Origin of the sequence: Streptomyces sp. NPDC020996 (genome assembly GCF_040641355.1) — a bacterium.
Taxonomy (GTDB): Bacteria; Actinomycetota; Actinomycetes; order Streptomycetales; family Streptomycetaceae; genus Streptomyces.
This window is the reverse complement of the sequence record NZ_JBFADM010000001.1, coordinates 1-230,686: the sequence shown is the minus strand read 5'-3', so window position 1 is coordinate 230,686 and position 230,686 is coordinate 1. Positions and strand designations below refer to the sequence as shown.

Sequence of the window (230,686 nt, the reverse complement as noted above, 5' to 3'; positions counted from 1 at the left end):
GCGGGAGATGCCGAAGGTCGTGTACTCGCGGACGGTGGAGGAGGGAGAGTGGAACACCGTCGTCGTGCGGGACGTGGTGCCCGGTGAGGTCAGGGCGCTCAAGGAGCGGGCCGGCGGGGATCTCGGGCTGGGCGGGGCGGAGGTCGCCGCGGAGTTCATGCGGCTGGGGCTGGTGGACGAGTACCGGGTCTACGTCCATCCCGTACTCCTCGGGCAGGGCCGGCGCCTCTTCCCCGAGGGCGGTGAGATCGGCGCCGCCCTCCGGCTCGTGGAGAGCCGCACCTTCGGCAACGGCGTCGTCCTCCTGCACTACGAACGCCACGCCCCCGACCCCCACGGCGGCAGCGTCGGCGGCGTCGGCTGATCGTTAACGTGTTGTCCTTGTGCCGCCGACCGGGTTAGGAAGGGCGCATGACTGGACTCGGCGCCGTTTTCCGGCCCCAACTGCCTCCCGAAAGACTCCGTGATGTCGCTCGTATCGCGGACGCCAGCGGGCTCGATGAACTCTGGCTGTGGGAGGACTGCTTCATGGAGGGCGGCATCTCGGCGGCCGCCGCGGCCCTCGCCTGGACCGAGCGCGTGCGCATCGGGGTCGGTCTGCTGCCCGTACCGCTGCGGAACGTCGCCCTCACCGCGATGGAGATCGCGACCCTGCACCGGATGTTCCCCGGACGCCCCGTGCTCGCCGTCGGACACGGAGTGCAGGACTGGATGGGGCAGGTGGGCGCCAGAGCGGAGTCGCCCGTCACCCTGCTGCGGGAGTATCTCCTCGCCCTGCGTGCCCTGCTCCGCGGAGAACGGGTCACGCACAGCGGACGGTACGTCACCCTCGACGACGTAGCACTCGACTGGCCGCCCGCCGGTCCGGCACCCGTCCTCGCCGGAGCCACCGGGCCGCGTTCCCTGCGGCTCACCGGTGAGGCCGCGGACGGCACGCTGCTGACCGCGTCCACCTCGCCCGACGGGGTGCGGCACGCCCGCCGGCTCATCGAGGAGGGACGCGAGTCGGCGGGGCGGCAGGCGGATCCGCACGAGGTCGTCGTCTATCTGCTCGCCGTCACCGGGCCCGGTGACGCCCAGCGCCTGCACGCCGAACTCGTCGCCGAGGGGCTGCAGTCCGTGCCGGACCTCGGAGCCGCCGGAGACGCCGGCGCCGTCGCGGAGGCCGTTCAGCGGCTCGCCGACGCCGGGGCCGACCGGGTGATCCTCCAGCCGACGGGTGACGAACCCGACCCGGAGGGCTTCGTCCGGTTCGTGGCCGAGGAGGTCCGGCCGCTCGTGCCGTAGCACGACGCAGACGCGACGGGCGGGACGGCGCCGGTGCGACGGACGGGACGGCGCCGAAAAAACCGGCGGCGCCCGCGCGCCTGATCCTGCGACGATCGCCTCATGGCCGCCGACGACAGTTCCAGCACCTTCGCCGCTTCCCGTGCCTTCGACGACCTCGTGGCCGAGGGCGCCTCCGTGCCCACGGAGGGCTGGGACTTCTCCTGGTTCGAGGGGCGGGCCACTGAGGAGCGGCCCTCCTGGGGGTACGCCGTGTCGCTGGCCGGGCGGCTCGCGCGGGCCACCGCCGCGCTGGACGTGCAGACCGGGGGAGGGGAAGTGCTGGACTTCGCCCTCGGCCGGGCCGGGAGAACGCCGGTGCTCACGGCCGCCACCGAAGGGTGGCCGCCGAACGTGGCGAAGGCCGCCGCCCGGCTCCGGCCGCGCGGCACCGTGGTCGTCGCCGTACCCGAGGACGCGCCGCTGCCCTTCGCGGACGGCGCTTTCGACCTCGTCAGCAGCCGTCACCCGGTGACGCCGCACTGGGCGGAGATCGCCCGGGTCCTGGAGCCCGGCGGCAGCTACTTCGCCCAGCACGTGGGTCCTGGCAGTGCCGTCGAACTCGTCGAGTACTTCCTCGGGCCCCAGCCGGACGCCTCCCGCAACGCCCGCCACCCCGACCGCGAGCGCGCCGGGGCCGAGGCCGCCGGACTGGAGGTCGTCGATCTGCGTGCCGAGCGGCTGCGCATGGAGTTCCACGACATCGCCGCCGTCGTCCACTTCCTGCGCAAGGTGATCTGGATGGTCCCCGGTTTCACCGTCGAGGCGTACGCACCGCGGCTCCGCACCCTGCACCGGCGAATCGAGTCCGACGGTCCCTTCGTAGCCCACAGCACCCGGCACCTCATCGAGGCCCGGAAGCCACTGGGCCGGGGCTGAGGCCGCGGGGCGAGGGACCGTCAGGAGAATCGGGCATTACGGGCATAATGTGCCCGTAGTTTCGCAGGCTACGCGCATTGATCGCATTGTTATCGACGGCGACTCGCCTCCGCCCCCGTTCTTCGCGTAAGTTCAGACCAAGGTAATTCGCGTCAGCAAAGCTGCGCGGGCGGCACCGCGCAGTGGAGGGGGCTGCGCGGTGCCGCGTCACTCGGCCGGCGTCTTGGGGCGACGGGGCGCGAGCGGACGTTCACCCGCCGGAGGGACGCCGGGACAAGTCGTCGTACGGCGCCCGGAGTGCGGCAAAACCGGGGATCCCGCCCGCGTCTCCCGTCGATTCCGCCGCATCTGCCCTGGTGAGCGGCCTGGGTGAGGGTGGTCCGCTGCCCCGCTGTGATCCATCGCGTGGGCATCGCGGCGTCGCCGCGCGAATTCGGAGAGTAATTGTGGGCCGCCGATGCACGCAGGAGCACTTACGAAGGGTTATGGTGGAAGCCCCCCCTCGGGCCGGTCCGTCTCCCCCCCACGGACCGGCCCGTTTTTTGTGCCCCGACCGACGGCGGCGAGCGCCCGTTCGTCCCGGACTCCGCCGCGCGGCGGCACGGACTCCGCCGCGCGGCGGCACGGACCCCGGCGCGCGGCGGCGCACGCCCCCTCCCAGCCGGGAGACGCAGCCCCTCCCGGCCGGGAGGCGCAGGTGGGGGCGGGCGGCGCCCCCACCCCACTGGCTCGCCGAAAAACCCCGGCAGCCCCCGCAGCCCCCCGCAGCCCCGCGTACGCGCCCAACAAGCCGTGTCCCATGGGCCCTCCGGCCCCGCACCCGTTGGCGGAGACTCGGCGCGGCGGGGGTAGGCTTCGCCTCCGGGGACCGCCCTGCGGAGCCCCCGGACCGCCAGCGGACAGGGCCCGCCCTCGGCCGAGCGCCGAGCCCGGGCCGTGCCTGTCCGATCAGTACGGAGGGGCTGACAATCACGTGAACCTGCGCGACAAGCTGCGCGGCCTGCTGGTCAGGGTCTACGCACGCCGGGTGGAAGGCCACCTGGACCACGCCCAGGTGCCCAAGCACATCGGCGTCATCATGGACGGCAACCGGCGCTGGGCGAAGGCCGCGGGTTCCACCACCGCTCAGGGTCACCAGGCCGGCGCCGACAAGATCGAGGAGTTCCTCGGCTGGTGCGCCGAGACGGACGTCGAGGTCGTCACCCTCTGGCTGTTCTCCACCGACAACTTCGGCCGGCCGCAGGAGGAACTCGTCCCCCTCCTCGGCATCATCGAGGACACCGTCCGCTCCCTCGCCGCCGACGGCCGCTGGCGTGTGCACCACGTCGGCGCGCTGGACCTGCTGCCGTCGGGGATGCAGCGCACCCTGAAGGAGGCCGAGGAGGCCACCGCGAACGTCGACGGGATACTGGTCAACGTCGCCATCGGCTACGGCGGCCGCCAGGAGATCGCCGACGCCGTGCGCTCGATGCTCCTCAACGCGGCGGAGCAGGGCACCCCGATGGAGGAACTCGCCGAGGCCGTCGACATCGACATGATCGGCCGCCACCTCTACACCCGCGCCCAGCCCGACCCGGACCTCGTGATCCGCACCAGCGGCGAGCAGCGGTTGTCCGGATTCATGCTGTGGCAGACCGCCCATTCGGAGTACTACTTCTGCGAAGTCTTCTGGCCGGCCTTCCGCAAGGTCGACTTCCTGCGCGCCCTGCGCGACTACGCGATGCGCCACCGCCGTTACGGCGGCTGACCCACCGGCTCACCACCGGCTCACCACGGGCCCACCACCGGCTCACCACGGGCCCACCACGGGTTTCCCGCGGGGTTTCCCGCGCGCTCCCGACGGGCTCCCTACGCGCTCCCGACAGGCTCCCCCAAGCGCTCCCCGGGGGAGCCCCGTAGTGCCGTTCCTGGGGCGGAAGTAACGAGGAGTTCACCAGGGCGCCGTGGCGCGCCGTGGCATGGCGGCGTGAAATCGAGGGCATAAGGCAAGCAGGTCGACGCCCGAACCACGGGTGTCGGATCTCAGCGGACGGCACGGGGCCGTCCGCCCGGGAGGCCCTTTGCACCAGCCCGATCGTGCGGTCACAGCACTGACGCAGCGGCGGAGGGCCGGTTCTCGGCCCGTTGTGCAACGCGGCCGTCGACCGGTCCAGCTCCTTCTCGTCGCTCCCCGACCTCATCCGAGGGGGTACGTCCTTCCGTGGTGACCAGCACAAAGCGCCACAAGCCCGACCGGCGCACCTATGTTCTCGACACCAGCGTCCTGCTGGCCGACCCGAACGCCCTGACCCGCTTCGACGAGCACGAGGTCGTGCTCCCCATCGTGGTGGTCACGGAGCTGGAGGCGAAGCGGCACCATCCCGAACTCGGCTACTTCGCCCGGCAGGCCCTGCGTCTGCTCGACGACTACCGGGTCAGGTACGGCCGCCTCGACGCCCCCATACCGATCGGGGAACTCGGCGGGACCGTGCGTGTCGAGCTCAACCACTCGGACCCCAGCGTGCTGCCCAGCGGCTACCGCCTGGGGGACAACGACTCCCGCATCCTCGCGGTCGCCCGCAACCTGCAGGCCGAGGGGTTCGACGTCACCGTCGTGTCGAAGGACCTGCCCCTGAGGATCAAGGCGTCGTCGGTGGGGCTCCTCGCGGAGGAGTACCGGGCCGAACTCGCCATCACCGACTCCTCCGGCTGGACCGGGATGTCCGAACTGACGCTGCCCGGCGACCAGGTGGACATCCTCTTCGAGGAGGGGCACGTCTACGTCCCCGAGGCCGCCGACCTCCCGGTGCACACGGGCCTGACGATCCAGTCGGAGCGCGGCAAGGCCCTGGGCCGCGTCGCACCCGACGGCAACGTCCGCCTCGTGCGCGGCGACCGCGAGGCGTTCGGCATCAAGGGCCGCAGCGCCGAACAGCGCATCGCGCTGGACCTGCTGCTCGACCCGGACGTCGGGATCGTGTCGATGGGCGGCCGGGCCGGCACCGGCAAGTCGGCGCTCGCGCTGTGCGCCGGCCTGGAGGCCGTGCTGGAGCGGCGCCAGCACCAGAAGGTGATGGTCTTCCGTCCGCTGTACGCGGTGGGCGGTCAGGAGCTGGGCTATCTGCCCGGCACCGAGGCCGAGAAGATGAGCCCCTGGGCGCAGGCGGTCTTCGACACGCTCTCGGCGGTCACCAGCCGCGAGGTCATAGAAGAGGTCACCGCGCGCGGGATGCTGGAGGTCCTCCCGCTCACCCACATCCGCGGACGCTCCCTGCACGACGCGTTCGTGATCGTGGACGAGGCCCAGTCGCTGGAGCGGAACGTTCTGCTGACCGTGCTGTCCCGCATCGGCGCCAACTCGCGGGTCGTGCTGACCCACGACGTGGCGCAGCGCGACAACCTGCGGGTGGGCCGCTACGACGGTGTGGTCGCCGTCGTGGAGAAGCTGAAGGGGCATCCGCTGTTCGCGCACGTCACGCTGACCCGGTCCGAGAGGTCCCAGATCGCGGCCCTTGTGACCGAAATGCTCGAGGAAGGGCAGATCTGACAAGTCTGTCAGATCTGACAGATCTGACAGGTGACAGGTCTGGCAGGTCTGACGGATCTGATGATCGATAACCCGTAAGGGGTAATTGCACGTCAGTCGGCGCCGCCCGGCAAAGGCCGAAAGCCTAGCCGGGCGGCGTCTTCGTGTGTGGCGGTTCCTTGAAATACCCAGGGTGAAAACGGATGTGAGCTTTCACACGCAACGCGGAATTGCCACCCGGCGTCCGCTTGCGGCAGAGTCTCACTCCTGTCAGGCCCCGCATACGACACACCTGTATCTGTACCCCCTGTGGGTGCCCCCAGCCCCTTCGGGCGCCGGGGGAGGTACGGCACAACCGAAGCACCACCGCCAACTCCATAGCGTCGTCGTATGCCGCCCGAGCACCACGCGGCGCTCCCCTCGCGGGAGTTGCCCACCGGGCCCGTGCCTCCCGTGACCCCGCAGTTGGGAGGCCAGCGTCAGGGGCACGATTGCGTCCGCCAGGGTCACCGAAGCGGGCGATGCTGGAAGGAAACCGTGTGAGCCGGATCTCGGTCCGGGGATTCGCAGTGGCCTCGGCCACCGCGGTCACCGCTGTCGGAAGCGTCGTCGGCGTTGCCTCGGGCAGCACCGCTCAGACCAACGACGCAGAGGCGGCAGCAGACGCCACGCTTCTCGCGGACATCCCGGCGGGCCAGCAGGCCCAGGTGCAGACCGCGTCCCTGACGCAGCAGGCCGACGCGCAGGCCATCGCCGCCGACGCCACCGCCAAGAAGGACGCCGAGGAGGCCGCCCGCAAGGCAGCCGCCGAGACCGCGATCGCGAAGAAGGAAGCCGCGCAGAAGGCGGCCAAGGAGGCCAAGGAGCGCGCCGAGGCGAAGGCGGCGGCCAGCCGCGACGCCACCCGCGACGCCTCCACCTTCTCCGTCCAGAGCTCCTACTCCGTCGCCGAGATCCAGGCGATGGCGCGGCAGATGGTGCCGAGCGGCCAGTTCCAGTGCTTCAGCAACATCGTGAACCACGAGTCCAGCTGGAACTACCACGCGGTCAACGCGTCCTCCGGCGCCTACGGCCTCTTCCAGGCCCTGCCGGCCTCCAAGTACTCGTCCGCCGGCGCCGACTGGCAGACCAACCCGGCCACCCAGATCAAGTGGGGCCTGAACTACATGAACAGCCGGTACGGCAGCCCGTGTGACGCGTGGTCGTTCTGGCAGGCCAACCACTGGTACTGAGCCGCCGAGGCCCGCGGCCTCGTCTCTCAACCTCGCGCAGCCCCTCCCCGTCCTAGGGGGAGGGGCTTTCGCCCTGTACGGTCGGACACGGCGGCTCCAGGGGCTCCAGGGGGGAGTGATGGGGACAGACGGGGGAAGAGGACGGATCATGTCGCGAGTGCCAGGGTGGCTCGGCCGGCTCGGTGCCGGACTGACCGAGGTGAGTGAGCGGCTCGACGAGCGTCGTGCCGAGGTGGCGCGGGAGTCGGCCGAGGAGGAACAGGCGCCCGCCGAGGACCAGATCCCGCTCCCCGACCACGTGACCGTCGTCGCGGCCCGTCCCGATCCCGCGCAGGCCGTCCCGTGGGGGGTGCGCGTCGCCGCCGAGGCCGGCTGGCGGCTGCTGGTGCTGGCCGGCACGGTGTGGGTGCTGATGCGGGTCATCAGCGCCGTTCAGCTCGTGGTGCTGGCCTTCGTGGTCGCGGTGCTCATCACCGCGCTGCTGCAGCCCACGGTGGCCCGCCTGCGGCGGCACGGGGTGCCGCGCGGCCCGGCCACCGCACTGACCGCGATCCTCGGCTTCGTCGTCATGGGTCTGATCGGGTGGTTCGTGACCTGGCAGGTCATGGAGAACATCGACAACCTCGCCAGCCAGATCCAGGACGGCATCGACGAGTTGCGCAAGTGGCTGCTCAACAGCCCCTTCCACGTCACCGACAAACAGGTCAACCAGATAGCCAAGAACCTGCGGGACGCGGTCGGGGCCAACACCGACCAGATCACGTCCGCGGGGCTCGAGGGCGTGACGGTGGTCGTCGAGGCGCTGACGGGCATCCTGCTGGCGTTCTTCTCGACGCTGTTCCTGCTCTACGACGGCGAGAACATCTGGCGCTGGCTGCTCCGGCTGGTGCCGGCGGCGGCCCGGCCGGGCATCGCGGGCGCCGGACCGCGGGCGTGGCGCACGCTGACGGCCTATGTGCGCGGCACGGTGCTCGTGGCACTGATAGACGCCATCTTCATCGGCCTGGGCATCTACTTCCTCGACGTGCCGATGGCCGTCCCGCTGGCCGTGTTCATCTTCCTGTTCTCCTTCATCCCGCTGGTGGGCGCCGTGGCCTCCGGGGCGCTGGCGGTGGTGGTCGCGCTGGTCACCCAGGGCGTGTTCACTGCGGTGATGACGCTCGCGGTCGTGCTGGCGGTGCAGCAGATCGAGGGGCACATCCTCCAGCCGTTCATCCTGGGCCGGGCGGTGCGCGTCCACCCGCTGGCGGTGGTGCTGTCGGTGGCCGCGGGCGGCATGGTGGCCGGCATCGGCGGCGCCGTGGTCGCCGTACCGCTGGTGGCGGTGACGAACACGGTGGTCGGGTACCTGCGGTCGTACGCGCGCGAACAGGCGGTGCTGCGCGCCCAGCAGCGGCAGGCCGCGCCCGCGCCCCAGGAGGCGGCCGTGGCGGCCGGGAAGGCCGCGCTCGCGGCCGGGGACGGCGCCCGGGACGCGGAAGGCCCCGCCCACCAGGGGTGAGCGGGGCCTCGTACGACGGCCGGTCCGCGGCAGTTACGCGAGCTCGGACAGCACCGCTTCGGCGTCCAGGGTCGCGGCGACCGCCTGGACCACCGAGGCGATCTTGAACGCCTCCTGGACGACCTCGCGGCCGATGCCCGCCTTGCGCAGCACCTGCTCGTGCGAGTCGAGGCACGCGCCGCAGCCGTTGACCGCGGACACCGCGAACGACCAGAGCTCGAAGTCGACCTTGTCCACGCCGGGGTTGGCGATGACGTTCATCCGCAGGCCCGCGCGCAGGTTCTCGTACTCGTGGTCCGAGAGCAGGTGACGGGTGCGGTAGAAGACGTTGTTCATCGCCATGACGGCCGCGGCGGACTTGGCGGCGGTGTACGCCTCCGGCGACAGGTTTGCCTTGGCCTCCGGCGCCAGTTCGCGCAGCACGATCGGGGAGCGGGAGGCGATCGCGGTCGCCAGCACCGTGCCCCACAGCTGCTGCGCCGGCAGGTCGGAGTTGCCGATGACCGAGCCCAGGTTGAGCTTGAGGTCCTTGGCGTAGTCCGGTACGGCCGACTTCAGGGAGTCGAGCGACATCTCAGGTCACTCCCCGGCCAGCAGCTTGACCGGGTCGAGCGTCTCGTCGCCCTTGGACCAGTTGCACGGGCACAGCTCGTCGGTCTGCAGGGCGTCCAGGACCCGCAGGACCTCCTTGGGGTTACGGCCGACGGAGCCGGCGGTCACCATGGAGAACTGGATCTCGTTGTTCTGGTCGACGATGAAGACGGCACGCTTGGCGAAGCCCTCCTCGTCCTCGATGCCCAGCGCCCGCATGAGGTCGTGCTTGGAGTCCGCCATCATCGGGAACGGCAGGTCGCGCAGGTCGTCGTGGTCCTTGCGCCAGGCGTGGTGGACGAATTCCGAGTCGCCGGAGAAGCCGAGGACCTGGGCGTCGCGGTCGGCGAACTCGTCGTTCAGCTTGCCGAAGGCGGCGATCTCGGTCGGGCACACGAAGGTGAAGTCCTTGGGCCAGGCGAAGATCACCTTCCACTTGCCCTCGTAGGTCTTGTGGTCGATCTTCTCGAACTCCTTGCCCTTCTCCAGCGAGACGCAGGCGGTCAGTTCGAACTCGGGGAACTTGTCACCGACAGTGAGCACGCGCTCTCCTTGCAGCGAAGAAACGCCGCTTTTGGCAGCGTTTCCCATGGGTTGGACGCTGCTGATGTTGGCACACGGTGCATTGATTGTGGAAATAGCTACACTCGGTCGTGTTGATCGGAGGTGGCTATCAGTGACGGTGAGCAACAAGAGGCGGCAGCCCACGCTGGCCCAGCTGCGCGCCTTCGCGGCGGTCGCCGAGCACCTGCACTTCCGGGACGCGGCCGCCGTCATCGGCATGAGCCAGCCCGCCCTCTCGGGCGCCGTGTCGGCGCTGGAGGACACCCTCGGGGTGACGCTGCTGGAGCGCACCACCCGCAAGGTACTGCTCTCGCCCGCGGGTGAGCGGCTCGCGGTGCGGGCCAGGGCGGTGCTGGACGAGGTCGCGGCGCTGATGCAGGAGGCCGAGGCGGTCCGGGCCCCGTTCACCGGAACCCTGCGGCTCGGCGTGATCCCGACCGTGGCGCCCTACCTGCTGCCCACCGTCCTGAACCTGGTGCACGAACGCTACCCGGACCTCGACCTCCAGGTCCACGAGGAGCAGACCGCCAGCCTCCTGGAGGGCCTGACCGGCGGCCGCCTCGACCTGCTGCTGCTCGCGGTGCCCCTCGGCGTGCCCGGCATCGTCGAACTGCCGCTGTTCGACGAGGACTTCGTGCTCGTCACGCCCTCCGACCACTGGCTCGGCGGCCGTGACGGCATCCCGCGCGAGGCCCTGAAGGATCTCAACCTGCTGCTCCTGGACGAGGGGCACTGCCTGCGCGACCAGGCCCTCGACATCTGCCGCGAAGCCGGCCGCGGAATCAAGGGGGCGGGGCGAAGCCCCTCGGTCGAGGGCGGTGGTGGGCGACGGGAGGGCGCCCCGGTCACCACCACGGCGGCCGGGCTGTCCACCCTCGTGCAGCTCGTGGCCGGCGGTCTAGGCTGCACCCTGTTGCCGCGCACCGCGCTGAAGGTGGAGACCACCCGCAGCAGCCGGCTCCTCACCGCCTACTTCGCCGACCCCGCCCCCACCCGCCGCGTCGCCCTCGCCATGCGCACCGGGGCCGCCCGCGGCGGTGAGTACACCGAACTGGCGGCAGCCCTGCGCGAGGCGCTGCGCCCGCTCCCCGTACGGGTCCTCGGCCCCACCGGGTGAGCCCCGCGCCCGCGGGGGCGAAGGGCTCACCGGGCGGCCGAGGCCGTACGGGAAGCCGCACGGGATGCCGTCGGGAGCCGTACGGGATGCCGTCGGGGCCGCACGGGATGCCGTCGGGAGGCCGCACGGGATGCCGTCGGGAGAACCGGACGGGGAGCCGGACGGGATGCCGTACCGCTGCCGTACCGGCCGGGGCTACTCGGTGCGCAGGCCGTCCGGGCGCATCAGCCTGAGCAGCGGGGGCAGGCTCAGCAGGGTCACCAGCAGGACGACCCCCGCCCCGACGCCGGTCATCGACAGCACCGACGCCCAGTCCACGCGCACCGTCGTGCCCGTCATCCGCAGCAGCACCGTGCCCAGCGTCAGCCCGACCGCGGCTGCCAGCAGCAGCCCCAGGCCGATCGGGACCGCCGTCTGCCACAGCACCGACAGGCCGAGGGTGCGGCGCCGGGTGCCGAAGGCGACGAGGGACGACAGCAGTTTCCGGCGTTCCCGCAACTGCTCCAGCTGCGACACCAGCAGGCTCGCGCCGATCAGTGCCAGCACGCAGGCGGCGCCCACGTTAAGGCCGGTGCGGATGGAGGCGAACCGGTGCGACTGCCGGGCGGCGGTCCACATCATCGGCTCCGTCAGCGGATCGATGGCCGCCGCCGTGTTCCGCACCCGGTCGCGCGCGTCGGGCACGGACTCGTCGATGTCGAGGTAGACCTGCTTGGTCAGGGCCGGCGCGGCCCGGGAGGTCACCGCCTTCGGCGTGGCCAGGAAGCCGTCCCGCTTGTATCCGGTCATGTCCTTGCGTGACGCGGCCGGTTTCAGGGTCGCCGGGAGGCTCCAGGGGATCTCCGCGTTCTTCCCGGTGTCCTGATAGCCCGGGTCGAGGTACACGGTCCCGGAGCCCTTCGCCAGCGCGGCCGTCTGGGTGTCCCCGTCGTCGGCGCCGTGCAGGGCGAAGACGTCCCCGTCGCGGCAGGACGGCAGGTGGGCCAGCTCGCGCAGCGACGCGCAGTCGCCCACCGTCAGTCTTGCGGTGGCGCGTGGATCGCTGCGCCGGTCGCCGACATAGCCCTCGGAGTACACGTACGCCTTGCGCACCCCCCGCGTCCCCCGCAGTTGCGCGGCCGCCCGGTCGAGCGGCACCTCCCGCGGCACCGTCACCTGCATCTGCGCCCGTTTCATGTCGAACCCGGTGTCCTTGGTGTAGTCGCCCTCGATGCCGGCGAACAGCATCTGCAGCGCGATCGCCCCGGCCACCGCCACCGCGATGCCGTTGACCATGCGGGCGGCCGTGCCGCTGCTCAACTGGAGTCGGCGCACTGCCAGTTGCCAGGCCACCCCGCCCGCGCCGAGCCGGGCGACGACCGTCTCGACGATCCACGGCAGCAGCGCGGTGACGCCGACCAGGAGCAGCATGACGCCGCCGATCACCAGGTACTGGTTGAAGTCGCCGTTGTCCCGGCCCTTCCCGACCATCGGGTAGAGCATCGCCAGGCCGGCCAGCGGCAGCAGCAGCCGCCACCACAGCCGCCGGCGCGCGGGCTTCGCCGTACGGACCACGCCCAGCGGCTCGATGACCACCCCGCGCAGCGCGAGCAGCGTGACCAGCACGGCGGCCGCCGGGACCGCGACGGCGACCAGCAGGACCAGCGCGGGGGAGGGGTTGAGATAGCTCGGGAACACGCTGATGCGGAACACCTCTACGGACCCCGCGAGCTGACGTCCGACCAGGAAGAGACCGGCCCCGAGGACCAGCCCGAGCACCGCGCCCCCGAGTGCCTCCCCGGCCGCGATCCGCCGGGTCATCCGGCTGTCGGAGCCGACCAGTCGCAGCGCCGCGAGCCGCCGGTCGCGTCGCTCGCCGCCGAACCGCACGGCCGCCGCGATGAACACCGCGACCGGCATCAGCAGCACCACGAACACGACGAGGATCAACAGGAGCAGCACCGGGTCGGACTGCTCGGGGCTCGGGTGCGGGTCCCCGAACCGGTCGATCCGGGTGATCAGGCCGTTGTCGATCTTCGACTCGAGCCCCTGGCCACCGCGGTAGAAGGCGAGTTCGGCCGGGCCGATCAGACCGCTCTCGCCGATGGTCCCGACGATCTTCTCGTGCAGCCGCTCGCGCAGCAGCTTGCCCTCGCCGGACTCCAGCAGCCGCTTCAGCGCCGGGGAGACGAACATCTCGCCCGCCGCCGGGAACCTCGTGAGCCCCGGCGGCAGCGGCGCCCGGGCCCCCTCGGGCTCGAGCTCCCGGCCCCGGATGTCCTTGTCGCGGAAGGTCGTTTCGAGGTTCGCCACGATCAGGGTGTCGTCCGCCTTCGGCAGCCGATCCTGGTTGTAGGTGATGTCCGTGCGCGCGGTCTCCCGGTCGTGCCGTGCGGCCAGCACGTTCGGCAGCGCGGTCGTCAGCAGCAGCAGCGCGACCCCCAACCCGACGCCGACGGCCGTCAGCAGGGCGCGCGTCCAGCCCTCACGTCCGCCGGCGAAGGCGAAGCGGACCCCCAGGGCCAGATCCCCGGCCCACCGCCGAGCGCTCATACCGCGCGCTCCATGTCCCGGGACCTGCCGTCCCGTACGACGATCTCGCGGTCGGACCAGGCGGCCACCCGCGCCTCGTGCGTGACGAGCACGACGGCGGCGTTCGCCGAGCGGGCGGCGTCGGTGAGCAGCTCCATCACGCGCTCGCCGTTGAGCGAGTCGAGCGCGCCGGTCGGCTCGTCGGCGAACACCACCCGGGGGCCGGTGACCAGCGCCCGGGCGACCGCGACGCGCTGCCCCTGGCCGCCGGAGACCTCGCCGGGGCGCTTCCCGCCGAGGTCGTCGACCTCCAGCCGCCGCATCCAGGACAGCGCGGTCTGCTCGGCCTCCTTGCGCGGGGTGCCGTTCAGGCGCAGCGGCAGGGCGACGTTCTCGACGCAGGTCAGCTCCGGCACGAGCTGCCCGAACTGGAACACGAACCCGAACTCCGAGCGCCGCAGCCGGCTGCGCTCGGCGTCGTTCATCGTCGCCATCTCGCGCCCGTCGTACAGGATCGATCCCGAGTCGGGGGTCACGATCCCGGCGAGGCAGTGCAGCAGCGTCGACTTGCCGGACCCGGACGGGCCCATCACGGCGACGACCTCGCCGGGGTGGATGGAGAAGCCGGCGCCGTCGAGGGCGGCCGTCGGCCCGTAGGCCTTGTGCAGGTCCCGCGCCACCAGCAGGGAGCCGGCCGGCGCGGGCGGGTGAGAGGACGTGGGGTTCATGGGGTCACCGCCTCCGCGAGCCTGTCCAGGCGTGCGGCGGTGAGCTCCAGCCAGCGCAGGTCGGCCTCCAGGTGGAACAGGGCGTGGTCGCAGATGAGCTGGTCGGCCAGGTCGCCCTTGCGTTTGCGTTCGGTCAGGATCCGCATCATGCGCAGGTGCTCGGCCCGCTGGGTGTCGAGGATGTCGGCGGCGTCGCGCCGGGTGAGCAGCGCGAGGACGACCTTGGTGTAGAGGGTCGACTGCAGGTACGGCTCGGGCTTCTCCGGCGTCGCCAGCCACCGCTCGACGTCGGTGACGCCGGCCTCGGTGATCGCGTACCGCTTCCGCTCGGGTCCGTCGCCCGGCTCGATGCCGTCGACTTCGACGAGCCCGTTCTTCAGCAGGCGGGACATCGTCGAGTAGACCTGGCCGTAGTGCAGCGGCCGGTCGTGACCGAACTTCTCGTCGAAGGCCCGCTTGAGGTCGTAACCGTGGCGGGGCCCGGACTCCAGGAGTCCCAGGAGTGTGTGACCGATGGACATGGTCAGCACTATACGCATCGTGTATACGCCGTGTGTATACGGCGCGTGCCCGGACCGCCGCGGCCCGTGCGCCCGCGCAGGTGGCGGCCGATTGTCACGGTTCTGGAACAGAGGCCCGGCCGGTGGCCGCGGTCGGGCGCACCGCCCGGTGCCCGCACTGTCGCGTGCGTCGCACTTTGCCTCCCGGAAGCAACCCTCGGCGCCCGTCGGCCGTCGGCTCTGTTGGGGCGGGTGCTGATTCTCACGCCCGCGGAACGCCGGATCGGCGGGCCTTTGCCGCATCTCACGGTGTTAGCTTTCTGAGCTGACCTGTGCGGCGAACCTGTGTGACATCCGAGCACACATGAGCGAAGCGGAGCGGAACGGACCAATGGGACGAGCGGAAGAGAGACGAGCGCGGCAGCGCGGTGCCCGCCGCGCGACGCCCCCGAGCTCGTCCGGAACGACGGCCACCACGGACGCGTCCGGGGCGCCGGCGGCCGGGGGAGGCCGGGCCGCGGCCCGCAGGGCGGCCAAGGGCAAGAGCAAGGGCAAGGGCGGCAACAGGAACGGCGACGGCAGGAGCCTCATACGCCGGCTGTTCACCTGGAAGAAGATCGTCGGCACGGTCTTCGGCTTCACCCTGCTCGGCATGCTCGCCTTCGTCGTGCTCTACATGATGATCGACATCCCCAAGGGGAACGCCGACGCGACGCTGCAGAGCAACGTCTACAAGTACAGCGACGGCAGCCTCATGACCCGCACCGGCGAGCGCAACCGCGAGATCGTGGACCTGGCGAAGGTGCCCAAGAAGGTCCAGCTCACCTTTGTCGCCGCCGAGAACAAGACCTTCTACAAGGACGCGGGCGTCGACTTCCGGGGCACGGCCCGCGGTCTGCTCAACACGCTCTCCGGCAAGGGCGCGCAGGGCGGTTCGACGATCACCCAGCAGTACGTCAAGAACTACTACCTGACCCAGAACCAGACCATCACGCGCAAGCTGAAGGAACTGGTCATCTCCCTGAAGCTGGACCGCGAGGAGTCCAAGGACTACATCCTCGCCGGCTACATCAACACCAGCTACTACGGCCGCGGCGCCTACGGCATCCAGGCCGCCGCCCAGGCCTACTACCGCGTCGACGCCGAGGAACTCTCCGTCCAGCAGGGCGCCTACCTGGCCGCGCTGCTGCAGGCGCCGAGCCAGTACGACTGGGCTGTCGCCTCCGACACCGGCAGGGAGCTGGTCAGGAATCGCTGGAACTACGTCCTGGACAACATGGTCGAGGAGGGCTGGCTGGACAAGGCCAAGCGCCAGGCCATGAAGTTCCCGATCCCGGAGGCGCCCAAGGCCGCGCCCGGCATGGGCGGCCAGGTCGGCTACCTGGTCGACGCGGCCAACGCCCAGCTGGCCCGGCAGCTGGTGGCCCAGGGCACCGCCGACAACACCAACGACGCCATGACGATGGTCAACGCCGGCGGCTGGACCATCACGCTCAACATCGAGAAGAAGAAGCAGACGGCGCTGGAGAAGGCCGCCAAGTCGCAGCTCACCAGCAAGCTGGACAAGAAGAAGCGCAAGGTCGACGGCAACGTCCAGGCCGGCGCCGTGTCCGTGAACCCGAAGACCGGCGCGGTCGTCGCGATGTACGGCGGCAAGAACTACTACGAGCACTACCGCAACAACGCCACCCGCACCGACTACCAGCCCGCCTCGACGTTCAAGCCCGTGATCCTCGCCGCCGCCCTCGACGAGGGCGCCGAGACGCAGGACGGGAAGACGATCACCGCGAACACCGTCTACGACGGCACCAGCAACCGCCAGGTCGTCGACGGCGGCAGCAAGGTCGGCTTCGCCCCCGAGAACGAGGACCACCAGAACTACGGCGACATCACCGTCCAGACGGCGATGAACAAGTCCGTCAACTCCGTCTTCGCGCAGATGGGCGTCGACGTCGGCATGGACAAGGTGCTCGAGGTCGCCGGACACCTGGGCATGGACACCACCGACCTGCAGGCGGTGCCCGCGCAGACCCTCGGCACCATGGGCGCCAGCCCGCTGCAGATGGCCGGCGTCTACGCCACCCTCGACAACCACGGCAAGAAGGTCACCCCGACCATCATCAAGGCCGTCGAGCACAGCACCCACAGCGTCGAACTGCCCGATCCGATCGGCCCGCAGGTCATCAGCCGGGAGGCCGCCGACACGGTCACCTCCGTGCTCACCGGCGTGGTCGACGACGGTACGGCCAAGGTGTCGGTGCGGGACAACGCCCAGCGCGACGGGCGCAAGGTCGCCGGCAAGACCGGCACCTCCGACGAGAACCGGTCGGCCTGGTTCACCGGCTACACGCCCGACCTGGTCACCTCGGTCGGCCTGTTCGGCGAGGACGCCAAGACCGGCGCGCAGGTCTCGATGTACAACGCGGGCGGCCTGCCCCGCGTCAACGGCGGCGGCTTCCCGGCGCAGATCTGGGCGGCGTACACCTTCGGCGTCTCCAAGACCGGCCTGAAGTTCGACCTGGAGACCACGCAGGGCGCGGCGGTCCAGCCGACGTCCACGCCGACGGTCAGCGAGACGCCGAGCGAGACGCCCAGCGAGACCCCGAGCGAGACGCCGACGAGCGAGGCGCCGACGTCGCAGGCCCCGACCGAGACGCCGAGCCAGACGCCGAGCCAGACGCCCAGCCAGACACCGAGCCAGACGCCGAGCCAGACCCCGACGACCGGCAACCCGGTCGATCCGGTCAACCCGGTGGCCCCGTAGGCAGGCGACCACGCGGAAAGGGCGCCCGGCGACTCGCCGGGCGCCCTTCGCGCGTTCCTGGGGCCGGTGGGGCCCAGCAGGGCCCTACGTCCGGTTCAGCTCGAACCAGACCACCTTCCCGGTGCTCAGCCGCGTCGCCCCCCACCGCCTGGCCATCTTGTTCACCAGGTACAGCCCGCGCCCGCCCTCGTCGGTCGCCCGGGCCTGCCTCAGCCGCGGCAGCTGCGGCACGTCGTCGCCGACCTCGCAGCGCAGCACGTCGGTCCGCAGCAGCCGCAGCGTGACCGGCCGCGAGGAGTACCGCACCGCGTTCGTGACGACCTCGCTCACCAGGAGCTCCACGGAGTCACTCAGCTCCTCCATGTCCCAGCGGGCCAGCGCGCGCCGGGCCAGCCGGCGGGCCCGGCCGGGCGCCGCGTCCTCCGGCTCCAGGAACCAGTACGCCACATCGCTCGGCGCGATCCCGTCGAAGCGGGCGGCGAGCAGCGCGATGTCGTCGTCCCGGTCGCCCGGGCCGAGCATGTCCAGCACCTCGTCGCACAGCGCCTCCAGCGGCGGCGGATGGTCGGGCCCGGTCAGCTGCGCGGTCGCGGCGAGCTTCTCGCGCAGCTGCTCTATGCCCGTCCACACGTCCCGCAGCCGGGACTCGACCAGGCCGTCGGTGTACAGCAGCAGGGTCGCCCCGGCGGGCGCGTCCAGCTCCACGGCCTCGAAGTCGACGCCGCCCACCCCGATCGGCGCCCCCGGCGGCACCCGCAGCACCTCCGCCCGGCCGCCCAGGTGCAGCAGGACGGGCGGCGGATGGCCGGCGTTGGCGATCGTGATCCGGTGCGAGACCGGGTCGTAGACGGCGTACAGGCAGGTCGCCATGCGGTCCGTGCCGAGCCGCTGCGCCTGCTCGTCGAGGTGGTGCAGCACCTCCTGCGGCGGCAGGTCCAGGCCCGCGAGGGTCTGCGCCGTGGTCCGCAGCTGGCCCATGATCGCGGCCGACGTCATGGAGTGCCCCATCACGTCCCCCACGACCAGCGCGACCCGGCTGCCCGGCAGCGGGATCGCGTCGTACCAGTCGCCGCCGACGCGCGCGGTCTCGGCGGCCGGCAGGTAACGCGACGCCAGCCGCACGCCCGTCGGGCGGGGCAGGGTCTCCGGAAGCATGGTGCGCTGCAACTCGTCGGCGATGTACGCCTCACGCCCGTACAGCACGGCCTTGTCGATGCCGAGCGCGCTGTGCGTGGCCAGCTGCGCCGCCACCAGCAGGTCGTCCGGCTCGAAGGCGAGGCGCTCCGGACGGCGCAGGAACAGCGCGGCGCCGATCACCCGGCGCCGGCCGCGCAGCGGGGCGAGGATCGCCCGCTGCCCGTCCGGCACGCAGAACTCGCCGCCGTCGCCGAGGAGCTCCGGCAGCGCCGCGCGCGCGGCGGGCGCGTCCGTGAAGACCGGGCGGACTCCCCGCAGCACCTCGGCGAGCGCGCTGCCGGGCCGCACCTCGCACAGCTCCGCACCGAGCGCCGCGAGTTCCGGGAAGTCCGGCGACTCCGCCTGCGGCGCCGGCGCGAAGCCGCCCTCGGTGTCCCGCTCCGCCGGGATCCGGTCGGTACGGCGCAGCCGCAGCAGCAGCGGGCCGGTGGGCCGCTCGTCGCCGACCGGCAGCGGATCGCGCAGATAGACGAGGATCGCGTCGGAGAAGGTCGGCACGGTGGCCCGGCACAGCCCCATCACGATCTCGTCCAGGTCGATGCCGCGGGCGATCCGCCGGGTCGCGGCCCCCACGAACCTCAGCCGGTCCCCGTCCCGCCGCATGGGCGTGGGCCGCCCGGGCGGCAGCCCCTGACCGGTGCGCCGCTCCGCGCCCTGGCCGGCCTGCGGCCGCTCCTGCTCGCCGCCCGGCTGGACCGGGATCGTCTCGGACACCGGCCGCGGACGGTGGGTGCCGGGCTCGACGCCGGCGGGCTGGGAGTGCTCGGGGTCGGTGCCGACGGGGTCCGCGCCCGCGCCGCGCGGCACGGCCGTACCCGGCGTCGAGGGCGTCTCACCCGTGCGCGCCTGAAGAGGTAAGGCCGCGGCACCGGCCGGCGGCGTGACCGGCGTCGGGGTGTGCAGGAGCGCCCCGCGAGGGTCCGCCGGGTCGGCGCCCGGCTGCGGGTGTTCGAAGGAGATGGGCTGCTCCGTCACGCGTGTCGAATCCGTCCGTCCGGGGCTGCGCGCCGTGCGTGCAGTTCGTCCCGCAGGAATCCCGATACCCGGAATACGTGTCCCCGGAACGGAATTCCCGCGTGGTCAGAGGTTGTTCCTGTGTCACCGGCGGCTCTTTCGTGACTCGCGCCGGTGTTCCCCTCGTACCCCTCGCTCACGTCCTGCCGCCCCTCGGTGACGTCGTCAAGCCCAGCGCATGCTCCGGGAGTTGCCACTGTGCGCCCTTGCGGAGGACGATCCTACGGTTGTGGGCCGGGGGCGCAGCAAGGGTCTCATGCGGACACGTGCGCGGGCGTACGGTCCCAGTCCTCCGGCAGAGACGGTACCCCCCAGGACGGATCCGGGCGCCAGTTCTGCCAGCCCTCCGAGAACGGCGGCCCCCAGGCGCGGATCACCTCCACCGCCGACGCGCCCGCCTCCCGCACCCGCCGGGCGAGCCCGGCGTCCATCAGCCCGTCCCGCTGGGCCTGCGCGAACTCGTCCTCGTCGTGCCAGCACCAACTGCGGTCCGGCCGCACCGAGATGTCCAGGAAGTGGTCCTCGGAGTCCACCCCGCCCTCCCAGCGGGCCAGCGGCTGCTCGAGGTTCACGTACCAGTTCTTGAACGTCCAGCCCGGCTCCCAGAACAGCCACACCGACCAGGGCTCGCCCGGCCGGGCCAGCTTCAGCACGCCCGTGCCGAACCACCGGTCGCGCCGGACGGTCCGCGGCTTGGTGTACCGGGACCGCAGCGGCTCCCGGTGCAGCGGGGTGCCGTCCGCGAGCACCGGCTTCACGCACTCCGTCCCGGGCGCCATCCAGACGGCGAGGACCTCCTCGTCGTCCCGTACGACGGTGACCGGGCGCGCGATGTGGAAGCGCTCGCCCGCGTTCTCCCGGTACCGCCACAGGATCTGGCTCCCGGGCGCCCAGAACGCCGTCGAACCGCCTGATTCCCCGTCCGCTCTCACCGCTCTCACCGCTCCACCCTCTGCCATGAACAGATTTTAGGTGCCCCAGGCATACGACGTCGTGGAACGCGGCACGGTTCACGGTGCCGTGGCGAAAGGTTACGGACGCGTCATACGCATGACATCCAGGGCCTCGTCGAGCTGTTCGACGGTCAGGTCCCCGCGCTCCACGTATCCGCTCTCCAGGACGACCTCACGGATCGTCTTCCGCTCCGCCAGCGACCTCTTGGCGACCTTCGCTGCCTCCTCGTAGCCGATGTACCTGTTGAGCGGGGTGACCACCGAGGGCGACGACTCGGCGTACTCGAGGGCGCGGGCGCGGTGGGCGACGATCCCGTCGACGGTGCGGTCGGCCAGCAGCCGGCTGACGTTCGCGAGCAGCCGGACCGACTCCAGCACGTTCTCGGCGATGACCGGAAGCATCACGTTCAGCTCGAAGTTGCCCGACGCCCCGGCGGTGGCGACGGTGGCGTCGTTGCCGATCACCTGCGCGGCGACCATGAGCACGGCCTCGGGGACGACCGGGTTGACCTTGCCCGGCATGATCGACGAACCCGGCTGCAGGTCCGGCAGGCTGATCTCGGCCAGTCCCGTGCGCGGCCCGGACGACATCCACCGCAGGTCGTTGGCGATCTTCGTCAGCCCCACGGCGACGGTCCGCAGCTGTCCGCTGGTCTCGACGATCCCGTCCCGCGCCCCCTGCGCCTCGAAGTGGTCGCGGGCCTCGGTGAGCGGCAGCCCGGTGACCCGGGCGACCTCCTCGATCACCGCGGCGGAGAACCCGGGCGGGGTGTTGATGCCGGTGCCCACGGCGGTGCCCCCGAGGGGCAGCTCGGCGAGCCGGGGCAGCGAGGCGTACAGCCGCTCCACGCCGTAGCGCATCTGGGCGGCGTACCCGCCGAACTCCTGCCCCAGCGTCACGGGCGTGGCGTCCATCAGGTGCGTGCGCCCCGCCTTCACGACGTCCGCGAACTCCTCCGACTTGCGCTCCAGGGCGGCGGCGAGGTGCTCCAGGGCCGGGATCAGGTCGCGGGTGACGGCGGCGGTGGCGGCGATGTGGATCGAGGACGGGAAGACGTCGTTGGACGACTGCGAGGCGTTGACGTGGTCGTTCGGGTGCACGGCCCGCCCGAGGCGCTCGCTCGCCAGGGTGGCGATGACCTCGTTGGCGTTCATGTTGGACGAGGTGCCGGACCCGGTCTGGAAGACGTCGACGGGGAAGTGCTCGTCCCACTCGCCGCGGGCGACCTCCGCCGCCGCCTCCTGGATCGCCCCGGCGATGTCCTCGTCGAGCACCCCGAGCCGCGCGTTCACCTTGGCGGCGGCGCCCTTGATCCGGGCGAGCGCCTCGATGTGGGCGCGCTCCAGGCGCCGGCCGGAGACGGGGAAGTTCTCCACGGCCCGCTGCGTCTGCGCCCGCCACTTGGCATCCGCCGGGACCCGCACCTCGCCCATGGAGTCGCGCTCGATGCGGTACCCGCCCTTGTCCTGCTCGTCGCCCATCGACGATCACCTCCACGACCCACAGCACCGACGACAGGCCCCCTGTTCCCCGCAGAAGCGAATTGTCACGGGCGTTCGGGGACGGAGGCCGCCGCGCAGCCTGTCCGGGGTTCGGGGGCGGAGGTCCACCACTCAGCCCGTCCGGCGTTTGAGGACGAGGCCCGTTCAGGGCCGAACGGGGTCCGGGGCGGAGCCCCGGGAGCGGGGTCGAAGGGGCGGCAGCCCCTGGGGACGGGACGGGAAGGGGCGGCGGGGGCGAATCCAGGCCCCCGCCGCGCCCGGAGGCACTACGCCAGCCCAGGCCCCCGCACCGGAATCGACGTGAACGTCGGCTGCGGCGCCGGATCCTGGAAGAAGTCGTTCCCCTTGTCGTCCACGACGATGAACGCCGGGAAGTCCTCCACCTCGATCTTCCAGACCGCCTCCATGCCCAGCTCCTCGTACTCCAGGACCTCGACCTTCTTGATGCAGTCCTGGGCGAGGCGCGCGGCAGGCCCGCCGATGGAGCCCAGGTAGAAGCCGCCGTGCGCGGCACACGCGTCGGTGACCTGCTTGCTCCGGTTGCCCTTGGCGAGCATCACCTTGGAGCCGCCGGCCGCCTGGAACTGCTCGACGTAGGAGTCCATGCGCCCGGCCGTCGTCGGGCCGAAGGAGCCGGACGCGTAGCCCTCGGGGGTCTTCGCGGGGCCCGCGTAGTACACCGGGTGGTCCTTGAGGTACTGCGGCATCTCCTCGCCCGCGTCCAGCCGCTCCTTGATCTTGGCGTGCGCGATGTCGCGGGCCACGACCAGCGGACCGGTCAGCGACAGGCGCGTCTTGACCGGGTACTTGGTCAGCTCGGCGAGGATCGTGTCCATCGGCTGGTTCAGATCGATCTTCACCACGTCGGAGGACTCGTCGAGGTGCTCGTCCGTCGTCTCCGGCAGGAACCGCGCCGGGTCGGTCTCCAGCTGCTCCAGGAAGACGCCCTCGGCGGTGATCTTCGCGACCGCCTGGCGGTCCGCGGAGCAGGACACCGCGATCGCGACCGGGCAGGACGCGCCGTGCCGCGGCAGGCGCACCACGCGCACGTCGTGGCAGAAGTACTTGCCGCCGAACTGCGCGCCGATGCCGATCTTCTGGGTGAGCTCGAAGACCTTCTCCTCCAGCTCCTCGTCCCGGAAGCCGTGGCCGAGCGGCGAGCCCTCGGTGGGCAGGTTGTCCAGGTAGTGGGCGGAGGCGTACTTGGCCGTCTTCAGGGCGTACTCCGCGCTCGTGCCGCCGACGACGATCGCCAGGTGGTACGGCGGGCAGGCGGCCGTGCCCAGCGAACGGATCTTCTCCTCCAGGAACTTCATCATGGAGGCCTCGTTCAGGACGGCCTTGGTCTCCTGGTAGAGGAACGACTTGTTGGCCGAGCCGCCGCCCTTCGCCATGAACAGGAACTTGTAGGCGCCGCCGTCGGTGGCGTACAGCTCGATCTGGGCGGGGAGGTTGGAGCCGGTGTTCTTCTCCTCCCACATGGTCAGCGGAGCCATCTGGGAGTAGCGCAGGTTCAGCTTGGTGTAGGCGTCGAAGACACCGCGGCTGAGGGCCTCCTCGTCACGGCCCTCGGTGAGTACGTTCTGCCCGCGCTTGCCCATGACGATCGCCGTGCCGGTGTCCTGGCACATCGGCAGCACGCCGGCGGCCGCGATGTTGGCGTTCTTCAGCAGGTCCAGGGCGACGAACTTGTCGTTGGCGCTGGCCTCCGGGTCGTCGATGATCCGGCGCAGCTGCGCGAGGTGGGCCGGGCGCAGGTAGTGCTGGATGTCGTGGACGGCCTCCTCGGCCAGCTTGCGCAGCGCCTCCGGCTCCACCTTGAGGAACGTCCGCCCGTCGGCCTCGAAGGTGGAGACACCTTCGGAGGTCACCAGCCGGTAGGGGGTGGTGTCCTCTCCCTGGGGGAGCAGATCGGTGTACGCGAACTCAGGCATCGTGCCCATTCCTCACTCGACGGACGGCGGCCCGTCAGCGCCGACGGGCGCTCACCAGCGTAGAACCTGCCGTCGGCGCGGAGCCTGTGAGGTTGGGCTCAGTCCGCGGCGGGACGTTGCGGGGCACGGGTTTTCCACAGGCGTGGGACGAGGGGTAGTCGCGATCTATCGCGTTTCGGTACGCTGCTGCCGTGGACCTTCAGAAGCAGCCGCCGCCCGCGCCCGCCGTCTCCGAGTTGCGCGCCTCGGACGCCGACCGCGACCGTGTCGCCGACATCCTGCGCGATGCCCTCGCCGAGGGCCGCCTGACCGCCGAGGAACACGCCGAGCGGGTCGAGGAGGTCTACCGGGCCAAGACCGTCGGCCAGCTCGAGCCCCTGGTGAAGGACCTGCCGGGCACGCACCAGCGCCGCGACGCGCCCGCGTACGCCGCGGCCCCGGGCCGTCCCCCCGCCGGCGCGATACCCGCGGACGCCGACGACAGCGTCGTCGCGGTCTTCTCCTCCGCCTCCCGCAGGGGCCGCTGGCGCGCCGGGCGCCGCATCCACGCTTACGCGGTGTTCGGCAGCGTGGAGATAGACCTCAGCGAGGCGCTCTTCGAGCACCAGCAGGTCATGATCAAGGCGATCTCCGTCTTCGGCGACATCCAGGTCCGGGTCCCGGAGAACGTGTCGCTGCGCGGCACCGGCGGCGGTGTGCTCGGCAACTTCGAGGTGGACGCGCTCGACTCGCCCGAGCCCGAGGCGCCGGTGGTCTACATCGACGGCTGGGCCGTGCTGGGCAACGTGGAGGGGCGGCCGAAGCGGGGCAAGGTCGTCGCGGACATCCTCGACCGTGTGCAGCGCAAGGTCGACAAGGGTTTGCGCAGGCACCTGGACCGTTGACGGTCGTGAATCCGGCCGTGGTCGGGCCGTCGTCCGGCCGCGGTCGGGCGGTCGTCCGGCCGTGGTCGGGCCGTCGTCCCGCCGTTTCCGGCCGCTCGCGCGACACGGTGCGGGCGGTGGTGGCGGGCGGCGGCGCGGGGGCGGTGCCGGGGTCACCGGCCGTCGGGGACTCAGTGCATAGGCACGCGTACAGCGGGTAGGCCTTGCTGCATCGTCTCTCGCTCGCGAAGCCGTCGTCAGGAGTAGACCGTGCTGCAACCGCCGCATTCGTCCCTGCAGGTAGCTGCCGTGCCGGCCCAGCGGGTGCCAGTGCGAGACAGGGACCAAGACGCGCCCTGGCACACCGAGGCGGTGTGCCGCCGCGACGAGGCCGGCCTGTTCTTCGCCCCCTCCAAGGAGCCCACCGCCGCCCGGCTGTCCCGCGAGGAGGCGGCCAAGCGGGTCTGTGCGCGCTGCCCGGTCATGGTCGAGTGCCGCGAGCACGCGTTGCTGCAGCCCGAGCCGTACGGCGTCTGGGGCGGTCTCACCGCCGCGGAGCGCCGTGTGGTCCTGGCCCGGCGCCGCCGCCGGGACATGGAGCTGAAGAAGGCCGCCAGAGCGGCCCGCATAGCGGCCGCGGGATAGCCGGCACCAACGCCGAGGGGCGCCCTCTCCGCACCAGAGGGCGCCCCTTCTCTCGCTGAGCGCGGCAAAGCCCGAGCAGCCCCTGCGGGCGGCTCCCGCGGGCAGCCCGCGCGCCGCTACTTGGCCCGGTCGAAGTCGATCGCGCTGTAGGCCCGCAGCTTGCTCAGCCGGTGCTCGGAGTTGATCCGCCGCACCGTCCCGGACTTCGACCGCATCACGATCGAGTCGGTGACGGCGGTCTCGGACCGGTACCGCACGCCCCGCAGCAGCTCGCCGTCGGTGATGCCGGTCGCGACGAAGAAGACGTTCTCGCCGGAGACCAGGTCGTCGGTGGTCAGCACGCGGTTTAGGTCGTGCCCCGCGTCCACCGCCCGCTGCCGCTCCTCGTCGTCCTTGGGCCACAGCTTGCCCTGGATCGTGCCGCCCAGGCACTTGACCGCGCAGGCCGAGATGATGCCCTCGGGCGTGCCGCCGATGCCGAGCAGCATGTCGACGCCGGTGCCCTCGCGCAGCGCGTAGATCGACCCGGCGACGTCGCCGTCGGAGATCAGCTTGATGCGCGCGCCGGCCTCGCGGATCTCCTGGATGAGGCCCTGGTGGCGCGGCCGGTCCAGGATGACGACGGTCACGTCCTCGGGGGTGGAGCGCTTGGCCTTGGCGACCCGGCGGATGTTCACCGAAATGGGCGCGTCGATGTCGACGAAGTCGGCGGCCTCCGGGCCGGTGACCAGCTTGTCCATGTAGAACACGGCGGACGGGTCGAACATCGACCCGCGGTCGGCCGCGGCCAGCACGGCGATCGCGTTCGGCATGCCCTTGGCGGTCAGCGTGGTGCCGTCGATGGGGTCGACGGCGATGTCGCACTCGGGCCCGGTCCCGTCGCCGACGCGCTCCCCGTTGAACAGCATCGGGGCTTCGTCCTTCTCGCCCTCGCCGATGACGACGACGCCGTTCATCGAGACCGTGGACACGAGGGTCCGCATGGCGCGCACCGCGGCACCGTCGGCGCCGTTCTTCTCGCCGCGCCCGACCCAGCGGCCGGCGGCCATCGCGGCGGCTTCGGTCACCCGGACGAGTTCCAGGGCGAGGTTGCGGTCGGGGGCTTCGCTGGGCACTTCGAGCTCGGACGGCAGATGATGGTTTTCGGTCATCGGAGCGCACCTTTCTGATACGACGACGGCCGGATGAGGGTTACCCCCGACTCTATCGTCGAGCATACAAAATGAGCAGGGGACCCCACGGATGAGCGCGCCGGACACCTGCGACCATAGGGGGCGTGGCAGGTTCGAACGGCAAGCAGAAGACGGTCCGGGACATGATCCTTTCCCTGGGCCTGATCGGGATCGCGGCGGCGGTCATCTACGTCTTCATCCCGCACGACGACTCGGCTCCGGACATCAAGCGGGTCGACTACCGGGTCGAGCTGCTCACGGCGCGCCGCGCGGCGTCGTACCCGGTCGCCGCGCCGGAGGGACTGCCGGAGACCTGGAAGGCGACCTCGGTGCGCTTCCAGGGCGACCACTTCGATTCCTGGCATCTGGGCTTCCAAACCCCCGACGACCAGTACGTGCAGATCGAGCAGTCGACTCAGAAGCCGGCCGTCTTCATCGACGAGGCCAGCCAGGGCGCGCGGGCGACCGAAGTCACCCAGAAGATCGACGGCCGGACGTGGAGGCGCTACAGCGGTGGCCGGTACGACGCGCTGGTGCTCCCGGGCAAGGGCTCGACGACCGTGGTGGCGGGCACCGGCTCGTTCGGGCAGCTGACCGAGATGGCGCGCGCGCTGAAGCTGAAGTAGCCGCACCGGGCGCGCCGGCGGTATGCCGAGCCGGGGACGCACCGGAGGCACCGGCCGTACCGGCGGTATGCCGCCCCGGACGCACCAGGGACGCACCGGAGGCCCCGGACGCGCCGCCGGGCATCAGGGCGACCGGAGGCCGTCGGCGGCGCGGCTACGCTCCGTCGCGCTTCCCCTCGGCCGCTCCCCCCTCGGCCGCTTCCTCCTCCGCCAGCGCCGCGTCCAGCCGCGCCCGCGCGCCCTCCAGCCAGCGCCGGCAGACCTTCGCCAGCTCCTCGCCGCGCTCCCAGAGCGCGAGGGACTCCTCCAGCGTCGTCCCGCCCGCCTCCAGTCGCCGTACGACCTCGATCAGCTCGTCCCGCGCCTGCTCGTACCCGAGCGCCTCATCCGCCTTGCTGGTCATCCGCCCACCCTATGCGTCGACTCGAACCGTGAACTCGCCCTCGGCCACCCGCGCCCGCAGCGCCTCCTCGGGCGCGACCTCGTCCGGGGCGCGGACGACGTGGCCGTCCGCCCGCTGCAGCACCGCGTACCCGCGCTTGAGGGTCGCGGCGGGGGAGAGGGCCACCACGCGCGCGTGCGTGTGCGTCAGCTCCGACAGGGCGCGGTCGAGCTGGTGCCCGAAGCAGCGCCGGCCGCGCTCGAGCAGCGCGTCCACGTCGGCGGCGCGTGCGTCGATCATCCGGTGCGGGTCCTCCATCGCCGGCCGCGCGAGCGCGTGCGCCAGCCCGCGCTCCTCCCGCTCCACGAAGGCCGCCATGCAGCGCCGCGCCCGGTCGCGCAGCAGCCGCACCCGCTCGTACTCCTCGCCCACGTCCGGCACGACCTTCTTCGCCGCGTCGGTCGGGGTGGACGCCCGCAGGTCGGCCACGAAGTCCAGCAGCGGGTTGTCGGGCTCGTGCCCGATCGCGGAGACCACCGGCGTACGGCAGGAGGCGACCGCGCGGACCAGCTGCTCGTCGGAGAAGGGCAGCAGGTCCTCCACGCTCCCGCCGCCGCGCGCCACGATGATCACGTCCACGTCGTCGAGCGCGTCGAGCTCCTTCACGGCCTGCACGACCTGCGGCACGGCGTGCACGCCCTGCACGGCGACGTTGCGCACCTCGAAGCGGACGGCGGGCCAGCGGTGCCGGGCGTTCTCCAGCACGTCCCGCTCGGCGGCCGACGCCCGCCCGCACACCAGCCCGATCAGCTGCGGCAGGAAGGGCAACGGCTTCTTCCGCCCGGCCGCGAACAGCCCCTCCGCCGCGAGCGACTTCTTCAGCTGCTCCAGCCGCGCGAGCAGCTCGCCGACCCCCACCGGCCGTATCTCCGCGGCCCGCAGCGACAGCTGCCCGCGCGGGGCGTACCACTCCGGCTTGGCGTGCACGACGACCCGGGCGCCCTCGCTCACCACGTCGGCGACGGCGTCGAACACCTGCCGGTAGCAGGTCACGCCCACGGAGATGTCGTACGACGGGTCGCGCAGCGTGAGGAAGACGACGCCGGCGCCGGGCCGCCGCGACAGCTGGGTGATCTGTCCCTCGACCCACACGGCGCCGAGCCGGTCGATCCACCCCCCGATGAGCCGGGAGACCTCCCCCACGGGCAGGGGCGCTTCCGCGGACGTGTTGACAGCCATGCCGCGAGGGTAACGGCCGCCACCGACAGCGCGGCCCCCTCGGCCCGGCCTCGCCCCGGCCTCGCCCCGGAGTGATCTCCGGCCCCCGCACGCGGCCTTACGATGGGTGCCATGACTGCTTCGTCTGGCCGACGTGTCCTGCTCGCCGCTCCCCGGGGCTACTGCGCGGGTGTCGACCGCGCCGTGATCGCCGTGGAGAAAGCCCTGGAGCAGTACGGTGCTCCGATCTACGTGCGCCACGAGATCGTGCACAACAAGTACGTCGTGCAGACCCTGGAGAAGAAGGGCGCCGTCTTCGTCGAACGGACGGAGGAGGTCCCGCCGGGCAACATCGTCATGTTCTCCGCCCACGGCGTGGCGCCCGTCGTGCACGAGGAGGCCGCGCGCGGCAGGCTCGCCACCATCGACGCGACCTGCCCCCTGGTCACCAAGGTCCACAAGGAAGCCGTCCGCTTCGCCAAGGAGGACTACGACATCCTCCTGATCGGCCACGAGGGCCACGAGGAGGTCATCGGCACCTCCGGCGAGGCCCCCGACCACATCCAGCTCGTCGACGGCCCCGCAGACGTCGCCAAGGTCGAGGTCCGCGACCCGTCCAAGGTGGTCTGGCTCTCCCAGACCACGCTGTCGGTCGACGAGACCATGGAGACCGTCGACGCGCTGCAGGAGAAGTTCCCGCAGATGATCTCCCCGCCGAGCGACGACATCTGCTACGCCACCCAGAACCGCCAGCTCGCGGTGAAGCAGATGGGCGCCGAGGCCGACCTGGTGATCGTGGTCGGCTCCCGCAACTCCTCCAACTCCAAGCGGCTGGTGGAGGTCGCCAAGCTCGCCGGCGCCCGCGACGCCCACCTCGTGGACTTCGCCGACGAGATCGACGAGGCATGGCTGGAGGGCGTGTCCACGGTCGGCGTGACCTCCGGCGCCTCCGTCCCGGAGATCCTGGTCGAGCAGGTGCTGGAGTGGCTGGCGCGGCGCGGCTTCGAGGACGTCGAGATCGTCAAGGCCGCCGAGGAGTCCATCATCTTCTCGCTGCCGAAGGAGCTGCGGCGCGACCTGCGCGAGGAGGCGGCGGCGCTCATCGCGGAGCGCACCGGCACCTCGGCGGAGTGACTGTCAGTCGTTCGTCGTAACGTAGAGCCATGCAGATCTTCGGCGTTGACATCGGTGGATCCGGAATCAAGGGCGCCCCTGTGGACCTCGACAGGGGCGACCTCGCGGAGGAGCGCTTCAAGGTGCTCACCCCGCAGCCGGCGACACCCGACGGGGTGGCGGACGGCGTGCGGCAGGTCGTCGACCACTTCGGCTGGACCGGCCCGGTCGGGCTGACCTTCCCGGGCGTGGTCACGGGCGGGGCGACCGTCCGCACCGCGGCGAACGTCGACAAGAGCTGGATAGACACCGACGCGCGCGCGTTGTTCACCGAACGGCTGGGCGGGCTGCCCACCACGGTGGTCAACGACGCGGACGCGGCCGGCGTGGCGGAGATGCGCTTCGGCGCCGGCCAGGGCCGCCGGGGCACCGTCATCCTGCTGACCTTCGGCACCGGCATCGGCAGCGCGGTGTTCGTCGACGGCGTCCTCGTGCCCAACACCGAGCTGGGCCATCTGGAACTGCACGGCCACGACGCGGAGAAGCGCGCCTCCAGCAAGGCCAAGGACGACGAGGACCTGACCTGGGAGCACTGGGCGCGCCGGGTGCAGAGGTACCTCGCCCACGTCGAGATGCTGTTCTCTCCGGAGCTGTTCGTCATTGGCGGCGGCGTCAGCCGCAAGTCGCAGAAGTTCCTGCACTTCATCGAGGGCATCAAGGCGGAGATCGTCCCGGCGCAGCTGCAGAACAACGCGGGGATCGTGGGCGCGGCCATGCGGGCGGCCGAGTAGGGCCGTCGCGACGAGGCGGCCGAGCGGGGCAGCCGGGCAGTGCCGCAGAACGGGGCCTCCTCCCCTCGCGGCCGTGGCTCACAGCCGGCTCACACCGGCGGCGGACGTCGGTAGGCGGCCCCCCGGCCGGCCGGACGCAGCCTGCGCACGGCGGCGATCGCGCCGGCGACGAGGGTCCCCCCGTACAGCCAGCCCGCCTGCGTGGCGAGGGCGGTCACCAGGCCCATCAGCCGGCCGGCCGGCCCGCCTCCGCCGTCGGCCACCACGGCGAGCCCGACCGTGAAGGCGATCGGCACGACGACGGGCGCGGTCACCAGATCGCCCCGCCTGATCCACGCCGCGGTCAGCACGCACACCGGCAGGAACAGCACGCCGTAGGCCGTCAGGGACGACCCGAACAGCACCGCGTCCACGCAGCCGAGCGCGAACATGGCCGCACAGCTGAACAGCCCGCCGCCCAGCCCGGTCAGCCGCGGGTTCGGCAGCCGCCGCGCCGCCTCGGCCGGGGCCGGCCCGGGCTGCCGCACCGGTGCCCGCCGAGGCGGGGGCCGGTGGGCCGGGCGGCGCTGTCCGGGCCGCGCACCACCGACCCCGCCGCGCGCCGCCTGTGAGGGCAGCGGCGGGGTGCCGCGTCGCGGTCCGTCGTGCGGGGGTCGCGTCCTGTGATGCTCCACTGGACCAACTTAGGTCGGTTTATGTGTCGAATAGCCCCTCAGACACGCCGACGGGCACAGCTCGGCCAGGCACCGGCGCGGAACCGGGGCCGCCCCCGGCACGCCGTAGACTGGGGGATCGGCCCGCCCGCGCACCGAAGAAGGACCGGGCCCGCAGCCCAGCCCCCTCTCACGTACGGGAAGTCGCAACGTGTCGCTCACGATCGGAATCGTCGGTCTGCCGAATGTCGGCAAGTCGACCCTGTTCAACGCCCTGACCAAGAACGACGTGCTCGCGGCCAACTACCCGTTCGCCACGATCGAGCCCAACGTGGGCGTGGTCGGCGTACCCGACCCGCGGCTGGCCAAGTTGGCCGAAATCTTCGGCTCGCAGCGCATCCTCCCGGCGACGGTCGACTTCGTGGACATCGCGGGCATCGTGCGCGGCGCCTCCGAGGGCGAGGGCCTCGGCAACAAGTTCCTCGCGAACATCCGCGAGTCGGACGCGATCTGCCAGGTCATCCGCGCCTTCAAGGACGAGAACGTCGTCCACGTCGACGGCAAGGTCTCGCCCAAGGACGACATCGAGACGATCAACACCGAGCTGATCCTCGCCGACCTGCAGACGATCGAGAAGGTCCTGCCGCGCCTGCAGAAGGAGTCGCGGATCAAGAAGGACGTCGCTCCGAAGGTCAAGGCCGTCGAGGAGGCCAAGGAGATCCTGGAGCGGGGCGACACCCTCTTCGCGCACGGCATCGTCCAGGGCACCGAGCGCAACGAGCTCCTGCACGACCTGCACCTGCTGACGACCAAGCCGTTCCTGTACGTCTTCAACGTCGACGAGGACGAGCTGACCGACGAGGACTTCAAGAACGAGCAGCGTGCCCTGGTGGCCCCCGCCGAGGCGATCTTCCTCAACGCCAAGCTGGAGGCGGACCTCGCCGAGCTGGACGAGGACGAGGCCCTGGAGCTCCTGCAGTCCGTCGGCCAGGACGAGCCCGGCCTCGCCACCCTCGCCCGCGTCGGCTTCGACACCCTCGGCCTGCAGACCTACCTGACGGCCGGCCCCAAGGAAACCCGCGCCTGGACCATCAAGAAGGGCGCCACCGCCCCCGAGGCCGCCGGCGTCATCCACACCGACTTCCAGAAGGGCTTCATCAAGGCGGAGGTCATCTCCTTCGCCGACCTGGTGGAAACCGGCTCGGTCGCCGAGGCCCGCGCCAAGGGCAAGGCACGCATGGAGGGCAAGGAATACGTCATGCAGGACGGGGACGTGGTGGAGTTCAGGTTCAACGTCTAGCCGGTGATGTGACACCACTTCGCTGATCTGGCAAACGTGCAGGTCAATTGGGGTCTGGCTCTTCGGGGTCGGGCCCCACCGGTTCCTGGCGAGTGAGTACAGCACGGGGCCGGTTCACGGGGGCCGGATCGACTCGCTCGGGCTGGACGAGAACGGATCGCCGGTCATCGTCGAGTACAAGCGCGGCGTCGACGCCGGCGTCATCAACCAGGGCCTGTTCTACCTGGCATGGCTGATGGACCATCGCGCCGAGTTCGAGCACCTGGTCGGCGACCGGCCCGGGGTGACGGGCGCGTCCCAGGTCCTGTGGAGCGGCCCGCGCCTGATCTGCATCGCCGGCGATTTCACGCGCTACGACGTGTATGCCGTGTGCGAGCACCGGCGCTCGATCGACCTGGTCCGCTACCGACTCTTCGGCAGCGACCTGCTCGGCCTTGAGACCGTGGCATCTGTGAGCGGCGGCATGCAGGTCGTGTGCCTGGACGAGCAGTGCCTCGGGGCCTCGGTCATTCGGACGTGCCATGACCTTGGCGGCACTGCCAAGGAGATGCAATCTCATCAAGAGAGTCGGCTCGAAGGTGCGTTGAGTTCCCCGGACTGGCCAAGTGCTGAATCACACCGGTCTCTTTGAGTGGGGCACCCGGTGAATTTGCGTACTGATCCGTAACGACCGCACTTCGGGTGCGAGGATGAAGCCTGTCATGGATACCGGGTGGTGTGCGCGTACGGTACGGGCCGCAGTGTTCGCGGCCGTGTGCGTGCTGCTCGCTGCCGTGGGACACATCATGATGTCGGGCTGCGCTGTGCCCTGGTGGGCGCTGCTGGCCGGGTTCGTGGCAACGGGCGGTGCCGGCTGGGTGTTGGCCGACCGGGAACGCGGGCTGACACTGATCGTGACGCTCGTGGTCGGGGGCCAGACAGTGCTCCACTGGGGATTCTCGCTCGCGCAGTCGGCGGTGGCGCCGACCGCCTCAGGCTCGGCCGACGGTGGAATGGGCGCGATGCCGATGGGCTCCATGGGGCACGACCAGGGTTCCATGGACATGAGCTCCATGGACATGAGCTCCATGGATATGAGTGGCATGCACGCGCACTCCATGTCCATGCAGATGCATATGGGTATGAGCCACCCGGCTCACATGGGCGCAGGCGCTGAGGCCGGCCTGGGGCACTGGCTGGTGAGCGGTATGCCGTCCCTGGGCATGTCCGGGGCTCACCTGGTGGCCGCTGTGCTGTGCGGACTGTGGCTGGGGTACGGCGAGCGCGTCGCGTACCGTCTGCTGCGTGCCGTGGCCTGGTGGCTGGCCGCGCCGTTGCGGCTGGTGCGCATCCTGCCCGCGCTGCCGCGTCGCCCGCGCCGTCTGGTGCGGCGGACCCGTTCGCGCTGGGCGCCGTACCGTCTTCATCTTGTTCACGCGATCACCACCAGAGGACCGCCTTTGAGGACCGCTGTCGTCTAGAACAGCAGGTTTCCCGAGGTCGCCTTCGGGTGTCGTCGACACCTCGCCTCGGTTCGCGGCCGTGCCCGCGCACGGTCGCCGTCCCCTTGTCGCTGGAACCGGCGTGTCCGCGTGCCGCCGTTCCATGCGTGATTCGCGAAGGACACAAGGTGCTTGCTCCTGCCCTGCCCGCATTACGCGGGCGACGCAAGAAACGTAAGAAGCACGACAACACCCAAGAAGTCGACCAACTGATCACCGGATGGGCCCTGGAAGCCCGAGGCGGCGACGCCGAGGCCGTCGAGCGGTTCATCCGGGCCCTGCAGTGCGACGTGCTGCGCTACGTCGCGCACTTGAGCGCGGACCCGCAGTCGGCGGACGACCTGACGCAGGAGACGTTCATACGGGCGCTGGGCAGTCTGCACCGGTTCGAGGGGCGTTCCTCGGCCCGGGCCTGGCTGTTGTCGATTGCGCGTCGGGCTGTGATCGATGATTTCCGGCGTGCCGCCGCGCGGCCCCGCCTGGCCGATCGTCATGACTGGCGGCTGGCTGCCGAACAGACCCAGCCGGTCGACGTGCCGGGGTTCGAGGAGGGCATCGCGCTCCTCGACCTGCTGGCCACGCTGCCGGACGAGCGCCGCGAGGCGTTCATCCTGACCCAGTTGCTCGGCCTGTCGTACACGGAAGCGGCCGATGTCACCGACTGCCCAGTCGGGACGATCCGTTCCCGCGTGGCCCGGGCCCGCGCGACGCTGCTGGAACTGCTCGCCGAGTCGGAGCAGCCCTGTACGGACAGCGGCGACCCGCTGCCGGCCATCCGGCCGCCTCACTCGGCGGTCGCCGTCCTGGCAGCCGCGGCGGCCTGACCGGGAGGCTCGGTGCATGCCCTGGCGGGGTGGGCACCGAGCCTCACCTGGGATCCCCAATTCACCAAGAGGACAGGACCTTGAACGAGCGTCGCTCCGTAGTGATCTTTCTCTTCGATGAGGTCCAGAGCCTTGGGTTCTCCGGCCCGGCCGACGTCTTCTCCTGCTCCAACGAGATGACCTCGGCGAGCCTCCGGTACGACGTCCGGACGGCCTCGCACGACGGCGCCGCGGTCCGCACGTCGAGCGGCCTGACGGTGATGCCGGACTGCGGTGTCGCGGGTATCGGCGATGTCGGCACGTTGATCGTGCCGAACGCGGACGGGATTCCTGCGCTCGAAGCCGAGGCGGCCCGGGCGCTCGGCGCACTGGCCGACCGGGCTCAGCGGATCGCGTCTGTGGGCACAGGTGCCTTCCTGATCGCGGAGGCGGGCGTTCTCGACGGCCGCCGGGCCACCATGGACTGGGCCTTTTCCGATGAACTCGCCCGCTGTTTCCCGGACATCACTGTGGACTCCCGAGACACGGTGGTGAAGGACGGCCATGTCACAACCGCGGGAGGCGGCATTTCCGCCATTGAGATGGCGCTGTCCTTGGTAGATGAGGACCTTGGGCGTGATACGGCCCAGCAGATAGCCCAGTTCCTCGTGACCCATCTCAGGAAGCCCGGCGGGCAGGCCCCGTTCACCGACGTGCAGGTCCGCGAGGCGCGGAGCCTCGCCTTACGCCAACCGCAGCGGCAGGTCCAGGCGGATCCGGGGGCGGACTGGACCCTGCGATCCCTGTCCCTTCACGCCGGCCTGTCCGAGCGTCATCTCAGCCGCCAGTTCCGCGCCGAGATCGGCATGACGGCACGGCAGTACGTGGAGCGCGCCCGGGTGGCCCTCGCCTCCCGCCTGCTGATCGAGACCCCGCAGAGCGCCGAGCTGATCGCGCGCAAGACCGGATTCGGCACCGAGGCCACTATGCGCAAGTCATTCCTTCGGGTTCTTCGGGTCGCGCCTCTCGAGTACCGGCGCCGGTTCTCGTGACAAGGTGGGACCAGAACTAGTCGACCCGCAGGGAGAGTTGGTGAGCTCGTCGGCATGGGGTCTGCTCTGACCGTCGGTGTCTTCGTGTTCGAGGACGCCGAGGAACTTGATGTCGTCGGCCCGTGGGAGGTTCTCGGTTTCTGGGCCGCGCACGTCGCCACAGCTCCCGTCCGCCTGGTCACGGTCGGTCGGGAGGAGGGGTGGGTGCGCTGCGCCAAGGGACTTCGCCTGGGTGTGGATCACGACCTTGCCACGGCCCCCGCACTCGACGTGCTGATCCACCCGGGCGGTGACGGCACGCGTGTGCTGAAGAAGGACAGTGCACACCTGGATTGGCTGAATCAGCTGCACGATCAAGGGGTGCTGCTGGCGAGCGTGTGCACCGGCTCGCTCGTGCTGGCGGCGGCCGGGCTGCTGAAGGGGCGCCCCGCGACCACGCACCGCGACTTCGCCGGAAAACTGGCGGACATCGACGACACGACCGACGTCCGCACCACCGAACGGTACGTCGACGACGGCGACATCGTCACCAGCGCGGGAGTGTCCGCCGGCATCGACATGGCCTTCCACCTGGTGGAGCGGCTCGACAGCGCGGAGGCGGCGGCTGAGGTCCGCCAGGGCACGCAGTACGACCGTCCCGTCAGCTGACTTTGGCCCCCGACAGCCGCTCCAGGGCGAGGGGCTGGGCTGCGTAGGTGATGCGTACGACGCCGTCGGCGTGGCGGTCCGCGGTGGCGGCCACGCCGAACACCTCGCGCAGCAGACCGGGTGTCAGCACCTCCAGGACCGGGCCTGCGGCCACCACCTGGCCTGCGTGGAGTGCCACCAGGTGGTCGCACAGGCGGGCGGCGAGGTCGAGGTCGTGCAGGACGGCGAGGGTCGTGATGCCGGTCGCCCGGATGAGGTCGAGGAGCTCGAACCGGGCGCGGATGTCCAGGTGGTTGGTGAGCTCGTCGAGGACGAGGAGCCGGGGCCGCTGTGCGAGCGCGCGGGCCAGCAGCACGCGCTGGCGTTCGCCGCCGGACAGGCAGGTGACGTCGCGTTCGGCCATGTGCCGGATTCCGCACAGGTCGAGAGCCTCGTCCACGGCCTGGTGGTCCTCGGTGCTGTCGCGGCCGATGAGTCCGTGGTGCGGGGTGCGCCCGAGAGCCACGACCTCGGTGACGCACATGCCGGTCGGGCTGCTGCTGGCGTCCTGGAGGACGGCGGCTGTGCGGCGGGCGGCGCCGCGCGCGGTCAGGGCCCATACGTCGTCGCCGTCCACCCGCACCACGCCACGGTGGGGGCGCAGGGAGCGGTAGACGGTACGCAGCAGCGTGGACTTGCCGCTGCCGTTGGGGCCGATGAGGCCGACGATGTCGCCGGGCTGGGCCTCCAGGTTCACGTCGTGGAGGATCGGGCGATGGCCGAGTTCGACGTGGATCTGTTCCACGGTGAGCTTCATACGTTGTCCAGGCTCTTGTTACGACGCAGCAGCCACAGGAAGAAGGGTGCCCCGAACAGGGCGGTGAGGATGCCGAGGGGCAGTTCGTTGGGCCGGTTGACGGTGCGGGAGAGCAGGTCGACGACGACCAGATAGACGGCGCCGACCAGGGCGGCCTGGGGCAGCAGTCTGCGGTGATCGGCACCGGTGGTGAGGCGCACGAGGTGGGGAATCATCAGGCCGACGAAGCCGATCCCGCCGGCGACGGCGATGACTGTGCCGGTCACCAGGGAGGACAGTGCCAGCAGGACCGCGCGCAGTCGGTGTACGTCGACACCGAGGGCGGTGGCGGACTCGTCGCCGACGAGCAGCGCGTTGAGCCGCCTGCCGAAGAGGGTCAGGACGACGGTGGTGGTGAGGACGACGGTCGTGACAACGGGCAGCTGGCCCCACTGCGCGCCGGCGACGCTGCCCAGCATCCAGAACATCACCGTGCGCAGCTCGGTCGGGGTCGCCCGCAGTTGCAGGTAACTGGTGGCCGCCAGGAACAGGTAGCCCACGGCCACACCGGAGAGCACCAGGCGGGTGGGTACGAGGCGTCCTTGTTTCTGGCCGAGGAGGAAGACCAGGGCGGCCGCCGCGGCGGCACCGAGGAACGCGGCCGAGGACACACCGAGTCCGCCGAGCGCGCCGCTGGTGAGCGTGATGACGAGCACGGCGCCCAGCGACGCCCCGGACGAGACGCCCAGCACGTACGGGTCGGCGAGTGGGTTGGCGACGACGGCCTGCAGGACGACACCGGCGACGGCGAGTCCGGCGCCGACCAGCGCGGCCAGCACGACGCGCGGAGTACGGAAGCTCCAGACGATTTGGTCCATGGCGGGGTCCGTGACCGCCCCGGTGCCGGTCAGATGGCGCCAGATGATCCGCCACACGTCACCCACCGGCACGGTCACGGCACCGATGCTGATCGCCACAATCATGGCGCCCAGGAGCACGGCCAGCAGAACCACGAGCACCAGCACGGGATGTGGTCGCTTGGGTCGGCCCGGTCGCGTCAGAAGTCGTCCGGGTGCAGCATCTTGGCGATCTTCTCCACGGCCAGGTCGTTGCTCGGTCCGAGGTAGATCGAGTCGGACAGCACGAGGGAGCGCTTGTTCTTCGCGGCCGGCCACTGGGGGAACTCCTTGAGCAGTTTGCGGGCGTACGCCTCGGGGTTCGGGTCGTTGTAGCTGATCACCACGAGGCCATCCACCTGCTCGGCGGCGACCTTTTCCTTGCTCAGGTCGGCGAAGGCGGTCTTGGACGTGGAGGAGAAGGCGTTGCTGCCGCCCGCCTTGGCGAGGATGTCGTTCCAGATGCCGTGGGCCGCGATGGAGCTGAAGTCATTGCCGCCCATGCTCATGTTGGAGAAGACCACCATGACGTTGGGCATCTTCTCGCCCTTCACCTTCGCTGACACATCACTGATCCGCTTGCGCGACTGCGCGATGAGCTTCTCGGCGCGGTCGCTGACGTTGAAGATCTTCCCCAGATCGCGCAGCAGTCGATAGCTGTCATCGATGGTCATGCGGGAGGTGTCCTGGTCACAACCCTGTGGAGACACATAGGAGTTGGCGCCGACCGCCTTGAGGTCGTCGCGGGTCGCGAAGCCGTTCTTGGCGTCGAAGCCGTACGACGTGGTGGACAGTACGAGGTCCGGGCTCAGGCCCAGCATGGCCTCGCGGGGGACGTCGTAGGCGTCGTTGAGCTTGATGTCGCCGGTGGGCAACTTCTTGATGGACGCGGCCCGGCCCGGGACCTCGGAGCGTCCGTAGGACTGCTCGTTCGCCACGATGCGGTCGCCGAGCCCCAGTGCCAGCAGCGAGGAGACCTCGGCGACGGAGGCACCGTTCATGACGACCACGCGGCTGGGTGCCTTGGTGTAGGTGGTGGTCTGTCCGCAGTTCTTGAGGGTGACCGGGTATCCGGGGGCGCTCGCTTCCGCGGCGGCGTTGGCCGTCGGGGACGACGAGGCCCCGCATGCCGTGGCGGCCAGACACAGGGCGCCGACCAGGGCCACGGCAGCGGGCCGTTTCGTCTGCACACGATCTCCTTGGGACGGGAAGGACTCCGCTCAGGTAGTCGGTGCGGGGTGGGCCTGAGTTCCCAGGAGGTCAGTCCTTCCGTCCTCCGGGGGGTGGCAGGATTCCGTTCTTCACGCAGTAGTCCAGATATCGGAACACCAGTGCCCGATCGGCCTGCGGGCAGGTGATGCCGGTGCCTTCGAGTCCGCGCAGCACGTTGTCCGCTCGGACGCGGCCCAGCGCGAGCTCCGGCTCGGCGTCTTCGTCGGCCGCGAGGGAATCGAAGAACGCTCCGGTCGTGGCCGCCACGTCGGCGGAGCGGGGCAGTTCCTTGCGCCACTGGGTCAGAGGGATCTGTTTGACGGCGTACCCGTACTCCTGCACCCAGTCGTACACGTCGGCCAGTCGTACGGGGGCGACGGGGGCGTGGTTGAAGACCGTGCCGGGGTTGGCGGTCAGGGACAGCCGGACAACGGCTCGGGCGACGTAGTCCGCCGGGGTCCACACCTCGGCCTCGAACAGGTCGGGCACGATGCCGGCCGGGATGCCGGAGGCCAGGACGCTCCAGAGGAAGTCCCGCCGGTTCACCTGGCCGGTGTCCGGTGCTCCCGTCACACGGCCCAGACGGTGCAGGGTGACGGGGAGACCGCGCTCGGCGGCCTGTTCCAGGAGGCGTTCGGACGCCCACTTGGACTGCTGGTAGCCGCTGACCAGCCCTGGATGCGGTGGGACGAACGTTTCGGGAACCTCCGGACTCAGGCTGCGGGGCGGGGCGACGGACAGCGTCGACACCAGGTGAACAGGGATCGAGCGTGCGGACGCCATGCGGAGCAGCTGACGGGTGGATTCGGTGTTGGCGGCGCGCAGGCTGCCGTAGTCGCGCATGATGCTGACCGTCGCCGCGTTGTGGACGATGGCGTCGCAGGTCTCGGCCAACTCTGCGAGCCTGTCCGCGCCGAGTCCTAGGTCTGGGCGGCTGAGGTCGGAGGGGACGGCGGTGATCCGTTCTGCGCCCACCGGGAGCGCGATCTCCTGAGCCGATAGGGCCTGACGGATGCGGTCGGCGGCCTCGGCAGGGGTCGCGGCCCGGACAGGGCAGACGATCTCGGCGTCGGTGGCGGTGAGCAGGTCGGCGAGCAGATGCGGGCCGACGAAGCCGGTGGCACCGGTGAGCAGAATGGTGCGTGGTGTTCCCGCCGTACGGGGCGAGGCGCCGGGCCGGATGTCGTCGGCAAGGACAGAGTCGGCCAAGACGGTCTCGGGCAAAGCGGACGCGGCAGCCGGAGCGTCCTCGCGCTGCTCCAAGCGGTGTGCGAGGTCGGCGGCTGTCGGGTGCTCGAAGAGCCAGGCGACGCGGACCTCCCGCTCCAGCTCGACGCCGAGCCGGTTGGCGACCTGGATCGCCTGGAGTGACTGGGCGCCGAGGTCGAAGAAGTCGTCCTCGGGTGTCATTCGCTCAACGCCCAGGATCTGGGCCCAGATACGGGTGATGGTCGCCTCCAGGCCGCCCACTTCCTCCGCTGGGACAGCCTGATCTTCTACGACCGTGCTGAGGGCGTTCCTGTCGATCTTCCCCGTGCTGGTGCGGGGCAGCCGGTCGGTGAATTCCACGGCCGACGGGACCATCGCCGCCGGCAGGACCTTCCGTAGCCCCTCCCGCACCTCGGCCGCGGTGGGCCGGGGATCCTCCGCGACGATGTGAGCGGCCAACCGCCGTGTCCCGTCGGGCAGAACCTGCCCGACGACGGCGGCTTCGCGGACACGCGGCTGGGCGAGAAGAGCGGCCTCGACCTCGGAGGGATGGACACGATGTCCGCTGATCTTGAATTCGTCGTCCGCCCGCCCGAGGAACCGCAGTTGTCCGTCGTCGCCGAGGCGCACCAGGTCGCCGGTGCGGAAGGCCCTTGGACTGCCGGGCAGTTGGAGGAGCGGCGCGAACCGGGCGTCGTCCGGCGCGTCCGCGCCGCGATAGCCCAGGGCCAGTGCGTCGCCGAGGAGGTAGAGCTCACCGCCGACGATGGCTGTGCGCATGCCGGGCAGCGGGGCGCCGATCGGTACGTCGCCGGGTTCCGCGGGGGCTTCGTGGAGTGCGGCGACTGTGGCCACGACCGTCGCCTCGGTCGGGCCGTAGGTGTTGAACAGGTGTACCGATGTGCCGACCGTGTTCCGCCAGCGGTCGACGCGTTCGGGCAGGACGGCCTCGCCGCCGATGATGACGGTCCGCACCTCGTCGGGCAGAGGGGTGGTACCCGTGGAGATCGTGTAGGCCAGTTCGTGCCAGTAGGCCGTGGGCAGGTCCAGCACGCTGATCCGCAGCTGGTCGACCGCGCGCAGGAACTGGGGCACCGACTCGGTCATCTCGCGGGTGCGTACGACGAGGGTGGCGCCCGTGCACAGGGTGAGGAAAACCTCTTCGACGCTGGCGTCGAAGTGCAGGGGCGCGAACTGCAGGACGCGGTCCTCGCGGCGCAGGCCGTAGCGGTGTGCGGCACCTGCGATGAAGGTGGCCAGCGCGCCGTGGCTGATCTCCACGCCCTTGGGCCGGCCGGTGGAGCCCGAGGTGTAGATGAGGTAGGCCAGATCGTCCGCCGTTCCTGCCGGGGCAAGGGGTGCCTCGGCGTCGTCCCCGGGGGCGTCGAGCAGAAGGGCGGGCCGATTTGCGAAGCGAGCGGCGTGGGCGCTGTGGGTGAGGATGAGCGAGGGCTGGGCGCTGTCCAGGAGCGCTTGCGTCCTCGTTTCCGGGGCGTCGGGATCGAGCGGGCAGTACGCGGCGCCCGAGAGCAGGACGGCGAGGATGGCGGTGACGGCGTCGATGCCACGCGGCAGGGCGACGGCCACGACCGCGCCGGGGCCCACATCGCGGGCGGCGAGCCGTCGCGCGAGCCGCCGTGCGGATCCGAACAACTCGGCGTAGGTGATGCTCCGTCCGTCGTGCTCGACGGCCGGGGCCCCGCCGCGCCGGGCGGCATGGTCGGCGATGAGGCTCAGCACCGGCCGGGCCGGGCCGGGCAGCGGGCCGCCGTCCCGAACGGTGCACGGGCGCCGGCCGATCGCACGGTCCGGTGCGGCCAGGGCCTCGCACAGCAGGGCCAGCAGTCCCTGCTGGTGTGTGGCCAGGTCTGCCGCGTCATAGAGATTCGGGTTGGCATCGATGGCGATGCGCAGACCCGCGCCCTCGGCGCGGTCGTACACGTTGACCGCGAGGTCGTCGACGGGCCCCGCGGAGACGTTGTGGACCGTGCTGCGATGGCCTGCGAAGCGGAGGTCGTACTCGAAGGGCATGATGTTCACGCCCGGCCCGGACAGCCGTCGCTTGCCGCCGACCAGCTTCAGGTCCCGCCGCAGCTGTTCGTAGCGGTACCGCTGGTGCGGCCGGCTGGCCCGGAGCTCGGCGGCCACCTTGGTGGCCAGGTCCCGCAGGCCGTCCTGCTCGTCCACCGCGACGCGCAGGGGCAGGATGTTGCGCACCATGCAGGGCACGCGCAGGGACACCGATCCGAGGCGGCCCATGGCCGGCAGGCTCAGCACGACCTCGGGCGCGCCGCTGACCTGGTGGATGTAGGCGGCGGTGACGGCGAGCAGGAGATCGGACCACGTCACCGACAACTCGTCGGCGACGGCGCGCAGCCGCTTTGTCTCGTCGGGATCCAGGTCGACGACGCGGCGCAGGAAGGTGCGGGCGGGAAGCGCCTGTTCGGCGGCGAGACTGGGGACCGCCGGGCGGTCCGCGAAACGCTGCGTCCAGTAGGCGCGGTTCTTGGTGAAACGCTCCGAGGCGAGGTAGGCGGACTCCTCCTGCCGGACCGACTCCAGGGTGCCGAAGCCGCTCTCGCCCAACGGGGCGTCCTCCACCAGGGCCGTGTACACCTGTGCCACGCGGCGGGCGACCAGGGACAGGCCGAATCCGTCGAGTGCGATGTGGTGGACGCGGTGGTACCAGAGGAACTCGTCGGGGGCCGTACGCAGCAGGGCATGGCCGAAGACCGGGTCGCGTTCCAGGTCGAGGGGGCGGGCGATGTCCTGGGCCATCCATGCGAGGGCGGCGTGGTGCGGGTCGGCTGCGGTGGTCAGGTCGGCGATGTGCGCTCCCCACTCGATGCCCGGGACGCTCACCTCCCAGGGCCGGCCCGTCTCGTCGGTGACGAAGCGGACGTTCAGGGCCTCTGCCTCCGCCACGGCGTGGCGCAGGGCCTTCTCGAAGACGGTGGGGTCCACGGGGCCGTGGATGTGCACGTATTCGGCGGTGTTGTAGGCGGGGCTGTCCGGATCGAGGTGGTGGCCGGTCCAGATGCCTTCCTGGGCGGCGAGGAGCGGGTGGCGCTCGGCGTGGGGGTCAGGCGTCGGCATGAGCCGCTCCTGCCTGGCGTTCGGACAGCAGTTGCCACCACTCGCCGAAGGAGGTGCGCTCGGCGAGCTCGACGAAGCTCACCTCCGCACCGGCGCTCCGCCATCGCTCGGCGAGGGTGGTGATGCGCAGCGAGTCCAGGCCCGCGTCCAGGGGGTTTTCGTCCAGGTCGACTTCGTCCGGTTGCTGGTGCAGGAACTCCGCCAGATCCGCGCGGAAGGCGTCCAGCGTCAGGGGCTCAGGCATGGTGTTCTCTCTTGGTAGCTGCACGGGGTGGCGGGTGCCGGTCAGTTGACCTTGCGGTCGGCGTCGTTCCAGAAGCGGTCACGCAGCTCCCGGCGGAGGATCTTGCCGCTGGGGTTGCGCGGGACGTGCTCGATGAACTCGTAGGCTGCGGGCAGCTTGAAGGCGGCCAGGCGGTCGACGAGGAAGCGGTGCAGGTCCCGTGGGGAGGGTTCCTGCCCGGCCACGGGTACGACGAAGGCGTGGACCTTCTCGCCCCACCGCTCGTCGGGGGCGCCCACGATCACCGCCTCGGCCACCCCGGGGTGACCCTCCAGGACGTTCTCGATCTCGGCGGGGTAGACGTTCTCGCCCGCGACGAGGATCGCGTCCTTGATGCGGTCCCGGATGAAGATGTAGCCGTCCTCGTCGATGTATCCGGCGTCGCCGGTGTGGATCCAGCCGTCGACGAGTGTTTCGGCGGTCTTGTCGGGCAGAGCCCAGTACTCGACCATGTGGGCCGGAGTGGCCAGGCAGATCTCGCCGACGGTACCGGGCGGCAGTTCCTTGCCGTCGCTGTCGATGACTTTGCTGCGCACCCCCGGGTACGGGTGTCCGGCGGCCTTCATGCGGGGGTGGCCGGGGATGTGGTCGGCGGGCGGCAGACATACGGCGGTGTTGCCGGTTTCGGTCAGGCCGTAGATCTGGGCGAACTCGCTGCCGAACATGGCCAGGCTCTCTTCGAGGAGGGCCTCGGAGATCGGCGAGCCGCCGTAGACGATCTTGCGGAGGGTGGTGAAGTCGTCCGGCTTCACGCCGGGTTCGGCCAGCATCATGCGCAGCATGGCGGGGACCACGCAGGCGGTGGTGATGCCCCTGTCGCGGATGAGGTCGATCGCATCGCGGGGAGCGAAGGCGCGCATCGCGACCACGGTCACGCCGGCGTTGAAGTTCTGGGTGGCCCACCACAGGCCGCCGACGTGGAATCCGGGGATGCCGACCAGGGCGACGTCACCGGCTCGCCAGTCGATCCAGTCGAGTTGCTCGCTCGCCAGGGCGTTGCGGATGGCGAAGAAACTCCGGTGGGCGAGGACAACTCCCTTGGGCAGGCCGGTGGTTCCGCTGGTGTAGAGCTGGGCGACCGGTGTGTCGGGGGTGGGGGAGGAAGAGGGTTCGGTGTCCGGGTGGTCCGCCTTCCAGGCGGCGAAGCCTTCTGCCGTGCCCAGCCGAACGACCGTCTTCGGCGGGGCGGTCGGCAGCCGGTCGAGGACGGGCGCGAACTCGTCCTCCAGGAACAGCAGTTCGCTGCCGGAGTCCTGGAGGATGTGGCTGACCTCGGGGGCGGTCAGCCGCCAGTTGATGGGCACCAGAACGGTCTCGCTCTTGGCGCAGCCGAAGAGGATCTCGTAGTAGTGCTCGGATTCCTTGCCCAGATAGGCCACTCGGGCGCCAGGAACGGCACCGGCCTCGCGGATGGCGTGGGCGATGCGGTTGCTCTCGCCGTGCAACTGTGCGTAGGTGAGGCCGCGGTCCTCGCAGACGACTGCGGTGACCTGCGGGCTGTGCGCGGCGTGGAAGCGTGCCGCGTCGACGAGGGTCTTGAGCTGAGGGTGGTGCAGCCTTTCGCCGGGTGTCCCGGGCACGGACGGTTCGGCCATGGGCGGGCCTGCCTCTCGTTCTGCTCTCGGTCTGCCGGGAGGCGTGCCGCCGCCACCGGACGCGGCGGCGGCACGCCGAGGTGGGGTTGCCGCGTCTACGGGGCGTTGACGAAGGCGAGCTTCACGGTGCCGTCGCAGCGCCCGCCGGCGTCGTCCCAGTACCGGTAGGCGGTCTCGGCGACGAGCAGTGGTTCGCCGCCCGGCGAGCGCCGCTCCACGGACAGGAACTCGATCTCGCCGCAGAAGGAGCGCGCGTTGATGGGGCGCCGGAAACTGCCGCTGAAGCGGGCGATCAGGATGTCCGGCAGCTGATGGCGCCAGTAGGCGTCCAGCGTCCAGCCGGCGAACTCCTCCAGCAGCCCCTCTTTCACCGCCTTGGCGACGGTGTAGTACATCATCTGGTTGTAGCTGATGTTGACTTCGACGGCGTTGAGATGGCCGGTGTCGTCGATGTAGCAGGACTCCGGGATGGCCAGTTCGCAGCGCGCGGACACGAGGCTGGACCGGGTGCTGACCGCCGCGGACTTCAGGTATTTGCAGTGCGCCTTGTACGGGCGCAGGACCTGGGGCAGCAGTTCGTCGTCGTTGTCGTAGTCCTGCGCGGGCGGCTTGTGCTGTACGGACGTCCGCATGGTCACGCGGCCTCGTCGTAGAGCTTGCGCTCGTCGTGCACGGTCACCCGCAAGGAGACGGTCGGCTCCGGGGTGGTGGTGTGCCGGGCGCGGTGGATCAGGCTGCGGTTGTCCCAGACCAGGAGGTCGCCCTTCTCGAAGGTCTGCAGGTGGATGTTGGGGTGGGTGAACGTGTCGTCGAGCTGGCCGGTGGCCTCGAAGAGGCGCTGGAGCAGGTCGCTCTCCAGTGGCTTGCCGTCCCCGTCCTCCATGCCGATGGTGAAGCCCTCGCTGATGTAGAGGACCGTTTCGCCGGTCATGGGGTGGATGAAGGTGCTGGGCTTGACCACAGGCGGTGTCTTGGTGTCGACCTCCTCGATGATCTCCGAGATCGGCCGGTAGACGTCCGAGGGCCGGATCTTGAAGTACTTGCGCACCGAGTGCTGGGAGAAGGTGCCCGCCACTTCCTTCTTGAGATCCTCGGGAAGCTGCTCGTACGCCTTGCCCATGTCGATGAAGTAGGTACCCCGGTTCCTCTCCGGGATGACCTGCGGGTAGATGAACGTCAGGCCGAAGGGGTCCGGCATGAACTGGTAATCGGCGTGCCAGAACTTCCCGGTCTTCGGCACGCCTATCTGCTTGCCGTCCTCGGGCACGTTGGAGGAGACGAATATCTCCTCGACCTCGGGGTGCTTGTACATCGGCTCGTAGTACGTCTCCGGGCGGCCGAACAACTGGCCAAGCTCCAGGAACTGACGGGGCACCAGATCCTGGTCCTTCAGGACGACGATCTTCTTTGTGTAGACGGCCGCCTTGATGGCGTCGATGTCCTCCGCGGAAGCGGCGGCGTGGTCGAACCCTTCGACCGTGGCGCCGATTTCCTTGCCCGTGACTTCCTTGATCTGCATGGTCCCTGCTCTCGGTAGAGGCCGTGGTAGCGGTGGTGACAGCGGCTACTGGGCGAGCTTCGCGTCGATGAGCTTGGTGGTCGCGCCGAGGGTGAGGTCTTCCTCGAGTTCGTTGTCGTCAATGTGGACGCCGAGGTCGCGCTCGATGCGCATGCTGATCTCGACCATCGTCAGAGAGTCGACGTCCAGCTGGGCGAAGGTGACGTCCGGGCTGATCCGGTCGCGCGGCGCGTCGTGCAGTTTCGTGACGATCTCGACCAGTTGGTCGTAGGTGGTGCTCATGGCTCCTGCGTTCCTCCTGTGTCGTGCGGATGATCGGTCCGGGCGAGAGCGGGCCATGTCAGGAGGCAGGACCCCCAGGTGAGCCCGCCGCCGAACGCGGTGAGCAGCACGCGTTCGCCCGCGTGGATGGTGTGCCGGGCAGCCGCATCGGCCAGGGCGAGCGGGATCGATGCGGCGCCGGTGTTGCCCACGGACTCGACGTTGGTCACCAGTCGTTCCGGGGGCAGTCCGAGGTCCTCCGCCACCGCGCGCAGGATGCGCAAGTTGGCCTGGTGGGGGACGATGCGGTCGATGTCGTCGATCTTGCGGTCGGCCAGCGTGAGCGTGGCCTGGGCGGAGGCCGTCATCCGGGTGACCGCGTGCCGGAAGACCTCCTTGCCGCGCATGGCGAAGTAGTGGTCCTGCGCGGCGACCGGGCCGGAGGCCGAGCGCTGCCGTGAGCCGCCGGCTGCCACCATGATCAGTTCCTCGCCGGCGCCGTCGCTGCCGAGGTCGAAGTGGCCGACGGCGCCGGGTTCGTCGGCGTGGCCGGCGCGCAGGACGACGGCTCCGGCACCGTCGCCGAAGATGATCGCGTTGGTCCGGTCGTCCGGGTCGACGATCGTGGAGTAGGTGTCCGCGCCGATCAGCAGTACGCGTTCGGCCACTCCGGCTGCGATGAGACCTGTGGCCGAGGCCAGCCCGTAGACGAATCCGGTGCAGACGGCGCTGACGTCGAAGGCCGCTGCCCCCGCCAGACCGAGACGGTCGGCCACGAGAGGGGCGGTGGCGGGGCAGGAACGGTCAGGGGTCGTCGTGGCGACGACGACGGCGTCCACGTCTTCCACGCCCGCGGACCGCAGTGCCCGCCGGCCTGCCTCCACCGCTAGGTCGGAGGTGGCCTGGCCGGGTTCGGCGAAGTGGCGGCGATCGATTCCGGTACGGGACCGGATCCAGGTGTCGCTGGTGTCGAGCCGTCGGGAGAGTTCCTGGTTGGTCACGACACGCGGCGGGAGCCAGCCTGCCAGCCCGCACAGGACGGCAGCACGATCGTGCGGTGGGGTGCGAGGGGTGGACATGCTGAGCGGTCGGTCGAGGGTGCTGGACACAAGGGCTCCTAGGTCTCCCGGCATGCGTGAGGGGATGTCTGGGGTGGGCACGGAACGGTCGTGGGAGAGGAGAGCGCGGGCGTGCTCAGACGTCCGCACGCCTCCGAAAGGGCAGCAAGGCCACGGCGCCGAGACAGATTCCGGCGGCGATGACGTATGCGGCGGCACGGACGCCGTCGAGCAGACCGGCTGCCGTCAGGTCGTGGCTGCCGGTGTCGGCGACAGCTACCAGGACGGCCAGGCCCACGGCGCTGCCGACCTGCAGGGTGGTGGAGGCCAGGCCCGACGCGATGCCCTGGTCGTGGGCTGGGATGCCGGTGGCGGCCGCGATCCACATGCCCGTCCAGGTGGCGCCCTGTCCCAGGCTGAGCAGCACGATCCCGGGCAGCAGGCGGGCGTAGGAGCCGTCGGCACTGAATGCGAGGGCGAGGAGCAGGGCGCCGACGGCGCCGGTCGCCATGCCGCCCAGCAGCATGGTGCGCACGCCCAGCGCGGCGACGGCCCTCTCGCCGACCTTCGTCCCGGCGGCCACGACGACGGCCGGCACGAGGAAGGCAGCTCCTGTGGCCATCGCGCTGTAGCCGTGCACCGTCTGGAAGTAGAGGGTCAGAAAGTAGGGAAGCGAGCTGAACGTGGCGCTGAACAGCGCGGCCAGCGCCATGGCGCCCAGCAGGCTGCGGTGGCGGAACAGGCGCCCCGGCGTCAGCGGGGCGTGGCTGCGGGTCTCGACCAGGACGAACAGGGACAGCGAGATCACCGAGAGGGCCGCGCATATAAGGACGCCGCGGCTGCTCCAGCCGGCCTCCGGCGCATGGATGAGGACGAAGACGAGCAGCGTGATCCCCGCGGTGGCGGTAAGGGCGCCCGGGAGGTCGAAGTCCCGCTGCCGCGGCAGCGGGTCGTCCGCCGGGAAGAGGAACGTTCCGGCCAAGGCGATGGCCCCGGCCAGCGGGACGTTGACGAGGAACACCGCCGGCCAGCCGAAGGCGTCGACGAGCACCCCGCCCAACAGTGCCCCGAAGCACAGCCCGCCAGCCCCTGCGGCGCCCCACGCGGCCAGCGCCCGGTTACGGCTGGGGCCTTCATCGTAAAGGGTGTTGATGAGGGAGAGAGCAGCGGGGAACAGCAGCGAACCGCCGATGCCCTGCACCGCGCGCACCGCGACCAGCACGCCCGCCGACTCCGACAGCCCGCCCACCAGCGAGGAGACCGCGTACAGCCACGCGGCTACGACGAAGATCCTGCGCCGGCCCAGCAGATCCGTGGCCCGGCCGCCGAGGAGCAGGAATCCGCCGGTCGTCACGACGTAGGCGCTGACCACCCACTGCAGGTCCTGTCCGGAGAAGCCGAGGGCGCTGCCGATGCCGGGGAGGGCGACGTACACGATGTTGTAGTCGAGCGAGATGACCAGTTGCGCGGCGGCCAGGACCAGTAGCGGCAACCCGAGGCGCTGACGGGACGGAGCAGATTGCGAATTCACTGCAGGCATTGCGGAACGATTCCCCCTAAGAATCCGTCACCTGAAACAGGACGGCGGCCCACCCCGGGATCGTGGCTCACTTCCTGCGTCAGCCACAAGCGCTCTCCCCTCACTTTCGGACTGGCTTGCGAGTCGGTTGTGAGAATCGTTCACTTCTTCATTGAAAGTCGGACATCTCAGGCGGTTGCTCGCGGAGCCGACTGCGGAACATGCCAGGTGGGCATGCGGATTTAGCGGCCGAGGGGTGGTCCGGACGCGTGTGCAGATGACGGAGGGGCGGTTTCCCTATTCGACAAGTCGGCTGGCGGTGTCTGCTGGTTCCGGCCTTCTCGGTCGAATCTCGGCACGTTATGGATGGCCGATTTTAGCGCCCTGATAATCCCGTCGCCCCGGCCTTCGGTGTCGTTCAGGACGATCCGGAGTACGATATTTCGAAAGGGCGGAGAAACTCTTATTCAAAGAGAGTCGGATCGCGGAGGCGTCTGGTTCCCGGCGACAGCGAAGTTTTTTGTCACACGCCTGAGTCGGGCCATTGGCCAGGTACCCCCCTACCGTATGTATGCATGGAGAAGTCGAAGCGTGGTCTTTTCGTCCCCCCGGCCTTACTGGGGTTCGTCGTCCTGCTCGTGTCATTGACGGCGGTGTCATACGCCGTGGGACGCATGGCGGGTCCGGTGGCCCCGGGCATGCACCGCACCGTGCCGGCGTTCGAGGAGTCGCAGGAGCCGGGTATGCCCGGCATGCACGGCCTCGGTCCGGTCGACCGTGAAGTACGGGTGAGTCGATGACCACCGCCGATCAGCGTGAGACGGACGACGAGCCCGACGCGATCACCGATCTGCTGGTCGGGGGCATGACGTGCGCCGCGTGCGTGGGCCGGGTCGAGAAGAAGCTGGGCCGCGTCGAAGGTGTGACGGCAACCGTCAACCTGGCCACCGGGCGGGCCCGCGTCTCCCATCCCGCGTCGGTGACCGCCGAGCAGTTGATCTCCGTGGTGGAGAGTGCCGGTTACACGGCCGAGCTCCCGCCGCCGCCCGCCGAAGAGCAGCACGCGGACGCGGCACGCGAGCAGCGGAAGGCCGGCGCGGGCATCAGTGACAGGGGCCGGCTGCTGATCACGGCGTGGCTGTCGCTGCCCGTGCTCCTGCTCTCCATGGTGCCCTCCCTGCAGTTCACCTACTGGCAGTGGCTGTGCTTCAACCTGGCCGTTCCGGTAGTGGGTTGGAGTGCGTGGCCGTTCCACGAGCGGGCATGGAAGGGGCTGCGGCACGCCACGGCGACCATGGACACGCTGGTCTCCCTCGGCGTGCTCGCCTCGTTCGCCTGGTCCACGTACGCCCTGTACTTCGGAGGTGCGGGCCAGCCGGGCATGCGCATGCCCTTCAGTCTGGTGCCCGAGGCCGGCAGCGGGAGCGCGCATCTGTACCTGGAAGCGGCCGTGAGCGTGCCGCTGTTCGTGCTGGCCGGTCGCTACCTGGAGGAACGCGCCAAGCAGGGAACCGGATCGGCGCTGCGTGCGCTCGCCGAACTCGGCGCCAAAGACGTCGAGTTGCGCGAGGGCGATCAAGGTCGACGGGTCCCGGTCTCCGCACTCCGGGTCGGCCAGGAGTTCCTGGTACGGCCGGGTGAGAAGGTCGCCACGGACGGTGTGGTCACCGACGGCAGCTCCGCCCTGGACCTGTCGCTGGTGACCGGCGAGAGCGTGCCGGTGGAGGTCGGGCCGGAATCGGCCGTGGTGGGTGGTGCCGTCAACGCCGGCGGGCTGCTGGTGGTTCGGGCCACGGCGGTCGGCGCCGACACGCAGCTCGCCCGGATCACCCAGCTGGTGAGCGACGCGCAGGCGGGCAAGGCGCGCATCCAGCGGCTGGCCGACGCCGTCGCGGGAGTCTTCGTACCCGCGATCGTGACCGTGGCGTGCACTGTTCTGGGGTTCTGGCTCGGCGCCGGGGCGGATGCCTCGGCCGCCGTGACCGCGGCGGTCGCCGTCCTCGTCGTCGCGTGCCCTTGCGCCCTCGGCCTGGCCACCCCGACCGCGTTCATGGCTGCCACCGGCCGCGGCGCCCAACTCGGCGTTCTGCTCCGGGGGCCGGAAGCGCTGGAGCGGCTGCGGCACATCGACACCGTGGTCTTCGACAAGACCGGCACCCTCACCACCGGACGCATGACCCTCAACGCGACGGCGGTGGTGGCCGGGGAAGACGCGAGCGCAATCCTCCGACTGGCCGGGGCCGTCGAGTACGGCTCCGAGCACCCCATCGGTCGAGCGATCGTCTCTGCGGCCCGCCAGGCCGCGGACGGTGGTCAGCTTCCGCCGGTGGCTGACTTCCGTGCCGTTCCGGGAGTCGGCGTCCACGGCCGGGTCGACGGCCATGAGGTCGTCGTAGGCCGCCCGCGGCCCGACAGCCCGCTCCCGGACACCCTTCAGCAGGCTCTGGACGACGCACAAGCCTCCGCTCGCACAGCCGTGGTCGTCGAGAGGGACGGCCGCCCGGTCGGCATCCTCGCGGTCGGCGACACACTGCGGCCCTCCAGCTACTCCGCCGTACGACACCTGCGCAAGCTGGGCATCGAGCCCATCCTGGTGACGGGCGACGGCCCGGCCGCCGCCCGTGCCGTGGCCGAGCAGGTCGGCATCGACGAGGTGCACGCCGAGGTCACCCCAGAGGGCAAGACCGCCATTGTCGCAAGGCTCCGGGACGAGGGGTGCCGGGTCGCGGTCATCGGCGACGGAGTCAACGACGCCGCCGCGCTGGCCTCCGCCGACCTGGGCATCGCCATGGGCGGCGGCACCGACGCGGCGATCGGCGCCGCCGACATCACCCTCGTGCGCGAGGACATGCAGGCGGTGGTGGCGGCCGTACAGCTCACCCGCCGGACCCTGAGCACCATCCGGGCCAACCTCGCCTGGGCCTTCGGCTACAACATCGTCACCGTTCCTCTGGCCGCCACCGGCTGGCTCAACCCGATGTTCGCCGCCGTGGCGATGTCAGCCAGTTCCGTCCTAGTGGTCGCCAACAGCCTCCGGCTGCGCGCCTATTCGCCACCCGGACACCGCTACCGCTCCGCCCCGGCGTCTGCCTCCGCCGACAAGGGCGGTCCGACACCACCGTCCGCGGAGGACAGCAACACCGCCTCGCCCCTGGAGGAGATCCGATGAGTTACGCCCCGTCCACCGACTCGGCCGAACGCTCCTCGCCGCCCTGGCGCCGTATGACTGCCGGTGCGCTGAGCGCCGCTCTCGTACCCGTGGTTACGTGCGTGACGGCCTTGATGCTCTTGACGGCCTATACGACAACGGGTGCGGCCGGTGAACCGCCGGCAAGGATCAGCGTCAGCAACGCTCGCATCTTCGTACCGCCCAACGCCGCGAACACGGCCGCCTTCTTCGACATCACCAACACCGGGGCCGCCGGCGACGTGCTGAAGTCCGTCTCCTCGCCAGAACTCGGGGTCACCATGCTGGGTCAGCGGGTCACGAAGGACGGAGCGGGACGCATGGAGCCGCTGGACAGCCTCACGATCCCGGCCCGAAGCCGCGTGAACATGACCCCGTACGGCGTCGACGTGATGGTCCTGGATCCGCCGAAGCTGAAGGTCGGGGACAAGGTCCGCTTCGACCTGTGGTTCCGCAACTCAGGCCGGGTGACAGTGGAGGCGGTGACCGTTCCGCCGCAGTCATGACGAGGAGGGGCTGCCGCCGCGTTCCTCCTCGTTGTCACTTCACTCCTCGCCCATGAGCTTGCGGATCTCGGTGATGGCCGCGACGAGTGCCTTCCGCTCGGGGACGGTGGTCTCCGGGTGCCACAGGTCGACGAGCAGGCACGTGCGCGGACGCGTCCCGCGGTTCCACGCCTCGTGCTCGAAGGAGTAGTCGAAGAGCAGGCACTTACCCTCCTCCCACGACCGCGTCTCGCCCGCGACCGTGATGCCGCACTCCTCGGGGATGTCGACCGCCAGGTGCAGGTTGATGCTGAAGTTCCACAGGTCGCAGTGGGGAGTGATCGCCGCTCCGGGCAGCAACGTCGAGAAGTGGCACTCCAGCAGGGGGCACAGCTTCCCGGTGTCGATCGCCTCCTCCTTCAGGACCTGGAAGGCGGTCGGCACCGTGTCGGCTGACTCGTCCACCAGGCCGCCCTTGCGGAAGAGATAAAGAGCCTGCCAGTCCGACTGACGCCTGAGGTAGTGCTCGTAATCGGAGAAAGCGTTCCGCCGGGCGGCCCAGGCGGTCTCCAACTCCTTCTTGATGGTGGCGTGGTTCGCTTCGAAGGCGTGCACCACCGGTGCCAACTCAGGGTGGCCGTACGGATCGTGCCAGGGCTGCTGAGAAACCCCCGGTAAGATCCACTTGGCCCCCTTCTGCAACGGATGACGATCCCCCTTTCCCGCTGCCAGCATCTGCTCGACCCGGGCGATCGAATCCGGTCCGTGCTCACTCCTGATGGCGGCGAAGGCGTCGTCTATCTCCGGGGTCATAAAATCTCCAAGATTTCGAGCTTCACGGTCCCTGCATACCGTGTGGAGGCTACCCAGGACGTCCCCATCTCGTCCCCGGGGAAAGGGCACGGCCTGGCCGGTATGGGGGCACGGCAGATGGCATGCATGGTGCAGTGCGCCGGTAGTGCTTCCAGTGCTTCGGAATTTCGGCTGTCGCCGGGAACTGGGGGACGGAGTGAGCCGACCACCTTTAGGGAAAGTCGTGTGTCAGAGGTCGAGTTGGACCTTGATGGCGAGAGCACCGAGGGCTTCCTTCTCGGGCGGACAGATCTCACCACCGCGAGGGTAGGGACCGTTTCCGCTCCGGGCCGGTTGTGCCTGGCCCGGGTATCACCGGACTGGATGACCGGGGGCGCCTCCGCGGCGACCGCCCTGCCGCCGCGGACCGAGTGACCGCCTGGCGGGCGGCCGGCTCCACCGCGTTGACCCTGACTTCGGCTGTGTGTTGCACGGACATCCAGGTCTGCTTGACCTCAACTGGTGCTTCACCATCCCGGGAGTGGGACAGCACGCAGCAGTCCCGTGAGGTCGTGCGCACCCGGAGGTAGGCAAGTCCACCGTGAGTGGATCTGCCGCCAGCGAAGCACGTCCGAGCCGGTCTCACGCGCGACGCTTTTCAAGCACTCGTTCGTCAAAGCGACGGCCGTCCACACGAAGTTCGCACCGATCACCTCTTCCACCTGACTCCCATGGAGCCAGACTGATCACTTGATCACGGAAGGGGTCACTTTTCATCGACCGATAGGGGGTCACGGTTCAGGTTCTGGCTCAAGGAACGGCGACACCTGTCACCCGAACCTGCATCAGACCCGATCGTTGTCGAGACGTCATGCAGAACGCCATGCGCCCGGCGGTAACAGAACCGAACGAGTCTGCCTCCGCAGCGTGACGTGCTGGATGTGCTGGATGAGTCCCGACGGTGCTGGATCGGTGCTGGATATGATCAGCGTGACGGGCGTTTCCGCAGGTGAGAGCTCTGCGCTAAACGTTCAGGTTCAACGTCTAATACGTTCGGCGAAAGACCGTCTGACCTGCGGCGGAGCGGGTTGGGCGAGTCGGTCCCCACAGCGCACCCTGGTGCCCTCGTTGCTTGTGGCAGCGAGGGCACCAGTCGTCAGGCGGCGCGGGCTGTGGGTAACTGCGAGGCCCACCTCGTGACCTCGGACAGGTGCTCGGGCTGCAGCCCGATGTGTGGGTCGGGCTGTACGAGGAGAGTTGCCGTCCCCTTGGCGGTGCGCTCCGCCGCCCAGGCGTGGTCGAGACTGGTGAAGTCGTCGTCGATCCAGACGGCGGGGGCGTCTGCCAGCCAGGCGTCGACGTGGTCGCGCTTCCAGAGGTAGCCGCTGGGGTGGCTGGTGGTGATCTGGGGGCACGGCAGGTCGACGTACGGCAGGTCCGGGAGGCCAAGTAAAGGGCCGATGAGGGTGGTGGCGTCCTGCCGCCAGCTGGTGCACCAGACGGGGGTGACCAGGCCGGTACGGATCACGTCCATGAGCAGGCGACCATGGTTGGGGTCGAGCCAGACGGTGACCGGATTGTCGGCGCTCCGGCCGGTGGGGACGACGTCGTGGCGGGCGTGGGTGGCCGGGGTCGAGCCGTCCGCGTTGGGGAAGGGTACGAGGACGCCGTCGATGTCGAGGAGCAGGTGGGGCGGGCGCATTGGTTCCTCCGGGGAAGCCGGGGCGAATGGCTGGTCAGCGACCCAGCGCACCTTCGGTGCGCGCCGGGGGCGTGGTAAATGCCGTGGCGCGCGCCGAGGTGCTTCCTGTGTGCCCTGACGGGGGCTGATGCCGGTACGGGACGCTGATGAGGTTCGTTCCGGCCGAAACCGATAGCTCTGTGATGCCGTTGAGCTCGCAGGTCAGCATGGTGCCGAGGGCCGTCCACGGGAACCGTGGAGTGTTGCTGTGAGCACGCGCGTCAGAATTCCTGTTCCACCCTGGCCCTCCCGGAACGGCGTACCGCTTGGCCGTTCGGTGAGGGAGGGAGCAAGGCCGTGGACGTGCTGCACGAACGCTGCGCCGGCCTCGACATCAGCAAGAAGGACGCCAAGGCGTGCGTCCGCACCCCGAGCACAAAGCGACGGGGAATGTTCACCACCCAGACCACGACCTGGGGTTCGACGACGAACCAGGTCCTCGCGCTGCGGGATCACCTGCTGACCGCCGAGGTGACGCTGGTGGTGATCGAGGCGACCTCGGACTACTGGAAGCCCTTCTACTACCTGCTGGCCGAAGACCTGAACGTGATCCTGGTCAACGCCCGGCAGGTCAAGAACCTGCCCGGACGCAAGACGGACGTCTCCGACGCCGCCTGGCTGGCCCAACTGGGCGCGCACGGCCTGGTCCGTCCCTCGTTCGTGCCACCCGCACCGGTGCGCGAGCTGCGGGACCTGACCCGGACCCGCACCCAGATGACCCGCGAACGGGGGCAGATCGTGCAGCGGCTGGAGAAGCTGCTGGAGGACACCGGGATCAAACTCGCCGCGGTCGCCTCCGACATCATGGGCGTCTCGGGCCGGGCCATGCTGGAGGCCCTCATCGCGGGTGAACGCGACCCGCAGACGCTCGCGGACCTGGCCAAACGCAAACTCCGCAACAAGATCCCCGAACTCACCGAGGCCCTGACCGGACGCTTCCGCGACCACCACGCCTTCCTCACCCGGCTGCACCTGGACCACTACGACCAGCTCACTGATGCCATCGGACAGCTGGATGAGCGGATCGAGGAGGCGATGGCCCCCTTTCGTCCCGCGCTCGACCTGCTCGACACCGTCCCCGGGATCAACCAGGCTGTCGCCGAAGTGATCATCGCGGAGACCGGCGGGGACATGACCTTCGCCTCGGCCGGGGCACCTCGCGTCCTGGGCCGGCGTCTGCCCCGGCCACCACGAGTCCGCCGGCCGCACCAAGAACACCAAGGTCCGCCCCGGCAACCCGTATCTCAAGGGCGCCCTCGGACTGGCCGCTTCGGCGCAGCCAGAACCAAGGACACCTACCTCCAGGCCCGCTACAAGCGGCTGACCGCCCGCCGCGGACCGATGAAAGCACTGGTCGCCGTCGAGCACTCGATCATCACCGCGATCTGGCACATGCTCACCGACCACGTCCCCTACCGCGAACTCGGCGGCACCTACTTCACCCAACGCGACCCCGAACGCGCCACCCGCCGCGCGATCACCGCCCTCAACCAACTCGGCTACACCGTCACCCTCAACCCGATCGAAGGCGCAGCCTGACCACTCACAGACCAAGTGCCCGGCGGCCTCGACGACCACCGGGCACCCAGCCCTGCCCAAACCAACCCTGAGCTGGATCTATTTACGCGTCAGAGCCCTTAACTGATCGTTTCAGAATGCCGACCTGTGGAGACGCTGGCGGCCCATGGAACAATCCCTTCAGCCACGGGCTCAGGGGGTGACGCCGTATGGAACGGGTTGGGGCTGCGCGAGAGCTCGTGCTCGGTTACGTCCAGGCTCTGAACGCGATTGACGAGGCCATGAGGATGGCGATCCCCTCGCTTGAGCGACTGGCAGATGTCCTTGGCCTGGCCCGTTCGCGCCGGATCAGTCGGAGTGGGGACATCGGTACCTACTCCTACACGGTTCATGGGGCGGGATGCCGATTTGTCAGCGGCAACGGCGCTGAGGTCGATGTGGACTTCGCAGCTGACGGGAGTGAAGTCTTCGACCTCTGGCGGCTGCGCTGGTATGGGCTGAGCCTGCCGGAGCCCGTTGACGTCACGGATGAGGACCTGCGGTCCGCAGTGCGGTCGCTGCAACCGCTTCTGGCCGAGGTCCGGCCGGGGTGGTTCAGCGTAGCCAGGTGATCGCTTCAGGATGATGTCCGCAGACGGCGGAGGCATATGAGGCTGCAGGCCAGTTCGAGCAGGCCCTGATGGAGATCGGCGCGTCGTTCGTAGCGGGTGCGGAGCCGTTTGAACTGGTGCAGCCAGGCGAAGGCGCGCTCGACGACCCAGCGCACTTTGCCCAGTCCGGAACCGTGGGCGACGCCGCGTCGGGCGATCAACGGCTTGATGCCCCGTTTCCACAGCAGGCGGCGGTACTTGTCGAAGTCGTAGCCCCGGTCCGCATACAGACGCCGGGGCTTGCGGCGGGGGCGTCCCCGAACTCCCCGAATAGGCGGGACCGCGTCGAGCAGGGGCAGGAGCTGGGTGACGTCGTGCCGGTTGCCGCCGGTGAGCCTGACGGCGAGCGGGGTTCCGTGGCGGTCGACGATCAGGTGGTGCTTGGAGCCGGGGCGGGCCCGGTCGACGGGTGAAGGGCCGACGTGGTCCCCCCTTTGAGGGACCGGACGTGTGATCCGTCCACGGAGCAGTCGTCCAGGTCCAGCAGGTCGGCGCGGCGCAGCTCGCTCAGCAGGACGGCGTGCAGGCGTGGCCAGACGCCGGCCTCTGTCCAGTCCCGCAGCCGGCGCCAGGCCGTCACGCCGGAACAGCCCACGGTCTCCGCCGGGACGTCCCGCCAGGCGACACCGGTCCGCAGCACGAACAGGACGCCGGCGAGTGCTGTTCGGTCAGGAACACGCAACCGCCCGGGATGCCGGTGGCGTCGTTCGGGAGCGGGGGGCAGCAACGGGGCCACTCGCTCCCACAGGTCGTCCGGAACAAGATCAGCACGCACCCGGACACCTTGCCGACCAAGATCGTCGAGCACAAGATCCGCAGCTCAACTCATTCTGAAACGATCAGTAAGTGGACTCCGCCGCAGGTCAGGATCAGCCCGCAGATGTTCCGCTTCAACGCCTGGCGGGTGACGTGTCGCCACGTCGTCGATCTGGCAAACGTACAGGTCGAACGAGGCCCGGCCTTCCGAGGTCGGGCCCCTGGCCTCTCCCGGGACGGTGCTGGGAAATCGCGGCCCGTGGACAATCATGGCGGAGCGCTCTGCCAACGTCTATGTTACTAACATTTTTGTTAGTGACGTGCGTGGAGGTCGATAGGCGTGGTGGAGTTCGTGGGCCGTCGGCAGGAGCTGGCGATGCTGGAGCGAGAGCTGCAGAAGGTGGCGGCAGGGGTTGGCGGTGAGCGGCCCGGTCGGTGCGTGATGCTGCGCGGGCGGCGCCGGGTGGGCAAGTCACGACTGGTCGAGCGTTTCGCGGAGCGCTCCGGAGCTCCGTTCCTGTTCTACGCGGCGACTGGTGCGTCCCCCAGGGACGATCTGGCACGGCTGGCCCGGGACGCCCAGGCGTCGACACTGCCGTTGGCGGGGCTCGTGGCCGCCGCACGGCCGGAGAGCTGGGACGCCGCGTTCGACGTGCTGGCCGCGGCACTGCCCGCCGACCGGGCGAGCGTGCTGGTCATCGACGAGGTGCCGTACCTGATGGATGCCGATGGTGCCTTCGAGGGGATGCTGCAACGGGCCTGGGACCGGGTGCTGGAGACCAAGCCGGTGCTGCTGGTCCTCATCGGCTCCGATCTGTCGATGATGGAGGCTCTGAACGCTACGGGCGCCCCTTCCACCAGCGCGGCCGGGAGATGGTGCTGGGGCCCCTGAACCCCGCCGAGGTGGGGAGGATGCTCGGCCTGGAGCCGGCGGAAGCCTTCGACGCCGCGCTGGTCACCGGCGGGTTGCCGCTGATCTGCGCGGAGTGGCCGCACGGCGCGGGGCTGTGGGACTTCCTCGGGGAGGCCCTGAATGACCCCGTCTCGGCCCTGCTGGTGTCGGCCGAGCGCTCGTTGGCCGCCGAATTCCCCCCGCAGGCTCAGGCGCGTACGGTGCTGGCGGCCATCGGCAGCGGTGAGCGGACCTTCACCAACATCGCCCGTGCGGCCGGCGGAATCGGGGCCACGCCGTTGCAGCGGGCCCTGGAACTGCTCACGGACAAGCGGATCGTCGCCGCGGAGCTGCCCGTGTCGCTGCGTCCGTCGAAGGACAGGCGCTACCGGGTGGCAGATCCCTACCTGCGCTTCTGGCTGCACCTGCTCGGCCCCGCCATGGAGGAGATCGAGCGCGGCCGGGGCGATCTGACCTTGGCGCGCATCCGGGACAGTTGGACCAACTGGCGCGGCCGGGCGATCGAGCCGCTCATCCGCGAGGCGCTCGCCCGGATACTGCCCGACGACCGGCTTCCCGCGGCGCCAGCGGTGGGCGGCTACTGGACCCGCACCAACGACGTCGAGATCGACATCGTCGGGGCGGATCGCGCCCCCATTGCCAAGGAGTTGCTCTTCGTCGGCTCCATCAAGTGGCTGGAGCAGTCGCCCTTCGATCGGCACGACCTGGCAGCTCTCCATCGGCACCGGGCCGCCCTCACCGACGAACCCGTTCCCGTCGTGGCGGTCTCGCGCAGCGGAGTCGACTCTCCGGGCCTCGATGCCGCGTACGGCCCCGGCGATCTGCTGACCGCTTGGCCGCTGTGAGCGGCGGATTGCGGGCGAGGCGCGGGACTGGCTGCAGGCATTGCCGGCCAAGCGCGTTCTCAGAGTCGGCAAATACGTCGGCCTGCTCGCGGAGTACGCCACCGCCTCGGGTGAGCCCTGGCTTCCCTATGCAGGCCCGCTCGGAAACAGAAGCTCGTACGGCAGGTGATCGTCGTCCGGTACGCGTGGTACGTAGTCCGGGGCCGTGCGTGCGGCCACGGCCAGCAGTCGCGTGGCGGCTTCCTCCTCGGAGACGGGAGGGAGCCCAAGGGCGTGCAGGAGGCGGTCGCGCTCGGCGTCGAAGTCCGGATGGTCGGCTCGCAGGTCCGAGCCGAGTTCGCTGATCGCGCAGCCTTTCGCCAGGTCGCGCCAGAAGGGCAGCACGACGATGAGGGTGATGGCCTCGATGAGATCGGCGCCGATCAGAGTGGCCTGGCCCTCGGAATCGGCATACAGGACAGCCCGCTGCTCGGCCCCGGTCTCCCCGCAGAGGAAATAGGTGCCACCGGCGCCGCATCCGGCTATCGGGTGCAGCGGCCGGCCCGACGGGAGGACAAGGTCCTCGACGGGGTCCCGGCGGTCGATGTCGAAGTCACCCGGCCAGGCAAGTGCGGCAGCCAGCGACGAGTCTTGCTCGAGGCGGCGGAGGAGAACGTCCGATGCGGTCATGGGCGGAAGGTAACAGTGCCCTCGGACAGCCGGATCTCACGGAGCCGTCACGCCTGCGCTCGTGACGTCCGCAACGGTGGGTCCGTGTGCGGTTGCATGCGAGCTGAGCGTCGCAGTCGAGCCCCTTCGGGTCCACCGGGTCTGCGCCCGTGGGCTGGATCCGCGAAGTGTTGAATCAGGTGTGGACAACGTTGTCACGCGCTCGGCATAGTGGTCGACGCCCCCGCCAGACCGGAAGGACGACGGAACAGCCTCATGCCTCTGACCGACATACCGCTCGACGACCTGCTCACCTACCGCGCCGCGCACTCCGCCCCGGAGGACTTCGACTCCTTCTGGAAGGACACCCTGGAGCAGGCCCGCGCCCAGGACAGCGCTCCTCGCGTCACCCCGGTCCACGACAGCTGCTCACCTCGGTGGACGTGTACGACGTGCGCTTCGCCGGCTGGAACGGCGAGCCCGTCGCCGCCTGGCTGATCGTGCCGGCCGGAGCCGGGCAGCCGCTGCCCACGGTCGTCACGTACATCGGCTACAGCGGTGGCCGGGGCCTGCCCACCGACCATCTCCTCTTCGCCTCCGCGGGCTTCGCCAACCTCGTGGTCGACAGCCGGGGCCAGGGACACGACACCCCGGACCGGGACGCGGGGGAAGGCACCCAGTGGGTCGACGGGTAGGCAACTGGTCGGCGGTGAGCCGGTACGAGGTCGGTTTAGCTCGATCGTGTGACGGTCGGCTTCGGGACTTGCGGCGCCCTGGGCCGACCGGGCTAACGTGATCGTGCGATCTGGGACGCCGGGTACGGCGTCAGCGTGCGGGGCCCCCGTTCCACCGGAGAGATGGTCCGGAGCCTCCCCGTCGCCTCTGGCCGTACCCACCTGGCCAGGTCGTGAGGGAACCGGCCTCCCGGGACCGGACCACGCACAGGATGCGTGTCGCCGCCCCGGGGTTGAGTACGCCGGGGATCAGTACGCCCAGAACCGTTCGGGGCGTACCAGCACGCAGACTCACCCCTGCTCACTGCCCAGGAACGGTTCATGACCCGGGGCATCGACCACCCGCGCTATCACTACTACCGGCGTCTGATCACCGACTGCGTCCGTGCCGTGGACGCCGCCGGTGGCGCGGGCGGCGAAGTGCACCCCGTCGAAGTAGTCCAGCGTCGCGAAGGCGCCCCCAGGCATCGGGCTTGTGTCGGCGCAGGTACTTCACCACCTCCACGTACGGGCCGTCGGAGGCGACCTCCGCACCCCGCCGGTAGTGGCACAGGAACGGCACGTCCGCGAGCAGCCCCGCCACCCGGTCGCCCGCCAGCCCCGCGACGGCCAGGGCCAGGCCACCGCCCTGGCTTCCCCCCTGGACCACGATCCGGTCGGCGTCCACTTGCGGCAGCGCGCGGCGCGCCGGCGTTGTTCAGCGTGGGCCTGATGGACCCGATCTGCCCGCCGTCCACGGTCTACGCGGCGTACAACGGGTACGCCGGCGAGCGGGACATCCGCGTGTGGCGGTACGCCGACCACGGCGGCGGTTACGGCTCGACCCCGCGGGAGCACCTGGCCTGGCTGCACGCCCGGGGTCTGGCGGCCGACGGCTCCTGACGGCATGGCCCCGGGGACCGGCCACGGTCCGGGGTCATGACCCGTGACCCGTGGCCCATGGCCCATGGCCCCGAAGACCCGGCGGCGGCCCGCGGCGCTGTCCGCCCCGGGCCGCAGCCGGTGCCCCGGCGAGCGAGCGGTGCCCCGGCGAGCCGCGTCCCGGCCCGGGCGGACGCCGCCCGCCACGGTGCCGGTGCCGGTGTTGGGGCAGACGCGGGCCCCGGCCTCACCTCAGCGGTGGCGCCGTAGATCCGCGTGGGGTGAGTGAGGGGGTCGCGACCTGGTGGGAGGCGGGTTCCTCGCCGTCGATGACCGCGAACAGGGTCCGCGCCGCGTCGGCGCCGAAGCCGTGCACGTCGTGGCTCATCGCGGACAGCGGCGGGTGGGTCAGCCGGCACAGCTGGGAGTCGTCCCAGGCGAGCAGGGACAGGTCGCGCGGCACCGAGAGGCCCAGTTCCGCGGCGACGGCGGCACCGGCGACGGCCATGATGTCGTTGTCGTAGAGGATGGCCGTCGGCCGCTCGGCCATGAGCAGCAGGGAACGGGTGGCGCGGGCCCCCTCCTCGCCCTCGTAACCGGTGGCGATCTGAAGGTCGTCGGAGATGCCCAGTTCCCGCGTGGCCTCGGAGAACGCCTTCGCGCGGATGGCGCTGTGGCCGAGCCCGGTGGGACCGCCGACGCGGGCGATGCGGCGATGGCCGAGGGCCGCCAGATACCGCACGGCCTCGGTGGCGGCGGTGGCGTCGTCCGTCCACACCGAGGTGAAGCCGCCCGTCAGCGACGGGTGGCCGACCGCCACCGCGGGGAGCCCGATGGCGCGCAGCGCGGGTACCCGGGGGTCGTTCTCGCGGAAGTCGACCAGGATCGATCCGCCGGTCTGCTGGCCCTGCCACCACCGCTGCTGGAGTTCGATCTCCTCGTCCACGTCCCGCACCAGGTGCAGCAGCAGCGAGCAGGACCGCTCGGCCAGCACGCTCTCGACCCCGGAGATGAAGTCCATGTAGAAGGGCTCCAGGCCGAGCAGCCGGGCCGGCCGGCAGATCGCGAGGCCGATGGTGTCCACCTTGGTGCCGGTCGACAGGGAGCGGGCGCGGGCGTTGGGGGCCCAGCCCAGTTCCCGGGCCGCCTGGAAGATGCGGTCCCGGGTGGCGTCGGAGACCCCGGGCCTGCCGTTGAAGGCGAGCGACACCGCCCCCTTCGACACGCCGGCCCGGGCCGCGACGTCCTTGATGGTGACGCGCTGGGTGGGTGCGCTCACGCCGGTTCCACACAGAAGAGCGCCGCGCGGGCCCGTCCGGCGTCGGGGCCGGGCCAGCCGCCGACCCGGATCCTCGTCTCCTCGCCGGGGAGCAGCGTGACGAGACCGGTGTCGGCCACCGCGTCGGGGGCGAGGCGGTCGGGTTGCAGGAAGAGGTCTCGTACCAGGGTGTGCGCTGTGACCACGACATCGACTGTATCGGCATCCCCGGCGATCGGTTCCACCCGGACGTCGAACCCCGGACGCGGATACGGGAATTCACGGTCCGGCACGGGGAAGTGCACGGCGCGCAGTCCGTCCGCGTCGGCGACCAGGAACTGCCCGTCGCCGGGGAGGCCGAGCGCGTCCACGGGCAGCGGCGTGCGTACCGCGTCACGCGCCGCCACCTCCACGGTGAGCGGCACCTGGGCCGCCACCGTCCCGTCGGAGTTCGTCCGGCGCACGGTGACCTCGGCCCGCCAGGGCTCGGCCGACTGGTTGACCAGGCCGAGCACGACGCCCTCGGGGGCGGGCTGGAGGGTGAGCAGTCGGTCGGCGTACAGGCGGCGCAGCTCGTGGTAGAGCGGCTTGAGCCGGCCGTCCCCGTCGATGGCCGCCCAGGAGCTGACCGGCCAGCAGTCGTTCAGCTGCCATACGACGGTGCCCGCGCACCGCGGCCAGTGGGAGCGCCAGTGCTCGATGCCGGCGGCGACGGCCCGGGCCTGGACGAGCTGGGTCAGGTAGTGCCAGCGGTCGAAGGCGTCCCCGGTGCCGTCGGGCAGCACGAAGTGGCGCTCGACACCGCGGTTGAGCTTGCCGTTGCCGTCCTCGGCCTTCTGGTGGTGCAGCATGCCGGGCGAGTCGGGGGCGAGGTCCTCGCCGGGCAGCGCGCGGCGCAGGGTGGCCAGGGCGGGCGGCGCCTGCCAGCCGAACTCGGCGACGAACCGGGGCACGCTGTCGCGGTACTCGGCGAAGTCCCGGCGGTTCCACACCTCCCAGGAGTGGTGGGTGCCGTGCGCCGGGTCGTTGGGGTGGTGGTCCCAGGAACCGGACCAGGGGCTGCCCGCGGTGTACGGCCGGGTCGGGTCCAACTCGGCGACGACGCGCGGCAGCAGACCGAGGTAGTACCCCTCGCCCCAGGAGTCACCGGCGAGTTCGGGCTCCCAGCCCCAGTCCCGGAAGCCCCAGAGGTTCTCGTTGTTGCCGTTCCACAGCACCAGCGACGGGTGCGGCATCAGGCGTACGACGTTCTCCCGCGCCTCGGCCTCCACCTCGCCGCGCAGCGGCTGCTCCTCGGGGTAGGCGGAGCAGGCGAACAGGAAGTCCTGCCACACCATGAGCCCGAGTTCGTCGCACACGTCGTAGAAGGCGTCGTCCTCGTAGATGCCGCCGCCCCAGATGCGGACGAGGTCGATGTTCGCCTCCGCGGCCTGGGTGAGGCGGTGGCGGTAGCGCTCCGGGGTGACGCGGGAGGGCAGGACGTCGTCGGGGATCCAGTTCACGCCGCGCGCGAAGAGGCGTACGCCGTTGACGACCAGGGTGAAGCCGGTGCCGTGCTCGTCGGCGCTGCGGTCGAGCTCGATCGTGCGGAAGCCGATCCGGCGCTGCCAGGTGTCCAGCGCGGCGTCGCCGTCGGCGAGGGTGAGGGTCAGGTCGTACAGCGGCTGTTCGCCGTAGCCGCGCGGCCACCACAGCCGCGGGTCGGGCACGTCCAGTTCGAGCAGCGCGTGGCCGTCCTCGAAGGTGACCTCGGTGTCCACCCCGGCCACCGACGCCCGTGCGGTCAGCGGGCGGCCACTGCCGCCGGCGGTGCGTTCCACGGTGAGATGGATCTCGACCCGGCCCCGGTTCCCGCTGACCGTGACCAGGGGCCGGACCTGGGAGATCCGGGCGGTCGACCAGTGCTCCAGGCGGACGGGCCGCCACATTCCGGCGGTGACGACGGTCGGGCCCCAGTCCCAGCCGAAGCTGCACGCCATCTTGCGGATGTACTGGGACGGTTCGGGATAGACGTTGGGCCGGTCGCCGACCGTCTTCCGTACCGCTTCCGCCTCCTCGCGGGCCGGGGCGAAACGCACCTGGAGCTCCCCGGTACGGCCGGTGACGTCGAACCGGTAGGAGCGGTGCATGTTGCGGGTCCGGCCGAGCGTCTCCCCGTCCAGGGTGATCTCGGCCGCGGTGTCCAGACCGTCGAAGACGAGGTCGGTGCGCTCGTGCGCGGTGCCGGCCGTGAGCCGGGCGACGTAGGTCCAGGCGCGGTCGCCGACCCAGGCCACCTCGTGTTCGTTGGCGCCGATGAAAGGGTCCGGGATGAGTCCCGCGGCCAGCAGATCGCTGTGCACGCAGCCCGGTACCCGGGCGGGCAGCACCGCGTCCTCATGGCGCAGCCCCCACCCGTCGCTGAGCAGGGTGACGTCCTTCATGTGCGGCTCCCCTCACCTGATGCAAGGTCGTTCTGGTCGTGGCGCACGCCAACCTAGCTGTCCCGGTAAGCGATGTCCATAAACCGGTATAGTCCTGTGCGGTACGAGCCTGTTTGGTAGGTTTTCCGCTGTTCTTGCGCAGGTCTAACCGGTCGAATTCCGCCCCATCCGGAAACCCTCGCGTAACGATTGGGTATCACGGCGAGAGGGTGAGCTTTACCGGTTCAATTGGTCGGTGCCATAGTGCCGACAGCCCAAAGGCGGGCCTGAGCCGCAAGACAGAGGGAGCTGGGGTATATGGGGAGGAAGACGCTGGCCGTCGCCGCACTGATCGCCGTCACGGCGCTCACCGCGACCGGGTGCACCGGGGCGGCGGCGACGAAGGGCGAGTCCGCCGACGCGGCGACCGACCCGGCGAAGGTGTCCGGCACCATCACGGTCCTGACCCACCGCACCGACCTGGTGCAGAACGGCACGTTGAAGAAGTACGCGGCCGCGTTCAACAAGATCTATCCCAAGGTGACGGTGAAGTTCGACGGCATCACCGACTACGAGGGTGAAGTCAAGATCCGCATGAACACCGACAACTACGGTGACGTGCTGATGATCCCGAACGCGATCGCCAAGAAGGACTACCCCTCCTTCTTCGCCTCCCTCGGCAGCGCCGGTGAACTGAGCAAGAAGTACCGTTTCACCGACAAGGCGAACGTCGACGGCAAGGTCTACGGCCTCGCCACCGTGGGCAACGCCGACGGCTTCGTCTACAACAAGGCCGTCTGGAAGAAGGCCGGCATCACCGACTGGCCCACCAGCCCGCAGGAGTTCGTCGCCGACCTGAAGGCCATCAAGGCCAAGACCGGCGCGGTGCCGTACTACACGAACTTCAAGGACCTGTGGCCGCTGACCGCCGGCGCCGCGAGCATCGGCTCGGTCACCTGCGACGCCGAGGCCAACGACAAGCTGGCCACCTCCACCGCCCCGTGGGCCGCGGGCACCGACCTCAACGTCATCGACACGCTGCTCTACGACGTCGTCCACGACAAGCTCGTCGAGAAGGACCCCACGACCACCAACTGGGAGAACTCCAAGGGCATGATCGCCCGCGGTCAGATCGCCACCATGCAGCTCGGCTCCTGGGCCATCAGCCAGATGCAGAACGCGGCGAAGACGGCCGGGAAGAACCCCGACGACATCGGCTTCATGCCGTTCCCCGCGCAGACGAACGGCAAGTTCTGCAGCATGCTCTCCTCCGACTACCAGGAAGCGGTGAGCATCCACTCCAAGAACAAGGCCGCCGCGCGGGCGTGGGTCGACTGGTTCGCCGACAAGTCCGGGTTCGCGCAGAACGAAGGCTCGATCCCCACTCTCAAGTCCGGCGCCCTGCCTGACACCCTGAAGCCCTTCGAAGACAACGGTGTCACGATGCTGGAGCGGTCCGACGCCAAGAGCAGCGAGGTCAACGCCATCGACAACGCCGCCGAGATCGGCCTGGCCAAGCCCGACTACCGGCAGAAGCTGGTCGACATGGCGCGCGGCGTCCAGAAGGGAAGCCTGAAGGACTACTTCGCCGAGCTCGACAAGAAGTGGAGCGAGGCGGAGAAGACCGCGGGCTCCTGACGGACCGCGGGCGACGGGCCCGGTGACGGACCTCTCCTCACCGGGCCCGGCCCGCCGACCGCGTCCGCGGACGACCGAAAGGCCGACATGACCCACACCACCCACAGGTCCACCGCACGCGTGGACAAGGAGAGCACCGGCGCCGCCGTCGGCGCCGGCCAGGCGACGAGCGGTTCCCGCACTTCCCGCCCCGGCCGCGGAGCGCTGCGCAGGGCCACCCCGTGGCTGTTCCTGCTGGTCCCGCTGGTTCTGCTGATCACGTTCACCTACGTGCCCGTGGCGAACATGATCTACTACAGCTTCACCGACTGGGACGGCGTCAGCCCGGAGATCCACCTCACCGGGACCGACAACTACGTCGAGCTGTTCACCCGGCCCGAGCTGTTCCGGGTGTTCTTCGTCAGCTTCTACTACCTGGCCGCGTCCGCCGTGCAGATCGTCGTCGCCCTGTACTTCGCGACCGTGCTGAGCTTCAACCTGCGCCTGCGCAACCTCTTCAAGGGCATCCTGTTCTTCCCGTACCTGATCAACGGCGTCGCCATCGGGTTCGTCTTCCTGTACTTCTTCCAGGACGGCGGCACCCTCGACTCGGTGCTGTCCTGGTTCGGCGCGGGCACCGACCACGCCTGGCTCGGCACCCCGACGTCCGCGAACGTCTCCCTGGCCGGCGTGTCCGTCTGGCGCTTCACCGGCCTGAACTTCGTGCTCTTCCTGGGGGCGATCCAGTCCATCCCCGGCGAGCTGTACGAGGCGGCCGAACTCGACGGCGCCTCGCGCTGGCACCAGTTCCGGTACCTGATCCTGCCGAGCATCCGGCCCGTGGTCAGCCTGAGCGTGATCCTCGCGGTGTCCGGCTCCCTGTCGGTCTTCGAGATCCCCTACATCATGACCGGCGGCGCCACCGGCACCACCACGTTCGTCATCCAGACGGTGAAGCTGGCGTTCCAGTTCAACAAGACGGGCCTGGCCTCCGCCGCCGCCGTCGTCCTGCTCCTGTTCATCCTGCTGATCACCTGGATCCAGCGCCGCCTCGTGCCCGACGAAAAGGTGGATCTTGTATGAGTGCCAACGCGGTGGAGGGCCGTCGCCCCCGGGGCATCGGCTCGGCCCTCATCTACCTGTCCCTGGTCGTGGCCTCGCTGGTGGTCCTGATCCCGCTGGCCGTCGTGTTCCTCACCTCGCTGAAGACGGCGAAGGAGGCGACCGACGGAGGCGGCGCGTTCCAGCTCCCCGGCAACTGGCTGAACTTCTCCAACTACGTCACCGCCTTCCGCGACGGCCAGATGCTCACGGCGTTCGGGAACACCGCGTTCATCCTGCTGTTCTCCATCACCGGCACGGTGATCATCGGCTCGATGACCGCGTACGCCATCGACCGCTTCCACTTCCGCGGCAAGAAGCTGGTCATGGGGCTGTTCCTGGTCGCCACCCTGGTGCCGGGCGTGACCACGCAGGTCGCCACCTTCCAGGTGGTCAACAGCTTCGGCCTGTTCGACACCCGCTGGGCGCCGATCCTGCTCTACATGGGCACCGACATCGTGTCCATCTACATCTTCCTGCAGTTCATCCGCTCCATCCCGGTCTCCCTCGACGAGGCCGCCCGGCTCGACGGCGCGAACGCGCTCACCATCTACTGGCGGATCATCTTCCCGCTGCTCAAGCCGGCCATCGCGACCGTCGTCATCATCAAGGGCATCACGGTCTACAACGACTTCTACATCCCGTTCCTCTACATGCCCTCCGAGGACCTGGGCACCATGTCGACCGCCCTGTTCCGCTTCAAGGGCCCCTTCGGCGCCCACTGGGAGGACATCTCGGCCGGCGCGATCCTCGTCATCGTGCCCACGCTCGTCGTCTTCCTCTTCCTCCAGCGCTACATCTACAACGGGTTCGCGCGGGGCGCCACGAAGTGATCCGGGGCGGTTCGCCCCGCGCTCGGCCCGCTGTGAGCGGCGGGCGGGGCCGGCCGAGGGCGTCGGCCGGCCCCGCCCGCGACACCGGCGGTGGCCTCTGCGGCACCGGCCGTTGCCCTTGCTCCGGTCCCGTCGGCTGACCGCCCGGTCCGCTGACTGCCCTGCCCGCTCGACCGCACGACCCGGTGCACGGCTCCGGACCACGCCCTGACGGGCGGACGGCACCCCGTCCCCGCCCTGCCCCGCCCCGCCCTTCCCGGCCCCGGCCACCGCCGCGCCGGGGCGCCGGTCCGCGCCGGCCCGCGCCCGACGGCACCCCGCACCACCGCCGAGGGGACTGCCCGCCCCGGCGAGCGAGTCACCTCTCCGCACGTCCCCGCACGTTCCCGCTCCTCTCCGCATGTCCCCGCGTACCTCCGCACGTCCTCGTACGAGAAATCGCCACGTCGAAGGAGACGTACATGCCGAACTCCCCCCTGAACCGCCGCGCGTTCATCATCGGCACCACGGTCGCCCTGGCCGCGGTCACCGGGACACCACTGGCCTCCGCGGCGCCCGCCGGCGCGCCGACGCCGGTCCGGATCGTCGACGACAAGGCGACCCCCGCGACCCGCGCGCTGTTCGCCTACCTGAAGCGGCAGCAGGGCAAGGGCATCCTCTTCGGTCACCAGCACGACCTCTCCTACGGCTTCACCTTCACCACTCCCGACGGCAAGGCGTCCGACACCAAGGCGGCGGTGGGCGACTATCCCGCGGTCTTCGGCTGGGACACCCTGATCCTCGACGGCGACGAACGCCCCGGCGTGCCCGGCGGGACCGACGCCGAGAACATCGCCGCGCTCAGCCGGTCCATCAGACAGGGCGACGCCCGCGGCGGGATCAACACCCTCAGCGCCCACATGCCGAACTTCGTGACCGGCGAGAACTTCTACGACACCTCGGGGCGCGTGGTCGGCCACATCCTCCCCGGCGGTTCGAAGCACGCGGAGTTCAACGCCTTCCTCGACCGCATCGCGAGCGCGGTGAAGGGCGCGCGGCGGGCGGACGGCACCCCGATCCCGGTGATCTTCCGCCCCTTCCACGAGAACAACGGGGGCTGGTTCTGGTGGGGGGCGGGGCACACCACCTCCGCCGAGTACATCGAGGTGTACCGCTACACCGTCGAGTACCTGCGCGACACCAAGGGCGTCCACAACCTGCTCTACGCCTACTCGCCCAACTCCGCCTTCGACGGCGACCCGACCGGCTACCTCAAGACCTACCCGGGCGACGAGTTCGTCGACGTGCTCGGCTACGACGCCTACGACGGCTCCGCCGGATCGGAGGCGTGGCTGGGCGCCCTGGTGAAGGACCTGGCGATGGTGGTCCGGCTGGCGAACGAGCGGGGCAAGGTGCCGGCGTACTCCGAGTTCGGGGAGAGCGGCACCGAGGGCCGCGACCCGAACTGGTTCACCGGGCTGCTGGCGGCGATCAAGGCGGACCCGCTGGCCCGGCAGGCGACGTACATGCTCACCTGGGCCAACTTCGGTGGCAGCAACCGCGCGTACGTGCCGTACCCGGGCCACGCCCTGCTGCCGGACTTCGTCGAGTACCACCAGGACCCGTACACCGTCTTCGCCGCCGATCTCAAGGGGGTGTTCTCCGCTCGCACCAGGGCCGTCGGGAACGCTCCGTTCATGCACCTCGTGACCCCCACGGACCGGCAGCGCGTGACGGACTCCGAGACCACCGTCCGGGTGCGCGTCACGCCCGCGCGGGCGAGCCGGGTCACCTACTCGGTGAACGGCTCACCCGCCCGGCGACTGCACCTCGACGCCGACGGCTTCTACTCGGGCGTCTGGTCCATCGACCCGGCCTGGCTGGACAACCGCATGGTCGACCTCACGGTCAGCGCACGGGTGGGCGGCGAGACGTTCACCGACTCGGCCCACGTCCTGCTCGGAGAGGTCGCCCCCCTGCCCGCGGGGTGGGTCGACGACTTCGAGGGATACGCCGGGGACGACGTCTCCCTGAACGAGGCGTACAGCCACGTCAACTCCAACACCACCACCCTGTCGGCCGACCACAAGTCCTCGGGCACCTACGGGCTGGCCTACGCCTACGACTTCACCGGCGCCGGGTACACCGGCATCGGCAAGTCGGTCGACGCCGACTGGTCCGCCTTCACGGCCATGGCGCTGTGGCTGCAGGGCGACGGTTCCGGGAACGGGGCCACGCTCCAGATCGTCGCCGACGGCGTCTACTTCGAGTACAACGTCCCGCTGTCCGACACGAACGGCAAGGAGATCAAGGCGCCCTTCAGCGCGTTCGCGCCCGCCCCCTGGGACACCTCCCACGCCGGAGCCGTACTCGACGCGGCCCACCTCGCCAAGGTGACGGCGTTCAACCTCTACCTCGGCCACGGAAGCGGCGCGGCGACCAAGGGCGTCGTGTACGTGGACAACATCAGGGCCGAGTGACGCAAACCGCGTTTCCGCAGGCGGCAGTTCAGGGCGAGGAGACCGGCGATCTCGCTGGTCTCCTCGTGGTCCTCGCCGAGGAGTACGCACATGCGGGTCCTACAGCAGGTGGTCGGCCTTGCCGGCCTTGATGTCGGTGATGAGGGTGCGGAGGGCGTCGAGGGAGTCGGTGAGGTAGTGGTCCTCCTGGCCTGCGACGGCTATGTAGGCGTTGCCGTCGGCGTCGGTGCCGAGCCGGAAGCAGGAGCTGCCCTCGGCGCAGAAGGGGGCCTCCCAGGTGATGTCAGGCATCTGGCGTCTCCTCTGCGTGATCACGCGATGACGTCGCGGTCTTGATCCCGCGTCTCTTTGGCCAGCCTGAGTGGCCTGGCTTGGCGTGTGTGACAGGTCCTACAGCAGGTGGTCGGCTTTGCCGGCCTTGATGTCGGTGATGAGGGTGCGCAGGGCGTCGAGGGAGTCGGTGAGGTAGTGGTCCTCCTGGCCTGCGACGGCTATGTAGGCGTTGCCGTCGGCGTCGGTGCCGAGCCGGAAGCAGGAGCTGCCCTCGCCGCAGTACGGGGCCTCCCAGGTGATGTCAGCCATCTTGGCCTCTCCTCATAGTTGTCGGGCGATCTGGCGGATGAAGTCACGGGACCGCTCCGGGGGGAGCGCCATGTCTTCCAACAGGTCCAGCTGTGCACGGTATTTCGCGAGTTGACCGTCAGCGTGCAGGAAGACGGGGCCATGAGAGTTGTCCACCTGCACGGTATCGAGTTGCCGCACAGGTCCCTCGGTGTAGACGACCGTGTGCCCTGCTCCGGGGAAGGCGCCGTGGCTGAAGGGAAGGACGAGCACGGTGACGTTGTCCCACTCGGAGACCTCCAGCAGGTACTCCAACTGTGCCCGGGCAACGTCCCGTCCGCCGAACTGCATGCGAAGCGCCGCCTCGTGGATCACGGCCACATAGGGAGTCGGATCGTCGCCGGTGATCACCTTCTGTCGCTCCGCACGGTGCGCGAGACGGAGCGCGACCTCGTGCTCGGGAAGCTGGGGGACGACGGCACGGAAGATGGCCATGGCGTGCTCCGCTGTCTGCAGCAGCCCTGGTACGTGCACGGTGTTCGCGCCCCGCAGACGTACCGCGCCGGCCTCGGTTTCGGAGATGTCCAGCAAGCCTTGAGGCAAGCTACCCCGGTAGCGCTCCCACCATCCTGTTTCGCGCGGCTCCGCCATCTCGGCCAAGGCGTCGATGTACTTCTCGTCGGTGCAGTCACAGTTGCAGGCCAGCGTGCGCAGCCGTTCGGCGCTGATCCCGCGCAGTCCGGACTCCATGTTGGAGATCCTGCTTCGGTCGACGCCGAGGAGCCCTGCGGCGTACTCCGCGGACATGCCGGCTGCGGTGCGCATCCTGCGCAACTCACCTCCCAGGCGCTTCTGACGTTGGGTGAGGATCGTCCTTGGTGGCATGTCGTTCCTTCCGTGCCGCACCCGCTGTCTGGGCTATTGGCACAAGTTCACCGCATTGAGGCCATTGTTGCGGATCGCATGGCAAAAATGGCCCCTACTCTCCTACTGTACGTATCGCGCACGCTACACACCGCAACGCCGGAAGCGCACCGCGCGAGCATGCCCGCCTGCCCTGGGACGGGTGTGTCCGCGGCCAGGGCGGTAGGCCACCGGCGACCAACCCCTCACACAGCCGTGGAGTTCGCCATGCCCGAGATCCCCCTCGTACCCGCCCACTGGCGCTTCCCCGCCCACCCCGCCTCCGTACGGCGGGCCCGGCACGCAGTCGCCGAATCGCTGCCGCAGGTGCTCCGCCCCCATCTCGGCGACGACCTGGGCCTGTTGACGTCGGAGCTGGTCACCAACGTCATCCGTCACGGCGCCTGCCGGGAGGACGACGACCTGATCGAACTCGTCCTGTGGCCGGCCGACGGGCACTACTGGCTCGCCGTGTCGGACCCTGGCACCGGCAAGCCGGTACTGGCCCGCCCGGACGCGGACTCCGAGGGCGGCCGGGGTCTGATCCTCGTCGACAGCCTGGCCGCCGCCTGGACCGTCCGCCCCCGCCCCACGCGCGGCACGTCCGTCATCGCGGGGCTGTCGTTCCACCAGGGAAGTTGACCGGCGGGTCCGGCCGCCTCGTCAGGAGTCCGCCAGTGCGGCGTCGGCGGCTGCCATGACCGTACGGGTCTGGTGTTCCACCTGATGGTGCACGGGCACCCAACGCAGGCCCAGGGCCTTCTCGAAGTCCCCGCACCACCCGGTGAAGAGTTCGTCCAGGTCGCGGTACAGCCCGGGGGCGGCGTCGTCGTCCGCCGTTTCCAGCAGCCGCAGCAGAAGGCCCGCGGCGCGCAGCGGCTGGCGGCGGGCCACCACGTCCAGGGCACTGACCTGGGCTGTGGTGATCCGCCGGGGATCGTCGGCCGCCTGCCGGATGAGAGGTTCCCAGGACTCGGCGACCATGTCGTACAGACCGCCGGCCATCCACTCCAGCACGCGTCCGAGCGGGCTGTCCTGTGCCGTGGGAAGGAACCCGCGCGCCTTGTCGAGGACGGCGGTCACCTGTCGTCCGCCGTCCCTCATCAGGCAGGACAGGCCGCGCAACAGCGAGGCGGCGTCGGGGTGGGGGGACAGGTCGTCGGTCAGGTCGGTCGCCCACATGGGCACTTCGACGATCGCCGTGACGCCGCCGTACCGTCCGGGCGCGCACCAGGTGGACGCCCCGATGTTCTCGGACCCGGCTGCCAGTCGGGCGGTGCTGTGAGGCGGGGGCAGGACGTGGATCCCGGGGCTGGGGTTCTCCCAGTACAGGGCGTCGAACGTGCCGTGCTGGACCGGAATGCCGAGCTGCGCGGCGGACGTCTGGAAGGGGGTGGCCAGCCCGGGCAGACCACGGGTCAGCTGCACCCAGCTTCCGCCCGCTTCTACGCCGTGCAGGGAACACTGGAGGAACGGCCGCAGTCCGTCGATCACCTGGAACAGTGCCTGGCTCTCAGGAAGCTGCCGTGATTCGATCGGCGCCCATTCCGGCTGTTCCGCGGCGACCGGGCGGTAGGCGGTGCGGTAATAGCTCTCCGGGGTGGGGGCGGCTCCGGCCGTCGTCTCTTCGATCCGACGGGTCAGCGCGGCGCCGTCCGGGTCCAGGCACAGAACGATGTCCCAGGTGACGACGGCGGGGTCGGTTGCCGGGGACCGTCGTGCGCCGCGCGCCACCTGCTCCGCGAGGGCGATCGCGGTCGTGCCGCCGACCGGCTCGTCGGGGTGCGGCCGGGCGACCACCAGGACGTGGCGCGGCCCGTGTCCCACGGAGAGCATCACGATCGGACGGCCGCCGCGGGACGTCCCGATCCGGCGCAGGCGGCAGGCCCCCGGAAACCGGGAGACCAGCCGCCGCGCCTACTCGTCGACCTCCGCGACCGTGAGGTAACGGTTGATCATCCGCGTCGGATCAGGCGCCGCCGTTGCCCCCGCTCTCGCCGGTGGTCTCCTTCTTGTGCGGACGGATCTCGAGCTTGTCGCTCATGCCGTGTCCTTCCGGTGGTGGTGATGCGCCGCGCTTGACGGACCGTGCTGACGTGCTGCGGTCGACCTGCCGCGGCTGATGAGCAGGGCTGACGAGAGTGGGGCGAAGATGACGGTGCCCGCGATGCGGCGGCCTCGGAGACAGTGTGCCCGGCGAGGGTGGGGTCCGTCGTCTCGCCGGGCAGCGGTCACCCTTCCGGGGGCGGGGTGGGCTCCGTGCCGCTCCAGCGGAGGGTGACGTCAAGGTGGGCACTGGAGTTGGCGCTCGCCAGGACCGCGCCGAGCTTGGCGTCCAGCGTGACGCCGAAGGTGACCTCGACCTCGTCGGGTCGTCGGGCGATGCTGCGGAACTGACCGATGACGTCGGATGCGGCGGCGCTGATCGGTGTCAGTGCCTGGCGGAGGCTTTCCCCGGCGGCCTCCAGCCGGGTTCCCAGTCCCACCGGCCGGTTGCCGACGTGGGCGGGTGGGGCTACGAGGACGACGGTGCCGTCGTCGAGGGTGAACTGGATGGCGTCCGCCATGAAGGCTCCTGGATGAGTCAGGGAGAGTTCGGGCTGCTGCACAGTGCCGGTAGACGGTGCTTGCGTGGATATCCGAGTTCGTCGTCGACCTTGTCGAGCGCCGCCAGCAGCGAGGGCGGCGACTCAAATCCGTTCGCGTAGTCCAGGACCGCTCGGTAGAAGGCGGCGGACACGTCGGGATTCATCGCGTCGGCTGCGCTGAAGCAGCGTGTGTAACGGGAGGAGCGGAGCATCGCGGCTATCCGGCCCTGGGTGGTGTTGTCGTACGTCGTTACGTTGTGGTCGGCGGAGAGCGCGAAGCCGGGCTGCTTCACCCACGTCTGCTGGGCTTCCGTACTCGCCAGGTACCTGATGAACTCGTCGGCGCTCTTGTTCCCCTCGGTGAACCTTCCGACGAAGTCCGCCGAGACCTGCAGGGTGTCGGAAGAGAGCGTTACGTACGTGTACTGGTCGTCGCTCACCTCGGCCGACCGGAAAGCCATCGTGGACAGGGCGCCGTGGCTCAGGGAACACTTCTTCCTGAGCATGCCGCGGATGACATCGCGGAAGCCGAGCGAGGGGGCGTTCTTGAGGACGGCATGCCCCATGAGATCCCCCCATGCGGTCCACGCCTCCTTGACGGCTCCCTCGTGCCACGGCGCTTTCCCCGAGGCCCAATCGGTGTAGGTCTTGACGCCCGCGTCGGCGAGGAGAATGTCCGCTATCCAGTCGGCGCCCGGCCAGCCGGAGGTCGGCCCTGACAGCAGCCCGAGGCACCAGTGGCCGGAGTTGGACCGGAGAGCGGTCACGGACGAGGCAGGCTTTGGGGTCGACCTGGCGTCGTACCAGATGAGGCTCTTGACGTCGGCCTTGACGGGGACCGCGTAGACGTGCCCGTCGCTCATGCCGAGCCCGCGGAAGGGCTGCACGTACGCGCTCGTGTCGACGTCGAGTCTCTGCATGTACTTCCGGTACTTGGCGATCGCTCCCACGCTGGACAGCACGGCCAGATCGGGTTTCGCGCCGACGGCCACCGCGGCGTCGAGTTGCTGGTTCAGGGCGCGGGTGACCTGCGGCTCGACGTCGATGCCGGGGTGGTCGTGCTCGAAGTTCTTGACGACCGTGTAGAAAGCCCGGAACTCGGTGTCGGACCAGGGGACCATGATCGTCACCTTGCCCTTCTCCGGTTCGCCGCACGCGACCGGCGTCAGGAGCAGCCCGATCACCAGGGCACTGCGCAGAATTCGTGCCGTGAGTCTTCTCATGAGCGGGGGAACCTGTACTCGGCAAGTCGGGGCCGATAGGCGAGATACGCGAGCGCACCGGCGGCGGCGAGCGCCGGCAGCGCGAGCGCCGCGGGGGGTTGGTAGCTGCGCGTGCACATGGCGATGCTGATCGACGTCTGGGCCGCCAGGGCCACGGCGAACGCCGGGCTGGGGTACTGCCGGAAGCGGTGGGCGATGAGGTAGCCGCTCGCACAGACCAGCATCAGCATGACCGCCGTCGGCCCGATGAACAGGGGCCACAGCAGGCCGGGGCTGCGCCAGCCCGAGTCGAGCTGGTGGCGGTGTGCCGTGGCCTCGAGCTTCTCGAGATCCTCGAGCGATCGCCTGAGACCGCCGGTGAAGGCGATCGGGTGCTCGCCGTCGTACTCCGGCTTGTCGTCCAGCGCGTCGAGCGCCGTCGTCAGGCCCGGTTGCGTGTCGAGGACCGCCGTGTTTGCCATCTGTACACATGTGGCCAACTGGCCCTGGACGAACTGGATGTGGCTCAGTCCCTGTTCCCCGGCTCCGTTCCCCTCCGCCGCCGAGGTGAGATGGGAACTCACGCTGGCGGTGGCGTTGGCGAAGTCGCCGCCGGTGCCGGTCAGGTGCATCGCCCTGGTCCGGGCTACGGCCTCGAGCGCGGCCTTGGCCGCCTTGGCCTCCTTCGACGCCTCCTTTATGTGCCCCAGGGCCGCGTTCGTGCGGTCGGCCGCGGCGTTCTGCTCTCCGGTCCGGTTGTCCACCACCAGATACAGCAGCGTCGTCACCACCACCACGCCCAGTACGCCCGCCCTCAACCACCGCAGCACCACGATCGGATGGGGCGCGCGCAGCCGTCTGCCGCTCACCACGCGTCCGCCGCCCCGTCGGCCACACCAGCGTCCCCGAACCGGTGCCCGCACTTCTCGCAGAACCTGGCTGCGGGCGACGTCGACGCCGTACCGCACCGCTGGCACACGCGGGGCGGACCGGAGTCACCGGGAAGGGGGTGTCGCGGCTCGGTCGGCCGGCTCACGGTCTTGACCGAGTCGACCCCGACCTGCAGCAGCTTCCCTCGGGCGACGTCCCGCCGCACCCGCAGTCGGCCGTCGGGGCCGTCGACCGCCACCGCGCGCAGTTGCCGCAGCCGCGTGGTGTCGCGGAGGGATTCAGCGAGGCCGATCGCGAGGCGCAGTTCGCGGTCCGCACGGTCGGTGTCCCCGCGCAGATGGGCGTCGACGCAGGCGCGCATGGCCATGCCGAGTTCTCGTTCGTTCTCGACACGGGTGAGGTCGGAGGAGACGGCGATGCCGTCGGCGGGCGTCGAGCGGCGGCACACGGTCATGGCCGCGGTCTCCGAGCAGGGCCGGCGGCTGCCGTCGGGGAACTCGGCGTGCAGCGAGATGCGGGCGGCGCGCAGGATCTCGTCGACGGTGAGACTGTCGGGGTCGAAGCTGAGGGAGACCTGGTACTGGCGGGTCTCCGGGGACCAGGAGCCCAAGGGGACGTGTGTCACACCGTCACGTAATTGGCGGGCCGTCAGTTCCGCCTCCACGGGGCGGGTCTGCCGGACGAACGCGAGCTGGAAACGGCTGTTGAGATGCAGGCCGAGATACACCCGGGGCACCACGATCCGCTGAGCCTCGCGCATCAGGCGGGTGAAGTCCTCCGCAAGGTCGGAAGCGGTGACCACGGCCTCGGCGGTGCCGTGCAGGGCCTCGGTGATGCGGAGGAGTTCAGTGTGGTGCCAGTCGTCGCCCAGCCCCCTCGCGTGGCAGACGAACCTGTCGACGCACGACGTGAGGATGTCGCCGAGCTGCTCGGGTGTCTCGTGTTCGTCCTTGCCGTCCGTGTAGAGCACCGCATGGTGCACCGCGCCGGGGGTCTCCACCGACGCGAACAGGCGGCGGGCCCGGTCCAGCCACTGGCCGATGGCCGTGCCGCCCGCCGCGAACTGGCTGGCGACCCGCAGCTTGGCCTCCTCCCGGGCCCGGGCGTCGACGTGGGCCGGCCCACCCGTCGCCGGGAAGATCACTTCGGCCTCGTCGTTGCCCGCGACGATCGCCAGACGAGTGCCGTCGCGCAGGGTGTCGATGGCCGCGCACATCGCGCGTTTCGCCTCGCCGAGTTTGTGCCCGGACATGGACAACGAGCGGTCCATGATGAGGATCTCGGCACCGGGAGCCCGCGGCGCCGCACCGGCGGCCGAGTGTGCCGTGACGGTTATCAGGGCGTCCGCGCGCCGCTGGTCACAGGCCAGATCCGAGGGTGCGTTCACTTCCAGGGCGAAACCGAGCCCCAAGGGTGATCTGTCCCCCACCGGCGCCCCCGATCTGTCACCGCTCGATACAGTACGCATGGTGATCGCGCCCCGACGGAGCGTGTCACGAGCTTAGCTCTCCGGGCATCGCTGCGGAATGTGAATGCCCCGATCTGCCATGCTTTACCGGCCATCTCCATCTCAGCGCCGGACGGAGCCCGTTCGCCAGGTCCACCAGTGCGACGTACTCGCTCTCGGTGGGCGCGTGCGGGCCGAGAGCGCGGATCGCCTCGGACAGCTCCAGGCGGTCATGGGTGTGCAGGAAGTCCGCGTACTGGATCTCGGCGCGCAGCGCGGCGGCGGCCGCCTCGTTCACGTCCAGGCCGGGAAGGTCCGCCCTGGCGCGGGCCACGTCGTCCTCGGTGGGCGCCGGGTGGTCCGGACCGGTGAGGACCATGACGCGCAGGCGTACCGCCGCCACGCGCGCCTCGCGCTCGTATCGGAACTCCTTGGCCAACTGTTCGGCGACCTCGACCGCTTTCGCGCGCTCACCGGCCAGCAGCAGCATGCGGGCCAGGCCGAATCCGGCTGCCCCGAGCGCGGGGGTGGTGCCGAAGACCGTGTCGTAGTGCGATCGTGCGACGGCGCGGTCCCCGAGGAGTTCGGCGCACAGGCCGAGGGCGAGATGCGGCAACAGTTCACCGGGGAGTGCTCTGCGCACCGTGGCGAACGCGGCGGCGGCCCGCTTCGGGTGCCGGGCGGCCAGGGCGATCAGTCCGCAGTACCAGTCGGTCAGCCAGTGCCAGTCGGGCAGGTCCGCCGCCCGGAGGTGCGCCGCCGCCGTCGTGGCGTCCCTTCCGCGCAGGGCGAGCCGGCTCTCGGCCAGCGCGCTGCCGGCCGGGTCGGTGACGGCCGGGTCGTCGGGATCGGACAGGGGAGCGGGCAGGCCGGCCGCGATCTCGCCGGGTTCCGGTGTGCAGAACGGCGCGGGCATCTGAAGCAGGGCTTCCTCGTCCGGCCGCGCCTCGACCCAGTGGGCGAGGGGCCGGGCCGCGCCCAGCCCGCCGTGCAACGCCTCCGGCGCCGAGCCGAACAGCGCGGACACCCGGGCGACCTGACGTCCCGTCGGCGGCGCTGCCACGACCTGCCGGATGACTCCGCTGAGCTGCTCGGCGAACTGCCGCGCCGACCTGAACCGCCGCAACGGCTCGGAGTGCGTGGCCCGGGCCAGCAGCAGATGGAGCGAGTCGACGCCCGGTGCGGAGCGGTCCGTCCCGTGGGAGCGGCAGACCTCGCGCAGGGTCATGCCCAGTCCGAAGAGGTCGAAGCCGGGGGTGGGTTGCAGATGTTCCGGATCGGTCTCCGGTGGCGCGAACGCCCTCGTGTACGCCACGACCGGCCCGGTGTCCGTCGTCCGGTTGCGCACCGCGCCGAAGTCGATGAGCCGCACCCGGTCCAGCGCGCCGGCCGGGCTCTCCTCCCGGAAGCGGATGATGTTCAGCGGTTTGACGTCGCAGTGCAACAGGTCCCGGGCGTGCAGGTAGTCGAGTGCCTGGAGGATGCGGACACCGTGTGCGAGGAGGGTTTCGAGCCGGTCGCCGTCGCGGGCCGAGAGCGGCACACCCGGCACATATTCGAGGACGAGGTGTGGCCCTACCTCCTCGTAACCCAGGATGCGGACGATGCTGTCGTGCCGGAGCCCGACCAGGATGTCCCGCTCCTTCTTGGTTTTGGTGACCGACTTGTGCAGGGCCTTGAGGACGACTTCGGTCGCGAGGTTGCGGTCGTGGGCGAGGTAGGCGGCGCCGTACGCCCCCGAGCCGAGAACGCGTATGACGTCGTAGCGACCGGCGATGGTGAGGCCGCCCGGCTGGGTGAAGTCGAAACGGGTGCCGCAGTGCGGGCAGAAACCGGTGGTCAGGCCGGGCTCGCCGGCGTGGCCGCGGCCCACCGGCCGCCCGCAGGAGGGGGCGGGGCAGAAGCGGTGTGCCTCGGGGACCGGCTCCGGCGAACCCGTGGGCACGTCCGGGGCCAGGGCCTCCGGGGCCTGCACGGAGTCGACAAGGCCGAGGCCGTACCAGGGGTCCGGGCGCACCTGTGCCACACCGATGCCCGCACCGCCCCCCGCCGGCGGTTCCGGTTTCGGAGTGCGGTCCTCCGGCGCCACGCTGTCCTGGGGCAGTGGCTGTCGGTCGCACCTCTCGCAGAAGCCCTGTTCGTCGATCACGCCGCGCCCGCAGTCGGGGCGGTTGCACGTCTGAGGGCTCATCCCTGACTGTCACCCTTCTCCTCGATCCGCCGGTCGACCTCGTCGATGTAGCGCCTGACCAGCTCGCGGGCCGCCCTGAGGTCGACGGGCTCCCTGCGCAGAGCACGGGCGGCGGGGGCGTGCAGGTCGGCGAGCCGCCGGTCCTCGTCGCCGAAGTGCCGTGCCGCCCGGACGCGGTGCAGCTCCAGGGAGGTGGTGAGGTCGTCGTACACCGTGATCAGTCGGCGCACGTCGCGCTCGAACCGGGCCAGGGCGGCACGGGCCTCGCGGGCCTGGTCGTGGATCGCGGTGAGTTCCGGGTTGGGCTCCGTCCGCCGGGCCACGGCCAGCCGGACCCGCAGCCGGGGTGCGGCCAGGGGCGGCATCAGGGGTGCGGCCAGGAACCTTACGCCCCAGGCCTGGTGCAGGGCGGACGCGGCGGCCTCCTGCGCGGCGAGTTCCGCGACGGCCGTCCGGGCCTCGGCGGAGCTCACGTTGCGGGTGGCGTCTCCGTGGAGCGGCTCGGGGTCGAGACGGACGTCGTAGGCCAGGTCGGCCGGCGGGGTGCCCTCGAAGCCGAGGACGAGGCGGATCCCGCGCGACCGGGCGCGGGCGGCCATCCGCCCCAGCAGCTCCCGCACCAGGTCCTCCGGGTCCTGGGCCCGGTCGACGCCGCCCACCACCAGACAGGCGGGCGGTTTGCGGCGCAGCAGTTGCTGCCGCACCTCGGCGGGCGTCTCCCCGGAGAGCCCGAACCGGCCGGTGAGGTAGCGGCTGAGGTCGTCGGCCGACCTGCCGCGCGCGTCGTAAGCCGCGTCGATGGTGCCGAGCCCGAGGACGGTGTCCCCGGGGGCGCCGGTGAGCTCGGCGTCCGTGACGCCGGCTCGGGCCGCCGGATCGGCCGTACGCACCAGACGGACGAGCCAGGAGTCACCCACGGCGGTCGTGCCGCCGGTGCCGACGACGACGGTGCCGGACCAGCCGCCGTCGAGCAGCCGGGTGAGCTCCTGGGTCAGCGCGAGCCGCAGCGGGTCGGCCAGCACGTCCCGGGGCAACTCGCCGCGGGAGGGGCCGAGTTCATCAGTGCGGTCACCGCCGGTGAACTTCTCCAACCGGGGCAGGTGCGTCAGGATCGTCTCGGTCGGCAGCATCCAGGCCGCTTTCGCGTCGCCGCTCAGGTAGTCGGCCACCACGATGCCGATGACGCGGCCCTCGAACTCGCCGTCCGCCGCCACCGCCCCGGCGCCCGAGTATCCCGGCTCGATCCACGGGTCGCCCTGCTGCATCCGCTTCAGCAGGCCCCACTCGCCGTGCCGGTGGCCGGACCCCGCCAGCCGCGCCTCCACCCCCATGCCGAACGGCGAGCTCGCGGGAAAGCCGTACACCTTGACGGTGCCGCCGGAGAGGGGTGCCTTCCACAACGTGGTCCGGGTGCCGCAGTCGGCCGGCTCGTCCAGTTCGAGCAGCGCCACGTCACCGCGCTGCGTGTCGTGGTCGTGCACCCAGGTGCCCGGGGCCACGTGCGCGGTCCGGGTCCACTCCGGGCGGCACGCCACACTGCTGATCCGCACGTGGGAGGTGGTCCCGCCGGGAGCCGCTCCGGCGTACCGGATCACATGCGCGCAGGTGAGCACGTGCCGGTCGTCGAGCAGCACCCCGGCGCCATGGGGCGTGCCTTCCTCGTCGTCCACTCGCACACGCCACGGACGTTCACTGTGGTGATGCAGCGCCATACGCCCACGGTAGGGCAACGGGCTTTACTTTCAACCAAGTTGTCGGGAGGAGGCCGCTCCCCGTCACCTCCGTACGTCCAGTTCGGCCAGTGCCGCCGCCGCACCGCGCACGCTCACCCGCACGTACCGGACCGCGCTCCCGTCCGCCCGATGCCAGCGCCGTCCGTCCGCCGAGACCTCGACGGCCGACGACGCCGGCCGTTTCCGCCAGGTCAGCCGGATCGTGCCGACGCCCATGCCGCCTCCCAGGTCGACGATGAGGGCTGCGTGCTCGGCGGCGGGGGACCAGGCGGTGGCCGGGCTGCCGTCCACGGCCGCCTCCGGGTACAGCCCCGGCTCGGCCGAGGTGGCCGTCGCCGGCCGGCAGCGGGCCAGGTCGGGGGTGGGGGCGAGGTCGGGGCGGCGGGTCTTGAGGACGACCGTGCCGGAGAGCGTGTAGCGGCCCTGCGGTGTCTCCAGGGGGATCGGGTCCCCCGAGCGCAGCCGGACCGTGGTCGTCACGGGCCCGATCTCGATGTCGTACGACCGTCCGCGCCACCGCAGCCCCGACAGGCGCACGCCGTCCGCGAGCTGGGGCGGGAGTGTCGGGTCGAGGCGCACGGCGTCCGCGCGCAGCCGCAGACCGGTCAGGCCGTGGGTGAAAACCTGCAGGAAGCCGCCCTTGCCGGTGAGGAAGTCCTGGGCCGGGGAGCCCGCGAGCGGGTCGGCGGCGCCCGCCTTGTCGCCGCGCGCCTCCGAGAAGACCGCGAACGGGCCCCGGGCGAAGAGCTGGTAGGCGCGCCGCAGATAGGTGTACGCGGTGCAGCCAGGCTCGCCGATCGCGGCAGCGTCGATCGCGTGCACCGAGTCGGTCATGGCCGGGCCGTCCGGATCGGTGCGCGCGGCGTAGTAGTCGAGTGTGGCGGCCGCGGCCCCGTCGGGCATGGCTCTCCTGCGGATAGACGAGCAGCGCGGTGTCGGCCTGCTTGACGGGGGAGCCGTCGTAGCCGTCGTACCCTCGCGCGCCGCATCGTGGAGGAGGAGCAGCGGCGGCCGGGTTCGCCGGATTCGTGATCGCCGTTCCGCCCCGCACGCGTCCTGGGCGCTCGGCCCGTCGGCGACGCGCCGACCGGTGAGGGGTGCCGCTCCGCCGCGGCCAGCCCCTGGAGGCGGCCGCCCAGCCGCGCGGCGGCACATCGCGCTGCGCCGCCTAGCACCTGGAGCAGCGGCGGCAGCCCGCCGCGCTGGGCACCCGGGGGCCAGCCGGGGGCGAGCCGTGCGGGCTGTGAGGTGTGTCACATGTCGCGCAAGTCGCGGGAAGCTGACCAAGATCAAGCGCCCTGAAGCTCAAGTAACCCTCAGGACCAGGGAACTTGCTGGGGATCCGGGCGGGTGGGCAGGGCGGAGGCCCGGCATGATGGTCATGCAAAGGCAATCCGTGGCGGACTCGTGCCGTGCGGGGCCGAGAAGGAGGAACGCGCTTGTCACGCCAGGTACTTACGGTCAGCCCGGAGGGACCCGACGGCTTTCGGACGATCGGTGAGGCGCTGGCCAGGGCACGCAGCGGCGCCGTCGTCAGCGTGGCTCCCGGGACGTACGCGGAGAACCTGACCATCGCCACCCCGGTCACCATCGTGGCGGAGCAGGCCCGCGGCAGTGTCCGGATAGCGCCGCGCCGGGGCAGCGCGCTGGTGCTCAAGGCCGAGGCCGCCATGCTCACCGACCTGGTGTTCCAGGGCCGGGACGAGGAACTCCCCGTCATCGACGCGCCGCGCGGACAGGTCGCCATGCAGGGGTGCGAGGTCACCGGCTCCGCCTGGACGGCCCTGCTGGCCCGGGCCGGCGGCTCGCTCGCCCTGCGCGACTGCCGGGTCAGCAATCCCGGCGGCGCCGGGGTCGTGGTCACCGCCGTGGTGGAGAGTTCCGTCGAGTCCTGCACCATCGAGCACCTCGGCACCTCCGGCGTGGTCGTCGGTGAGAGCGGCCGGCTGACCCTGCGCGGCTGCACGGTCCGCGACGCCCGCGGCAACGGCGTCCTCGCCAACGGAGAGGCGCACGCCTCGGTCGAGGACTGCGACATCTCCTCGACCGACAAGCCCGCCGTCGCCCTGGAGGGACACAGCACCACGCGGGTGCTGCGGACCGTGGTGCACGACACCAGCACCGGGGTCCAGCTCGTCAGCCAGTCCCGGACGGAACTCGAGGACGTGCGGGTCACCGGCACCACCGGCGCCGGCATCGTGGTCAGCGGCGGCAGCGACCCGGTGGTCCGCCGCTGCCGTACGGCACGCACCAAGGGCCACGGGCTGCTGGTCACCGACCGGTCCCGGGGAACGTACGAGGACTGCTGGCTGGACGCGGCCCAGGCCCCCGCCCTCCGGGTGAACGGGCACTCCTCTCCCGTCCTGATCGGCCTGACCGTCAGGGACTGCGCGACCACCGCGGTGCTGCTGGAGGAGGAGTCGGCCGCCGAACTGGACCGGCTCGACGTCACCGACGCCCAGGGCGCCGGCGTCTCCATCCGCACCGGCGCCAACCCGCTGATCAGGCGGGCCCGCGTCAACGCGCCGCGCGGGCACGGGGTGGAGGTCCTGAAGGACGGCCGGGGCCGGCTGGAGGACTGCACGGTCGAGCGGGCCGGGCGCTGCGGTGTCCGGGCCGAGGACGACGGCAACGTCTACGTCGGGGGCGGAGCGGTCCTCGCGCCCGCCGCCGGCGGCGTGTCGGTCGGAGCCGACGGCATCATGACGGTGCGGGACCTGGAGATCAGCGGGGCCGAGGAGTCCGGGGTCACCGTCGACGGCGGCGGCGAGCTGACCGCGACCCGGCTCCGGGTGGCCGGCAGCGGCCGGCACGGCGTCCTGGTCGCCGACGGCGGCCGCGGCTCGTTCAACTCCTGTGAGATCAGCGGCAGTACGCAGGACGGTCTGTGCGTCGAGTCCACGGAACCGGTGTCCGTGGTCAACTGCACCGTCCGGGACAACGGCGGCGGCGGACTCGTACAGTCCAGGCCCGGTGAGCGGCTCGCCGTCGAGGGACTGACCAGCACCGGCAACGGCCGGCCGGACGCCTGGGGTGCCGACGGGACCGACGGCGGCCCGCACACCGCGGGGCAGGACGGCGAGGAGGCCCGGCTCACCCGGGCGGACGGACCCCTCGGCGCCCTCGACGCGCTGATCGGCCTGGACAACGTCAAGCAGCAGGTGCGCACGCTGGTCAACCTGACCCGGATGGCCCAGCGCCGCGCCAAACTCGGCATGTCCGCTCCGCCCATGGGCCGGCACCTCGTCTTCGCGGGTCCGCCCGGCACCGGCAAGACCACCGTGGCCCGGCTCTACGGGGCGGTCCTCGCCGAACTCGGCGCACTGCGTTCCGGACACCTCGTCGAGGTCTCCCGGGCCGACCTGGTGGCGCAGGTCATCGGCGGTACGGCCATCAAGACCACCGAGGCGTTCAACCGCGCCCTGGGCGGCGTCCTGTTCGTCGACGAGGCCTACACCCTGCTCTCCGACGGCCGCGGCTCCGGCGCCGACTTCGGCAGGGAGGCGGTCGACACCCTCCTGAAGCTCATGGAGGACCACCGCGACGACGTGGTGGTCGTGGCCGCCGGGTACTCCGCCGAGATGCAGGACTTCCTCGCCTCCAACCCGGGCCTGGCCTCGCGTTTCTCCCGGACCGTGGAGTTCGAGAACTACGCGGTGCCGGAACTGGTGGCGATCGTGGAGAGCATGTGCGCCGGGCACCAGTACGTGCTCGACGACGCCACCCGCAAGGCCCTCGCCGTGCACTTCGAACGCATGCCCAAGGACGCGGCCTTCGGCAACGGCCGTGCCGCCCGCCAGGTGTTCGAGGAGATGGTGGACCGCCAGGCCACCCGCCTCGCCACGCTCACCGACATGACCGACCAGGACCTCCAGCTGCTCCTCCCCGAGGACATCGGGGAGGAGGCCGCCCGCGCGGCCGCCGACGAGGCCGGCGGGGGCCCGGACGGCGACCCGCTGGCCCGCCTCGGCGACCTGGTGGGCCTGGCAGCCGTCAAGCGCGACGTCACCGACCTGGTCAACCTGCTGTCCGTCACCCGCCAGCGCGAGGCGGCGGGACTGCCCGCGCCCCGCATCAGCCACCACCTGGTCTTCACCGGGCCGCCGGGCACCGGCAAGACCACGGTGGCGCGGCTCTACGGCGAACTGCTCGTCTCGCTGGGCGTGCTGCCGCGCGGCCAGCTCGTCGAGGTGGCCCGCGCCGACCTCGTCGGCCGGTACGTCGGCCACACCGCGCAGCTGACCCGGGAGGCCTTCGAACGCGCCCTGGGCGGGGTGCTGTTCATCGACGAGGCCTACACGCTGACCCCCGGCGGGCCGGGTTCCGGGTCGGACTTCGGGCAGGAGGCGGTGGACACCCTGCTCAAGCTCATGGAGGACCACCGGGACCAGGCGGTGGTCATCGTCGCCGGCTACACGGAGGAGATGGAACGCTTCCTCTCCTCCAACCCGGGCCTGTCCTCGCGCTTCTCCCGGCGGGTGGAGTTCGCCGACTACTCCTCGGACGAACTGGTCACCATCGTGCGGCAGCACGCCGCCGCCTCCGGCTACGAGTGCGGGCCGGGCACGGGCCAGGTGCTGCGCGCGTACTTCGAGTCGCTCCCGCGTGACCGGTCCTTCGGCAACGCGCGGCTCGCCCGTCAGGTACTGGAGGGCATGATGACGCGTCAGGCCGGGCGGCTGAGCACGATGGCCGCCCCCGGGCTGGAGGATCTGCGGCTGCTGCTTCCCGAGGACGTGGCGCCGGGCAGGGCGGTGACCGGATGACCCGGACCGTGGGACGGCGCGGCGGCCCCGTGCCCCGGCCCGGAAAGGGCAGCGGTTTTGGCGGCGGTCCCGGCAGCGGTTCCGGCGGCATGCGCCGGCCGCGGCTCCGCAGGCCGCGGCTCCGTCGGGCGGTGCTGACCCTCGTCACCCTCCTCTCCGCGTCGGCGGTGGCGGCCGGGCCGACGACCGCGACCGCGGCTGCCCCCGTGTCCGCCGCCGCGTCCGGGGATCCCGTACGGCTGCCCGTGATGCCGTCCCGGCTTCCGGCCGGCGCCGACTGCACCGGCGGCTCCGCCACGGTCGCCGAGGCCGTGCCCTGGGAACAGGTGAACCTCCAGCTGTCCAGGACACGGCAGTTCGGCACCGGCGCCGGGGTGACGGTGGCCGTCGTCGACACCGGGGTCTCGGCCGAGGCGCCCGCCCTGGCGGGCCGGGTCACCGCGGTGGACGGGGCCGGTGACGACTGCGTGGGCCACGGCACCTTCGTGGCCGGGCTGATCGCCGCAGCCCCGGTGGACGGCGTCGGCTTCGCGGGGGCGGCCAGGCAGGCCCGCGTCGTGGCCGTGCGGGGCACCGACAAGCGGGGCGCGGCGACGGACGGTACGGTCGCGGACGGCATCCGGGCGGGGGTGGACGCCGGAGCCCGGGTGATCGTGGTGTCCCCGGCTCTCACCCGCGATTCCGCCGCCCTCCGGCGTGCCCTCGCCCACGCCGCCGCCCACGACGCCCTGGTCGTGGCCGCCGCGGCTCCGGACGCCTCCCGCGACGGCGCGTCCTCCGCCGCACCGCCCGCCGACTACTGGCCGGCGGCCTCGGACGGCGTACTGTCCGTCGTCGACGTCGACGTGCGGGGACAGCGGCCGCAGGGCGCGTTCACACCACGCCACGCCGACCTCGCCGCCCCGGGTGACGGCGTCCTCGGCATCGGTCCCCGGGGGCGGGGCCACTTCATCGGCTCCGGGCCCTCGCTCGCCGCCGGGTACGTCGCCGCGGCGGCGGCCCTGGTCCGGTCCGCGCATCCGGACCTGTCCGCCGCCGAGACGGCCCGCAGACTGGTCACGACGGCCTACCCGGCGGACGTGCCCCGCCTCGACCCGTACGGTGCGCTCACCTTCGTACCGGGCGCGTCCCCCGGCCCGGCGGCGCCGGCCGACCGCTCCGGGCCGGTGCGTCTCCAGACGGACGAGGCCGGTGCCCGGGCGACGCGACGCGCACTGTGGCCGGCCGGTGCCGCCGCCGGCCTGATCCTGGTGACCGTCTGGGCCGCCGTCATCATCCCGAAGGGCCGCGCCCGCCGCTGGCGCCCATCCGGGAACGACACCTCGACGGCGGGCTGACCACGCCGCAACGGCGCCGGGCGCGGCCGTACGGGCGGACCGACGCGCCCGGCGACGGCCGCCTCGGGCGCGCATCGAACAGTGGTGGCTTCATGGACTTGCGGCCTCGGCTGTGACGGGATTGGTGAGCGAGCCGAGGCGATCGATTGTCACGGTGACCGCGTCGCCCGCCCTGAGCGGTCCGGTTCCTGCGGGTGTGCCGGTCAGCACGACGTCTCCGGGTCGCAGCGTCATGGCTGCGGAGATGTGGGCGACGAGGTCCGCGATCGGCGTCAGCATGTCCGAGGTCCGGGCACCTTGCCGCAGCCTGCCGTTGACCAGGCATTCGATCCGCAGGTCGTGTGGGTCGACGCAGGATGCGGGGACGATCGGCCCGAGCGGGCAGAAGGTGTCGAAGGACTTGGCGTAGTCCGGCGATGCGTCGGAGTGCTGGATGTCCCGGGCGGTCACATCGTTGGCGCAGCAGTACCCCGCGATTCCTTCGAGCGCGCCGCGGGCGGTCACGCGGCGCATCGTCCGACCGATCACGACGGCGAGTTCCGCCTCGTGCTCGACCCGTGCGGATTCGGCGGGCAGCACGATGGCCCGGCCGTCGCCGATGACAGCGCTGGGCGCCTTGAGGAAGATCTGGGGCCTTCGGGGTGCCGGGCGTCCGACCTGGGCCGCATGGCCGGCATAGTTCAGGCCGACCCCGATGATCTTCCCCGGACGGAGGTCCGGCGCGACGCGGGTATCCGTGGGAATCACCAGGCCCCGGTGACGGGACCGCGGTCGTCCGTCGGGCTGCTCCGGGCGATCCTCGCCACGATGCGGTCGAGCACGGGCAGGGCATGGGCCAGGAGGCGCTGCTCGTCGTCGGTCAGGCCGTCGGCGATGGTCCGGGCGAGCAGGCTGACGCGGTCGGAGCGGTCGGCTTCGATCGCGCTCGTCCCCTCCGGGGTCAACGTGAGGATCCTCTTGCGTGCGTCGGCCGGGTCGGGGCCGACGGCCAGGAAACCGGCCTCGGTGAGCTCCTTCACGGTGGCGGCCATCGTCTGGTGGCGCACTCCTCGGCTGGCCGCGAGGTCGGCCGTGGTCATCGGTCCTTGCCGGTCGAGCAGGTCCAGGACCGTCGCCGGGATCGAGGCGAGGCGGTCGGAGGACCGCGTGGCGCGGACGAGGGCGCCGACCGTGGTTCTCAAGGCGTCCGCGAGGCGGTCGGGCGAGGGCACGGGCTCTTCGGGCTGCTTGGGCCCTTCGGGCTCTTCGGGCTGCTTGGGCTGCTTGGGCTGCTTGGACATGCGGTCATGCTACCGGGAATGCAGGAGAGACTGTACAGTCCAGGCTGTATATGTGGCAGAAGGGAAGTTCTGATGAAGCTGACCAAGCACGCGCATGCCTGCGTGACCGTGGCCAAGGAGAGCGCGCAGATCGTCATCGATCCGGGCACTTTCACCCCCGACGCCGCGCAGGCGGTGGCGGCCGCCGATGCCGTGTTGATCACCCACGAGCACTTCGACCACTTCGACGAGGAGCTGATCGCAAGGTCGCTGGAGACCAGGCCCGAGCTGCGGGTCTACGGACCGGCGTCGGTGGTCGAACGGTGGTCGGCCCGCCGCGGCCAAGTCACAGTCGTAGCCGCGGGGGACGACGTCGCAGTCGCTGGTTTCGACGTCTCGGTCTTCGGTGACCTGCACGCCTCCATCCACCGCGACATCCCGCGCGTGGCCAACGTCGGCTACCTCGTCGACGGCCGCCTCTACCACCCCGGAGACGCCTACCACGTCCCGGACGCCCCCGTCGACACCCTGCTGCTGCCCACGAGCGGGCCCTGGACAAAGCTCGGCGAGGCGGCCGACTACGTCAGAGAGGTCGCGCCCAACAACCTGATCCAGATCCATGAGGTCATGCTCGGCCCGATCGGACAGCAGTCGACCGCCCGTTTCCTGAGCCCGGAGATGCTCACCGAAGTACCCCTCGCGATCGTGCCGATCGGAGAGACCGTCGCGGTATGAGCCTTGGTGTGTTCAGGCGGGGCGGCCGCGGCCGGAGGGCGGCCGCCGCCCCGCACCTGCCGTCGGCACGGGATTGCCCCCTGAGCGACGGGACCATGGGAGACGTGCTGTTCACTCGGCGCTTGCGATCAGGTCGGCGAGGGCCCTGCTGCCTGGCCGGCCTTGCCGGCGAGGCGACGGAGCACCAGGGCGCGCCGTGTCCGGCACGGCGCGTGGTGTCGCCGCCCGGCCGCGGCGCGGCCCGCACGGGTGTGGCGCGGCCCGCACGGGTGTGGTCCCCCGGTCGATCCGGGCGGTGGCGACGACAGGCGGCCGACGACAGGCGGCCGGCGGACTGACGGCCGCCAGCGGCGGACTGGCGGCCGACGGGCGGCCGACGGGCGGCGGACTGGCGGCCGGCGGGCGGCGGACCGGGGCTCGGCGAGCGGCGGCCCGCAGGCCGCCGCCAGGCTAGGGGCGGCCGCGCAGCCGCGCGGTCGCCCCTAGCCGACCCGGAGTCAGGTCCCGGCCGGGGCCTCGCCGGACGGTTCGTCCAGTAGTGCGGTCTGGATGAGGACGCCCTTGCGGCGGGCGATGTACTGGGCCCGGCCGGGCGGCAGGTTGCGTGGCTTGACGGTGCCGAACAGGTAGCCCTCGGACGGCGGGCAGGACAGCAGCACTCCCGGTGTGTTGACCTCGTCCAGGCGCCTGAGCAGCGGGTCGTTCAGGCCCCGGCCCGCGCCGGTCGCGGACCGCATCACCACCATGTGCAGCCCCACCTCGTGCCCCAGGGTCAGATGGTCGGACAGCGGGTCGAAGGGGTGGCCCACGGAGAAGCCGCCGCCGACCATGTCGTAGTCGTCGACGAGCACGAACAGCCGGGGCCCCGTCCACCAGTCCGCGAGGCGCATCCGGCCCGGGCTGATGTCCGGTCCGGGCAGCCGGGTCGCGATGGCCCGGGCCGAGCCGTCCACCAGTTCCCGCAGGGCGTCCATCGACACCGCGTGCCCGAGGCGGTACTCCTCCGGCACCGCCTCGACCAGCGTGCGGCGGTAGTCCACCACCAGGATGCGGGCCTCGCTCGGGCTGTAGCGGGCGGTGACCGCCGAGGCGACCAGCCGCAGCAGGTTGGTCTTCCCGCTCTCCGTGTCGCCGATGCCGATCAGGTGCGGCGTACGGCTGAAGTCGTGCCACACCGGCGACAGGGTCTCCTCGTCGAGGCCCAGCGGGACGCGCAGTCCGTCGCCCAGCTCCGGCTCCGGCAGCTCGGAGACGGACAGCCGGTGCGGCAGCGTCCGCACGGGCGGCGCGGCCGGGCCCGGCCAGCACCCGGCGACCCGCTCCACCAGATCGGCCACCCCCTCGGTGAGGTCGTCGGCGCTCTCCCGGCCGTCGATGCGCGGCAGCGCCGCCAGGAAGTGCAGCTTGCCGTCCGTCGTCAGGCCGCGTCCCGGGCTGCGCGGCACGGTCCCGGCCTTGCGGATGTCCACCACCGAGTCCATGGCGTCGCCCAGCCGCAGCTCCAGCCGGGTCGCCGCCTGGTCGCGCACCTGGGGGGACAGTTCCAGCCAGCGCGCCGTGGCGACGGCCAGGTGGATGCCGAAGTTCAGGCCGCGCGCGGCGATCTGGTTGAGGGTGGGGAGCAGCGCGTCGAAGTCCTGGCGCAGCGTGCCCCAGCCGTCCACCACCAGGAAGACGTCGCCGTGCGGCTCGTCCGCGAACTCGCCGGCCGCGCGACGCCTGCGGTAGGTCGCCATCGAGTCGATGCTGTGGTCGAGGAAGAACTGCTCACGCTGGTTGAGCAGCGTGTTCACCTCGGCCACCGTACGGCCCACCCGCTCGGTGTCGAGCCGGTTCGCCACGCCGCCGACGTGCGGCAGCCCGGCCAGCCCGGCCAGCGTTCCGCCGCCCAGGTCCAGGCAGTAGAACTGCACCTCGCGGGGGGTGTGGGTGAGCGCGAGGGCGGCGATCAGGGTGCGCAGCACCGTCGACTTGCCGCTCTGCGAACCGCCCGCCACCGCGATGTGCCCGCCGCTCCCGGACAGGTCCACCACCAGCGGGTCACGCCGCTGTTCGAACGGCTTGTCCACCACACCCACCGGCACCCGCAGCCGGCCGAGTCCCGGCCAGTCGGCGCAGACCAGTCCGCGTTCGGGGTCCTCCGACAGGCCGGGCAGCAGTCCGTCGAGGGTGGGCGGCAGGTCCAGCGGCGGCAGCCACACCCGAAGCGCCGGCGGTCCGGCGTCCCGCAGCCGCTCCACGGCCACCGACAGCAGGGAGGGCGCGTTCTCGTCCTCCTCCGCCGCCTCGGGCTCCGGCTCGGGCAGCGCGGCCGGTGAGCGCGGCACCACGTAGTCCGCGGTCCACGGCACCACCTGGCTGGCGACCCGGGCCCGGACCACCGCGCCCCCGCGCGACCGGTACGCCCCCGACACGTACGCCGCCCGGAACCGGGTCAGCGCCTCCACGCCGCTCTTCAGGAACCCGGCGCCCGGCTGCGACGGCAGCTGGTAGGCGTCCGGGACACCCAGCACGCCACGGCTCTCCATGGCCGAGAAGGTGCGCAGGCCGATGCGGTACGACAGATGGCTCTCCAGCTGGTGCATGCGTCCCTCGTCCAGGCGCTGCGAGGCCAGCAGCAGGTGCACCCCGAGGGACCGGCCCAGCCGGCCGATCATCACGAACAGGTCCATGAAGTCCCGGTGGGCGGCGAGCAGTTCGCTGAACTCGTCGACCACGATGAACAGGCTCGGCAGCGGCGCCAGCGGCGTTCCCGAGGCGCGGGCCTTCTCGTAGTCCAGTGCGGAGGTGTAGTTGCCGGCCGCCCGCAGCAGCTCCTGACGTCGTATCAGCTCGCCGTGGACGGCGTCCCGCATCCGCTCCACCAGGGCCGCCTCGTCCGCCAGGTTGGTGATCACCGCCGAGGTGTGCGGCAGCTCCTCCAGGCCGAGGAAGGTGGCCCCGCCCTTGAAGTCCACCAGGACGAAGTTCAGCGTCTCGGAGGAGTTCGTCAGCGCGAGCGCCACCACCAGGGTGCGCAGCAGCTCGCTCTTGCCCGAGCCGGTCGCGCCGATCAGCATGCCGTGCGGGCCCATGCCGCCCTGCGCCGCCTCCTTGATGTCCAGTTCGACCGGGGCCCCGTCGGCGCCCACCGCGACCGGGACGCGCAGCCGGGCCGAGCCCGTGCTGCGCCGCCACAACGCCGCCGGATCGTGGCGCCGCAGGTCGGAGATGCCGAGCAGGGCGGTCAGCTCCGTGTCCGTGGACAGCGGCTCGGCGCTCTCGGCGGTCAGGCCCATCCGGTACGGCGCGAGCATCCCGGCCAGCGCCCGGGCGCCGGCCGGGCCGACCGCGTCGGGGCGGCCCAGCAGCGTCGACTGCTCCTTGCGGCTGCGGTCGGTGCGCACCAGCCGCATCCCGTCCGGCCGCACGTCCAGCCGCAGCGTGGTACGTCCCGGCCGCCACCGCAGCGCCTCCGACAGGTCGAGCACGACGACGTTGCGCAGGCCGGCGCCGTCGAGCCGGTGCCCGGCGGGCACCCGGCCGCCGTCCACCACGAGCACGGTGAACGGCTCGTCACGGCCGGGAACCGCCTCCGGGTCGAAGGCGGGCCGCTCGGTGAACTCCACGCCGAGCAGGTCCTCCAGGCCGCCCAGGTCACCGGCCACCATGCGCGTGGGCCCGGCGCCGTCCTGCTCGTACGGGTGCAGGTTGTGCGGCAGCCACTTGACCCAGTCCCACTCCGCGCGCCGCTCGTCGCTGACGCACAGCGCGATCCACAGGTCCTCCGGGGCGTGGAACACCGCCAGCTGGCACAGCGCGGCCCGCACCAGGCCGCGTACCGCCGCCTCGTCGCCGCGCAGCAGCACCCGGGCCCAGGACCGCAGGTACAGCGCGATGGGCTGCTCGGGCACCGTGCTGTAGGCCCGCATGAACCGGCGCAGCGCGTGCGCGCACATCGGGTCGAGGTCCTCCACCGGCTTGGCGGACACCGGGGCCAGCCGCATCGCCAGCTGCTGGTCCCCGACGGCCACCCGCACCTCGGCGAAGTCCTCGTCCCGGGTGCGCCGTTCCCACAGCCGCGTGGTCCGCACCATGGAACGCAGGGTCCTGGGCTCGGGATGACGCCAGGCGAGTGCCAACTGCTGCTCCACGACCGCCCGGTGGACCTTGCGCCGGGTCTGCGACAGGTAGCGCAGGTAGTCCCGGCGCTCGCCGCGCAGCCGCTGTTTGCGCTCGCCGCTCCTGCGCATCACCTGGCCGACCACCATCAGGGCGGAGCCGAGGACCATGACGCCCAGCGCCACGTACGTCAGCGCGCCTCCGCTTCCGCCGGGCCGCAGGAACGCCAGCATCATGGAGGCGGACATCATGCCCATCGGCAGGTAGGTCCAGACCGCCGAATTGTCCGGAACCGTTTCCGGCAGGGTCGGCGGCTCCTGGAGGGCCAATTCACCCTCGGGCATTTCCGGCCCGCGCCTGCGGGCAGGGCGGCGGAATAGGACGACGCTCAAGAACGGGCTCCTAACCGTGGCGCGCTACTCATGGACCGGGCCAAGAGTGCGAAATCCCCGGGGCGTTCACGAATGCTTCGGGGTGTCAGTAGTCTGCATCCGTTCAACTGCCAATACCAAGTGCGTCGATGACATTCCTGGAAAGCGTGGCCCTCCAATGACTGACAGCCCGGTGGCGTCGCTGTGCCACCTCACCGTCCGTGCCCCGGCCAGGACCATCGACCTGGCCGTCCCCGCCGACGTTCCCGTCGCCGACCTGCTGCCCGCCGTACTGCGCTACTCCGGCGAGGAACTGGAGGAGAACGGCCTGGAACACGGAGGCTGGGTGCTGCAACGGCTGGGCGAGGCACCGCTGGACGACGAGGCCACCCTGGAGTCCCTCGACCTCAAGGACGGCGAGGTGCTCCACCTGCGTCCGCACGCCGACGCGCTGCCCGAGGTACGGCTGGACGACCTCGTCGACGGGATCGCCGAGGTCACGCGCGAACGGCTGCACGGCTGGGGCCCGGAGGCCGGCCGCCGGCTGTTCCGCGCGGCCGTCGCGGTCTGTGTGCTGACCGCGCTGGGGGTGCTGGCCTGGCCCGGCGGCCCGGTCGTCGCCCGTGCGGTCACTGCCGCTGTAGCCGGTCTGCTGCTGCTGGCCGGGGCGGCCTCGGCCGGCCGGGCGGTGGGGGACGCGGCGGCGGGCGCGACCCTCGGCCTGCTGGCGGTGCCCTCCCTGGCACTGGCCGGCTGGCTGCTGCCCGGCGGTGACCTCTCCGGCCCGCACGCGCACCACGTCCTCGGCGCGCGGCTGCTGGCCGCGGGCGCGACGGCCGCCGGCGCGGCGACGCTGGCGGTGGCCGCGACGGCCGTGTACACCCCGCTCTTCATGGCCACGGCCGTGGTGGCGGTCGCCTCCGCCTGCGCGGGGGCCCTGGTGAGCGTCGCCGATGTGCCGGTGGACGGCGCGGGCGCCGCGATGGCCGCCGTGGCCGTGCTCCTGGGGGCCTTCGTCCCCGCCCTGTCGTTCCGGCTCGCCGGCCTTCGGATGCCCCCGCTGCCCACCAGCCCCCAGCAGTTGCAGGAGGGCATCGACCCCTACGACGGCGGCGACGTCGCCACCCGGACCGAACTCGCCGGCGCCTGGATGACCGCCCTGTACGCGGCGACCGGCGCCGTCTGCGCCGGCTGCCTGGCCGCCCTCGCCCGGCAGCCCGGCCTTCCCGCGGGGCTGACCGCGGGCGTGCTGTCGCTGCTGCTGTTGCTGCACGGACGCGGCATGGTCAACGTGTGGCAGCGGCTGGCGCTGGTGGTCCCGGGCCTGTGGGGAGGGTTCCTGCTGGCCGTCGCCACCGCGGCGCGGCTCTCCCCGGCCGACCGCCCGGGGTTCGTGGCGGGGCTGCTGGCGCTGGCCGCGGTGCTGGCGGTCGCCTCCTGGACGGTGCCGGGCCGGCGGATGCTGCCGTACTGGGGCCGCGCGGCGGAGCTGCTGCAGTCGCTGCTGGCGATCGCCCTGCTGCCGCTGACGCTGTGGGTGCTCGGGGTCTTCGGCGACCTCCGGGCCCTGGGCGGCTGACCGCCGCGCACACGCCCGGCGGGCGGCCTCGCCGGACCGTCCCAGGGCGGCCGGGGCCCTGCCGCCGTACGGCGGGATCCCGCTGACGCTGCCGCTGCCGGTCACCACCGACGACGCCCGCGGGGCGGAGAACCCGCCGAGGACGGCCGAGGACCGGTTCGCCGCGCGACGGCCGCCGCGGACGGCGCGGCCCCCGCGGACGTCGCGGCCCCGCGGACGGCGCGACTCCCGCGGACGGCGCGGTCGCCGAGACCGTCGTACGCCCGGCCGTGCACGCGGCCGCCACCACCCGGTACGACGCCGAAGGCGGCGTCCGCTGCCTCGTCTCCCTCGCCCCCTCGTCCCCCTCGTCGAAGACGGCCGAACCGCACAGAGAACGGAAAGGGCACTCCATCCCATGCAGTCCAAGCGCGACCAGGTCCAGGCCCATGCCTTCGCCATCGGCAGGCTCACCTCCGGAATGCTGCTCGCCGATCCGGACGCCCCGGAGAGCCCGCTGGCCCGTACCACGCGGGGCGCGGCCGTCGGCGTCCTCGTCGCCGCGCTCGTCGGGGCCGGCGCGGTGGTGTACGGGCTGATCTCGCCCGGCGGCGACGACTCGTGGCGGGCCTCGGACACCCTGATCGTCAACCGCGACACCGGCGGCCGCTACCTGTACCTCGACGGCCGTCTCCGGCCGGTGCGGAACTACGCCTCCGCCCTGCTGATCGGCGCGGGCGACCTGAAGACCACCGACGTGCGCGGCGCCTCGCTGCGCGGCACGCCCGTCGGAACCCCGGTCGGCATACCGGGGGCCCCGGACTCCGTGCCGAGCGCGAAGGACCTGGACGGCGGCGCCTGGCACGTCTGCTCGGCCCCCCGGTCCGCCGGCTCCGGCTCCGGCTCCGGCTCCGCCACGGTGACCACCCTCGTCGCCGGCGCCCCCGTGCCGAGCCGGCCGATGGCCGACGACCAGGCGCTCCTGGTGAGCGGTCCGGACAAGACGGCCTACCTGGTCTGGCGGGGCAGCCGGCTCCGGCTGGACCGGGCCTCCGGCGCGGCCGTCTCCCTGGGCTACGGCTCCGTCACACCGCGCCCGGTGTCCGCCGCGTTCCTGGACGCGATGGTCCCCGGCCCCGACCTCGCCCCGCCCGCCGTGCCGGGCCGGGGCGAGGCCGGGCCGTCGCTGGGCGGCGCACGCGGCACGGTGGGACGGGTGTACGTGGTGCGGGTGCCCGGCTCGGAGGCCAAGTACTACCTGCTGCGGAAGGACGGCCTGACCCCGCTCACGGCCACCGGGGCGGCGCTGGTCCTCGGGGATCCGGCGACCCGGGAGAAGGCCTACGGCGGCCGCTCTCCGAAGGCCGAGCCGCTGGGCGCGGACGTGCTCCGGGACCACCTCGCCCCCGGCGTCCGGTCGTCCGGGTCCGCCGACGCCGCGGGGCTCCCGGACTCCCCGCCCCGGGTGGCCGGCGTGCCGGACGGTCTCACGGCCTGCGCCCAGGTGCAGGCCGTGGACGGGGTGGTGCGCGTCAGCACCGTCCTGGTGAGCCGGGACGGGCTGGCCCCCGCGGCCCAGTCGGCGCCGGGCGAGTCGGCGGCGGCGTGCCTGCCGGTGGACGCCGTGGTGGTCCGGCCGGGCCACGCGGCCCTGGTGCGCACGCTGGGCGCGGGCGGCACGGCGGTGGGCGGCACCACGTACTTGGTGGCCGAGGACGGCGTGAAGTACCGGGTGACCTCCAGTGACGCGCTGAAGGCGCTGGGGTACGCGGACGGGGACGCGGTCACGCTGCCCTCTCCGCTGCTGTCCATGCTGCCGTCGGGACCGGACCTGGACACCCGGGCCGCGGCGGCCGGCGAGCGGACCGGGACCACTCCTCCCGCCTGCGGGAAGGCGCCTGACGCCGGAGCCCGGTGAGCGGCCCGCGGCGGCACGCGCGCCGGGGACGGCACCGGGGTGTACAAACGTGCAGAGTCTGTAGGACCAATAGCTCAGATGTCCCTCAATTGAGAGCGTTCTCATGCCGGTTGGGCCCTACTCTCGTGCAGGTTCCTCCCCCCGGCGGTTCACTGAGCGCGGACGACGTCGTGGTCGACGGTGCGCCCAGGGGTCCGGCAACCACGCGACACCCGTGAGCACAACCCTCGGCGCAACCCCGAGCACAACCCCCCACCCCCCCGCACACTAAGGAAAGACCGAGTAATGGATCGGCCTCCCTTCCGTCCGGCAGCCGCCGTCTCCGCGCGGCAGTGCTTAGGTATTTCGACGCTCGAGGTGGCGCGGCAGATGAAATTGGTCGGCGCTCCCGTCGACACCGACACGGTCGCCGCCTGGGAGAGCGGAACTCACCGCCCCACCGAGGGCGAACTGTTCGCTCTGGCGGACGTGCTGTGGTGCCGGACCATCGAATTGATGGGAATAGCGCAGCCCCGCACCCTGGCGGAGCTGCGACTCGCCCGGCAATTCACCGTGGCGAGGCTGGCCCGGGACATCGGAATGCCGGTCCACGACTACGCGAGGGCCGAGGAAAAGAATGAGTGGCCGGGGAATTTCCTCCAGACCCTCGCCCTTCTGCACGCGCTGAACATCTCCTTCCGGCAGTTGGAGGAGGTGACAGTGCTGTGCGCCCCGATGGACCCGGCCCTGGACCCCGGCCCCGCCCGCCCCGGCCGCTGACCGGCCGTTGACCGGCCGTTGGGCCGCACGGTGGCCCGGCGGAACGCTCGGTGGAGCGCTCGGCTCGCGGCGCCGGAGACGGCCGTACCTCCCGGCGTCACCGCGGTGACGCCGGGAGGCCGACGTGGCACGCTCAGCCGGAACGCTGGTCGAGCAGTCGGACGAGCTTGCCGCTGCGCGGGTTGACGGCGAGCTGTTCCAGCGGAACGTGCTCGACCGTCAGCGGGTGGATCATTCCCGCTTCGACGTGCTCACCGAAGGCCGGGCGGAGTTCGCCGAAGCGGGCGACGACCCGGGCGGCGAACCGCTCGGGGTCCTGGATCTCGCCGGCGATCCGCAGGACCAGCTCGTCCTTGGAGTCGCGGCGCCGCTGCACCGCCTGCATACCCGAGATCAGCTGCTCGCCCGACACCTCGTCGACCACGGCCCGCAGATCCTCCAGGTAGACGGTCATCGGTCCGACCCTCGCGCCGGTTTCGGAGCGACCCAGCAGGCGGAAACGCCCGTCCTCGTGGTCCACCCACTCCGCCACGTCGCCCACGGGATAGCGGATGACCGGCATCAGACGCCGGACCAGATCGGTCGCCAGCACCAGTCCCGGCCGGCCCGGCTCACGGATCGGTTCACCGGTGTGCTCGTCGACGATCTCCACCAGTTTGTGCAGCCGGTGCACGCGGTGCACCCGCGTGTCCGGCTCGCCCTCGACCGGGGCGGCGAGGACACCGGCGTCCACGGACGCGTACCCCAGCGAGCGGATGTCCGCGCGGGGGAACGCCTTCGTGATCAACGGCCGCTGATCCTCGTGGAAGGCCTCACCGCTGAACAGGAAGAGGCGGACGGACGCCAGCGACTCTCCTCGGGCGACGAAGTGTGCCGCGACGCGGGCGAGGGTCGTCGGTGTGGCCAGCACGACGGTCGCCTGCTGTTCCGCCATCGTCTCCGCCACGACCTCGGGTGAGGGGCTGCCCGCGATCGGCAGGTGGACGGCGGGGACGGAGGCTTCCTGGAGGGCGAGCGTGTTGAACAGGAAACTGGCGTAGAGCTCGCCGGCGTAGAAGAGGTTGGCGACGCGGTCGCCGGGACGCAGGCCGGCCGCCGTGCATCCGTCCGCCCACAGCCGTGCCATGGCGTGCAGTTCGGCACGGGTGAAGACGGTGAGCTTGGGACGGCTGGTGGTCCCGCCCGTCCGGAACACGACGCCCTCCAGCTGGCGGCTGGTCAGCACCCGGTTGTTCTCGGTGGTGTTGGCCGCCCAGAAGCCGGAGTGGTCGATGACGGGGAGGTCCTCCAGGCGCAGGATCCCGTCCGTCTTCACCTGCGCGTAGAGGTCCCGGTAGTAAGGGGAGTTGCGGCGGGCGAACTCGACGAGTTCCCGGAGCTGTGACGCGGTCATGTCGGATTCCTTTGCCGGGGTGGTGCCGTGGGGACGATCGGGGGGTGTGCGGCCGGTCAGCCCGCGCTCCACTTCTGGTTGCTTCCGCCGTTGCAGTCCCACAGCTGGAGCCGGGTGCCGTTGCCGGTGCCGCGGTCCTTCACGTCGACGCACTTGTCCGCCTGCGGGTTGACCAGGTCGTGCGCGGCGTTGAGCCGGAACTGCTGGGCGGGGTTGCCGCTGCACCTGGCCAGTTGGATCACCGCGCCGTTGCCGGTCGAGCCCCAGGCGACGTCCATGCACAGGCCGAGGGCCCGGACCGTGCCGTCCGCCATGAACCGCCAGGTCTGCTGCGAGGCGCCGTTGCAGTCCCAGATCTGCAGCGGTGTGCCGTCGCCCCCGGAGCCCGTGACGTCGATGCAGCGGCCGGAGGCGTAACTCCGGATGGAGACGCCCGGGGGCGTCGCGGAACCGCCGCCGGACGACGTCTTGTCGCTCGTGCCGGACGAGGTCTTGTCCGAGGTGGTCTTGGTGGTGTCCGACTTCCCGGACGTGGATCCGCCGGCCTGGCCGCCCGTGGTGTGGCCGGTGGACTTCCCGGCGCTCGTGTGCTTGCCGCCGTCGCCGCTGCTGCCGCCCTGCGAGCCCTTTCCGCCGGTGGACGTGACCTTGTCGGCCTGGGTGTGCGTGTCCGGGAGCCCGGCGTCGTGCGCCCCGGAGTCCTTGCCGGACGGGCCGCGCGCCGCAGATCCGGCTCCGGCGGTCGGGGACGCCGACCCGATGGCACCGTAACCGTCCTCGCCGGGGCCGCCGAGGACGGTACCGGGGGTCGCTCCGGCCGCCTGGGCGCGGCTGCCGTCGTCATCGCCGCCCACCAGGAACGGTACGGCCAGCAGCAGCGCCCCCACCATGGCGGCTCCGGCCAGCAGGCTCTTGTGCGGCCGTCCCGCGGGGGCAGCGGGCGTCGGCTCGGGCATCCCCGCGGGGGCCGCCTCGGCCTCCTCCGGCTCCTCATCGCCGGCCGCGGCGGCGGTCCCCGCTTCCGCGGCGCCGGCCTCGGGAGCGGCGCCGGCACCGGCCGTCTCCGGCTCCTGCGCGGCCTCGCCCGCGGCCTCGCCGGTGGCCTCCGGGCGCCGGGCCGGACCGGACGCGCCGTGTGCCGCGGGCTCGGGACCGGGGAGGGCGGCGGTGGCCGGCTCCGGCAGTTCCGCCGGCTCCTCCGGGGTGGCCGGAGCGGCCGGGGCCGACGAGGGCGACGCGGCCCCGGCCGGCCCACCGGCCTCGGCGGTCCCGGCCGCGGCGGCGTCCGGTCCCTGCGCCGGGGTGCCGGGCCGGTCAGGGGTTCTCTGCGGTTCCTGGGGCTGCGAAGGGGTCATGTTTCCTTCTCGGGTAGGACAGGGACGGTGTGGAGGGTGTGGCGATCCTGCGGCCGAGGCGCCGTCAGGTCCCCGCCGGCGGAGGTGCGCCGGCGGACTCCCGGGTTGACTCTGCGGCATTGGCTGACGCCGCGGCAGCGCGGTCGGCCGGGTCCGCCGCCCCGTCCCGGTGGGACGCGCCGGGCAGTCGACGGATGGGCAACCGGTTGAAGGCGGCCTGTACTTCAGGTGCGAAGAGCGCCAGGTTCCGGCGCAGCAGGCGTTCGCGATCTTCCGCACTGAGCCCGAGCTCGTCAAGTCGCTGCTGTCCCGGGGACAGTTGCCAGAAGGCTGCGGCCTTGGAACCGTACGCCAGCCCCTCGACGTCGTGCTGCGCCACGGGTGTGGCCAGCAGTTCCGGGGAGTCGAGCAGCGTACGGAGCTCGGCGGCGACATCCTGCTCGGCATCGGACTCCGGCACGGAGGAGCTTCCACCGGAGCCGCTCTCGGCTCGGTCGAGGTCCGCGCCCTGGTGGACGTCCGCGGCTTCGGAGCCGGGGACGGTCGGGGAGACCTCGGCGGTTTCGGGGACCTCCACGGCTTCGGGAGTGGTGGTTTCGGGGCCGCTCTCGGCTTCGGACGTGAGTGCGGGCTCGGGGGCCGCTGTGAGGGTGGGAGTGGCGGCGGGGGCGGGGTCGGCTTGGGAGGTGTCCGTGGCCTCGGGCACCTCCATGGCTTCGGCGGTCGCGGTGACTCGGGGGGCGGTTTTGGCCTCCGAGGTGTGCGGGGGCTCGGGGGCCGCCGTTGCCTCGGGGGCTGCCTCGGCCTGGGAGGTTTCCGCGGCTTCGGCGGTTGTTGCGGTTTCGGGGACCTCCATGGCTTCGGAGGTGGTCATGGCTTCGGGGGCGGTGCCGGACTCGGAGGTGCCTGCGGGCTCGGGGGCGGACATGACGTCGGGGGCGGCTTCGGCTCCGGCGTCGGTGGCGTCGGTGGTGTCGCCCGGTGTCCGCTCGTCCGGTCCGGCGTCGGTGGCGTCGCTCTGCGGACGAGTGGCGGCGGAACCCTCCTCCGCCCCGTCCACCGCAGCGGCGTCCGCCGAGTCGCGCGCGGCCTCGGCCTCGCTGCCGGACCCGACGGAAGCAGCGTGACCGGTCCCGTCGCGTCGCACGGCCGGGGAACCGTCGCCGGTCCCACGGTCCGGTCGGGCTAGCAGGTACTCCCCGCCCCTCCGGTACAGGACCAGCGGGCGCCCGTCCGATCGGTCGCCGGTGGCGCGGGTGCGGACGGTGCCGTCCTCTCCGACCACGGTGACGTCGGCGCCGAGCACGTCGGCCGCGTACCGGGCCGCCGCCTGCTCGGTGGCGTCGTCCCAGACACCGTTCCCGGGGGCGACCGCAACCGGGTCGCCTTCGGGGCGGGCAGAGGCCGACCCGGCCGGCAGCAGGGCACGTTCCTCGCCGGTGAGCCCCGGCAAGCCGTCGGCGACGGCGGACCAGAAGCCGTTGCCGTCGCCCTCGGGCGCGACGAGGGTGTGGACAGTGCCGTCCGGGCCGGTGAGCGACGGCGCCCGCCCCGGCGTGAAGGCGGGGCGCCAGGCGCCGGAGCCCGCCGTCCACGGCACGGAGCCGTGCGCGGGCCGCGGCGGCCGGACGGACTGGGGCGCGACGGACTCAGGGGCGCTGTCCGCCGAGGGCGACAGCGCGGGCGACGGCGCGGGCAGCGCGGGCGTGCGCCGGTCCTCTCCGGCGGGGAGCGCCGGCCGGTAGTGCCGGTCCTTCAACTGGAGCACGACGCGCGGCAGTTCCTCCTGCTCAGCCTCCCGCTCCGCGTCCTGATCCCCGGACGGCGGCGGCGTGAAGTCCTGGAAGGCGCCGTCCGCGCCGACGACCGTGATCCGCGCCCCGAAGTGCCGGGCGGCCAGCGCGGGCAGCAGGTCGGCCGCGCCGTGGTCCCAGCCCGCGTCCTTCGCCGCGTCACCGGAACGCAGCAGCTGCGCCCGTGCGAGGGCAGCGCGCTGTCGGGCCGGCAGCTCGGCGTGCAGCGGCATGTGCCCCGAGGCCTCGAACTCGCGGCGTTCGGGCGTTTCCGGCGCGAAGTCCACGCCGCTCTCCCGCAGTTCCGCGTCGTCGAACCTGTCCTTCGTGTCGGGAGACGTGAAGGGCAGCAGATCGTCGTCGCGGGTGTCGTCCAGCTCATCGGCGAGCCGGCTCCGCAGGTCGCGCACGATCTCCTGACGGTCCGCCGCGGTCGCCCAGTGCCCGAACTCCTCCGGGGACGCGTGGTACACCCCTTCCGCCAGGGCGTGGAAGAACCCGTCGCCGTCGGCAGGGACGTCATGGACCGTGTAGAAGACGCCCTCGGGCGAGACCAGCCGGTCCGGCGTCCCGTCGGGTGAGGTGAAGCGGGCGGCCGGCGCACCGGGGCTCGCCCCGTCCTGCCGGGGCGCCCGGTACACCACCGGCGGGGGCTCGGTGAGGCCCTGCCGCCGCTCCGGTTCACCGGACCGTCCCGGCTCCGCGGGCAGCTGGTGCCAGCGGGTGAGCCGGTCCGCCGCGGCCCGGACCCGGTGGAACTCCGCGGCGGCGGCCTCGGCCTCGTCGAGCAGGGGCTGCAGGAGCTGCTGCTTCACCACGTCCACCGGGTCGCCGGCCTGTTCCTGTCCCGGCGTGGTGTCCGGCTGGTCGGCGAGCGTGCGGCGCTTCTTCCAGTAGGCCTCGTCGGCGGCGATCCAGGCCTTGGACGCCTTGGTGACCTGGTTCCAGGCGTCCGCGACCCGGGCCGGGAAGTTCGCCTCGTCGATCAGGCCCAGCTCGCGGGCCGTGTCCTCGTGCACCACCGTGATCAGCTGCGTCCGCGCTTCGACGGCCCGGACGCGGCGGACCCGGCCGAACAAGTGACGGGAGCGCTCCACCTCGGCGACGCCGAGCCAGTCGGTCGGCACCGCGAACACGAAACTCCGGCCGGCCGGCTTCTCGGTGAGCTGGGCGCCGTCCGCGGTGCCCCGCGTCCAGCGGTCGGTGGCGGAGACGTTGGGTCCCGTGAGGTTCCCGGAGGGCACGACCGACCCGACGGTCTTGGCGGCCACCGCCGCTGCCGCGCCGACGCTGGAGTCGTATCCGCTCGTGCGGGACCGGGCCTGGCTCGCGGCCCCGGTGTCCCGCTCCGCGATCTCCATCGTGCTCTCCGGCACCACCGCCAGCAGGGTGGCCCGGCCCAGGTCCGGCCTGGAGTAGAGACGGAAGTCGCCGTGCGCGCTGCCCTCCCCGTTCAGGCCGGGGACCGTGTAGCCCTCGGCGGTGCCGCTTTCCGCGAAGAAGGCCGCCAGCGCCGCGTCCCGGGTCGCGTTGTCGAGCGCGAGCGCCGCCGCGGTACCGGGACGGGTGAGCCCGCTACGGGAGGCACGCGCCGATGCCGCGTCCAGTTCCGCCCCGGAGAGCTCGCGCGGACCGTCGCCGTCGGGGGCCACTGAAGTCCCGTACGCCTCCCCCAGCGCCACGGTGGCGGCCTGCCGCAGGGTGTCCAGGCCCACGACCCTGCGCACCATCCACCCGACGGCGGGCGGCCGGAAGGGGCCGCGGGTGCCGTCCGGGAGCCCGGTGGACCGCCAGGTTTCGATCTCGCCCTCGGTGACGCCGGGCGTCCACCGGGTGACGGTCCGCGGCGGCCGGGCCACGGCGGGCGGACCGAGCGGGTCGTCCGCCGGCGCCGACCGCCGGCCCGGCGCGGTCATGCTGAGCGGTACGTACTCGCGCAGCGTCCCGACCGTGTTCTCCTCGTGGATCGGCGTGCCCTGCCCCGTGTCCAGCGTCAGCCGGAGCCGGTATCCGGTGCGGTACTGGGCGTGCGGTTCGCGGGCGTAGAACCGCTGCGTCCGGGTCCGCGTGCGGGAGAGGCCCTTCGACGTCTGCTCGGAGGTGACGACCGACCCGTCGAACGTCGCCGGAACCGAAGCGACTTCGCCCGGCCGCGGGTCCCGCTTCGACGGGACCGTCAGCACGGTCTCGTTGATGCCGATCCCGTAGGCCCTGGAGCTGCCCGTCGAGCCGCCGCGCGACTCCGTCACGGTCGCGATGCGGGTGTCCTCGATGTTCACGCCGTGGTCGAGGCCGTCGAACCGCGACTCCTCGGCGACCAGTTCGACGCGGAGGGTGCCCAGGCGGCTGCCGAGGCGGACTCCCATGATCCAGCGGCCGACCCGGGTACGCCCCGTGCTGCCGCCGCTGGTCATCTGCTCCCGCAGGGCCCGCAGGGCGCGGGGGGTCACCAGGGAGCGCACCCGCTCACGGTCCGCGTCCCCGACCCGCCAGGCCTGAAGCTGCCGGTCGAAGTCGGCCAGCACCCGGGTGGCGTCCAGGGAGTTGACGGGGTAGGAGCCGAACGGGTGGTCGTGCCACCACGTGCTGGTGGTCCATTCGTGCGACGTGTACAGCGGCACCTCGCCCAGACCGTCCCGGAGCAGTCCGAGCCGGTGGGCCGTCTTCTCCCCGAGGTGGCCGAGGTAGCTGTCCGGGAGGATGAGCCGGACGCCGGCCGGACCGCCGCGGTGGAAGGGCGTGAGCACCGGGCGGAGCAGCCCCTCGAGGTGGACGGAACCCGCGATGTCGTGCCGGGTGTCACCGGCCACCAGGACCTTGTGGCCGCCGTCGTCGGCGTTGGCGTCCGAGGTGACCGTACGGATCACGCTGGTGGTCTCGGTGCGCGAGCTGCCCCGGCCGTAGCGCAGGCCGTGCGTCGAGATGAGTTCGGTGCCGCCGGGGTGCGTGCCGTACCTGCCGCCGGCGGTCAGGGCCAGGGCGAAGCTGCTGCCCGTGGTGACCGATCCCGCGATGTTCAGGTCGCTGCCGATGGCGAGCTCGGTGCCCATCTTGACGGGCTTGGAGATCACGCGCAGGTCCTGGACCCGGACCTGGTGCACCAGCTCGGCCACCCGGTGCCGCAGCAGGCCCTCGGCGAAGAACGTCGCCCGGGAGCCGGCCGGACCGGACGCCTGGTCGAAGCCGCTGGTGAGGGCCTGCGACTGGAAGAGCCGCACCATGGCGTCGTGCGGGACGGCCCCGGTCCGCGTGAAGTGCCACGCACCGCCGGACAGCCCTGCCATGAGGTCCTGGGCGGCACCGGCGAGCGCCAGGGGCGAGCCCACGCTGACGGTCTGATGGGCGTGGCCGCGGAACACATCCCAATCCCGGGCCTCGCCCGCCGCCTCCTCGTCGAGGGCGGCCGGTACGCCGTCCAGCAGGGCGCGCGCCCGAGCCTGGCTCAGGACCTGGAAGGGGACGACCGGCTCGGCGTCCGGCGCGGACTCCGTGTCCGGTGCCGGGTTGGCGGCCGGTGCGGACTCGGCGTTCGGTGCCGGGTTGGCGGCCGGCGCTGACTCGGCGTTCGGTGTCGAGTCCGCGCCCTGCGCCGAGTTGGCGTCCGGTGTGGACTCCGCGTCTTCCTCAGACTCGGCGCCCGGCGCCGACTCCGCGTCCGTTGCTGTCTGCTCATCCGCCGCCGTCTCAGCGTCCGTTCCTGTCTGCTCGTCCGCCGCAGGCTCGGTGCCGGCGTCCGACGGCCGGCTCTCGCCGACGGAGTCGGAGTCGGGTCCGTGCGTGGCGGGCGGGCGCTCGCCCACCGCCCGGTCCTCCGGTACGGAGTCCAGCGCGGGGAGCGTGTGCTCGTCCGGCACGGCAAGCACCACGCGGCCGGTGAACGGCGTACCCGCCTCGCCCCCGATCAGGTCCCGGCTCTCCTGGGGCCGCGCGCCGAGGGTGCCCAGCGACAGCGCTCTCGGCACCGAGCGGTAGCGGGCGAAGCCCTCGACGGCCACCGTCAGGCTCAGCCGGTAGCTGTGCAGGTGGGACGGGCGGGCGCTGGCGGCCAGCGGCTCGAAGGTGACGCTCGCCCCGTACTGCGTGCCGCGGCCCCGGCTGCGCCCCCATATCGCACGGCCCGAGACGGTGGCGTGGTCCGTGACACCGCTCCGCGCCTCCAGGCCCCAGCTCGTGGTGTCGTTCACCGCGGAGGAGCCGTCCAGCCGCTCCGTGCCCGGGGCGCTGGTGCGCAGGATCAGGTCGTTCTGGGTGCCCTCGTAGCGCCGCTGCGTCAGCTCGCCGCCGATACGGAGGGTGAGCTGCGAGCGTGTCCAGGTGGCGCGCGGAACGTCCAGGGGGATGGTCAGTCCGGTGGTGGTGATCACCCCCAGGTTGCCGGCGACGCTGTGGTGGGAGAGGGCGTTGCGCACCCGCAGGGTGTTCTGCAGCGCCATGACGAAGTGCTCCCGGTCGCGCCAGCGGGCATCGGCCGGGTCGGTGAACGCCTCCAGAGGCGCCAGGACGCCCGGATACCGCTCCGCGGCCGCCCGGACCACCTGGTCGGTGAAGGTCCCCAGCCAGCCCTTCGACGCGCCTGCCGGTATCTCACCGTCCTCCCAGCGGAACTCCTCGGGTCTGCTCATGCCCAGCAGCGCGGGGCGGTCGTCGGCCAGGTACGCCGGGGGGCGGGGCTCGTTGCCGTGCCGGGTGCGCAGGGTGGTGCCGTCGTCCCAGCCGGCCAGCCGGCGGGCCTCGGTGTGGGTCATCCGGTCCAGACTCCAGGTCTCGAACCGGACGGTCTCCGCGCTGCCGCTCCGCCGCACGTAGACGGTCTTGCGGACGTGGTAGAGGACGGTGGGCACGTTCTTCGCCCGGCCGACGACCTTGAGGGCGCCCGAGCCGCCGAACGCGCTGCTGTCCGTGACCGTGTGCTCCCGGCCGACGATGCCTCCGGCCATGACCTTCCCGAGGACTGCGAATTTCGCGCTGGGGCCGACGGTGACCTCGACGCCCAGGGTGGACGAGCGGGAGAACGTCCGTTCGTTCCTGGCGGTCTGCTGGAGCGTGTTGCGCATCTCGAAGACCTGGCTCTCGGTGAGCAGCACGGCCTCCCCGGGCACGACCCGGTCCACGACGAACGCGCCGAGCGGTGCGCCGTCCTCGTCGAACAGCACCTCCGTGGCGACGCCGCCCCTGGCCAGCCGGTCGGCGGCCCGCTGGAAGTGCTCCGCGCCGAAGAAGGCGGAGAGGTACGCGTGGGCCGCGGTGCCGGGCTCCGCGCCGATCTCCGCCACGAGCCGGTCCCGCAACGGCCTGATCGGTCCGAAGCCCTCCGTGTGCACCAGCCGGTAGTCGGCGTGCTCGTCCAGCGTCATCCGCTGCGGCACCCGCCCCGGCTCGGCGGGGGAGGTGGCGCTGTCCGCGAGCCGCACGGTCAGTCCGTTGCGCACCGAGAAGGCGAACTCGTTCCGCGCCGCAGGGGAGTCCGCGGCCGCACCGACGACGGTGACCTCGTACCGGACGTCGTCCAAGTGCAGGTGCGAGCTCTCCGCCGCCCGGCTCTCCACCTGGCTGAGCGTCTGGTCCTGCAGGGCGTGCTCGTGGGACTCGGCGACGCCCAGCGAGAAGTTGACGCGGCCGAAGCCGGCCACGCCCGACGGCGGGCCGACCGTCAGACCCAGCCCGATCCTCGCCTTGTTGCCTCCCACGCCGGTCCGGCCGTCGCCGGTCTGGCTGCGGTGGGCGGCGTCGATCTTGACGGGGGTGGCGTGGACGTCGGTGAACCGCTCCCAGTTGCCGTGCGGACGGGTGACCACCCGCAGCACCGTCCTCGTCCCGTCGCCGAACGCCGGTGACTCGTACCCGTCGCCGGTGAAGACCTGCGGCGTGGCGTCCATGGCCCGGCGCAGGTCTGCGAGCGCCTCGCGCAGGCCGGGCTCGGCGTTCGGGCCGCCGAGACGCCCGGCGATCTCCGCCACCACCAGGTCGGCACCGCGCAGGGCGACCCGGCTGTGGCCGTAGCTGTGGGAACGGTCGTCCCCGTCGCCGTATCCGGACGTCAGGTACTCGGGCAGCCGGCTGCCGTCGGTGAAGACCACCGGCCCGTCCTCGGCGGACGGCGCCGGCATCGTGCGGTCCACGCGGGGCGGGCGGTGCGTGTCGAGCTGCGTCTCGATACGGGAGGGGGCCGGCGTCCGCTCGCGCGGGGCGGCGCCGTCGAGAGCCTCCGGTTCCGGCTGACCGGCCTCCTCACCGGCTCCCGGCCGCTCCTCGTCGTCCTCCGGCTCGGGCGCGGCCTGGTCCTCCGGCTCGGGTGCGGTGTCGTCCTCCGGGTGGGCGTTCGGTGTGCTCGCGGACCCGTCTGCCGGGGGCTGGAGGGGTGCGTCGGCCGCGACGGTACCGCCGGACGGCTCCTCCTGCCGTCCTCCGGACGACACCTCCTCCTCGGGAACCGGCACTTGCTGGTACAGGTTGTTGATCTTGAGGGCGGATGCGGCGTCCGGCATGCGCGTGCCGTCCAGCCAGAACCTCACCGTTTGGCGGGTGACACCCAGTCGCCCGGCCACGGCCGTCTGTGAATCCAGGGTGCGGACCAGTTCGGTCAGATGGGACAGGGTGGTCCGGTAGGCGTGGAGTTCCTCGGGGATGACGCGTTCGGCGTGCTCGGCGATCCGCTCGCGCATCGCCTGGTCCGGGGAGGACCTGCCGTCCCGCCAGTCACGCACCGTTTCCGGGCTCACCCTGACCTCCCCGTCGCTGAACGCGTCGGCCAACGCCGTCCACGCGGCAGAGGGGTCCCGGTGCTGCTCCTCCTTCGCCCACAGGAGTTTGAGGATGCTGCTGAAGGGCGCGGCGGGGTGCTGTCCCTGAGTGCCGTCCGACGGGTCCGACGGGTCGGCCAGTGCGAGCCGCTCGGCGGTCTGACTCAGGGCCTGAGGTCCGTCTTGCTGGTCGGCGTCGGCGGGCGGTCGCCAGGCGTCGGCGGACGGTGCCGAGTCGTTCACCAGCCGCTCGACGAAGGCGCGCAGCTCGCCGCCGCTCCTCGGCGGCAAGTCGGCGATTCCGCTGGTCATGAGGCCCAAGTCACGCCCGGCCACGAACAGTGTGTGATGGGCCTGCTCCACGTCGTCGGTGCGCACCAGCTGCAGCCTGAGCGGCCGGATCCGGGCACGGTCGGTCTCCACCGCGCCGGGGAAGGGTGCTTCGGGTTCCGCGTCGGGGACGGGTGTTTCGGGTTGCGTGCCGCTGAACGGCGCGTCGGGCTCGGCGGCGGGGCTCGGCTCGGTGTGCGGGTGGGCGTTGCGGTTGAGCAGGTTCACGACGGACTGCCAGACGCGGCCCGCCCACGCGCCGAGTCTCGCCGGCAGCTCGGTGATCATGTCCCAGATGCCCCGCAGGTGTCGCCGCAGGCGGTCCCACACGGCCGGGTCGGCGTCACCGTCGAGCGGCCGACCGTCCCGTGCCTCCTCCGCCGGACGCCGGGCGTCCGAGGTGTCATCGGTGGCGTGCCGCGTCCCGTCGGACGCGTCATCGGCACCCGCGGTGGTCTCCTCGGCCGGGCCGCCGGCCTCCGTGGAGGGCGCCGCGGTCTCCTCGTCCGTACCCGGCGCCTCCTGCTCCTCCGGCTGCTGATCGTCCGGCCCGGCTTCGTCGGCGGGGGCCGGTTCCGCCGCTGCCGGAACCGGACGGACGTCGACGATCCTGCCGTTCTCGGACAGGACGTCGAGCTCCACCCCGGCGAATGAGCCGCGGACCCTCGTTCGCCCCGGGTGCGTGGGGTCGGGCACGGCCGCCTGCGGGTCCGTGGTCTTCGAGATCATGTACCCGGCGTAGCGCACGTCCTCGCGGGACCACCCGGCGGGGAAGCCCGCCTCGTCGTGCGCGGTGAGCGGCGCCCCGGGAGCGAAGACGTTCGCCAGAAGCCCGTCGGTCTCGGTCTGCTTGTACGTGGGAACTCGGGCGCCCGGTGTGCTGTTCGCCGCGGTGCCGGCCTCCCGTAGCGTTCTCTCTCCGCCGAACGGGTCGGCCAGTTCCAGGGCTCGCGCGAGCGCGGTCCGCGCCCGCGCCGGGTCGGCGGCGGCCGACGGCAGCCACCCGGCGGACGTCGGCGCGGCCGCGTCCAGAGCACGGAGCACGCCCGCCAGTTCCCGGGGTGCCGTGGGCAGACCGAGGAGCCCGGGCAGGTCGTCCGCGGCCGGCGAGCCCCCGTCCGGCCCCACCGGGACCACGTGGTGCGCCTCCTGCGGGCTGTCCACGCGGGCCAGCGACACACGGACCAACGGAGCCTGATCCGCCCGCGGGGTGCCGCCGTAGGCGCGGTCGACGGCCCTGCGCATGCGGTTCCAGAGCTGGTCCGCCACCGCGGGATCGGTGCCGTGGGCCGGCTCCAGGTGGATCCGGAAGGTGAGGTCGAGGCCGCGCTGTCCATTGGCGAACAGCACGTGGCTGACGTCGACGGTCCGTCCGCCGTGGGGCAGCGAGACGGGCACCGCGGCCGTTTCGCCCACCGGCTGCTCCGGAGCCGGCTCGGTGCCGCCGAGCGGCGACCACGCCGTGGCCGGCGCTGCCCGGTCCAGGTCCTGGACCAGGGCGGTGAGGTCGGCGGCTGTTTCGGGCAGGCCCAGGAGTCCCGGCAGCCCGTTCAGCAAGTCCGTGAGTCCGTCGGGTGTCACTCGCAGGACGTGATCGGCTCCCTCCGGGGTGTCCGTACGGAGCAGCGACAGTCGGACCGCCGGTGCCTCCGTCATCCTCGCGTACAGGCCGTTGTAGCTGCCGGCCACCTTCTCCATGTACGTCCACAGCGCGTTGAGCAGGGGCGCCGGAACACCGGGATCCGGAGCCAGATGGAGCCGTGCGGACAGGTTGTGTTCGCGGGCACCGTCGGAGTAGAGCACCCGCTGGACGGAGAACCGCGTCTTCCTCCCGTCGCGGGAGACGACCGCGGGGACGGAGGCCGTCTCGGCGACCGGATTGGGCCGGGGCCAGCTCAGGCGGGGCTGCACGGGCGTGGGCCGGTAGGCGACGTGCCGGCCGTCCCGGACCAGTCCCTCGATGCGGACTCCGTCGGCCTCGCCCACCCAGTGGTAGGTTCGGCCGTCCTCCAGCTCCCTCCGCGTCTCCGTCGCCACCGCCGCGTCGTGCGCCCTGGCCACGGCGTCCAGCACCTGCCGGGGTGTCCACTCGGTGGGGAACATGACGTGCTCGGGTCCGTCCGAGTGCATACGCCAGCGGGACGGTACGGCCGCCCGCGGGTCGCCGGGCCGCACGGCGGGGTCGAGGAACCAGACGGTGGCCCGGTAGGTGCCGTTCTCCTGCCGTGGGCTGTCATCGATCAGGAGACCGTGCAGGCTGAGGTCCTGTGCGGGCTTGTGGTGGACGCCGGTCCGGGTGCGCCGGTCGCCGTACCTGGACAGGTCCTCGACCCGCTGCCCGAAGGCGGGTCCGCTCCTCGAACCGGAGACCGGCGGCGGTACGTAGCCGGGGGCAGGCCCGTCGGGCTGGCTGTCCGAGGGGCGGAACCCGGTGAAGACGCCGTGGCGCAGCTCTCCCTCGATACGCACTCCGGCGTACTCACCCACCCAGACATGGCTGCCCGGCCGGCCCGGAGCGCTGTGGACCCCGCCGTGCCGCCGGGCGTCGAGGTACGCCTGCTCGGCGGCGTAGACGGCGTCGTCCTCCGTCCAGTGCGCGGGGAACATCATCTGTCCGGCCCCCGGCCGCTGCGGGGTGCCGGCCGGGTCCGCGACGTCGAGGTACGGCGAGACGTCGCTCGCCGGCCGGGGACGGGCCCCGGGGGCGTCCGGGTACTCCGCGCGGTGGGTGCCGTTCGGGTTGAGCGTCCCCTCCACCACGACCGGGCCCGGCCGCTCCGACATGCCGCTGGGCGGGAGATGACCGCCCGTACCCAGACGCGGGTCTCCGTGGAGCACGGTCTGCCGGACATCGAGGGAGAAGTGCGCACGCTCAGGCAGTTCGTCCCCTCCGGACGGCGCGGTCTCCGTGGCGGGGGACGGATCGCCGGCGGCGTGTCCCCCGGTGGCCGCGAGGGCCCTCTCCACGGCCGCTCCGATCTGCCGCAGATGGCGGGGTGGAATCCACCAGCGGCCGGCGGCCGTGCCCTCACGCGGGTGCGCCATGTCCAGGTCGGGGCGCCCCCACTCGTCCACCCGCGCGGGGCCGTCCATCAGCGCCCCGTCCGCGTAGACCGGGCGCCGGCCGGCGGCCACCTCGCGGTACTCGTCGTGCAGGCCCAGCAGGTGCCCCACCTCGTGGGCCAGTACGTCGGAGTCGGTGTCGAGCGCCCAGTTCAGAGCGTTCACCCGGCTGATCTCGGGGTGCAGCCTGATGTGCTGGTGCGCTTCCTCGGCGGTCCTGACGAAGTCGAGGAACACCCGGAACCGGTCTCCGTTGGGTAGACGGGAGCCGCGGTTGTAACGGGCGTCGACGCCCTGCTGCGCCCGCCGGGCGACCTCGTTCCTCTGCTGGTCGGTGAGGGACGCGCCGTCCGCGTCGTCGAGGAACACGCGTACCACCGCGCTGGTACCGAAGTCCCCGCCGGGCAGCCGGTACCGGCGCGCCTCGAAGTGCCTGATCGCGGCGGGCGTGATGTAGGGGGCCAGGGGCGTCGTCTGCTCGCGGGGCGGAGTGACCGCAGCACGGCCGATCTCGACGCCGCCGGCGAACCCGGGCCCGGCGTCCCCGGCGCCTCCCGCGCCCTCCGCCGTGCTCGGTGCGCCCTCGACGGGGGCCGAGCGCGCACCGGAACGCCGGATCCGTCCCGCGTTGAAGCCGGGTGTGCCATCGCCGCTGCGCGGGCTGTCGTCGCCGGGCCGGCTCGTGTCCAGGCCGGGCCAGCCCTGTGTCGTGTCGAAGCCGGGCCGGCCTTGCGTCGCTTGCGAGCCGGGCTGGGCTTGCGCGGTGTCGGACAGCCAGTCCCCGACGGGTCCCATGGCGCGCAGCGACCGCTCCCGCGGCGTCTCAGCTTCCTGCCCGGCCGCTTCCTGCCCGGCCGCTTCCTGCCCGGCGGGGTCCTCCCCGGCCTGAGCCGTGCCGGGGGCGTCCGCCGTATCCGTGAGGCCCCCGCTGCCTGCCGGTCCCTGAGCGGACGAGGCACTCGGGGACGACGGAGCGGACCGCTGTCCCGGACGAGGGGAGCCCTGCCCCGCGGGCGCCGCGCCGGGGTCGACCTCTGCACTCGCCCCTGCCAGGGAGGTTTGCGGTGCCGGAAATGCCCGGTGGTACAGGTCGTTGATCTTGCGGGTGGAGGCTGTGTCCGGGATTTGTCTGCCCTTCACCCAAAGCCCGACACGGTCCGGGTTGACACCCAGGTGCCGGGCCACGGCCGTCTGCGTCTTCAGTGCGCGGAGCAGGTCGGTCAGTTGGGACAGGGCGGTCCGGTAGGTGTGGAGTTCCTCGGGGATGACGCGTGCGGCGTACGTGGCGATCCGCCTGCGCATCGGCCAACGCGGCACGGACCTGCCCTCCTGCCAGTCATCGAGCATGGCCTGGCTCACCACGACAGCGTCGTCGCTGAGCGCGGCGGCCACAGCCCACTGCGCGGCAAACGTGCTCTGGTGGTTCCTCCGCTCCTTCGCGTACAGCAGTCTCAGAACGGTGCTGGAGGACAGGATGGTGTCCTGCCGCTGAGCGCCGTCTGTGGTGAGTCCGCTGGGAAGTTCGACGGCCGTGTCAGGCTGTGCGAGCTGTGCCGAAGACCGCCTGTGGTACAGCTCGTTGATCTTTAGGGTGGAGGCTGGGTCCGGAAGGTGTGTGCCGTTCATCCAGTTGTTCACCGTGCCGGGTGGGACACCCAGGTGCCGGGCCACGGCCGTCCGCGTCGTCAGTGCGCGTTGCAGGGCGGTCAGTTGGGACAGGATGGTCCGGTAGGTGTGGAGTTCCTCGGGGATGACGCGTGCGGCGTGCTCGGTGATCCGCTCGCGCATCGCCTGGTCCGGGGATGCCCAGCCGTTCCGCCAGTCGTCGACCGTCGCCGGGTCCACCACGACACCATCGCCGCTGAGCGCGGTGGCCAGCGCCTCGAGCGCACGAAAAGAACTCTTTTGGTTCTGCCGCCCCTTCGCGTACAGCAGATTCAGGATGCTGGTGGTGTCCCGTCGCGACGCTTTGCTCGGGAGACGTGCGGCGATCGGTTCCCCGGGCGCACCCGGTTGCCCGGAAGCGGTCCCCGCGTGCTCGTCTTCCTGTCCGGCCTGAGCTGCGTCATGCGCCGCTGCCCCGGGGCGCCGGTCCCCCTGGGGAACGGCATCGCCCTCGTCCCTCTCGTCCGCGGACCGCGCGGGATCCCCAGAGGTCCGGCGATCGGCCGCGGGCGCTCTGCCGGGGGGCTCCGTCATCGTCGCTGCCACGGAGGCGTCGGCCTCCGTGGAGCGGTGTTCCGTCGGCCCGTCATCCGTATCCGGCGCCTCATCCTCGTACGGCATCCGGGTGTAGTCGTCCATGACGTCGAAGGGGGTACTGGAGTAGTCGTCCATGACGTCGAAGGGGGTACTGGAGTAGTCGTCCATGACGTCGAACGGCATTGGCGAGGCGTCCTCCATGAGGATGTCCTCCGCGTCGCCGTACCGGCTCTCCACCGCGTGGACAGAGGGGGTGGGGCCGGTCTCGGCTGCTGCTTCCGGATCCTCCGGATGCTGTGTCGTGTCTCCCGGGAGTTGCTGTGCGAGCGGTTCATCGGCCACGGCCCACTGGTCGAGCCATTGGTCCAGGTGGGACAGGTCCAAGGGCTCTTCGTGGTCGGCGTCTGGCTCGGGTGCCGGGAAGTGCCGGTGGTACAGCTCGTTGATCTTGTCGGTGGATGCCGCGTCCGGCATGTGGGTGCCGTCCAGCCAGTGGCCCACCGTGTCGGGGTCGACATTCAGTTGCCGGGCCACGGCCGTGTATGCGGCCGGATCGCGGACCAGGTCGGTCAGGTGGGACAGGGTGGTCCGGTAGGTGTGGAGTTCCTCGGGGATGACGCGTGCGGCGTGCGCGGTGATCCGCTCGCGCATCGCCTGATCCGGGACGGACCTGCCCTCCAGCCAGTCATCGAGCATCTCCTGGTTCACCACGACAGCACCGTCGCTGAGCGCGGCGGCCACAGCCCACTTCGCGGCCCACGCGCTCTGGTGGTTGCTCCGCTCTTTCGCCCACAGGAGTTTGAGGATGCTGCTGGAGGGCGCGGTGGTGTCCTGTCGCTGAGCGGCGTCCGACGGATCGTTCGGGAGGAGATCGTCGAGCAGTTCGTCGAACCCTACGGGCTGACCGAGCCAGTCGAAGTCCGGCAGGTCCGGCTCGTGCGTACCGGACTCGTCGTTGAGCCGCTGCCGCTTTTCCGGAGGCTGTCCTGCGGAGGAACCGGCCGGCCGGGTCGCAGCGCTCCGATCACCCCCCTCGCCGGTCGAGCTGACGGACCTGTCGGCCGGGGGCTGGTGGAGGGGAGCATCGGCCGCGACGGCATCGCCGGACGGCTCGCCGGGCTCGACCGGCCGCAGGTCCCGCGGGGATCGCTCGCCCTGCTCGGGCGAGTCTCCCAGATCGAGGAGCGCGAAGTCCTCCGCGTGCAGCGCGGCTGTTTCCAGCTCCTCCTGCCATCCTTCGGACAGTGCGTCGTCCGAGACGCCTGCAACGTCCTGCTGCTGCCGAACCTGCGGGAGTGTTCCGGTACCGGCGCCCATCTCGGAAACCGGTCGCGGGGTCACGGTCTCGATGCCCGGACCGGCTTCCCGCAACTGGCGGTACACCTCGTCGATCGTGCGAGTGGTGTCCGTGTCCGGAATGCTTCCGCCCTTCAGCCAGGAGCGCACCGTGCCGGGCGGGACACCCAGGTGCCGGGCCACGGCTGTCTGCGTCTTCAAAGTGCGGACCAAGTCGGTCAGGTGGGACAGGGTGGTCCGGTAGGTGTGGAGTCTCTCGGGGATGACGCGTGCGGCCTGCTCGGCGATCCGCTCGCGCATCGCCTCATCCGGGGAAGTCCAGCCGTTCCGCCAGGCACGCACGGTTGCCGCGCTCACCCTGACCTCACCGTCGCTGACTGCGTCGGCCACCGCCTCCCATGCGGCAGAGCCGTTCAGGTTCTCGGCCTCCTTCGCCCACAGGAGCTTCAGGATGCCTCTGGAAGGCGCGGCGGGGTGCTGCGCGTCGTCCTCGTCCTGCTGGTTCCACTGTCCTGCGTCGCGCACCGCGGGCGCCACGTCCGACGGGGCCAGGCCGGCCTCCGGTGCCTGCGGCCCCGCTGTCGGGCCGGAGGCGGGGACGGGATCCGAGGCGGTGGCCGTTGCCGGAGCGGGCCCTGCGGTGTCGGTGTCGGCGGTGGTGCCGTGGTGGAGGTAGGGGCTGAGGACGTCGGCGATCTGCCGGAGGTGGTCGGGGGTGAGGACGAAGTTCTGCCGTGCGGGGTCGGTGAAGGCGTCCATCAGGCTGGACTCGCCGTCGGCGAGGTGCTGTTCGCCGCGGCCGCCGGGGGTGAGCATGACCCGGGGGTCGGCCGTGTCGTCGATGACGCCGAGGCCGTGCACGATCTCGTGGACGTAGGCGGCGGGGTGCACGCCGGTGTACCAGGTGTCCTGGACCATGGGCTGTCCGGCGGTGGGCCGGCCGTCGCGGACGGTGACGACGGAGTCGGCGTCGGCGGGGGAGTCGACGAAGCGCACGTCGACCCGGAGCAGGGGGCCTTCCGGCGTCTGCCCGCTGCGCCGGTCGGGCTGGAAGGGGGGCAGGCGGTAGTCGCGCTCGTTGATCAGGAAGTCCGTGGCGGTCACCAGGCCGCTCTGCAGGGCGGCGACCTGCTCGGCGGAGGCGTCCTCGGTGACCAGGTGGACCCGGCGGGTCAGGCGGACGGTGTCCTGCGCGGGGGTGGCACCGCGGTAGTGGGCCCATGTGTAGCCGACCTGCGTGCGCTCTCCGGACGGAACCTGCGTCATCCGCTCCACGCGGGGCCGCTCGCCGTCCTGGCCGGGGGTGAGCACGAAGGCCTCGGGCACCGAGCCGGGCTCGGAGGATCCGGTCGCCGAGCGCCGGCCGGAGGGGGATCCGAAGGGGATCCAGCGGTCGGTACCCACCCGGCCGGATCCCAGCAGCGTCAGCGGACCGTCCGTCCCCGCGGCCCCGTGGCCGTTCCCGTTCCGCCCGGCCGGGTACGCGATTCCACGCGGCCTGCGGGAAACCTGGTGCTGCCCCGGGTACCAGTCCATCCGCTCCTCGGCGGCGTTCCAGACACCGGTCCGGTCCTCCACGCTGTCGTAGACGCTGACGACCGCCCCCGCGTCGATGGAGCCGGTGAAGGTGATCTCCTGCTCGGCGTAGGTGTTCCGCCACGACCGGGGCAGGACGCCGACGGCCTTCTGGACCAGGATGGTCGTTTCCAGGTTGATGCCGACGGGGTCGGAGTTGCGTGCGGAGTCGATCTCGTAGCGGTACCGCTTGTTCCTGAACCACAGGTTGAAGTCGCGGGTGGTCGACACGAACGGCGCACGCGCTGTCGTCGTCATGGCCCACATCCACAACTGCATTTGCTCGTCGGGTCCGTCGGAGCGGAAGCCGTTCCGGAACACCGTCTCCGGGGCCTCGCCGGAGAACCGCCACACCTGCTCGCCCTCCGTGGTGCGCAGGTGGGGGCGGTCCTTCGGGTGCACCATGTCGTAGTTCACGGCGGGCGGGACATCGCCGGGCCCGGTCGCCGTCCCGGCGCCGGGCGGGACCAGCCCGGCGGGAACGACTCCGGGAATCGTGTAGAGGCCGGTGACGCCCGCGCGCAGCGCCGCCTCCTCCTGCGGCGAGGAGACGTCGGCCAGGTGCGAGGCGCGCACGATCTCGAACAGCGAGTGGTCCTGGCCCGGGAGCATCCAGCCCATCAGGGCCTTGCGGAAGTCGACGGCGCTCGTGGCCGGGACGTTCAGCCACTGGAAGGCCCTGAGCATGCGCAGCGTCGTGCCGGAGACGCCGGCGACCAGTGGCATCCCCTGCCCGTCGTGCCAGCGCCGGTACCACGGGGACCGCTCGTCCAGGGTCCAGTAGGCGATCCCCTCGACCCAGCTCAGGGGCAGTTCCGGTCCTTGCTCGTCGGGGTCCTTCAGATCGCCGGCGCGGAGTGCCTCGACCGTGACGGGTTTCCGTACGACGGCGAAGACCCGCTCCACCGGAGGGCGCGGCCGCGCCGAGGGCACGTCGGGATCGTGTTCCGCGGTCGTGTCGGCCGGCGCGGCGGGCCGCTGGACCTCGACGGCGGTGACGTCCGGGCGGGACAGGATGCCGGTGACGTCGGGGTCGCCCGCAGCGTCGAAGGTGAGGGTGTCGAGCGGGATCTCCTCGATGTCGAAGCCGACCAGGGACAGCGGCCGCTCGTTCCGGCTCAGGAAGGTCCGCTCACCGTCCGTCAGGCGGGCGCCGAGGTAGGTGTAGTCGCGGGGGGTCTTCTTCGCCGGGCCGGTCTCCTGCTCCCCGGCCGGCCGTGCGACACGGGACATCTGGCTGCGGACCATCTCCCACGGGTCCTTGGCCGCGCCCGTCGTGCTGTGGGCGGCGAGACTGCCCAGGGCGAAGGGGTCCGACGCGTCGAACAGGTAGGCCTGGCCTCGCAGTTCGGGATCCGCCGCGAGCGCCTCCTGGAGCTCGCGCCGGTCACCGCCGTGCACGAACCGGGCATAGGCCGCCAGTGCTTCGCGGTCGAGACCCAGCCGGTCGGCCAGCGGCATCCCGGTGTCGGCGGCGGACGAGACGTCACCGGGGCTCAGCACGGACCGCAGCAGGGCGGTCAGCGAGGGAACCGCCGCGTCCCTCTCGTACAGTGCCTTCTTCCCGGCGGCGTTGAAGAACGCCGTCATCAGCTCGCGCACCGACCCCTCGGCGAGCAGGCGGTCGACGGCGTCCGTGCTGGAGGTCGCCGAGGCCAGGACGGTCTGCCCCGCACTGGTCGGATCGGTCGTGAAGAACGACGCGTCGACGACCTCGGCGCTGTGCCCGGGTGGCGGATAGGCGGCGTGCAGCACCTCGCGCAGCCGCGCGACGGCCGAGCGGGCGGCCGCGAGCGCCGCCGGATCGGCGTGGTGGTGGGCGCCGACGCGCTGCTCGAACGCGGCCCGCGCGCGGGTGAGTTCAGCAGGCGGTGTGGTCGTGACGACGCTCTCCCGCCCGGCCTGAGCGGTGTCCTCCGGTGCGGAACCGTCGCGTTCGTCGTCCTGGGGAACGGCATCGTCCCCGCGCTGTGCGTCCGCCGCTCGCGTGCCGTCCCCGGCGACCCGGTAGTCGACCGCGGGTGCGACGTCGGGGTCGTCCGCCGCCGTCGCAACGGGAGCGGATTCCGTGCTCGCCGGCCGGCCGGGCACGGTGGTGTCGGAGTCCGCCTCCGGACCGGACGGCGAGACCGGTGCGTGTGCCGGGTCCGGATCCGGCGCCGCGGCCGTCAACCGGTCGAGCACGCTGATGTGCAGGTGGAGCTCGACCTGGAAGTCCAGACCGTGCTGCCTCGCGAACGCCTCCAGGCGGTCCCTGTACGCGGCGTACACGTCGTGCTCGTGCGGGCGGTGGATGAGGACCACACGGTTCACGTCCCGCCAGCCGACGGTGCCGTGGATCTGGGCCTCGAAGTAGCCCGGCATCGCCAGCCTGTCTTCGTCCCGCCGGGTCCGGAACTCCTCGTCGTACGCGAAGTCCGTCGCCTCGGCGAAGGCGAGCCGCACCACCCGCTCGTCCCCGTGCACGAGCAGCGGCAGCAGGTGGTCGGGTGAGGTGATGCCCCGCGCGCCCTGGAGGCCGGGGGCGAAGCTGTCCCGAGGCGTGTAGGTCGTTCTGGCGCGCAGCCCGGGATCGAGGTGGAAGAGCATCCGCCCGTACGTGGGCAGGCCCATGGTCCGCAGCGGGGACATCAGCGAGGCGTACGACGGGGTGTCCCTGCGGTCCTCCTCCGTCGGAACGAATTCCTCGCCGTCGGCCAGCGGGCGCCCTTCCTCGGGTTCGTAGCTGCCGCCGGCCTCCTTGGTCCGCTTGACCGTGGCGGCGTACCCCATCAGCTCCTCGGCCCTGCCGCGCGCCTGGAGGTAGTGGTGGTCGTTCCGCTTGGTCACCCACGCGTTGCGGAAGAGAACCGCGGGGTCGTCCAGGATCAGGTCGAGGAACGTGCGCCCGTCGTCGAGGACCCGGCCCGGCTTCTTGTTGGACGTCAGGACCATGTCGTGGCGCAGGAAGTCGTGCACGCGGTCGATCAGCGTCCCGATCTGCCCGTCGTCCAGCGGGTAGTCGGCCGTCCACGCCCACTCCCCGCCGCGCAGCTTGTCGACGAGTGCCCGGCGCTCGGTATCGGCGACCTGGAGGGCACGCCGTTCCGCCATCACCATCGCCGCGATCTGCGGAGGTCGGAGCTGCTGCCAGACGCCGCGCGGCCACATGGCGCGGAAGACCTCCAGGTCCTCCGTGACGTTGTCCAGCCGTTCCCGCAGGATCCGCCCGTACACGTCGTTCGCCACGGAGTCTTCCGTCGCCGCATGGTGGGCGACGGCGGCCCGGAGCTGCCGCAGCTCGGCGTGGAACTCCTCCTCCGCCTCGGTCTGCGGAACCGCCGGATCGGTGGTCATCAGCCGCAGTGCGAGGTTCAGGTCACGGCCGCTCGGCACCATCATCTGGGAGACGCCGGGCGCCTCCGGGTCGTCCTGTGCGCCGGTCACCGCCCCGGCCTGGGTCAGCGGCATGGGCCGCAGCGCGAGGACCGCGGCCACGTCCTCGGGCGTGACGTCCGAGACCCGGGCGGACGTGGACCGCAGCAGACCCAGCCTGCGCAGGACGAGCGCCACGTAGTCCCGCAGCCGGTCGAACCAGGAGCGAGTCTGATGGTCCGCCACCGCCGGCGCCGGCGATCCGGTGACGCGCTGCCAGTTCTGCTCCGCCTCTTCCACACGCCGATCGGCGGCGACGACGTTCTGCCAGGCCGCGACGACATCCTCGGCGGCCGGGTCGCCGGCGCGGTTCGTCCCCGAGCGGAAGGAGAACTCGGTCTGCTCGAAGGCGCGTTGGGCCTCCTCAAGGGCCTGGTGTGCCTCGATCTGGGCCCGCAGGGCCGTCCCGGCCGCCGGCGACAGCGCCGCCGTGTCCGGAAGTGACCCGGCAGCGGCGTCCGGCTGCACGGGATCGGTATCGTCCCCGCGCTGTCCGTCCGCCGCTCGCGTGCCGTCCCCGGCGACCCGGTAGTCGACCGCGGGTGCGACGTCGGGGTCGTCCGCCGCCGTCGCAACGGGAGCGGATTCCGTGGTCGCCGGCCGGCCGGGCACGGTGTGGCCGTCGGTGGCCGTCTCCGGGCCCGTGTGCTCCGCAACCGTCTCCGGGCCGGTGTGCTCCGTGACCGTCTCCGGGCCGGTGTGCTCCGTGACCGTCTCCGGGCCGGTGTGCTCCGTGACCGTCTCCGGACCCGTCTGCTCCGCGACCGTCGGGCTCAGGGTGCCGTCGCCCGGGGCCGCGGCGACGCTGCCCGCCGACGGGTCCACGGGGCGCGTCAGCCCGTGGAGATGGTCGCGCACGGCCGCGAGCAGCCCCGTGAACCACTGGAGGGCGGCGCGGCCCTGGGTACGCACCGTCTCCCAGATGGCCTGCAGAGAACCCATCAGGCCGTCGAGCAGCTGCTGCACCCGCCCCCTCTCCACCTGCTGGTGCTGCCCGTCGGTCCACTCGACGGTGTCCGTGTCCGGGTCGTACCGGCCGGTGCGGTTCTCGACCGTGTCGTAGACGCTGAGGACGGCCCTGGAGTCGATGGTGCCGGGGAAGACCACCTCATCCGTGAGGCGGGGGTGGGTCCACTCGGCCGGCACCATTCCCGCCTGCTGCTGTCTGCGGATGGTGGCGGCGACATCCACCCCGACGGGTACGGAGTTCCAGGTCGGGTCGATCTCGTAGCGGTAGCGCTGTGTGCCGCGGTGAAGGGCGTGATTCCGCGTGGTCGGGACGAAGTGAGCCGACCGGTCCCCTTTCACCCAGTCCACGAGCCGTGGCGTCTCGTCGGAGCCGGCGGCCCGGAAACCGTCCCGCAGGACCAGTTCCGGGTTCTCCGACTCGTCGGAGAACCGCCACAGGCGTTCCCCGATGGCGCTGGGGACCACGTAGGAACGGTCGTCCGGGTCGAGTTGCGACGGATCCACCGGGATCGGGGAGTGACGGTCGCCCGGCAGCCACTCGACGCTCCTGCGGCTCGGGTTCCAGTAACCCGTGCGCCTGTGCTCTCGGTCGTAGACGCTCGCGATCGCCATCGGTGCGAGCGCGTTCGTGAAGGTGACTTCCTCTTCGTGTGAAAAGGGTGACATCTGGTGAATCGCGAGGAAACCGCCCCGGCGCTCCGCGTCGAGGGTGGCATTGAGGTCGATGCCCACCGGGTCCGGGTTGCGGCTCGAATCGATCTCGTAGCGGTAGCGGCGCTCTCTGAACCACAGGTCGATGTTGCGCGTGGTGGACACGAAGGGAGCGGGGCCGTTCAGCTGCGCGTATCTCATCAGCGTCGGGCCGGCTTTGGAGGTTTCGGCGGAGAATCCGTTCTCGAACACCTCTTCCGGCGTCTTGCCCGAGAACCTGAACAGGCGTTCTCCGCGGACCTCGACGACGAACTGGCGCGGGTCCGGGACCACGGCGTAGTTCACCGCCGGCAGCCCGTCGGGGCCCGGGTGCTGCGCCGCTTCCCCCTCCTGCGGCTCGGAGATGACCTCCGGCTCGGTGGACGGAGCGACCGCCTCCTGGGTGACCGGGAGTTCCCGAGCGGCCCCGGTCCCGTTCACGCTCCGGTGCAGATACGGGCTGAGGACGTCGGAGATCTGCCGGAGGTGGTCGGTGGTGAGGACGAAGTTCTGCTGTGCGGGGTCGGTGAAGGGGCCCATGAGGCTGGATTCGCCGTCGGCGAGGTGCTGTTCGCCGCGGCCGCCGGGGGTGAGCAGGACCCGGGGGTCGGGGTTGTCGTCGATGACGCCGAGGCCGTGGACGATCTCGTGGACGTAGGCGGCGGCGTGCACGCCGGTGTACCAGGTGTTCTGGACCATGGGCTGTCCGGGGGTGGGCAGGCCCTGGCGGACGGTGACGACGGAGTCGGCGTCGGCGGGGGAGTCGACGAAGCGTACGTCGACGCGCAGCAGCGGTCCGGGCAGGGACGGGCCGGTGACCTGGTCGGGCTGCAGGGCCGGCAGGCGGTGGTCGCGCCGGTTGACCACGTCCTCCAGCGCCGTGCGCAGGCCGTTTCGCAGGGCGGTGATCTGCTCGGGGGATGCGTCCTGGGCGGCCAGGTGGACCCGGCGGGTGAGGTTGATGGTGTCCTGCGCGGGAGTGGCGCCGCGGTAGTGGGCCCAGGAATAGCCCGCGCGTGTGCGTTCACCCGATCCCTGCGGGCGGCTCACCTGCCACGGCGCGTCGAACTCGACGAGTTCGCCGTCGACGAGGCGGCTCACCGTGCGGGTGCCGGGCGTGGCGGGGGTGAAGGTGAACGCCTCGGGGTTCCCGTCGCCGCCGAAGGGGATCCAGCGGTCGGTGTCCACCTCGCCCGAGGCGAGCAGTTCACCGGTGGTCCAGTCGACCGATTCGGCGGCGGGGTTCCAGGTGCCGGTGCGGTGCAGTTCGCGGTCGAAGACGCTGACGACCGCCTGCGCGGCGATCGGGCCGGTGAACGCGATCTCCTGCTCGTCGAGGTTCATGCCGATCGTCGCGTTGACGTCGATGCCGGTGGGGTCGTGCGCGTTGCGGGTGGTGTCGATCTGGTAGCGGTAGCGGCGGTCGCCGAACCAGAGCTCGCGGTCGCGGGTGGTGGCCACGAACTGCGCGGGCGGATTCTCGGTCACCCATTCCATGACGGGCACGACGTTGGCCGTGTCGTCCGGGTGGAACCCCTCCCGGAACACCTGCTCCGGCGGCAGGTTCGAGAACCGCCAGACCTGCTCGCCCTCGCGGCTCTCCGGGTAGGGGAAGAGGTCGAAGTCGTCGCCGCTCACCAGGGCGTAGTCCACCGCCGGCGCAACGTCTTCCGCCGACGCCACGTCGTCCGCGGGCGCGGCGGGGACGGTCTCCGCCGTGCCGGGGAACGCCTCGGACGCGGTGGCGGGGCGCTCGGACGGGCGGACCTCGCCCTGCTCCCGCGCCGCTCGTACGTCACCGGCGGAACCGGAGCCGCTCGCGGCCGGCGTCCCGGCGCCGGAGACGGTGGAGACCCGGCCGGAACCCGGGACCGGCCCGCGGACCCGGTCGGCCGCCTCGGTCTCGGTGGTGGTGGGTGCGGTTGTGGTGGTGCTGTCGGGGTCGGCGGGGGTCTGTCCGACGGTGTGCACGGGTTCGGTGTGCGTGCCGTCGGTGACGGTGTCGTCCCCGGTGGTTGGCTGGTCGTTTGCCGTGGGGTCGGTGGTGGTGACCGGGGTGCGGCGTGGTGTGGCCGTGGGGTCGGTGGTGGCCTGTGTGCGTGGTGTGGCGGCCGGGTTGGTGCCGGTGGTGCGGTCGGGGGCGGCGGTTGTGGGCAGGTTGACCGGGGCGGTGGGCGCGGTCGACGCGTCCTGTGTCTCGGTGGGTGTGCTGGGTGTGGCCGCGGCGGTCTCGGTGGTGGCGGGTGCGGGCGCGGGTGTGGTGGTGTCGTCGGGGTCGGCGGGGGGCTGCCCGATGGTGTGTGTGCCGTCGGTGACGGTGTCGTTCCCGGTGGTGGGCTGGTCGGTTGCCGTGGGGTCGGTGACGGGCGGGGTCCGGCGCGGTGGGGCGGTGGGGCCGGCGGCGGCCGGTGTGCTGACCGGGGCCGCCGGGGTGGCCGGTGTGGTGCGGTCGGGGGCCGTCGTGGGCACGGCGGCGGGGACGTCGGAGGGGCCCTGCGTGTCGATGGGCGCGGTCGGAGTGGTGGTCTCGGCCGTGGCCTCGGTGGTGACGGGTTCGGGTGTGGTGGTGGCGTCGGGGGCGGCCGGGGTCTGCCCCACGGTGTGCGGGTCGTCGGTGGCCGTGTCGTCCCCGGTGGTGGGGTGGTCGTCCGCCGCCGCGGGGTCCGTGGCGGCGCCCCGGACCGGGCGCGGCGCCGCCGGTTCCGTCACCGTGGCGGGCCGAGGGGCCGGCGAAGCGGTGTGCGGTACGGCGCCCGTGGTGGCCGGGGCGACGGGGGACGCGGCATCCGGGCCGGGGACCGCGCCGCCGGGCGACGCCGGGTCCGGGACAGCCGGAGCGGCGCCGTCGGATCCGGTGACGGGTGTGGGCGTGCCCTCGGCGTCCTCGCCGGGCCCGGTGACGTGCGTCGGCGTGCCCTCGGTGTCCTCGTCCGGGCCGGTGCCGGGCCGCGTGCCCGTGCTGCCCGTGGCCGGCGTGCGGGTCTCGGCGGTCGTGGCGGGCCGCGAGGACGGCGTACCGGGCGTGGCGGGCCCGGCGCCGCCCGAGCCCGATGCGGCGCGAGGTGTCTCGGTGCCCCCGACGTGGACGGAGGGGACCGCCGGGTCGATGTGACCCGGGTCCGTGAAGTCGGCGCCGACGGTGGGCACGGCCGACGCCGGGTCGGAGCCGGAGCCGAATCCGTCGCCGCCGTCGCCGGTGCGTGCGGGCGCACCGCTCACCGGGGATCCCGGGACGGCGCCCTGCTCGTCCTCGCCCCCGGCGTCGAGCCCGGCGCCGAACCCGGCATCGGGCCCGTTGACCGGCCCGACGGGCTGGGAGGTGGAGAACTTGCTGTTGATCCACGTACCCGAGCCCACGGCACCGGTGTGCAGCACGTGCTCGGACCTGTTGCTCAGGCCCGCGCCCACGAACGACGACCAGGACGTGGACCAGTTGCCGTACATGAGGCCGCCGCCCAGGAACTCGGCCACGGTCTCCGCGCCGGCCTCGCCGAGGGCCTGGCTTCCGCCGGAAAGGTGCTGTCCCGGCGGAGGCGTCGGCACCCCGGCCCCGGTGCCCTTCTTCCGGTCCGGCAGGTGGTTGACCGTTGTGGGGGGCGTCTTCGTGCCGACCTTGGGCAGGACGTCGTCGGCGACGTTCTTGACCGGCGTGCTTCCCTTGAAGCTCTTCTTCATCGCGTCGAAGGCCTTCTGGCCCCCCTTGGCGATCGGGGCCATGAAGGCGCCCGCGATACCGCCGATGACACCGTCCGCGGCGATCGCCGTCCAGTCGAAGCCCTTTGGGCTGAACTCGCCGGAGGTCAGCGCGATCATGCCCAGCCGGACCGCGAACGACTGGAACGCCTCCTCCAGCGCCTCACTGAGGACGGGCATCACATGGGTGCGCCGCAGGAGGGTCTCCATGAGCGTGAGGATCACGACACGGCTGCGGGCCTTGGCCACGGCCGCACGGCCGGCCGCGGCCCCGCCGCTGAACACCGACAGGGCGAAGACCACGAGCAGTTCGGCCATGAGGCGGATCACCTCGGCGATGATCTGCCACTTGGTCTCCATGATCTGGTACGAGGTCCGGACCCGGCCGTCGGCGATGTCGTCCAACTGCTTGGAGAAATGCTTGAGATGAGCGGTCCCGCCCTCGTCCACGAACATGCGCATCGCGCGCACGTAGTTCTGCCCGGCCTGGGGCGGCAGCGCCCGGGCGGCGCTGCCGATCGACTTCTCGATCAGGTCGGACAGTTCCTCCAGGTTCCTGGCCAGCTTGCGGTAAGGGGCGTGGCTCCCCCGCGCCAGATCCTCGTTCGCCTGGATCAGCTTCTCGCCGATGAGGACGAAGAGCAGGTTGTTGACCGGCTTGGAGGCCTGGATCGCCACGCTGGATCAGTTCTTTCCGCTAGTGCCGGGTGGAGGTGTTGACGGTGTTGTTCTGCGCCTGGTGGATCGCGCCGAGGTTCGCGTCCTGCGTCTGCATGATGTTCCGGGCGTTCTCGAGGCTGCCGTGGGAGGCGGCGTCGATCGCCTTGGCCACCGCCCTGCCGGTGTCCAGCGTCGACGTACGCTCCGCCTCCAGGTTCGGGCGCAGCGACTTGCCGTAGTCGTCGTCGCCCTCCCAGCCGCTCGTCCTGGCCGCGCCGTCGGCGAAGTCGGAGACGATGGAACCGGACATGGCGGCGATCTTGTTGATGAGTTCGGCCGCCCTGCGGACCTCCTCCGCGTTCGCGGTGTAGCCGCCGCTCACGTCAGACATCGTGCTCGTCCTCCGCGTCCTCGTGGATCTCGTCGCGCAGCCGGTCGGACGCCCGGTGACCCGGCCGTTCCGTCCCGTCGTCCAGGACGGAGGGGCCGAAGATCGCCCGCCAGTCGACGTCCACCCCGGTCATCTCCGGTACCGCGTCGCTCGGCCGGGTGAAGGGCTCGAAGGTCTCCATCACCTGCCGGGCCATCTGGGTCCGAGCGCGCTCGGCCGCCTCCAGGACGCTGCCGGCGAGTTCACCGGCGGTCATGTTCCGGTACTTGCCGTCCAGGAACCGCAGCGCCGTCAGTTCGCCCTGGTGGCCGACCGTGACCTCGACCGCCCGGTCCCTGGAGCGCACCGTGCAGGAGGCCTCCCGCAGTTCCGCCTCCGCCCTGGCCACGGCCTCCTGGGTGGCCTCGAGTTCGGCCATCGCCTCGGCCAGCCGCTGCTCGATCGACGCCACCGGGTCCTGGGGCGTGCCGTTGCCACGACCGTCGTTCACCGTCCGGTCTCCGTTCCTCGTCCGGTCCGCGTTCATCGTCCGATCACCGCCGGAGCGCCTCCCTCGTCCGTGCCCCACACGTCGTCGTCCTCCTCGGTCTCCCAGTTCGACCGCACGCGGTCGCCGGACTCGGTGGCCCGGCCGCCCTGACCGCCGGGCATGCCCATCGGGACATAGGGGGTGGAGGTCGTGACGGGCCGTCCGCCCCTGGTGACGATCACGTCCTCCTCGTCGTCGGCCGACGCGGCCCGGGACCTCGGCCGCCGGCGCAGCGCGGCGCCGTCGCCGTCGCTGAGCACCGAGCGGACGCGTTCGCCGTTCGAGCCGCCGGTGCCGCCCGCGCCACCCATGCCGCCCATGCCCATGGCACCCATGCCGCCCATGCCGCCGAACGCCATCGGGTTCAGCGGCACTCCGCCGGAGCTCTGCTGGTCGGCGGTGGAGCCGCCCGTCGCCTCGGCCGGCTCGCTGGTGGGGCCGCCGAGCGAGCCGCCGCTGTACGGGGTGCTGTCGTACTCCTCCCACGAGTCGGCGCCGGCGCCTCCGCCCGCGGTGTCACCGGTTCCGCCGAGGCCGGCCAGGTCCTGGTTCAGGGGAGTGGTCGAGAACCCGCCGCCGCTGAGATCGGGAAGCCCGTAGCCCAGGTCGTCGAGGCTGGACGGACTCCACTCGGGCAGGTCGTCGTTCAGCCCGGAGGTGTCGGAGCCCGTGCCGGAACCGCCCGCGGTGTCGGTCTTCCCGGAGTCGCCGGAGCCGTCGGAGCCGGCCGGGGTGCCGTTGAGGTCGGAGGTCGTGACCGTGCCGTCGGGTTTGGTGGTGGTGACGGTTCCGTCCGGTTCGATGGTCTGTACGGTGCCGTCGGGGTACTTGGTGGTCAGTGAGCCGTCCGGGTTCAGCACCGTGGTGCTGCCGTCGGGGTTGGTGACGGGTGTGCCGGAGCCGAGCGGATCGGTGTGGGTCGTGCCGTCCGGTGTGGTGGTGGTGACGGTGCCCTTGGAGGGGTCGACGATCTCTTTGGAGCCGTCCGGGAAGGTCCTGGTCAGCGTGCCGTCCGGGTTCAGCTTCGTGGTGGAGCCGTCCGGCCCGGTGACCGTGTCCTGTGCCGGGTTCAGCTGCGTGGAGTCGACGGTCCCGTCGGGGTTGACGGTGGTGACGGTGCCGTCCGGCTTGATGGTCTGTACGGTGCCGTCGGGGTACTTGGTGGTCAGTGAGCCGTCCGGGTTCAGCGTGGTGGTGCTGCCGTCGGGGTTGGTGACCGCCTTGCCCCGGTCGACGGGGGTGGTGGTGCTCTTGCCGTCCGGTGAGGTCGTGGTCAGGGTCCCGGTGGACGGGTTGAGCACCGAGACGGTGCCGTCGGGATAGGTGGTGGTCAGCGAGCCGTCCGGGTTCAGCTTCGTGGTGCTGCCGTCCGGGTTGCTGATGCTGTCGGCGGACTTCCCGTCCGTCGTGCCGTTGCCCGGGTCGAAGAGAGACCCGTCGGAGGGGAGGTCGTTCAGCGGCGAGGTGACGGGCAGGGTGGAGGGCGCGAAGGGAGAGGTGCCCTGGTCGGTGCCGCCCGCGCCGTTGAGGTCGCGCAGGTTGTCGGTCAGCCCGTCGCCGAAGTCCTTCAGGTTGTCGTTCAGGCCGCTGACATTCTCACCGATCCCCTTGGCGGTCTCGTTCAGACCTTCGGTGACGTCCTTGCCGAAGTTTTCCATGCCCTTCGACATGTCCTTGCCGAAGTTCTCCAGCCCCTTGTTCAGGTCCCCGGTGAAGTCGCCCAGGCCCTTGTTCATGTTCTCGCCGAACTTGTTCAGCTCCTCCATGGCCTTGTTCAGCGAGTCGCCCTGCTTCTCCGCCTCCTTCTTCTGCTTCTCCGCCTCCTCCTTGCTGAGTTGCTCCTCGTCCTTCTGGTACATGTCGGCGAGGGTGCTGGTGCCGCCCTTGGTCCGCGGAGCTTTGACCGCGCTCGCGACCGTCTGCCAACTGTTGCCGAGGCCCGACACGGCGTTGCGGGCGCTCTGCTCGAGGTAGGCGTCCACCTGTTCCCGCCACTTCTTGGCCGCCGCCTCGCCGAGCCTCTTCCATGCCTCGTCCTTGTTGAGGTCGCCGTACACCGGGTGGCTCTGCAGGAAGTCGGCCTTGGTCTCGTAGGTCGTGAAGTCGGCTCCGGGGTAACCGCTGTTCTGCTTCCTCTTGAGCACCTTGGTGTGGTTGTGCTGGCTCAGCCACGTGGCCAGGTCGTCCAGCAGCTCCTTCACCACGTAGTGCGGGTCGTGGACGCCGGTGGCGGCCCACTTCTTCCACGCCCCGATCAGCACATCCACCTGCTTCTGCAGGTCGCGCTGCGCCGCGGCCAGCTGGTCACCGACGGTGGACGTGGGAAAGTAGTAGTCGACGGTGAAGTTCTTGGCCGCGTAGTCCTTGCCCCCGAGCTGTTCCGCGTAGCCGGCGTAGTTACTGTGCAGCTGTTTGATCAGGCCGCGGAAGACCCCGGCGGCCTTTCCGCGCCAGGCCGACTGCTCCGAGCCCAAGGCCTTTTCCCACTGGTCCAGCACCTCGGCCTGGTCGACGAAGAACTTCTTCGCCCGGTCGAAGGACTGCGCCGTGCGCTCGAACGACCGCAGGTCGACGGCGCCACTGTCCGGCACCCGCTGTCCGGCGAACGAGAAGTCCTTGGTGCTGCTCTGGGTCAGGAGCGCCCCGAGCGCCTGCCGGCCTCCGAAGACGTACTGGGCCATGGCGGAGGCGTCCCACTCGGAGCCGTCGATTCCGGTGAAGGCGTTGTTGTCCCTCCAGGCATTGCCCAGATCGTCGTTGTTCTCGTGGAAGAACGTCGCCCGGCCCTTTGCGTCGGTCAGGACACCGATCAGCACGATCCGGACCCGCTTCATCTTCACGCCCTCGTGCGCGCCGTCGCCGCCCGAAGATGTGTAGAAGACGATGTCGTAGTCCTCGCCCCCGCGTACGTTGCGCCCGATGTCGCCCGGCTGCAGCTCCCTCACCGGCAGGGTCTCGATCCCGTGCCGGAAGAGGGGGACGCCTTCCTTGCTCTTGAGCTTCTCGAACAGTGTGTTGCGGTCGGGCATCGTGTACCCGGTGAAGAGGGCGACGGCCCTGGCCCAGTAGTCGTCGTCGTTGGAGGTGTCTTCAGCCACAGCGGGGCACTCCGTGGGTGGGGGAGGAGGGGCTCAGGACTTGGTGGAGGAGCTGTTCGACCCGCCCGCCGACCCCAGGTCGTCGTTCACGTCGGAGAAGACGTCGAGCAGTTTCTCGCCGTCGATGGCGGTGAGACTGTCGCCCTGGTTCTTCAGCAGGGTTTCGATGGTCGTCTGCAGGTTGTCATCGAGGTCCTCGAACAGGGTCTGCTGCGCCACGAGGATGTCGTCGATGCCCTTGGCGGCGCTGGTCACCTGCCCGACCAGCGTCTTGCCCTGCACCAGGTCGTCGGTGCTCATGTTGCCGATGGCCAGCACCTGGTTCTGGTTCAGCGTGTCGGGAGTGGTACGTCCCGCCACCAGGCTGCCGAGCGCCCGTATCACCGGGGGTGTGGCGCTGTCCGCGAGGATCGCCTTCAGCGCGGTGCGGAAGGCGTTCACGTCCTCCTCGCGGAACCGCTTCAGTTGCTGGCCGTCGAGATGAGTCAGATCGGTCACTTGTCTGTCTCCTGGATACTCGCCCGCCGTCCAGCCCCACGGGGACGGACGGCGGGCGGCGGCGCGAGCGGACGGGGGAGGGGGCTCGCGCCCGGGGGTGGACTAGCGGCCGATGCCGACCTCGGACCACATCTGGGACAGCGAGTTCTCGCTGTACTTGTAGCTGCCGTGGATGTCGTTCAGCAGGGAGGCGTGCGAGGTGAGCAGCTGCTCCATCGTGGCGACCGCGCGGTCCCAGGCCGCCTGCTTCTCGCGGTAGACGTCGGCGTCCGAGCCGTACCACGTCTTCTTGAGCTCACCGAGCTCCGCCTCCAGCGACGCCAGGGTGGTGGCGATGGCCTTGGTCTGCTGGACCATGTCGTCGGCGGCGTTCTGCACGTACGTGTAGTCGACGTGGATGTAACCGTCTGTCAGGTTTTCGGACATCACGCTCTCGTCTCGTTGGTCGGGGTGTGGGGTGAGGAGAACGGGATCAGGCGCCGGAGAGCGCATCGAAGGCCGCCTGGGACGCGTGGGTCGCATGCATGACCTTGTCGTGTGACGCGGCCTGCGTCTTGGTGTGCTCCTGGAGGCTCACACCGAGCTTGTCGATCATGTCCCGAAGGTTCTTCTGGATGACGCCGCACTGCTGGTCCCATTTCTCCAGCAGCTGCCCGAACTGCGCTCCGTCGCTGCCCTGGTAACCCCGCGCCAGGTCGCCCCGGGTGCTGTCCACGTCCCGACGGCACCTCGTGATGCCGTTGAGAGCGGATTCCAGAGCGTGGATACCGTTCCGGGTCGACTGTGCACTCGACTGCTGTCCGCCACCTGCCATGGCTCTGCTCCTGGGGTTGATGAGTCGCTGGGTGAGACCGAGACGTAGATTAGGGCCCAACGTGACTGGGAGCGCTCTCAGTTGAGCAACTTCTGAGCTGTCGGTCTCTGAGAAGCTGCCTTTTCGTACACCGCAGGAAGCCGGTCCCCCCCCGCCCGGACCCGGCGTCAGATCAGCCCGGCGCGTATGGCGTGGGCGACCGTGTGCACGCGGTTGCGCATGCCGAGGCGGAGCTGGACGGAGGTGAGGACGTTCTTGATGGTGCGCTCGGAGTAGTTCAGTTCGGCGGCGATCTCGGGCAGCGTCATTCCGGCCGACGCCAGGCGCAGCACCTCCAGGTCCCGGTGGCTGAGCCCGGAGGCGGTCAGGCCCCTCGGTCCGAGCACCTCCCGCTGGATGTGCTCCAGTTGGTCCAGCAACCGGCCCTGGACGTTCCCGGGCAGGTACGCCTGCCCCAGCGCCGCGGCGCGCACGGCCCGCACCAGCTTCGCCGCATCGGCCTCGGCACGCCACAGCACCGCCCGCACCCGGTGCCTCACGACGGCGGCCGGCTCGGCGTACCAGCCGCCGTCCGCGACCAGTACGAAGCGGGCCCGCGCCGGCGAGGGCAGACCGCTCAGCAGCTCCAGCGCCGCGGCGTCCACCCGTTGGACCCCGACCACCACGACCTCGGCCTCCTCGACGGCCGTCAGGGTGATCTGCGGACTCCGGATCAGGCACGCCTTCAGGGCGGTTTCGGTGAGCGGCTCCTCCGTCTGTACCGCAGCACGCACCGTCTTCATCCGTCCTCCTCGGGAACCGCTGGGAATCGCTGGGAACCGCTGCTCAGGGCCCGGCCGGTCGCGGGCACCCGTCCGGCCCGGGTTCCGTCCGGCCCGGGTGCCGTCCGTCGCGGCGCTGTCCGGCACGCGGGCTGTGGGTCACGGGCCGTCGCTGTGAGATGGCGCAACGCGTCTGGAACGCCTGGCGCGATCACCGCCCGGTGCGCCGTCCGCAGCGCGGCGCTCAGCCTACGGCAGCCTGCCCGGCCGCCACGGAGCACGGGATTCCGGACGCCCGCCCGGAGACCGAGGAGCACGAGGCGAGCGCGAGGCGAGCGCGAGGAGAGCACGAGGTGAGCGCGAGGTGAGCGCGAGGTGAGCGCGAGGTGAGCGCGAGGTGAGCGCGAGGAGCACACCGTCCCACGGGACCCGGCACCCTGAACGGCGGGCGGTGAACCCGATGTTCAGGCGCATGCTGTTGTCATGACATATGGCGGGGGTATCCTCACCCCGACCAGTGCCCCTCGGGGTGATTCTGCGGCTGAGGGGGTGCCCGGCGTGTTCTTCATCGACACCATGCCGACAGGGCTCGGCGACCACGGCCACCCGGCCCGCGGCGAGCGGTAACGGCTGCCCCGCCGTGGCCGCCGCGCCGCGCAACGCGGCCCCGGCCGTCGCGGCGACGGCCCGGCCGGCGGTACGGATGCCACGCATCCCGGAGCCGCGCCTCCACAACGACCATGTCACCGGCGGGCCGGAGCCCGTCCGCGACGGCGGCACCGCTCCGGCCCCGCGGGCGACGGCGATCACCGGACGCCGACCGCACCACACCGCTCGGCCCCCGGGGAGAACGGGCGGCGGTCGCGCCGCCCGCCGGGCTGCTGAGGGGAAGAACGTGAAACCAGTCCGTGTGGCGCTGCACGCCGCGGAAGCGCTTACCAGGATCGGCCTGCTGACGTGGTTGCAGGAGAGTCCCCGGGTCGTCCTGACGGCCATGGAGGAGGCCGAGGCCGTGGTGGTCGCGGTCACGGCGCTCGATTCCCCGGCGCTGGAGGTGCTGCGCGGTCTGCCCGCACCGGCGGGTGCCCGCTTCGTGCTGGTGGTGAGTGGCGGCTGGCACACCGACCTGGCGGTCGTCGCGGAACACCGGATAAGGGCGGTGCTGTGGCGCGCGGAGGTGGACGCCCCGGCGCTGGTCCGTGCGGTGCGCGACGTGGCGGAAGGGCGGGCGTGCCTGCCGCCGGGTGTCCAGGGCACGCTGCTGGACCAGTTGGAACGCGTCCAGCGCGAGGTCCTGGGACCCAGGGGCCTGACCGCCTCCGGGCTCAGCGGCCGGGAGCTCGACGTGCTGCGGCTCCTCTCGGAGGGATTCACCCTGTCGGAGATCGCCGTCGAGCTGAACTACTCCGAGCGCACCATCAAGAACGTCCTCTCCACCCTCCAGCTCCGCTTCGGGCTGCGCAACCGCGTGCAGGCTGTGTCGTACGCCATCCGCAGGGGACTCATCTGACCGGAAGCCCGTCCGGCGCTCCACCCGGATCACCGCGGAGCCAAGACGCCGGCGCGGTCGCCGGGACGGGTGGCCGGCGCGGTCGCCGGGACGGGTGGCCGGGCGGTCGCCGGGGCGCCGCGCGGCTAGTCTCGGGAGTATGGACGTGCAGGGGTCCGCGCACACGCGGCTGGCCCTCCTGGCGGCGACCGAGCCCGGCATCGCCGAGAGCCAGATCTTCCGGCTGGCGCTGCACCACGCGGCGGCGGAGCTGCGGGCGGTGGCGGGCGCGGTGCACATGCGCGGGCCGACCTCCGCGCTGCGTCTGGTGTGCTCGGCCGGCCTGCCGCCGGCGTCGGCCGAACGCTGGGACATCGTCATGGAGGACGGGCCGGCCGTTCCGGCGGGAGCCGTGCGCGAGGGCCGCCGCACCTGGGTTCCGGCGCGGGCCGACGACACCGCCGGGGTTCCGGCGAGCCCCTGGCCCGGGACCGGCCTCGCCTCCGTCCCGTTCTTCAGCGGGGACCGTGCCGTCGGCGCGATCACGCTGCTCACCGGCGACCGGGGAGAGCCGAGTGCGCGGGAGTGGGACTACCTGCGGGCCGTCGCCGCGTGGACCGAGCAGCGCATACGCCAGGCGCCGCCGCGCACCCAGCCCGCTCAGGAGTCCCAGGAGGCCCAGGAGGTGCTGGCGGGCGACCGGCTTCGGCAGGCGCTGAGGGGCGTCCCGATCGGCACCTGGGACTGGGACCTGCGCACCGGCCACCTGGAGTGGGCCGACGCCGCCGTCGCCATCTACGGGGCCCTCCCGGCGGACTACGAGCCCCGCATGGAGAACTGGATGAGGGCCGCCCACCCCGACGACCTGCCGTCGGCGATGGCGGCCGCCGAGCGGGCGATCCGTGACCGCACCGGGTACGAGACCGAGTACCGGATGCGGCGTCCCGACGGCAGTTACGGCTGGAACCAGGCCCGCGGCTCGGTGGTGTGCGACGAGAACGGCGACCCCGTGCGGATGGTGGGCGTGGTCTGGGACAGCAGCGAGTCCCGCAGCGCCCGGGACGCCCTCGCCCGCGCACTCCGCATGATGAGCGACGGCTTCGTCCTGCTGGACGACGCGGGGCGGATCGTCTTCGTCAACCTGGAGGCCGAGCGGATCTTCGGCGCCCAGGAGCAGGAACTCCTGGGGCGCCTGCTGTGGGAGCTGCCCGCCGTGCAGGGCGTCCCCGACCTGGAGCCCCGCTGCCGGCAGGCGGCCACCGCGGCGGCGGCGCCCGTGAGCTTCGACGTGTGGCTGAGCCCCGACCAGTGCCACCGCCTGCGGCTGGTCCCGGGGCCCTCCGGACTCACCGTCTACCTCACGGACGTCACCGAGAAGCGGCGGCGCGAGGCGGAACGCGCCGCCGCCCGGCGCGCCGCCGCCGAGCGTTCCGCACGGATCGCCGAGCTGACCGCCGCGCTCGCGAAGGCGACGACGTCGAGCGATGTCGTGGACGCGGTCGCCCAGCGGGTGCTCCCGCCGCTCGGAGCGAGCGGGCTGGCCATGATCACCGTCGTGGGCGGCCGGTGGCACGTCCTCGGAGCCGTCGGCTACCCGGCGCCGATGCTGGACACACTCGACGGTCTCCGGATCGAGCCGTACGACCCGGCCGGGGAAGCGCTGCTGACCGGTGCCCCGCTGTTCATACCGTCGGCCGAGGAGTTCGCCAGGCGCTACCCCCGCAGGGCCCACCTGCCGGGCGTGGCGGGCAAACAGGCGTGGGCCTTCCTGCCGCTGACCGTCTCCGGGCGTACGTTCTCCGTCTGCGTGGTCTCCTTCGACAAGCCGCGCCGCCTCGCCCACGACGAGCAGACCCTGCTGACCACCATCAGCGCCCTGGTCGCGCACGCCCTCGAACGCGCCCGGCTCTACGACGCCGAGCACACCCGTTCCCAGGAGCTGCAACGCGCCCTGCTCCCCAGGGAGCTTCCCCGACTGCCGGAGTGCACGGTCGCGGCGCGTTTCCTGGCCGCCACGCAGGACGTGGGCGGCGACTGGTACGACGTGATCCCGCTGTCCGGGGGCCGCGTCGCGCTGGTGGCCGGAGACGTCATGGGGCACGGCCTGTCCGAGGCGGCCACCATGGGCCGGCTGCGCACCGCCGTGCACACCCTGGCCGACCTGGAGCTTCCCCCGGACGAGCTGATGGGCCGCCTCAACCAGATCGTCGGCGGCCTCGGCGGGGACTCGTACGCCACCTGCCTCTACGCGGTCCACGACGCCACCACCGGCGTCTGCACCCTGACGCTGGCCGGTCACCCACCGCCGGCCGTGGTCGAGCCGGACGGCCGGGTCCACTTCCCCGAACTGTCCCCCGACCCGCCGCTCGGCGTGGCGCAACCGCCCTTCCGGGCAAGTGAGTTGAAGGTGCGGGACGGCACTCTGCTCGCGCTGTACACCGACGGTCTGGTGGAGTCCGGGGGCCGCGAGATCGGCCAGGGCATGGCCGACCTCGCCGAACTGCTGCGGACGGCCGGCCGTGACGACCTGGAGCGGCTCTGCGACCTCGTCACCTCGAAGCTGCTGCCCGACGAGCAGCCCACCGCCCCCGACGACGCGGTCCTCCTCCTCGCCCGTCTGCACACGCTGTCCGGCGACCGGATGGCCGCCTGGCAGCTGCCCGACGACCCGCGGGCGGCGGGACAGGCGCGGGAGCACGTCCGGGACCAGCTGCCCCGCTGGGGGCTCGACGAGCTGGTGATGACGACCGAACTCATCGTGAGCGAGCTCGTCGGGAACGTGGTCAGGCACGCGCGGGGTCCGGCGCGGCTCAGGCTCCTCCACACGAGGCCGGCCGGGCTGGTCTGCGAGGTGTCCGACGGGAGCCTGACGACACCCCGCATCCGCCGCGCCTCCGCGATGGACGAGGGCGGGCGCGGTCTGCAGTTGGTCGCCGCGCTGTGTCAGCGGTGGGGCGCGCGCTACACGGCGACGGGGAAGTGCATCTGGGCCGAGCAGGCGCTGTCCGGCGAAGGCCGTGAACTGCCGTGGGAGCCGGCGGCCGGCGCCGGATTCTGAGCCAGATTCCCGGAGGCTTCTCCACCCTCGTTCCGCCCCTGCTTCCGGTCCCGCCTACCATGCGCAGCCGTACGTCAGTGCAGCCGTACGTCAGTCCATCCGTACGTCAGTCCAGCCGCCGGCCCGTCGCCGGTCCTGCGCGGCCGCCGCCCGACCCAGGAGCAGGTACCGGTGTCCATACCCCCGCCCCCCGGCCCCCAGCAGCCGCAAGATCCCTGGCAGCCGCCCCATCAGCCGTCCCCGCAGGGCCCGGCGTCCCCCCAGGGCCCGGCGTACCCGCAGGGTCCGCAGGGGCCGCAGAACCCGTACGGGTCACCCCCGTACCAGCCGTGGGCGCAGGGCTACCGCCCGTTCAACCGGCCGGCCCCGGTCAACGGGGTCGCCGTCGGCGCGCTGGTCCTCGGCCTGATGTGCTTCTTCCCGGGCGCCGGGCTGGTGCTGGGGCTCATCGCGCTGCGGCAGATCAGGCGGCGTCAGGAGCGCGGCAGGGGCATGGCCGTGGCCGGCGCGGTCCTGTCCGGCGCCGGGCTCGCCCTGTGGGCGCTGGCGATCGCCGGCGGTGTCCCGGCCGACGTCTGGGCCGGTTTCAAGGACGCCGCCCGGGGCGACGGCAGCGCCTACGCGCTCCGCACGGGCGAGTGCTTCGACGCGCCCGGCGGCTCCCTGGAGGGCGAGACCTACGACGTCGACGAGGTGCCGTGCGCGGGCGAGCACGACGGCGAGGTGTTCGCCGCCTTCACGATGAAGGGCTACGGCTCCTACCCCGGCGACGGCAAGGTCACGGACGTCGCCGACGCCCGCTGCTACGCCCTCCGGTACGGCTACGCGATGGACACCTGGGCCGTGCCCGACGACGTGGACCTCTACTACCTGACGCCGACCCGGCAGAGCTGGGCCCTCGGCGACCGGGGGGTCACCTGCGTCTTCGGCAACACGGACGAGCGGGGCAGCCTGACCGGCTCCCTGCGCAACGACGGCTCCCGGCTGAACGCCGACCAGATCGCCTACCTGCACGCCGTCAACGTCGAGAACAAGGTCCTGGACACACAGCCCGTGGACACCCCCGACGACGACCTCGACGCGAGCCGGGAGTGGGCCGGGCGGCTGTCCGCCGCGCTCACCAAGGAGGCCGGGCTGCTGCGCGGCCACGCGTGGCCCGCCGCCGCGAAGCAGCCGGTCGCGGACGTGGCCGAGGACGTCCGGGCGGCCCAGAAGGAGTGGGCGCGGGCCGCGCGGGCCACCGACCCGGACACCTTCTACGAGCACTACGGCCGGGCGATGGCCCGCTCCGCCACCGACAACTCGGTCACCGCCCGCAAGGCCCTCGGGCTGGACAGCACCCCGCCCGCCGACGCGGAAGGGGACCGCGGCGGCGACGGCGGGGGAGGCGGCGGCGAACTGGAGGTGTGACAACGTCCATAGCGGGGAGAAAGTGCCTGCGTGAAGCCCCCGGCCCGCACAAGTCATCACATCGAGTGATTGTCTGGCCTTCACTTGCACGCTCCAAGTCTCGGTTGCCAGGCTGTTGCCGTATGTACAACCTGACGGGAGCGGCCAGTGAGCATCGGTGAACAGCCGGCGTACCTGCGCGTCGCGGGTGATCTCCGCAAGAAGATCGTCGACGGTTCACTGCCCCCGCACACCCGCCTTCCCTCCCAGGCCAGGATCCGCGAGGAGTACGGCGTCTCGGACACGGTCGCCCTGGAGGCCCGCAAGGTGCTGATGGCCGAGGGCCTGGTCGAGGGCCGCTCCGGCTCGGGGACGTACGTGCGCGAGCGCCCCGTCCCCCGGCGCGTCTTCCGTTCCGGCTTCCGCCCGGACGGCGGGGCCACGCCCTTCCGCCAGGAGCAGGCCGCCGGCGAGGCGCACGGCACCTGGGAGTCCGGCAGCGAGCAGACCACGGCGTGCGCCGCCGTCGCCGAGCGGCTCGGTATCGAACCCGGAGACCGCGTGATGCGCACGCGCTACGTCTTCCGCGAGGGCGGTGAGGTGATGATGCTCTCCACCTCCTGGGAGCCCCTGGAGGTCACCGGCCGTACCCCCGTGATGCTCCCCGAGGAGGGCCCGCTCGGCGGCATGGGCGTCGTCGAGCGCATGGCGGCGATCGACATCGTCGTGGACAACGTCACCGAGGAGGTCGGCGCGCGCCCCGGCCTCGCCGAGGAACTGCAGGCCCTGGGCGGCGTCCCCGGCCACGTCGTCCTCGTCATCCAGCGCACCTTCTACGCCTCGGGCCGTGCCGTGGAGACGGCGGACGTGGTCGTTCCGGCCGATCGCTACCGGGTCGCGTACCACCTCCCGGTGAAATAGCGCACACCCCTGCGGCCCCCACCTCCCGCCGCTCCCGTTCCGGTCACTCGCGCGCCCCCTTGTCGGGCCGCTCGAAATTGGCCGTTTTCGCAGGTCGTCCCGGTGCTGCCCGGCACGCCGCTGACCGGAGGCAGTATGCTTCCCGGACGGCGCACGGGACATCGTGCGCCCCCCTGGTGCTGGCCGGTTGCGTACCTCATCGTGAAAAGCCGTGTTCGGTGCGTAAAGGTTAGGCGTAGGCTCGGGCATATGCGGATTGCGGTTTCCTTAGCGGGCGGGGTCCGGCGCCAGCCGTCGAGCGGCGGTGCACGGGCCGAAGCGGGAAAGAGCGGTGGGGCGCGATGAACGACGGCACGATCACTCTTCCCTGGCTCGTCATACGTCAGGACGACAACGGCAATCGCTACCGCGTGGGCCGGTACGCCACCCGCGCCGAGGCCCAGAAGATCGCCGACAGCCTCGACAACCGCGGACACAAGCAGCTCTACTGGGTCGAGCGGATCACCCCGGCCGCCCCCGGCGCAGACGGCTGACCCTGCCGTAGGCTCCCGCGCATGACGGAACGGATCGTGGTGGTGGGAGCCGCCCTGCTGGACCGCGGACGCCTGCTCGCCGCGCGCCGCAGCGCGCCCCCCGACCTCGCCGGGCGCTGGGAACTGCCCGGCGGCAAGGTGGAGCCCGGCGAGAGCCCCGAAGCGGCCCTCGTGCGCGAACTGCGCGAGGAACTCGGCGTGGACGCCGAGCCCGTGGAGCGCATCCCCGGCGAATGGCCGCTGCGGCCGCCGTACGTCCTCGCGGTGTGGACCGCCCGGCTGCGCCCCGGCTCCGGTGACCCCGAGCCCCTCCAGGACCACGACGAACTGCGCTGGCTCGGCCCCGGCGAACTGTGGGACGTGGACTGGCTCGACCAGGACGTACCCGCGGTCCGCGAGGCGGCCGCCCACATACCCACCGAATAACCCCGAACCCGCACCCACCGCCGCACACCGCTGCCGCGCGTCGCGGTCGCTCTCCGCCATCGCCGCGGACCCGCTGCACACCGCCGCCGCGGACCCGCTGCACACCGCCGCCGCGGACCCGCTGCCGCCGCGGAGGCCCGTCGCGGGCGATCTGCCCCTCCGGTCCCGCTGTTGAGGGCCTGTCGCGGGGGATCTGCCCTACGGGCTCGCCGCCGGGGCCTGTCGCGGGGACTTGCCCTGCGGGCCCGCCCCTGCGCACCAACCGCCGGGACCGGCCCCCGCGGATCCGCTGCCGGGGCGCTGCTGCGGACGCGCTGGGGACAGGCTCCCGGGGCACGCCGCAGTGCGCCTGCCGGGGAGGACCCGTCGCGGGGGACCCGTCCCCGCGGGCCGTCGGCGAAGGGCGGATTACCGGATGCCCGATATCGGGTATCTCCCCATCAAACCCATGAAACAGGGTGTGGGTGTGTTTCGGGGGTCTGGGAAGTGATCGGTGTGTTCGACACCGTGGGCCACTGCGCCGAATGGACCTTCGCCGCGGAACCGGGCGCCGCCCGGGCCGCGCGGGCGGCCGTCCGCGGCCGGCTGCGCACCTGGCGCCTCGACTCCCTCGGCGACCTCGCCGCCCTGCTGGTCAGCGAGTTGGTGACCAACTCCCTGTGCCACGCCACCGGCCCCATCGGCGTCCGCCTCGTGCGCACCGCCGCCCCGGACGACGTCCTGCTGGTGGAGGTCTCCGACCCGCTCCCCGACCTGCCCCTGGAGCGCGAGGCGCGGGCCGAGGACGAGAGCGGCCGTGGCCTGATGCTGGTCGCACTGACCTCGCGCCGCTGGGGCGTCCGGCCCTGCGCGAGCGGAAAGACGGTGTGGTTCGAACTCGCCCTGCCGGGCTGAGGGCGTACGACCGGCCGGAACGGGCCGGAGCGCGTCCCCGGACGCTGTACGGCCCACCGTGCCCTGTCCACCGGCCGGTTCGCGTCAGTGACCGCCGCCCGCGGGTGGGATTCGAGGACGTGTCGGCTGGTTAGAAGACTTGAAGTGTTCTCGGAGCCGGGACCGAAAACCGTCGGGACCGTGCTGTGATCGTGAACACCGTGTTGTAAGGGGCCGTAGTGCTGGATACTGCGGGCAGCCGCCGCCGGTGACCGGTGCCGGAGGCGGTGAGCTGGAGGGGACGGTTCGCGTGAGCGAGATACCAGCGAAGGCCACGGAGTCGGAGGACCCGTCGGACGGCGCGAGGGCGAGGACCGCGGGCGATTCCGGCGCGTCCGCGACCCGTCGCACGACGGGCGGGCCGGGGCTGTCCTCCTTCGGTGACGCGAGCCGCGACATGGGCCTCGGGGACGTGCCGCCCCCCGGCGACGCCGTGTGGCAGAGCAGCCCGCCCGGCTCGATCTACGACTACATCAAGGTGGCGTCCTTCTCCATCGGCCCCGACGGGCTGGTCGACCAGTGGAGCCTGCGCGCCGAGCAGATCTTCGGCATCCCGGTCGAGCGCGCCGTGGGCATGGATCCCATCGAGGCGTTCGTCGACTCCGACCTGCGCGAGCGGGGCCACCGCAAGATGGCGGAGATCCTCGACGGGCGGGAGTGGACCGGCGTGGTCCCCTTCCGGCTGCGCGGGTCGGTCCGGGGAACGGGAGCGCGGGAGGGCCTCGCCGAGGTCTATGTCATGCCGACCCGGACCGAGGACGGCGAGAAGGCCGCCGTCTGCATCGTCGTCGACGTCCGCACCCTGCGGAACATCGAGACCGATCTCGCCGCGTCGCAGGCGATATTCGGCCAATCTCCCTTCGGCTTCCTGCTGATCGACACCGACCTGCGGGTCCGCCGCGCCAACCAGCGGTTCGCCTCCCTCTTCGGCGGCTCACCCGACGAACACCGGGGCAAGGGCGTCCACGACTACCTGCCGCGCTCGGAGGCCGAACGGGTCGCCGCCACCCTGCGCCGCGTCCTGGAAACCGGCGACTCCATCACGGACATGCATGTCACCGGCTTCCTGCCGGGCTCCGACGAGCGCCGCCACTGGTCGGTCAACCTCTACCGCGTGCACAGCGGTTCGGGCCGCCCGATCGGCATCGCCTGGCTGGGGATCGACGTCACCGCCCGGCGCGCCGCCGCCCGCGAGGCCGCCGCCGCGCGGCGCAATCTCGCCCTGCTGAACGAGGCCGGCGCCCGCATCGGCAACTCCCTCGACCTGGAGACCACCGCCCGCGAACTCCTGGACGTCGTCGTCCCCGGCTTCTGCGACCTCGCCACCGTCGACCTCTACCAGGGCCTGCTGGCGGGCGACGAGACCCCGCCCGGCCTCGCCGACGGCAGCGCCCAGCTGCGCCGGGTGGCCTTCGCCAGCGCCGTCTCCGACGCGCCGTTCGCCGGCACCGGGGCGCCCGTCGCCGTCGGCGCGGTCCACCACTACCCGTTCAACTCACCCTGCGCGGACGCCCTGCGCACCGCCCGCACGAAGTTCGTCCCCGCCGAGGAGGGCGGGCTCGTGCAGTCCACGCTGGCCGTGCCGATGGTCGCGCACGACACCGTCGTCGGACTCGCGCAGTTCGCCCGGACCAAGGGCAGCGAGCCCTTCGGCGACCGGGACCGCGACCTCGCGGTCGAGCTGGCCGCGCGGGCCGCCGTCTGCATCGACAACGCCCGCCTGTACCGGCGCGAGCACGAACGCGCTCTGATACTGCAGCGGTCGCTGCTGCCGCCGGGCGACCCGGTGGCCGCGGGCCTGGACATCGCGTGTCGCTACCTGCCCGGCAACTCATCCTCCGACCGGCCCACCGAGGTCGGCGGCGACTGGTTCGACGTCATCGAACTGCCCGGTCACCGTACGGCGTTGGTCGTCGGCGACGTGATGGGACGCGGCCTGCGGGCCGCCGTGGCCATGGGTGAACTCCGCTCCGCGGTCCGCACGCTGGCCCTGCTGGACCTCGAACCGGCCGAAGTGCTCAGCGCGTTGGACGAGATCGCGCGCGGGCTCGGCGCCCCGGGCGGCGTCCAGCAGGCCACCCGCGCCGCCCGCCGCCCCCGTGAGGCCGACCTGTCCGAGGTCTACCTCGCCACCTGCGTGTACGCGGTCTACGACTCCGTCACCCGCCGCTGCACCTTCGCCAACGCCGGCCACCTGCCTCCCGTGCTGGTCGAGCCCGGCGAGGCCGCGCTCATGCTCGACGTGCCGCCGGGCATGCCGCTCGGCGTCGGCGGCGAGCCCTTCGAGGAGGTGGAGGTCGACCTGCCCGAGGGCGCCCTCCTCGCGCTCTACACGGACGGCCTGGTCGAATCGCGCGACCACCCGCTGGACGAGGGCCTGCAGGCGTTCGTCGGGGCCCTCACCGACCCCTCCCGCCCGCTGGAGGACGTCTGCGACCACGTCCTGCACACCCTCGACACCCATCACGGCGAGGACGACATCGCCCTGCTGATGGCCCGCGTCCAGGGCCTGCCCGCGGAGTCGGTCGGCGACTGGACGCTGCCGCGCGAGCCGCGCAGCGTGGGCCGGGCCCGCGAGTACGCGCGCGGGCAACTGCTGTCGTGGGACCTGGAACCGCTCGTCGACACGACGGAGCTGCTCGTCAGCGAACTGGTGACGAACGCGCTGCGCTACGGCGAGGGCGAGATCAGGCTGAGGCTGCTGCTGGACCGCACCCTGGTCTGCGAGGTCTGGGACTCCGGCCTGGTCCAGCCGCGCCGCCGCCGCGCCCGCGACACCGACGAGGGCGGCCGGGGCCTGCAACTGGTCGGTCTCCTCAGCGCCGCCTGGGGATCCCGCCGCACCCCAAGAGGAAAGACGGTGTGGTTCGAACTCCCCCTGCCGGACGGGGAGACGGGCCTGACAGACCCGGCAGAGGCCCTCCTGAGCCTCTTCTGACCCACCGTCACCCAACCCGCCCACGAACCCCACCGCTGAGCCACGCGGTGGCCACACGGGCGGTCGGGCGCGCAGGCGGCGGCACGGTTGCGCCGGGTGCCGGGTGCCGGGTGCCGGGTGGCAAGGGCTGGCGGGGCCGTGGTGTGCCGTGGCGTGCGCGGGCCGGGATCCCTACACGCCGGGCGTGCGCCGGTGCGGACAGCCGCCTGCGGACCGGCGGCGCTGTGCCGACGCGGGGCAGCACGGCCGTACGGCCAGAGGGCCGAATGCCGGGTGCTGGGTGGCAGGGGCCACCGGGGGCGCGGGTTACCGGGGCTGTGGGGTGCGGTCGCGGGCGCGGGTCCGGGGGGCGCTGCACGCCGGGTGTGTGCTGGAGCGGACAGCGGACAGCGGACAGCGGACAGCGGCCTGCGGATCGGCGGCGGTGAGCCGGTACCGCGGTGGCATGGCGATCGGGCGGTGCTGAGCCGACACGGCGGTCGCACGGTCGGACCGGGTGCCGGGTGCCGGGTGCCGGGTGCCAGGCGGCAGGGGTTGCCGGGGCCGCGGGCTACCGGTGTCGTGATTCAGCCCGGGGCGCGGGTTACCGGGGCTGTGGGGTGCGGTGGCGGGCGCGGGTCCGGGGGGCGCTGCACGCCGGGTGTGTGCTGGTGCGGACAGCGGACAGCGGACAGCGGACAGCGGACAGCGGATCGGCGGCGGTGAGCCGGCACCGCGGTGGCAGGGCGATCGGGCGGTGCTGAGCCGACACGGCGGTCGCACGGTCGGACCGGGTGCCGGGTGCCGGGTGCCGGGTGCCGGGTGGCAGGGATTGCCGGGGCCGCTGGGCTACCGGGGCGTGATTCAGCCGGGGCGCGGGTTACCGGGGCCGCTGGGTGCCGTGGCGGGCTCGGGTTCTGGGGCCGCCGAAGGCCGGGGGTGTGCCGGTGTCGAGGAGGACGCCGGCGAGGACGGCGTCGGTGAGGTCGTTCGCGTGCCGCATCGCGTCGCGGGCGCGGTCGCGGGCGTCCTGTTCGGCCAGCTCCAGGGCGCTGCGGGCCAGCGACTCGGCGGTGAGGAGGCCCGGGGCGTCCGCGACGAGCAGCCGCTGCGCCTCCGCCAGCCGGGTGCGGGCGGTGCCGCCGACGGCTCCCCGGTGGGTCGCGACGAAGCAGGCCGCGGTGTCGGCGGCGTCGCGCGCGACGAGCAGCGCGGCGGCCGACAGCACCCCGGCCCGGCCGGCGCCGAGCGGCACCACCGCCCGCACCACGCGCCGCAGCGCGTCCAGCGGGTCGTACCGGCCGGAGGCCACCTCCTCCCGCACGTCGGCCAGGACCCCGTCGGCCCCCGCGGTGTCCGCCCCCGCCTCCCGCGCCTCCGCGAGCTCCGCCTCCGCGCCCGTCAGGGCGGCCGGCAGCAGGTCCTCGGCCCTGGACAGGGCGGCCGCGCGCTGGTCGACCGCGGTCAGCAGGGCGGCGGCCTGCGCCGTCGCGCCCTCGGCGGCGCGCAGGTCGCGGGCCGCCGGTCCGCCGCGGCCGAGGTCGGCCGCCTGGTGCGCCCGGTTGAGCCGCGACGTGGCGAAGAACAGCCGGTCCGTGGCCTGTTCGGCGTGGCCGGTGACGACGCGGGTCGCGGAGGGCGCGTACCGCCCGGTGAGCTCCACGAGCGTCGCCTCGGCGGCCGTGGCGCGGCCGGTCAGCTCCCGGAAACGGACCTCGGCGATCCCCAGCGCCCCGCCCACGCCGCCGTCCGGACCGCGCAGCCGGTCGAAGGCGTCGGCCTCCGCGTCGAGCCGTCTCCCCGCCTCCTGGCACCGTCCGACGATGCCCGCCAGGATGTGCCGCCGGGCCGGCTCGTCCTCCGGCACGCCGTCGTCGTACCGCTGCCGCATCCGGAAGGCGGCCGACAGTTCGGCTTCGGCGTCCCGCACGGCCCGCGCGAACGGCGCCACCGCCGCCGCCCCGGACAGGGCCTCGGCGAAACCGAGCTCCTCCCGGCAGACGCGTACGCAGTCGTCGGCCTCGGCCAGCAGCGCCGCCGCCCGCTCCTCCAGCTCGGGCAGCGGCGGCGCGGCGCCGGGCGCGGCGCCGGCTTCCGGAGCCGTCGCCGTGCGCGTCCGGGCCCGCCGGGTGTGCCGTACGTAGCCGTATCCGGCCAGCACTCCCACCGCGCCCCCGATGGCGAGCGGCAGCACCAGGTCGGTCGTCGACGCCTCGTCGGCCGACCGCGCGGCGGCGGGCGCGGCGGGGCGGTGCTCCGCGCGGGTGGCCGGCGCCGCCGCGCCGCCGTGGGCCGTCATCCCCGGCAACGCCAGCCACACCATCCCGGCGAACCCGCCGAGCACGGTGTGCAGCACCCGCACGGATATGTGGGAGGCCGCGCGCCGCGGCCGGCCCCGGATCAAGGACGATGTCACCTTTCGGAGCGTATGAGCCGGAATGTGTACGCGCGACCGGGGGCGGGCCACCAGGGCCACCGGTGCCTCCACCGGTGCCGCGCCGTACGCCGGGTGCACGACGGCGGCGACGGCGACGGCGGCGGCGACGACGGACGCGGAGGCGGAGGCGGAGGCGAACCGGCGAACGGCGGACCGGCGGACCGGCGGGCGGGGAAGACTGGGTGCGGTGAGCCGCATCCGACAGCACGACAGCCCCGCCGCCCTCGCCCCTCTCGCCCGCGCCGCGCTGGGCCCGCACCGGGTCCTCGTCGACGTGGTGCGCCTGCGCGGCGGCACGAAGAAGGGCGTCCACCGGCTCCTCTTCGACGACGACTCCACGGCCGTCGCCTACGTCTGGTCCGCCGACGAGGACTACTGGGACGCCGGTCCCGCCGACCTGTGCGACCCCTTCTCGCACTCCACCGGCCTCGCCCTGCTCACCGCCGCGCACGAGCGCCTGGCGCGAGCCGGCGTCCGCACGCCCCGCCTGCTGTACGCCGACGCCACGCACACGCACCTCGCGGCGGACGCGGCCGTCGTCGAGGACGTGCGGGGCGGCAGCCTGGAGGAGGCGCTGCGGCGCGACCCGCGCGCGGCGGACGCGACGCTCCGGCGGCTGGCCGGCGAACTGGCCGCGCTGCACGCCCAGCAGGGGCCGGCCTTCGGCAAGGTCGCCCTGGTCGACAACGGCGGCTTGCCGACGGGCGGTTCGTGCGAACGCGTCGTCATGGACCGCGCCCTGCACGACATCGAGGAGATCGCCGCGCGGGAGCCGCGGGCCGCGGCGGCACGCAGCCAACTCGCGGACTCCGTAAGGACCTTGGCCGCCGCAGTGGGCCCACGCACCCGCCACACCCTCGTGCACGGCGAACTCGGCCCGGACCACGTGCTGGTGACACCCGACGGCGAACCGGTACTGATCGACGTCGAGGGCCTGATGTACTTCGACGTCGAGTGGGAGCACGTGTTCCTGCGGCTGCGCTTCGGCCCGCACTACGACGCGCTGCGCGTGCCCGGCCTGGACGAGGACCGTCTCCGCCTCTACCGCCTGGCCATGCATCTGTCCCTGGTCGCGGGCCCGCTGCGGCTCCTGGACGGCGACTTCCCGGACCGGGCGCCGATGCGGGCGATCGCGGAGTGGAACCTGCTGCGCGCCCTGGACCTTGTGGGACGATGATCGTATGGATCTTTTCCTGCGGGTGGCCATGGCGGCGGCCGTGACGGGCCTGGCCGCGATCGGCGTCGCGGGTGTCGTCAGGGGCTGGACGCCGCCGTGGGGCGGGCGCAGGGTGCTGCGGCCGAAGCTGTGGGGGTACGGCTCGCTGCTCGCCGCGGCGGGCATGGCCCTGTTCGCCTTCCTGGGCCCCTTGCAGGAGCCACGCCCCTCCCTCTACGCGCTGCCGGTCATCGGCTGGTGCGGATTCATGGGCGGTCTGTTCCTCCAGAACCTCAGCCTCCGGCCCGGCCGCCGCGGCGGCGACGCTACGACGAAGACCTCCTCCTGATCTTCGAGCCCAGCCACACCAGCGGGTCGTACTTGCGGTCCACGGCCCGCTCCTTCAGCGGGATCAGCGCGTTGTCCGTGATCCTGATGCCCTCGGGGCACACCTCCGTGCAGCACTTGGTGATGTTGCAGTAGCCGAGGCCGTGTTCGTCCTGGGCCGCGCGCTTGCGGTCCAGGCCGGTCTCGGCGGCCGCGTCCAGCGGATGCATGTCCAGTTCCGCCACCCGCATCAGGAACCGCGGTCCGGCGAACGCCGGCTTGTTCTCCTCGTGGTCGCGCACGACGTGGCAGGTGTCCTGGCACAGGAAGCACTCGATGCACTTGCGGAACTCCTGCGGGCGGTCCACGTCCTGCTGGAACATGCGGTACTCGCCCGGGCCGACGCCCTCCGGCGGCACGAACGCCGGGACCTCGCGCGCCTTGTGGTAGTTGAAGCCGACGTCCGTCACCAGGTCGCGGACCACCGGGAAGGCACGCAGCGGGGTGACGGTGACGGTCTCCTCGCGGCCGAAGACCGACATGCGGGTCATGCACATCAGCCGCGGCCGCCCGTTGATCTCCGCGGAGCACGAACCGCACTTGCCCGCCTTGCAGTTCCAGCGCACGGCCAGGTCCGGGGCCTGGGTGGCCTGCAGGCGGTGGATGACGTCGAGGACGACCTCGCCGTCGTTGACCTCCACCCGGAAGTCCGCCAGGCCGCCGCCCTCCGCGTCGCCCCGCCACACCTCGAAGCGGGCCTCGTAGCTGCTCATTCGTACAGCTCCTCTTCGGCGAGGTACTTGACCAGCTCCTCCTTGTCGAAGAGGGCGAGCAGGTCGGGGCGGACGGGGTCGGTGGTCTCGCGGGTGAGTTCGATCCGGCCGCGCCCGGGGTCGGCGGCGGCCGCCGGTCCTCCCGTGAGGCCGGCCGCCGCAGGTTCCCCCGTGAGGTCGGCGGCCGCAGGTTCGCCCGTGGGTTCGGCCAGCCGGCACAGCAGGTTGATGTTGCGCCACTTGCGGTCCATCGTCGGGTGGTCCTCGCGGGTGTGCCCGCCGCGCGACTCGGTGCGCTCCAGCGCCGCCCGCGCCACGCACTCGCTGACCAGCAGCATGTTGCGCAGGTCCAGGGCGAGGTGCCAGCCCGGGTTGAACTGCCGGTGTCCCTCCACGCCGGCCCGCCGCGCCCGCAGCCGCAGCTCCGCCAGCTTCTCGAGGGCCTGCTCCATCTCGGCCCCGCGGCGGATGATGCCGACGAGGTCGTTCATCGTCTGCTGGAGCTCCTGGTGGAGCGTGTACGGGTTCTCCGGCGGGCGTCCGTCGTCCTCGCCCGGCGCCGGGCCCGGTGCGGAGAACGGCCGCAGCGCCTCGGCCGCCGCAGCGTCCACCTGGGCGTCGTCCGTGCGCGGGCGCGCCCCCGCCGCCGCGTACTCGGCCGCGTGCCGCCCCGCCCGGCGCCCGAACACCAGCAGGTCGGAGAGCGAGTTGCCGCCGAGCCGGTTGGAGCCGTGCATGCCGCCCGCCACCTCGCCGGCCGCGAACAGCCCCGGCACCCCGCGCGCCGCCGCCGTGTCGGAGTCGACGGCGATGCCGCCCATCACGTAGTGGCAGGTGGGCCCGACCTCCATCGGCCCGGCCGTGATGTCGACGTCCGCCAGCTCCTTGAACTGGTGGTACATCGACGGCAGCCGGCGCCGGATCACCTCGGCCGGCATGCGCGTCGAGACGTCCAGGAACACGCCGCCGTGCGGGGAGCCCCGGCCCGCCTTCACCTCGGCGTTGATGGCGCGGGCGACCTCGTCGCGGGGCAGCAGCTCAGGGGGGCGCCGGTTGTGGTCCGGGTCCTCGTACCAGCGGTCGCCCTCCGCCTCCGACTCGGCGTACTTCTCCTTGAAGACGTCGGGGACGTAGTCGAACATGAACCGCTTGCCCTCGGAGTTGCGCAGCACCCCGCCGTCGCCGCGCACCGACTCGGTGACCAGGATGCCCTTCACCGACGGCGGCCAGACCATGCCGGTCGGGTGGAACTGCACGAACTCCATGTTCAGCAGCGGCGCCCCGGCGAGCAGCGCCAGGGCGTGCCCGTCGCCGGTGTACTCCCACGAGTTCGACGTCACCTTGAAGGACTTGCCGATGCCGCCGGTCGCGATCACCACGGCGGGCGCCTCCAGCACGAGGAAGCGGCCGGACTCGCGCTCGTAGGCGAAGACCCCGGACACCCTCCCGCCGTCCTTCAGCACGCGGGTGACCGTGCACTCCTGGAGGACCTTCAGACGGGTCTCGTAGCCGCCGGTCTCCTTCTTGTCCTGCTGCTGCAGGGAGACGATCTTCTGCTGGAGGGTGCGGATGAGCTCCAGGCCGGTGCGGTCGCCGACGTGTGCCAGGCGCGGGTACTCGTGGCCGCCGAAGTTGCGCTGCGAGATCCGGCCGTCCGCGGTGCGGTCGAACAGGGCGCCCCAGGTCTCCAGCTCCCACACCCGGTCCGGGGCCTCCTTGGCGTGCAGCTCGGCCATCCGCCACTGGTTGAGGAACTTCCCGCCGCGCATGGTGTCGCGGAAGTGGACCCGCCAGTCGTCGCCGGAGTTGACGTTGCCCATGGCGGCGGCGATGCCGCCCTCCGCCATCACCGTGTGCGCCTTGCCGAACAGCGACTTGCAGATCACCGCCGTACGGGCGCCCCGCTCCCGCGCCTCGATGGCGGCCCGCAGCCCGGCGCCGCCGGCGCCGACCACGACAACGTCCCACTCCTGGCGGTCGACCACGGACATCAGAAGAACCTCGGATCGTCGAAGGCGCCGGAGGCGACCAGGTACACGTACAGGTCGGCGACCGCCACGCTCACCAACGACGACCAGGCGAGCGACATGTGACGGGCATTCAGCGTCCCCACCCACTGCCACATGCGGTAGCGCACAGGATGCCGGGAGAAGTGCCGCAGCTTGCCGCCGACGATGTGCCGGCAGGAGTGGCAGGAGAGGGTGTACGCCCAGATGAGCCCGATGTTGACCAGGAACACCAGGGTGCCGAGGCCCATGTGCCCCCAGCGGTAGTGCTCGTCCCGGAAGGCCAGCACGGTGTCGTACGTCAGGATGCCCGCGACCGGGACCGCCGCGTAGAAGAAGTACCGGTGGGCGTTCTGCAGGATCAGCGGGAAGCGGGTCTCACCGGTGTACCCGCGGTGCGGCTCGGCCACCGCGCAGGCCGGCGGGGACGCCCAGAAACCGCGGTAGTAGGCCTTGCGGTAGTAGTAGCAGGTCAGGCGGAAGCCGAGCGGGAAGACCAGGATGATGATCGCCGGCGAGACGCCCCACCAGCTCCCGAAGAGGTCGGCGTTCGGCCCGGCGCGCATGGTCCGGCAGTTCTCCGCCAGGCACGGCGAGTAGAACGGGGAGACGTACGGCGCCGCGTAGTAGTCCGCGTTGCCGAAGGCCCGCCACGTCGAGTACACGACGAAGGCCAGCAGTCCCGCGGCCGTGGCGGCCGGCGCCAGCCACCAGCGGTCGGTCCGCAGGTGCGGAGCGTCGATGGCGGCGCGTGCGGGGCTCCGCACGCCGCCGCGGCTGGGAGGGGGTTCCGTACCAGTGGCCAACTTCTGACTCCGGTCGGTGTGGGGAAGCGCTAATGACGGTTGCGGTGCGCGCCCAGTCCCTCGTCGTCCGAGTCCGTCCACAGGGAACTGTCGTACGGGGTGTCGGGGATGGTGACGAGATCGCCGCGCCCGGGCGCGGCGAGGGCGGTGGGAGCGGTGGCCGCCTCGCGCAGCAGCGCGACGCTCTCGCGCAGATGGTCGGCGTCGGCCCGGACCCGGCGGATGTCGATTCCACCGCCGCCGATCCGCTGCTCCAGCCGACCGACCGAGCGCAGCAGGTCGTCGAGGCAGCGCTGAAGGGTCGAAAGTTCGTCGTGCACGGACATGACGTGACCTCACTTCCGCGGGCGTGGTGCCGCGTCGGTGCCTGGGCGGTGACGTTCGTGCGCCTGCGAGTGTTGCGCGTCACACCTGTCGGTGGGAAGCGCTGTGCACGGATTGGCCGGTGCACGCCGTCGTGACCGCGCGGCGTCGTGACCGCACGGCGTCGTGACGCACGGCGACGTGACCGCACGCCGTCGTGACCGCACGCCGTCGTGACCGCACGCCGTCGTGACCGCACGGCGCGGGGCGCGCGGCACCCGCGCCGGGGCCGCGCGACGCGTCCGTTGCGCCGCACGGGTGGGCTTGCGCGCCGCCGCCGCCGTGTCGCCCCGCTCTGCTGAACCCTTTCCTCTTCAGTGGCCATACATCTGATCAGCTCCAAATACCGCCAATCGTGATCGGAACCGGCGGTCCACCCCCGGAGGTAGACGTGATGTCCCACGACGGCGTCGGACTGCGTGCGGTCATGCGCTCGGTCGCCTTCCTCACCGCGGGCACGCTCGCGGTATCCACGCTCGCCGGCTGCAGTTCCGGGGAGGAGGTCAGCAAGCCCCTGGCCGGGCAGGACATCGCGCCCGCCGGCCGCGCCGCGATCGCCGACGGCGGCACGCTGCGCTGGGCCGTGGACGACCTGCCGGAGACGCTGAACACCTTCCAGTCGGACGCCGACGCCACCACCACCCGCGTCGCCCAGGCCGTCCTGCCCGCCATGTACCGGCTGGACGCGGCGGGGCGCCCGCAGCGCGACGCCGACTTCCTGGAATCCGCCAAGGTCGTCGACACCGAGCCCAAGCAGGTCGTGCTGTACAAGCTCAACCAGCAGGCCGTCTGGAGCGACGGCCGCGAGATCGGCGCAGCCGACTTCGCCGCCCAGTGGCGCGCCCTGTCCGGCAAGGACAACGCCTACTGGACGGCCCGCAACGCCGGCTACGAGCGCATCGAGAAGGTCGAGCGCGGCGCGAACAACCTCGAGGTCAAGGTCACCTTCGCCCGGCCGTACGCCGACTGGCGGTCGCTGTTCTCGCCGCTGTACCCGAAGGACGTCATGGGCACCCCGGACTCCTTCAACGACGGGGCCCGCCGCAAGCTCAAGGTCACCGCCGGGCCGTTCGCCGTGAAGAAGGTCGACCGGAAGAACGACCGGATCGTCCTCACCCGCAACCCGCGGTGGTGGGGCGCTCCCGCCAAGCTCTCCGAGATCGACCTGAAGGTCGTACCGCGTGACAAGCGCGCCGCCGCGCTGGCCGCCGGGAAGCTCGACCTGGCCGAGATCGACCCCTCCGCGGCCGGGCAGATCACCGCCGGAGCGGCCGGCACGAGCGCATCCCCGGGCACCGGCGCCTCCGCGCACAAGGGCGCCTCCCAGGGCACGGGCGCCTCGCCGCACAGCGGCCCCGGCGGCCGTCGCGCCGGCACCAGGGCGGAGCGGCGGCTGAAGGCCCTGCGCGCCTTCGAGGTCCGCAAGTCGCTGGAGCCCGCCTTCACCCAGCTCGCCCTCAACGGCGCCGAGGGCCCGCTCGCCGACGAGCGCGTCCGCCGGGCCGTGGCCCGCGCGCTGGACCGCAAGGCACTGGCCGAGGCGGTGCTGAAGCCGCTCGGGCTGCCCGCGGTGCCGGTCGGCAGCCATGTCGCGCTGTCCGGGCAGGCCGCCTACGCCGACAACAGCGGCGCGCTGGGCAAGGAGGACACCGCCGAGGCGCAGGCGCTGCTGTCGGACGCCGGCTGGGTGCCCGGCGGGCCCGTCAAGGCCAAGAAGAAGGAAGACAAGGAAGACAAGGAAGAGAGCGGGGAGAGCGCGGAGAGCGCGGAGAAGGAAGAGGACAGCGGGAGCGCCGGTGCCGGCGGGAAGAAGGCCGGGCACGCCTCCGAGTCCGCGAAAGCCGACGACGGGGCGGACACCGGCGGCGAGGACGACAAGGCGGGGCGGGAGAGCGACCCGGCGGAGGGGAAGTCCGCCGGCAGCACCGAGGACCCGAAGGACCACGAGCACCCCGCCGGGGACGCCGCCCGGCGCCTCGCGCAGGAGGGCGGGCAGTACCGGCACCCCGGGCAGGGCAGCGCGCCCGGCGCCTACGCCCCCGAGGGCACCGCCGCTCCGGGGGGCACCGCGGTCAAGGCGCTCGCCAAGAACGGCAAGCCGCTCGTGCTGCGCTTCGTGCTCCCCTCGGGGGCCGGCTACGGGACCCTGCGCGCGGTGGCCGACCGGATCAGCGGCATGCTGACCCGGGTCGGCATCCGCACCGAGATCAGCAAGGTCTCCGAGGCGAGCTACTTCAAGGACCACATCGCCGCCGGCGACTTCGACCTCGCCCTGTGGTCCTGGCCCGCCTCCGCCTTCCCCGCCACCGACGCCCGGCCCATCTACGCCAAGCCGGTGCCGGCCGCCGACGGCTCCCTGAACGTCGAGCAGAACTACACCCGCGTCGGCACCGACCAGGTCGACCAGCTGTTCGACGAGGCCGTGGCGACGCTCGACGACAAGGAGCGCCGAGGTCTGCTGCGCAAGGCCGACTCCCGCATCTGGGCGGCGGCCGGGTCGATCCCGCTCTTCCAGCGCCCGCAGCTGACGGCCGCCCGCAAGGGACTGGTCAACGCCGGAGCCTTCGGTTTCCAGACACCGGTCTTCGAGGACATCGGCTTCCTGAAGGAGGGCCTGAAGACCGACGCGAAGGTCTCTCCGAGCCCCTCGCACAGCTGAGCCGCGCGGCCCTGCGGCGGCCTTCGCCGCGGGGCCACGTACCATGGGGTGAGGCCGTGGCGTGTCAAGCCCGGCAGGGCCCGCGTAACACAGACGTTCGCGCAGGCCGTCCTCACACTCCGGGAGAACGCCGCAATAATGGCTGTGTCCGCAACACGTCACGACATCCGCAACGTCGCCATCGTCGCCCACGTCGACCACGGGAAGACGACCATCGTCGACGCCATGCTCAAGCAGGCGGGTGCCTTCGCCGCGCACCAGCTCGACCAGGTCGACGACCGCATGATGGACTCCAACGACCTGGAGCGTGAGAAGGGCATCACGATCCTCGCCAAGAACACGGCGGTGAAGTATCACCCCAAGGACGGCGGGGAACCCATCACCATCAACATCATCGACACCCCCGGCCACGCCGACTTCGGCGGCGAGGTCGAGCGCGGTCTGTCGATGGTCGACGGTGTCGTGCTGCTCGTCGACGCCTCCGAGGGCCCCCTGCCGCAGACCCGCTTCGTGCTGCGCAAGGCGCTGCAGGCCCGCCTGCCCGTCATCCTGTGCATCAACAAGACGGACCGCCCGGACGCCCGCATCGACGAGGTCGTCAACGAGACCTACGACCTCTTCCTCGACCTGGACGCCGACGAGGACCAGATCGAGTTCCCGATCGTCTACGCCTGCGGCCGGGACGGCATCGCGTCGCTGACCAAGCCGGAGGACGGGACCGTCCCCAGCGACTCCACCAGCCTGGAGCCGTTCTTCTCGACGATCCTGCAGCACATCCCGGCGCCGACCTACGACGAGTCCGCCCCGCTCCAGGCCCACGTCACCAACCTGGACGCCGACAACTTCCTCGGCCGTATCGCGCTGCTGCGCGTCGAGCAGGGCGAGCTGCGCAAGGGCCAGACGGTCGCGTGGATCAAGCGCGACGGCTCGATCAGCAACGTCCGCATCAGCGAGCTGATGATGACCGAGGCGCTCACCCGCAAGCCCGCCGAAGTGGCCGGACCCGGTGACATCTGCGCCGTCGCCGGCATCCCGGACATCATGATCGGCGAGACCCTCGCGGACCCCGAGAACCCGATCCCGCTCCCGCTGATCACGGTCGACGAGCCCGCGATCTCGATGACCATCGGCACCAACACCTCGCCGCTGGTCGGCCGTGGCGGCACCGGCAAGGGCGCCGACGCGAAGTCGGCCGTCAAGGACCGCAAGGTCACCGCCCGCCAGGTCAAGGACCGCCTCGACCGCGAGCTGATCGGCAACGTCTCGCTCCGCGTCCTGGACACCGACCGTCCCGACGCCTGGGAGGTCCAGGGCCGCGGTGAGCTCGCGCTCGCCATCCTGGTCGAGACGATGCGCCGGGAGGGCTACGAGCTGACCGTCGGCAAGCCCCAGGTCGTCACCAAGGAGATCGACGGCAAGACGTACGAGCCCGTCGAGCGGATGACGATCGACGTGCCCGAGGAGCACATGGGCGCGGTCACGCAGCTCATGGGCGTGCGCAAGGGCCGGATGGACAACATGTCCAACCACGGCTCGGGCTGGGTCCGCATGGAGTTCGTGGTCCCCTCGCGGGGTCTGATCGGCTTCCGTACCGAGTTCCTCACCAGCACCCGCGGCACGGGCATCGGCCACTCCATCCACGAGGGCTTCGAGCCCTGGTTCGGCACCCTGCAGACCCGTAACAACGGCTCGCTGGTCGCCGACCGCGCCGGCGCCGTCACCGCGTTCGCGATGACGAATCTCCAGGAGCGCGGCGTGCTGTTCGTGGAGCCCGGCACCGAGGTGTACGAGGGCATGATCGTCGGCGAGAACTCGCGCTCCGACGACATGGACGTCAACATCACCAAGGAGAAGAAGCTCACCAACATGCGGTCTTCGACGGCCGACGTGGCCGAGTCGATCGTGCCGCCGCGCAAGCTGTCGCTGGAGCAGTCGCTGGAGTTCTGCCGCGACGACGAGTGCGTCGAGGTGACCCCGGAGGCCGTTCGCATCCGCAAGGTCAACCTGGACCAGCGGGAGCGTGCCCGCGCCGCGAGCCGCGCCAAGCACGGCTGAGCCGACGGCCGGGCCGGCGTCCTCGCCGCACCCTCCGAGCCCGGGTGCCCCCATCTTGGGGGCGCCCGGGCTTTTTGCAACCGGTTTTCGCGCGCCAGGTGTCCGAAATGCGGAGATCACTGCCCGATAGCCATGTAACAAGTCCGTTTCGCGGCCTTCTCGTCCCGAACCGTTTGTCCAGAATTCGGAAGAAGTATGCGCGAGCTGTGACTGAATTGAGATTTAAAGACAGTGGTTCGGCCGTCGGCTCATGGCAGATAGTTAGCCGCGTAGCGCTCGGGTCGATGGGTCTCGCTGTGGGGACAGCGGTGACTCACGAGAGCACCAGGGGGTGTCTGACCCTTCGTCAGGGGTGACGGAGGACAGGCGTGGGCCCTCAATCGTCGGTGAGCATGTGCAGTCACGAGGAGGAGCCCCATGCGCGGTGTCACGAGCACCAAGTGGGACAGGTCGACAGTCGCCCGCAACTGCTTCACCGCATACTCCAGTTCTCTCTGAGGATTGCGCCGGCCGCTCACCGCGTGGTTACGCTACGCGCGTCCGGCTGCGGCTTCCCCATGATCCGGTCCGTGACCGCGCACATCCCGCGGCGGTCGGCGACCCGGTACACCCACACCTGTGAAATGGGCCAACTGTGACCAGTCCTATCGACGTTGAAGGCGGCGAGGCGTCGGTCGTCGTCGACGGCACCCCGCAGCCTCACGCCAAGGCCGAGGCCGATCAGCTCGAGGGGCGTTCCCCCGGCCGGCTGATGTGGATCCGCTTCAAGCGCGACCGCACGGGGGTGATCTCGGCCTGCGTCGTGGCGTTCTTCTTCGTCATCGCCGCTGCCGCGCCGCTGATCTCGAAGCTGTACGGCAAGGACCCGTACACGATCTACGCGGACGAGCGCCCCGAACTCTTCGACAGCGCGGGCGTCCCGGTGCAGCCCAACGGCGGGATCAGCGGCGAGTTCTGGTTCGGCCTCGAACCGGGCAACGGCTACGACGTGTTCACCAAGCTGATCTACGGCATCCGCACCTCGCTGATGATCTCGGTGGCGGTGACGCTCGCGGTCGTGCTGACCGGCATCCTGCTCGGTGTGACGGCCGGTTACCTCGGCGGCAAGGCCGACTACGCGATCGGCCGCCTCATCGACTTCCTGCTCGCCTTCCCCTCGCAGCTGTTCTTCATCGCCAGCATGCCGGTCGTCGTCTCACTGTTCGTCAGCCCGCGTGACGAGACGCCGACTTACGTGCGCGTGGTCGCGCTGATCGTCGTCCAGTGGGTCCTCGGGTGGATGAGCCTCGCCCGTATCCTGCGCGGCACCACACTCGCCCTGCGCGAGCGGGAGTTCATCGAGGCGGCCCGGGTGAGCGGAGCGTCTCCGTGGCGGATCATCCGCAAGGAGCTGCTGCCCAACGTGGTGACGCCGCTGCTGGTGCAGACGACCTACCTGCTGCCGAACTTCGTGACGATCGAGGCCGGCCTGTCCTTCCTCGGCGTCGGCATCGTCGAGCCCACGCCCGACTGGGGCCAGATGTTCTCCAAGGCGTCGACCGAGCTCGTGCTGCAGAACGACATCACGTACATGTTCTTCCCCGGCGTCTCGATGATCATCTTCGTCGTCGCGTTCAACTTGCTCGGGGACTCGGTCAGGGACGCCTTCGACCCCAAGACGGCGCGCTGACCGACAGATTGTGGGCGTCCTCGCCCCGGATACCGCACGGCCGAATTCGGCACTGGTGATACACAGATGGGTGGAAACTGAGTGATGAGTAGGGGCGGACGCCACGCATACGCCGCTTTGTCCGTGCTCGCGGCGGGGGCACTCGTGCTCACCGGTTGCAGCAAGGGCGGAAGCGACACCGGCAACAACGACAAGAAGAACGAGGAGAACGCCAAGCGGCAGCAGTCGTCGATCAAGTTCGGCGACGCCGCGGCCTCCCAGGGTCCCGCGGCCGAGGTGAAGGGCGCCAAGGCTGGCGGCACGATGGAGGTCCTCCAGCGTGACAGCTTCGCCCACCTGGACCCGGGCCAGATCTACGTCTCCGACGAGATGGCGCTCTCGCAGCTGATCCACCGCGGTCTCACCGGCTACAAGGCGACCGGCGACGACGGCAAGTCGCACGAGGTCGTCGGCGACCTCGCCACCGACTCGGGCACCACCACCGACGGCGGCAAGACCTGGAAGTACACGCTCAAGGACGGCATCAAGTTCGCCGACGGCACGCCGATCACGTCCAAGGACGTCCGCCAGACCTTCGAGCGGCTGTTCGCGCCCTTCATCAACCAGGGCCCGAGCTACATCCAGCAGTGGCTGGCCGACTCCACCGACTACCGCAAGCTGCTGAAGGACGGCCCGTACAAGGGCAAGCACCTGCCTGACAGCATCATGGAGACGCCGGACGACAAGACGATCGTCTTCCACTTCAAGACGGCGCACCCGGACCTGCCGTACGCGCTCGCCATGTCGGGCTACTCCGTCGTCTCCGCCAAGAGCGACACGAAGGAGAAGTACGACAAGAAGCCGATGACGAGCGGCCCGTACAAGATCCAGTCGTTCAAGTCGGGCAAGTCGATGGTGCTCGTCAAGAACACCAACTGGGACCCGAAGACGGACCCGATCCGCCACCAGTACGTGGACCAGTTCGACATCCAGTTCAACCAGCAGTACGAGCAGTCCACCAAGGCGCTGCTGGCCGACACCGGCGCCGACCAGACCGGCGTCAGCTTCAGCAACGCGGTCGACGCGGGCAACCTGTCCAAGGTGCTCGCCGACCCGAAGCTGAAGTCCCGCATCGTCTCCGGCTACCAGCCGTACGTCGGCCAGATGAACATCAACATGAGCAAGCCGGAGCTCAAGGACATCAACGTCCGCAAGGCCATCGCCTACGCGCTGCCGGTCACGCCGTTCGTCCGCGCCTACGGCGGCACGGACGCGATGGAGGTCGCCGGCGGCCTGCTCAGCCCGACCGTCAGCGGCTACGACGCGGCCTTCGACCCGTACGGCAAGAAGAAGAAGCCCGCGGGCGACCCGGCCAAGGCCAAGGAGCTGCTGAAGAAGGCCGGCAAGCTCAACATGAAGCTGACCTTCGCCTACATCAACACCCCCGAGGGCCAGCAGTACTCGACGGCCATGGCGGCGGGTCTGAAGAAGGCCGGCTTCAACGTCCAGCGCCAGGAGATCCCGGCCGAGTCGTACTACGACCAGGTCAGCAAGGTCGACAACAGCTACGACATCTTCCACACCGCGTGGGGCGCTGACTGGCCGTCCGCCTCGACCGTCCTCCCGCCGCTGTACGACGGCAGGCTGATCGCCGACGGCTCGCAGAACTACTCGCAGGTCAACGACTCGCACGTGAACAGCGAGATCGACCGCATCAACAAGATCACCGACCCGGTCAAGTCCGCGGCCGAGTGGGAGAAGCTGGACAAGTACCTCCTCACCAAGGTGGTCAACGAGGTCCCGACCGCCTACTACAAGCAGACCCAGATCGCCGGCTCCAAGGTCGGCGGCCTCGTCTACGACGACGTGATCGGCGGCCTCGACCCGCGTCGTCTGTTCATCAAGTAACCACCGTCCGACCGGTACCCGGTGCGTGAGCCCCACGAGGGCGACACCGCACCGGGTACCGTCCGGCCCGCCGACGTCAGAGAGCTGCCCCTGTCATGCTGCGCTTCCTCGTCCGCCGGACCCTCGGTGCCGTCGTCATCCTCTTCCTGTTGAGCATCGTGGCATTCGTGCTGTTCTTCGGGATGCCCCGTGACCCGGCGCTGCTGATGTGCGGCAAGACGTGCACCAAAGCGAACATCGAGAACATCCACCACGTTCTCGGGCTCGACAAGTCGATCCCCGAGCAGTACTGGATCTTCCTGCACAACCTCTTCCTGGGCAGCAGCGACTTCGCCCAGGGTCCCTGCCCCGCCCCGTGCTTCGGGTACTCGTACCACACCAACGACCAGGTCTGGTCCACCCTGACGGACCGTCTGCCCACCACCGTCTCGCTGACGATCGGGGCCGCCGTGGTCTTCCTGGCGGTCGGCCTGGGCACCGGCATGCTCGCCGCCTGGAAGCGGGGGAGCATGCTCGACAAGACGGTCACCGCCGGGTCGATGGTGCTGAGTTCGATGCAGATCTACTTCCTCGGCCCGCTCGCGCTCGCGGCGCTGGTGTACCAGTCGCACATCTTCGACAAGCCCGCGTACAACGAGTTCACCAAGGACCCGGTCACCTGGTTCTCCGGACTGATCATCCCCTGGGTGGTGCTGTCCACCATCTTCGCCTCGCAGTACACGCGTATGGCGCGCTCGTCGATGATCGAGCAGCTGCAGGAGGAGCACGTCCGCACCGCCCGCGCCAAGGGCATGTCCCGCAAGTACGTGTTCTTCCGCTACGCCTGGCGCGGTTCGCTGATCCCGATCGTCACCATCTTCGGCATCGACCTCGGCTCGCTGCTGGGCGGCGCGATCATCACGGAGTACACCTTCGGCCTGCCCGGAATCGGTCATCTCGCCGTGGAGGCCGTGCAGTTCAGCGACCTGCCGCTGCTGCTCGGCGTGATGCTCTTCTCCGCCGCCATGATCCTGCTGTTCAACATCCTCGTCGACGCCTGCTACGCCTTCATCGACCCGCGCGTGCGGCTGTCCTAGGCCGTCTTTAGGAGCACAGTCGTGACCACTCTGACCAAGGAAGCCGGAGCACCCGTGCCGGCCGACGCGGGCGCCTTCCTCTCGGTGCGGGACCTGCACGTCAGTTTCAAGACCGAGGACGGCGTCGTGAAGGCCGTCAACGGGCTCTCCTTCGACCTGGAGCGCGGCAAGACCCTGGGCATCGTCGGCGAGTCGGGATCCGGCAAGTCCGTCACCAACCTGACGATCCTCGGGCTGCACAACCCGATGTTCACCACCGTCGAGGGCGAGATCCTCCTGGAGGGACAGGAGCTGACCACCGCCCGGGAGTCGGAGCTGGAGAAGCTGCGCGGCAACAAGGTCGCCATGATCTTCCAGGACCCGCTCACCGCGCTGTCGCCGTACTACACGGTGGGCCGGCAGATCGCCGAGCCGTTCATCAAGCACACCGGGGCCTCGAAGAAGGACGCCTGGGACCGTGCGGTGGAGATGCTCGGCAAGGTGGGCATCCCCAACCCCAAGGAACGGGCGAAGGACTACCCGCACCAGTTCTCCGGCGGTATGCGCCAGCGCGCGATGATCGCCATGTCCCTGGTGTGCGACCCGGACCTGCTGATCGCCGACGAGCCGACGACCGCCCTGGACGTCACGGTCCAGGCGCAGATCCTGGACCTGCTGAAGGACCTCCAGCAGGAGTTCGGCTCGGCGATCATCTTCATCACGCACGACCTCGGCGTCATCGCCGACATGGCCGACGACATCATGGTGATGTACGCGGGCGGCGCGGTCGAGCGCGGCACCACCAACGAGGTGCTCCGGTCTCCCCGACACCCCTACACCTGGGGCCTGTTGAACTCCATGCCGCGGCTGGACGCGGATCTCGACGCGCCCCTCACGCCGATTCCGGGCGCCCCGCCCTCGCTGCTCACCCCGCCCTCAGGCTGCCGGTTCCACCCGCGCTGCACCTTCAAGGACCGGGTGGGCGGCAACCGCTGCGTCACCGAACTCCCGCTGCTGGGCCCCGACCGGGCGTCCGCCTGCCATCTCACGGCGGAGCAGAAGCGCACCATCTTCGTCGAAGAGATCAAGCCCCGTCTGGGCTAGGAGGACCACGCCATGACAGAGGACCTCGTCCTCCCCGCGCCGCGGGAGACCGGCACCGACGCGGCCGGCGACCCCCTCCTGGTCGTGGAAGGGCTGACCAAGCACTTCCCGATCAAGGGCGGCTTCCCCGTCCGGCGCACGGTCGGCGCCGTGCAGGCGGTCGACGGCATCGACCTGACCGTGCACGTCGGCGAGAGCTTCGGCCTGGTGGGGGAGTCGGGCTGCGGCAAGTCGACCACGGGCCGGCTGATCACGCGCCTGATGGAGCCGACCGCCGGGAAGATCTCCTACCGCGGCCAGGACATCACCCACGCCAGCCGCAAGCAGCTCGCGCCCATCCGGTCCGAGATCCAGATGATCTTCCAGGACCCGTACTCGTCGCTCAATCCCCGCCAGACGGTCGGAAAGATCATCTCCGGCCCGATGGAGATCAACGGGATCGAGCCCGACGGCGGCCGCGAGAAGCGCGTGCGCGAGCTGCTGGAGATCGTCGGCCTCAACCCCGAGCACTACAACCGCTTCCCGCACGAGTTCTCCGGCGGCCAGCGTCAGCGCATCGGCGTGGCACGGGCCCTCGCCCTGGAGCCCAAGCTGATCGTCGCCGACGAGCCGGTCTCCGCGCTCGACGTGTCCATCCAGGCGCAGGTCGTCAACCTGCTCCAGAAGGTGCAGCGGGAACTCGGCATCGCGTTCCTGTTCATCGCCCACGACCTGGCCGTCGTACGGCACTTCTCGCAGCGCGTCGCGGTGATGTACCTGGGCAAGATCATCGAGGTCGGCGACCGCGACTCCATCTACACGCGCCCCCGCCACCCCTACACCCACGCCCTGCTGTCCGCCGTGCCCGAGGTGAGCCTCTCCGAGGAGGCGGACGACAGCGGCGGCCGGGAGCGCATCCGGCTGGCCGGTGACGTGCCGTCCCCCATCTCCCCGCCGTCCGGCTGCCGGTTCCGCACCCGCTGCTGGAAGGCGCAGGACAAGTGCGCGACCGAGGAGCCCCCGCTGGTCCGGCTCTCCGGCAATCGCGACGGGCACCTCACGGCCTGTCACTTCCCGGAGGAGCCGACGATCGAGGCGCGCGAGCAGGACATCGTGCTGGACCCGGCGCTCGCCGCGCTCGAGGAGACCGGCGACGAGGAGAAGTGACCGCGAGGAGAAGTAACCGCGAGGAGCGGTAGCCGCGAGGAAGAGCGGCCGCGAGCAGGAGCGGCCGCGAGCAGGAGCGGCCGCGAGCAGGAGCGGCCGCGAGGAGAAGTGCCTCGTGAGTGACGTGAGGGCCCGCGCCCGGGTGGAGGGCGCGGGCCTTCGTGTTCCCGGGGGACCGGACGTCCGTGGGCTCGGGTCGATGGGCCGTGAAGGTCCGGTTCCGTGAGGGCGGCCGGCTGAAAGGGGAGTGCCGGAACCGCCGCCCCCGGGTCTGTGATGAGACGCGGGACCGGAGCGCGTGGTTCCCCCTTCGCGGGCGGCCATCCGGATGGCCCGTCACCCCGAACGGTGGGGTGCGTGTGCGCCGTGGGGTGTTTGCGCCGATATTGGCCGGTAACGGATCGGCGGCCCCGAGGAGGCACCCCATGCGTGGAGTCACGCGCGCCGGACGGGCCGCCGGTGTCGCAGCCGGCGCGGCGGCCGTCGCACTCGCGGCGACCGCCTGCGGGAGCGGCGGGGACGCCGCCGGCAGCGCGGTGCTCAGCTCGTCGTGGGGCGATCCGCAGAACCCGCTGGAGCCGGCCAACACCAACGAGGTGCAGGGCGGCAAGGTCCTCGACATGATCTTCCGCGGCCTCAAGCGGTACGACCCGAGGACCGGCGAGGCGAAGGACATGCTCGCCGACAGCATCCGGACCCCGGACTCACGGACCTTCACCATCACGGTCAAGGACGGCTGGAGGTTCAGCAACGGCGAGCCCGTCACCGCCAGGTCGTTCGTCGACGCGTGGAACTACGGCGCGAGCCTGCGCAACAACCAGCGCAACGCCTACTTCTTCGGGTACATCGAGGGCTACGACAAGGTCCACCCCGAGGACGGCTCCCGGCAGAGCGCCGGCACGCTCTCCGGGCTGAAGGTCACCGGCGACCGCACCTTCACCGTCCGGCTGACCCAGAAGTTCTCGTCGTTCCCGGACACCCTCGGCTACGTGGCCTTCGCCCCGCTGCCCCGGGCGTTCTTCGACGACCACGCCGCGTGGGTCAGGAAGCCGGTCGGCAACGGCCCGTACACCGTGCGCTCGTACACCAGGGGCGCGCAGATGTCCCTGCGCCGGTGGGACGGCTACCCCGGCGCGGACAAGGCGCGCAACGGCGGCGTCGACCTGAAGGTCTACACCGACAACAACACCGCCTACACCGACCTGATGGCCGGCAACCTCGACCTGGTCGACGACATCCCGGTGGCCCAGCTCAAGAACGTCAGGACCGACCTCGGCGACCGCTACCTGAACACCCCGGCGGGCATCCTCCAGACGCTCGCATTCCCCTTCTACGACGCAGCCTGGAACCGGAGCGGCTCGGAGAAGGTCCGCAAGGGCCTGTCCATGGCGATCGACCGCAGGCAGATCACCGACACGCTCTTCCGGAAGACCCGCACCCCGGCCACCGACTGGACCTCGCCGGTCCTCGGCACGGAGGGCGGCTACCGGGCCGGACTGTGCGGGGAGGCCTGCGAGTTCAAGCCGGACAAGGCCAGGAAGCTGATCCGGGAGGGCGGCGGGCTGCCCGGCGGCCAGGTCAGGATCACGTACAACGCGGACACCGGCTCGCACAAGGAGTGGGTGGACGCCGTGTGCAACTCCGTCAACAACGCGCTCGGCAAGGACAAGGCCTGCGTCGGCAACCCGGTCGGCACCTTCGCGGACTTCCGCGACCGGATCGTGCGGAAGAAGATGCCGGGGCCGTTCCGGGCCGGCTGGCAGATGGACTATCCGCTGATCCAGAACTTCCTCCAGCCCCTCTACTACACCGACGCCTCCTCCAACGACGGCAAGTGGTCGAACAGGCGGTTCGACGGGTTCGTCGACCGGGCCAACGCCGAGACCGGCTCCGCCCGCGCGATCGGCCTGTTCCAGGGCGCGGAGGAGACCGTCCGCGACAACATGGCGGCCATCCCGCTGTGGTACCAGAACGGCAGCGCCGGCTGGTCGGACCGGCTGTCGAACGTCTCCCTCAACCCGTTCAGCGTCCCCGTCTACAACGAGATCAAGGTCGGCTGAGCGGCCATGGGACGGTACGTGCTCCGGCGCCTGCTGCAGATGGTCCCGGTCTTCGTCGGAGCCACGCTGCTGATCTTCCTGATGGTGAACGTGATGGGCGACCCCGTCGCGGGCCTGTGCGGCGAGCGGCAGTGCGACGCGGCCACGGCGGCCCAGCTCAAGCGGGAGTACGGGCTCGACCAGTCGCTCGCCCGGCAGTACCTGACCTACATGGGCAACGTCCTCACCGGCGACTTCGGCACCGCCTTCAACGGCCAGCGGGTCACCGAGCTGATGTCCACGGCGTTCCCGGTGACCGTACGGCTGACGATCGTGGCGGTCTGCTTCGAGATCGTCATCGGCATCACGCTCGGGGTGGTCACCGGCCTCCGGCGCGGGCGGCCCGTCGACACCACGGTCCTGCTGGGCACCCTCGTCGTGGTCTCCGTCCCCACCTTCGTCACCGGGCTGCTGCTGCAACTGCTGCTCGGCGTCGAGTGGGGCTGGATCAAACCGTCGGTGTCCACCGCCGCGCCCTTCGACGAGCTGATCGTGCCGGGCCTCGTCCTCGCCTCCGTCTCCCTCGCCTACGTGACCCGGCTGACCCGCACCTCCATCGCGGAGAACCGGCGCTCCGACCACGTCCGCACGGCCGTCGCCAAGGGGCTGCCCCGGCGCCGGGTGATCGTCCGGCACCTGCTGCGCAACTCCCTGATCCCCGTGGTCACCTTCATCGGCACCGACATCGGCGCGCTGATGGGCGGCGCGATCGTCACCGAGCGGATCTTCAACATCCACGGCGTCGGCTACCAGCTCTACCAGGGCGTCCTGCGCCAGAACACCCAGACGGTCGTCGGCTTCGTGACCGTCCTCGTCCTCGTCTTCCTGGCCGCCAACCTGCTCGTCGACCTGCTGTACGCCGTACTCGACCCGAGGATCCGCTATGCCTGAGCAGCCCCGCGAACCCGCAGGCGCCGTCGCCGGCACCGGCATGGGCGGCACGATGGACCTCGCGGCGAGCGAGGCGACCACGCTGGAGCGGACGCCGGGCGGGACGTCCGGGCCGCCCGGGCCGGGCCGCACCGGCCCCGCGGGCAGGCCGCGCAGCCTGTGGTCCGACGCCTGGCGCGACCTGCGCCGCAACCCGGTCTTCGTCGTCTCCGCGCTGGTGATCGTGTTCCTGGTGGTCATCTCCCTGTGGCCGTCGCTGATCGCCCCCGGAAACCCCCTCAGGTGCGACCTCGCCAAGGCCCAGGACGGCCCGGCCCCCGGCCACCCCTTCGGCTACGACGGCCAGGGCTGCGACGTCTACACGCGCACCGTCCACGGCGCCCGCACGTCCGTCACGGTCGGCGTCTGCGCCACCCTCGGGGTCGCGGTCCTCGGGTCGGTGCTGGGCGGGCTCGCCGGGTACTTCGGCGGGCCGTGGGACGCGGTCCTCTCCCGGGTCACCGACGTGTTCTTCGCGATCCCGGTCGTCCTCGGCGGTCTGGTGCTGCTGTCCGTGGTGACCGGCGACACCGTCTGGCCGGTCATCGGGTTCATGGTGCTGCTCGGCTGGCCGCAGATCTCCCGCATCGCCCGCGGCTCGGTCATCACCGCCAAGCAGCACGACTACGTGCAGGCCGCGCGGGCCCTGGGCGCCTCCCACTCCCGGCTGCTGCTGCGGCACATCGCACCCAACGCGGTCGCGCCGGTGATCGTCGTGGCGACCATCGCGCTCGGCACGTACATCGCGCTGGAGGCGACCCTGTCGTACCTCGGCGTCGGGCTGAAGCCGCCCAGCGTGTCCTGGGGCATCGACATCTCCGCCGCCTCCCCCTACATCCGCAACGCCCCGCACGCGCTGCTGTGGCCCTCCGGGGCGCTCGCGGTCACCGTCCTGGCCTTCATCATGCTCGGCGACGCGGTCCGCGACGCCCTGGACCCGAAGCTGAGGTGAGCGGGCGTGCTGCTAGAAGTGCGCGATCTGCGGGTGGAGTTCCGCACCCGGGACGGCGTCGCCAAGGCCGTCGACGGCGTCGATTACGCCGTGGACGCGGGCGAGACGCTCGCCGTGCTCGGCGAGTCCGGCTCCGGCAAGTCGGTGACCGCGCAGGCCGTGATGGGCATCCTCGACACGCCACCGGGCCGGATCACCGGCGGTGAGGTCCTCTTCCGGGGCAGGAACCTGCTGGAGCTGAAGGAGGAGGAGCGCCGCAGGATCCGCGGCGCGGAGATGGCGATGATCTTCCAGGACGCGCTGTCCGCCCTCAACCCCGTGCTCACCGTGGGCGACCAGCTCGGCGAGATGTTCACCGTGCACCGGGGCATGTCGCGGAAGGACGCGCGGGCCAGGGCCGTGGAGCTGATGGACCGGGTGCGCATCCCGGCCGCGCGGGAGCGGGCCGGGCAGTACCCGCACCAGTTCTCCGGCGGAATGCGCCAGCGCATCATGATCGCGATGGCGATCGCGCTGGAGCCGGCGCTGGTCATCGCCGACGAGCCCACCACCGCCCTCGACGTCACCGTGCAGGCCCAGGTCATGGACCTGCTGGCCGAGTTGCGGCGCGAGTACCGCATGGGGCTCGTCCTGATCACCCACGACCTCGGCGTGGTCGCGGACGTGGCCGACCGGATCGCCGTGATGTACGCGGGCCGCATCGTGGAGCGGGCGCCGGTGCACGACATCTACAAGGCGCCCGCGCACCCGTACACCAGGGGCCTGCTGGAGTCGGTCCCGCGCCTGGACCGCAAGGGCGGGGAGCTGTACGCCATCAGGGGCCTGCCGCCGAACCCGGTGGACGTCCCGCCGGGCTGCCCCTTCAGCCCCCGCTGCCCGATGGCCCGCGACGTGTGCCGCACCGACGCGCCCGCGCTGTACGAGGTGTCCGAGGGCAGGCGCAGCGCCTGCCACTTCTGGCGGGAGTGCCTGGATGGCTGAGCCGGTTCTGGAGGTCAGCGGCCTCGTCAAGCACTACCCGCTCACCCGCGGCGTCGTCTTCCGGAAGCAGGTCGGCGCGGTCCGGGCCGTGGACGGCGTGGACTTCGCGCTCGGGCGGGGCGAGACCCTCGGCATCGTCGGCGAGTCCGGCTGCGGCAAGTCGACCCTCGCCCGGATGCTGGTCAGCCTGGAGCGGCCGACGGCCGGTTCGATCCGGTACAAGGGGGAGGACATCACCCGGCTGTCCGGCAGGGCGCTGAAGGCCGTACGGCGCAACATCCAGATGGTGTTCCAGGACCCCTACACCTCCCTCAACCCCCGCATGACCGTCGGCGACATCATCGGGGAGCCGTACGAGATCCACCCCGAGGCGGCCCCGAAGGGCGACCGGCGCAAGCGGGTGCGGGAACTCCTCGACGTCGTCGGACTCGACCCCGAGTACGCCAACCGCTACCCGCACCAGTTCTCCGGCGGCCAGCGCCAGCGCATCGGCATCGCGCGGGGGCTGGCGCTGCGCCCGGAGGTCATCGTCGCCGACGAGCCGGTCTCCGCGCTCGACGTGTCCGTGCAGGCCCAGGTGATCAACCTGCTCGACCGCCTGCAGCGCGAGTTCGGGCTGTCGTACCTCTTCATCGCGCACGACCTGTCGGTGGTGCGGCACATCTCGGACCGGGTCGGGGTGATGTACCTCGGGCGGATCATGGAGATCGGCACGCACCGGGAGATCTACGAGCACCCCACGCACCCCTACACCCAGGCCCTGCTGTCCGCGGTCCCGGTGCCCGACCCGGACACCCGGGAGCGCCGGGACCGGATCATCCTCACGGGGGACGTCCCGTCCCCGGTGAACGTCCCCTCCGGCTGCCGGTTCCGCACCCGCTGCTGGAAGGCGCAGGAGCGCTGCGCCCGGGAGGTGCCGCTGCCGGCGGTCCCGGCCGCGTACCGCCTGTCGGGCGGCCCGGCGGCACACGCCTCGGCCTGCCACTTCGCGGAGGCGGTGTCCGTCGTGGACTCCGCTCCGGGGCAGGCGGGGCAGGTGGGGCAGGCGTGGCAGGCGGGACCGGCGGGACCGGCGGAACCGGCGGCGCAGGCAGGGCAGGCGGCGCAGGCGGGGCCGGCCGGGGAGCACGGCAACGGGCCGGGATGACATGGCGCATCCCGGCCCGTTCACGGCACCCGCACGGCCGTACGCTGTTCAGCGTCGCGCGTCCGTATATCGGTACGGCTTCCGCGAAGTTGCCTGCGTGTTAACGCGGTTCGTGTTCGTTTGTGCGGTTTTCCAGTCCCGCTTCCGGTCCCGCTTCCAGTCCCAGTGAACGGCGCAGGAAGTCGAGCTGGAACCAGAGCAGGTTCTCTGCGACCGTCTCCTGCGGGGTCATGTGCGTGACGCCGGACAGCGGCAGCACCTCGTGCGGGCGGCCGGCCGCCAGCAGCGCGGAGGACAGGCGCAGGGAGTGGGCGACCACCACGTTGTCGTCGGCCAGGCCATGGATGATCATCATCGGCCGGTGCGGCTCGGCGGCGTCCACCAGACCGGCGTCGTCGAACAGTGAGTTGCGCCGGTAGACCTCGGGCTGCTCGCCGGGGTGGCCGAGGTAGCGCTCCATGTAGTGGGTGTCGTACAGGCGCAGGTCGGTGACCGGGGCGCCCACCACGGCCGCGTGGAAGACGTCCGGGCGGCGCAGCACCGCGAGCGCCGCGAGGTAGCCGCCGAAGGACCAGCCGCGGATGGCGACCCGGCCGAGGTCGAGCGGGAAGTCGGCGGCGAGCGCCTGGAGCGCGTCGACCTGGTCCTGGAGGACGACTTCGGCGAGGTCGTCCCGCACCGCCTTCTCCCAGGCGGGGGAGCGGCCCGGAGTGCCCCGCCCGTCGGCGACCACGACCGCGAAACCCTGGTCGGCGAACCACTGCGAGGTGAGGTGCGCGTTGTGCGCGGCCAGCACCCGCGCGGCGTGCGGACCGCCGTAGGGGTCGAGGAGGACCGGGAGGGGAGTGTCACCGTGGTAGTCCGTTGGCATAAGCACGGCGCACGGGATTTTCCGTGCGCCCCCCAGTGCGAGTGTCACGCGCGGGGACAGACCGGGATCTTCGGCGTACGACGGGATCACCGCCACCTGCTTCCCGTCCCGCAACACCTGCACCACCGGCCCCGGCCGGTCCGGCACGGCGGACACCAGCACGGTCACGCCCCCGGAGCGCACCGCCGAGTGCACGCCGGGTTCCCGGGACATACGTTCCAGGCCAAGTTCGTTGACGCGGTAGACGTGTACCTCGCCGATCTCGGGGGACCCGTCACCGGACAGGGCCGCCTCACCCGCCGACGCCGAGACCAGCACGTCGTCGGCGGTGACGTCCAGCACGGCGCGGATGTGCAACTGGGGTCCGGTCAGCGGGCGTTCGCCGACCGCCAGCACCCGCGCGCCGCCCTCGTCGGCGATGCGCACGAGCTGTCCGGAGGGGCTCCAGCACGGCATTCCAGGGAAAAGATCCAGCCAAATCGGATCTTCATCCGCGTGCACCAGCCGGGTCGTGCCCGACTCCGGATCCACCGCCAGGAACAGCTGACTCCGCTGGTCGCGCGCCTGTACGAGGAGCAGCGGCGCACCCGCTTCTGACCAGTGCACACGGGCCAGATACGGGTAGCGGCGACGGTCCCAGGACACCTCCGTGCGCACCCCGTCCAGACCGATCACGAACAGCCGCACGTCCACGTTGTCGGTACCCGCCGCCGGGTACGGGACGTGCAGTGGGTCACGTTCCGGGCGGGCGGGGTCGGAGATCCACCAGCGCTGCACCGGCGTGTCGTCCACCCGCGCGACCAGCAAACGGTCCGAGTCCGGCGACCACCAGAAGCCCCGCGAGCGGTCCATCTCCTCGGCCGCGATGAACTCCGCGAGCCCGTAAGTGACGTTGGCCGACTCCGGCTCGGCGAGCGCCCGTTCGCCCTCGTCCTCGGCGCCGACCACCCGCAGGGCGCCCTGCGCGACGTACGCCACGTGCCGGCCGTCGGGGGACGGGCGGGGGTCCACCACCGGCCCGGGGACGGTGAGTTCACGTGCCGTGCCGGCCCGAAGTTCGGCCGTGAAAAGCCGCCCTGACAAGGCAAAAGAGGCCAACTCCACGGCCGTGTCGGTGGCGTAGCCGACGATGCCCGCGCCACCCTCGCGGCTGCGCTCGCGCCGCGCGCGCTCCTCGGGCGGGAGGTTCTCGGTGGCCCCGCCCAGCAGCGCGCCCGGGTCGGCTGCCAACCGTTCTCGGCCGTTTTCCACGTCGAGAACCCAGAGCGCGTTCGTCCGGTCCGTACCGGAACTCGAGCGCAGGAACACGACACGGCTGCCATCAGGCGAGACCGTGAACGAACGCGGCGCGCCGAGGGTGAAGCGCTGGGTGCGGGCGTGCCGGCGGGGGAAGGAATCGGACCTCATCGTCATGCCATGACCATATTGGCCATGCGCCCCCTTGTGCGGCCGTGCGCCGACCGATGCGCGCGTCTGGATAGTTATGATCACTGGCGCACAGTGGGTATGAACCCGCTGGCTACTGTATGGATTTTTCTGCCCCTTGGTCCGACCCCCCCGTGCACTTGGGATCTTTGGAGGTGAGCCGCCGTGGCACTCTCGATTTCGGCGGTGGTGCTGCTGGCGATCATCGTCTTCCTGCTGATCAAGAAGTCAGGGCTGAAAGCCGGACACGCGGTCGTCTGCATGTTGCTCGGGTTCTACCTCGCGTCGTCGACCATCGCGCCCACGATCAGCGATCTGACGACGAACATCGCGGGCATGATCGGCAGCATCAAGTTCTGACCGCGGCCCACCGGGCCCCACGGGGCCCGGCAGGCACGGCCTGCCCCCTGGATCAGCCCCCGACCGCGTACGGCACGAAGCCGGCCCACGCGACGGGCGTGAAGACCAGCCGGGGCCCGTCGCCGTGCTTGGAGTCCCGGACGTGGACGGTGCGGGGTGAGGCGGCTGCCTCGACGCAGGAGTCAATCCCCGCTCGGTGCATGGCAGTCGGCGGACCTGCCGCCGTCGTCCTGTCACGGTGGCTGCGATTCGGCTTTGGCTGCGAGCGTGATGCGCCGACGACGCCTCAGCCCGTGCAGGGATCTTCCACCGTCGGCATGTACGGGGACAGCAGCGTCTCCGTGTGATGCGTGACCATACCTCGCACCAACTTCAGCACGCGTACATCGTTCTCGTGACCTGGTTCCTCGTCGTCGCGAACGTGGAGGAGTCCGTAGGAACCAGGGGCGACCGCGGCCACATGCTCGAATAGTTCGACCGCGTCAGGCGACGAGCGGTGATTGGACTAGCCGCCGAGGTGGATGAACGGCTCGCCGTTCATCCATCTGAGGTCAAGCAAGTACGGACTGTCCATCTGGACGATGCGATGGCGAAGCCCATCGACGATCTGTCACAACCGAAGCTCATCGTCGTCATCGGCCGCGGTCTTCCTGACCGTGATCCATCCGTGGTACTCAAACATCCCACGATCGTACTGAGATGACCCGCCTGACCGTTCCGGCCGCAGCGTGGTCCGCCGGAGATGCCTCAATCCGCAGTCGCCGCGAGCGAGTTCACGGCCATCGCCCGTTCGCTGAGCGGAGAGGTCGAAGTGCCGGAGGCCGAGTAGGCCGTCAGCCCTCGGACACGAACGGCACGAAGTCGGCCCAAGCCTTCGGTGAGAGCTGGAGGCGAGGGCCGACGGTGTGCTTGGAGTCGCGGACGTGGATGATCCCGAGGGCGGATGCAACCTCAACGCACTCGTTGCTGTTGCTGCTGTCGCTGTGGCTGCTCTTGAACCACCGCAGCGTCGCAGCGTTCTCCTCTGGGCTCTTCCGGATCATGTCTCCCCCATCACTTGCTCGATGAAAGCCAGCGACTCCTCTGGCGAGAGAGCCTGAGCCCGGATGATGCCACACCGCAGTTCCATGATCCGCAGATGCTTCAAATCAGAGACCGGTCGGCTTCCGTAGTCCCCTTCGGCGCGGCCAACTGCCGTGCCGTCGGTGAACTTGAGCACCTGGATCTCTCCTCCCATACCGGCGTGGACCGTGCGTTCGATCGGCATCACCTGGATCTCCACGTTCCTCATGTGGCCGAGCTCCAGAAGGTGCTCCAACTGGCGACGCAGCACCATCTTGCCGGTTCCCGCGCAAGACCGTCTGGGCTGAACTGAGCCTTACGCCACCGGAACCCGTATCTTCGCGCTCCGGTGCCGTCGGCGGCTGAAAGACAAAAGACTCAGGGGGAAAGCACCTTGCCAAACCCCACCCCTCCCGCCCGTGGCCCGCGCTCACTCGGGCGGGTGAACATCCCCGAATGGACTGGATTTCGCGGCCTCCGAGGCCCGACGCTCAGCGCAACGCACCATCACAACCGCAGACATGCGACGGCCCCCGCCGGGACGGCAATCCCAGTGCGAGGGCCTGACCACCGAGGAAGGTAGAGCTTCCCGATGGGTACCCAGAACCCTAGCGTGCACCCGCGCGCCCAGGCTCGCATTGCGGGCAACAAGAACCCGAACCGGGTCCACTGCACCGCCGGTGGGCTTCAGCACGACAACACCCGCCACACCACCCGCTTCACAGTGATCGGCAACCACCTGGCCCAGCACAGGGAGCTCTCGCTCCTCGCCATCGGGCTCGGCACGCACCTTCAGTCGCTGCCGAAGGGCGCCCCAGCCGACATCAAGACCCTTGCCGCGCGGTTCCCGGAAGGAGCCACCCGCATCGCCGCCGCCCTGCGCGAGCTGGAGGCCCAGGGCTACCTGCGCCGTGAACGCGTCCGCACGCCCGCCGGCCGCATCGTCACCCGCACGGTCTCCTGCAACCAGCCGGCGGCTGCCCGCCACCGCGCCGAGGCGCACGATCTGCCGGAGGCCCGGACCCCTGCGGCACCGCAGCGGCGGGATGCCTGCGCGGGCAGCGGGACGCACCCGACGGAGGCCGCGCGAGAGAAGCGAAACCCCCGCAAGCCGCTCCCCGCCGTGCCGAGCCCCGCTTATGCCGCCCCAGCCCTCCTCCAAGCCGCGGCCGACCTGCTCGCGGACCTCCACCGTCATGACTCCCGGGTGCTCCTGTCCGCCCGCGACACGGCTCACCTGGCCCCCGGCGTCGCCGCCTGGCTGGAGCGGGATGTCGCCCCTGCCGCCGTACGTCGTGCCCTGACCGCCGACCTGCCGCCCGAGGGCGTACGCCGCCCCGCGGCCCTCCTGGCCCACCGCCTCGCCGACCAGCTCCCGCCGCCGCCCCCGCTGCGCGCGCCCTCCTCGCCACCGCCCACCCGCCAACCTCTCCAGAACTGCGGCGGCTGCGATCGGGCCTTCCGCGCCCCCACCCCCGGCCGTTGCCGCAAGTGCGGCTCCGACCTTCGGGGAGCCCTCTGATGCGCAACCACGTCAGCCGTGTCCCGTTCCGGCGCGGTCCCCGCCGGATACTCTGGCCGGGGCATGCACTGGAGGACACCATGAGCACTCAGGCCGATCACGGGCACGAGCTGATCCCCCGCCCCCAGCAGACCCCGGACGCCCTGCGCGCGGCACTTGCCGTGGTCGACCCTGCCCGCCTGGAGGAGATGCAGGCAACGAAGGACGAAGCCTTCGCCAAGGCGGTGGAGTGGCAGTCGTTGAGCCCCGTGCAGAGCTGGGTGCTGATGTGGGCCAGGGACATCGAGATCGCCCGTCGCCCCGACCTGTCCACCCGCCACGCTCGCGCCAAGGCCGACCTGGAACACCAGGACTCCGCCGTCGCCCGTGAGGCCCTGCGTCAGTTGAGTGCCGTGCTGGACGAAGCCATGAAGGCAGTACGCGGGTGAGCTGGAAATGGGAGTACGTCTTCGGCGCGGAGGAAACCGCTCGTACCGCTCCCGCCGGCTTTCTCGCCGAGGTGGAAAGAAGGGCGGATGAGCTGGTCCGAGCCGCCGAAGCACTCCACGTCCACGGCCGAGCTCACGACGGCGTCGACCCCAGAGGCGGTGTCGTCATTGTTCCCGGGGGCATGTTCACCTATCAGGTCGTGGTGCGCAGCGAGCGCGTCTACATCGTCCAGATCACTTACCTGAGCTTCTGAGAAGGCGGTTAAGAGTATTCCGCAGGCGGCGCTGGGGGCTTGATCCTGAGGGACGTTCGTCGGCAATCACTCCCACGATGCGGTACGAAGCAGTGCTACGCGATACTCATTCTGTGGAGTGGTTCGAGCAAGCCCGGGCAGCGGAACAGCGCCGGGACTGGGATGTAGCGATCGCTTTGGTAAGCACCCACGCCGAGTGCTATTCCACTGATCCCTCCAGACACGACAACCATCTCTGGCACATGGATCTGCTCGCCCGTGCGGAACGGCTCTCGGAACTCACGGAGCGCGCTCTCACGGATGTCCACGCACGTCGGAGACTCAACGCATCGCTTCGCGAGCGGGGAATGGAGTCGGCGCTGCGCAATCGCGCCGAAGACGGTGATCGTGGTGCCCTGTACGCCCTTGTTCGGCTGCTGTGCGAGACGAGCCGGATTCCAGAAGCTCATCGAGTGGTCCAGGATCTCGGTCTGGACGACCAATACGCACACCAGATCGTGGCCCGCTTTCGATCGCCATCGAGCGATGCACATTGAGGTTCGGCTGATGCCGGCAAGAGCGAGCGAGTGCTGAGCGGCGAAACCAGGTCGACGTAGGTCAGTGCGGTACTCGATCATGCGTTCATGCCCCTGAGAGAGACCCTTGCCCGAGTCGATGCAGACCTGGCCGCCGGCCGGGTTCCCGTCGCGCGCCAGCGCCTGCGCGGTCTCATCTCGTCCTTCCCGCACGACCTGACCCTCCGCCGTCGTCTGGCCGAGGTGTACCGGCTCTACGGCGACGCCGCCGAGGCCGGACGCTGGATGTACCTCGAAGAGGACCGCAAAGCCGACGAGACCGATGCCTTCGAGGCGCGGTACGGGTCTCCCGGGTGGCGGATGAAAGCCCTCGCCTGGCAGGGCCCGGAGGCGAAGGCCGCCACCGTCTTCGCGGAGGAGCAGCTGGTCGCGGTGCGGACCGCCTGCGCCGAGGAATTGGGGCACCCCGTCGACTGGGACGACCCCGCCTCCTACCGGGACGACCTGGAAGGGGAGTACGAGGCGCCCTCCGAGCCGTGGACGGCCGGCGGTGTGCTGGCGGGCGTCGGCTGCCTGGTGGCGGCCCTTGGGTTCCTCGCGATATGGGTAAACGGACTCGTTGCCCTCTTCAACTGAACCAGGTCACCCGGGATTGTGAGAAGCGCCGCTCAAGGTTCGTGAGACCGTCCAGAACCGCCGTGAGCAGGACCCTCGATGACGAGTCCCAGATGATCTCGCGGTGTCCGGCAGGAAGGCCGGGCAGGCCGCCGTGCCGTTTTGTCGGAGGGGGCTCGTAGGGTGGGCCGCATGACCGAACTGCCTGCTCGGCGTCTGCTCCTGGTGCACGCGCATCCGGACGACGAGTCGATCAACAACGGCGCGACCATGGCCAGGTACGCGGCCGAGGGTGCCCACGTGACCCTGGTCACCTGCACTCTCGGCGAACTGGGCGAGGTCATCCCGCCCGAGCTGCGGCACCTGACCGGCGCGGCCCTCGGCGAGTACCGCCTCGGCGAGCTGACCGCGGCCATGCGCGAACTCGGCGTCGCGGACTTCCGGCTGCTCGGCGGCGCGGGCCGCTACCGGGACTCCGGGATGATGGGCCTGCCCGACAACGACGACCCCGGCTGCTTCTGGCAGGCCGACGTCGACGAGGCGGCCCGGCACCTGGTCGAGGTCATCCTGGAGGTACGCCCCCAGGTCCTGGTCACCTACGACGACAACGGCGGCTACGGCCACCCCGACCACATCCAGGCCCACCGCGTCGCCCTGCGCGCCGCCGAACTGGCCGCCGCGGAGGGCTGGGACATCCCCCGCGTCTACGTCAACCGCGCCCCGCGCTCCGTCGTCGAGGACGCCTTCGCCCAACTCGCCACGGACCTGCCGGGGCTGCCCTTCGCCAAGAGCGCCGCCGTGCAGGACGTGCCGGGCGTGGTCGACGACGCGCGGATCACCACGCGGATCGACGGCACCGCCCGCGCCTCCGCAGCCAAGGCCGCCGCGATGCGCGCCCACGCCACCCAGATCGAGGTCGCCGAGCCGTACTTCGCGCTCTCCAACGAACTCGCGCAACCGCTGTTCACCACCGAGTACTACGAACTGGTGCGGGGGGAAGGCGCGGAGCCGGGGGAAAGCGACCTGTTCGCCGGGACCGGGGAGGGTTCCTGACATGAGCGGCGACCGGACTCCGATGCTCGCCCAGCCCCTGCGACCGCCGTCCGCGGGCCGGGCGGCCCTGTACCTCGGCCTGTTCGTGTGCGGCGCCGTGGTCGGCGTGGCCGGGGCGCTGGTGCAGGCCGACTGGTTCCCGGGCGGGCTGCTGCTCGCCCTCGCGGGCGAGGCCGGGCTCGTGCTCGGCGGGGCGCTGGCCTCCGGCGGCCGGGCCGGGGCGGTCGCGTCCGCCGTCGGCTGGATGATCGCCGTGGTGTTCCTCACCACCAGCCGCCCCGAGGGCGACTTCCTCTTCGCCGCAGGAGGCGGCTCGTACCTCTTCCTGCTCGGCGGCATGGCCGTGGCTGTGATCTGCGCCACGGTCGGGTGGGTGCGGCAACCGAACGGCGGCGACGCCCGACTTGGGAAGTGACGTACCACTTCGCCGTCCCGCGGGCGTGCAAGTGCCGTGTGGGTTTCCCCGGCGGTAGTGGGATACGGGCCAGAAGTGGCCAGTATGGTGGTGCGCGCCGCCGAGCCTCCCCCAGACGCTCGACTTAGCTCGCGCCCGGGGGGACCCCCAACGTGAGGTCGTGTCGGGCGGCGGAGCCAACCGGGAGAACCTGCCTTGAGTCGTGAAACTGACACTCCGTCCTCCGGCCCCAACGGGCGCGGTGGAGCCGCATACCCGTCGGGCACCCCGCCCTACGGGACGCCGGCGGCTTCCGACGGCTCTGCGGACGCGGGCCGTTCGGCCAAGCCGGAGGACCGCAAGACCGAGACCACGCTGACCACCCGGATCCGGATCAACATCCCCGGGTCACGGCCCATTCCGCCGGTCGTCGTGCGCACGCCCGTCGCGGACGCCGACGGCAAGAAGGACGACACCGCGGAGACCGCGGCTCCGGCTCCGGCGCCGGGTGCGGCCACGTCCACGGGCATGTCCGCGGGCGGCGCCGTCGAGGCGCCGGCCGAGCCGGCCCGGCCCGCGGGGGAGAAGACGAGCGACTGGTTCGCGCCGCGCAAGTCGGGCCCGCCCAAGGGCGGTCAGGCCGGCGGCGCCGCCAACGGCGCCGGTGTCCACGGCGGTTCGGGTACGCCGGCAGGCGCGGGCGCGCCCGCGGGCTCGGGCACGCCCGCCGCGGGTGCCTCCGGCGGCGCGCGTCCCGGCGGCGTGGTCGGCGCCATGAGCGTGACGGGCGGCTCCCGGCCCGGCGGCGCGAACGGCGCCCGGCCCGGCACGACCAACGGCGCCGGGCTCCCCGGCGCGACCGGCGGGCCGGTGGCCCCCGGACACGGCGGCGGCACCGGTTCCTTCGACGTCACCGAGGCGCTGAACGCGGGCCCGCGCTCCACCGGCCCCCGTCCCGGCCAGGGCACCGGCGGCGACGCACGCCGCGACGACCTGCCGTACTTCTCGGAGGGCGACCGCGGCGGCGCCGTCAACGGCCAGGGCGGCGGGGCCGGTCAGGGCGGCTACGGCGGCCCCGGCGGCCATGGCGGTCCCGGCGGCCATGGCGGTCCGGGCGGCCCCAACAGCCCCGCCGGCCCCAGCGCGCCCGGCGGCCCCAGCGCTCCCGGCGCTCCGAACGGGTTCGACGGCGCGAGCGGTTTCGACGGGCCGAACGGCTTCGGCGGCCCCGGCGGCGCGCACGGCGGCCCCGCGGGTCCGACCACAGGTCCGGTCACCGGCGACGGCCCGCTGGCCCCGCCCACCGGTCCGGGCGGCCAGGACGGCGGTGCCGGTCAGGGCGGCTACGCCGGTCCCGGCGCCCCGGGCGGGCCCAACAGCCCCGGTGGTCCGGGCGGTCCCGGCGCTCCGGGCACGATGCGCGGCGGTGAGCCTTTCGGCTCCGGTCCCGTCGCGGCGCCCGGTGGCGGCCTGAGCGACGACACCGCGATCCTCACCCCGCAGAAGCCGGCCCCCGAGCCGGGCCCGCAGGGCGGCTACCCGGCCCCCGACAACGTCTCCGGGCACACCGTCACCAGCGGCATCCCGGTCGTGCCGCCGGGCGCCGGCTCCCCGTTCGGGCCGGGCGCCCCCGCCGACGGGGCGCTGCAGCACACGCCCCCGAAGCTGCCCGAGCCGGTCGCGCAGAACGTGCCGGCGGCCGCCCCCGCGAAGAAGAAGGGCCGCAGCAAGCTGGCGCTGCTCGGCGTCGCCGTGTTCCTGGTCGCCGGCGGGGCCTACGGCGCCGGGCTGCTGATGAACCACACCGACGTGCCCAAGGGCACCACCGTGCTCGGCGTGGACATCGGCGGCGGCACCCGCGACGACGCCGTGAAGAAGCTCGACGCGGCCTTCGGCAAGAACGTGAACCAGCCGCTGAAGCTCTCGGTCGGCGGCGACACCGTCACGCTCAAGCCCGACCAGGCGGGGCTCCAGTTCGACGAACAGGCCACGGTCGCCGCGGCCGCGAAGAGCGACTACAACCCGGTCTCGGTCATCGGCTCCCTCTTCGGCAACCACCGGGTCGTCGAGCCCGTCATGCCCGTCGACGAGGAGAAGCTGAACGCCGCCCTGCAGGACGTGGCGGGCGGCTCCGGCTCGATGACCGAGGGCACGATCAAGTTCGTCTCCGGCAAGGCCGTCGCCGTCTACGGCAAGCCGGGCAAGGGCATCGACATCGCCAGGTCGACCGACGCGATCGTGACCGCCTACCGCGCCCAGGTCGAAACCGGCTCCACCACCCCGGCCGCCGTGGCCACCACCACCAAACAGCCGACGATCTCCAACGCCGAGGTCGACCGCGAGCTGAAGGAGTTCGCCCAGCCCGCGATGTCGGCCCCCGTCACGGTGCAGACGGACGCGGCGCACAGCGTCATCTTCAGCCCGCAGAACTCCCTGTGGAAGTTCCTGCGCGTGAAGGCCGTCAACGGCAAGCTCGTCGACAGCCCCGACATGGACGCGCTCAAGGAGCTCTACGGCCACACCTTCGACGAGGTCCTGATCACCCGGGGCACCGGCCAGAAGACGGCCGTCACCCCGCAGGACGTCTACGTCGCCCTGCGCCAGGCGCTGCTGAGCAAGACCAACCGGGTCGCGGTCATCGACACCGACCCGAGCTGACCGCCCACGACCGGAAGAGGGGCGCCCGGCGACCGCCGGGCGCCCCTCTTCGTACGGCAGCCGTACGGCAGCCGTACGGCAGTCGGGCGCGCCTCGTCGCATGACGGCCGGGCGCCTCTCGTCGTATGACATCTGTCATCCCCGACACCGGACCCCCGACACTGCCGGGCCGGAGGCCCCCGCGGCCACCATGGCTGTCATGACAACGACAGATACGGCCACCGCCCCGGTGGTCGGGTTCGAGCGGGTGAGCAAGAGGTACGGCAGCGTGCGGGCGGTCGACGGGCTGACGCTGGCGTTGCGTCCCGGGGAGACCGTGGCGCTGCTCGGGCCGAACGGGGCCGGCAAGTCGACCACGCTGGACCTGCTGCTCGGGCTCAGGAGCGCCGACAGCGGCACCGTGCGCGTCTTCGGCACCGGGCCGCGCGAGGCCATCGTCGCCGGGCGGGTGGGCGCCATGCTGCAGAGCGGCGGGCTGATGGACGAGGTCACCGTCGCCGAACTGGTCCGCCTCGCCTGCGACCTGCACCCCAGGCCCTACCCGGTGAACGACGTGCTCGCCCGCGCCGGACTCACCCAGATCGCCGGCCGCAGGGCCGACAAGCTCTCCGGCGGCCAGGCGCAGCGCGTCCGCTTCGCGCTCGCCACGGCCGGCGACAGCGATCTGATCGTGCTGGACGAGCCCACCACCGGCATGGACGTCTCCGCCCGCCAGGCCTTCTGGGCCACCATCCGCGAGCAGGCCGACCAGGGCCGCACCGTGCTGTTCGCCACGCACTACCTGGAGGAGGCGGACGCCGTCGCCGACCGCGTCCTCGTCCTGCACCGCGGCCGGCTGCTCGCGGACGGCACCGCGGCCGAGATCAAGGCGAAGGCGGGCGCACGGCGCGTCTCCTTCGACCTGGACGCCCCGATCGACGCGGCGCGGCTGCGCGGCCTGCCGTTCCTGACCGCCCTCGACATCAGCGGCCGGACCGTCCGCATCCAGTCCTCCGACGCCGACGCCACCGTCCACGCCCTGTACGGCCTCGGCCTCTACCCCCGCAACCTCGAGGTCGCCGGCCTCGGCCTGGAGCAGGCGTTCGTCGCCATCACCGCCGCCGAGGAGGCGAAGCAGCCGTGAACAGCCTGATCAAGCTGGAACTCACCCGCGCCCTGCGCAACCGCAAGTTCCTGTTCTTCTCGGTCCTCTACCCCTCGCTGCTGTTCCTGCTCATCGCGGGCAACGCCGACAGCACCACGAAGATCGACGGCACCGGCCTGACCCTGCCCGCCTACATGATGGTCTCCATGGCGTCCTTCGGCGCCCTGACCGCCGTCCTGATGGGCAACAGCGAACGCATCGCCAAGGAACGCGAGAGCGGCTGGGTACGGCAGCTGCGGCTGACCGCCCTGCCCGGACGCGGGTACGTGCTCGCCAAGACGGCCGGCGCGGCCGTGGTCAGCCTGCCGTCGATCGTGGTCGTCTTCGTCGTCGCGGCCGCCGTGAAGGACGTCCGCCTGGACGCCTGGCAGTGGCTCGCCCTCACCGGCTCCATCTGGGCCGGCAGCCTGGTCTTCGCCGCGCTCGGCGTCGCCCTCGGCTACCTGGCGAGCGGCGACACCGTCCGGCCGGTCACCATGATCGTCTACTTCGGCCTGTCGCTGCTGGGCGGCCTGTGGATGCCGACGACGACCTTCCCGCAGTGGCTCCAGGCCGTCGCGAAGTGGCTGCCCACGCACGCGTACGCTGCTCTCGGGCGGGCGATCGAGCAGAGCCGGTCCCCGCACGCCCGGGACGTCGCCCTCCTCGCCGTCTTCTTCGTCCTGTTCGCGGGCGGCGCGGCCTGGCTCTACCGGAAGGACACCTTGCAGGCGTGAGCACGACGACGGACGACCGGTCGGCGCCGGAGACCGGCGCGACGCCCCTCGGGCAGCCGCCCCGCACCCTGCGCGAGGCGGGGCGCAAGCTGCTGTGGATCGTCATCTGGCTGGTGTTCCTCAGATCGCCCGTGAACGACCTGCTCTCCGGCCAGCACACCACCGCCGCCACGGTGGCCGGCTGGACCGGCCTGGCGGTCTTCGTGGGCACCTACCTGACGCTGGTCTTCCGCACCATGGGCCGGCCGTTCCCCGGCCCGCTCGTGACCGGCCTGGTCGCCGGCCTCGGCGTGCTCGCCGTCGTCCTGTCCGTCACGCTCGGCCGGCCCTGGCTCGACCTGTTCGTGTACGTCTCCGTCGCCTGCGGCGCCACCTTCCCGCTGCGGACCGCCTACTGGACGATCCCCCTGACGACGGCCGTGATGCTGACGAGCGCCCTCGCCGACGGCGAGAGGGACCTGTGGACCCTGGTCCTCCTGGTCCTGCTCATCGGCTTCACGATGACGGGCGTACGGCAGCTGGTGCGCACGACGGTGGAACTGCGCAGGGCCCGCGCCCAGGTCGCCCAGCTCGCCGCCAACGAGGAGCGGCTGCGTCTCGCCCGGGACCTGCACGACCTCCTCGGCCACTCGCTGTCGCTGATCACGCTGAAGAGCGAGCTGGCCGGCCGCATGCTCCCCGACCACCCCGACAAGGCGGCCCGCCAGATCGCCGACATCGAACAGGTCAGCCGCCAGGCCCTGGTCGACGTCCGGGAGGCCGTCACCGGCTACCGGCGCCCCCGGCTGGCCGCCGAACTCGCCGGGGCCCAGGTGGCGCTGGCGGCGGCCGACGTCACCGCCGACCTGCCCGCCGAACCCGACCTCACCGGCGTCCCCGAGGAGAGCGAGTCGGCCCTGGCCTGGGCCCTGCGCGAGGCGGTCACCAACGTCGTACGGCACAGCGGCGCCCGGCGCTGCACGGTCGGACTGCTCACCCGCCAGACCCTCGACGGGCGGGTGCTGGAACTGTCCGTCGAGGACGACGGCCGGGGCGGCCCCGGCAAGGGCGCCGGCAACGGCCTCACGGGCCTGGCCGAGCGCCTGGAGAAGGCCGGCGGCACCCTGGAGGCGGGCGGCACCAGACGCGGGTTCCGGCTGGTCGCCCGCGTCCCCGTGGACAGCGGGGCGGACGTAGGATCCGGGGCATGAGCTCCACGATCAAGGTCCTGCTCGCCGAGGACCAGTCGATGGTCCGCGAGGCACTGGCCGCCCTGCTCGGCCTCGAGGACGACATCGAGGTCGTCGCCCAGGTCGCGCGCGGCGACGAGGTGCTGGCCGCGGCGCGCGAGCACGACGTGGACGTGGCCCTGCTCGACATCGAGATGCCCGGCTGCACCGGCATCGAGGCCGCGGCCCGGGTGCACGCGGAGCTGCCGGACGTGAAGCTGGTCGTCCTGACCACCTTCGGCCGCCCCGGCTACCTGCGCAGCGCGATGGAGGCCGGCGCCGACGCCTTCCTCGTCAAGGACGCCCCGGCCGCCCAACTGGCCGCGGCCGTACGCAAGGTGCTGGAGGGCGAACGGGTCATCGACCCCACCCTCGCGGCGGCGGCCCTGGCCGAGGGCGCGAACCCGCTCACGGACCGCGAGCGCGAGGTGCTGCGCGCGGCGGCCGACGGCTCCACGAACGCGGAACTCGCGGCCGCCCTGCACCTGTCGCAGGGCACCGTCCGCAACTACCTCTCCACCGCGATCCAGAAACTCGCGGTGCGCAACCGTGCGGAAGCGGTGCGGATCGCCCGCGACAAGGGCTGGCTGTGACGCCTCGGCTGGCTGTGACGCCTCGGCGGGCTGTGCGGCTTCGGTTGCTGTGAGCCGCAGTGGCTCTGCTGCCTCAACGGCTCGGATGCCTCAGTTGAGCATCGCCCGCGCCGAGTGGGCCTGGCGGCGCACCTGCCGCGCCGTCTGTTCGTCGACCGCGGCCACCACCTCGGCGTATGCCTCCAGTTCCGCCGCCCCGGCGAGGTAGTCGCCCCGCTGCACCAGCAGTTGCGCCCGCTCGTAGCGCAGCCGCGCCGGATGCGAGGGCAGCAGCAGCGACAGCTCCACCGCCCACAGCGCCACGTCCGACCGCTCGGGCCGGGCCGCCGCCCACGCGCGGACGTTGTTCAGGATCCGCGAGACCACCTCCAACGGACCGGCCGGCGTCAGCATCGACGGCTCCAGCGGCGCCCCGGTGGCCCCCACGACCAGCAGTTCCACGTCGCCCCCGCCGAGCACCCGCCCGCCGTCGAACGGGTCGGCCAGCACCTGCTCCTCCTGCGGCCCGAACCCGACGACGAAGTGTCCGGGCAGCGCGACCCCGTACACCGGCGCGCCCGCTCTCCTGGCCACCTCCATCCACACCACCGACAGCATGATCGGCAGCCCGCGCCGCCGGCGCAGCACCTCGTGCAGCAGCGACGACTCCAGGCGCCGGTAGTCGGCGGGGGAGCCATGGAAGCCCTCGCCCTCGCCCAGCAGCCGTCGCAGCGCCTCCGCCCACGCCGTCGGCCCGCCCGGCCGGAACGGCAGCCGTCCCGCCAGCCGGTCGAGCTCCAGCTGCGCGGCGTCCATGCCCGCCTCGTCCAGCGTTCCGTCCGCCTGCGCGCCCACCAGCAGGCACAGCGTGGCCAGGTCGGGCCGTTCGGACCGGGCCTCCTCGGCGAACAGCCGCCGCAGCCGCGCGGACCGCTCGGGCGGCGGGGGAGCGGGGGACGGAGGACAGCGGGGACTCATATCAGGCTCGTGCCCTTCCACGGCGACTTCACGGCGACTTCACGGCGGCTTTGCGGCGGCTTCGCGACGGCTTTGCGGCGACTCACGGCGGCTTCGCGGCGGCTCGTCACCGCCCGACTTCGTCACCGGCCGGCTGACGGTAGTGGTGGTACGCATGGTGCGCGGCGAACCCCATTCCGGCGTACAGCGTCCGCGCCGCCGCGTTGTCCGTCTCGACCTGGAGCCACGCGGCCGAGGCGCCCTCGTCGAGGGCCCGCCGGGCCAGCGCGGCCATCACCGCGGTCGCCAGACCCCGCCGCCGCTGCGCGGGGTCGACCTCGACGGCGGCGAAGCCCGCCCACCGCCCGTCCACGACGCACCGCCCTATCGCGGCGGGCGCGGCCCCCTCCGAGGCACCCTCCGAGGCGCCCGGCACGGTCGCGAACCACACCGACGGCCCGCTGCCGAGCACCTTCAGGGCCACCTCGCTCACACCCTTGCGCCGGTAGCGCGCCAGCCACGCCGCGTCGGCGGTCCGGGACAGCACGACACCCGTCCCCTCCGCCCGGTCGGCGACCGGCGCCAGCCCGCCGACCCACAGCTCGGCGGTCACCTCACGCACCCACCCGCGCCGCTCCAGCTCCGCGCACAGCAGCTCCTGCGTGCCCTCCGCCCCGGTCGCGGTCTGGACGTACGCGGGCAGGCCGCAGTCGCCGTACCACCGCCGTACGGTGCTCAGCGCGTCGTCCAGGGGCACGCCCGGGTCGCCGAGCGGGAGCACCGAGTTGGCCCGCCGGGTGAACCCGGCCGCCGCCCTCAGCTCCCATCCGCCCAGCAGCTCGCTCTCCACCGGCCGCCACGCGCGCGAGGAGACCCGCGCGAGTTCCTCGTAGGAGGTGGCGGGGCCCCGGCGGCGGGCCGGCGCGGCGGGCACCACCTTCCCCGCGACCAGGGCGGACTCCGGTATCCGGACGCTCTCACCGCTCTTCCGTGTGATGAGCAGCACACCTTCGTCCCATGATGTGAGAACACCCACCGTGTCGGTGAACTTCTCCTGCGTGACTCCAGGTTCGCTCAGGCGCCGCACGGAGACACGTTTCCCCACGTCAGCAGCGGTGATTCGGACCTCGAGGCGTCCAGCGGCCGAGATTTCCACGGGTCGGTTCACCCCTCCTGTTCGGATCATGCCCAGGAACGGAGATACTAGGGGCGGGCATCGACGACGCCGCGCTCCCGCGCGCCAGGCGGCGGAGCCTGAGGAGGCCCGCCAGCGCCCAATCGAGGAGGAACGACAGCGTGACCTACGTCATCGCGCAGCCTTGTGTCGACGTGAAGGACAAGGCGTGCATCGAGGAGTGCCCGGTCGACTGCATCTACGAGGGCTCCCGGTCCTTGTACATCCATCCGGACGAATGCGTCGACTGTGGTGCCTGTGAGCCGGTCTGCCCGGTCGAGGCGATCTTCTACGAGGACGACGTGCCGGAGGAGTGGAAGGACTACTACAAGGCGAACGTCGAGTTCTTCGACGAGCTGGGCTCGCCGGGCGGCGCCAGCAAGCTGGGCCTGATCGAGCGTGACCACCCGATCATCGCCGCGCTGCCGCCGCAGGCCGAGTGACCCCGTAAGCGGCCCCGCGACATGCGCCGCCTCGGTCCCGTACGGCCTGATCGTCGACGATCACCGTGCGGGGCCGAGGCGTTTGCCGTACGAGGGCCGAGCCGTTCCCTGAGAAAGTGAGCCACCACCCGTGTCCGCAGTCACCGACCGCCTCCCGGCCTTCCCCTGGGACAAGCTGGAGCCGTACAAGAAGACGGCCGCCGCGCACCCGGGCGGCATCGTCGACCTGTCCGTCGGCACCCCCGTCGACCCGGTCCCCGAACTGATCCAGAAGGCCCTGATCGACGCGGCGGACTCCCCGGGCTACCCGACGGTCTGGGGCACCCCGGCGCTGCGCGACGCGATCACGGGCTGGCTCGAGCGCCGTCTGGGCGCCCGCGAGGTCACCCACCGGCACGTCCTGCCGGTCGTCGGCTCCAAGGAACTGGTCGCCTGGCTGCCCACCCAGCTGGGCCTCGGCCCCGGCGACAAGGTCGCCCACCCCCGGCTTGCCTACCCGACGTACGAGGTCGGCGCCCGCCTGGCCCGCGCCGAACACGTCGCCTACGACGACCCGACCGAGCTGGACCCCGAGGGCCTGAAGCTGCTGTGGCTGAACTCCCCGTCCAACCCGACGGGCAAGGTGCTCGGCAAGGACGAGCTGACCCGGATCGTGGCCTGGGCCCGCGAGCACGGCGTGCTGGTCTTCTCCGACGAGTGCTACATCGAGCTGGGCTGGGAGGCCGACCCGGTCTCCGTCCTGCACCCGGACGTCAACGGCGGCTCGTACGACGGCATCGTGTCGGTCCACTCGCTGTCCAAGCGGTCGAACCTGGCCGGCTACCGCGCGGCCTTCCTGGCCGGTGACCCTGCCGTCCTCGGCCCGCTGCTGGAGATCCGCAAGCACGGCGGCATGATGACGCCCGCGCCGACCCAGGCGGCGGTGGTGGCGGCCCTCGGCGACGACAGCCACGTCCGCGAGCAGCGGGAGCGGTACGCGGCCCGCCGCGCCGCCCTGCGCGAGGCGCTGACCGGGCACGGCTTCCGCATCGAGCACAGCGAGGCCAGCCTCTACCTGTGGGTCACGCGCGACGAGTCCTGCTGGGACACGGTGGCCCACCTCGCCGGCCTCGGCATCCTCGTGGCCCCCGGCGACTTCTACGGCCCCGCGGGCGACCGCTTCGTCCGGGTGGCCCTGACAGCGACGGACGAACGGATCCGAGCAGCCGTAGAGCGCCTGTAACCCGCCCCCACGGCCACCCGCAAACGGCTGCGGGGGCCGGAGCGGCCACGCGACCTCGGCCCTGGGTGGCGTCGCTGTGGCGGCTGGGGCCCGGTGCGGCGACCGGCTGAGGCGCGGTACGCACCTCCGGCCCGGCGTACACGGCTGCGGGTCCGGGCGCTATCGCTGTGGCGGCCGGGCGGCCGGGCGGCCGGGGGCCGGGGGGCCGGTGTGGACGGTCGGGGTGGCCCGCTGCGCGTGGCTGCGGCCTATTGCGGGCGACCGGCGCGGCCCGGTACGTGTGGCTGCGCGACCCGGTGCGTGTGGTTGCGCGGCCCGGTGGGTATGGCTGGGGCCTGGCGTGCGGGCCCGGTGCGGGCGACCGGCTGCGGCTCGGTACGCGCCTCCGGCCCGGCGCACCTGGCGGCGGGGCTGGGCGGTATCGCCGTGGCGGCTGGGGCTCGGTGCGGACGGTCGGTGTGGCCCGCTGCGCGTTGCTGCGCGGCCTGGCGCACAGGCTGCGGCCTCCGGGGGGCATCGCTGTGGTGGCGTAGCCATGTGCGCGTGGCTTGTGGGTCGCCGCAGGCGACCGGCGAGGCCCGGTGCGCCGAACTGCGGCTCAGCACGCGCCCCTGGCCCGGCGTACACGGCTGCGGGCCCGGGCGGCAGCGCCCGGGCCCGCAGCCGTGCGGGGGCTCAGCCGCCCAGCGGGAGGCCCTTCGCCGGGAGGGTCTTCGCGGACGGGATGCCGCCCTTGGTCAGCGCGTCCGTCGGCAGGCCGCCCTTGGTCGCCGTCTTCGCGGTGTCGCCGAGGACGCCCTCCGCGGAGCCCGTCGCGTCCCCCACGGCCTTCCGCGCCACCGGCGCCGCCTGCTTCGCCACCTTGCCGCCGGTCCTGGTCGCGGTCGGCACCGCCTTCTTGACCGCCTTGCCGCCGGCGCCGCCCGCGACCCGGGTGACGTTCTGCGCCGCGCCGTCGACGGTGTGGCCGACGTTCGCCCCGTCCAGGGAGGTCAGGCCCCCGACGTTCGGGGTGGCGGGCAGTTCGGGGGCCGCGCTCGCGGAGCCGGCCGCACCGACCCCGGCTGCCGCTCCCGCTGCGACAAGCAGCGCGGCACGGGCGATCCGACGGGTCAGGGGGAGGGACATGATGCTCCTTCGACGGGAGAGGGTCTTGCTCGGACGCCGTGACTACCGCTCGAAGCCCCTCCGAGGTTGCGGAGCGGAACCGTAAAGAATTGGCAATGCGTCGCATTATCGGCTGCGGACGAATATGGGCGAAAAGGGCGCGGTGTGCGCGGCTGCCGAATCCTTACGGCCCTGTGTTCCCAAGGCTTTTCGCGAATCCGCCGCGGACCGGGCGAAAACAGCCGCGCACCGGGCCGGGCGCCCGGCCCGGGTGACCCGTGCGGGTGAGGATCCGAACTACTGCCCGGTGACGATCCGGACCGCGTCCGCCGTCCGCCCGGTCTCCCCGGAGCTCTGCGCGCCGGTCGGGCGCCACCGGGGGTCGCTGGTCCCGGCGGTCCACTCCCGCCCGGCGAACGAGACCCGCTCGATGTGCAGCGCGGAGGCGTTGGCGACCGCCCAGTGCGCCAGCTGCCAGCCGCGCTGCCGCGCGGTGCCGCCCTTCACGGGGCTCGCGCCGGCCGCCACGGGCAGCGTGACGGTCCGCGTGCCGTCCTGCGCGCTCGGCGAGGACGAGGACGAGGGCGAGGAAGAGGGCGAGGGCGTCGGCGTGGCCCGGCCGCCCACCTCCGCGCCCGCGTCCTGCAGGACGTCGCGCCCGAAGTCCCGTACCAGTGCGGAGCGGACGGCGTCGGGGCCCGCCTGGACGCCGGCCGCGTCCGGGTTGCCCCGGCAGGTGAGCGTGGCTGCCGCGTGCCCGGTGAGGGCGGCGGCGAGCAGCTTCGCGTCCGGCTCGTGCTTGGCGTACGCCTCCGGATAGCCGCTCCGCTGCACGCGCTGCGCGGCGACCGTGAGCGGCAGCCGGGTGTAGCCGGGCACCTTGCCGAGGTGCTCGTAGAAGGCGCCCGCCGCGTACGCCGGCTCCATGATCTGCCGCGGCGTGCCCCAGCCCTGTGAGGGCCGCTGCTGGAACAGGCCCAGCGAATCCCGGTCGCCGTGCTCGATGTTGCGCAGTCCGGACTCCTGCAGCGCGGTCGCGAGCGCGATCGTCACGGCCCGTTCGGGCATCCCGCGCCCGGTGCCGACGGCGGCGATCGTCGCCGCGTTCACCGCCTGCTCCGGCGTGAACCGGTAGCGCGCGCCGTCGTCCTCGCCCGACACCACCGTGCAGCCCGGGCCGCTCCTGCCCCCGGTGACGTACTGCACCACGAGGTAACCGGCGACGGCGAGCAGGGTCATGAGGGCCGCGCCGAAACGGAAGACGCGGCCGCGGCGCTTGACGGGGTGGGGGGACGGCTCTGACACGCCGTACAAGGTAGCGGAGGCACGAGAGGGCGGCGAGGCCGGTACGGACGCTGTGACGAGGCAGACGCGTTAGGGTCGACAGCATGGCCGACACCCCCCTTGACCTCACGTTGGACGCCGCCGAGCTGACCGCGCGGCTCGTCGACTTCCCCTCCGAGAGCGGCACCGAGCAGCCCCTCGCCGACGCGATCGAGAACGCCCTGCGCGCCCTGCCGCACCTGACGGTCGACCGGTACGGCAACAACGTCCTGGCCCGCACGAACCTGGGCCGCTCGCAGCGGGTGATCCTGGCCGGCCACATCGACACGGTCCCGATCGCGGACAACGTCCCCTCCCGGCTGGACGAGGACGGCGTCCTGTGGGGCTGCGGCACGTGCGACATGAAGGCGGGCGTCGCGGTCCAGCTGCGCATCGCGGCCACCGTCCCGGCCCCGAACCGCGACCTGACCTTCGTCTTCTACGACAACGAGGAGGTCGCCGCCGAGCTGAACGGCCTCAAGCACGTGGCGGAGGCCCACCCGGAGTGGCTGGAGGGCGACTTCGCGGTGCTCCTCGAGCCGTCGGACGGCGAGGTCGAGGGCGGCTGCCAGGGCACGCTCAGGGTGCTGCTGAAGACGAAGGGCGAGCGGGCCCACTCGGCGCGGAGCTGGATGGGCTCCAACGCCATCCACGCCGCCGCGCCGATCCTGGCCCGCCTCGCCTCCTACACGCCGCGCAACCCGGTGATCGACGGCCTCGAGTACCGGGAGGGCCTGAACGCGGTCGGCATCTCGGGCGGGGTCGCGGGCAACGTCATCCCCGACGAGTGCGTCGTCACCGTCAACTTCCGCTACGCGCCCGACCGCACCGAGGAGGAGGCCGTCGCGCACGTCCGCGAGGTGTTCGCGGACTGCGGGGTGGCGGAGTTCGTGATCGACGACCACAGCGGCGGCGCGCTGCCCGGCCTGTCCCACCCCGCCGCCGCGGCCTTCATCGAGGCGGTGGGCGGCGTCCCGCGGCCCAAGTACGGCTGGACGGACGTGTCGCGCTTCTCCTCCCTCGGCATCCCGGCCGTCAACTACGGCCCGGGCAACCCGCACTTGGCGCACAAGCGGGACGAACGGGTCGAAACCGCGAAGGTCCTGGCGGGTGAGGAGCGCCTGCGGGCCTGGCTGACGGCACGGCCTAGGACCCCGTGCGGCGTGGTGCCGCGCGGCGGACACGTCCAAGTCCCCCGGCCGTAACGGGTGTGGATCTACGCTGAGGCGGAAACACCTTTCCCCACCTCTCGACTTCGTTCGGGACGGGGAGGCATCGACCGCGGAGGGAGCGCACATGGCAACAGGCAACCCGAGGGGGAAGACGCCACCGCCGCAGGAACAGCGCCTGGGACCGGTCCTGCGCAGGCGCGGACAGGTGACGGCAAGCACGACGGACCAGCGGCTGCTGGACGAGCGCGCCCCCGCGGACTGGGTCCACACCGATCCCTGGCGGGTGCTGCGCATCCAGTCGGAGTTCGTCGAGGGCTTCGGCACGCTGGCCGAACTCCCGCCCGCCATCAGCGTGTTCGGCTCGGCCCGGACGCCGGTGGACTCGCCGGAGTACGAGGCGGGCGTGCGCCTGGGCCGCGGTCTCGCGGAGGCGGGCTGGGCGGTCATCACGGGCGGCGGCCCCGGCGCCATGGAGGCCGCGAACCGGGGCGCCTGCGAGGCCGGCGGCGCCTCGGTCGGCCTCGGCATCGAGCTCCCCTTCGAGCAGGGCCTCAACCCCTACGTCGACATCGGCCTGAACTTCCGGTATTTCTTCGTCCGCAAGATGATGTTCGTGAAGTACGCGCAGGGGTTCGTGGTCCTGCCCGGCGGACTCGGCACCCTGGACGAGTTCTTCGAGGCGCTGACCCTGGTGCAGACCCAGAAGGTCACCCGCTTCCCGATCGTCCTGTTCGGCACCGACTACTGGGGCGGCCTGGTGGACTGGCTGCGCAACACGATGGCGGCCCAGGGCAAGATGTCCCCCGACGACCTGATGCTGTTCCACGTCACTGACGATGTGGACGAGGCAGTGGCCCTGGTCTCCAAGGAAGCCGGCCGCTGACCCCCGCCGGCCCCGCCCCTCGGCCACCGGCCCTGAACCCCCTGGCCCCGCCCCACCCCACCCCGCCACCGGCCCTCGGCCCCGAGACCTCGGCCTCCGGGCCGTGGCCCTCGGCCTTGGGCCCCGGCCCTCGGCGGGCCACCGCCGGGGCACGGGGGACCGGCCCCGGCCTAAGCAGTTGCCTTGACGACGTCGCCGCTGACGACGGCCTATGGCTTGTCCGCCGGGGCAGACGTGACAGCCCTGTCCCGAAAGGCCTGGAAGGCGGTCCAGCCGGCCGGGGCATCGTCTGCGAGCAGCTCGCCGGTCGAGCAGTCGAAGGGACGGCAGCCGAGGGCTCGGGAGACGTGGAAGATCACAGGAAGCACGTCGTCCTCCCCGCCCCGGACATGAAGCATGACCGACTCAACGGGGTCGTGGTCGCCGATACCGAGTTCGATCACCCAGGTCGGACCGAGTAACTCGCCCCATGCGGGATCGGTCAGGTCGACCTCACCCACGGCTGACCTGAGTGCCTTGTGGACGCTGGACCGGCTTCCGATGGGAGGCGGCTCGTGATCGGCAGGAAGGTCGTCGATCGACGCGAGGTCCGCAGGCAGCGGCAACAGAAGAACGCCCCAGCTCATAGCGGCTCCCAACCCGAGATTCACGAGAGACGCTATCCGCTGGCACTGACGCTCCTTCACCCTCAGGGACCGTGAACGGCGAGCGCAGATGGTCAGGGCGGCGGGGTTTGCTGCCCCTTGAGTGCCGGCCTTCCGGCCCGGCGGGTGATCTCCGGCTTCGAGGCCGGGTGGTGGGCCCAGCGGCCTGGTTGCACGGTGCCGCGTCTGGCGCGATTCTGCAGCACGGGCCGGCGATTCGGGTTCTTGATCGCGCTGGGGCAGTCCCGGCTGCGACGGGCGGGGACGAGGCATGCGCGTGCTTCCCGCCCGGAATCGGCGAAGGAACGGATCAGCTTGGTGGCAGTTGCTCCGGTTTGGGACGGGATGATGCGGACTCTGGGCGTCGGCCTCTCGCTCTGCGGGACCCCGGACCCCGGACCCCGGCCCCTGGCCTTCGGGGCCCGGCCCGCCGCCGACTCTCGTGTGCCACCGCCGGGGACCCGGCCGCCGAGCATCCGGCCCCGGGTCCCCGAGCCTCGGCCCCGGCGCCAGGCCCGGGCCCGGCCCCGCCCTACGCCAGGCCCCGGCGGGCCACCGTCGGGGGGCGGTGGCCGGCGATCGCGGTGACCATGTCGAGTACCTGGCGGGTCTCCGCCACCTCGTGGACGCGGTAGACCTGGGCGCCGAGCCACGCCGAGACCGCGGTCGTCGCCAGGGTCCCCAGGACGCGCTCCTTCACCGGGCGGTCCAGCGTCTCGCCCACGAAGTCCTTGTTGGACAGCGACACCAGCACTGGCCACCCGGTGGCCACCATCTCGTCCAGCCGCCGCGTCGCCTCCAGGCTGTGCCGCGTGTTCTTGCCGAAGTCGTGCCCGGGGTCGATCAGCACCGACTCCCTCGGCACCCCCAGCGCCACCGCCCGCTCCGCCAGCCCCAGCGTCACCCGCAGGATGTCGGCCATGACGTCGTCGTACGCCACCCGGTGCGGACGTGTCCGCGGCCGGGCGCCGCCCGCGTGCGTGCACACCAGCCCCGCCCCGTGGCGCGCCGCGACCTCCGCCAGCCGGGGGTCGACCCCGCCCCACGCGTCGTTGAGCAGGTCCGCGCCCGCCTCGCACACGGCCTCGCCGACCTCGTGCCGCCAGGTGTCGACGCTGATGACGACGTCGGGGAAACGCCGCCTGACCTCCGCCACGAACCCGACCGTCCGCCGCGCCTCCTCCTCGGCGGTCACCTCCTCGCCGGGCCCGGCCTTCACCCCGCCGATGTCGATGATGGCCGCCCCCTCCGCCACGGCCTGCTCCACGCGCGCGAGGGCCGGCTCGTCCCGGAAGGTCGCCCCCTGGTCGTAGAAGGAATCCGGGGTCCGGTTCACGATCGCCATGATCACCGGCTCGTGCGCCTCGAACGTGCGCCTGCCCAGCCTGAGCATCCCCTGTGACCTCTCCTAGTACGTCCTGGGTGTCCCGGCCGTTCGGCCGCCTGCGACCCTAACCGTCAGCCTCGCATGGCACGATCGGACCCTGACACATTGAGGCTGTACGAACATCGAGCTTGGGGACCCCGGCGATGGTTATGTTCCTGTTCCTGGTCGTCGCTCTGGCCGTCGTGGTGGCGGCGGTGACACTGGCCGTGGTGGGCGGCGGAGGAGAAGGCCCGCTCCCGGAGGCCGTCCCGGAGCGGCTGCACGACCCCCTGCCGCCGGACCGCCCGCTGAGCCGCGCCGACGTCGACGACCTCCGCTTCCCCCTCGCCGCCCGCGGCTACCGCATGGCGGACGTCGACGACGCCCTGAACCGCCTGGCCGCCGAGCTCGCCGAGCGCGACGCCCGCATCGCCGACCTGGAGACCGCGCTGGCGGGCGCGCGGGCCGCCGCCCACACCGCCCACGACGCCCCCACCCCCCTCGACAAGCCCGCGCACGGCCCGGAGGACCAGCAGTGAACGACACGGCCGCGCTCGTCGGCCCCGACGGCGTCCCGCGCTGCCCCTGGGGCCTGTCCACCCCCGACTACGTGACGTACCACGACGAGGAGTGGGGCCGCCCGGTCCACGGCGACGACGCCCTCTTCGAGCGGCTCAGCCTGGAGGCGTTCCAGTCCGGCCTGTCCTGGATCACCATCCTGCGCCGCCGCCCCGGCTTCCGCGCCGCCTTCGCCGGCTTCGAGATCGCGGCGGTCGCGGCCTTCACGGACGAGGACCGCGAGCGCCTTCTCGCCGACCCGGGCATCATCCGCAACCGCGCCAAGATCGACGCCACCTGCGCCAACGCGCGCGTGCTCGCCGAGTGGGCGCCGGGCGAGCTGGACGCCCTGATCTGGTCCCACGCCCCGGCCCCGGGACCGGCGCCGAGGACGCTGTCCGACGTCCCCGCGGTCACCCCGGAGTCGACGGCCCTGTCCAAGGCCCTGAAGAAGCGGGGCCTGCGCTTCGTCGGCCCGACGACCGCCTACGCGCTGATGCAGGCCTGCGGTCTGGTCGACGACCACCTGGAAGGATGCGCCGCCCGTGACGCGTCCCGTGACGCGTCCGGCGACGCGCTCAGCGTCCCAGATACTTCGGCTTCTCCTTGTTGACGAACGCCTCCACCGCGATCACGTGGTCCGCCGACCGCCCCGCGCGGGTCTGCAGCTCGTCCTCCTTCTCCAGCGTCTCCGCGAGCGAGTGGGAGAACCCGTACGCCACCGCCTCCTTGATCGCCGCGTACGCCACCGTCGGCCCCTCCGCCAGCGCCCGTGCCACCTTCTCGGCCTCCGCGCGCAGCTCGCCGGCCGGCACCAGACGGTTGGCGATCCCCAGCTCGTACGCCTCCTGCGCCTTGACGCTGCGCGGGAACAGCAGCAGGTCGGCGGCGCGGGCGGGCCCGACGACGCGCGGCAGCGTCCAGGAGATCCCGGAGTCGGCGGTCAGCGCCACCCCCGCGAACGAGGTGTTGAAGGCGGCCGTGTCGGCCACCACGCGGAAGTCCGCGGCGAGCGCGAAACCGAAGCCGGCCCCGGCCGCGACCCCGTTCACCCCCGCCACCACCGGCTTCGGCATCTCCGTCAGCGCCCGCACGATGGGGTTGTAGTGCTCGCGCACCGTGCTCATGGTGTGCGAGGTGCCGGTCTCCCGGTCCTGCGCCAGCAGCCCGATGTGCTCCTTGAGGTCCTGCCCCACGCAGAACGCCCGGTCCCCGGCGGCGGTCAGCAGCACCGCCCGCACGGAGTCGTCCTCCGCCGCCGTCCGGACCGCGTCCCGAAGGGCGACCTTGGTCGCGATGTTCAGCGCGTTCATCGCCTCGGGGCGGTTCAGCGTGATCGTCGCGAGCCCGTCGCCCACCTCGTAGAGCACGGTGTCGGCCATGTGTGTCCCCTCCGCATGTCGCGGTCGCGGCGTACCGGCCGGTACGCCCTGTCCGAAGGACAGCATGACGGAGATCACCGTCCGCGCACCGCAGCGGACGTGTGACCTGCGTCAAAGAATCCGGCCCCGTTTCGGGCCGGCGAAAGTCCGCACGGCGGCGAAGTATCGCAGCCACATCGCCGAATTGAGTGGTTTTGCTCGCGCGCGTTGCCCAAGCGATGCCTACCGATGTTGGTCATCGGGTCCTGAGATGCGGGATAATGGCTGGGAAGCAATGTGTTCGATGCCGGTGTTGCGTGTCCCGCCAGGACCGCGCGTGCCCTCCAGGGCCGTCGGCTTTGACGATGAGCTGGTTTCAGGAAGGGGAACGAGCATGGCGGCCATGAAGCCGCGAACGGGTGATGGCCCGCTCGAGGTGACCAAGGAGGGGCGGGGCATCGTCATGCGCGTTCCGCTCGAAGGCGGCGGTCGGCTCGTCGTCGAGCTGACCCCTGACGAGGCCGACGCGCTGGGCGACGCCCTCAAGAAGGTCGTCGGCTGACGCGGAAGCGACCATACCCCTTCGGCGGCCCCGGCACCCAAGCGGTGCCGGGGCCGCTGTTTCGGCGCCGCCGCGTCCGGGCCCTCCGCCCGCCTCGCGGTCGCGCTTCCACAGCGTCGGCGCCGGCCGTACGGCTACCGCTTGACCGCGCACAGCAGCCCGTCGCCCACCGGCAGCAGCGACGGCAACAGCTCCGGGCTCTCCCGCACCCCGCGCAGCAGCTCCCGCAGCCGCAGCACCTCCGTGGGCTGCGGCCCCGAGTCCACCGTGCGGCCGTTGGCGAAGACGCCCTCGAAAACCACCAGGCCCCCCGTACGCAGTAGACGCAACGATTCAGCGAGGTAGTCCATGACCTCCTGCCGGTCGCCGTCGCAGAAGACGAGGTCGTAGCCGGCGTCCGCGAGCCGGGGCAGCACGTCCAGCGCGCGCCCCGGGATGAAGCGGGCGCGGTTGCTGGCGAATCCGGACGCGCGGAAGGCCTGGCGGGCGAACTGCTGGTGCTCCGGCTCGGGGTCCACGGTCGTCAGGACCCCGTCGGGGCGCATGCCGTGCAGCAGATGGATCCCGGAGACGCCCGTGCCGGTGCCGATCTCCGCCACCGCCTTCGCGTCCACCGAGGCGGCCAGCAACCGCAGCGCGGCGCCCGTGCCGGGCGACACCGAGCGCAGCCCCGCCTCGCGGGCCCGGTCGCGGGCCCAGCGCAGCGCCTCGTCCTCGGCGACATAGGCGTCGGCGAACGCCCAGCTCGTCAGCCGGTTGCCGGTAATGACCCTCTCCTGTCCCATGGTTGCCTGGGCGTGACTGTATCCGTTGGCGCCGGGAACCCGCAGATGGGACCGGGCGTTTAGAGGGGTGGAGACGACAGCGGGGGGACACAGTTGGATCACGACGCGGGGCGGACACCGGAGCAACTGCGGGCGCAGCGGCCCGAGCGGTGCCAGCCCACATCAAATTCTCGTAAAACCGCTTATCCGGAGCTAACGGGCGAGGTGGCTATGGTAGGGGCTCCACTGGACACCACCAGAGCCGACAGGGGAGGTGCGGCCGTACCTGTGGATCGGGGAGGAGTGCTGTGGCGCTTTCTCGGATCGGCGGGCAGGCCGAAATCCGTGAACGACACCGCTGCTGACCACAGCCACGCCGCTGAACACGACCGGACCGCGACCTTCTCCACCGACGCGGACGGGCAGGCGTGGACTCCGCCCACCTGGGAGGAGATCGTCAGCACCCACAGCGGACGCGTCTACCGGCTGGCCTACCGCCTCACGGGCAACCAGCACGACGCCGAGGACCTCACCCAGGAGGTCTTCGTCCGCGTCTTCCGCTCCCTGTCGACGTACACGCCGGGGACCTTCGAGGGCTGGCTGCACCGCATCACCACCAACCTGTTCCTCGACATGGTCCGCCGCAAGCAGCGCATCCGCTTCGACGCCCTCGGCGAGGACGCGGCCGAGCGCCTGCCCAGCCGCGAACCCAACCCGCAGCAGGTCTTCAACGACGCGCACTTCGACGCGGACGTCCAGCAGGCCCTCGACACGCTCGCGCCCGAGTTCCGCGCCGCGGTCGTCCTGTGCGACATCGAGGGGCTGTCGTACGAGGAGATCGCCGCCACCCTCGGCGTCAAGCTCGGCACGGTCCGCTCGCGCATCCACCGCGGCCGCTCGCAGCTGCGCAAGGCCCTCGCCCACCGCTCCCCGCAGGCCCGGGCGGCCGAGCGCCGCTCCTTCATGGCCCGTGTCCCCGCACTGGGGGGAGGGGGCGCGACCGCGTGAGTGGATCAAGCCCCGCCGAGAGGCGCCTGTCCGAGCAGCATCTGGGAGACCGGCTCTCCGCCCTGGTGGACGGAGAGCTCGGTCACGAGTCGCGCGAGCGTGTCCTCGCCCACCTGGCCACCTGCGCCAGGTGCAAGGCGGAGGCCGACGCCCAGCGGCAGTTGAAGAACGTCTTCGCGGAGGCGGCCCCGCCGTCCCCCTCCGAGAGCTTCCTGGCCCGTCTCCAGGGGCTCCCGGCGGGAGGTGACGACACGGACGGCGGCTCGCCCTTCAGCGGGGGAGGACTCCCCGCAGCGGCCTCCGGACGGTTCGGCGGCGGAGTGTTCGGGCTGAGACGGGGCGAGCGCTTCGAGTTCGGCTACGTGCCCGCCGGCGCGCACACCGCCGCACCCGACGCCGACCACGGCTTCCCCGTCCACGACGTCGGCCACCGCGAACCGGAGCGTCCGGCCTCGCGCGGACTGCGGATCGCGTTCGCCGCCGCCGGGGCGGTGTCGCTCGCCGCGATCGCGCTGGGCGGCGTCACGGGCGGCTCACCGGCCGACACCGCGGACGCGCGCGGCGGCAACGGGACCGGCAGCAACGTCACCCCGATGCGGTCGCCGGGCACCGGGAACGCGACGGCTCCCGAGAGCCAGCGGCGCCGCGGCACCGGCCCGGTGCTCGCCCAGGGCCAGCGCACGCTCGGCGACACCACGGTGGCCCCCACACAGGTCTCCGCGCCGCTGCTGCCGGGCATACCGAGCCCCGCGGGCTCCGGGCAGACACAGCAGGCCACACCCCCGCTGACCGGGCCCGTGATGGCCGGTGCGGCGGTCATGTCGCCGTTGATACGGCCGCTCACCGGCGTCGCCCCGCCGTTCACCCTGACCTCCTGGTCCACCGCGCCCGAGGTCAGGTCCCCCGGCATGCGCGCCGCGCCCGCCCCCGACACGTCCTCCGCCTCCCCGTCCCCGTCGCGCACCGCACGCTGACCGCCCGACCGCTGACCGACCGCCCGGGAACCTGGTTGAATCCGGGGTGAGCCATGCCCGTGGCCAGGACGTGACCTGGTCACGGGCGCGGAGTCGGACAACCGTGGCCGGCGCTGACGAGCCGTGCCGCGGCCAGCTGTGGGGAGAACATGAACGAGGGGAAGCCCACGAAGGCGAAGTGGTGGAGCCGCCCGCGACCGCAGGGCCCGTCGGACCCTTCGGACCCGTCGCACCCGCCGGTCCGGGCGGAGGGCACGGACCCGGCACCGGCCGCGCCCGCGGCGCCCGCACCCGACGGTGGCTTCGCCGACGGCGACTTCGAGCTGGCCAAGCCGGCCGCGGCGGCCCCCGTCGAGCCGGTGGCCCCGTCGGCCGACCGCGCCGGGACCGGCGTCCCCGCCGACCGCCCCGGCACCGACGGCGACTTCGAGCTGGAGCGCCCGGCCGCGGCCGCACCGGCTGCGGCCCCCGACCCGGTCAGCCTCGCGGCCGTACCCGTGGCCGAACGCCCCAGACCCCTGCACGACCCCGACCCCTACAGCACCCCGCCCTACGGCGAACCCGGCCCCTGGGCGCCCGCCCCGCCGGTCCAGCACCCCGCGGCCACGCCCACGCACGGAATCCCCGCACCGGCGCCTGGCACGGCGATCACGCCCCCACAGACGCCCCTGCCGACGCCCGGCGCGACGGCCACCCCGCCACCCGCGCCCGTACAGCCCACGCAGCCGGGGCTCGTACAGCCTGCGCAGCCCGTACAGCCCGCGACGCCCGGCGCGCCCCTAGCCGCTGCCCCCGGCCCGGCTGTCCCCGCTGCCCTCGGCCCGGCTGTCCCCGCGGCGCCCGGCGCACACGCCCCTGCGGCGCACGCCCCCGCGGCGCCGCTCCCGGTCGGTGCCGCCCCGGTCCCGCAGCCGATGGCGAGCCCCGGTGGCGACGTACCGCCCGCCTCTCCCTGGCGGAACTACGACCCCTGGGCCGCCGCCCCCCTCCAGCACACCGGCGCCCCCCGGCCCCGGCGGGCCAGGAAGGGGCTGGTGGCCGGGGCCGTGGTGCTCGCGCTCGTTGCGGGCGGCGTAGGCGGCGCCCTCGGCTCGTATCTCGAGCGCCACGGCGGCGTGGGGGACGTGGAGCTGCCGCAGGCCGGGAAGGAGCCCACCGGGCGCGCCCCGGACAGCGTGGCCGGGATCGCCGCCCGGGCCCTGCCCAGCGTGGTGACCCTGCACGTGACCGGCCAGGAGGAGTCCGGCACCGGCACGGGCTTCGTGCTCGACGCGCAGGGGCACATCCTCACCAACAACCATGTCGTCGAGCCCGCCGGCTCCGGCGGCCGGATATCCGTGACGTTCAGCAGCGGCGACACCGCCAAGGCCACCGTCGTCGGCCGGGACAGCGGCTACGACCTCGCCGTCGTGCAGGTGGACGGCGTGAGCGGCCTCAAGCCCATGCCCCTCGGCAACTCCGACAACGTCCAGGTCGGCGACCCCGTCGTCGCCATCGGCGCGCCCTTCGACCTGGAAGGCACCGTCACCTCCGGCATCATCAGCGCCAAGGAGCGGCCCATCACGGCCGGCGGGGAGAGCGGGGACGGCAGCGACGTGTCGTACGTCGACGCGCTGCAGACCGACGCACCCATCAACCCGGGCAACTCCGGCGGGCCCCTGCTCGACTCCAAGGCCCGCGTCATCGGCATCAACTCCGCCATCCGCTCCGCCGACAGCGGCTCGCAACCGGACGGCGGCCAGGCCGGCTCGATCGGGCTCGGGTTCGCCATCCCCGTCAACCAGGCCAAGCGCGTCGCCGAGGAGCTGATCAACACCGGCAAGGCGACCCACCCGGTCATCGGCGTCACCCTCGACATGGACTACACGGGTGACGGCGCCCGAGTCGGTGCCAAGGGCAGCGGCGGCGGGCCCGCCGTCAACGCGGGCGGCCCCGGCGACAAGGCCGGCATCGAGCCGGGCGACGTCATCACCGAGGTCGACGGCCAGCGCGTCCACTCCGGCGAGGAACTGATCGTCAAGATACGGGCCCACCGCCCCGGCGACCGGCTGGAGCTGACGGTGCGGCGGGACGGGATCATCAAGAAGATCCGGCTCGTGCTCGGGTCCTCGGACGGGAATTGACAGCGACTTCACAGACGAAGGTCCCGCGCCCGCTCCCCACGACCCAGGCGGCGGCCCACGACCCCGAAAAACCGCCACGTGGACAACTCGCTGCCCTCGGGACGGTACCGGTCGTACCGAATCGCCGGGTACCGTGGACCCGGCCCGGACCACGGAAGACCCGCACAGACCACCGAGGGCCGAGGACCGAGGAGATGGCGAGGAGCTTCAGGTGTTCAATGACATAGGACCGCTCGAGCTGGTCACGCTCGTTGTCCTCGCGGTGCTCGTCTTCGGTCCGGACAAGCTCCCGAAGGTCATCCAGGACGTCATGCGGACCATCCGCAAGATCCGTGAGTTCTCGGAGAGCGCCAAGCACGACATCCGGCAGGAACTGGGCCCGGAGTTCAAGGACTTCGAGTTCGAGGACCTCAACCCCAAGACGTTCATCCGCAAGCACCTGGACAACGACGACCTGGGGCTGAAGGAGATCCGCAACGGCTTCGACCTGAAGAAGGAGATGGCCGAGGTCACGGACGCCGTCCACAGCCGCGACAGCGATCCCGCGCCGTCCTCCGCCGCGCCGGCCGCCGGACGTGTCGACATGGTCAAGAAGCCCGAGGACGACGACCGCCCGCCCTTCGACGCCGACGCCACCTGACCCCTGACCCGCGTCGCCGCTGGTCGCACCCGCCGCACGTGACGCGTTTCATACCCCGCGGAGGCCGCCGCACGGCTTGATCACGGCTTCTCGGCGGCTCACCCGCCGGGCGCTTTCCCGGTTGCTCCCGGCGGGGTGGATATGCTGCCGAGTTGTTGCGCGGGCCGGATGCGAAAGAGCAACGCCGCCCGAAGGGGGGCGGGCCGCTCCGGTCCGACGAGAGCGAGGAGGCGTCCGGGCACATGGAGACGACGAGTCGGGCAGTCGCGCAGGCGCCGGCCGCGGAGGGCGGACAACAGGTCCCCTCCGCCCGGCGTACGGTCGACGGCTACCTGCAGGCGCCCTTCCCGTGGTACGGCCTCGACGAGGCGTTCACGGGGCCGCGCTGGCTGATGCAGGTCGGTACGGCGGCCGACGGGGCCGTCGAGCACGGTTCGATCGGGCACGGCGACGAGCCCTCCGTGAAGAACGAGTACGCGGCCGGGGCGACCGACGAGCCCAAGGAGCGGTTCGCGGTCGTGGTCACCGTCGCGGCGAACCCGTCCCGGCGCAGCGCCGACGGCACGGGGCTGCTGGAGGCCACGTCGGTGTCCTCGGCGGCGTGGCTGGCCGGCGTGGGGCTGCTGTCCTTCACCTGGCCCGGCCAGATGGACCACGCCCTGCGCGACGACTGGCTGGAGCAGCAGACGGAGACGGCGTGGGCGCTGGCCGACGACCTGTCCGGCCCCGAGTGGTCGATGCTCTCCCTGCCCGTCGACGGGGTTCCCACGCCCTTCCACTACCGCGAGTCCGAGTTCGGCTGGGTGCTCGCCGGGTCCACGCAGGAAGGCGTGCACGTGGGCGCGTACGGCAGGGGCATGAGCGCCTACGGGCTCGGCTTCGCCATGATCAAGGACATCGCCGCCTACGCCTAGCCGGGGCGGCGCGAAAGCCTGCGCCTGGCCAGGACGGCGAAAAGGGGCGCCACCGCACCGGACGGCGCCCCCGAAGCCGCGCCGGCCGTGAGACCGGCGCCGAGGCCGTGGCGGTACCGGAACGAACCGGGCCTCCGAGGCGCTGGCGGTCCCGGAACCGGGCCTCCGAGGCCGTAGCGGTCCCGGAACGGGGCCTCCGAGGCCGTGGCGAACCGGAGCCGGTCCGAGGCGGCGGCGGTCCCGGAACCGGGCCTCCGCGGTCGCGGCGGTCCCGGAACCGGCCGCGCTCTCAGAACTTGTTCTTCGGCGTGAGCCCGAGCGACAGTCCGGCCAGGCCCCGCTGCCGTCCGCCCAGCTTCCCGGCGATGCCCCGCAGGGCCGCGCCCGCCGGGGAGTCCGGGTCGGTCAGCACGACCGGCTTGCCCTCGTCGCCGCCCTCGCGCAGGCGGACGTCGATGGGGATGCTGCCGAGGACCGGGACGTTCGCGCCCGTCGTGCGGGTGAGGCCGTCGGCGACCGCCTGGCCGCCGCCCGTGCCGAAGACGTCGACCATCTCGCCGCAGTGCGGGCAGGGCAGGCCGGACATGTTCTCGACCACGCCGACGATCTTCTGGTGGGTCTGCACGGCGATGGCGCCGGCCCGCTCGGCCACCTCGGCGGCGGCCTGCTGCGGGGTGGTGACGACCAGGATCTCGGCGTTGGGCACCAGCTGGGCCACGGAGATCGCGATGTCGCCGGTGCCCGGCGGGAGGTCGAGCAGCAGCACGTCCAGGTCGCCCCAGTACACGTCCGCCAGGAACTGCTGGAGCGCGCGGTGGAGCATCGGGCCGCGCCACACGACCGGGGCGTTGCCCGGGGTGAACATGCCGATGGAGATGACCTTCACGCCGTTCGCGGACGGCGGCATGATCATGTTCTCGACCTGGGTCGGCCGGCCGTCGACGCCCAGCATGCGCGGCACGCTGTGGCCGTAGATGTCGGCGTCGACGACACCGACCTTCAGGCCGTCCGCCGCCATCGCCGCCGCCAGGTTCACCGTGACCGACGACTTGCCGACGCCGCCCTTGCCGGACGCCACCGCGTACACCCGGGTGAGCGAGCCGGGCTTGGCGAAGGGGACCTCGCGCTCGGCCTGGCCGCCGCGCAGCGCGCTCGCCAGCTCCCTGCGCTGCTCGTCGCTCATCACGTCGAGCGAGACGTCGACGCGTGTGACGCCCTCGACGCGGGAGACCGCCTCCGTCACGCGCTGCGTGATCGTCTCGCGCATGGGGCAGCCGGAGACCGTCAGGTACACGGTGACCGCGACCGCTCCGTCCGCGCCGATCTCCACCGATTTGACCATCCCGAGCTCGGTGATGGGGCGGTTGATCTCGGGGTCGTTCACCGTCGCCAGTGCTTCGCGCACCGCGTCTTCGCTAGCCATAAGGACGATGGTACGGCGCCGCGCGGGGGCCCCGGCACGCCCGTCACCGGTCGTCTACGTCACGTCCGTGCGACCGTTCTGCCGGGAATACGGCGGGTTCGTGGTGGCCGTCCCGCCTGCCGTCCAGTTCCTTGAACAGGTCCTGCAGTTCGGAGCGGATCCAGTCGCGGGTGGCGACCTCGCCCAGGCCCATGCGCAGGGCGGCGATCTCGCGGGTCAGGTACTCGGTGTCCGCGATGGACCGCTCGTTCTGCTTGCGGTCCTGTTCGAGGTTGACCCGGTCGCGGTCGTCCTGCCGGTTCTGCGCCAGCAGGATCAGCGGGGCGGCGTAGGAGGCCTGCAGGGACAGCATCAGGGTCAGGAAGATGAACGGGTACTCGTCGAAGCGCAGCTCGCGCGGCGCGGTCACGTTCCACAGCACCCACAGCACGATGACGAACGTCATCCAGACGATGAACCGGCCGGTGCCGAGGAAGCGCGCGATGCGCTCCGAGAGGCGGCCGAAGGCCTCCGGGTCCCATTCGGGCAGGAACCGGCGGCGCCGCGGCCGCGGCTGGTCCAGACGGGGCCGGGCGCGGCCGGCCGCCGTCGCCCCCGCCGCGGTGCGCTCGCGGGTCCCGTCGCGCTCAGGAGTCACCGGCCACCCCCTGCGCGCCCTCGTCCCCGCCGAGGTGGAACTCGGTCTCCCGCCAGTCCTCCGGCAGCATGTGGTCCAGGACGTCGTCGACGGTCACCGCGCCCAGCAGCGACCCGGCCTCGTCCACCACGGGCGCCGCGACCATGTCGTACGTCGCGAAGAACCCGGCGACCACCGGCAGCGCCGCCTCGGGGACGAGGGGCTGCAGGTCCGTGTCGACGACGGAGCTGACCAGGGTGTAGGGCGGCTCGCGCAGCATGCGCTGGAAGTGGACGGTGCCGAGGTACTTGCCGGTCGGGGTGTCGTCGGGCGGGCGGCAGACGTAGACCTGGGCGGCGAGCGCGGGGGACAGGTCGGGGTTGCGGACCCGGGCGAGCGCGTCGGCGACGGTCGCGTCGGGACGCAGCACGATCGGCTCGGTCGTCATCAGACCCCCCGCGGTGTGCTCCTCGTACGACATCAGGCGCCGCATGTCGGCCGCGTCGGCGGGCTGCATCAGGCTCAGCAGCCGTTCCTTGTCCTCCTCCGGCAGTTCGGAGAGCAGGTCGGCCGCGTCGTCCGGGTCCATGGCCTCCAGCACGTCGGCGGCGCGCTCCTCCTTCAGCTTGCCGAGGATCTCGATCTGGTCGTCCTCCGGCAGCTCCTCCAGCACGTCGGCCAGCCGGTCGTCGTCGAGGGCGGCGGCGACCTCGGCGCGGCGCTTGGCGGAGAGGTGGTGCAGCACGTTGGCGAGGTCGGCGGGGCGCAGCTGCTCGAAGGTGGCGAGGAGGTTCTCGGCGCCCTGCCCGTGCTCCTCCAGGGAGAAGCCGGTGACCGCGGACCACTCCACGGTCAGCGTCTCCCCCCTGCCGCGCCGGAAGGCGCCGCCCGTCCTGCCCCTGCGCACGAAGACGCGGTCGATCTCCCAGTCCCGGCGGGCCGGCAGCTGCCGCACCGACAGGTCGAGGACGGTGACCTCCTCGCCGGTCTCGGTCAGCGTCACGCGCCGGTCGAGGAGGTCGCCGAAGACCAGGCGCTCGGTGGGGCGCTGCTCGAAGCGGCGGACGTTGAGCACGCCGGTGGTGATGACCTGCCCGGACTCGATGCCGGTCACCCGCGTCATGGGCAGGAAGATCCGGCGCCGGGTGGGCAGTTCGACGACCATCCCGAGCAGCCGTGGGGGCCGCCGCCCGACGCGCAGCATCACGACCAGGTCCCGTACCCGGCCCACCAGGTCGCCGTTCGGGTCGAACGCGGCGACGTCGGCGAGGTGCGAGACGAAGATCCGGGGGGCACCCCCTGCCATGGCCGCGCCTCCTTCTCCCGTGGGTGTTTCGTACGGTGTCTCTTTTCCGAATTGCCCGCTCGGGTGGGCTTCAGGCTAGCCCGTCCCGATCGGAGCCGTCCTGGCAGGGGGGCCGGTCGGACCGGCTCCGCCGCCCCGTCACCGCCCCGGTACGCTGCCGTACGCCGCTCAGGACCCGTCAGAAAGGCAGCCCCACCTGTGACTGCGACTCCCCAGGGCCGTACCCGCCGGATCGTGCTGGTGAGCGGGGTGTGCGCGCTGGTCGTGACGGGGGCGGGACTCCTCGCGGGATGCGGTGAGGACCCGGACGCGGGCACCAACGGGGTCGGCAGACTGCCGGCCGACCAGATCCAGTCCCGGACCCGGAAGGCCGCCGAGTCCGCCGACGCGGTCCGCCTCTCCGGCACCGTGGTCACCAGCGGGCGCACCTACCGCATCGACATGCGTCTGAAGTCCGACGGCGCCACCGGGTCGGTCACCTCCAAGGGTGCCTCGTTCAAGCTGCTGCGGGTCGGCGAGCAGCTGTTCCTGAAGGCCGACGCGGACTTCTGGAGCCACCAGGACGGCGGCGGGGACGGGGCCGCGGCCGACAAGCTCGACGGCAAGTACGTGAAGGTGCCCGAGGGCGACCCGTCGTACCAGAAGTTCAGCGGCTTCACGGACAAGGGCGTCCTCCTCGACGGTCTGCTGACGCTGCACGGCAAGCTCGCCAAGGACGGCCACCACCAGCAGGCGGGCGTCCGCACCATCCGGATCACCGGCGACGACGGCTCCGGCGGCACCCTGGACGTCTCCCTCCAGGGCACGGCCTACCCCCTCCGCCTGGTCCGGGCGGGCGGCGCGGGAACCCTGACCTTCTCCGCCTGGGGCACGGACTTCACCCTGACCGAGCCGGACAAGAGCGAGACCGTGGACTACGGCAGGCAACTCCCGTCGTCCTGAGGGTCATTGACGGTCGTTGTCCTGACGGCCGTTTTCCTGATGGCCGGTCGGCTGTGACGGTCGTCGACGCCCCGACGCCCCGACGCCCCGTCGCCCCGGCGGACGCCGCCCGCCGGTCGTCCTGGCGGACGCCGACCCCCGCCGGCCGCCCGGCCCGCGTCTACTTCCGCTTGCGCCGCTTCATCAGCAGCCGCGGCAGCGCGGCCGGGGCCGGCTGCCGTGTCGTGGCCGGCGACGGCAACGGGGCCCCGGCGAGACTCCCGTCGGGCAGCGGCCGCGTCCCGCCCGTCGGCTCCAGCCGCAGCACCCGGCACTCCCGCGCCCAGCGCTCCGGTACGGCCTCCCCGTCGGGGGCGTTGAGCCGCTTGCCCTTCAGTTCGGCCACCGCGGCCGCCCACGCCTCGGTCCCGGACGCGAGCTCCACGACCTTCGCCGTCCAGGTCACCAGCCGGCCGCCCTTGTCCTTGCTGCGCACGGTGACCTCGGCGGTGCCCCGGTCGGCCAGCCCCGGCAGGGGCTGCTCGCCCGGACCGTCGCCGACCACGCACGCCGCGCCCTCGTGCCACACGTGCCACAGCGCGCGGGCCGGGACACCGGGCCCCTTGACCCAGATGAGGCCGGACTTCTTGGTCGCCTCCTCGACGAGGGCCTGCTCGAGCAGCTCGCTTGTCATGGGCCCAGCCTATCCAGGCGCCCTCACAGCCAGCCGTTGCGCTTGAGGGTGCGGTGGATCCCCAGGCAGATCACGCCGGTGATCATCATGATCACCGGGTAGCCGTAGCGCCAGTGCAGCTCGGGCATGTGCTCGAAGTTCATGCCGTACACCCCGCACACCATCGTCGGCACGGCGATGATCGCGGCCCACGAGGTGATCTTCCGCATGTCCTCGTTCTGCGCGACGGACGCCTGCGCGAGGTTGGCCTGGAGGATGGAGTTGAGCAGTTCGTCGAAGCCGAGGACCTGCTCCTGCACGCGCGCGAGGTGGTCGGCGACATCCCGGAAGTACTTCTGGATGTCGGGGTCGATCAGCCGCATCGGCCGCTCGCTGAGCAGCTGCATGGGCCGCAGCAGCGGCGAGACGGCCCGCTTGAACTCCAGCACCTCGCGCTTGAGCTGGTAGATCCGCGCCGAGTCCACACCGCGCGAGACCCCGCCCCGCCGTCCCGGCGAGAACACCTCGGTCTCGACCTCGTCGATGTCGTCCTGCACGGCGTCGGCGACCGCGATGTAGCCGTCGACGACATGGTCGGCGATCGCGTGCAGCACCGCCGAGGGCCCCTTGGCGAGCAGCTCGGGGTCGTCCTGGAGCCGGTGGCGCAGCGCCCGGAGCGAGCCCTGGCCGCCGTGCCGGACGGTGATGAAGAAGTCCCGGCCGGTGAAGCACATGACCTCGCCGGTCTCCACGACCTCGCTGGTGGCGGTGAGCTGGTCGTGGTCGAGGTAGTGGATGGTCTTGAACACCGTGAACAGGGAGTCGTCGTAGCGCTCCAGCTTGGGCCGCTGGTGGGCCTGGACGGCGTCCTCCACGGCCAGCGGGTGCAGCCCGAACTCGCGGGCGATACCGGCGAATTCGGCCTCGGTCGGCTCGTGCAGGCCGATCCACACGAAGCCGCCGTCGCGGCGCACCAGCCGCATCGCCTCGTGCGGGGTGAGCGGCTGCGGCGTCTGGACGCGGGCGCCGTCGCGGTAGACGGCGCAGTCGACGACGGCCGAGGGCGTCGCGGGGTCGCGCGTGGTGTCGTACGGGCCGCTGTCCATGCGCACGGGACCCTTGCGCAGTGAGGGGCGGGACGGGCGGACCACGGCACGCAGGTCGCGGATCATCGACATGGCAGGCTCCTTCGCACGAGCAGCGAGAGGCCGCGACGACGGGTGGAACTGCCCGGAATGAGGACGTCCTGAACGCGTCTCCCCGAATTGAAAAGGGGAAGGATGTTTGGCACGTCCACAAAGCGGGGAGCACCGCACCGTCGCGGTGGCGCGCTTCGCTGCTGATTCAGCTACTGATGCAGATCAGACAGATCAGGCAAGACGAAACGAAGTGCTCTTCCGTGATGAAGACGCGAATGCGAGAGGCGGCAGCCGGCGGGAGGCGCAGCAGCTACATCAACGACAGGAAGAGCGGGTGGTACTGCACGGTCGACTTCGGTCCATCGCAGCCCCACCTCCTCCGGCCGGTCCCCCGTGAGGGAATCCCATCGGCGTCGGGACCCGATAGCCACGCTTCGGCGTGCTGCCCCGAACCACCGGGCCAGAGTAGCAGTCGCCCCAAGTGTCAAGGCGCCGCTTTGCCCTGCCCTGACGAGTTCTATGCTCACCGCATGGCTGATGTTCTTCCTCTGGTCGAGGCCCGGTTGCGCACCGCGCTGGGCGATCCGGACGCGCGCGCCGCGGTCACCTTCCTCGGCACGGACCGCATCGAGGTGCTCCGGTTCCACGAGGGGGACATCGTCCGCTACGCCACCCTCGGCATGTCCGCGCAGCCGATGACGGACCCCTCGGCCGTGGTCGCCGACCCCGTCAAGGGGCCGCGCGCCGAGCTGGTCCTCTCCGTCCGCGCCGGTGTGGCCGACACCGACAAGGTGCTGCGCCCGCTCGCCGTGCTCGCCGCGTCCCCGCAGGTGGAGGGCCTGGTCGTGGCGCCGGGGGCCTCTCTCGACGTCGGTGGGCCGCTGTGGCCGGGCGCGCCGTTCACCGCGGTCCTGGTGGCCGAGCCCGGCGGCCTGGTCGAGGACCTCGAACTCGACGAACCCCTCGACCCCGTACGGTTCCTGCCCCTGCTGCCCATGACGCCGAACGAGGCCGCCTGGAAGCGGGTGCACGGCGCCCAGGCCCTCCAGGAGCGCTGGCTGACGAACGGGACGGACCTGAGGGATCCGTCCCGGAGGTCCGTCCCGCTGGAGTGAGGTGGAATGAGGTGGAGTGAGCAAGCTCACCACCGCGTGTTCCGCGCCGGTCGGTCGGCGAAGACGGCGACGCCGTCCTCCGTGGCGTGCCGCGTCTCCAGTTCTTCCGCGTCGTGAGTGAGCGCGTCGCGCCGTACGAGGACCACGAGCGCGCCCAGCACCGCCGAGGCCGCCGCGACCACGAACGGGACGTGGAGGTCGGTCCACTCCTCGATCTTCGGCGCGAGGTAGGGCGCCGCCGCGGCCGCGAACCACCGCACGAAGTTGTAGCCGGCGCTCGCCACCGGGCGCGGTGCGTCCGATACGCCGAGCGCCAGCTCGGTGTAGACGGTGTTGTTCACGCCGATGAACGCGCCGGACAGCACCGTGCAGACGACGGCCGTGGCGTGGTCGCCGTATCCGAGCACGAGCACGTCGGCCGCGAGCAGCACCAGCGAACCGCCGAGCACCCGCAGTGAGCCGAACCGCTCCTGCAGACGCGGCGCCACGATCACCGAGAAGACGGCGAGCAGCACGCCCCAGGCGAAGAACACCGCCCCCGACCGGTAGGGGGTCATGTCCAGCACGAACGGGGTGAAGGCCAGCACGGTGAAGAACGTGTAGTTGTAGAAGAACGCCGAGACCGCGGCGGAGGCGAGCCCGCCGTGGCCGAGCGCCTTGAGCGGGTCCAGCAGCGAGGTCCTGCGGGCCGGCTTCGGCTGTTCCCCCAGGAACGCCGTGATGCACAGGAAGCCGACCGCCATCAGGAAGGCCGTGCCGAAGAACGGGTAGCGCCAGCTCGCGTCGCCGAGCAGCGCGCCCAGCAGCGGGCCGCACGCCATGCCGAGGCCGAGCGCCGACTCGTAGAGAAGGATCGCCGCGGCGCTGCCCCCGGCCGCCGCGCCGACGATGACCGCGAGGGCGGTGGAGACGAACAGGGCGTTGCCCAGGCCCCAGCCCGCGCGGAAGCCGACCAGCTCGGCGACCGAGTCCGAGGTGCCCGCCAGGCCGGCGAAGACCACCACGAACGCGAGGCCGAGCAGCAGCGTCCGGCGGCCGCCGATGCGGCTGGAGACGAAACCGGTGAGCAGCATCGCCACGGCGGTGATGAGGAAGTACGAGGTGAACAGGAGGGAGACCTGGCTCGGCGTGGCGTCCAGGCCGGCGGCGATGGACGGCAGGATCGGGTCGACGAGCCCGATGCCCATGAACGCCACGACGGATGCCCCGGCGGTCGCCCACACGGCCTTCGGCTGCCGCAGGATGCCGCCCGCTCCCGCGTCGAACGGGTCCATGCGTCCCCCACTCCGGGTCGAATTAGTTGGCATTTACACATAGTAGGTTAGTGAACCTAATTAATGCAAGATGCATCTAATTTTGTCCGGAACGGGATCCGTCCGGACGGGTGATCGTCCTTGACGTGGCGGGGCAGGGGTAGGACCGTGGGGCTCTATGAGGGGCGAACCCAGTTGCCCGAAGTGTGGTGGCCGGGTCAGGGCTCCCGGCCTCTTCGCCGATTCCTGGCAGTGCGAGGTGCACGGGCCGGTGCATCCGGTGCAGCCCGTGGTCCCGCCCAGCGTCGATGCCCTGACCGTCGTGGTGCACCGCACACAGGTGCCGGTGTGGATGCCGTGGCCCCTGCCGGTCGGCTGGCTGTTCACCGGAGTGGCGTGCGCGGGCGACGACCGCAGCGGCGGCCGTGCCACCGCGGTGGCCTGCTCGGGTCCCGGCCCGCTCGGCGGAATGGGGGAGCTGATCCTCGTCGCCGAGGAGCTCGGCGTCGGCCTCGGCGCGCGGTACGCGGGCATCGACGCCCCGGACCCGGGACCGTACCTGGACGTCGAGAAACCGGCCGAGACCAAGGTTCTGGCCGGCGGCCGTCCCACCCCGCTCTGGCATGTCGCCGACACCCCCGACGACCGCGCGGTCTTCGCGGGCGAGGCGCTCGGGATGTGGCTGTGGGCGGTCCTGTGGCCGGAGCAGTCCGGGCTGCTGCTGTACGACGAACTGGTGCTGACGGACCTGCGCGAGGCGGGCGCCGAGCTGGAACTGGTGCCGTGCGGGGCGCTCTCGCCGCGCCTGCTGGAGCCGTAGCGGCCGAGGGGGCTCCGGCCGGTGCCGGGCGGGTCCGGCCGGTCCGGGCCGATCGGTTCGGGCTGGGACTGGGCTGTGCGTTGCCTGTAGGGGGCGCTCGGCGGTTGCGGGTGTGACAGGGCGGTCCGGAAATGCGGTTATCCTTGAGCGTCATCTTCCGTACCGTCACCGCTGGAGTCCGCGTCGTGCGCATCGACCTGCACACCCACTCCACCGCCTCCGACGGTACGGACACCCCGGCCGAGCTGGTGCGCAACGCCGCCGCGGCCGGTCTGGGCGTCGTCGCGCTGACCGACCACGACACCACCCGCGGACACGCCGAGGCGATCGCCGCGCTGCCCGAGGGGCTCACCCTCGTCCCCGGCGCCGAGCTGTCCTGCCGCATCGACGGCGTCTCCATGCACATGCTGGCCTACCTCTTCGACCCCGAGGAGCCGGCGCTGCTGGCCGAGCGCGAGCTGGTGCGCGACGACCGGGTGCCCCGTGCCAAGGGCATGGTCGCCAAGCTGAACGAGCTGGGCGTGCCGGTGACCTGGGAGCAGGTCGAGCGCATCGCCGGCGACGGCTCCGTCGGACGGCCGCACGTCGCCTCCGCGCTGGTCGAACTCGGAGTCGTACCGACCGTCGGCGACGCCTTCACCCAGGACTGGCTGGCCGACGGCGGCCGGGCCTACGTTCCGAAGCACGAGACCGACCCCTTCCGGGCGATCCGGCTGGTCAAGGCCGCGGGCGGGGTCACCGTCTTCGCGCACCCGGGCGCCGGCAAGCGCGGCCGCACGGTGCCCGAGCCAGCGATCGCCGAGATGGCCGCCGCCGGGCTCGACGGCATCGAGGTCGACCACATGGACCACGACCCGGACACCCGGGCGCGGCTGCGCGGCCTCGCCAAGGAGCTGGGGCTGCTGACGACCGGGTCCAGCGACTACCACGGCAGCCGCAAGACGTGCGTGCTCGGGGAGAACCTGACGGACCCCGAGGTGTACGGGGAGATCACGCGGCGGGCGACGGGCGCCTTCCCGGTGCCGGGGACCGGCGGGGCCTGAGGCCCGACGGCCGCCGCGCTTCCACCGCGGCGGCCTGTCGCACGCTCACCCCTGTTCACCGCTTCTCCCTCACCTGCAAGGCCCCCATGTTCGACACTGCCGTCTTCGGCTCCCTCTTCCTCACCCTTTTCGTCATCATGGATCCCCCCGGGATCACCCCGATCTTCCTCGCGCTGACCGCCGGACGCCCCGGCAAGGTGCAGAAGCGGATGGCCTTCCAGGCCGTCTGCGTGGCGGGCGGTGTGATCGTCGTCTTCGGGCTCCTCGGCCACCAGATCCTCGACTACCTGCACGTGTCCGTGCCCGCGCTGATGATCGCGGGCGGGCTGCTGCTCCTGCTGATCGCGCTCGACCTGCTCACCGGCAAGACGGACGAGCCGAAGCAGACCAAGGACGTCAACGTGGCGCTCGTGCCACTGGGCATGCCGCTGCTGGCGGGCCCCGGCGCCATCGTCTCCGTCATCCTCGCCGTGCAGAAGGCGGGCAGCGTGGCCTCGCAGGTGTCGGTGTGGTCGGCGATCCTCGCCATCCACGTCGTGCTGTGGCTGGTCATGCGCTACTCGCTGCTGATCATCCGGGTCATCAAGGACGGCGGCGTGGTCCTGGTGACGCGGCTCGCGGGCATGATGCTCTCCGCGATCGCCGTGCAGCAGATCATCAACGGCGTCACCCAGGTGGTCGGCGCCGCCTGACCCCCTTGGCCGATCCCTGGCGTGACGGGCTCACCGGAACGACAGAGCCCCCGCACGGCACGGTGCCGTCCGGGGGCAATGAAGCTCTCGCGGTGATCCGCGGCTGTTACGAGGCCGTGGTCTCGGCCGGGCGGATCCACAGGCGCTGTCCGATCGCGGCGGCCTGCTGAACGATCCGGTTGACGGAGGCGGCGTCCACGACGGTGCTGTCCACGGGGGTACCGTCGACCTCGTCGAGTCGCATGATTTCGAAGCGCATGGCTTCTCCCTTCGTCTGGTCATCCTCCTGATGGAGAACTACTGGTGGGTGGCGCACGAGGCGTCGGTGCCCCCTGTTCCACACGTATTCAACGGACTGCGTGTTACAAACATTCCCTTGGCTAAAGAAATTTTTCGAACGGCTAATTACTGACCGGTAAGAGTCTGTTGTCGCTCGTTCGGAAGACTGACCGGGACCAGTTGTGTTCGCAGCGTGACCGCCGGGACAATGGAGGCGATGAACGACGACCTCGCTGCGCTGAGCGCACGCATCGACCGCACGAACGAGCTGCTGCAGCGCATGCTCGCCGAGGTGGCGAAGACGCCCTCCACCCACGCGATCTTCGTCGACGCGGGCTACCTGTACGCGGCCGCCGGGCGGCTGGTCGCCGGCACCGAGGACCGCCGGGCCTTCGACCTCGACGCCGAGGGCCTGATCGAAGCGTTCATCGACCGCGCCCGCACGATCTTCGCGGACAGCCGGCTGCTGCGGGTCTACTGGTACGACGGCGCCAGACGCCGCATTCACACCTCCGAGCAGCAGTGCATCGCCGAGCTGCCGGACGTGAAGGTCCGCCTCGGCAACCTCAACGCCAACAACCAGCAGAAGGGCGTCGACTCACTCATCCGCTCCGACCTGGAGTCCCTCGCCCGGCACCGCGCCATCAGCGACGCGGCGCTCCTCGGCGGCGACGAGGACCTGGTGTCGGCGGTCGAGGCGGCCCAGGGCTACGGGGCCCGCGTCCACCTGTGGGGCATCGAGGCGCCCGAGGGCCGCAACCAGGCAGAACCCCTGCTCTGGGAGGTCGACAGCCAGCGCACCTTCGACCTCGACTTCTTCAAGCCCTACGTCTCCCGGCGCACGGCGCCCGCCTACGAGAGCACGGCGGCCCGGCCGACCCGCGAGGACGTGCGCTTCGTGGGCGCGCAGATCGCGGCGAAGTGGCTCGCCGCACGCGGCCGCGAGTCGCTCGTGGAACTGCTGCCCGGCCACCCCTACCTTCCCGGTTCCGTGGACCAGGACCTGCTGGTGGAGGCGGAGGGGCTGCTTCAGTACTCCCTGCGCGGCCAGGCGGACCTGCGCCGCGCACTGCGCGACGGCTTCTGGGAGCACCTGCGGGCGCTGTACTAGGAGCACCCGTTCGGGCGCCGTGTCAGGAGACCCTGGCGGGCGCCGTACTAGGAGCCTTCCGCGGTCTCGTTGCCCCGGATGGCCTGTGGGCCGCCCTGTGAGCCGCCCTGTGCCGGATCGTCCCAGAAGTCCGCGAAGGCGCGGGCCGTCTCCAGGGGCCTGTCGGTGTTGGGGGAGTGCTCGGCGCCCTGGATCACGGTCCGGCGGGCCCGCAGCCGCAGCGCCATCTCGTCGAGCAGCGGCACCGGCCAGGTGTCGTCGCGGGCGCCCGACAGCACGTGGAACGGCAACGGCACGGCGGCCAGCTCCGCCACGCGGTCCGGCTCGACGCACAGCTGGCGTCCGGTGCACAGCAGCTGCGCGGGCTTGGTGCCCAGCCAGCGGCGGCGCAGGTCCTCCTGGTCGTCCAGCCCGGAGTCCAGTCCCCCGGTGTCGGTCTCCTCGGGCGGCTCCATGGCCTGCATCGCCTCCCACACCTCGGCCATGGTCATCACCGAGAGGGCGTCCCGGAGCAGCTTCACGCGCTGCTGCTGGGAAGGGGAGATGTGGGCCGGACCGGAGGACATGAGGGTGAGCGAGAGGAAGGGGGAGCGGTCCAGCAGTACCGCCGCCCGGGCGATCTGCCCGCCCAGGGAGTGCCCGACGAGGTGCAGCGGGGTGCCGACGGCCTCCGCCTGCGCGAGCACGTCCCGCGCCAGCTCCTCCTGCGCGTAGGCGGACTCGTCCAGTTCCGGGCCGCCGGACTCGAACTGGCCCCGCCCGTCCACGGCGACGGTCCGGTAGCCGCGGGCCGCCAGGGGAACGTGCAGCGGGTTGAAGTCCTCCTTGCTGCCGGTGAAGCCGGGCAGCAGCAGCGCGGTGCCCTGGTGCGGGACACCGTCCGCCGCGGGCGCGTCCACGACGGCGAACTCCCCGCGGGCGGTGCGCAGCGAGTACGCGCGGGCGCCGGGGGGCGGGGTGAAGGTCGGTGGCCTGCTCATGCGCTTGAGGCTACCGGGCACGAGCGCCGGGAGGCGGAGAGCCGTCCGTGGAGGCGGAGGAGGCGGAGGAGCCGGCGCGGCCTGCCCGCCGACCTGCCGCACTGGCGGCAGTGCCGGGACACCGCGCGGGTCCGGGTCCGGACGGTCTCGGGTGCGGGGTGCGGGGTGCGGGGTGCGGGGAGCGGGGTGCGGGGTGCGGGGTGCGGGCGGCGGGGCGGAGAGACGGCCGACGGCCCGGTCCCACCTGACGTGGGGCCGGGCCGTCGCGCTCGTGAGCGGTCAGCTCTCCGCGGCCTCCGGGGTGGCCGCGGCCTTGCGCGTGCGACGCACCCTCGGCTTGGCCTCGGCCGCGTCCACGCCCGCCGCCTCGGCGGTCGCCGCGGCCTTGCGGGTCCGGCGGACCGCCGGCTTCGCCTCCGGCTCCCCGGCGGCCTGCGCCGGGATGCCGGCCACGGTCGCGGCGGGCTCGGCGGCCTTCCGCGTACGACGCGGCTTGGCCTCGGCGGCTTCGGCGGTGTCGACTGCGGTTTCGGCGTTCGCGGCGGTCTTGCGGGTGCGGCGGGGCTTGGCCTCGGTGGTGGCGGCTTTGGTGGCCTCGGTGGTTTCCGGGGCGGCTGCCGTCTTCCGGGTGCGGCGCGGCTTGGTCTCCGTGCCCTCCGCCGTGTCGACCGCCGCGGTCGCCTTCCGCGTACGACGCGGCTTGGCCTCGGCGGCTTCGGCGGTGTCGAGCGCGGTTTCGGCGGTGGCCGCGGTCTTGCGGGTGCGGCGGGGCTTGGCCTCGGTGGTGGCGGCTTCGGTGGCCTCGGTGGTTTCCGGGGCGGACGCCGTCTTTCGGGTGCGGCGCGGCTTGGTCTCCGCGCCCTCCGCCGCGTCGACCACGGCGGTCGCCTTCCGCGTACGACGCGGCGCGACCGCCGGCTCCTCGGTGACCTGCGCCGGGATCTCGGCAACCTCGGCAACCTCGGCCGCCTCGGCGGCCTTGCGGGTCCGACGGCGCGGCTTGGCCTCGGCGGCCTCGGCCGTGTCGACCACGGTTTCGGCGTTCGCGGCGGCCTTGCGGGTGCGGCGCGGCTTGGCCTCGGCGGTCGCCTCGGCCGTGTCCACCGCGGTCTCCGCGGCGGCCGCGGTCTTGCGGGTGCGGCGGCGCGGCGCGGGCTCCTGCGCCTCCGGGGCGGCCTCGGTGGTTGCCTCGGCCGTGTCTACCGCGGTCTCGGCGGCGGCCGCGGTCTTGCGGGTGCGGCGGCGCGGCGCGGCGGCGGGAGCCTCCGGCTCCGCGACGACCGGCGTCACCGGCGCTTCCACGACGACCGGCGTCTCCGGCGCCTCGGCGGCCACGGCCGGAGCCGTGTCGACGGGCGTCCCGGCGGTCGTCCCGGCGGTCGGCTCGGCGGACCGGCGGGTACGGCGGCGGCGTGGCTTCGCAGCGCTCTCGAGGGCGTCCACGGCGGCGCTCTCGGCCGTCGTCACGGCGGCCTCCGCCGCCTCGGGCGCGCTGGGCTCGACCGCCGTCGCCGTGGCCGGCGCCGACTGCGTCGAGGACCCGCCGCGGGTACGGCGACGGCGACGCGGCGTACGGGTGGCGCCGGTCTCCTCGGTCCCGGCCGGGGCGGTCCCGGCCGAGGCGGTCCCGGCAGAAGTGGTTTCGGCAGGGGTGGTCTCCGGAGCGGCCGTGCCGTCCAGCAGCGCCCCGCCGCGCGTACGGCGGCGGCGACGCGGTGTGCGGGCCGGGCGCTCACGCTCGGCGGACCGGGACTCGCCTCGGTCGCCCCGGTCGCCCCGGTCTCCTCGGCCGCCGCGTCCGCGTGCGCCGCGACCGCCGGTCTCGCCGAGGTCCTCCAGTTCCTCCGCGTCGAGCCCGGCGCGGGTGCGCTCCGAGCGCGGCAGGACGCCCTTCGTGCCCTCGGGGATGTCGAGGTCGGCGAACAGGTGCGGCGAAGTGGAGTAGGTCTCCGGCGGGTCGGCGAAGTCCAGCTCCAGCGCCTTGTTGATCAGCTGCCAGCGCGGGATGTCGTCCCAGTCGACCAGGGTGACGGCGATGCCCTTGTTGCCCGCGCGGCCGGTGCGGCCGATGCGGTGGAGGTACGTCTTCTCGTCCTCCGGCGACTGGTAGTTGATGACGTGCGTCACGCCCTCGACGTCGATGCCGCGCGCGGCCACGTCGGTGCAGACGAGGACGTCCACCTTGCCGTTGCGGAAGGCGCGCAGCGCCTGCTCACGGGCGCCCTGGCCGAGGTCGCCGTGGACCGCGCCGGAGGCGAAACCGCGCTGCTTGAGCTGGTCGGCGAGGTCGGCCGCCGTGCGCTTGGTACGGCAGAAGACCATGACCAGGCCCCGGCCCTCCGCCTGCAGTATGCGCGCGACCATCTCGGGCTTGTCCATGTTGTGCGCCCGGTACACGTGCTGCGCGATGTTCGCGACCGTCACGCCCTCGTCGTCCGGCGCGGTGGCACGGATGTGCGTGGGCTGCGACATGTAGCGGCGGGCGAGACCGATGACCGCGCCCGGCATGGTGGCCGAGAACAGCATGGTCTGGCGCTTGGCCGGCAGCAGGTTGATGATCTTCTCGACGTCGGGCAGGAAGCCCAGGTCGAGCATCTCGTCGGCCTCGTCCAGGACCAGGCACCGGACGTGCTTGAGGTCGAGCTTCTTCTGGCCCGCGAGGTCGAGCAGGCGGCCCGGGGTGCCGACGACCACGTCGATGCCCTTCTTGAGGGCCTCGACCTGGGGCTCGTAGGCCCGGCCGCCGTAGATCGCGAGAACGCGCACGTTGCGCACCTTGCCCGCGGTCAGCAGGTCGTTGGTGACCTGCGTGCACAGCTCGCGCGTCGGGACGACGACGAGGGCCTGCGGGGCGTCGGTCAGCGCCTCCGGCCGCGCACGGCCGGCCTCCACGTCGGCGGGGACGGTGACGCGCTCGAGGAGCGGGAGGCCGAAGCCCAGCGTCTTGCCGGTGCCGGTCTTGGCCTGGCCGATGACGTCCGTGCCGGAGAGGGCGACGGGGAGGGTCATCTCCTGGATGGGGAAGGGGGTGTTGATGCCGACGGCTTCCAGGGCCTCGGCCGTCTCGGGAAGGATTCCGAGATCTCTGAACGTCGTAGTCAGGGTGCTGCCTCTTCTGTGTGGGCGGTGCGAGGCGAGCGCGGGGGTCTTTGACGGACCGTGCCGGGGACGTCGGCTGCCTTACGGGCTTGGCCGTAGGGCACGGGACCACTGCCGACGCTCTAGCGCTCGTACCGCTGAGGGTGTCCCTCCGGTCGTCGTACGCACTTGTCGTACGGCCAGGGAGGGCTGTCGGGTCGGAGCCGATCGGGCCACCGACCGGGCATCCTCAAACGTGCGGCCCGTCGAGCGAAGCAAACTCCTCAGAGGTGCGTACTCAGCAGGCGCATTACCACCATACCCCGGAATCCCGCACATGCGATGGCCGATTTGGTCACGCGGTCGTCGTCACAGGGGTCGGCCATGACCTTCCGTCGTGCCGCAAGCGAGCTATTGTGCGCTTCATGACGACCTCTGACAAGCCTGACAACGCCTCCGAAGCCTCGGCCGGAACCACCGGAGTCGCCGCCCAGGACTGGGCGAAGGCCTCCGCCGACCCGCAGTACCGCGCCGCGGTCGTCGACCTGCTCGGTGCCCTCGCGTACGGCGAACTCGCGGCGTTCGAGCGTCTCGCGGAGGACGCCAAGCTGGCGCCGACGCTGGAGGACAAGGCGGAGCTGGCGAAGATGGCGTCGGCCGAGTTCCAGCACTTCGAGCGGCTGCGCAACCGGCTGACCGAGATCGGCGAGGAGCCGACCCGCGCGATGGAGCCGTTCGTCGCCGCGCTCGACGGCTTCCACCGGCAGACGGCCCCCTCGGACTGGCTGGAGGGCCTGGTCAAGGCGTACGTCGGCGACTCGATCGCCAGCGACTTCTACCGCGAGGTGGCGGCCCGGCTCGACTCGGACACCCGGGGGCTGGTGCTGGCCGTCCTCGACGACACCGGGCACGCGAGCTTCGCCGTCGAGAAGGTGCGCGCCGCGATCGACGCGGACCCGCGCGTGGGCGGCCGGCTCGCGCTGTGGGCGCGGCGTCTGATGGGCGAGGCGCTGTCGCAGTCGCAGAGGGTGGTGGCCGACCGGGACGCGCTGTCGACGATGCTCGTCGGCGGTGTCGCGGACGGCTTCGACCTCGCCGAGGTCGGCAAGATGTTCTCCCGGATCACCGAGGCGCACACGAAGCGGATGGCGGCTCTGGGGCTCGCCGCCTGAGCGCTCCGCCGGACGTCCGCCTTGCGCCGCGTTGCGCCGCCTTGCGCCGTGTCGTGCCGTGGGCGGGCCGCGGCGCCGTCGTGGCTGGTCGCGCAGTTCCCCGCGCCCCCTCACCTCAGGGCGGTGCCTCACCGCAGTCGAGCTCGCCCGACCCGCTTGGCCTTCCTTTTCCGGGTCCCGGTGGTCTTCCCGCCCGTGGTCGTCTTCTCGTCCGAGGTCACGCCGGCGCCGAGCGCCGGCGGAGTCTGCCCGCCGGGCGCAGCAGCAGCGACAGCGAGGCCGTGGAGACGATCGCGGCGCCGATCAGGATCAGCGGGAGGCTGCCGGGGTCCAGCGCGCTGTGCGTGACGAAGGCGCCGAACAGGGCCCCGGCGACACCCGTCGCCAGGACCAGCGCGCGGGCCGGCAGACGGTGGGACAGCCGGTGGATCGCCCCCCACGCCAACGCGAGACCGAGCACGGCGGAGCCGACTGCTTCCAAGATCATCACGGAGTCCCTCCCACAGGGCCGGCCTGCGCGTCGCGGTCGTAGCCCGTCATACCCGTGACCTGCGGAATGCAATCCACCCCTGTGGCGGACTTGTGCTCCATCCGTGGGGGCCGGAGGCGGAAGGCGGAAGGCGGAAGGGGCCCGGGGACCATCGGGATGCTGCATCCCATCGGTCGCCGGGCCCCCTCGGTCCGCGTGCGCTTACAGGGCGCCGAAGCCCACCTTGCGCGGGGCCGGCTCGCCGAGCTCGACGTAGGCGAGGCGGTCGGCAGGGACCAGCACCTTGCGGCCGTGCTCGTCCACGAGGGTCAGCAGCTGTGACTTCCCGGCCAGTGCCTCGGCCACGATCCGCTCGACCTCCTCGGCACTCTGACCGCTCTCCAGAACGATCTCGCGGGGCGCGTGCTGCACGCCGATCTTGACCTCCACGGCTATGTCCCTCCGACGGTCAGTGAAGTGCGCGACCTTCCGCGCCGTACCCAGCACACATTAGCCCGGCGAGGGGACGCGCACGCTCCGCCCGAGAACGCCAGGAGCGAACAGCGGGCGGGAACAAAGGGCGACCTCAGTGCTGCTGGTCGGTTCCGTGCAGCGGGAAGCCGGCGATGCCCCGCCAGGCCAGGGACGTCAGCAGCTGGACCGCCTGGTCGCGCGGGACGCTGCGGTCGCTGTGCAGCCAGGAGCGGGCCACGACCTGGGCGAGGCCGCCGAGCCCGGAGGCGAGCAGCATCGACTCGGCACGCGAGAGGCCCGTGTCCTCGGCGATGACGTCGCAGATCGCCTCGGCGCAGTCGTTCGTGACCTTGTCGACACGCTCGCGTACCGCGGGCTCGTTCGTCAGGTCCGACTCGAAGACCAGACGGAAGGCGCCGCCGTCGTCCTCGACGTACGCGAAATAGGCGTCCATGGTCGCCCGGACGCGCTGCTTGTTGTCGGTCGTCGACGCCAGCGCGCTGCGCACGGACTGGATCAGGGACTCGCAGTGCTGGTCCAGCAGCGCCAGGTAGAGGTCGAGCTTGCCCGGGAAGTGCTGGTAGAGCACCGGCTTGCTGACGCCGGCGCGCTCGGCGATGTCGTCCATCGCGGCCGCGTGGTAGCCCTGCGCCACGAAAACTTCCTGGGCGGCGCCCAGCAACTGGTTCCGGCGGGCACGGCGCGGCAGGCGCGTGCCTCGCGGGCGTGCCGCCTCTGTTTGCTCGATGGCTGTCACGCCGCCTCCCAAAATCGTCCACATGCGGTGTGCGCCGCGTGGCCATCGTACTTTTCGGTAACCCCGGTGTGCGCGGTGCGAGCGCAGAATTTCACGGACCGGACAGCGGCGAAAGCCTCGCAGAAGGTTTCAAGGCGGGGCAGAGCGGGCAGCCGCGTGCCTCTTGCCAGCTCAGCGGCGCTTCTGTGCGCCCCCGCGCACCTCGCCGGCGGCGTACACCCCTTCTCCGTTTCCCGTTCTCTGCATTCTTTCTCGTTCTCTACATACTCGGCTTCTCGGCTTCCCGGCTTCCCGGCTTCCCGGCTTGTCGACGCCGTGCGGCCGGGTCCCCGGTAGCGGGTTCCGTCAGCGGTAGTCGTCCTCGTCCAGGGAGACGACGCGACGCTGCTCCACCAGGTCGGCCTCGTTCGCCCGGGCCGGGTCCACGTCCTCGAGGGGTTCGTCGCGGTCCGGCGCCAGGTCGGCCAGCTGTTCCGCCGCGTCGTTCTCGGGGGCTTCGACGTCGAACTCCGGCGCCTTCTCAGTCTCCTCGTCCTGGAACGTCTCGGGATCGGTGGGGTCAACGGCCATGATGGGCTCCCTTCCTACGTCCCACTCCTGCGAACCTCGCTCCGAGAAGCAGGGGTCACTCACGGGTGCCCTCTGCACGAGCCTAGGAGACACCCGGTCCGGACGCTATGCGATCCGCGTCCGGAACGTCACTCGACGCGTACCCCGTGAAGTCCCGGGGATCTGTGACGGCGAACACGTGAGCCGCTACGTGATCGTCTCGTAACATTGCCGCATGTCTTCGACCGAGCTGCCGTCCGTACCGGCGACCAATGTGCTCCCGAAGGTGACGCCCGTCAGGGTCGCCGAGGGCGAGCGGCTCAGGTCGGTCGGGCTGGCGGGGATCACGCTCACGGTGCGTTCGCGCCCGCCCGCCCGCGAGGGCCTGCCGCCCGCGCTGTACGTCCACGGACTCGGCGGATCCTCCCAGAACTGGTCCGCGCTGATGCAGGAGTTGGACGGGGTCGTCGACGGCGAGGCCGTCGACCTGCCCGGCTTCGGCGACTCGCCCCCGCCGGACGACGGCGACTACTCGGTCACCGGGCACGCGCGCGCGGTGATCCGCTACCTCGACGCCTCCGGACGCGGGCCCGTGCACGTCTTCGGCAACTCCCTCGGCGGCGCCGTCACCACCCGGGTCGCCGCGCTGCGGCCCGACCTCGTCCGGACGCTCACGCTCGTCTCGCCGGCGCTGCCGGAGATCCGCGTCCAGCGCACCGCCGTGCCCACGGGAATGCTGGCGGTGCCCGGAGTGGCCGCGCTCTTCACGCGGTTGACCCGCGAGTGGACGGCGGAGCAGCGGGTCCGCGGCGTCGTCGGGCTGTGCTACGGAGACCCGGGGCGGGTGACGCCGGAAGGGTTCCGTCACGCCGTCGAGGAGATGGAGCGGCGGCTGCAACTGCCGTACTTCTGGGACGCGATGGCGCGCACCACGCGCGGGATCGTCAACGCCTACACACTGGGCGGGCAGCACGGGCTGTGGCGCCAGGCCGAGCGGGTCCTCGCCCCGACCCTGCTCGTCTACGGCGGCCGGGACCAGCTCGTCGGCTTCCGCATGGCCCGCCGGGCGGCCCGTGCCTTCCGCGACTCCCGCCTGCTCGCCCTGCCGGACGCGGGGCACGTGGCGATGATGGAGTACCCGGAGACGGTGGCCCGCGCGTTCACCGAACTCCTCGTGGAAAAAGGGGAGTCGGGCGTCGCCCTGCGGGGTGGGGCCAAGGATGGCAGTGTGGCGAGGGTGGATACTGGGGGCAGCGCCGACAACGGCGCCGGGACGGACACCGGGGGGAGAGCCGGTACCGGGGGCGGGACCGCCGCCCGTGGTGCGGGCTCCGTCGTGGGCAACGGTGACGTCCTCGCCGAGAGCGCGGGGGGCTGAGGGGCGACGTGGGACGCCACAGCCGTCGCGGTGCCGCCAAGGGCGGGGCCGCGGCCACAACTGCAGGACAGGACGGCCGGTCCGCGGCTCCGCAGGCGCGGGCCGACGTGCGCCGGGATGCCGCGCGGCAGGGCGCTGAGCGGCAGGACGGGCCAGGGGCCGGTGCCGTGCCCGGCGTCCGGCAGGACGGCCGGCCGCAGCAACAGGGCCCGGCCGGTCACCGGATGCCCGGACCGCTGTACGCACAACCGCACGGGCAGCCTTACGGACTGGCGTACGGACAGCAGGGCGCACCGCTGCCGCCGACGGGCGGGACGCCTGCCGGTGGGGTGCCGCGGATGCCGGACGGGACGCCCGCTCATGGGTTTCCGAGGGTGCCGAGGGTGCCGATGGACGGGACGCCTGCTCATGGGTTCCCGAGGGTGCCGATGGACGGGACGCCTGCTCATGGGTTCCCGAGGGTGCCGGTGGACGGGACGCCCGCGCGTGGTGTTCCCCGGGTGCCCGACGGCACTCCCGCCCATGGCGTTCCACAGGTGCGCGGCGGCCACCCCGAGCAGCGTGAAGCCGGGGGCGGCTGGGGCGAGTTGAGAGGACCCACCGTCGGCGGTCACGGCGTGGCCGCGGCGCCCGGCGCCGTCCTGCCCCGCCAGCGGCGGGCCGCGCAGGCCGGTCCGCGCCAGGACTACCTCGACGCCTTCGACGAGGACGACGACGTCTTCGCGCCCCGCGCCCGCACCTCCGCGTCCGTCACCGGCTGGGACCCGCGCACCGGCGTCGGCGTCTCCTCCGAGACCGACGCCGACGACGACGCGCCGCCGACCGGCGTGCCCGCGCATACCAAGGGCACCAAGGGGCGCACGTTCACCGGCATCGCGGCGGCCGCCGTCACCACCGTGCTGGCCGTCGTCGTCGCCGGTCAGGTCGCCGACGGACAGGACGACGGCTCCGCGCGGCAGCAGTCGGCCGCCGGTCCGGCCCGGGACCTCCGGGGCCCGGCATCACGCGGGGAAGGGCGGACGACGCCCTCGGCGGCACCCGGACCGGTGACGCTGACCTACGAGCAGGCGATGGCGCGGAAGTACCCCCTCAGCGCCACGCTCAAGGGCTCGGGGAAGTTCGACGCGGTCCCCGGCTCCGCCAAGGCGCCGGGCAAGGGGCGTAAGTACACCTACCGGGTCGACGTCGAGCAGGGGCTCGGGCTCGACGGCGAACTCTTCGCCCAGGCGGTGCAGAAGACCCTCAACGACGACCGCAGCTGGGCGCACGGCGGCGCCCGCACCTTCGAGCGCGTCCACTCCGGCGAGCCGGACTTCGTGATCACCCTCGCCAGCCCCGGCACCACCGCCGCGTGGTGCGCCAAGTCCGGTCTGGACACCACCCAGGACAACGTCTCCTGCGACTCGGCCGCCACCGAACGCATCATGATCAACGCCTACCGGTGGGCGCAGGGCTCGAAGACGTACGGCGATCAGATCCACGCCTACCGGCAGATGCTGATCAACCACGAGGTCGGCCACCGGCTCGGCTACAGCCACGTGACCTGCGACAAGGACGGCGAGCTCGCGCCGGTCATGCAGCAGCAGACCAAGTTCCTCGACCACAACGGCGTCCATTGCCTGCCCAACCCCTGGGCCTACCCCGGCAGTTGACAGCCCGGTCGGCTGGTGGCGCGGCATGACCCGGCCGCTGCCCGGCGAAACGTGACTGCACATCTGCTAGCGCGATCGAACGCGACTTGCACGGGAAAGTTACGACCGTTCACCCCTTTTGGTGGGGGGGGGGGGCCCGCCCCCGGCCCCCCCCACCCCACAGACGAAAACATGAAAAACACAAGCCACCCGCCGACGGACAC

Annotated in this window: 176 protein-coding genes and 7 pseudogenes (1 of these 183 cut by a window edge); 97 read left to right on the top strand and 86 right to left on the bottom strand. The window is 71.8% G+C overall.

Going from position 1 to position 230,686, the window contains the following annotated elements; genetic code table 11:
* The 7 genes from AB0G63_RS00915 to AB0G63_RS00885 form a co-directional block, all read left to right on the top strand.
* Positions 1-364: the 3' portion of a dihydrofolate reductase family protein gene (locus tag AB0G63_RS00915; protein WP_360742099.1), read on the top strand. 239 nt of this gene lie to the left of the window's left edge; only the last 364 of its 603 coding nucleotides appear in the window; its start codon lies off the left edge, out of view; the stop codon is at positions 362-364.
* 47 nt (positions 365-411) lie between these two features.
* A complete protein-coding gene (locus AB0G63_RS00910) occupies positions 412-1,287 on the top strand; it encodes an LLM class flavin-dependent oxidoreductase (protein WP_360742096.1) in 876 nt (291 codons plus the stop codon).
* 102 nt (positions 1,288-1,389) lie between these two features.
* Positions 1,390-2,205, top strand: coding sequence for a methyltransferase domain-containing protein (locus AB0G63_RS00905; protein WP_360742093.1), 816 nt, complete (start codon positions 1,390-1,392; stop codon positions 2,203-2,205).
* A gap of 973 nt (positions 2,206-3,178) precedes the next feature.
* On the top strand, positions 3,179-3,952 hold the full coding sequence (locus AB0G63_RS00900) for an isoprenyl transferase (protein WP_360742090.1): 774 nt from the start codon (positions 3,179-3,181) through the stop codon (positions 3,950-3,952).
* 453 nt (positions 3,953-4,405) lie between these two features.
* Positions 4,406-5,731 (top strand): PhoH family protein, encoded by a 1,326-nt coding sequence (locus tag AB0G63_RS00895; RefSeq protein WP_360742087.1) that lies wholly within the window; start codon positions 4,406-4,408, stop codon positions 5,729-5,731.
* A gap of 500 nt (positions 5,732-6,231) precedes the next feature.
* Complete coding sequence (locus AB0G63_RS00890; protein WP_360742084.1) at positions 6,232-6,942, top strand: transglycosylase SLT domain-containing protein; 711 nt, start codon at positions 6,232-6,234, stop codon at positions 6,940-6,942.
* 148 nt (positions 6,943-7,090) lie between these two features.
* A complete protein-coding gene (locus AB0G63_RS00885; protein ID WP_360742081.1) occupies positions 7,091-8,443 on the top strand; it encodes an AI-2E family transporter in 1,353 nt (450 codons plus the stop codon).
* A 33-nt stretch (positions 8,444-8,476) separates the two neighbouring features.
* On the opposite strand, the gene AB0G63_RS00880 is transcribed toward AB0G63_RS00885, so the two are convergent.
* Entirely contained in the window at positions 8,477-9,016 is a 540-nt protein-coding gene (locus AB0G63_RS00880) for an alkyl hydroperoxide reductase (protein ID WP_360742078.1), read from the bottom strand.
* Between the two features lie 6 nt (positions 9,017-9,022).
* On the bottom strand, positions 9,023-9,577 hold the full coding sequence (locus AB0G63_RS00875; RefSeq protein WP_360742075.1) for a peroxiredoxin: 555 nt from the start codon (positions 9,575-9,577) through the stop codon (positions 9,023-9,025).
* Positions 9,578-9,710: 133 nt separating this feature from the next.
* On the opposite strand from AB0G63_RS00875, the gene AB0G63_RS00870 reads away from it, so the two are divergent.
* Positions 9,711-10,715: a LysR substrate-binding domain-containing protein gene (locus AB0G63_RS00870; protein WP_360742072.1), complete on the top strand. Its 1,005-nt coding sequence runs from the start codon at positions 9,711-9,713 to the stop codon at positions 10,713-10,715.
* Positions 10,716-10,910: 195 nt separating this feature from the next.
* On the opposite strand, the gene AB0G63_RS00865 is transcribed toward AB0G63_RS00870, so the two are convergent.
* From AB0G63_RS00865 to AB0G63_RS00855, 3 genes are read right to left on the bottom strand one after another with little or no spacing between them, the layout of a single operon-like run.
* A complete protein-coding gene (locus AB0G63_RS00865; protein ID WP_360742069.1) occupies positions 10,911-13,247 on the bottom strand; it encodes an FtsX-like permease family protein in 2,337 nt (778 codons plus the stop codon).
* Positions 13,244-13,954, bottom strand: a complete 711-nt coding sequence (locus AB0G63_RS00860) for an ABC transporter ATP-binding protein (protein WP_360742066.1) — start codon at positions 13,952-13,954, stop codon at positions 13,244-13,246. The genes AB0G63_RS00865 and AB0G63_RS00860 overlap by 4 nt, the downstream gene beginning before the upstream one ends.
* Positions 13,951-14,475 (bottom strand): PadR family transcriptional regulator, encoded by a 525-nt coding sequence (locus AB0G63_RS00855; protein ID WP_360742064.1) that lies wholly within the window; start codon positions 14,473-14,475, stop codon positions 13,951-13,953. The genes AB0G63_RS00860 and AB0G63_RS00855 overlap by 4 nt, the downstream gene beginning before the upstream one ends.
* 370 nt (positions 14,476-14,845) lie before the next feature.
* Here AB0G63_RS00855 and AB0G63_RS00850 point away from each other — a divergent pair, with 370 nt between their 5' ends.
* The gene (locus tag AB0G63_RS00850; RefSeq protein ID WP_360742061.1) at positions 14,846-17,218 is read left to right on the top strand and encodes a transglycosylase domain-containing protein; all 2,373 of its coding nucleotides are present in this window, start codon (positions 14,846-14,848) and stop codon (positions 17,216-17,218) included.
* Positions 17,219-17,302: 84 nt separating this feature from the next.
* On the opposite strand, the gene AB0G63_RS00845 is transcribed toward AB0G63_RS00850, so the two are convergent.
* The 4 genes from AB0G63_RS00845 to AB0G63_RS00830 all read right to left on the bottom strand — a co-directional run bounded on the left by AB0G63_RS00845 (position 17,303) and on the right by AB0G63_RS00830 (position 23,819).
* Positions 17,303-19,390, bottom strand: coding sequence for a SpoIIE family protein phosphatase (locus AB0G63_RS00845; RefSeq protein WP_360742058.1), 2,088 nt, complete (start codon positions 19,388-19,390; stop codon positions 17,303-17,305).
* A gap of 293 nt (positions 19,391-19,683) precedes the next feature.
* Positions 19,684-20,388: a DUF402 domain-containing protein gene (locus AB0G63_RS00840; RefSeq protein WP_360742056.1), complete on the bottom strand. Its 705-nt coding sequence runs from the start codon at positions 20,386-20,388 to the stop codon at positions 19,684-19,686.
* Positions 20,389-20,460: 72 nt separating this feature from the next.
* Positions 20,461-21,864: a class II fumarate hydratase gene (locus tag AB0G63_RS00835; RefSeq protein ID WP_360742053.1), complete on the bottom strand. Its 1,404-nt coding sequence runs from the start codon at positions 21,862-21,864 to the stop codon at positions 20,461-20,463.
* A gap of 287 nt (positions 21,865-22,151) precedes the next feature.
* On the bottom strand, positions 22,152-23,819 hold the full coding sequence (locus AB0G63_RS00830; protein WP_360742051.1) for a fumarate hydratase: 1,668 nt from the start codon (positions 23,817-23,819) through the stop codon (positions 22,152-22,154).
* A gap of 191 nt (positions 23,820-24,010) precedes the next feature.
* On the opposite strand from AB0G63_RS00830, the gene AB0G63_RS00825 reads away from it, so the two are divergent.
* Positions 24,011-24,703, top strand: a complete 693-nt coding sequence (locus AB0G63_RS00825; protein ID WP_360742048.1) for a DUF1707 domain-containing protein — start codon at positions 24,011-24,013, stop codon at positions 24,701-24,703.
* Positions 24,704-24,952: 249 nt separating this feature from the next.
* Entirely contained in the window at positions 24,953-25,327 is a 375-nt protein-coding gene (locus AB0G63_RS00820) for a WhiB family transcriptional regulator (RefSeq protein ID WP_360742045.1), read from the top strand.
* Between the two features lie 116 nt (positions 25,328-25,443).
* Here the strand turns inward: AB0G63_RS00820 and glpX are convergent, their stop codons facing one another.
* A complete protein-coding gene (gene glpX / locus AB0G63_RS00815) occupies positions 25,444-26,478 on the bottom strand; it encodes a class II fructose-bisphosphatase (RefSeq protein ID WP_360742043.1) in 1,035 nt (344 codons plus the stop codon).
* A 125-nt stretch (positions 26,479-26,603) separates the two neighbouring features.
* Between glpX and AB0G63_RS00810 the strand changes: the two genes are divergently transcribed.
* A complete protein-coding gene (locus AB0G63_RS00810) occupies positions 26,604-27,125 on the top strand; it encodes a DUF4245 domain-containing protein (protein WP_360742040.1) in 522 nt (173 codons plus the stop codon).
* A gap of 154 nt (positions 27,126-27,279) precedes the next feature.
* Here AB0G63_RS00810 and AB0G63_RS00805 read toward each other — a convergent pair whose 3' ends face one another.
* The gene (locus AB0G63_RS00805) at positions 27,280-27,528 is read right to left on the bottom strand and encodes an exodeoxyribonuclease VII small subunit (protein WP_360742037.1); all 249 of its coding nucleotides are present in this window, start codon (positions 27,526-27,528) and stop codon (positions 27,280-27,282) included.
* A 9-nt stretch (positions 27,529-27,537) separates the two neighbouring features.
* Entirely contained in the window at positions 27,538-28,746 is a 1,209-nt protein-coding gene (gene xseA / locus AB0G63_RS00800) for an exodeoxyribonuclease VII large subunit (RefSeq protein ID WP_360742034.1), read from the bottom strand.
* Between the two features lie 102 nt (positions 28,747-28,848).
* Between xseA and AB0G63_RS00795 the strand changes: the two genes are divergently transcribed.
* On the top strand, positions 28,849-29,859 hold the full coding sequence (locus AB0G63_RS00795) for a 4-hydroxy-3-methylbut-2-enyl diphosphate reductase (RefSeq protein ID WP_360742031.1): 1,011 nt from the start codon (positions 28,849-28,851) through the stop codon (positions 29,857-29,859).
* Positions 29,860-29,888: 29 nt separating this feature from the next.
* Positions 29,889-30,629 carry a polyphosphate--glucose phosphotransferase gene (gene ppgK, locus AB0G63_RS00790; RefSeq protein WP_360742028.1) on the top strand — a complete coding sequence of 247 codons (741 nt, stop codon included), beginning with the start codon at positions 29,889-29,891 and terminating at the stop codon, positions 30,627-30,629.
* Positions 30,630-30,718: 89 nt separating this feature from the next.
* Here the strand turns inward: ppgK and AB0G63_RS00785 are convergent, their stop codons facing one another.
* Positions 30,719-31,303 (bottom strand): DUF6542 domain-containing protein, encoded by a 585-nt coding sequence (locus AB0G63_RS00785; protein WP_360742025.1) that lies wholly within the window; start codon positions 31,301-31,303, stop codon positions 30,719-30,721.
* Between the two features lie 190 nt (positions 31,304-31,493).
* Here AB0G63_RS00785 and ychF point away from each other — a divergent pair, with 190 nt between their 5' ends.
* From ychF to AB0G63_RS00755, 6 genes and pseudogenes are all read left to right on the top strand, one after another.
* Entirely contained in the window at positions 31,494-32,582 is a 1,089-nt protein-coding gene (gene ychF, locus AB0G63_RS00780; RefSeq protein ID WP_360742022.1) for a redox-regulated ATPase YchF, read from the top strand.
* A gap of 22 nt (positions 32,583-32,604) precedes the next feature.
* Positions 32,605-33,051 (top strand): annotated as a pseudogene (locus AB0G63_RS00775) (hypothetical protein); the annotation flags it as partial.
* Positions 33,052-33,322: 271 nt separating this feature from the next.
* Complete coding sequence (locus AB0G63_RS00770; RefSeq protein WP_360742019.1) at positions 33,323-34,042, top strand: hypothetical protein; 720 nt, start codon at positions 33,323-33,325, stop codon at positions 34,040-34,042.
* Positions 34,043-34,206: 164 nt separating this feature from the next.
* Positions 34,207-34,887: a sigma-70 family RNA polymerase sigma factor gene (locus AB0G63_RS00765; RefSeq protein WP_360742372.1), complete on the top strand. Its 681-nt coding sequence runs from the start codon at positions 34,207-34,209 to the stop codon at positions 34,885-34,887.
* A gap of 80 nt (positions 34,888-34,967) precedes the next feature.
* Positions 34,968-35,918, top strand: coding sequence for a helix-turn-helix domain-containing protein (locus tag AB0G63_RS00760; protein ID WP_360742017.1), 951 nt, complete (start codon positions 34,968-34,970; stop codon positions 35,916-35,918).
* Positions 35,919-35,972: 54 nt separating this feature from the next.
* Entirely contained in the window at positions 35,973-36,566 is a 594-nt protein-coding gene (locus AB0G63_RS00755) for a DJ-1/PfpI family protein (protein WP_360742014.1), read from the top strand.
* Here the strand turns inward: AB0G63_RS00755 and AB0G63_RS00750 are convergent.
* The 11 genes from AB0G63_RS00750 to AB0G63_RS00700 form a co-directional block, all read right to left on the bottom strand.
* The gene (locus AB0G63_RS00750; RefSeq protein ID WP_360742011.1) at positions 36,559-37,362 is read right to left on the bottom strand and encodes an ABC transporter ATP-binding protein; all 804 of its coding nucleotides are present in this window, start codon (positions 37,360-37,362) and stop codon (positions 36,559-36,561) included. The genes AB0G63_RS00755 and AB0G63_RS00750 overlap by 8 nt on opposite strands.
* Complete coding sequence (locus tag AB0G63_RS00745) at positions 37,359-38,324, bottom strand: iron ABC transporter permease (RefSeq protein ID WP_360742369.1); 966 nt, start codon at positions 38,322-38,324, stop codon at positions 37,359-37,361. The genes AB0G63_RS00750 and AB0G63_RS00745 overlap by 4 nt, the downstream gene beginning before the upstream one ends.
* Positions 38,325-38,398: 74 nt before the next feature.
* Positions 38,399-39,427, bottom strand: coding sequence for an ABC transporter substrate-binding protein (locus AB0G63_RS00740; protein WP_360742008.1), 1,029 nt, complete (start codon positions 39,425-39,427; stop codon positions 38,399-38,401).
* A 70-nt stretch (positions 39,428-39,497) separates the two neighbouring features.
* Positions 39,498-43,754: an amino acid adenylation domain-containing protein gene (locus AB0G63_RS00735; RefSeq protein WP_360742006.1), complete on the bottom strand. Its 4,257-nt coding sequence runs from the start codon at positions 43,752-43,754 to the stop codon at positions 39,498-39,500.
* Positions 43,741-43,998: a phosphopantetheine-binding protein gene (locus AB0G63_RS00730; RefSeq protein WP_099932214.1), complete on the bottom strand. Its 258-nt coding sequence runs from the start codon at positions 43,996-43,998 to the stop codon at positions 43,741-43,743. Before AB0G63_RS00730 ends, AB0G63_RS00735 begins: the two co-directional genes overlap by 14 nt.
* 41 nt (positions 43,999-44,039) lie before the next feature.
* Positions 44,040-45,632 (bottom strand): long-chain-fatty-acid--CoA ligase, encoded by a 1,593-nt coding sequence (locus tag AB0G63_RS00725; protein ID WP_360742003.1) that lies wholly within the window; start codon positions 45,630-45,632, stop codon positions 44,040-44,042.
* Between the two features lie 95 nt (positions 45,633-45,727).
* Positions 45,728-46,264: an FcoT family thioesterase gene (locus AB0G63_RS00720; protein WP_360742366.1), complete on the bottom strand. Its 537-nt coding sequence runs from the start codon at positions 46,262-46,264 to the stop codon at positions 45,728-45,730.
* Positions 46,265-46,266: 2 nt separating this feature from the next.
* A complete protein-coding gene (locus tag AB0G63_RS00715; protein ID WP_360742000.1) occupies positions 46,267-47,151 on the bottom strand; it encodes a TauD/TfdA family dioxygenase in 885 nt (294 codons plus the stop codon).
* Between the two features lie 45 nt (positions 47,152-47,196).
* Entirely contained in the window at positions 47,197-47,433 is a 237-nt protein-coding gene (locus AB0G63_RS00710; protein ID WP_360741997.1) for an acyl carrier protein, read from the bottom strand.
* Entirely contained in the window at positions 47,430-48,491 is a 1,062-nt protein-coding gene (locus AB0G63_RS00705; RefSeq protein ID WP_360742363.1) for a beta-ketoacyl-ACP synthase III, read from the bottom strand. The genes AB0G63_RS00710 and AB0G63_RS00705 overlap by 4 nt, the downstream gene beginning before the upstream one ends.
* Before the next feature lie 115 nt (positions 48,492-48,606).
* The gene (locus tag AB0G63_RS00700) at positions 48,607-49,962 is read right to left on the bottom strand and encodes an MFS transporter (protein WP_360741994.1); all 1,356 of its coding nucleotides are present in this window, start codon (positions 49,960-49,962) and stop codon (positions 48,607-48,609) included.
* 602 nt (positions 49,963-50,564) lie between these two features.
* On the opposite strand from AB0G63_RS00700, the gene AB0G63_RS00695 reads away from it, so the two are divergent.
* From AB0G63_RS00695 to AB0G63_RS00685, 3 genes are read left to right on the top strand one after another with little or no spacing between them, the layout of a single operon-like run.
* Positions 50,565-50,789, top strand: a complete 225-nt coding sequence (locus tag AB0G63_RS00695) for a hypothetical protein (RefSeq protein ID WP_360741991.1) — start codon at positions 50,565-50,567, stop codon at positions 50,787-50,789.
* Positions 50,786-53,158, top strand: coding sequence for a heavy metal translocating P-type ATPase (locus tag AB0G63_RS00690; RefSeq protein WP_360741988.1), 2,373 nt, complete (start codon positions 50,786-50,788; stop codon positions 53,156-53,158). Before AB0G63_RS00695 ends, AB0G63_RS00690 begins: the two co-directional genes overlap by 4 nt.
* Before the next feature lie 53 nt (positions 53,159-53,211).
* The gene (locus AB0G63_RS00685; protein ID WP_360741985.1) at positions 53,212-53,682 is read left to right on the top strand and encodes a copper chaperone PCu(A)C; all 471 of its coding nucleotides are present in this window, start codon (positions 53,212-53,214) and stop codon (positions 53,680-53,682) included.
* A gap of 39 nt (positions 53,683-53,721) precedes the next feature.
* Here AB0G63_RS00685 and AB0G63_RS00680 read toward each other — a convergent pair whose 3' ends face one another.
* Together AB0G63_RS00680 and AB0G63_RS00675 are read right to left on the bottom strand one after the other, a co-directional pair.
* On the bottom strand, positions 53,722-54,474 hold the full coding sequence (locus tag AB0G63_RS00680) for an aspartyl/asparaginyl beta-hydroxylase domain-containing protein (RefSeq protein ID WP_360741982.1): 753 nt from the start codon (positions 54,472-54,474) through the stop codon (positions 53,722-53,724).
* Positions 54,475-55,609: 1,135 nt separating this feature from the next.
* Entirely contained in the window at positions 55,610-56,155 is a 546-nt protein-coding gene (locus tag AB0G63_RS00675; RefSeq protein ID WP_360741980.1) for an HAD domain-containing protein, read from the bottom strand.
* 336 nt (positions 56,156-56,491) lie between these two features.
* On the opposite strand from AB0G63_RS00675, the pseudogene AB0G63_RS00670 reads away from it, so the two are divergent.
* Both AB0G63_RS00670 and AB0G63_RS00665 read left to right on the top strand, forming a co-directional pair.
* Positions 56,492-57,733: pseudogene (locus tag AB0G63_RS00670) on the top strand (IS110 family transposase).
* Positions 57,734-57,951: 218 nt separating this feature from the next.
* Positions 57,952-58,323 carry a hypothetical protein gene (locus tag AB0G63_RS00665; protein ID WP_360741977.1) on the top strand — a complete coding sequence of 124 codons (372 nt, stop codon included), beginning with the start codon at positions 57,952-57,954 and terminating at the stop codon, positions 58,321-58,323.
* 5 nt (positions 58,324-58,328) lie between these two features.
* Here AB0G63_RS00665 and AB0G63_RS00660 read toward each other — a convergent pair.
* Positions 58,329-59,137 (bottom strand): IS5 family transposase gene (locus AB0G63_RS00660; protein ID WP_360741974.1). Its coding sequence is split into 2 segments (ribosomal slippage): positions 58,329-58,798 and positions 58,798-59,137, totalling 810 coding nucleotides; the frame shifts between segments, so codons are not numbered across the junction.
* 321 nt (positions 59,138-59,458) lie between these two features.
* Between AB0G63_RS00660 and AB0G63_RS00655 the strand changes: the two are divergent.
* A pseudogene (locus AB0G63_RS00655) lies at positions 59,459-60,876 on the top strand (DUF234 domain-containing protein).
* Positions 60,877-61,002: 126 nt separating this feature from the next.
* On the opposite strand, the gene AB0G63_RS00650 reads toward AB0G63_RS00655, so the two are convergent.
* The gene (locus AB0G63_RS00650; RefSeq protein WP_360741971.1) at positions 61,003-61,545 is read right to left on the bottom strand and encodes a hypothetical protein; all 543 of its coding nucleotides are present in this window, start codon (positions 61,543-61,545) and stop codon (positions 61,003-61,005) included.
* Positions 61,546-61,800: 255 nt separating this feature from the next.
* On the opposite strand from AB0G63_RS00650, the gene AB0G63_RS00645 reads away from it, so the two are divergent.
* On the top strand, positions 61,801-62,022 hold the full coding sequence (locus tag AB0G63_RS00645) for an acetylxylan esterase (RefSeq protein WP_360741968.1): 222 nt from the start codon (positions 61,801-61,803) through the stop codon (positions 62,020-62,022).
* A complete protein-coding gene (locus AB0G63_RS00640; RefSeq protein ID WP_360741965.1) occupies positions 61,968-62,219 on the top strand; it encodes an acetylxylan esterase in 252 nt (83 codons plus the stop codon). The genes AB0G63_RS00645 and AB0G63_RS00640 overlap by 55 nt, the downstream gene beginning before the upstream one ends.
* A gap of 409 nt (positions 62,220-62,628) precedes the next feature.
* Here the strand turns inward: AB0G63_RS00640 and AB0G63_RS00635 are convergent, their stop codons facing one another.
* The gene (locus tag AB0G63_RS00635) at positions 62,629-62,907 is read right to left on the bottom strand and encodes an acetylxylan esterase (RefSeq protein ID WP_360742360.1); all 279 of its coding nucleotides are present in this window, start codon (positions 62,905-62,907) and stop codon (positions 62,629-62,631) included.
* Positions 62,908-62,969: 62 nt separating this feature from the next.
* On the opposite strand from AB0G63_RS00635, the gene AB0G63_RS00630 reads away from it, so the two are divergent.
* Complete coding sequence (locus AB0G63_RS00630) at positions 62,970-63,140, top strand: acetylxylan esterase (RefSeq protein WP_360741962.1); 171 nt, start codon at positions 62,970-62,972, stop codon at positions 63,138-63,140.
* Positions 63,141-63,366: 226 nt separating this feature from the next.
* On the opposite strand, the gene AB0G63_RS00625 is transcribed toward AB0G63_RS00630, so the two are convergent.
* Positions 63,367-64,398: a LacI family DNA-binding transcriptional regulator gene (locus tag AB0G63_RS00625; protein WP_360741959.1), complete on the bottom strand. Its 1,032-nt coding sequence runs from the start codon at positions 64,396-64,398 to the stop codon at positions 63,367-63,369.
* Positions 64,395-66,800 (bottom strand): glycoside hydrolase family 2 protein, encoded by a 2,406-nt coding sequence (locus AB0G63_RS00620; RefSeq protein ID WP_360741956.1) that lies wholly within the window; start codon positions 66,798-66,800, stop codon positions 64,395-64,397. The genes AB0G63_RS00625 and AB0G63_RS00620 overlap by 4 nt, the downstream gene beginning before the upstream one ends.
* Before the next feature lie 297 nt (positions 66,801-67,097).
* On the opposite strand from AB0G63_RS00620, the gene AB0G63_RS00615 reads away from it, so the two are divergent.
* The 4 genes from AB0G63_RS00615 to AB0G63_RS00600 all read left to right on the top strand — a co-directional run bounded on the left by AB0G63_RS00615 (position 67,098) and on the right by AB0G63_RS00600 (position 72,789).
* A complete protein-coding gene (locus AB0G63_RS00615; RefSeq protein WP_360741953.1) occupies positions 67,098-68,417 on the top strand; it encodes an ABC transporter substrate-binding protein in 1,320 nt (439 codons plus the stop codon).
* Between the two features lie 87 nt (positions 68,418-68,504).
* Complete coding sequence (locus AB0G63_RS00610) at positions 68,505-69,479, top strand: sugar ABC transporter permease (RefSeq protein ID WP_360741950.1); 975 nt, start codon at positions 68,505-68,507, stop codon at positions 69,477-69,479.
* Positions 69,476-70,330 carry a carbohydrate ABC transporter permease gene (locus tag AB0G63_RS00605; RefSeq protein WP_360741947.1) on the top strand — a complete coding sequence of 285 codons (855 nt, stop codon included), beginning with the start codon at positions 69,476-69,478 and terminating at the stop codon, positions 70,328-70,330. The genes AB0G63_RS00610 and AB0G63_RS00605 overlap by 4 nt, the downstream gene beginning before the upstream one ends.
* 461 nt (positions 70,331-70,791) lie before the next feature.
* Positions 70,792-72,789 (top strand): glycosyl hydrolase, encoded by a 1,998-nt coding sequence (locus AB0G63_RS00600; protein ID WP_360741944.1) that lies wholly within the window; start codon positions 70,792-70,794, stop codon positions 72,787-72,789.
* 99 nt (positions 72,790-72,888) lie between these two features.
* Here the strand turns inward: AB0G63_RS00600 and AB0G63_RS00595 are convergent, their stop codons facing one another.
* The 3 genes from AB0G63_RS00595 to AB0G63_RS00585 all read right to left on the bottom strand — a co-directional run bounded on the left by AB0G63_RS00595 (position 72,889) and on the right by AB0G63_RS00585 (position 74,235).
* Positions 72,889-73,080 carry a hypothetical protein gene (locus AB0G63_RS00595; RefSeq protein ID WP_360741941.1) on the bottom strand — a complete coding sequence of 64 codons (192 nt, stop codon included), beginning with the start codon at positions 73,078-73,080 and terminating at the stop codon, positions 72,889-72,891.
* Between the two features lie 99 nt (positions 73,081-73,179).
* A complete protein-coding gene (locus AB0G63_RS00590) occupies positions 73,180-73,371 on the bottom strand; it encodes a hypothetical protein (protein WP_360741938.1) in 192 nt (63 codons plus the stop codon).
* A gap of 12 nt (positions 73,372-73,383) precedes the next feature.
* Positions 73,384-74,235 (bottom strand): helix-turn-helix transcriptional regulator, encoded by an 852-nt coding sequence (locus AB0G63_RS00585; RefSeq protein WP_360741935.1) that lies wholly within the window; start codon positions 74,233-74,235, stop codon positions 73,384-73,386.
* Between the two features lie 246 nt (positions 74,236-74,481).
* Here AB0G63_RS00585 and AB0G63_RS00580 point away from each other — a divergent pair, with 246 nt between their 5' ends.
* Positions 74,482-74,895 (top strand): ATP-binding protein, encoded by a 414-nt coding sequence (locus AB0G63_RS00580; protein ID WP_360741932.1) that lies wholly within the window; start codon positions 74,482-74,484, stop codon positions 74,893-74,895.
* Positions 74,896-74,916: 21 nt separating this feature from the next.
* Here AB0G63_RS00580 and AB0G63_RS00575 read toward each other — a convergent pair whose 3' ends face one another.
* From AB0G63_RS00575 to AB0G63_RS00540, 8 genes and pseudogenes are all read right to left on the bottom strand, one after another.
* Positions 74,917-76,161 carry a M14 family zinc carboxypeptidase gene (locus tag AB0G63_RS00575; protein ID WP_360742358.1) on the bottom strand — a complete coding sequence of 415 codons (1,245 nt, stop codon included), beginning with the start codon at positions 76,159-76,161 and terminating at the stop codon, positions 74,917-74,919.
* A 323-nt stretch (positions 76,162-76,484) separates the two neighbouring features.
* Positions 76,485-76,820: a CU044_2847 family protein gene (locus AB0G63_RS00570; RefSeq protein ID WP_360741929.1), complete on the bottom strand. Its 336-nt coding sequence runs from the start codon at positions 76,818-76,820 to the stop codon at positions 76,485-76,487.
* A gap of 17 nt (positions 76,821-76,837) precedes the next feature.
* Positions 76,838-78,064: an ABC transporter substrate-binding protein gene (locus AB0G63_RS00565; protein ID WP_360741926.1), complete on the bottom strand. Its 1,227-nt coding sequence runs from the start codon at positions 78,062-78,064 to the stop codon at positions 76,838-76,840.
* Positions 78,061-78,912 (bottom strand): hypothetical protein, encoded by an 852-nt coding sequence (locus tag AB0G63_RS00560; RefSeq protein ID WP_360741923.1) that lies wholly within the window; start codon positions 78,910-78,912, stop codon positions 78,061-78,063. Before AB0G63_RS00560 ends, AB0G63_RS00565 begins: the two co-directional genes overlap by 4 nt.
* Positions 78,909-80,204 carry a vWA domain-containing protein gene (locus tag AB0G63_RS00555; protein ID WP_360741920.1) on the bottom strand — a complete coding sequence of 432 codons (1,296 nt, stop codon included), beginning with the start codon at positions 80,202-80,204 and terminating at the stop codon, positions 78,909-78,911. The genes AB0G63_RS00560 and AB0G63_RS00555 overlap by 4 nt, the downstream gene beginning before the upstream one ends.
* Before the next feature lie 223 nt (positions 80,205-80,427).
* Positions 80,428-82,572, bottom strand: coding sequence for a tetratricopeptide repeat protein (locus AB0G63_RS00550; protein WP_360741917.1), 2,145 nt, complete (start codon positions 82,570-82,572; stop codon positions 80,428-80,430).
* Positions 82,569-84,284 (bottom strand): serine protease, encoded by a 1,716-nt coding sequence (locus tag AB0G63_RS00545; RefSeq protein ID WP_360741914.1) that lies wholly within the window; start codon positions 84,282-84,284, stop codon positions 82,569-82,571. Before AB0G63_RS00545 ends, AB0G63_RS00550 begins: the two co-directional genes overlap by 4 nt.
* A gap of 63 nt (positions 84,285-84,347) precedes the next feature.
* Positions 84,348-85,278 (bottom strand): annotated as a pseudogene (locus tag AB0G63_RS00540) (glycosyl hydrolase family 65 protein); the annotation flags it as partial.
* Between the two features lie 466 nt (positions 85,279-85,744).
* Here AB0G63_RS00540 and AB0G63_RS00535 point away from each other — a divergent pair.
* Positions 85,745-89,071, top strand: a complete 3,327-nt coding sequence (locus tag AB0G63_RS00535) for a right-handed parallel beta-helix repeat-containing protein (protein ID WP_360741911.1) — start codon at positions 85,745-85,747, stop codon at positions 89,069-89,071.
* 167 nt (positions 89,072-89,238) lie between these two features.
* Positions 89,239-90,408 (top strand): S8 family serine peptidase, encoded by a 1,170-nt coding sequence (locus tag AB0G63_RS00530; RefSeq protein ID WP_360742355.1) that lies wholly within the window; start codon positions 89,239-89,241, stop codon positions 90,406-90,408.
* Positions 90,409-90,498: 90 nt separating this feature from the next.
* On the opposite strand, the gene AB0G63_RS00525 is transcribed toward AB0G63_RS00530, so the two are convergent.
* Together AB0G63_RS00525 and AB0G63_RS00520 are read right to left on the bottom strand one after the other, a co-directional pair.
* A complete protein-coding gene (locus AB0G63_RS00525; protein ID WP_360741908.1) occupies positions 90,499-91,155 on the bottom strand; it encodes a fumarylacetoacetate hydrolase family protein in 657 nt (218 codons plus the stop codon).
* The gene (locus AB0G63_RS00520; protein WP_360741905.1) at positions 91,152-91,688 is read right to left on the bottom strand and encodes a MarR family transcriptional regulator; all 537 of its coding nucleotides are present in this window, start codon (positions 91,686-91,688) and stop codon (positions 91,152-91,154) included. Before AB0G63_RS00520 ends, AB0G63_RS00525 begins: the two co-directional genes overlap by 4 nt.
* 72 nt (positions 91,689-91,760) lie before the next feature.
* On the opposite strand from AB0G63_RS00520, the gene AB0G63_RS00515 reads away from it, so the two are divergent.
* Complete coding sequence (locus AB0G63_RS00515) at positions 91,761-92,402, top strand: MBL fold metallo-hydrolase (RefSeq protein ID WP_360741902.1); 642 nt, start codon at positions 91,761-91,763, stop codon at positions 92,400-92,402.
* A gap of 497 nt (positions 92,403-92,899) precedes the next feature.
* Here AB0G63_RS00515 and eccCa read toward each other — a convergent pair whose 3' ends face one another.
* Complete coding sequence (gene eccCa, locus AB0G63_RS00510) at positions 92,900-96,847, bottom strand: type VII secretion protein EccCa (RefSeq protein WP_360741899.1); 3,948 nt, start codon at positions 96,845-96,847, stop codon at positions 92,900-92,902.
* Positions 96,848-97,052: 205 nt separating this feature from the next.
* Here eccCa and eccD point away from each other — a divergent pair, with 205 nt between their 5' ends.
* The 3 genes from eccD (at position 97,053) to AB0G63_RS00495 (ending at position 101,109) form a co-directional block, all read left to right on the top strand.
* Complete coding sequence (gene eccD / locus AB0G63_RS00505) at positions 97,053-98,453, top strand: type VII secretion integral membrane protein EccD (RefSeq protein ID WP_360741896.1); 1,401 nt, start codon at positions 97,053-97,055, stop codon at positions 98,451-98,453.
* A gap of 397 nt (positions 98,454-98,850) precedes the next feature.
* A complete protein-coding gene (gene eccB / locus AB0G63_RS00500) occupies positions 98,851-100,350 on the top strand; it encodes a type VII secretion protein EccB (protein ID WP_360741893.1) in 1,500 nt (499 codons plus the stop codon).
* Positions 100,351-100,719: 369 nt separating this feature from the next.
* Positions 100,720-101,109 carry a helix-turn-helix transcriptional regulator gene (locus AB0G63_RS00495; RefSeq protein WP_360741890.1) on the top strand — a complete coding sequence of 130 codons (390 nt, stop codon included), beginning with the start codon at positions 100,720-100,722 and terminating at the stop codon, positions 101,107-101,109.
* Between the two features lie 133 nt (positions 101,110-101,242).
* Here AB0G63_RS00495 and AB0G63_RS00490 read toward each other — a convergent pair whose 3' ends face one another.
* The 10 genes from AB0G63_RS00490 to AB0G63_RS00445 all read right to left on the bottom strand — a co-directional run bounded on the left by AB0G63_RS00490 (position 101,243) and on the right by AB0G63_RS00445 (position 136,394).
* Positions 101,243-102,502, bottom strand: coding sequence for an AMP-binding protein (locus tag AB0G63_RS00490; RefSeq protein WP_360741888.1), 1,260 nt, complete (start codon positions 102,500-102,502; stop codon positions 101,243-101,245).
* A 56-nt stretch (positions 102,503-102,558) separates the two neighbouring features.
* Positions 102,559-103,857, bottom strand: coding sequence for an RICIN domain-containing protein (locus AB0G63_RS00485; protein ID WP_360741885.1), 1,299 nt, complete (start codon positions 103,855-103,857; stop codon positions 102,559-102,561).
* Between the two features lie 64 nt (positions 103,858-103,921).
* The gene (locus AB0G63_RS00480; protein ID WP_360741882.1) at positions 103,922-130,300 is read right to left on the bottom strand and encodes an EndoU domain-containing protein; all 26,379 of its coding nucleotides are present in this window, start codon (positions 130,298-130,300) and stop codon (positions 103,922-103,924) included.
* Between the two features lie 19 nt (positions 130,301-130,319).
* On the bottom strand, positions 130,320-130,673 hold the full coding sequence (locus AB0G63_RS00475) for a hypothetical protein (protein ID WP_360741879.1): 354 nt from the start codon (positions 130,671-130,673) through the stop codon (positions 130,320-130,322).
* Positions 130,666-131,091: a YbaB/EbfC family nucleoid-associated protein gene (locus AB0G63_RS00470; protein ID WP_360742353.1), complete on the bottom strand. Its 426-nt coding sequence runs from the start codon at positions 131,089-131,091 to the stop codon at positions 130,666-130,668. The genes AB0G63_RS00475 and AB0G63_RS00470 overlap by 8 nt, the downstream gene beginning before the upstream one ends.
* A gap of 104 nt (positions 131,092-131,195) precedes the next feature.
* Positions 131,196-134,300, bottom strand: a complete 3,105-nt coding sequence (locus tag AB0G63_RS00465; RefSeq protein WP_360741876.1) for an AAWKG family protein — start codon at positions 134,298-134,300, stop codon at positions 131,196-131,198.
* Positions 134,301-134,333: 33 nt separating this feature from the next.
* On the bottom strand, positions 134,334-134,798 hold the full coding sequence (locus AB0G63_RS00460; protein WP_360741873.1) for a type VII secretion system-associated protein: 465 nt from the start codon (positions 134,796-134,798) through the stop codon (positions 134,334-134,336).
* 102 nt (positions 134,799-134,900) lie between these two features.
* Positions 134,901-135,224, bottom strand: coding sequence for a WXG100 family type VII secretion target (locus AB0G63_RS00455; RefSeq protein ID WP_360741870.1), 324 nt, complete (start codon positions 135,222-135,224; stop codon positions 134,901-134,903).
* Positions 135,225-135,270: 46 nt separating this feature from the next.
* Positions 135,271-135,513, bottom strand: a complete 243-nt coding sequence (locus AB0G63_RS00450) for a hypothetical protein (RefSeq protein ID WP_360741867.1) — start codon at positions 135,511-135,513, stop codon at positions 135,271-135,273.
* Positions 135,514-135,779: 266 nt separating this feature from the next.
* Complete coding sequence (locus AB0G63_RS00445; protein WP_360741865.1) at positions 135,780-136,394, bottom strand: response regulator transcription factor; 615 nt, start codon at positions 136,392-136,394, stop codon at positions 135,780-135,782.
* Between the two features lie 874 nt (positions 136,395-137,268).
* On the opposite strand from AB0G63_RS00445, the gene AB0G63_RS00440 reads away from it, so the two are divergent.
* The 8 genes from AB0G63_RS00440 (at position 137,269) to AB0G63_RS00405 (ending at position 148,060) form a co-directional block, all read left to right on the top strand.
* The gene (locus tag AB0G63_RS00440; protein WP_360741862.1) at positions 137,269-137,883 is read left to right on the top strand and encodes a response regulator transcription factor; all 615 of its coding nucleotides are present in this window, start codon (positions 137,269-137,271) and stop codon (positions 137,881-137,883) included.
* Between the two features lie 139 nt (positions 137,884-138,022).
* On the top strand, positions 138,023-140,920 hold the full coding sequence (locus AB0G63_RS00435; RefSeq protein ID WP_360741859.1) for a SpoIIE family protein phosphatase: 2,898 nt from the start codon (positions 138,023-138,025) through the stop codon (positions 140,918-140,920).
* 171 nt (positions 140,921-141,091) lie between these two features.
* Positions 141,092-142,330, top strand: coding sequence for a DUF4190 domain-containing protein (locus AB0G63_RS00430; protein ID WP_360741856.1), 1,239 nt, complete (start codon positions 141,092-141,094; stop codon positions 142,328-142,330).
* A gap of 147 nt (positions 142,331-142,477) precedes the next feature.
* Positions 142,478-143,230 (top strand): GntR family transcriptional regulator, encoded by a 753-nt coding sequence (locus AB0G63_RS00425; RefSeq protein ID WP_360741853.1) that lies wholly within the window; start codon positions 142,478-142,480, stop codon positions 143,228-143,230.
* A gap of 341 nt (positions 143,231-143,571) precedes the next feature.
* Positions 143,572-143,763: an SPOR domain-containing protein gene (locus AB0G63_RS00420; protein ID WP_360741850.1), complete on the top strand. Its 192-nt coding sequence runs from the start codon at positions 143,572-143,574 to the stop codon at positions 143,761-143,763.
* A gap of 21 nt (positions 143,764-143,784) precedes the next feature.
* Complete coding sequence (locus AB0G63_RS00415) at positions 143,785-144,189, top strand: (deoxy)nucleoside triphosphate pyrophosphohydrolase (RefSeq protein WP_360741847.1); 405 nt, start codon at positions 143,785-143,787, stop codon at positions 144,187-144,189.
* 486 nt (positions 144,190-144,675) lie between these two features.
* Positions 144,676-145,083 carry an ATP-binding protein gene (locus AB0G63_RS00410; protein ID WP_360741844.1) on the top strand — a complete coding sequence of 136 codons (408 nt, stop codon included), beginning with the start codon at positions 144,676-144,678 and terminating at the stop codon, positions 145,081-145,083.
* A gap of 289 nt (positions 145,084-145,372) precedes the next feature.
* Positions 145,373-148,060: a SpoIIE family protein phosphatase gene (locus AB0G63_RS00405; protein WP_360741841.1), complete on the top strand. Its 2,688-nt coding sequence runs from the start codon at positions 145,373-145,375 to the stop codon at positions 148,058-148,060.
* 859 nt (positions 148,061-148,919) lie between these two features.
* Here AB0G63_RS00405 and AB0G63_RS00400 read toward each other — a convergent pair.
* Positions 148,920-150,455, bottom strand: a complete 1,536-nt coding sequence (locus tag AB0G63_RS00400) for a hypothetical protein (protein ID WP_360741839.1) — start codon at positions 150,453-150,455, stop codon at positions 148,920-148,922.
* Between the two features lie 208 nt (positions 150,456-150,663).
* Here AB0G63_RS00400 and AB0G63_RS00395 point away from each other — a divergent pair, with 208 nt between their 5' ends.
* Together AB0G63_RS00395 and AB0G63_RS00390 are read left to right on the top strand one after the other, a co-directional pair.
* Positions 150,664-151,653, top strand: a complete 990-nt coding sequence (locus AB0G63_RS00395) for an aminoglycoside phosphotransferase family protein (protein WP_360741836.1) — start codon at positions 150,664-150,666, stop codon at positions 151,651-151,653.
* 4 nt (positions 151,654-151,657) lie between these two features.
* Entirely contained in the window at positions 151,658-151,981 is a 324-nt protein-coding gene (locus tag AB0G63_RS00390; protein WP_360741833.1) for a hypothetical protein, read from the top strand.
* Here the strand turns inward: AB0G63_RS00390 and AB0G63_RS00385 are convergent.
* The 4 genes from AB0G63_RS00385 to AB0G63_RS00370 are packed head-to-tail and all read right to left on the bottom strand — an operon-like array spanning position 151,959 to position 155,870.
* A complete protein-coding gene (locus tag AB0G63_RS00385; protein WP_360741829.1) occupies positions 151,959-152,732 on the bottom strand; it encodes a succinate dehydrogenase/fumarate reductase iron-sulfur subunit in 774 nt (257 codons plus the stop codon). The genes AB0G63_RS00390 and AB0G63_RS00385 overlap by 23 nt on opposite strands.
* Positions 152,729-154,723 carry a fumarate reductase/succinate dehydrogenase flavoprotein subunit gene (locus tag AB0G63_RS00380; RefSeq protein WP_360741826.1) on the bottom strand — a complete coding sequence of 665 codons (1,995 nt, stop codon included), beginning with the start codon at positions 154,721-154,723 and terminating at the stop codon, positions 152,729-152,731. The genes AB0G63_RS00385 and AB0G63_RS00380 overlap by 4 nt, the downstream gene beginning before the upstream one ends.
* Complete coding sequence (locus AB0G63_RS00375) at positions 154,723-155,544, bottom strand: hypothetical protein (RefSeq protein WP_360741823.1); 822 nt, start codon at positions 155,542-155,544, stop codon at positions 154,723-154,725. Before AB0G63_RS00375 ends, AB0G63_RS00380 begins: the two co-directional genes overlap by 1 nt.
* A gap of 29 nt (positions 155,545-155,573) precedes the next feature.
* Complete coding sequence (locus AB0G63_RS00370; protein ID WP_360741820.1) at positions 155,574-155,870, bottom strand: hypothetical protein; 297 nt, start codon at positions 155,868-155,870, stop codon at positions 155,574-155,576.
* A 431-nt stretch (positions 155,871-156,301) separates the two neighbouring features.
* Here AB0G63_RS00370 and AB0G63_RS00365 point away from each other — a divergent pair, with 431 nt between their 5' ends.
* The 12 genes from AB0G63_RS00365 to AB0G63_RS00310 all read left to right on the top strand — a co-directional run bounded on the left by AB0G63_RS00365 (position 156,302) and on the right by AB0G63_RS00310 (position 173,591).
* The gene (locus AB0G63_RS00365) at positions 156,302-158,566 is read left to right on the top strand and encodes an ABC transporter family substrate-binding protein (protein WP_360741817.1); all 2,265 of its coding nucleotides are present in this window, start codon (positions 156,302-156,304) and stop codon (positions 158,564-158,566) included.
* A 138-nt stretch (positions 158,567-158,704) separates the two neighbouring features.
* Complete coding sequence (gene typA, locus AB0G63_RS00360) at positions 158,705-160,621, top strand: translational GTPase TypA (protein ID WP_360741814.1); 1,917 nt, start codon at positions 158,705-158,707, stop codon at positions 160,619-160,621.
* Positions 160,622-161,255: 634 nt separating this feature from the next.
* Positions 161,256-162,290, top strand: coding sequence for an ABC transporter permease (locus AB0G63_RS00355; RefSeq protein WP_360741811.1), 1,035 nt, complete (start codon positions 161,256-161,258; stop codon positions 162,288-162,290).
* An 84-nt stretch (positions 162,291-162,374) separates the two neighbouring features.
* A complete protein-coding gene (locus tag AB0G63_RS00350; protein ID WP_360741808.1) occupies positions 162,375-164,177 on the top strand; it encodes an ABC transporter substrate-binding protein in 1,803 nt (600 codons plus the stop codon).
* A 95-nt stretch (positions 164,178-164,272) separates the two neighbouring features.
* Positions 164,273-165,253: an ABC transporter permease gene (locus AB0G63_RS00345; protein WP_360741805.1), complete on the top strand. Its 981-nt coding sequence runs from the start codon at positions 164,273-164,275 to the stop codon at positions 165,251-165,253.
* Between the two features lie 21 nt (positions 165,254-165,274).
* Entirely contained in the window at positions 165,275-166,336 is a 1,062-nt protein-coding gene (locus AB0G63_RS00340) for an ABC transporter ATP-binding protein (protein WP_360741802.1), read from the top strand.
* A 12-nt stretch (positions 166,337-166,348) separates the two neighbouring features.
* Positions 166,349-167,482 carry a dipeptide ABC transporter ATP-binding protein gene (locus AB0G63_RS00335; protein WP_360741799.1) on the top strand — a complete coding sequence of 378 codons (1,134 nt, stop codon included), beginning with the start codon at positions 166,349-166,351 and terminating at the stop codon, positions 167,480-167,482.
* Positions 167,483-167,907: 425 nt separating this feature from the next.
* Positions 167,908-169,542 carry an ABC transporter substrate-binding protein gene (locus AB0G63_RS00330; RefSeq protein ID WP_360741796.1) on the top strand — a complete coding sequence of 545 codons (1,635 nt, stop codon included), beginning with the start codon at positions 167,908-167,910 and terminating at the stop codon, positions 169,540-169,542.
* 6 nt (positions 169,543-169,548) lie between these two features.
* Positions 169,549-170,472: an ABC transporter permease gene (locus AB0G63_RS00325; RefSeq protein ID WP_360741793.1), complete on the top strand. Its 924-nt coding sequence runs from the start codon at positions 169,549-169,551 to the stop codon at positions 170,470-170,472.
* The gene (locus AB0G63_RS00320) at positions 170,465-171,463 is read left to right on the top strand and encodes an ABC transporter permease (protein WP_360741790.1); all 999 of its coding nucleotides are present in this window, start codon (positions 170,465-170,467) and stop codon (positions 171,461-171,463) included. The genes AB0G63_RS00325 and AB0G63_RS00320 overlap by 8 nt, the downstream gene beginning before the upstream one ends.
* Positions 171,464-171,469: 6 nt before the next feature.
* On the top strand, positions 171,470-172,444 hold the full coding sequence (locus AB0G63_RS00315) for an ABC transporter ATP-binding protein (RefSeq protein WP_360741787.1): 975 nt from the start codon (positions 171,470-171,472) through the stop codon (positions 172,442-172,444).
* Complete coding sequence (locus AB0G63_RS00310; protein WP_360741783.1) at positions 172,437-173,591, top strand: dipeptide ABC transporter ATP-binding protein; 1,155 nt, start codon at positions 172,437-172,439, stop codon at positions 173,589-173,591. Before AB0G63_RS00315 ends, AB0G63_RS00310 begins: the two co-directional genes overlap by 8 nt.
* A gap of 100 nt (positions 173,592-173,691) precedes the next feature.
* Here AB0G63_RS00310 and AB0G63_RS00305 read toward each other — a convergent pair whose 3' ends face one another.
* Entirely contained in the window at positions 173,692-175,875 is a 2,184-nt protein-coding gene (locus AB0G63_RS00305; protein ID WP_360741779.1) for a prolyl oligopeptidase family serine peptidase, read from the bottom strand.
* A 177-nt stretch (positions 175,876-176,052) separates the two neighbouring features.
* Here AB0G63_RS00305 and AB0G63_RS00300 point away from each other — a divergent pair, with 177 nt between their 5' ends.
* On the top strand, positions 176,053-176,247 hold the full coding sequence (locus AB0G63_RS00300; RefSeq protein WP_324787496.1) for a hypothetical protein: 195 nt from the start codon (positions 176,053-176,055) through the stop codon (positions 176,245-176,247).
* Positions 176,248-176,299: 52 nt separating this feature from the next.
* Here the strand turns inward: AB0G63_RS00300 and AB0G63_RS00295 are convergent, their stop codons facing one another.
* The 4 genes and pseudogenes from AB0G63_RS00295 to AB0G63_RS00280 form a co-directional block, all read right to left on the bottom strand.
* Positions 176,300-176,449 carry a DUF397 domain-containing protein gene (locus tag AB0G63_RS00295; protein ID WP_360741775.1) on the bottom strand — a complete coding sequence of 50 codons (150 nt, stop codon included), beginning with the start codon at positions 176,447-176,449 and terminating at the stop codon, positions 176,300-176,302.
* A gap of 84 nt (positions 176,450-176,533) precedes the next feature.
* Positions 176,534-176,707 (bottom strand): Imm7 family immunity protein, encoded by a 174-nt coding sequence (locus AB0G63_RS00290; protein ID WP_360741772.1) that lies wholly within the window; start codon positions 176,705-176,707, stop codon positions 176,534-176,536.
* A gap of 373 nt (positions 176,708-177,080) precedes the next feature.
* Positions 177,081-177,290 (bottom strand): DUF397 domain-containing protein, encoded by a 210-nt coding sequence (locus AB0G63_RS00285; protein ID WP_360741770.1) that lies wholly within the window; start codon positions 177,288-177,290, stop codon positions 177,081-177,083.
* A pseudogene (locus AB0G63_RS00280) lies at positions 177,287-177,589 on the bottom strand (Scr1 family TA system antitoxin-like transcriptional regulator); the annotation flags it as partial. The gene AB0G63_RS00285 and the pseudogene AB0G63_RS00280, both read right to left, overlap by 4 nt.
* Between AB0G63_RS00280 and AB0G63_RS00275 the strand changes: the two are divergent.
* The 13 genes and pseudogenes from AB0G63_RS00275 to AB0G63_RS00215 all read left to right on the top strand — a co-directional run.
* Positions 177,589-177,675 (top strand): annotated as a pseudogene (locus AB0G63_RS00275) (ATP-binding protein); the annotation flags it as partial. The pseudogenes AB0G63_RS00280 and AB0G63_RS00275 sit on opposite strands and share 1 nt — an antisense overlap.
* A 226-nt stretch (positions 177,676-177,901) precedes the next feature.
* Complete coding sequence (locus tag AB0G63_RS00270) at positions 177,902-178,831, top strand: helix-turn-helix domain-containing protein (RefSeq protein ID WP_360741767.1); 930 nt, start codon at positions 177,902-177,904, stop codon at positions 178,829-178,831.
* Between the two features lie 80 nt (positions 178,832-178,911).
* The gene (locus AB0G63_RS00265; RefSeq protein ID WP_360741764.1) at positions 178,912-179,259 is read left to right on the top strand and encodes a hypothetical protein; all 348 of its coding nucleotides are present in this window, start codon (positions 178,912-178,914) and stop codon (positions 179,257-179,259) included.
* Entirely contained in the window at positions 179,256-179,513 is a 258-nt protein-coding gene (locus AB0G63_RS00260; RefSeq protein WP_360741761.1) for a hypothetical protein, read from the top strand. Before AB0G63_RS00265 ends, AB0G63_RS00260 begins: the two co-directional genes overlap by 4 nt.
* A 113-nt stretch (positions 179,514-179,626) precedes the next feature.
* Entirely contained in the window at positions 179,627-180,049 is a 423-nt protein-coding gene (locus AB0G63_RS00255; protein ID WP_360741758.1) for a hypothetical protein, read from the top strand.
* Between the two features lie 87 nt (positions 180,050-180,136).
* Positions 180,137-180,664: a DUF6584 family protein gene (locus AB0G63_RS00250; RefSeq protein ID WP_360741755.1), complete on the top strand. Its 528-nt coding sequence runs from the start codon at positions 180,137-180,139 to the stop codon at positions 180,662-180,664.
* Positions 180,665-180,835: 171 nt separating this feature from the next.
* Positions 180,836-181,696, top strand: a complete 861-nt coding sequence (mshB, locus tag AB0G63_RS00245; RefSeq protein ID WP_360741752.1) for an N-acetyl-1-D-myo-inositol-2-amino-2-deoxy-alpha-D-glucopyranoside deacetylase — start codon at positions 180,836-180,838, stop codon at positions 181,694-181,696.
* A 1-nt stretch (position 181,697) separates the two neighbouring features.
* Entirely contained in the window at positions 181,698-182,111 is a 414-nt protein-coding gene (locus AB0G63_RS00240) for a DUF6113 family protein (protein ID WP_360741749.1), read from the top strand.
* Positions 182,112-182,306: 195 nt separating this feature from the next.
* The gene (locus AB0G63_RS00235; RefSeq protein ID WP_360741746.1) at positions 182,307-184,748 is read left to right on the top strand and encodes a hypothetical protein; all 2,442 of its coding nucleotides are present in this window, start codon (positions 182,307-182,309) and stop codon (positions 184,746-184,748) included.
* Positions 184,749-184,938: 190 nt separating this feature from the next.
* A complete protein-coding gene (locus AB0G63_RS00230; protein WP_360741743.1) occupies positions 184,939-185,871 on the top strand; it encodes an ABC transporter ATP-binding protein in 933 nt (310 codons plus the stop codon).
* Complete coding sequence (locus AB0G63_RS00225) at positions 185,868-186,608, top strand: ABC transporter permease (RefSeq protein WP_360741740.1); 741 nt, start codon at positions 185,868-185,870, stop codon at positions 186,606-186,608. Before AB0G63_RS00230 ends, AB0G63_RS00225 begins: the two co-directional genes overlap by 4 nt.
* On the top strand, positions 186,605-187,798 hold the full coding sequence (locus AB0G63_RS00220) for a histidine kinase (protein ID WP_360741737.1): 1,194 nt from the start codon (positions 186,605-186,607) through the stop codon (positions 187,796-187,798). The genes AB0G63_RS00225 and AB0G63_RS00220 overlap by 4 nt, the downstream gene beginning before the upstream one ends.
* Positions 187,795-188,409 carry a response regulator transcription factor gene (locus AB0G63_RS00215; protein WP_360741734.1) on the top strand — a complete coding sequence of 205 codons (615 nt, stop codon included), beginning with the start codon at positions 187,795-187,797 and terminating at the stop codon, positions 188,407-188,409. The genes AB0G63_RS00220 and AB0G63_RS00215 overlap by 4 nt, the downstream gene beginning before the upstream one ends.
* 90 nt (positions 188,410-188,499) lie before the next feature.
* Here the strand turns inward: AB0G63_RS00215 and AB0G63_RS00210 are convergent, their stop codons facing one another.
* Together AB0G63_RS00210 and AB0G63_RS00205 are read right to left on the bottom strand one after the other, a co-directional pair.
* Complete coding sequence (locus tag AB0G63_RS00210; protein ID WP_360741731.1) at positions 188,500-189,366, bottom strand: transglutaminase-like domain-containing protein; 867 nt, start codon at positions 189,364-189,366, stop codon at positions 188,500-188,502.
* A 106-nt stretch (positions 189,367-189,472) separates the two neighbouring features.
* The gene (locus AB0G63_RS00205; protein WP_360741728.1) at positions 189,473-190,501 is read right to left on the bottom strand and encodes a GNAT family N-acetyltransferase; all 1,029 of its coding nucleotides are present in this window, start codon (positions 190,499-190,501) and stop codon (positions 189,473-189,475) included.
* A 140-nt stretch (positions 190,502-190,641) separates the two neighbouring features.
* On the opposite strand from AB0G63_RS00205, the gene fdxA reads away from it, so the two are divergent.
* Positions 190,642-190,962, top strand: coding sequence for a ferredoxin (gene fdxA, locus AB0G63_RS00200; protein WP_324787515.1), 321 nt, complete (start codon positions 190,642-190,644; stop codon positions 190,960-190,962).
* A 130-nt stretch (positions 190,963-191,092) separates the two neighbouring features.
* Positions 191,093-192,184, top strand: a complete 1,092-nt coding sequence (locus AB0G63_RS00195) for a bifunctional succinyldiaminopimelate transaminase/glutamate-prephenate aminotransferase (protein WP_360741725.1) — start codon at positions 191,093-191,095, stop codon at positions 192,182-192,184.
* A gap of 675 nt (positions 192,185-192,859) precedes the next feature.
* Here the strand turns inward: AB0G63_RS00195 and AB0G63_RS00190 are convergent.
* Both AB0G63_RS00190 and AB0G63_RS00185 read right to left on the bottom strand, forming a co-directional pair.
* Complete coding sequence (locus tag AB0G63_RS00190; RefSeq protein WP_360741722.1) at positions 192,860-193,312, bottom strand: ATP-binding protein; 453 nt, start codon at positions 193,310-193,312, stop codon at positions 192,860-192,862.
* A gap of 276 nt (positions 193,313-193,588) precedes the next feature.
* Positions 193,589-194,596 carry a heavy metal transporter gene (locus AB0G63_RS00185; RefSeq protein ID WP_360741718.1) on the bottom strand — a complete coding sequence of 336 codons (1,008 nt, stop codon included), beginning with the start codon at positions 194,594-194,596 and terminating at the stop codon, positions 193,589-193,591.
* Between the two features lie 83 nt (positions 194,597-194,679).
* On the opposite strand from AB0G63_RS00185, the pseudogene dapE reads away from it, so the two are divergent.
* Together dapE and AB0G63_RS00175 are read left to right on the top strand one after the other, a co-directional pair.
* Positions 194,680-195,756 (top strand): annotated as a pseudogene (dapE, locus tag AB0G63_RS00180) (succinyl-diaminopimelate desuccinylase); the annotation flags it as partial.
* 154 nt (positions 195,757-195,910) lie between these two features.
* Positions 195,911-196,669, top strand: coding sequence for a TIGR00730 family Rossman fold protein (locus tag AB0G63_RS00175; RefSeq protein ID WP_324787520.1), 759 nt, complete (start codon positions 195,911-195,913; stop codon positions 196,667-196,669).
* A 209-nt stretch (positions 196,670-196,878) separates the two neighbouring features.
* On the opposite strand, the gene AB0G63_RS00170 is transcribed toward AB0G63_RS00175, so the two are convergent.
* Both AB0G63_RS00170 and folP read right to left on the bottom strand, forming a co-directional pair.
* Entirely contained in the window at positions 196,879-197,295 is a 417-nt protein-coding gene (locus AB0G63_RS00170; RefSeq protein ID WP_360741714.1) for a hypothetical protein, read from the bottom strand.
* 550 nt (positions 197,296-197,845) lie between these two features.
* Positions 197,846-198,706, bottom strand: a complete 861-nt coding sequence (gene folP / locus AB0G63_RS00165) for a dihydropteroate synthase (protein WP_360741711.1) — start codon at positions 198,704-198,706, stop codon at positions 197,846-197,848.
* Positions 198,707-198,849: 143 nt separating this feature from the next.
* Between folP and AB0G63_RS00160 the strand changes: the two genes are divergently transcribed.
* Together AB0G63_RS00160 and AB0G63_RS00155 are read left to right on the top strand one after the other, a co-directional pair.
* Positions 198,850-199,218, top strand: coding sequence for a DivIVA domain-containing protein (locus AB0G63_RS00160; protein ID WP_360742350.1), 369 nt, complete (start codon positions 198,850-198,852; stop codon positions 199,216-199,218).
* Positions 199,215-199,850 carry a DNA-3-methyladenine glycosylase I gene (locus tag AB0G63_RS00155; protein WP_360741708.1) on the top strand — a complete coding sequence of 212 codons (636 nt, stop codon included), beginning with the start codon at positions 199,215-199,217 and terminating at the stop codon, positions 199,848-199,850. Before AB0G63_RS00160 ends, AB0G63_RS00155 begins: the two co-directional genes overlap by 4 nt.
* On the opposite strand, the gene AB0G63_RS00150 is transcribed toward AB0G63_RS00155, so the two are convergent.
* On the bottom strand, positions 199,816-200,619 hold the full coding sequence (locus tag AB0G63_RS00150) for an enoyl-CoA hydratase-related protein (protein WP_360741705.1): 804 nt from the start codon (positions 200,617-200,619) through the stop codon (positions 199,816-199,818). The two genes, AB0G63_RS00155 and AB0G63_RS00150, sit on opposite strands and share 35 nt — an antisense overlap.
* Positions 200,620-200,992: 373 nt before the next feature.
* On the opposite strand from AB0G63_RS00150, the gene AB0G63_RS00145 reads away from it, so the two are divergent.
* Positions 200,993-201,160 (top strand): DUF3117 domain-containing protein, encoded by a 168-nt coding sequence (locus AB0G63_RS00145; protein WP_003966491.1) that lies wholly within the window; start codon positions 200,993-200,995, stop codon positions 201,158-201,160.
* A gap of 134 nt (positions 201,161-201,294) precedes the next feature.
* Here the strand turns inward: AB0G63_RS00145 and AB0G63_RS00140 are convergent, their stop codons facing one another.
* Positions 201,295-201,945: an O-methyltransferase gene (locus tag AB0G63_RS00140; RefSeq protein WP_360741702.1), complete on the bottom strand. Its 651-nt coding sequence runs from the start codon at positions 201,943-201,945 to the stop codon at positions 201,295-201,297.
* Positions 201,946-202,227: 282 nt separating this feature from the next.
* Between AB0G63_RS00140 and sigE the strand changes: the two genes are divergently transcribed.
* The 5 genes from sigE (at position 202,228) to AB0G63_RS00115 (ending at position 207,583) form a co-directional block, all read left to right on the top strand.
* Positions 202,228-202,932: an RNA polymerase sigma factor SigE gene (gene sigE, locus AB0G63_RS00135; RefSeq protein WP_360742347.1), complete on the top strand. Its 705-nt coding sequence runs from the start codon at positions 202,228-202,230 to the stop codon at positions 202,930-202,932.
* A complete protein-coding gene (locus tag AB0G63_RS00130; RefSeq protein WP_360741699.1) occupies positions 202,929-203,906 on the top strand; it encodes a zf-HC2 domain-containing protein in 978 nt (325 codons plus the stop codon). The genes sigE and AB0G63_RS00130 overlap by 4 nt, the downstream gene beginning before the upstream one ends.
* A 149-nt stretch (positions 203,907-204,055) precedes the next feature.
* Complete coding sequence (locus AB0G63_RS00125; protein WP_360741696.1) at positions 204,056-206,029, top strand: trypsin-like peptidase domain-containing protein; 1,974 nt, start codon at positions 204,056-204,058, stop codon at positions 206,027-206,029.
* Positions 206,030-206,240: 211 nt separating this feature from the next.
* A complete protein-coding gene (locus AB0G63_RS00120; protein ID WP_360741693.1) occupies positions 206,241-206,669 on the top strand; it encodes a sec-independent translocase in 429 nt (142 codons plus the stop codon).
* Between the two features lie 242 nt (positions 206,670-206,911).
* On the top strand, positions 206,912-207,583 hold the full coding sequence (locus AB0G63_RS00115; RefSeq protein WP_360741690.1) for a hypothetical protein: 672 nt from the start codon (positions 206,912-206,914) through the stop codon (positions 207,581-207,583).
* Between the two features lie 289 nt (positions 207,584-207,872).
* Here AB0G63_RS00115 and AB0G63_RS00110 read toward each other — a convergent pair whose 3' ends face one another.
* The 3 genes from AB0G63_RS00110 to AB0G63_RS00100 are packed head-to-tail and all read right to left on the bottom strand — an operon-like array spanning position 207,873 to position 210,928.
* Positions 207,873-209,006, bottom strand: coding sequence for an Mrp/NBP35 family ATP-binding protein (locus tag AB0G63_RS00110; RefSeq protein ID WP_360741687.1), 1,134 nt, complete (start codon positions 209,004-209,006; stop codon positions 207,873-207,875).
* Positions 209,007-209,049: 43 nt separating this feature from the next.
* On the bottom strand, positions 209,050-209,643 hold the full coding sequence (locus tag AB0G63_RS00105) for a DUF1003 domain-containing protein (RefSeq protein WP_360741684.1): 594 nt from the start codon (positions 209,641-209,643) through the stop codon (positions 209,050-209,052).
* A complete protein-coding gene (locus AB0G63_RS00100; RefSeq protein WP_360741681.1) occupies positions 209,633-210,928 on the bottom strand; it encodes a CBS domain-containing protein in 1,296 nt (431 codons plus the stop codon). The genes AB0G63_RS00105 and AB0G63_RS00100 overlap by 11 nt, the downstream gene beginning before the upstream one ends.
* 198 nt (positions 210,929-211,126) lie before the next feature.
* Here AB0G63_RS00100 and AB0G63_RS00095 point away from each other — a divergent pair, with 198 nt between their 5' ends.
* Positions 211,127-211,870, top strand: coding sequence for a hypothetical protein (locus AB0G63_RS00095; RefSeq protein ID WP_360741678.1), 744 nt, complete (start codon positions 211,127-211,129; stop codon positions 211,868-211,870).
* 160 nt (positions 211,871-212,030) lie between these two features.
* On the opposite strand, the gene AB0G63_RS00090 is transcribed toward AB0G63_RS00095, so the two are convergent.
* Both AB0G63_RS00090 and AB0G63_RS00085 read right to left on the bottom strand, forming a co-directional pair.
* Positions 212,031-212,543, bottom strand: coding sequence for a hypothetical protein (locus tag AB0G63_RS00090; RefSeq protein ID WP_360741675.1), 513 nt, complete (start codon positions 212,541-212,543; stop codon positions 212,031-212,033).
* A gap of 23 nt (positions 212,544-212,566) precedes the next feature.
* On the bottom strand, positions 212,567-213,700 hold the full coding sequence (locus tag AB0G63_RS00085; RefSeq protein WP_324787534.1) for a magnesium and cobalt transport protein CorA: 1,134 nt from the start codon (positions 213,698-213,700) through the stop codon (positions 212,567-212,569).
* A 491-nt stretch (positions 213,701-214,191) separates the two neighbouring features.
* On the opposite strand from AB0G63_RS00085, the gene AB0G63_RS00080 reads away from it, so the two are divergent.
* Positions 214,192-214,776, top strand: a complete 585-nt coding sequence (locus tag AB0G63_RS00080) for a suppressor of fused domain protein (RefSeq protein ID WP_360741671.1) — start codon at positions 214,192-214,194, stop codon at positions 214,774-214,776.
* A 26-nt stretch (positions 214,777-214,802) separates the two neighbouring features.
* Here the strand turns inward: AB0G63_RS00080 and AB0G63_RS00075 are convergent, their stop codons facing one another.
* Positions 214,803-216,050 (bottom strand): MFS transporter, encoded by a 1,248-nt coding sequence (locus AB0G63_RS00075; protein WP_360741668.1) that lies wholly within the window; start codon positions 216,048-216,050, stop codon positions 214,803-214,805.
* Between the two features lie 157 nt (positions 216,051-216,207).
* Here AB0G63_RS00075 and AB0G63_RS00070 point away from each other — a divergent pair, with 157 nt between their 5' ends.
* From AB0G63_RS00070 to AB0G63_RS00060, 3 genes are all read left to right on the top strand, one after another.
* Complete coding sequence (locus AB0G63_RS00070) at positions 216,208-216,849, top strand: DUF6758 family protein (RefSeq protein WP_360741665.1); 642 nt, start codon at positions 216,208-216,210, stop codon at positions 216,847-216,849.
* Positions 216,850-217,034: 185 nt separating this feature from the next.
* A complete protein-coding gene (locus tag AB0G63_RS00065) occupies positions 217,035-217,892 on the top strand; it encodes a PHP domain-containing protein (protein WP_360742344.1) in 858 nt (285 codons plus the stop codon).
* Positions 217,893-217,978: 86 nt separating this feature from the next.
* Entirely contained in the window at positions 217,979-218,584 is a 606-nt protein-coding gene (locus tag AB0G63_RS00060) for a MarC family protein (RefSeq protein ID WP_324787539.1), read from the top strand.
* Between the two features lie 106 nt (positions 218,585-218,690).
* Here the strand turns inward: AB0G63_RS00060 and AB0G63_RS00055 are convergent, their stop codons facing one another.
* Positions 218,691-218,843 carry a hypothetical protein gene (locus AB0G63_RS00055; RefSeq protein WP_093906763.1) on the bottom strand — a complete coding sequence of 51 codons (153 nt, stop codon included), beginning with the start codon at positions 218,841-218,843 and terminating at the stop codon, positions 218,691-218,693.
* 237 nt (positions 218,844-219,080) lie between these two features.
* Here AB0G63_RS00055 and AB0G63_RS00050 point away from each other — a divergent pair, with 237 nt between their 5' ends.
* On the top strand, positions 219,081-219,974 hold the full coding sequence (locus AB0G63_RS00050) for an NYN domain-containing protein (RefSeq protein ID WP_360741660.1): 894 nt from the start codon (positions 219,081-219,083) through the stop codon (positions 219,972-219,974).
* Positions 219,975-220,021: 47 nt separating this feature from the next.
* Here the strand turns inward: AB0G63_RS00050 and AB0G63_RS00045 are convergent, their stop codons facing one another.
* Positions 220,022-220,954, bottom strand: coding sequence for an alpha/beta hydrolase (locus AB0G63_RS00045; protein WP_360741657.1), 933 nt, complete (start codon positions 220,952-220,954; stop codon positions 220,022-220,024).
* A 279-nt stretch (positions 220,955-221,233) separates the two neighbouring features.
* Positions 221,234-223,963 carry a DEAD/DEAH box helicase gene (locus tag AB0G63_RS00040; RefSeq protein WP_360741654.1) on the bottom strand — a complete coding sequence of 910 codons (2,730 nt, stop codon included), beginning with the start codon at positions 223,961-223,963 and terminating at the stop codon, positions 221,234-221,236.
* Positions 223,964-224,448: 485 nt separating this feature from the next.
* On the opposite strand from AB0G63_RS00040, the gene AB0G63_RS00035 reads away from it, so the two are divergent.
* Positions 224,449-225,204: a ferritin-like fold-containing protein gene (locus tag AB0G63_RS00035; RefSeq protein ID WP_351888813.1), complete on the top strand. Its 756-nt coding sequence runs from the start codon at positions 224,449-224,451 to the stop codon at positions 225,202-225,204.
* 217 nt (positions 225,205-225,421) lie between these two features.
* On the opposite strand, the gene AB0G63_RS00030 is transcribed toward AB0G63_RS00035, so the two are convergent.
* From AB0G63_RS00030 to AB0G63_RS00015, 4 genes are all read right to left on the bottom strand, one after another.
* On the bottom strand, positions 225,422-225,691 hold the full coding sequence (locus AB0G63_RS00030) for a hypothetical protein (protein ID WP_360741651.1): 270 nt from the start codon (positions 225,689-225,691) through the stop codon (positions 225,422-225,424).
* A 204-nt stretch (positions 225,692-225,895) separates the two neighbouring features.
* Positions 225,896-226,123: a DUF3107 domain-containing protein gene (locus AB0G63_RS00025; RefSeq protein WP_324787544.1), complete on the bottom strand. Its 228-nt coding sequence runs from the start codon at positions 226,121-226,123 to the stop codon at positions 225,896-225,898.
* A 136-nt stretch (positions 226,124-226,259) separates the two neighbouring features.
* The gene (locus AB0G63_RS00020) at positions 226,260-226,904 is read right to left on the bottom strand and encodes a TetR/AcrR family transcriptional regulator (RefSeq protein WP_324787545.1); all 645 of its coding nucleotides are present in this window, start codon (positions 226,902-226,904) and stop codon (positions 226,260-226,262) included.
* A gap of 345 nt (positions 226,905-227,249) precedes the next feature.
* Complete coding sequence (locus AB0G63_RS00015) at positions 227,250-227,474, bottom strand: hypothetical protein (protein WP_360741646.1); 225 nt, start codon at positions 227,472-227,474, stop codon at positions 227,250-227,252.
* A gap of 214 nt (positions 227,475-227,688) precedes the next feature.
* Between AB0G63_RS00015 and AB0G63_RS00010 the strand changes: the two genes are divergently transcribed.
* Complete coding sequence (locus tag AB0G63_RS00010) at positions 227,689-228,831, top strand: alpha/beta hydrolase (protein WP_360741643.1); 1,143 nt, start codon at positions 227,689-227,691, stop codon at positions 228,829-228,831.
* Between the two features lie 8 nt (positions 228,832-228,839).
* Positions 228,840-230,483 carry a DUF3152 domain-containing protein gene (locus AB0G63_RS00005; protein ID WP_360741640.1) on the top strand — a complete coding sequence of 548 codons (1,644 nt, stop codon included), beginning with the start codon at positions 228,840-228,842 and terminating at the stop codon, positions 230,481-230,483.
* The last annotated feature ends 203 nt before the right edge of the window (positions 230,484-230,686 follow it).

Excerpts from the sequence above, each read along its gene's own strand:
- AB0G63_RS00475 (WP_360741879.1), bottom strand. The coding sequence starts at position 130,673 with ATGTCTGACGTGAGCGGCGGCTACACCGCGAACGCGGAGGAGGTCCGC.
- AB0G63_RS00705 (WP_360742363.1), bottom strand. The coding sequence starts at position 48,491 with ATGTCCACCCCTCGCACCCCACCGCACGATCGTGCTGCCGTCCTGTGC.
- AB0G63_RS00850 (WP_360742061.1), top strand. The coding sequence starts at position 14,846 with ATGGGACGAGCGGAAGAGAGACGAGCGCGGCAGCGCGGTGCCCGCCGC.
- AB0G63_RS00125 (WP_360741696.1), top strand. The coding sequence starts at position 204,056 with ATGAACGAGGGGAAGCCCACGAAGGCGAAGTGGTGGAGCCGCCCGCGA.
- AB0G63_RS00830 (WP_360742051.1), bottom strand. The coding sequence starts at position 23,819 with ATGCCTGAGTTCGCGTACACCGATCTGCTCCCCCAGGGAGAGGACACC.
- AB0G63_RS00750 (WP_360742011.1), bottom strand. The coding sequence starts at position 37,362 with ATGAAGCTCACCGTGGAACAGATCCACGTCGAACTCGGCCATCGCCCG.
- AB0G63_RS00210 (WP_360741731.1), bottom strand. The coding sequence starts at position 189,366 with ATGAGTCCCCGCTGTCCTCCGTCCCCCGCTCCCCCGCCGCCCGAGCGG.
- AB0G63_RS00415 (WP_360741847.1), top strand. The coding sequence starts at position 143,785 with ATGACGGAACGGATCGTGGTGGTGGGAGCCGCCCTGCTGGACCGCGGA.
- AB0G63_RS00605 (WP_360741947.1), top strand. The coding sequence starts at position 69,476 with ATGAGTGCCAACGCGGTGGAGGGCCGTCGCCCCCGGGGCATCGGCTCG.
- AB0G63_RS00805 (WP_360742037.1), bottom strand. The coding sequence starts at position 27,528 with ATGACCAGCAAGGCGGATGAGGCGCTCGGGTACGAGCAGGCGCGGGAC.
- AB0G63_RS00350 (WP_360741808.1), top strand. The coding sequence starts at position 162,375 with ATGAGTAGGGGCGGACGCCACGCATACGCCGCTTTGTCCGTGCTCGCG.
- AB0G63_RS00215 (WP_360741734.1), top strand. The coding sequence starts at position 187,795 with ATGAGCTCCACGATCAAGGTCCTGCTCGCCGAGGACCAGTCGATGGTC.
- AB0G63_RS00490 (WP_360741888.1), bottom strand. The coding sequence starts at position 102,502 with ATGACCGCGTCACAGCTCCGGGAACTCGTCGAGTTCGCCCGCCGCAAC.
- typA (WP_360741814.1), top strand. The coding sequence starts at position 158,705 with ATGGCTGTGTCCGCAACACGTCACGACATCCGCAACGTCGCCATCGTC.
- AB0G63_RS00330 (WP_360741796.1), top strand. The coding sequence starts at position 167,908 with ATGCGTGGAGTCACGCGCGCCGGACGGGCCGCCGGTGTCGCAGCCGGC.
- AB0G63_RS00595 (WP_360741941.1), bottom strand. The coding sequence starts at position 73,080 with ATGCCTGACATCACCTGGGAGGCCCCCTTCTGCGCCGAGGGCAGCTCC.
- AB0G63_RS00515 (WP_360741902.1), top strand. The coding sequence starts at position 91,761 with ATGAAGCTGACCAAGCACGCGCATGCCTGCGTGACCGTGGCCAAGGAG.
- AB0G63_RS00520 (WP_360741905.1), bottom strand. The coding sequence starts at position 91,688 with ATGTCCAAGCAGCCCAAGCAGCCCAAGCAGCCCGAAGAGCCCGAAGGG.
- AB0G63_RS00420 (WP_360741850.1), top strand. The coding sequence starts at position 143,572 with ATGAACGACGGCACGATCACTCTTCCCTGGCTCGTCATACGTCAGGAC.
- AB0G63_RS00905 (WP_360742093.1), top strand. The coding sequence starts at position 1,390 with ATGGCCGCCGACGACAGTTCCAGCACCTTCGCCGCTTCCCGTGCCTTC.
- AB0G63_RS00230 (WP_360741743.1), top strand. The coding sequence starts at position 184,939 with ATGGCTGTCATGACAACGACAGATACGGCCACCGCCCCGGTGGTCGGG.
- AB0G63_RS00050 (WP_360741660.1), top strand. The coding sequence starts at position 219,081 with ATGAACGACGACCTCGCTGCGCTGAGCGCACGCATCGACCGCACGAAC.
- AB0G63_RS00150 (WP_360741705.1), bottom strand. The coding sequence starts at position 200,619 with ATGGCCGACACCGTGCTCTACGAGGTGGGCGACGGGCTCGCGACGATC.
- AB0G63_RS00055 (WP_093906763.1), bottom strand. The coding sequence starts at position 218,843 with ATGCGCTTCGAAATCATGCGACTCGACGAGGTCGACGGTACCCCCGTG.
- AB0G63_RS00855 (WP_360742064.1), bottom strand. The coding sequence starts at position 14,475 with ATGTCCATCGGTCACACACTCCTGGGACTCCTGGAGTCCGGGCCCCGC.
- AB0G63_RS00080 (WP_360741671.1), top strand. The coding sequence starts at position 214,192 with ATGGCTGATGTTCTTCCTCTGGTCGAGGCCCGGTTGCGCACCGCGCTG.
- AB0G63_RS00570 (WP_360741929.1), bottom strand. The coding sequence starts at position 76,820 with ATGGCGGACGCCATCCAGTTCACCCTCGACGACGGCACCGTCGTCCTC.
- AB0G63_RS00695 (WP_360741991.1), top strand. The coding sequence starts at position 50,565 with ATGGAGAAGTCGAAGCGTGGTCTTTTCGTCCCCCCGGCCTTACTGGGG.
- AB0G63_RS00890 (WP_360742084.1), top strand. The coding sequence starts at position 6,232 with ATGCTGGAAGGAAACCGTGTGAGCCGGATCTCGGTCCGGGGATTCGCA.
- AB0G63_RS00860 (WP_360742066.1), bottom strand. The coding sequence starts at position 13,954 with ATGAACCCCACGTCCTCTCACCCGCCCGCGCCGGCCGGCTCCCTGCTG.
- AB0G63_RS00270 (WP_360741767.1), top strand. The coding sequence starts at position 177,902 with ATGGGTACCCAGAACCCTAGCGTGCACCCGCGCGCCCAGGCTCGCATT.
- AB0G63_RS00435 (WP_360741859.1), top strand. The coding sequence starts at position 138,023 with ATGGACGTGCAGGGGTCCGCGCACACGCGGCTGGCCCTCCTGGCGGCG.
- AB0G63_RS00320 (WP_360741790.1), top strand. The coding sequence starts at position 170,465 with ATGCCTGAGCAGCCCCGCGAACCCGCAGGCGCCGTCGCCGGCACCGGC.
- AB0G63_RS00600 (WP_360741944.1), top strand. The coding sequence starts at position 70,792 with ATGCCGAACTCCCCCCTGAACCGCCGCGCGTTCATCATCGGCACCACG.
- AB0G63_RS00745 (WP_360742369.1), bottom strand. The coding sequence starts at position 38,324 with ATGATTGTGGCGATCAGCATCGGTGCCGTGACCGTGCCGGTGGGTGAC.
- AB0G63_RS00840 (WP_360742056.1), bottom strand. The coding sequence starts at position 20,388 with ATGGCAGAGGGTGGAGCGGTGAGAGCGGTGAGAGCGGACGGGGAATCA.
- AB0G63_RS00345 (WP_360741805.1), top strand. The coding sequence starts at position 164,273 with ATGCTGCGCTTCCTCGTCCGCCGGACCCTCGGTGCCGTCGTCATCCTC.
- AB0G63_RS00455 (WP_360741870.1), bottom strand. The coding sequence starts at position 135,224 with ATGTCCGAAAACCTGACAGACGGTTACATCCACGTCGACTACACGTAC.
- AB0G63_RS00305 (WP_360741779.1), bottom strand. The coding sequence starts at position 175,875 with ATGACGATGAGGTCCGATTCCTTCCCCCGCCGGCACGCCCGCACCCAG.
- AB0G63_RS00115 (WP_360741690.1), top strand. The coding sequence starts at position 206,912 with ATGGAGACGACGAGTCGGGCAGTCGCGCAGGCGCCGGCCGCGGAGGGC.
- AB0G63_RS00140 (WP_360741702.1), bottom strand. The coding sequence starts at position 201,945 with ATGGGACAGGAGAGGGTCATTACCGGCAACCGGCTGACGAGCTGGGCG.
- AB0G63_RS00085 (WP_324787534.1), bottom strand. The coding sequence starts at position 213,700 with ATGTCGATGATCCGCGACCTGCGTGCCGTGGTCCGCCCGTCCCGCCCC.
- AB0G63_RS00615 (WP_360741953.1), top strand. The coding sequence starts at position 67,098 with ATGGGGAGGAAGACGCTGGCCGTCGCCGCACTGATCGCCGTCACGGCG.
- AB0G63_RS00485 (WP_360741885.1), bottom strand. The coding sequence starts at position 103,857 with ATGACCCCTTCGCAGCCCCAGGAACCGCAGAGAACCCCTGACCGGCCC.
- ppgK (WP_360742028.1), top strand. The coding sequence starts at position 29,889 with ATGCAGATCTTCGGCGTTGACATCGGTGGATCCGGAATCAAGGGCGCC.
- AB0G63_RS00680 (WP_360741982.1), bottom strand. The coding sequence starts at position 54,474 with ATGACCCCGGAGATAGACGACGCCTTCGCCGCCATCAGGAGTGAGCAC.
- AB0G63_RS00585 (WP_360741935.1), bottom strand. The coding sequence starts at position 74,235 with ATGCCACCAAGGACGATCCTCACCCAACGTCAGAAGCGCCTGGGAGGT.
- AB0G63_RS00010 (WP_360741643.1), top strand. The coding sequence starts at position 227,689 with ATGTCTTCGACCGAGCTGCCGTCCGTACCGGCGACCAATGTGCTCCCG.
- AB0G63_RS00865 (WP_360742069.1), bottom strand. The coding sequence starts at position 13,247 with ATGAGCGCTCGGCGGTGGGCCGGGGATCTGGCCCTGGGGGTCCGCTTC.
- AB0G63_RS00445 (WP_360741865.1), bottom strand. The coding sequence starts at position 136,394 with ATGAAGACGGTGCGTGCTGCGGTACAGACGGAGGAGCCGCTCACCGAA.
- AB0G63_RS00690 (WP_360741988.1), top strand. The coding sequence starts at position 50,786 with ATGACCACCGCCGATCAGCGTGAGACGGACGACGAGCCCGACGCGATC.
- AB0G63_RS00735 (WP_360742006.1), bottom strand. The coding sequence starts at position 43,754 with ATGCCGACGCCTGACCCCCACGCCGAGCGCCACCCGCTCCTCGCCGCC.
- AB0G63_RS00795 (WP_360742031.1), top strand. The coding sequence starts at position 28,849 with ATGGGTGCCATGACTGCTTCGTCTGGCCGACGTGTCCTGCTCGCCGCT.
- AB0G63_RS00325 (WP_360741793.1), top strand. The coding sequence starts at position 169,549 with ATGGGACGGTACGTGCTCCGGCGCCTGCTGCAGATGGTCCCGGTCTTC.
- AB0G63_RS00715 (WP_360742000.1), bottom strand. The coding sequence starts at position 47,151 with ATGCAGATCAAGGAAGTCACGGGCAAGGAAATCGGCGCCACGGTCGAA.
- mshB (WP_360741752.1), top strand. The coding sequence starts at position 180,836 with ATGACCGAACTGCCTGCTCGGCGTCTGCTCCTGGTGCACGCGCATCCG.
- AB0G63_RS00720 (WP_360742366.1), bottom strand. The coding sequence starts at position 46,264 with ATGCGGACGTCCGTACAGCACAAGCCGCCCGCGCAGGACTACGACAAC.
- AB0G63_RS00070 (WP_360741665.1), top strand. The coding sequence starts at position 216,208 with ATGAGGGGCGAACCCAGTTGCCCGAAGTGTGGTGGCCGGGTCAGGGCT.
- AB0G63_RS00145 (WP_003966491.1), top strand. The coding sequence starts at position 200,993 with ATGGCGGCCATGAAGCCGCGAACGGGTGATGGCCCGCTCGAGGTGACC.
- AB0G63_RS00100 (WP_360741681.1), bottom strand. The coding sequence starts at position 210,928 with ATGGCAGGGGGTGCCCCCCGGATCTTCGTCTCGCACCTCGCCGACGTC.
- AB0G63_RS00310 (WP_360741783.1), top strand. The coding sequence starts at position 172,437 with ATGGCTGAGCCGGTTCTGGAGGTCAGCGGCCTCGTCAAGCACTACCCG.
- AB0G63_RS00380 (WP_360741826.1), bottom strand. The coding sequence starts at position 154,723 with ATGTCCGTGGTCGACCGCCAGGAGTGGGACGTTGTCGTGGTCGGCGCC.
- AB0G63_RS00335 (WP_360741799.1), top strand. The coding sequence starts at position 166,349 with ATGACAGAGGACCTCGTCCTCCCCGCGCCGCGGGAGACCGGCACCGAC.
- AB0G63_RS00060 (WP_324787539.1), top strand. The coding sequence starts at position 217,979 with ATGTTCGACACTGCCGTCTTCGGCTCCCTCTTCCTCACCCTTTTCGTC.
- AB0G63_RS00645 (WP_360741968.1), top strand. The coding sequence starts at position 61,801 with ATGCCTCTGACCGACATACCGCTCGACGACCTGCTCACCTACCGCGCC.
- AB0G63_RS00295 (WP_360741775.1), bottom strand. The coding sequence starts at position 176,449 with ATGCACCGAGCGGGGATTGACTCCTGCGTCGAGGCAGCCGCCTCACCC.
- AB0G63_RS00015 (WP_360741646.1), bottom strand. The coding sequence starts at position 227,474 with ATGGCCGTTGACCCCACCGATCCCGAGACGTTCCAGGACGAGGAGACT.
- AB0G63_RS00110 (WP_360741687.1), bottom strand. The coding sequence starts at position 209,006 with ATGGCTAGCGAAGACGCGGTGCGCGAAGCACTGGCGACGGTGAACGAC.
- AB0G63_RS00555 (WP_360741920.1), bottom strand. The coding sequence starts at position 80,204 with ATGGACCGCTCGTTGTCCATGTCCGGGCACAAACTCGGCGAGGCGAAA.
- AB0G63_RS00730 (WP_099932214.1), bottom strand. The coding sequence starts at position 43,998 with ATGCCTGAGCCCCTGACGCTGGACGCCTTCCGCGCGGATCTGGCGGAG.
- AB0G63_RS00880 (WP_360742078.1), bottom strand. The coding sequence starts at position 9,016 with ATGTCGCTCGACTCCCTGAAGTCGGCCGTACCGGACTACGCCAAGGAC.
- AB0G63_RS00565 (WP_360741926.1), bottom strand. The coding sequence starts at position 78,064 with ATGAGAAGACTCACGGCACGAATTCTGCGCAGTGCCCTGGTGATCGGG.
- AB0G63_RS00885 (WP_360742081.1), top strand. The coding sequence starts at position 7,091 with ATGTCGCGAGTGCCAGGGTGGCTCGGCCGGCTCGGTGCCGGACTGACC.
- AB0G63_RS00390 (WP_360741833.1), top strand. The coding sequence starts at position 151,658 with ATGGATCTTTTCCTGCGGGTGGCCATGGCGGCGGCCGTGACGGGCCTG.
- AB0G63_RS00685 (WP_360741985.1), top strand. The coding sequence starts at position 53,212 with ATGACTGCCGGTGCGCTGAGCGCCGCTCTCGTACCCGTGGTTACGTGC.
- AB0G63_RS00385 (WP_360741829.1), bottom strand. The coding sequence starts at position 152,732 with ATGAGCAGCTACGAGGCCCGCTTCGAGGTGTGGCGGGGCGACGCGGAG.
- AB0G63_RS00725 (WP_360742003.1), bottom strand. The coding sequence starts at position 45,632 with ATGGCCGAACCGTCCGTGCCCGGGACACCCGGCGAAAGGCTGCACCAC.
- AB0G63_RS00040 (WP_360741654.1), bottom strand. The coding sequence starts at position 223,963 with ATGACCCTCCCCGTCGCCCTCTCCGGCACGGACGTCATCGGCCAGGCC.
- AB0G63_RS00285 (WP_360741770.1), bottom strand. The coding sequence starts at position 177,290 with ATGATCCGGAAGAGCCCAGAGGAGAACGCTGCGACGCTGCGGTGGTTC.
- AB0G63_RS00240 (WP_360741749.1), top strand. The coding sequence starts at position 181,698 with ATGAGCGGCGACCGGACTCCGATGCTCGCCCAGCCCCTGCGACCGCCG.
- AB0G63_RS00370 (WP_360741820.1), bottom strand. The coding sequence starts at position 155,870 with ATGTCCGTGCACGACGAACTTTCGACCCTTCAGCGCTGCCTCGACGAC.
- AB0G63_RS00250 (WP_360741755.1), top strand. The coding sequence starts at position 180,137 with ATGCCCCTGAGAGAGACCCTTGCCCGAGTCGATGCAGACCTGGCCGCC.
- eccD (WP_360741896.1), top strand. The coding sequence starts at position 97,053 with ATGACTGACAGCCCGGTGGCGTCGCTGTGCCACCTCACCGTCCGTGCC.
- AB0G63_RS00160 (WP_360742350.1), top strand. The coding sequence starts at position 198,850 with ATGTTCCTGTTCCTGGTCGTCGCTCTGGCCGTCGTGGTGGCGGCGGTG.
- AB0G63_RS00545 (WP_360741914.1), bottom strand. The coding sequence starts at position 84,284 with ATGGCGCTGCATCACCACAGTGAACGTCCGTGGCGTGTGCGAGTGGAC.
- AB0G63_RS00675 (WP_360741980.1), bottom strand. The coding sequence starts at position 56,155 with ATGCGCCCGCCCCACCTGCTCCTCGACATCGACGGCGTCCTCGTACCC.
- AB0G63_RS00755 (WP_360742014.1), top strand. The coding sequence starts at position 35,973 with ATGGGGTCTGCTCTGACCGTCGGTGTCTTCGTGTTCGAGGACGCCGAG.
- AB0G63_RS00590 (WP_360741938.1), bottom strand. The coding sequence starts at position 73,371 with ATGGCTGACATCACCTGGGAGGCCCCGTACTGCGGCGAGGGCAGCTCC.
- AB0G63_RS00650 (WP_360741971.1), bottom strand. The coding sequence starts at position 61,545 with ATGACCGCATCGGACGTTCTCCTCCGCCGCCTCGAGCAAGACTCGTCG.
- AB0G63_RS00550 (WP_360741917.1), bottom strand. The coding sequence starts at position 82,572 with ATGAGCCCTCAGACGTGCAACCGCCCCGACTGCGGGCGCGGCGTGATC.
- AB0G63_RS00470 (WP_360742353.1), bottom strand. The coding sequence starts at position 131,091 with ATGGCCGAACTCGAGGCCACCCAGGAGGCCGTGGCCAGGGCGGAGGCG.
- AB0G63_RS00175 (WP_324787520.1), top strand. The coding sequence starts at position 195,911 with ATGGCAACAGGCAACCCGAGGGGGAAGACGCCACCGCCGCAGGAACAG.
- AB0G63_RS00495 (WP_360741890.1), top strand. The coding sequence starts at position 100,720 with ATGAAATTGGTCGGCGCTCCCGTCGACACCGACACGGTCGCCGCCTGG.
- AB0G63_RS00910 (WP_360742096.1), top strand. The coding sequence starts at position 412 with ATGACTGGACTCGGCGCCGTTTTCCGGCCCCAACTGCCTCCCGAAAGA.
- AB0G63_RS00190 (WP_360741722.1), bottom strand. The coding sequence starts at position 193,312 with ATGTCCCTCCCCCTGACCCGTCGGATCGCCCGTGCCGCGCTGCTTGTC.
- glpX (WP_360742043.1), bottom strand. The coding sequence starts at position 26,478 with ATGACCGAAAACCATCATCTGCCGTCCGAGCTCGAAGTGCCCAGCGAA.
- AB0G63_RS00365 (WP_360741817.1), top strand. The coding sequence starts at position 156,302 with ATGTCCCACGACGGCGTCGGACTGCGTGCGGTCATGCGCTCGGTCGCC.
- AB0G63_RS00710 (WP_360741997.1), bottom strand. The coding sequence starts at position 47,433 with ATGAGCACCACCTACGACCAACTGGTCGAGATCGTCACGAAACTGCAC.
- folP (WP_360741711.1), bottom strand. The coding sequence starts at position 198,706 with ATGCTCAGGCTGGGCAGGCGCACGTTCGAGGCGCACGAGCCGGTGATC.
- AB0G63_RS00030 (WP_360741651.1), bottom strand. The coding sequence starts at position 225,691 with ATGATCTTGGAAGCAGTCGGCTCCGCCGTGCTCGGTCTCGCGTTGGCG.
- eccCa (WP_360741899.1), bottom strand. The coding sequence starts at position 96,847 with ATGCCCGAGGGTGAATTGGCCCTCCAGGAGCCGCCGACCCTGCCGGAA.
- xseA (WP_360742034.1), bottom strand. The coding sequence starts at position 28,746 with ATGGCTGTCAACACGTCCGCGGAAGCGCCCCTGCCCGTGGGGGAGGTC.
- AB0G63_RS00620 (WP_360741956.1), bottom strand. The coding sequence starts at position 66,800 with ATGAAGGACGTCACCCTGCTCAGCGACGGGTGGGGGCTGCGCCATGAG.
- AB0G63_RS00835 (WP_360742053.1), bottom strand. The coding sequence starts at position 21,864 with ATGGGCGACGAGCAGGACAAGGGCGGGTACCGCATCGAGCGCGACTCC.
- AB0G63_RS00610 (WP_360741950.1), top strand. The coding sequence starts at position 68,505 with ATGACCCACACCACCCACAGGTCCACCGCACGCGTGGACAAGGAGAGC.
- AB0G63_RS00580 (WP_360741932.1), top strand. The coding sequence starts at position 74,482 with ATGCCCGAGATCCCCCTCGTACCCGCCCACTGGCGCTTCCCCGCCCAC.
- AB0G63_RS00630 (WP_360741962.1), top strand. The coding sequence starts at position 62,970 with ATGGACCCGATCTGCCCGCCGTCCACGGTCTACGCGGCGTACAACGGG.
- AB0G63_RS00090 (WP_360741675.1), bottom strand. The coding sequence starts at position 212,543 with ATGACAAGCGAGCTGCTCGAGCAGGCCCTCGTCGAGGAGGCGACCAAG.
- AB0G63_RS00045 (WP_360741657.1), bottom strand. The coding sequence starts at position 220,954 with ATGAGCAGGCCACCGACCTTCACCCCGCCCCCCGGCGCCCGCGCGTAC.
- AB0G63_RS00075 (WP_360741668.1), bottom strand. The coding sequence starts at position 216,050 with ATGGACCCGTTCGACGCGGGAGCGGGCGGCATCCTGCGGCAGCCGAAG.
- eccB (WP_360741893.1), top strand. The coding sequence starts at position 98,851 with ATGCAGTCCAAGCGCGACCAGGTCCAGGCCCATGCCTTCGCCATCGGC.
- AB0G63_RS00265 (WP_360741764.1), top strand. The coding sequence starts at position 178,912 with ATGAGCACTCAGGCCGATCACGGGCACGAGCTGATCCCCCGCCCCCAG.
- AB0G63_RS00170 (WP_360741714.1), bottom strand. The coding sequence starts at position 197,295 with ATGAGCTGGGGCGTTCTTCTGTTGCCGCTGCCTGCGGACCTCGCGTCG.